This window comes from Bacillus sp. ISL-34 (genome assembly GCF_018613325.1).
GTDB lineage: Bacteria > Bacillota > Bacilli > Bacillales > DSM-1321 > Peribacillus.
The window spans coordinates 1-181,956 of the sequence record NZ_JAGGQJ010000013.1 but is presented as its reverse complement, the minus strand read 5'-3'; the positions used below and the strand labels follow the sequence as shown (position 1 = coordinate 181,956).

Genomic DNA, 181,956 nt, shown 5'->3' with positions numbered 1-181,956 from the left:
TCATTGGCAGCCTCATTTTTAGGAACCAAATGGTTCGCTGGCACCAATTGATCTAAAGTAATCATTTCAAGTTGATCTCGCTGAATAGAATCATGTTTAGAAAGCATCCTCATCACCTCAAGTTTTAATACTTCCATTTTAAAACAAAAAAGACTGTAGGCAAAAGAGGTTCTATCTAAATTTTATAACAGAGTTGATTGGAGCGAAAGGTGCGAGACTCCTGCGGGAAAAGCGCGTCTAGGGAGACCCCGCAGGCACAAGCCGAGGAGGCTCCCGGACCGCCCGCGGAAAGCGAGTGCCTGGAGTGGAAATCAACGTTCAAATTGTAAAAGCCATAAAAAGACTGTAGACAAACTCGATTTTCATCGAGTTTGTCTACAGTCTGAAAGGACGATTCAATAAATGAATCGTCCTTTTTATTTATTTCATAACAATGTAATTAATGAAATTATTCATAAAAAAATAAAGTTAACTACAAAAACTTAAAATAAATTATAAAATAATCATTAAACTATAATTAATTATTCTGAATTTTTCTTATAGAATGAATATATAACATAACAAGGGGGAAATGAAAATGAACACGATTACAAACAAGGTTATCCGTTATACTGGAACAGAATTGCATACTAAAGGATGGCAACAAGAGGCAGTGCTTAGAATGCTTATGAATAATTTGGATCCTGAAGTTGCTGAACGTCCAGAAGATTTGGTGGTATACGGAGGGATTGGGAAAGCAGCTCGTAACTGGGAATGCTTTGATGCAATCGTCAAATCACTAAAAGAGCTTGAAGAAGATGAAACTTTACTTGTCCAATCAGGGAAACCGGTAGCCATTTTTAAAACGCATTCGGATGCACCGCGTGTCCTGCTTGCAAATTCAAATATCGTCCCTGCATACGCGAACTGGGAAACATTCCATGAACTTGATAAAAAGGGATTGATGATGTATGGGCAGATGACAGCAGGCAGCTGGATATATATTGGATCTCAAGGAATCGTACAGGGTACATACGAGACCTTTGCCGAGCTTGCAAAACAACATTTCAATAACTCGTTAAAAGGCACCATTACTCTAACGGCAGGTTTAGGCGGAATGGGAGGGGCACAGCCACTGGCAGTTACGATGAACGGCGGTGTCTGTATCGGGATCGATGTAGATGAGACAAGAATTGACAGGAGGATCGAGACTCGTTATACCGATGTGAAAACGGATTCATTGGATGAAGCCATTCGTTTAGCCAATGAAGCTAAACTTGCAGGGAAAGCATTATCGATTGGTTTGATTGGGAATGCTTCAGATATTCTTCCGGAAATGATCGCAAGGAACTTCATTCCTGATGTCTTGACGGATCAGACTTCGGCCCATGATCCGCTAAATGGATATACTCCTTCAGGCCTGTCAATGGTGGAGGCTGCAGAATTACGGAATGCAAATCCAGAAGAGTATATTAAACTCTCTAAAGCCTCAATGGCCAAACATGTAAGAGCGATGCTTGAAATGATGGAAAAAGGAGCCGTGACGTTTGACTATGGCAATAATATCCGTCAGGTTGCGAAAGATGAAGGCGTAGAGAATGCTTTTGACTTCCCTGGCTTCGTTCCAGCGTATATCCGTCCACAATTTTGTGAAGGAAAAGGTCCATTCCGCTGGGTCGCTTTATCTGGTGATCCTGAAGATATTTATAAAACAGACCAAGCCATTTTACGCGAATTCGCTGATAATGAACATTTATGTAACTGGATTAGAATGGCTCAAGACAAAATCCAATTCCAAGGTCTGCCTTCCCGCATATGCTGGCTTGGTTATGGGGAGCGCGCCCGCTTTGGTAAAATCCTCAATGATATGGTTGCAAGCGGTGAATTGAAGGCCCCGATCGTGATTGGGCGTGACCATTTGGATTCTGGCTCTGTCGCTTCGCCGAATCGTGAAACGGAAGCCATGAAGGATGGTTCCGATGTAGTGGCCGACTGGCCGATCTTAAATGCAATGGTGAATGCAGTGGGCGGTGCAACCTGGGTTTCCGTACATCATGGCGGCGGCGTAGGAATGGGTTACTCCATGCATGCAGGCGTTGTAATTGTGGCAGACGGCACAAAAGAAGCAGCAGCCAGGATTGAGCGAGTGTTGACAACTGACCCTGGGATGGGTGTAGTGCGTCATGTTGATGCAGGGTATGAACTGGCAGAGGAAACAGCCCGTGAAAGAGGTATTAATATCCCGATGCTTGATAAAGGAATTGATAAATAATGACAAAACCAATTTGGATAAAACATGCCGCTCAACTTGCTACCCTTACCTCTGATAGGAAAGGTCCTCGTTCCAAAGAGGCAATGTCAGAGCTTGGGTTGATTGAAGATGGAAGTATATGGATGGAATCTGGTTTGATCCAAGCGATCGGTACGACCAAGGAATTGGAAGAACTCTATGCAGATAGAATGCATGAAGCTGAAGTCTTTGATGCAACTGGCCATTTGGTGACACCGGGGCTTGTTGATCCCCATACGCATGTTGTATATGGCGGGAGTCGTGAGCGTGAATTCGAAATGCGTCTAGAAGGCGCAACATATATGGACATCATGAACGCAGGTGGGGGCATTCATGCTACCACCCGCATGACAAGGGAAGCAAGTGAAGAAGAGTTGATGGAACAAACCATACGACGCCTTGATTCGTTTCTTGCTCATGGCGTGACTACAGTAGAAGGTAAAAGCGGTTATGGAATGAATTTGGAAACCGAATTGAAGCAGTTGCGGGTGATGAAGAAGTTACAGGAAGAGCACCCGATTGATCTAGTTCCTACTTTTATGGGAGCACATGCGGTTCCAAAGGATTATAAAGGCCGTGAGGATGAATTTGTCGATCATCTGATTAATGATATGCTTCCAATCGTCTCTGAAGAAAAGCTTGCTGAATTCAATGATGTCTTTTGTGAAAAGGGGGTTTTTACCCCTGAACAATCAGAGCGGATACTAAAGGCGGGGAAAAAGTACGGCTTGATCCCTAAAATTCATGCCGATGAAATTGAGCCATACGGGGGAGCGGAACTAGCTGCCAAAATTGGGGCCATTTCAGCTGAGCATTTATTAAAGGCTTCCGAAGAGGGAATTCAAGCCATGGCTAAGTCAGGAACCATTGCCTGCTTGCTTCCAGCCACAGCTTTGTATTTAAGAGAAGAAGCCGCCCCAGGACGCCGAATGGTTGATGAAGGTGTAGCTGTTGCCATTTCGACCGATTGCAATCCTGGATCCTCGCCGACGACTTCTATGCCTCTTGTCATGAACCTGGCATGCATCTCGATGCGGCTTACCCCTGCTGAAGCACTTACGGCGGCAACATACAATGCTGCTTGTGCAATCAACAGACAAGAAAAGATAGGCTCGCTTGAAGTTGGAAAACAAGCTGATGTCGTTTTATGGAATGTTGAAAACTATCAGGAATTGCAATATTTATTTGGGGTTAATCATGTTAAGACTGTATGGAAAAACGGTGTTCAAGTTGTGAATGAAAGAGTGAAGACTGATTCCAAAAGCCTGACTGGCATTTAAAAATCACTATTCTCAATCAATGTCTACTCATTCCATCCGCTGAAAAATTCAGCGGATGGAATGGGCTTTTAGAAGTATTTATCAAACGCAATGGAATCGTAGGATGGAGGTTTATCATCCTACCCATTGCCAGCGTTAAACACTTTACTGCTTTACAGTGAAATTAAATGAAAGTGTTTTAAGGAAATCGTGGAAATGAATCTTCCATGTGGAGGGAATTTTATGTGGATAATCACTATCCATTCAAAAAATGGCATAAAAATGTTTGAGTTTACCACAGAAAAGGAAGCTAGGGAAAAATTCGAGGTATTAGAGGGTTGTAAAATCCTTAGTGAAGTCATTTATTTCAATGATTTACAATTGGTCGAATCTTAAAACATATAGTCATAAATAAAAAGACAAAAAAGGTAGAATGAATTGAAATAAATTATAAAAAGATTATTATTTCATAATATTCTTTGCTGGATTTCCATTATAGTACTAGTCTTAACCATAAAATGAAAACTGCCAGTAAGAGCAAAACTTCATGCATGCAGGTGTACATTCTTTGTTTCATAAGATCAGTAAAATATCATTATTTAGTGTGAACTGAAATCTATTCATTTAATTTCAGGGTTTAATCCATAAATCTGATAAATCAAAAAATGGAGGGGATTCTTTGAACGAACAAAAATTCACTATAGACGATGCCCCATTTAAAAAGTTTCATTTTCGAATTGCAGGACTTACATTCGGTTCTAGCTTCTGTGATGGCTATTCCCTTGGGATCATTGCGATGGCCCTGACAGTATTCGGGCCTCAAATGAATATGAATGCGATGTGGACAGGGCTGATCGGCAGTTCTGCTTTAATCGGCCTGTTTGCGGGATCTTTAATACTTGGAAGACTTTCTGATCGCGTAGGCAGACAGAAAATCTTTCTCGTAAACTTTTTACTTATCACGGTAGCTACTATTTTACAATTTTTTGTTAGCAGTCCAGAAGAGCTTTTTATTTTACGGTTGTTAATTGGTTTTGGACTTGGAGGAGATTACGCTGTCGGTACGACTTTACTCGCCGAGTTTTCACCAAAAAAGTATCGCTCCTCGCTCCTCGCGTCTATAAACGTAGTATGGACGCTTGGATATGTAGCATCAAACTTTGTTGGTCATTACCTGGGACAGGCTGGTTCAGACTCATGGCGTTGGATGCTTGTCAGTGCTGCCATTCCGGCTATTGTGGTTTTAATCTTAAGAATAGGAACACCTGAATCACCAAGATGGCTTGTAAGCATGGGGCGCGTCGAAGAAGCTCGCCAGATTGTAAAAAAACACCTTGGACCGAACGTTGAAATGGGAGAAACGACAACTGGCACTGAAAATCAAAAGACGCTAGGATTTCGTGGACTCTTCAGTAAAAAGCTCCGTAAGCGCATGGCTTTTGGTGGAATATTCAAATTAACTCTTGTTATTCCGTATTTTGCAATCTACACTTTCCTGCCGTCCATACTAAGTACAATGGGTTTTGAACAAAACTTTTTTGCCGATACAATGTTAAATCTATTTTTGCTTGTTGGGGCAATTTTTGGTCTTTGGTTGCTTGCAAAATTTTCACGTAGAGGATTTACCATCGGGGCTTTCACGATCCTAACCGTTTCATTGTTTTCTCTCAGCTTCTTGCACAATGGTTCTCAATTCTTAATGTTGACAGCCTTCTTGATCTTTACTTTTTTCATGTCAGCAGCATCGAACCTTACATTAGTATACCCGGCTGAGCTTTTTCCAACTGAGATTCGTGGATCGGGAATAGGTATGGTTACGGCAATTAGTCGAATTGGTTCTGCGATTGGAACATTTCTGCTGCCTGTTTCTTTAAGTTCATTCGGATTAAGTGCCTCAATGGCAGGAATGGCAGCCATTCTGCTAATCGGCTTGATCGTATCGATTGCCTGGGCACCAGAAACGAAGAATCTTTCCTTACATGAAGCGAGTGACCCTTTGCTAGAAGCGGGGAACAATCCAAAGAGAACCGATATTCCCTTAACAGAAAATAAGAAATTAACATAAGGTTAATTGTCCAGCAAATAAATGAGAAGGACCAAACTTTTTCTCCTTCTTGATGAGTCATATGAGAGGAGATGTGTAAGGATGACAACTACCGATTGTTTACATCCTATCGATATTAAAGAGGTTTTACTAGGGGATGGTGCCATCTCGATCCAAGAGGTAATTGCGGTTGCAAGATATGGTGCAAAAGTTACTTTCACTGATGCATATTGTGAAAGGGTGGATAAATCACGAAGCTTAATAGAAAAGTTTTTAGATGATAATAGATTGATTTACGGTGTAACGACAGGTTTTGGCAGTAATATGACAGAGGTGATTTCTCCACAAGACGCAGAAACCCTTCAACGGAATATTGTTCGTTCACATGCTGTTTCAGTAGGGGAAACGCTTGAAAAAGAAGTCGTAAGAGCCATTCAATTGATGATCCTCGTGAATTTAGGCCAGGGTTATTCAGGGGTCCGTTTACAAGTTTTAAAGCTTATCGCTTCACTGTTAAATCACGATATACTTCCCTATGTTCCAGGTGAGGGGTCTGTGGGGTATCTTTCCCCTGAAGCACACATGGCCTTATTGGTGATCGGGGAGGGACGGGCTTGGCACAATGATGAGCTTCTCCCGGGAAAGGATGCGTTAGCACAATCTGGATTGAAGCCAGTTACGCTTGGCTGTAAAGAAGGACTGGCTCTAATAAGCGGAACTCCTTCCGTTACTGCGATGGCTGTCCTTGCTTTATACAATAGCATGCAAGCGGCGAAAACTGCCGACATTACGGGAGCTATGTCCTTAGAAGTGCTAAAAGGTACAATAAATGCATTTGATCCCCGTCCCCACGCATTGAAAAAACATGAGGAACAGGCTAAGACAGCCAGAAATGTAACAAGGATTCTGGAAGGCAGCCAAATCATTGAAACTTACAAGGAACATAGATTACAAGATGCACTTAGCTTACGATGCATTCCACAAGTCCATGGAGCCATAAAAAGAGTATTGAAGGACGCTGCTGTTTCGATTGAGAATGAAATGCACTCTGTAAGTGACAATCCTCTGATTTTTCCGGAAGAGGAAGATGGAATTGCCCTGATGGCCGGGAACTTTGATGGTTCATTTGTTGGGATTTATGCGGATACGATATCCATTGCGTTAGCAAACTTGGCAAAAATAACAGAACGCAGAATAGATAGGCTTGTAAACCATCACCTTAGTGAATTACCTAATTTCTTGGTCGTTAATCCAGGTTTGAATAGTGGCTACATGATTCCGCAATATACAGCTGCCGGGCTATTAAATGAAATCAGGGTGCTCTCGCATCCAGCCACTATAGATAATATCCCTACATGCGCAAATCAAGAAGACGTGATAAGTTTTGCCTATTTCGCTGCGAAGAAAGCCTATCGGATTTCGAAGAAACTTGAATATATTCTAGCCATTGAACTGATGACGGCAACGCAAGCAATGGATTTTCATCTGCCCCTGAAGCCGTCACCGGTTACGGAGGGGGTATATCAATTAGTTCGGAGCGAAGTCCCGATGGTTGAAGAAGATCGTTTTTTTCATCCTGACATCGAAGCGATATATAGGCAAATTCATGAAGGGGAAATAGTGAAGATCGTTGAAACCGCGATCGGGGAAATAGAGTTCTAAAACCATTTGGAAGCTGTTTTACTTTATTTAATAAGGTAAAATGGCTTCCTTTTTTTCCAATGAAGGATCATATTTAAAGGAGGAGGGATGTAAGATGCACTATGATGTAATTGTAATTGGAGCTGGATCCATGGGAATGTCTTCAGGTTATTATCTATCAAAAAATGGACAAAAAGTATTATTATTGGATTCCTTTGCTCCTCCTCATAATAAGGGCAGCCATCACGGGGAAACAAGAATTATTAGACATGCTTATGGTGAAGGAAGGGAGTATGTTTCGTTGGCTCTTAAATCCCAAAAGCTATGGGGTGAATTGGAAATAAATTCGGGGCAACAATTATTTCTTCCAACGGGGGTCCTGAATGCTGGAAGCGAAAACTCGACTTTCATCAAGCAAGTGAAATCAGGTTCAAAGGAATATGGGTTACCTATGGAAATCTTGGATTCACATGAAATTCATGATAGATGGCCTGGTATAACACTGCCGGAAGACTACATTGGGTGCTATGAATCGACTTCGGGCGTATTGAAAAGTGAAGAGTGCATAAGAGCGTATCAACAACTTGCGAAATCTCATGGTACCGACATTATTGTAAACAGTGAAGTAAGGAAGATAGTTGTTCACAGCAATGGGGTCACGGTTAAAACGGATGAACAGACATTCCACTCAGAATCTTTAGTGGTTGCAGTTGGGGCATGGGCCCCGAAAATACTGTCGATGTTGGATTTAAATCTGCCGCTGGAACCCATTAGAAAAACGTTTGCCTGGTTTCATGCAAATGAAAAATTATATAATCATAATGATTTTCCGGCTTTTTCTTTTGATACTTCAATTGGTACATACTATGGCTTTCCCTGTATAAATGGTTCTGGTTTGAAAGTAGGGAGACATGATGGGGGAACCCGTATAAATCCTGATGGCTGTATTGAAGGTTTTGGTGAATTGGATGAAGATGAGGGAGATTTGGTGAAGTTTTTGCGGAAATATATGCCTGCTGATCAAAAAATGAAATATGGGAAAACTTGCATCTACACCATGACCCCTGATGAGCATTTTATAGTGGATAAACATCCTTATTATCCACACATTGCCATAGCAGCAGGTTTCTCTGGACACGGTTTTAAATTCAGCAGTGTCATGGGGGAAATTTTGAGTGACCTGATTATCTCCGGTACGAGCAAGGAAGATATTTCATTGTTTTCTATTAATCGATTTAAAAATTCATTGTCATAATATACTCCAAATTTTCATTCTGTAATCATGGCCGTTGCTTCCTTTCAAAGGAAACAACGGTTTTTATTATTATTACTTATATCCAACTATAATGTTAGGTTATCTAACAAACCATTGTCGAAATAATTAAAATATGCTAGAATGAGAATATTCCGAAATATGAAACTATAGGTCCGAATTTCGGAACTAATGCAATTAAGTGATTGAAAGAGTACTTACATATTTACATGGATTATTTACTGAATTTTCCGTTAATAAAGGAGAGGGTAGTATGAACACGGTTGATTTGAATTGTGATTTAGGAGAAAGTTTTGGCGCTTACCGAATTGGAAATGATCAAGAAATTTTGGATTATGTAACATCTGTCAATATAGCTTGTGGATTCCACGCTGGTGATCCGACAGTCATGAGAAAAACGGTTCAGCTTGCTTTAGGGAAAGATGTCAAAATCGGGGCACACCCAGGTTTACAGGATTTAATAGGATTTGGCAGACGAAATATGAATATTTCACCACAGGAAGCTTATGATATTGTCGTCTATCAAATTGGTGCATTAAATGGCTTTCTGCAATCCGAAGGCGGAAGTATGCAGCATGTGAAACCGCATGGGGCTTTATACAATATGGCCGCAAAGGACAAAGGGTTATCCATGGCCATTGCCGAGGCGGTATATAAAGTGAATCCTGAGCTTATCTTATTTGGATTGTCGGGCAGTGAATTAATACGTGCGGGACAGGCTATCGGATTGCAAACCGGGAGTGAAGTATTTGCCGACCGTACCTACCAACATGATGGTTCATTGACTTCCCGACTGGAAAAGGACGCATTGATCGAAAACGATGATGATGCCGTTGCGCAGGTCATACGTATGGTGAAGGAAGGGAAGGTTCAGTCTCAACAAGGCTCAGATGTGGCTTTAAAAGCAGATACCATTTGTATTCACGGTGACGGGGCACATGCTTTATCCTTTGCTCGGCATGTTAAAGAATCTTTGCAATTATCTGAAATAACAGTCAAGTCTTTTTCTTGAAAAAATCAAAACCATCAGGAGGTAGATTCCATTGGAGCCAATCAAAAATAAAATAGCACAGGAAAAGAATCCGACTAAGCCAAAAACAAACCGTACTTTATTGTTAGGTGCGGCATTCCTAATGGCAACATCGGCAATAGGTCCAGGTTTTTTAATGCAAACAACCGTTTATACACAAAGTCTTGCGGCAAGTTTCGGATTCGTTATTCTTGTTTCGGTCATTCTTGATATATTTGCCCAAACAAATGTATGGCGCATTATTGCTGTATCTGAAAAACGGGGTCAAGAAATTGCAAACATGGTCCTTCCTGGGCTGGGTTATGTACTGGCAGCTCTGATCGTTATGGGCGGGCTGGCATTTAATATTGGAAATATAGCTGGAGCTGGATTAGGACTTAATGCGATGACGGGAATATCCCCAACAGCCGGGGCAGCAATAAGTGCAGTCATCGCCGTACTGATTTTTGTAGTGAAAGAAGCAGGAAAAGCCATGGATCGTTTTACGCAAATTGCCGGATTTTTCATGATTTGTTTAATGATCTACGTTGCTTGGACAACCTCTCCTCCAGTCGGGGAAGCGGTAGTGAAGACCTTTGCGCCTGATAAAATCGATATTATCGCCATTGTTACATTAGTGGGTGGATCTGTAGGCGGCTACATTACTTTTGCGGGAGGCCATCGTCTATTGGATGCTGGCGTGAAGGGCGTTGACTCATTACCACAGGTCACGAAGAGCTCGGTAATGGGGATACTTATAACGACGGTCATGCGTGTTGCCTTATTTCTAGCAGTATTGGGTGTTGTTTCGAAAGGTTTACAAATTAATCCCGATAACCCTGCAGCATCCGTTTTTCAACTCGCAGCTGGTAATGTAGGATATAAAATCTTCGGTATCGTTATGTGGGCTGCCGCAATCACATCAGTAGTTGGAGCGGCATATACTTCCGTTTCATTTATCAGAACATTCAGCGAAAAAATAAATAATAAGGCTAATTGGATAATCATTGGCTTTATTGTCTTATCGACCATTTGCTTTCTATTAATTGGTCAACCGGTTAAGGTACTGCTTGTAGTCGGGGCCATTAATGGACTCATTTTACCAATTGCCCTTGGAACATTACTAATTGCCGCATATAAGAAAAACATCGTGGGTGATTATAAGCATCCTTTATGGTTAACGATTTCCGGTGTATTCGTGGTAGTCATCATGGCGTTAATGGGTGTATATACATTAATGAAACAACTGCCCGCACTTTTTTAATGATTATTGAATGAAAATCCAATAAATACAGGTGGAGGCGGCGTGCCAGTTTGTCACTGACTGCCAGTTCTTAATAGGAGATGAATACTAATGATTGATCTTTCTCAAGCTACCCCGGCTGAATTGCGTTCAATGATTCGACACAACGAATTGATAAAACCGACTGCTGGCATGGCTAACGGTTATGCACAAGCGAACTTAGCCATCTTAAAAAAAGAGCATGCTTTTGATTTTTTATTATTCTGTCAGCGCAACCCCAAATCCTGTCCGTTGCTGGACGTTACGGAAATCGGTTCACCCATTCCCGCATTTGCAGCAAGTTCTGGGGATATACGCACGGATATACCTAAATATAGGGTATATAAATATGGAGAATTAGTGAAAGAAGTAACGGATATCTCAAACTACTGGGAAGACGATATGGTTGGATTTTTAATCGGGTGCAGCTTTACTTTCGAACACGCCCTTTTGAATAATGATATAGCGATTCGTCATATTGAAGAGGGATGCAATGTACCTATGTATAAAACCAATATTCCGTGTATTGAAGCAGGGATTTTTCATGGGAAAATGGTAGCTAGCATGAGGCCGATTCCACAAAAGGATGTGGTGAGGGCAGTTCAGGTGACATCACGGTTTCCTGCAGTACATGGGGCTCCGATCCATATTGGTGACCCTGAAGCGATCGGTGTTTCCAGCATACAGCATCCGGATTTTGGTGATCCGGTAACGATTCGTGAAGGGGAAGTCCCGGTCTTTTGGGCATGCGGTGTAACGCCGCAATCCATTGCCATGGAGACCAAACCGGAGATCATGATCACGCATGCACCTGGACATATGTTCATAACGGACATTCGTGATGAAAAATTAGGAGTTTTATAACTGACAGAAAGAGATGAGTCCTATGCCGGAAAAGCTATTGAATAAAACTACATGTACACTTTCTCCATTGGGCGATTCCGCTATCGTGATTACATTCGGGAATGGAATGGAATACAGTATACACAAAAGAATAAAATTGTTAATGGATTTACTTGAAGATGAACCTTTTGCCGGGTTTATAGAATGTGTACCGGCTTTTACCAATTTAACGGTTTTTTATGATCCCCTTGTTATTTATAAAAATCAAACACAAAGCAATAATACGAAAACCGTATCTCCTTATGAAGTGGTCCGTTCCATCTTGGAAATGAAATTACAGGATTTAAAAGAAGATAAGAAACTCTCACATCGAACAGTTTCCATTCCCGTGTGCTATGGGAAGGAATATGGACCGGATTTGGAATATGTTGCCCGTTATAATGATTTGACTACTGATGAAGTCATTCATATTCATTCAACCGGGGAGTATTTGGCCTATATGATTGGGTTCGCACCAGGTTTCCCGTTTCTTGGCGGACTGTCAGAAGAAATCGCGGCACCTAGGCGTTCCTCTCCCAGAACGACCATTCCGGCAGGGGCAGTAGGAATCGCCGGTATGCAAACAGGTGTATATCCTATATCAACACCGGGTGGATGGCAATTGATCGGACAGACGCCAACCAAACTATTTTTACCGAATGTAAATCCTCCAAGTCTATTACAAGCAGGAGACATTGTGAAGTTCCATCCGATTTCGGATCAAGAATATAAAGAAATGATTCTTAAGGAGGGGATACAGTGAGCCTGCGCGTAATCAAACCGGGATTATTGACAAGTATACAAGATCTTGGAAGGAAAGGATTTCAGCAACATGGGGTGATTGTAAGCGGGGCAATGGATGGTCATTCTTTACGAATTGCCAATATGCTGGTTGGCAATGAAGAAGGAGAAGCGGCTTTGGAAATTACATTAATGGGGCCGACCATTAAAGTCGAGAAAAATTGCCTGATTTCGATAACGGGTGGAAACTTAACACCTACAATCGATAATCAGGTTGTACCGATGTGGAGGCCCATTCTTGTAAAAAATGGATCGATGCTTCGATTTGAAGGGTGTAAATCAGGTTGCAGGGCTTACTTAACAGTGGCGGGAGGTTTCACTATTCCTGAAGTGATGGATAGCAAAAGCACTTATCTAAGGGCTGGGATTGGCGGATTTATGGGGAGGGCATTAAAGGCTAACGATGTCTTGGAGTTTAACGAACCTTCGAAAGTTCTTGGAGATCGGGCGTTCAAAGGGTCATTTTCCTTCCCAAATTGGTTTGTCAATGAGAAGGAGTTCATGCCAGGAGGAAAACCTCTCATCCGTTTCATCGATGGAAGCCAATATGGATATTTCACAGATTCAAGTAAAGATAGTTTTGTAGCGGGGGCATTTAAAGTTTCCAATCAATCCGACCGCATGGGATATAGATTATCAGGCCCCACACTGGAATTAAAGAATAATGGGGAGTTACTATCTGAAGCGGTCACAAATGGGTCCGTTCAGGTTCCTCCTGATGGAAACCCGATCATTCTCCTTGCAGATAGCCAAACAACGGGGGGATATCCTAAAATAGCTCAGGTGATTACGGCAGATTTACCAAGTATCGCCCAGGTTAAACCAGGGGAATCCATTCAGTTCTCACGGGTGAACTTAAAGGAGGCTGAAAAGCTTTTGCTTCAAAAAGAACGACAATTGAAGGAATTGCAGGTTTCGATTTCCTTAGCCCTGAACAAATGGCTGGATATATGAACTCCGGTCGCAAACGATGAGAAAGTACTCTTTAAGAGGCTTTCTTTTTTTGTTCCCGCTTTAATATATATTTACTGAAGGTATCACATCCTTTCTTCCATGTTTTATAATAGAGTGATAGTTAAGGAAAACATGTATCATGAAAGGAGACAATGTATGCAGGCACATAATAAAACTGTCGTGAAATCCATGCAAATCTTAACTCTTTTCATAAATCATCCGAAACTCACCTTTAATGAAATGATGGAACTTTCCAATTTGCCGAAAACGTCGTTACACCGTATGGTGGGATCATTGGAGGAAATGGGGTTTTTAACAAAGGATGATGATGGCCATTATTCACTTGGACTGATATTTCTGCAGTTTGGCCAACTGGTAGGGGAGCGTTTGGATATCAGGTCAATCGCCTATCCCATCATGAAAGACCTTCGGGATGATGTTGAAGAAGCAGTGAATTTAATTGTGAGGGATAAGGATGAAGCGATGTATATTGAAAAGGTGGACACCCTGCATCCTGTACGTCTTTATACCTCCATTGGAAGGCGTTCGCCATTGTACGCTGGCGATTCTCGAATCATTCTAGCGTATCTGCCGGAAGAAGAGCGTGAAAAATATTTGGAAAGCATTCAATTAAAACCAATCGCCATTGGAACGATAACGGATAAAACGAAACTCCGTCATTCTTTGGGTGAAGCGAGAATGAATGGTTACACGATAACATCATCAGAACTTGAGGATTATACAAAAGCGGTGAGTGCACCGATACTCGATGGCAAAAATCAAATAGTAGCTGGTATTAGTGTGGCTGGGATTGAAGCAAGATTTCAGGAAGATCGCTTGCCTGAATTGATTGACAAAGTAACGAAAGCCGCCAAGGCCATTTCCGTGAAACTTGGTTCTCAAACACATTAATGAAAATAGAAAAATCATGTCAATTTCGGAATATATTTTCCTGATATAAGATAACTTACATAAAATAGTCGATTCCTAAACGAAGGAAGTAAAGCCACCTCTTATGGTGGTTTTTTTGTCATGTTGGCATGCTCAGCTGAACTAAAAAGAAAAGGTGAACCATTCGGGGTTCACCTTTTTTTATATAATAAGACGGATACGAACGATTGTTGGTCAGCATTAAATACGCACAAAGTCAGATTGATTTATATTTCTCGGCACCACGATGTCAGCCATTGTAAGTAAACCTGGTTTACGGAGGGCACCAATTTGCTTAGCGGTATTGATAATCATTGCTGCGGTTGCGGTATCTCCAAAGATACCGTTTGGAACAATCAGCCTTTGGGTTTCGTTCCCCTCAATAACGATTTCATCTTCTTGTTTAATACCTGCAGACATCGTTAAATCCAAGGAAATTTCCTTTCCGTCCACGGTCTTGCCAATGGAAATTTGATGAAGCCCATTAACATCCCCTGGTTTTAAGGTAGTTAGCGGAACGGTCATATTTTCGCTTGCAATCGTTGGTTCAATGGTATTGATTACACTTGAAAGTTTCCAATTCAGCCCATAAGCGATTAACCTGACAGACTCCTCAAGTCCTACATGCCCAATTTTATTCCGTTCAACCAAGTTTTCAAACTCTTCTCTGGTCATCCCGATTCCGACCTTTTTTTGTAAGGGGAGGCGCCGTTTCGAAACATCAACTTTACGATTGACCTTAATGTGGTTAACCGTGGTCAATACTGTTGTAAATGAAATGGCCATAGTATCCATGATGTACCCGGGATTGATTCCTGTCCCAATGACACTAAGCCCCTTAGCTTTAGCATAATCATCTATTTCCTTTGAAAGTACAGGGTAGCGATGCCAAGGGAAGGAAAGCTGTTCACAGGTGGAAACCACTGAAAAGCCGTGATCTAGAAGCTCTTTGATTTGGGGCCATACTTGTTGTGCGTTGGATCCTGTTGCATGTAGGGCAATTGGGTGGTCGGCTTCAGTTTTTACTTCCTGTATATGCGAAACTACATTCTTGTTCGTTTCCTTTTCATTGATTAGTAAGCCAATATCCTTTCCTACCTTATCGGGATCAATATCGACAACACCGATAATCGATTGCGGATTCGTTTGATAAGCACTGCGTAGAATTTCAATTCCGATGGGGCCCAGCCCGAATACTGCGAATTCAGAAAAGTGCATGTTCATTCATCTCTCATCCTTTCAAATAACTTATAACAAAATGCTAACATTGAGTGCTAAATTATAAAAATAGTTAATTTTTATATAATTATAATTAATCGTTATAAAAGCAAAGACAGTAATGAATGAGGTGATATAGTGGAGAATCACACTTCAATTTTAGGGTTACTTTTCGCGGGAATTGTGAAGTTTTCATCGAAACAACACCTTTTTTAGTTTTGTATATAAAACTATTTTTTTCAGTTGGAAAAATATTAATCTGAATATTATTGACTATTATGAAAATTCAATATAACATTAAATATTGGTAACATTGTTTTTTATATAAAACAAGAGTTGCTGCTATCTTTTGAAAGGGGGAGTTGATGAAGTTTGATAGGAATTTTCTTTATCAAAATCATGAAAGCGCATTCAAAAGAGCCAGTTATAAGGGGGAAATAACATGTTACAAGGTCAAAAAAGATGGTTGTACATTGCGATTCCTATTTTTTTCTTTTGGTTTTTCGGTCAGATTGACAAAGTAGGCATCTCTGTTATCCAAACCGATCCGGGATTTTTAAGTGATCTTGGTTTAACTGGCCCGGATAAAAATGCGAAAATTGGCTTGATCTCCTTTATATTCATGATTTCATACTCCTGTTCCAACATTTTTTGGGGAGTTATTATCGACAAGTTAGGGGCACGGAAAACAGCAGTTTTAGGTTTACTCGTATGGACAGCGACAATGGTCATGGGAGGGCTGTCCACTTCATACGAAATGTTTTTAATTAGCAGGGTCATCCTCGGAATTGGGGAAGGTATGATGATCCCGATATCGGGTAAATTCATTTCGAATTGGTTTAATAAACGAGAGCTTGGCAGGGCACAGTCATTCTGGATAACTGGAAACTACCTTGGCCCGGCAGTGGGTACCGTTATGCTCATTCTAATTATTTCAACGTTTCACTGGCAGGCCGCGTTCTTTGCTCTCGCCGCTTTTAACTTGTTTATAAATATTCCAATGTTCCTGTTTTTGGCTCGCAATACGCCAGAAGAGCATCCACGCATGAGTAAAGAAGAAGTCTCCTATATTCGCCAAAAAGACGAAGCGGATGATGTGCAGTCGAAGCAATTCTTCGCAAAGGATTATCGTTATTGGATTGTCTGGTTTGGTAATTTGATGTCGTCTTTTCTTTTCTTTGGAATCAGTATTTGGCTGCCTACATATCTCGTTGAGGCCAAAGGGTTTGAAAGGGAAGCAATGACTGGTATTACTTCATTATCGTGGCTATTCGCGCTTGGATTTGTGCTGGCTGGCGGATTTCTGGCGGACAAAACGAAGCGCCCGAGTTTGCTTGCGACGATTCTTTTCATACTAACAGCTGTATTTTTGACAATCGCTGTCATTGCACCAAATCCTATTTTGGCCGGCGTTTCCATGGGGCTCGCCATGGGAACTCAGGGAGGAATGTTTCATCTGACCAATTTCTTCATCATCAAATTTTCAACACCTGAAACAGCGGGCCGCGCAGCCGGTTTAATGGGATTCACAAATATTATGGGTGGATTTTCAAGCTATATTATGGGGTGGAGCCGTGATTTGTCTGGCGGTGATTTTGGTCCCTCCATTGCCATGCTGATTGTAGCAGCCATTCTTGGGTTTGTGGCATACTTGTTCATGATTAAACAAGAAGTTGCCGACTACCACCTAAGTAATACGAAAGGAAACAAAGTAACACTATAGAGCGCTAAAAAGTCAAAATAATACGTTTTTTTTAACGGTTTCTCAGTAATAGGGGCGCTAGAATCTTACTGAGAAACCACAAACAATCTTGAATACTTATTGACGAGTACACAGTAGTATGGATAACCACAGCTTGATATAGAATATAAGTAGTGTATTCCGAACGTTTGTTTCAGTTTTTTACATTGACAATAAAGCGATTACATTTTAGAATTGTTTATATGAAAAACATTGTTTTATACATAAAACATAGTGTAGTCGTTATGAAAAAATATATGCTCGCTTACAAGACCGTACACTTGAATGGAACCGTTCTTTGTATAACCGTTCAACGTTTGAAAGATAACAGAAGGGGTGGAGACAATGGGCATGGCCTTAAAAGATAAAGTCGTATTGATTACAGGGGGAGCTTCTGGAATTGGAGAGGCTGTCACTCGCCGTTTTATACAAGAAGGAGCAAAAGTGAGCATTATCGGCCGCTCTAAAGACACGTTAGCGAAAATGAAAGAAGAATTCGGGGAAAATATCCTTACTTATCAGGGAGATGTAAGCAAATACGAAGACAATGAGCAAGTGGTCCAAGCTACTGTAGAGCAATTTGGAAAGTTGGATGTTTTCGTTGCGAATGCCGGCGTGTTCGATGGATTTGCCAAATTTGCCGATGTGACTCCTGAGGCGCTTTCCGAAGCGTATGATTTCCTGCTCAATATTAACGTAAAAGGCTCTTTTTTCGGAGCGAAAGCCGCTCTTGAAGAACTGAAAAAAACAAATGGCAATATTATTTTCACTGTGTCCGGTGCAAGTTTTTATCCAGATGGCGGCGGTGTTTGGTATACAGCGAGCAAACACGCCCAGATTGGATTGATGCGTCAGCTTGCGTTCGAACTATCTCCTTCCATCCGGGTAAATGCAGTAGCCCCAGGGGGGACTTTGACAGCACTTACGGTGATCCCGCCGCTGCGTCCATTTGTGAAAATCGTCGATAATGATACGAAAGCAAGCAACATAAAAAAACGGAATATTCTTCAACTTGCCCAGATGCCGGAAGATCACGTTGCAGCGTATGTACTGTTAGCTTCCGACGAATCACGCGCGATCACCGGTGAGGTCATTTCCAGCGACGGCGGATTGTCAGTACGAGGACTTGGCTAAGCTGGCGCAGTTTTTTCATACTGTTTTAGCTAAATTGTAAACCAGGAACGGAAGCACTTTCTTTATAGGATCAAAACGAAAGCTATTTCCAAGCGAAATATAAATATAGTGAATCATTCGCTATTTTAAGAAAGATATTTCAAGTATAGGTATTTTAAGAGTAAGAGATTTACCTAAAAGGGGGACTGATATTATGCCATACGTAACAGTAGAAGATTTAAGCATTCATTATGAAATAGAAGGTCATGGAGAACCTTTAGTATTATTACATGGCATGAGTAATAATTCACAGTCATGGAAGGAGCAAATCCAGAAATTAAAGGAGCATTATACAGTAATTGCATGGGATGCGCCGGGTTATGGGAAAAGTTCAGATCCAGCCACAGAATTTAAGTGTTTTAAAGAGTTTGCACGTATTCTGAATGGCATGCTAGATCAGCTAAAGTTGGAAAAAATCCATCTGCTTGGCCATTCCATGGGAGCGGCAATCGCGATAGAGTTCTGTAGCATGTACCCTAATAAGATTAATAAACTTATATTAGCAGATTCGACAAGAGGGGCTGCTGCTCTAACTCCAGAGGAGAACGAGACGAAATTGAAAAATCGATTATTTTCAATTGAAAATCTTTCGACTGAGGAGATCGCTGAAAAGAGGATACAAGCATTGCTATCTCCCCATGCTTCAGAAAAAGTCCATACACGAGTAAAAGAGATTATGACACAGATAAGACCGGCAGGATATCGTTCGGTAGCATATTCACTTTATCATCTAAATCAAATGAGTTTGTTATCTCATATAGATGTTCCTGTTCTAGTAATTTGTGGTGAGTTGGATACTGTAACTCCTTTAAAGGAGTCGGAAGCAATTCATGAAGAATTAATGAACTCCCGGCTAGTGATAATTCCAGAAGGCGGTCATTTATGTTATCAGGAAAATCCTGAAAAGTTTAATTCAAGCATTTTGGAATTTTTAAACGATATTGGGTAAGGAAAAAAAGAATTGGAGCGCTTTAGGCTTCTAAAACCCTTATTAATAAATGCCTAGTAAAAAACCAGGTTCTAGATTAGAGAGAGGAATGGATAGTGAAAATGGCTAATTACACCATCGTAGATAAAGAAACTTGTATTGCTTGCGGAGCTTGTGGTGCTTCAGCTCCGGATATTTATGATTACGATGAAGAAGGTATTGCGTTTGTTATATTGGATAATAATGTTGGGGCAGCGATTATACCTGAAGAACTCGAGGAAGATATGATAGATGCTTCAGAAGGATGTCCAACCGATTCTATAAAAGTGGCTCAAGTATCCTTTGATGGTAATCCTAATAAATTTGAATAATATTTCTAGGTTTAATCAATGAGTACATTAATAGCTTTCTAGATTTTCAAACTGAGGAAATTGACATCTCTAGATTGTTTTGAAAAGGGTGGATATTCACCTTATCCATCATTTGGGAACTGGAAAAAGGAAGAATTACTTGTAGTAACAATACAAGTCTACCCCTTACAACCTGACCAACCTAGAAGAACAAGGAGTGATTACATTGACAGAAGAAAAAACGGTCTATGACATAACAATTATTGGCGGCGGCCCAGTTGGTTTGTTTACGGCGTTTTATGGAGGAATGAGGCAAGCAAAGGTGAAAATCCTTGAAAGTCTGCCTCAATTGGGAGGACAGCTTTCAGCTCTTTACCCCGAAAAATTCATTTATGATATAGCTGGATTTCCAAAAGTAAGGGCACAGGAATTGATAGATAATTTAAAAGAACAAATGAAAGTATTTGAACCAACAATTTGTCTGGAAGAAGCAGTTGAACAGCTGGAAAAGCAAGCAGACGGAACATTTAAAATCACTACAAACCTCGATACTCATTTCTCTAAATCAGTAATCATTACTGCTGGAAATGGAGCTTTTCAGCCTCGCAAACTGGAATTGGAAGATTCAGCACAGTTCGAAAATGAGAATTTGCATTATTTCGTGAATGATATGAACCGCTTTCAAGGAAGAAAAGTGGCGATTCTTGGAGGCGGAGATTCTGCTGTTGATTGGGCCCTTATGTTAGAGCCGATTGCCGAAAAGGTAACATTGATACACAGAAGAGATAAATTCCGTGCCCATGAACATAGTGTGGAAAAATTAGTGAATTCCTCTGTTGAGGTCAAAACACCTTATATTCCCTCAGAACTGGTAGGCTCAGATAGAATTACGCAAATCGTTTTAGAACACTCTAAGACTCAACAAAAAGAAGTGGTTGACGTAGATGATTTAATTATTAATTATGGTTTTGTCTCTTCCCTTGGTGCGATTAAAGAATGGGGACTAAACATCAACAAAAATGCAATTGTCGTTAATTCCAAACAAGAAACGAATATACCAGGCATTTACGCAGCAGGGGATATTTGTACGTATGATGGAAAGGTTAAATTAATTGCTTCCGGATTTGGTGAAGGTCCTACAGCAGTCAATAATGCCAAAGCCTATATTGATCCTATGGCGAAAGTTCAGCCGTTGCATAGTACGTCCTTATTTGGTTGATCTATAGCTAAAACATAGCGAGACTCAGAAATAAAAAGTGATAAATTGATAGGGAGGCTCGATTGACTTGATTTTTATATAAATGAAAAGTAAATTGAGTCTTTCAGATTTTATTGCCTAACAAAGGGAACATGCTAATATGACTGAAAGAATAAAGTCGAATTCCTTCTCAGCTAGGAATTCGTCTTTTTAGATTGTTTTAAGCAATGCCCGTATAGTGATACTCCGCTTTATTCTTCGATGACAAATTCCAGGAACTCCAAAAATATATTTCACCCCGAGTCGTTTCGCAGCTTTTTCCAATCAAGAATCTCATATACCGTTAAATTCATGATCATTCTCTAACGTTTTCAAAATATGCTTGGTCAGAATGGATGCATCCATGTTTTTCCAAACTGCCGATATGGAACTGGATAATTCCGAGTTATCGATGTCCAAGGCTTTTACTTGGCTTTTTCCCAGCAAACTCACCATATCTTCCGGCATGAGGGCTACGCCTAGGTTATTGGATATTAGATTGGCGATCGTCAGTAATTCAGAGCCTTTACATAATTCTTTTGGTGAAAATCCAGCTGTCAGACAAGCCTTTTCCAAAAGGAATTGAAGGGAGTGTGCTTGAACGGCATCATAATGGATAAAAGGTTCATCTTTTGCTTCGTATAAATGTATAGCATCCTTTTGGGCTAGTGGATGATCAATGGAGACGACTAATTGTAAAGGGAACCTCATGAATTCAATCATGCTTAATCCTTCATTGACGATGATGTTACTGTGAATGGGCGTTCGGATGAACCCGATATGATAATCTTGTTGGTTTACGAGTTTTACAGCTCTTGAGGATGTTGTTTCATGCACGTAAAACTCTGTTTCCGGGTATTTCCCCACTATCTTTTTCAATAACTTCGGGATATATATACTAGCTGCAGAGGGGACGGTAGCAATCTTCAGTTTAGGCTTGGGGATGGCTTTATTTTCAACTATGTAATTCACTGTTTTCTCAATATCTTCAAAGGAAGGAGCAAGTTTTGTATAGATGTACTCTCCTTCTTCCGTCAATGTAATTTTTCTTGTCGTTCGATTCAATAGTTTAAAGCCTAATTGTTTTTCGAGGGATGAAATCTGTTGGCTAAGTCCGGGCTGGGATATATGCAGGGTTTTGGAAGCCTCGCTGAAACTAAGATGGTTAGAAACCTCTATGAAATAGCGGAGGGATAGAAAATTCAAACAATCACCCACTTCAGTTGGATTTAAAATACAAGGCTAAGAAAGGGTGGACTTTTAATTCCCTTTCTACCAAAAACTGGATATAACGATTAAAGGATAGAAGTGCTAGGATAATCATTTTATAACATAGACTTATAAGTTTATAACAATAATATATTTCTAAAATGGAAGAGTCAATATTATCCTTAAATAAAGGAAGAATGGTCAATAAAAGGTAAAATACTCCCATTTAATATCTGGATTTCCTGTTTTTTGATAGGTGTTATTACACATTTATGCTTGTTGATTTGATTTCTATAAAACTTATTAATGTATTACTAGTGCTTTTGAAGGGTGTGTCTAATTTTGTAAAAAAAGGGAAAGTGAGGTGGTCGGTAGAATAATAACAGTATCATCTTTTGCAGATGATGAAAACACATGAGGGGGGAGTTTTATGAAAAAATTTCATAAGTACTTTTTATTAGTGATGATTTTGACGGTCACCGGTATTATCACGGCTTGCAAAGACAGTAATGAAGGTGTCTCAGGCAGTGGTAACCAAAACTTGAGTCTGTTGACTGGTGGAACGGGAGGTACATACTATCCACTCGGAGGACAAATTGGAAAAATCATTTCCGATAAAACAAATGCTAATATAACACCTCAGACATCCGGTGCCTCGGCTGAAAATATGGAAACCTTAAGAGTTGGAGAAGCTGAAATCGCTTTTTCGCAAACGGATATCGCCGCATACGCACTGGAAGGAAAAGAAATGTTTGACGGGAAACCCATAGACAATATACAAGCAATCAGTTCTCTATATCCTGAAACGGTTCAAATTGTAACGACAGCAAAAAGTGGCATTAAATCAATTGAGGATTTAAAGGGTAAAAAAGTATCAGTAGGTGCACCGGGTTCAGGTGCATACATCAATGCCATGCAAATCCTGGAGATCCATGGGTTGTCTGAGAAAGATATAAAAGGACAAAATCTATCTTTCGATGAGTCGGCGGAAGGAATCCAAGCAGGAAATATTGATGCAGCCTTCATTACGGCAGGAACACCAACTGGTGCAGTTGAGGCGCTGTCCGTACAAAATGATATTATGATTCTGCCTATTGCAGAGGACAAGATTCAAGCTTTGGTTAAAAAGTATCCATACTATGCAGAAGATACCATTCCAAGCGGTACGTACAAAATCAAATCCGAGGTGAAAACAGTAGCAGTTAAAGCTATGTTAGTGGTTACAAAGGATCTTGATGAAGATTTAGTTTATGAAATGACTAAAGCTGTTTATGACAACACAGATCAAATCACTCATGCAAAAGGCAAGTTCATTACAGCAGAGACTGCACTTGAAGGGTTAGGGGATATGGAAGTTCATCCTGGCGCAGCAAAATACTTTAAAGAAAAAGGTGTTTCCAAGTAATGCAATTGGGTCGGTAGCTCGCTTTTTGTGGCCTATCGGCTTTGTTTTTTCTGAATGGGATTTCGGTTTTTGAAAGGAGGTACCTATGAAATTCAAGATATTCATGGCGTTTGGTATACCTCTGATCATCGCATTTCTATTATTTTTTCCGTATAAACATGTCATTGCATTTTCCTACCAGGACCAAGGGGAATTAGTGGCGTACTTACCATTGAAAAGCGGAAAAAATTTCCAGATTAAGTATGCCCACTCCATCCACCTTTCGGATGTACTGGAATCATATCGTTTTTCCGATAAGCAAATCATACAAACCGAACTTGCTTATCATGATTTTGCAGTCGGTATGCCTTCCAATGCAGAGGGGGAAGAAGTATTCGAAGAAAAAGACGGTACCTACTTCATAAAAAATATGAAACGCAATTTCACTTATATAGATTTACGAGTAGGACGAGTCAGGGCTAACCATAGATTGGTATATGATGAAAAAACATATACATTGGCAGACTTTATTAAACCAGGAACATGGGTCAGGATTTCATCGGAAAGCATTTCATTATGGGAGCAGTTGAAGGGAGTGAAGATTAGTGGCTGATAATGAAAAAATGAAATATTTAACCGAAGCAGAGCAACAGGAGTTATTGGAAAAGTATGATCCAGAAGCCGGGACAAGGAAATTAACTGGTATCTTGGGTCATATTGCGTTTTTTGGACTTTTAGCTTTTTCGTTATTCCAATTATATACTGCTATTTTTGGTGTTTTTACAGCACAAATCCAACGGACGATACATTTAGGGTTTGCACTCTCCTTGATTTTTTTACTTTTTCCTGCAAACCGGAAGAAGCGTCAAAAAGGGAAATTTCAAGCTGCCTGGTACGATATCATTTTAGCGATCCTTAGTATAGGCGTAGGTGCATATTGGCCCTTATTTTTCGAGGATATCGTCATGAATGTAGGACGTTTGGGCGTATTGGATTTTGCGGTTGGTTTAATGGCCATTCTGCTAGTTTTAGAGGCAACTAGGCGTGCAGTTGGACTTCCCATTATGGTCATTGCTTTATTATTCGTTTTCTATGGAATTTTTGGACAGTATATGCCAGGGTTCCTTGCGCATCGCGGTTTAACTCTAGAACGTTTGGTGCAAACGATGTTCTTCTCGACAGAGGGCATTTTAGGTACTCCGTTAGCGGTGTCATCGACATTCATCTTCCTATTTTTACTGTTTGGATCCTTTCTGGTCCGAACAGGTGTGGGTCAATACTTCAATGATCTCTCAACCGCCATTGCCGGCAGAAGGATAGGGGGACCTGCAAAGGTTGCGATTTTTTCAAGTGCCCTGCAAGGAACGATTAGCGGAAGCTCTGTAGCTAATGTTGTCACTTCAGGAGCATTTACGATACCCATGATGAAAAATCTTGGATATAAGAAGGAATTCGCTGGGGCAGTGGAGGCAGCAGCTTCGACAGGCGGTCAATTGATGCCTCCGATAATGGGGGCAGCGGCATTTTTAATGGTTGAGTTCATTGGGAATGGGATAACGTATTGGGATATAGCAAAGGCGGCTGCGATTCCGGCTATCCTTTACTTTTCAGGAATTTGGATCATGACCCATTTTGAAGCGAAACGACTTGGGCTGCGTGGGTTAACGAAAGAAGAGATGCCAAGTAAAAAGGAAGTGTTCGGCAAATTTTATTTACTTATACCGATCCTTGCCATTATTTTATTGCTCATGCTGAATATTACGGTTACACATGCAGCACTGTATTCCATTGCTATCTCGGTTCTTGTAGGTTTCATAAACAAGGATGTCCGCATGAAATTCATCGATATCATTTATGCATTGGTGGATGGAGCTAGAACGGCACTTGCTGTTGCAGCTGCAACAGCAGCAGCAGGCATTATTGTAGGAATCGTTACGAAAACTGGGCTAGGGCTGAAGCTGGCAAATGGATTAATCGATTTGGCTGGTGGATATTTGATTCCAACACTGATGCTAACGATGGTAGCGGCACTTATTTTGGGAATGGGATCACCTACAACTGCCAACTATGTGATCACCTCGACGATTGCAGCACCTGCGATCATTTTACTTGGCGTCCCTGATTTATCTGCACATCTATTTGTCTTCTATTTTGGGATTATAGCGGATATAACTCCTCCAGTTGCATTAGCGGCATTTGCAGCGGCGGGGGTAGCGGGCAGTGAACCGATAAAAACGGGGATTGAGTCATCAAAACTCGCTATCGCTGCATTTATCATTCCATATATTTTTGTTCTTTCCCCACAAATGCTGATGATCGATACAACTTGGATGGAGGTTGTCTGGGTCGTATTTACAGCAATGTCAGGCATGGTTGCAATTGGTGCGGGTGTTATAGGGTACTGGATGAGGGGGATGCACTGGGTGGAAAGAGTCCTCGCTATAATCGTTGGTTTACTATTAATCTATCCTGAAACGATATCAGACATCGTTGGGGTATCCGCTTTTATCGTATTATTGGCTTTACAATATCTTTGGAAGAGTAATAATCACGACAGCTCCAAAATCTTGGGAAATAACCAAAGCATAGAGAAAAATTAGTCTACGAATATCGATCCGGAAGTAAAGGGTAGAGCTGAATCTTTAGGGGGTGATCTTTTGAAGTGAAACATCATTGAGAACGCAACGCCCAATGGGAATGTGCAGACTGCTATTATATCGAGACAACAAGCATATTCCTACTATAGACATCTGCTCGTTTATCCACTCGCTTTATGATAAAACCCTAATCTGTTTTATTTTGAAAGGAGACTAATTCATGAAGTTTTTAAAAAGTATTATTTTAGTTACTTTCAGTTTCTTTTGTATGATCACACCAGCTTTTGCAAGTGTCCCTGGAGTAGATGAGTCAATGGGGAAGGGTTTTACAAATGGAATCGTATCAGTTTCTCATCCGTTAGCAGCTGAAGCGGGTATTGAGATACTAAAACAGGGTGGAAATGCAGTCGATGCAGCAGCTGCCATTCAATTATCGTTAAATGTAGTTGAGCCAATGATGTCTGGGATCGGCGGCGGTGGTTTTATCATGATTTATAATAAAAAGGAAAATAAAATAACGATGATCGATAGCCGCGAAATGGCACCGCAAAATGTTACGCCTGAACTTTTTTTAGATGAAAAGGGAAAACCTATTCCTTTTAGTAAACGGCACACATCCGGGAAAGCGGTAGCAGTTCCTGGGACTCTGATGGGCGTAGAAACGGCACTGGAGAAATATGGAACATTGAAATTATCTCAAGTTATGGACTCGGCCATTAAACAAGCTGAAAAAGGGGTAAAAGTCAATTGGGCAACAGCTCAATATATCGGTGAAAATGTAAAAAAACTTGAAAATAACCAGGCGGCTGCAAAAGTTTTTGTACCAAATGGAAAACCATTGGAAGAGGGAGATACCCTCGTGCAGCCGAATCTGGCAAAGACTCTTAAGTTAATAAAAAAACAAGGTTCTAACGTTTTTTATAAAGGTGAAATCGGGGAAGCCCTCGCCAAAGAAGTTCAAAAACGTGAAGGGACGATGACAACCGAGGATTTGGAAAACTATGTGGTGAAAGAAAGAGAGCCAATTAAATCGGAATATAGGGGCTTTGAAGTGGTGGGGGCAGCTTCACCAAGTTCAGGCAGCTTGACTGTCCAGCAAATCCTGGAGCTAATGGAAGGATTCGATGTACAAAAGATGGGGGCGAACTCCCCTGAGTATCTTCATTATCTGACGGAAGCCATGCATCTAGCTTTTGCCGATCGAGCTGCCTATATGGCAGATGAAGATTTTTATGATGTACCTGCAAAAGGACTATTGGATGAAGATTATATAAAAGAAAGAAGAAAACTCATTAATCCAAATAGATCAACAGCAGATGTCAAAGCAGGCGATCCATGGAAGTATGAGGGTAAAGAACCCCCTTCAATGGAGAAGGTAAAGGATGAGAAAACCCCGATCGGACAAACGACTCACTTTTCTGTAATGGATAAGTGGGGAAATATGGTTGCTTATACGACTACAATCGAGCAAGTATTCGGTTCAGGTATCATGGTACCTGATTATGGATTCATGCTTAATAATGAAATGACGGATTTTGATGCCACACCGGGTGGAGTTAACCAGGTGGAACCAAGAAAAAGACCAAGAAGCAGTATGTCCCCGACCTTTGTATTAAAAGATGGTAATCCCTTCATGGCCATTGGTTCACCAGGCGGGGCGACGATAATCGCATCGGTATCTGAAACGATTATGAATGTGCTTGATCATCAAATGCTTATTCAAGATGCGATATATGCGCCACGTATTTATTCTGCTGGTTATCCGACAGTTAGATGGGAGCCGGGAATTGAACAAAATACAAGGTTGGAGTTAATGGCAAAAGGCCATGTTTATGAAGAAAAACCCCAGCATATCGGAAATGTGCAAGCTGTCATTTTTGATTATGAAAAGGGGAAAATGTATGGAGGAGCCGATAATACGAGAGAAGGAACTGTTCAAGGAGTGTATAATGTTTCCCATAAATCGAAAAAGCCAAAAGAAATAAAAGAAGAAAAGAAAGGATCGTTTACCTTAAAAGTGAATGGAGCCGTTTATCCTTATACAGCTGAACAAATGAAACTGATAGATGAAAAACCCTATATCCAATCAGACAAATTGCTACTTGGTTTGGGTGTAATTGGATCAGGGGACTTAGAAACATTTAAACCAGATAAAAAATCTTATCTACCGGTGTTAAGAGTAGCGAAATCATTAGGATATAAAGCAAAATGGAACGAAAAAGACAAAGAGGCACTATTGGAAAAAGATCCGGTGGATATTGAAGATCCAGACGATGATGGCAGTGTCACGAATTAATTTTACCCTGACGAATATAGACTGAAATACCTTTAGCAAGATGTAAATAAGGACACCAGTAAAATGTCCCAGAGCAATGAAATTAAACATTCTCCTTGTGCAATGTGCATAAGGGGAATGTTTTTTTGTTCATCATTCAAAGAATTCTTTTGATTCTTTTTTAGGCATCAATCCTACCATCACCCTCAAAAAAGCTATGTATCTCTTCAACTAATTTACATACCGCAGGAGACAGATATCGATCTTTCAAAAAAGCCAGGTAAACAGTCCTTTCCAAAAAATTCGAATCAATCGCACGAATTGCAGTATTGGAGGTTGCAGCGGACTTTATATAGCTTTCCGGTAAAATTGTAACCCCAAGCCCTTCTTCCACCAAACTGCAAGCCGTTTCAAGCCTTTCTATTTCGTATAGGATATTCGGAATTGCATTTTCACCCTTAAATGCTCTTAAGATATCATCTCTTGTTTGAAATCCTGTTGTACTGATGATCAATTCTTTCTTTGCAATGTCTTGGAAAGTGATGGACTCTTTTTCGTTTAACTCGTCATCTTTATGGATCAAAAGCATGAATTTTTCATTATAAAGGGGAGTGGACAGAATTTCATCATTGTTGATGGACTGGTTCGTGATGGTGAAATGAACATCATACCGTTTTAACGAGTCGATAACTTTCTCTTCCCCTAATATTTCCCTGACTTTTATATGTATATTAGGATAATTGATTTTAAAATTCCTGATTATCTTCGGGAACCAAAATTTGAATGATTCTATGGAACCTATAGATACTGTTCCGCTTCCAACATCCTTCATTTCCTTAAGCTCCACTTGCATATTATCGAATCTTCTTAACAGATCAACAGATCTCGTATAAAAAATCCCCCCTGCTTCCGTAAGCTCGAGACCCCTTGTATTACGTTCCAAAAGCTGAAAATCAACTTCATTTTCTAATTTCATTAGGGCATTACTTAGGGAAGGTTGTGATATATGCAGCATTTTTGCCGCTTTTGAGAAATTCTTTTCCTGGACTATTGTAGTGAAATACCGAAGTTGACGAAGATCCATTTATTCTCCTTTCTATAGCTTTAAACTATAGATATATTGAATTTTTGTATTGGTAATTATATATTATCTCATTTATAATTTTTAAAAAAGATATTTCGGAATTTTTTAAATAAAGGAGAAATTATGTATACTAATCCGACTTTAAAATATTGGAATGGAAGAATTGATTCAGAATCTGACATGGACAGCTTCAGATACCACCAAAGAGTACGTTTGGCACCGATTTCGGAATTGGCCATCTCTTCCAATGCATCAAAGACCTTTGGGTTGATTGGCTTCAAATGTGATGAAGGCGTCAAAAGGAATAAAGGCAGGATTGGTGCTGCAGAGGGCCCTGATCATATTAGGCAGTACTTGGCGAAGTTACCCTGCCATTTACCTTCCCAAACCGAGCTGGTGGATGCCGGAGATGTAATATGTGAAAGTACTGAGATGGAGACCGCCCAATCCGAACTGGGATCAGCCGTTGCCCGGATATTGGATAGTGAAGCGATTCCTATCATACTTGGCGGAGGACATGAAACCCTTTTTGGCCATTATCTTGGGATAAGGAAATACATTGGACCAAAGGCTAAATTAGGGATCATTAATATTGACGCTCACTTTGATATGAGGCCTTATGAAAAAGAAAGTTCATCAGGAACGATGTTTAAGCAGATTTTGGACGAAGATCAAAGTTGTGGATATTTATGTGTCGGAATTCAGAAGCAGGGAAATACGAAGGCACTGTTTGAAACTGCTGATAGGAGTGAGGTCGACTATATATTGGAAGAAGATTTGTCATTGAACGAAATGGATGAAACCAAGCGGCGGATAAATGAATTCGTTAAGAAAAATGACTATATTATTCTTACATTATGTACGGATGTTATTGATTCAGCCTACGCACCTGGGGTAAGCGCACCATCGCCGTTTGGGCTGAATCCAAAATTGGTCCGTGCCATTATTAGGCATGTGGTATCGAATGATAAGATCCTCTCCTTTGATATTTCGGAAGTGAATCCTTCGTTGGACGAAAATAATAAAACCGTAACATTGGCAGCACATTTATTAAATGAGGTTTTGCTGCATTTTAAATAATAAATGGACATGGAAGAGGGGCAACTCCAATTTGGTCCTTCTAGGTTCGTGCCGACTGTTGGGGCTTTCCTCAATGCTATCTCCATAATCAACTATCAGTAATGAAACGAAAAACCTTTGACAGCGCCCAGACTGTCCGTGAATCATTCATGGACAGTCTTTTTTACGCCTCCTTTACACGGATTTATGGTCCGGGTAATACTTGATTCCCTGTTATACGATTAACCATGACTCTGCTGAAGTTCAATACTGATACTTGTGGGTTTTTGGTTTATAATAACAACCATCTAGGGGGGATTTTATGAATGAATATAAAGTAACGGTCAGGAATGGCAGTACCTTAATTTTGTCGGAAATCATTAAAGCTGAAGATGAAAGAGAAGTACTTGGCACTCTTTTGATTTCCAGCGAATTATTTAATCAACCATTTACCGACATCAGGATTTTAGAACGCTGATTTGTGCCTGCCCGTTCCATTTGTTACACTGTAATAAATTCTAATACGGTAGGCGATATTATGTGTGGACGTTTCACCCTTTTCACTGACATTGAAGAAATAAAAGAACGGTTTGATATTCAAGGATCATTTGATGACGAATACCAATTCAGCTACAATATTGCTCCTTCCCAATCCGTACTTTCCGTCATTAATGATGGGGCAAGGAATCGACTTGGATATCTTCGGTGGGGGCTCATTCCTTTCTGGGCAAAAGACGAAAAAGTTGGCTACAAAATGATCAATGCCAGAGCGGAAACCATTGGTGAGAAAGCAAGCTTCAAGAATGCGTATAAGAAGAAACGATGCTTGATAATCGCTGACTCTTTTTATGAATGGAAGAAGACACCAGAAAGAAAAATACCGATGCGAATAAAACTGAAGAATCATGCACCATTTGGAATGGCCGGTCTATGGGAATCCTGGAAATCTCCTGAAGGCATCAGCATCTATTCGTGCTCCGTTATAACAACCGTTCCTAATGAGCTAATGACCAGCATTCATGATCGTATGCCAGTCATCCTTAAACCAGAAGATGAAAAAGATTGGTTGAATCCATCCATTAATGATTCTGCATATCTGCAGCAATATTTAAAGTCATTCGATTCGGAACAGATGGAAGCTTTTGAGGTATCGACTGATGTGAACTCGACTAAAAATAATTCACCTAACCTAATACAACAAATTTGCTGAGAGGTCATTAGACCTCTTTTTAATATGAATTCCGTCACTAAATATATTTGGTGTTTTATCTAAATATCATAAGAGTTTCATAATTGAAAATAACTGATTAACTGCACATGTCTTGATCTCTTTATAATCAGTAAGGAGTGCATGTGAAATACTATAAAATTAAACCTTGCGATAATAGACAAAATGCTGTACTCTTATATTTGCTTTTCAAAACGACTTTCGATGTCACTTTCATAAACTAGATTGGTTTTTGCAAGTTTCCAGCCTGGTACTTTTCTGTTAGACATCGGAACATTTGATAATTATATAATTTTGATCTTCTTATCAAGAGAGACGGAGGGACTGGCCCGAAGATGTCTCGGCAGCAGACTTAATAGGAGTGCTGTGCCAAATCCAGCAGGCTGAAACTCGCCTGAAAGATAAGAAGGGTGTTTTTTATAAATTAAAAGACCTCTTCTTGTTGTTAAATAGAAGGGGTCTTTTTTATGCTGACAGTTTTTTTGCTTTAGCTCCTTGAGTGATAATCAAGTTCAAAGAATTGGTGTTATTTGAGAAAACTGTTAACAGAATAAGAGCTGTGACACATGTCGCGGGAAAAATAAAAAGAGGTGTTCATCATGAGTGCAAACAATAAAGGGAATCCGTGGGCATTGATTCCATTTGTCGTATTTTTAATTTTATTTATAGGGTCCGGAATCATCACTAAAGATTTTTATTCATTTCCGGTGATTGTAGCGATTTCAATTGCATCGGCAGCTGCATTGGCAATGAATCGGAAAGAGACATTCAATCAAAAGGTTGATATCTTCTGTAAAGGTGCCGGTGACGCCAATATTATGTTAATGGTTATCATTTTCCTTTTAGCCGGCGCTTTTTCCGAAGTTGCCAATGGCATGGGGGCAGTTGAATCAACAGTGAATCTTGCCTTAGCTGTTTTTCCGCAAAATCTATTAATGGTAGGGATTTTCATTATTGCTTGTTTTATTTCTCTATCCATGGGGACAAGCATGGGAACGATTGTTGCCCTAGCACCTATCGGGGTTGGAATTAGTGAGCAAACAGATATTTCGCTCGCCCTTTCAATGGCGGCCGTTATTGGTGGTGCGATGTTCGGGGATAACCTTTCCTTCATTTCAGATACGACAATCGCTGCAGTTCGAACTCAGGGAACGAAAATGAAGGATAAATTTAAAGTGAACTTTTTCATCGTTTTACCTGCGGCCATCATCACATGTGCCATCCTAGGAATTTTAACGATGGGTGAACAAGCTGACATCTCCCAACATACTTATAATTGGGTGAAGATTCTTCCATATCTTTGCGTATTGATCACTGCATTGGCAGGCGTCAATGTGTTCCTGGTCCTTTCCATCGGAATCGTATTTGCTGGAATTATCGGCATGGCTGATGGAAGTTATCAACCGCTGGGTGTCATTCAAAAAGCTGGGGAAGGAATGGCGGGAATGTATGAAATATCCTTCCTTGCCATTTTAATTGCAGGTATGGTAGCTGTAATCAAACATAATGGTGGCATCGATTATCTACTCCACCTCGTGACCCGAAATAGCAAATCAAAAAAAGGGGCGGAATTGAGCATTGCCGGGCTTGTTGGTTTGACGAACCTTTCAACGGCGAATAACACGATTTCGATTATCATTGCGGGGCCACTTGCCAAAAATATCGCTGATAAGTATGGGATTGATCCGCGTAAATCGGCGAGCTTGCTTGACGTATTTGCCTGTTGTATCCAAGGGTTGATTCCGTATGGGGCACAACTGCTTGTTGCAGCAGGAGTAGCAAAGATTTCTCCGATAAGCATCTTGCCGTATTCATATTACCCAATACTAATTGGACTTTGTGGAGTCGTTGCCATCCTGATTGGTTTTCCACGGTTTCAGCCGGGAAATGATGACACGAAGAAACGTACTTCTTAAAAAGAGAATAATAATGTAAAAACACCCTGAATCATTAGATGCAGGGTGTTTTCTGTATGGGTGAAATACTATAACATAAGCAATTCAAAAGTCATCTAACAAACTTTTTTCCATCACCAATATAACTGCTTAATTCCGGTCCATATTGATAACGCGACGCATAATGGTTGTGTGTGCGGCATTTGTCATGAATAGAGGACAACACCAACTAAACCAGATAGAATCATTACATAGGCTGGGTGCCAGCGTAATTTCATTAGGGCAAATAACGATAATCCAAAAACGAGTAATAAGCTTATCGTATGCCATGAAAAGTTCAGGGCTATCATATGATTGGAAAGTGCAAAGCTGATCGCTGCAAAGAGGATTAAACTAGTGACAATGGGTCTTAGTCCATAAAACATGGATTGAATAATTGGGTAATGATTCAATTTGCTGAAGAAGGTGGCTATAACGGTTACGAATATAATAGCAGGAAGCAAGATTCCGAGAGCAGCTGATATGGCTCCTGCTAATCCAGCAGTCGAATAGCCAACAAGAATGGCACTATTGGCGGTGACAGGTCCTGGGGACATGCTGGAAATGGCGATGATATCGGTAAATTGCTGCGTCGTCATCCATCCATGCTGTGAGACTTCCGATTCTATTACGGGAATCATGGCGTATCCGCCTCCAAACGATACAAAGCCGATAATAAAGAAGGTGCTAAATAACTCCCACAATTCGATCATTCTATCACACTCTTTCTTGAAAATTAGTTAGACCCTTTTTTGATTTACCTATATGCCAGCACCCATGAAAGGTTCGAAATCATTTTCTTCATTTCCTATATCCTTTCTGTTCATCTTGACTTCGCAACCTAATTTTCTCTTAATGGAGATGGTCACAATACCAGCTACAGCTCCTGCTAATATAACCATCACAGGGTGCAGAAAGAAAAGGACTGGAATCCCTGCTATTAAAATACAGAAAGTTGTTTTGTCTACAATTGCCGTTTTTCCTATCTTGATAGCCGCATAGGCGATGATGGCTACTATGGAAGCTCTAATCGATACGAATGCGGATTCTATCTTCGGGTTATCATGAATGAAAAAATATAAAATGCCGAGGAGCAGAACAATTAAAAAGGTGGGTAATGAAACACCGATCATGGCTGCCATTGCACCCTTCATTCCGGCAATTCGATGCCCGATAAAGGTGGCGGAGTTAATGGCGACAGCTCCCGGTACGGACTGAGATAACGCAAAAACATCTGTAACTTCTTCGCTTTTCATCCATTTTCTCTTTTCGACCACTTCTTTTTCGATTAAAGGGATCATCGCAAACCCGCCTCCGAATGTGACAGGTGCTATTTTAAAAAAGGTCCAAAATAATTGGAATAGAGTTTTCCATTGTCCTTTCATTGACATCAGTCACTTCCTTTGCATGCTTTGTTTAAATCTTATTATTAACATATCAAAGAAAAAGGAATGGGTAAATTGCAACAAAAACATCGGGTATAACAAAACGTTATACCCAGAAGATTCATCCGTTTTATAAAGAATGCCGCCATTAATTGAATTGCCTCACTTACAGGGATGTACACTCTATTTCATTTCACCATTTACCTATATGATGCTATCATTTTAATAAACTATCTAAAAACATGGAGGTCGTTTTCTTGAAATTGGAAAATCTTAAAATGTTTTGTTTAGTGGTGGATGAAGGAAGTATAAGCCAGGCAGCTAGGTTAAGTTTCCTATCTCAACCGGCTGTAACACGACAAATCCATCAACTGGAAAATTATTATAACACTTTGTTATTCGACCGTGAGGAAGGAAGGCTGAGAGTTACAGAAGCAGGAAAGCTGTTATACCCTTTTGCAAAAGCTATTGTAAATGACTTCAACCATTCAAGAGAAGTGATTCAGCAATCGACGGGCGCGTACAATGCAAACCTCATAGTAGGGGCATCCTTGACTATCGGTGAGTATTTGTTGCCGAGCTTGCTTGGGAGATTTAAAAAACAACAGCATGAAATAAAAGTGACATTAACGATAAAAAATACCCCCCGGGTTCTGGAGGATCTTTCGAACGATGTCATTGATTTGGCCTTGGTGGAAGGACTTGTGGAAAACACCGATTTTATTGTAGACAAGTTCGCCGAAGACGAATTGATATTGGTATGTCCATCCGACCACCCATGGAAAGACAGAAAAGAAATTCAGCTAGAGGAATTGGGAAATGAAAGGATGATTTGGCGTGAATCCATTTCTGGAACACGGCTTATCGTAGAAAACATGTTAAGGGAGCATGGGGTTTTAGAAAAAATAGAAAACTATATGGAGATTGGCAGTACACAAGCGATAAAAAGTGCGGTTGAAGCTGGACTTGGAATCAGCATTTTGCCAAGGTTGACAGTGGCCAGGGAATTGGAGCAAGGCTTTTTGCGGGAAGTGGGTATTTCCAGAATAGAAATGACAAGAAATTTATGGCTGGTCAGGAAAAACAAGCGATTCAATAAAATGGGGGTGTCTAAATTTGTTAATTTTCTTCAATAAGGAATGAAAATTACCTTGGTTTACTACTACAATTGGCAGCGTTTACAGTTTCTTGGTTTACGGTGTGGCCCCGGCCCCCTTACCTTGCAAAAGTCATGGCAAATTGCATATACCGCATTGCTTATTCATTAATGCTCTTCTCTATCGGGAGGGGCATTTTGTATTTATTGTTCAGCCTTCGGTTAGGCAAACAAACCAATTGTTATTTTTTATATAAATAAAATTGAAGTTACTATTAGAAATAGGAAATATACTTAATGGCAAATTAATTATAAAATAAATTCATATTATTCTAAAAATTTCTAAAAAATGAGAAAGTTTACTGCTGCATCATTCGGAATATAGACATGATTTCTACTTAGAAAGGAGTATGAAATGTCCAAAGTATCTTTTATTAAAGGAATTGTTTCCGTTCCCATTGTTTTTGTTTTACTGGCAGGGTCTTCCGTTACAAATGCTGCGTCAGATGAGCCAATGCCGGCGACAGATACAACAATTTCAGCAAATAAGGCTTTTTATGAACAGTTGAATTTTAAAGATAAGGAAGACTTCAAGAATGCACATAAAGGATTTATTGCGCCTTTGAATATGAATCCAATTAAAAATTCAAAAGGTGACGTAGTATGGGATAGTAATCGATATTCATTCATCAAAGAAGATCAGCCGGCAAGTTTTACTGTAAACCCAAGCTTGTGGCGACAGGCTCAATTGCAAAATATAACAGGCTTATTTAAAGTGGTGGATGGCGTTTATCAAGTTCGGGGCCAGGATTTATCAGTGCTTACCATTGTGGAAGGAAAAACTGGATTAATAGTTTTGGATACACTTTCTACTATTGAAACGGCCAAAGCAGCCATGGAGCTTTACTTTGAACATCGGCCCAAAAACCCAGTAAGTGCAATTGTTATTAGTCACAGTCATGCTGATCACTTTGGTGGTATGAAAGGCATTGCTCAATACGCTGAAAATCCAGCTAAGGTGCCGATTATTGTCCCAGCAGGTTTTAACGATGAAGCGCTAAGTGAAAACATTCTTTTAGGCAATATAATGTCTCGCCGTGCAGGTTATATGTTTGGAAATCTTTTACCCGCAAATGAAAGGGGATTTGTTACTTCTGGTATTGGTCCGGGATTAAGTAACGGAACTTTTAGCTATTTACCTCCAACAATGGAAGTGAAGGATGATATTCAAACGGTGGAAATAGACGGAATAACATTTGAATTTTTATTGACGCCGGATTCAGAAGCTCCATCTGAGATGCATTATTATATCAATGATTACAAAACTTTAGTGGTAGCCGAAAACACCGGACACACGTTACATAATATTTATACATTAAGGGGAGCTAAAACCAGAGATACCTTAAAATGGGTGAAAGCACTTGATGAAACGGTTGATCTGTTTGGAAATGAAGATATAGATGCTATGGTTACGGCCCATACATGGCCCATATGGGGAAGGGACAATGTTCTGGAGCAGTTGGAAAGTCAGCGTGATTTGTACAAGTATATTCATGACCAAACCATACGATTAGCCAATTTAGGTCTTACACCTGATGAAATCGCGGAAGAGATAAAACTTCCTGAAAAGTTGGATAAAGTCTGGGCGAATCGGGGGTATTACGGAACATTGAAACACAACGTAAAAGCTGTGTACAACTTTTATTTAGGATATTTCAACGGTAATCCATCCGACTTGGATCCATTACCACAAGAGGAATCGGGCGCTAAATATGTACAATATATGGGTGGGGAAAAGAAGGTTATTAAACGGGCAAAACTTGATTATAAAAAAGGGGAATATCGCTGGGTGGCTCAAGTCTTAAAGCATGTAGTCATGGCCAACCCCGAAAATAAAGAAGCAAAAAATTTACTGGCTAATGCTTATGAACAATTAGGATACACAGCTGAATCTTCTGTGTGGCGTAATTTCTATCTTACTGGCGCAGATGAGTTAAGGAATGGTGTGGCAGATTCGAAGGGAAGTGGCGGAATGATGAATCTCGATACGCTGCTCAATATGCCAATGGATGATTTCCTGAAATTCTTGTCCATTAAATTAAACGGAACAAAAGCGGAAAATAAAAATATGACATTCAATTTGACATTTGCAGATTCGAAAACCAATTACAGAATTGATCTGGATAATTCTGTATTGAATTTCAAAAAAGGGAAAATGGCGTCCAACCCTGATGCAACATTAACATTAGATAAAATAACCTTCTATCAGATTGCTCTGGGACGTGAAGATTTAACCAAAATGGAAGCAGCCGGTAAAGTTTCCATTTCCGGTGATAAAGAACAGTTTGAAGATTTCCTGACTTTGCTGGATCAATTCCAACCAAAGGTTAATATCGTAACTCCGTGATAATCAACTACTTCATATTCTAAAAACCAGGATGGATCGGTTACCCACGAGTCTACTAATTAGTCTCGTGGGTTTGAATGTATCAATTAATCCTGTAGGCATCCAATTTCGTTTTTAATTTTTGATGAAACGCTCCTAATAGTCACAGAACAAAAGTCAATAACCGTAAAAAGAAAATTCCAAGTTTTGTAATTTGAAAGGAATTGTAAGCGCTTCCTATAAGGCTAAGGTTTTGTGGAAATATAAAAAAATGGAGTGATGGGGAATGCAGCTATATGCAAGCAAGAAACGAAAAATAATGATTAGCGGCCTTTTATTTGTTGGAATGATTTTAAGCTTTTTTGATCGAGTTGCCATAAATGTCGGGATTATTCCTATTGCAGATGAGTTTCAACTCAATACGTCCCAGACAGGTTTTTTAATTAGTATATTTTTTGTTAGCTACTCACTCATGCAACCGCTTGGTGGATGGATGACCGATAAATATGGAGCCAGAGTCATGGTTACTGTTTCTTTGTTTAGTTGGTCCTTGTTCACTGTAATGTCTGGGTTTGCTTGGTCATTTATGTCTTTATTATTCATCCGTTTTCTGTTCGGGTTAGGTGAAGGGCCTTTCTATCCTGCCAGTATGTCCACTATAAGAGATAACTTCCCGGAAGAAGAACGGGGCCGGGCAAATTCGTTTTTCTTATCTGCCCAGAATATTGGCGGGATATTAGGTACTGCACTTGCCGCTTCCATGGTGGTCGCATTCGGTTGGCGGGGCATGTTTACCATTGCCGGAATTCTAGGGATAGTAGTTTCTTTCGGAATTTGGTTCATTCTGAAGCCTCAAGGAAATCAAGTGGTTAAAAAAGACAAACCGAAACAACAAAAGATTGCTTTGAAACAGATATTTAAAATCGAAAATATTTGGAAACTCATAACATTCAAGTTTATATCAAATATTATCAACTATGGTCTGATCACTTGGATGCCTATATATTTGGTTAAGGAAAAAGGGGTGGATTTAATAGACGCCGGGGGTTTATTGGCAATCCCTTATATTTTTGGTTTCTTGATGTTTAATGTAAGCGGATGGCTTCTGGATAAATATATGGCTAACCGGGAGAAGTATCTTGCCGCTGCGGGCGCTTTATTATCGGCAATTTTTCTCTTTTTAATGTCTAACGCATCGTCCATAGCACTTATCATCACTTATCTCACTCTCAACTCCATAGCACTGTCTTTCTTTGGAACCGTTCTTTATACGATCATCATAAAATATTCGCCAAAGGAACTTACTGGCTCTGCCTCCGGACTCGTAACTTTTGCCGGTCAAATTGCAGGTGCGATTTCTCCTCTAGCCATCGGTTTAATAATCAGTTCGTTTAATGATTCCTATAATGCAGCCTTCCTGTTTTTGGTGATAACTGCGTTATTGGGAACGGTTGTTGCCGTATCTATTAAAAATAATCGGGCACAACCCGCTAAAGAATACGAAAAAACAACTACAATTGTATAAAACTGGCATTCTGCTTTTGAGGAGACAGTTGAAGTGTCCTGAATCCACTTCTCTAAAATTGAAAGGGCTTTCTATTCGAGGTATGATATTAGTAATAGGCTAGAAGGAGAATGAACCATGAATATTGAACAATTGGAATATATCATTAAGGTAGCCGAGGTTAACTCGATTTCCACGGCTTCAGAAAGCCTCCATATCTCCCAATCTGGAATCAGCATGGCCATTACGAGTCTGGAGAAGGAATTAGGTATAAAAATCTTCAAGCGGTCAAGGTTGGGAACCATACCTACAGAAGACGGAAAGGAAATCATCCAGAAAGCTCTTGAAGTATTAAGCAAATTGGAAGAAATAAGAGACAGTGCCCAAATACATTCAGATACAATGGAAAAAGAGTTACGCCTATCATCAACACAAGGTTTATTTCTTACGGTTTTGCCTAAATCCTTCGCCTTATTTAAGAAGAAGTATCCCGAGGTGAAAATTGTCATTGAAGAAAAAGGGGGACAAGAGATAACCGAAGATGTACTGAATGGTAAGATAGACATCGGGCTATTGAATATTCCAAAGGTTAAACCAAAAGAAAATGAGTTGGAATTCCATCCCTTGATGGAAGCTAAAGTGATTGTGTCGGTCAGTAAGAACTCCCCTTTAGCCAACCGTAAAAGCATAACCCCACAAGAGCTAATGGACCAAAATTTGGTCGTTTACAATGGACCAAGAATGAAGTCATTCATTAAAGGTTTTTTTGATACTTACGGTGAGATGAATATTTTGTTTTTCACAAATAATACAGAGATCATCAAAAAAACCGTCGCTGAGGGATTAGCGATTGCTTTTTCTTATGATATTGGAGTTAACAGCGACCCCTATTTCCTAAGCGGGGAACTTGTGGCCATTCCTTTGGTGGAGCTAGAAAATAATACAATGGAATTCGGTTACGTTCGCTCTAAGAAGCAGTATTTTTCAAAAGCTGCCAGGGAGTTTATTAAATGTCTCGAATTCTACACTACTCTTAAATATTAGTTTCCTATGATGATAGGGAACTAATATTTTTTTGTTTACATCAATAATTTTTATATTTGTATCATATATCCTTATTTTACTTAAATATTATTTACATTTAAAATTAATTTTATAACATTTTAAATATTTAAAAAGTTCAACACTATAAAATGTGAAAGGGGAATCTTATGGTAACGACGCAGGAAGAGAAATTAGAGGTACTTCAAACAAAGTTGCAGGATTTCATTCAAAATGAATTGCTTCCATATGAACAGGAGCATGGATTGAACGCTGAAGAGGATATCCCGATGGAAGCCATAAAATGGGCAAGGAAACGATCCAGGGAATTGGGGTTTTACGGAATTAACCTCCCTGAAACTTATGGTGGACAAGATGTTAGCTTAAAAGGATTATGCATGTTCAAGGAAGAATTGGCCCGTTCCGGAGCGGTTTTATGGGGGCAGGTTATCGGCGAGATTGGCGGGCCGCTAAGAATTGGTCAGATGTTGGAAAGCTTTACACCGGAGCAAATAGAAAAATATGTGATGCCCGTTGTGACCGGAGAAGCGAGCTGCTGCTTTGCCCTTACAGAACCAAATGCCGGATCGGATGCCTTTGCTATCGAAACAACAGCCGTTAAAGACGGAAATGATTATATATTAAACGGAAAAAAACATTTTATCAGTGCTGCCCCCTATGCTGATTTCGCCATTGTCATAGCGAAAGAATCTCAGGAAGAAGAAAAAGAAAGAATCACTGCTTTCCTTGTTGATAAAAAAACACCCCAACATTCGGGGTTTGAACTAGGAGACATTCAAGTTCCCCTATCAGGGGAACGCATACATGCTGAATTGAATTTCCATCAATGTCGAGTGCCTGCCGCCAATATAATCGGAGAACCAGGAAAAGGGCTGCTGCTCGGATTGAAAAGAATAAACACAAATCGCGCTTCACATGCCGCCGGATTTATCGGAATGGCTCAACACCTTCTCGATTTATCTATTCAACATGCTAAAACGCGAGTTCAACACGGCCGGCCCATCGGTGACTTCCAGGCAATTCAGCATATGCTCGCAGAAATGGCGACGGAAATCTATGCAGCAAAGTGCATGGTCTATGATGTGGTTGAAAAAATTGACCAAGGAAAAGAGGATCGAGCCGGCACATCCATGGCTAAGCTGTTTGCTTCGGAAGTAAATTGCCGTGTAGCTGACAAGGCTGTCCAAATCTTCGGCTCCAAAGGCTTGGTAAAAGGACATCCAGTAGAAAAAATGTACAGGAGTGCACGGATGTATCGGATCCTGAGCGGAACCTCAGAAATTCAAAAAAATACAATTGCCAAAGCATTATTAAAAGGGTAAAACCTTTTTCAAGGGAGGAAAAAATACATGCTGCATAAGTTGACATTTCAGTCACTGTTGAATAAAGGAATGAAACGATTCGGCGAACTGCCGGCCATTACCTTGTTGCCAGCCGGAGAAACGATAACCTATGACGAGTTATGGAAGAAAACAGAACTTATCACTTCTTATTTACAGCGTTTAGGTGCAGGAAGGGGTGTCCGCATAGCGACCATCATTCCAAACAGTTTGGAAAGTGTGATGTTTGGTTTGGCCATCCAGCAATGTGGAGCTACCTTGGTGCCATTAAGTGAAAAACTGGGGAAACGAGAAATACAATTCATTTTAAAGGAAGCAAAACCAGAAGTGGTCATAATAGCTACACAGACACACTTTGACACCTTCTTTGAGTATTTAGAAGAAATGAAGAAGGAAGCTGTCCATGTCATTGGGCTTCCAGGCTTTAATATTAATTATCCGGAGGAGTTTGAACTGTTTCAATGGCCTGGCGAAATAAATAATTTAGAATTGCCATTAGCTGAAGCGGAAGACATTGCCCTTCTGTCATATACAGGCGGGACAACGGGTACACCCAAAGGCGTCATGCATTCCCAGAAAGGACTCGGCGCCGCCATACTTTCTGCAGCTATCGAAGACCCGCTGGACGACCGTGACCGGGTATTGCTAAGTACGCCTATTGTGCATTCAGCCGGTTCATTACTTTGGAGATCCCTTGTTTCGGGCGTCCATGTCTATGTGATGGGTTCATTCGACGCTGCAGCATTCATACAGGCGATAAAGGAACATGAAATTACGACGACATTCATGGTACCGACCATGTTATATAGGCTCCTTGATCAGACAAAGAAGATGGAATATGATATGAGCTCCATGCGCAATATCTTCTACGGCGCGTCACCAATTTCTCAAAAGCGACTTAAAGAAGCTTTTGAAGTATTCGGGCCTATCATGCGCCAGCAATACGGCATGACAGAATGTAATATTGTCATTACCAGACTATCGAAAAGCGCTCATGTATGGGCTTATCATAACAATTCCGAAATTTTGAAAAGCTGTGGGAAACCGTGCATCTTTACCGAAGTCCGACTGATTGATGAGGAAGGAAATGATGTAAAACCATTAGAACTTGGTGAAATTATCGTAAAATCACCAGCAATGATGGCAGGCTATTATCAAAGACCTGATCTTACCCAAGAATACATCCGTGATGGCTGGTTCTACACTGGTGATATTGGCAAATGGGATGAAAGCGGTTACCTTTATATTGTGGATAGGAAGAAAGATATGATCATTTCAGGTGGGATGAACGTATATTCTTCAGAAGTGGAGCGAGTGGTGAACCAGCACCCTGCTGTTGCATTAAGTGCCTGCATAGGCGTTCCCCATCCGGATTGGGGAGAAATAGTGTGTGTAGTGGTATCACTGCAAGAAGGATTAAGCTGTACTAGTGAGGAATTAATTGATTTCTGCAAACAAAGAACCTCTAAGTATATGGTTCCTAAAGTAGCCTATTTTCTTGATAAGTTTCCATTAACGCCGATTGGAAAAATAGATAAGAAAGAATTAAGAAAGATGTTTGCACAAGGTATTCTAACCATCTAGGAGAGGCAGAACAAAGGTATCATAACAGACTCAATTTCAACATTGAGACCTACAGAAAACTAGAATATATGATAGACACAAATTATTTTAAGTTGCATCATAATTCATACATGAATAGAAAATTCAGGTATATATTTCGAAAAAAATCATTTTTGCACCAGAACCCTTAATAATAAAAAAGACGATTCCAATTTTATGAAAATAAATTGGAGTCGTCTTTTTTACTACTAAATCAAATACCAAAAAAAACGAAAGTTTTCAATGGCCTCAATTTTTTCAAGTGTGTATTTTGATTTTAACTTTTAGATCCCGTTTGATGATTTAATTTTTTAACTCCTTCTTGAAGGGCTGGCAAGTAGATTTCTAATAATTTCTTTTTATCTGTTCGGATGACCTGGGTAGAAATATTTACTGCGGCTATCGTTGCCCCCTGCCAATTGATAATGGGCATTGAAATGGAGCGGAGTCCTTCCTCTAGCTCTTCATCACCTATCGCATAACCCCGTGACCTGGTCATGGCCAAGTCTTCCTCGAATTTTTCATAAGTGGTGATTGTATTTTGGGTAAAAGCTTCGATATTGGTGATTCCCCAAATTTTTTTCCTCTCGTTTTCGGGTAACCAGGCAACAAGTGCTTTTCCTAATGAGGTTGCATAATAAGGCAACCTTGAACCGACCTTCAAGTTTGCCCCGACGATCCTTTTAGCTGCATTCACTCTGGAAACATAGACAACCTCCGCACCATCCAGAATGGCCAGGTTTGTTGATTCCTTTACAGTGGCAGAGATAGATTCCAAGATTGGTTGAGCAAGATCCGGTAAATTCAATGTTTGTAAATAATGGACCGCTAGATCCAAAACCTTCGGGCTGAGTTGAAATCTATTGTCTTCTATTAACCTTAGATAACCGAGGTCGACAAGGGTTAATGCAAAGCGTCTAACTGTCGCTTTATTAATGCCTGTCCGCTCTGCAAGTTCCCGAAGCGAAAGGCTAGCAGAACTTGAATCAAAAGCTTTTAACACTTCAAATCCTTTTGCGACTGATTGGACGAAATAAGATGATTGTTCCGTTTCATTTTCCATCACGAACTTCCTCCTAAAAATAAAGAAAATTTATAGTGAATTATCAGTCTAATTGTTAGAAAAAATAAACAATTAGGTTGACTTCTTAACAAAAGATAATTATGATTATCCCAAGGTACACTATATGTACTAGGTGTACGTATAGTGTACAGTTGTAATCGGATTTACACAACTCTTATTTTAAATTTTTTTCAATGAGTATGTAAGGGGTTACATTACGTGGAAGAGGAGGCTTTAAGCTACATTGGATAAGATCATTACTGCATCAGAAGCTGTTTCGTATATAAAAGATGGAGACACCGTCGCTGTAGGAGGTTTTGGGTTGGTAGGATGCCCTCTTAACTTGGTAGAATCATTGGCTGAACATCCAGTTTCCGATTTAACAATCATTAGCAATAACCTAGGGGAACCAGGAGGAAAAGGTCTAGGTAAGGTTCTACTTCAAAATAAAATAAAAAAAGGGATAGGTTCATATTTTACGAGTAATATGGATGCCGTCCGTTACGTCAAGCAAGGCATCTTGGAAGTGGAGCTGGTTCCGCAGGGTACATTAGGCGAAAGGTTACGAGCAGCAGGTGCCGGTATAGGTGGATTTTATACTCGCACGTCAGCAGGGACACTTATAGGAGAAAATAAAGAATCACGCGTGATTAATGGAAAAGAATATGTTTTAGAGTTACCGTTATTTGCTGATGTGGCTTTAGTGAAGGCTAAAAAAGCAGATAGGTTGGGTAATTTAATCTATTCAAAAACAGCTCGGAACTTTAATCCTGATATGGCTAGTGCAGCAAAAATAACTATAGTTGAAGTGGAGGAGATTGTTGAAGTGGGCAAGATATCTCCCGAGGAGATCATAACGCCTCATTTGTTCGTGGATTTTATAGTGGAAAGGAGAAATTGACCGAAGATGTCGTCACTTACTATTAAAGAAATGATAGCCAAAAGGGTTGCTATGGAAATAAAAGAGGGAACAATCGTCAATTTAGGGATCGGCATTCCGACCCTGGTTGCTAACTATATACCCGAAAGTAAATCCGTATACCTTCATACGGAAAATGGGCTCCTTGGAGTAGGTCCTTCGCCAGAGAAAGGGGAGGAAGACCCTGAAATCATAAATGCCGGGAAATTACCGGTCACCGCACAAAAAGGTGCTGCTTATTTTTCATCCTCCGAATCATTTGCGATGATTCGCGGCGGACATGTTGATACAGTCGTTTTAGGAGCCCTTCAAGTCAGTGAAACAGGAGATTTAGCAAACTGGGCTGTACCAGGAAAGGATATTTTAGGAGTTGGTGGAGCAATGGATTTAGTCGTGGGTGCAAAGGAAGTCATCATTGCAACTCTGCATTGCACGAGAGAGGGCGATCCGAAAATTGTCAATCACTGCGATATTCCACTAACAGCCCAAGGCGTTGTATCGACATTAATATCTGAATATGCAGTTTTTCGATTTAAAGATAATGAAATGGTTTTAGAAGAGTTAGACAAGGGGTGTACGGTAGAGAAATTAAAAGAAATCACACCTGCAAATTTTATAATTTCACCAAATTTGAAAGCGTATTCAGTCGAATGAATTTAAAAATCCGGAGGTATTATAATGGATCATGAATTTGTAATTGTTAGCGCAAACCGTACAGCCATTGGTAGAGTTGGCGGACGATTAAAAGATGTACCTGCTGGAATTCTAGCTGCAACAACCATTAAAGATGCGATTGAGCGTGCTGGGCTAGCACCTGAGCAGATCAATGAAGTAATTTTTGGTGAGGTGCGGCAGTCCACTGAATCATCTAATCTAGCACGTGTTGCTGCATTAAGAGCTGGTATTCCCCAGGAGGCCTCTGCTTTCACAGTAAACCGACTATGTGCTTCAGGCATTCAGGCTGTTGTATCGGGGGTTCAGCACTTAGCATTTAATCCGGATGATATTGTCGTTGCCGGCGGAGCGGAAAATATGAGCAGAGCCCCCATTTATTTAAGAAATTCACGATATGGGGAAGGAAATCCTTACCTTGTAGATTCTAATCTCGAAAATGGCCAGCAGCCAATCGAAGTTTATGGAAAAGACTTAGGTATGGGGGTTACAGCTGAAAACGTTGCGGAAAAATATAATATTTCCCGTGAAGATCAGGATGCATTTGCTTTGGAAAGCCAGAATCGGGCAAAATTAGCAATTGAGTCTGAATCCTTCAAATCGCAAATTGTTCCGATTGAAATAAAAACTAGAAAAAACACATCGATTTTCCAAATAGACGAGCACCCAAGAGACACTACCTTAGAAAAATTAACTCAATTGAAACCAGTCTTTAAAAAGGATGGAACTGTCACAGCGGGTAATGCCTGTGGCCGTAATGATGGAGCGAGTTCCTTAGTATTAATGACTCGAGAAAAGGCTTCTAACATCGGTGTCAAACCCATTGCCAAAATCGTTAACTGGTCTACAGCTGGTGTCGATCCACGATATATGGGAATCGGTCCAGTTCCCGCAATTGAAAATCTTTTGAAAAAGACTGGTCTGAAGGTTAAGGATATTGGGCTGTTTGAATTGAATGAGGCTTTCGCTTCGCAATCACTTGCCGTGATACGTGAAGCGAAGCTGGATCCGGATAAAATCAATGTAAATGGTGGGGCTATAGCTTTAGGTCATCCATTAGGGGCAACTGGAGCGATAATCATAACAAAATTAATTCATGAAATGCAAAAACGACAAGAAAGATACGGGATAGCGACTCTATGTATTGGCGGAGGTCAGGGCATGGCTATTTTATTAGAATTAGCCTAAGACGATTCTAAATGAATGGACTACATTAAATAAATATATTGGGGACATTTACCATCTGAGGAGGTATTACATGAAGACAGAACTTAATAAGCCACAGCTCAAAATTCCACCAGCTACGATGGGGGAAAAACTAAGACAGGTTGGACCAGGTATAGTTGTCGCTGCCACAGGTGTAGGAACTGCCGATTTGATAACATCTATCGTTATTGGAACGTCTTTTGGAATGACCTTTGTATGGGCCATTATTGTCGGTGGAATTTTGAAATACTTTTTAAATGAAGGTGTAGGGCGCTGGTATTTGGCAACCGGACAAACCATGATTGATGGCTGGCATTCATTAGGGAAATGGGCAACAGGTTATTTTGGTATCTATTCAGTCATTTGGGGATTTATCTATGGAGCAGCTGCAGCATCGACTTCAGCATTGGCCATGCACGCCATGTTTCCAATCATGCCGCTTTGGGCTTGGGCTATCCTCCATTCGATTCTAGGCTTCGGTCTCGTTTGGACAGGCCGTTATCTTCTGTTTGAACGTGTAATGACAGTTTTAATAGGTGTTATGTTTGTAACGATTATCGGTACAGCGATTCTTTTCCTACCTAGCTTAGGAGATTTCGCAATCGGATTCGTTCCTAGGGTTCCAGAGGGCTCATTCATTTTAATGCTAGGCTTGATTGGTGGAGTTGGTGGAACAATCACAATGGCTTCCTATGGTTATTGGTTAAGTGAAAAAAGCTGGAGTGGAAAAGGTTGGATTTCCATGATGAGAACAGATACCAAGGTTGCCTATACATTAACAGCTATTTTTACATTGGCTGCATTGATAATCGGTGCTCAATTTCTTGCGGGTACAGGTGTCAGCATCCGTGATGATCAAGGACTTATCCAACTTGCCGAAATGCTTGGGGCGGAGTTTGGCACACCCATGCGCTGGTTATTCTTAATTGCATTTTGGTCTGCAGCTTTCTCTTCCTTACTTGGAGTTTGGAATGGGGTTCCGTATCTTTTTGCTGACTTTGTCAAAACGATACGCAAGAAAAAGGCTCCAGGAAAACAGGCTGTTTCAGAAACGGAACCTGCTTATCGTGCCTATCTAGCCTGGCTGACATTCCCTCCGATGATTTTGTTTTATTTCGGAAAACCCGTCGAGTTAATCATCATTTATGGAGCTTTAGGAGCATTATTTATGCCATTTCTGGCGATCTCCCTGATTTTATTATTAAATTCGAAAAAGGTAGATAAAGAGTTTAGGAACAAAGCGGTTCCTAATTTGGTTTTAACAGCTTGTCTCATCATGTTCGTCTATTTAGGGGTTAACGAACTTATTGAAATTTTTACGAAATAATAGGTAAAGGCTGTGGGGAATCTTCTTCCTGACAGCCTTTATTTTTCCCTTTAGCTGGTCAGTCTCACTTTCATACCAAGTTTTTTTACCCTCAAATCTCATTTTCGCTGCCCCGTTAGCTCAATAAAAAAAGCATATGTGCTTTACGCCTTCACGGAAAAGCTGATGGTCATCGATAATAGTTATACTAAAGAAGGATTTCTAGCAAACATATTCAATCCAAAAGTATCCAGCAGACAAGCACATAGCTTTTACATTAGAGTTTGGAATGGTATTTCTTTTATATGCCATTAATTAAAGAATTATATGCCTTCATGTAAAATGAAAAATTGAGAAAATCGATGGAGATGATCTGTGTTCATTCCTTTAATGAAATATGGATTTATGATTTAGTGTATTTAACGGTAGTTTAAAATGGAGTTGCATTTTTTAGGCAGAAGGAATAGACTTGAATAAAATTTAATGTTACGGGAGTCTGTGGAATCAGGCTGAGAGTATGACTAACTGTTGTAGACCGTTTGAACCTGTTGGGTAATGCCAGCGTAGGGATTGTGACTAGAGTACCACTATGCACTTTGCTTACGCAAAGTGCTTTTTTTATTTTCTATGAAAGGATGGATTCGAGATGAATCAACAGCAAGTCATAACCAATAATATTGTTCGCTATATGCAGAATGAAGTTACATCAGACGAGGCATTCAATGAACAGGCCTTACAATTATTTTCTTATCAATACCATCATAATCTTCCCTATCGAACCTTTTGTTTTCAAAAAGGAAAGACACCAAGGGTAGTCAAGACATGGAGGGATATTCCGGCCGTTCCGATTAATGCTTTTAAAGAGGTCACGCTAAGCTCCATAGATCCCTCTGAAACAGAAGCGGTTTTCATGACGAGCGGAACTACAAAAGGAATTAAGGGCAAACATTATCATCCCACTTTGGAAGTGTTTGATAAGTCCATGCTTTTAAATTTCAGAAAGAGATTTATGAAGGAAACGGAGAAAATCCGCATGGGGATTCTTTTTCCAACCGAAATAGAAATGCCTAACTCTTCATTAGCTCGCTACTTGGGTCTTGGAATGCGTGAATTCGGTACGAAGGATAGCCACTATCTATTAAAGGAAAGTGGAATCGATATGGACCGCTTGCTGGAGGACCTTGAGCATGCGGAAAAAACTGGGGAGCCTTATGCCCTTTTAGGCGCGAGTTTTAGTTTCGTACATATGATCGAAGAATTAGAACGAATGGGAAAGACCTTAAGTTTACCAAAGGGAAGTAAAATCCTTGACACGGGAGGATATAAAAATCAATCAAAGGAATTGGGTTTGGATGAATTCTATCATATGCTTTCCACTCACTTAGGTGTAGACCGGTCTGAATGCATCAATATGTATGGGATGACAGAGCTAAGCACGCAATTTTATGATGACGGTAACGAGACTGTTCCTCCTGTAAAATCGGGACCGCATTGGATAAGGACTAGAGTGATTAATCCTTTAAGTGGGGAAGAGGTCCAAAAGGGCGAGCGGGGAGTACTTGTTCATTGTGATTTAGCTAATTTTAATTCGGTCACTACCATCCTAACAGAAGATTTAGGGGTCGAGGTGGATGGTGGTTTTCTTTTATTAGGAAGAGTGCAGGGAACAGAGGCAAAGGGTTGTTCCATAGCGGTGGATGAGTTTTTAAAAGCTGCAAAGGGCTTTTCGGAATGAGCGAGATTGCAGGATATATACCGGATATAGGGGATAAAGATTTCACAAAAAGGATTTTAGTATTTAAGAGAAAGAATGAAGAAGTGGAAGTGGAGATTCCCCTTCTTACGATAGAACAGATGAATAAGGTTATAGAAAAAGTTAAAAGGGCGAGTGTTGAGACATTAAAGGCATTTACGACGGTGGAAATCATGGACATTATTGACAAAGCGATTGAGAGATTACTGGATCGTCGTTCACCGTACCGTCAAAAGGCTGAACAGCTCCTGCCGATTATTACAGGGTACGATGAGGAAATAATTCGTCTTGGTCTTACTATCTATTTGAAAAAATTCCGCAAACATGAACTCCAACGCTTTGTTGTTGAAGATTTTGGAAATCCCTTGTTGCTTGATGACTTTCAACCTCGAATCAAAGGCGGGTTCTCTAAGGCAGTCGGGCCAAATCTAATCACCCATATTTGGTCGGGGAATGTCCCTGGTCTTCCTTTGTGGAGCTTCATCTCCGCCTTGCTTACCAAGTCAGGAAACATTGGGAAGGTCTCAAGTGCGGAGCCTTTGTTTGCGGGCTTGTTTGCCCGTTTGTTAGTGGAAATTGAACCTAAATTAGCGGATTGCTTTGCTATTGTTTGGTGGAAAGGGGGCGATGAAGAGCGGGAAACATGCATATTGGAACAAAGTGACGTTGTAGTAGGGTACGGCGGCAACGCTTCGCTTCAGTCTCTTCAAAGCCGAACGCCAATAACCACCCGATTTTTGGCTTATGGGCATAAAATCAGTTTTGGGTTGATCTCTCGTTTTAGCCTGGATTCACAAAAAGCTTTTGAAACGGCACGTCAAGCGGCACTTGATGTCATCCGTTATGATCAGCAAGGCTGCTACTCTCCCCATATTTTTTATGTCCAACATGGCGGCAATGTTTCGCCAAAAGAATTTGCGAGATATCTGGCACATGAACTCGAAAACATGGAAAAAAGATATCCTCGGCGGACCCTTTCAATGGAAGAGTCTGCAGCACTGGCATCGTGGCGTCAAAGAGAAGAGATGAGTGTTTTTTATGATTCCCAAAAAGAGGTATTGGGAAATGTAGTACATGATTGGACCGTCGTATACGAAGAAAAGGGTATTTCCTTCACCCCAAGTAGTTTGAATCGAGTGATAAAAGTGATTGCCTTTGAAAAAATAGAGGACCTGATTCCTTCCATTGAGCCTCACCGTTCTTTCCTCCAAACCGTTGGTATAGCTGCAAGCCCAAGGGAACTTTTTCACTGGGCCGAGTTATTAGGGGGGCTTGGTGTAACGAGGTTAACCGCTTTGGGCAGTATGACGTCTCCCGAAGCTGGATGGCATCATGATGGCCGCTTTAATTTACTAGATTTGATCAACATGGTAGATATAGAGTCCTCTGCTGTAGAGTACAGTGAAAGATTTGCCCCTTATGTTGATTAGGAGGTAGTGGAATGGGTTTTTTGACAGTTAATGATGTGACATACAGCTATCAGGGCAGAGGGTCCGTTATCAATCGTGTAAGCTGGGAAATAGAAGAAGGGGAGTTTCATTGTTTGCTGGGGAAGAGTGGGTGCGGGAAAACGACGTTATTAAAGCTGGCAGCAGGCTTACTGCAGGTGGATACTGGAATTATTTCCTTGAATGGGAACATCGTAATCAAGCCGTCACCTGAAGCCGGATTTGTCTTTCAATCCCCAACCCTATTAGAGTGGAAAACTGTAATGGACAACGTTCTGTTGCCCGTTTCCCTTAGGGGGAAAGTGAAGGTAAAGGATATAGAGTATGCGATGAAGTTATTGGAGACTGTTGGGTTAGCAGACTATCTTCAGAGTTTCCCGGCACAATTATCAGGAGGTCAGCAGAGTCGTGTAGCCATTGCAAGGGCACTTGTTGAACAGCCGTCCATGATGTTCTTAGACGAACCATTTGCTGCATTGGACGCGATTACAAGAGAAGAATTACAGGACGACCTTTTAAAGATATGCAAACAGCAAAATACGACAGTCCTTTTTATAACACATGATATTTCAGAAGCTGTTTATCTCTCAGACAAGATAGCGGTAATGGATCAAGGAAGCATTGTCTATGATACAGCTGTCGATCTTGCAAAGCCGCGAACGGTGGAAATGAGGTACAGCTCGTATTTTAATGAACTTTGCCTCAAAATCCGCCAGGTTATGGGGGGAGCACGGTTATGAGACGATTTCCTATATACTCCGTAATCCTTTTACTACTTTTGCTGTTTTTATGGGATCTAGCAGCAAGGTCCATGTCGGAGCTTGTCCTGCCGACACCTATTGTGATTTTCCATACTCTTTTTGAAGGCATAATGGGCGGATACTTTACCCCGCATATTATCCGAACCACATCAGAGGTGTTGCTGGGACTGTTTTTTGGAGGGTTATTCGGATTTGTGGCAGGCATTATTTTGGGCGAGGTGCCTTTTTTACGGAAGCTCTTATTTCCTTACATTATTGCCAGTCAAGCCGTTCCGAAACTTGCTTTAGCCCCTCTTTTTATCCTTTGGTTTGGATTTGGAATGACCTCTAAAGTGGTGATTACGGCACTGATCTGTTTTTTTCCTTTATTGGAGAATACGGTGATGGCCATAAAGTATACGGATAAGCAGAAGCAGGAACTGTTCAAAATGCTTGGTGCATCACGCTGGCAAACCTTGATCCATTTAAAGATACCTGCCGGGATGCCTGGGATTATAGCAGGGCTTCGCGTAGCGGTCGTTTTGGCAATTGTAGGAGCGGTTGTTGGAGAGTTTATCGGCGGAAGTGACGGATTAGGAGCGGTGATCATCGCTTCACAGGGAATGATGGATACACCATTGATGTTCGCGACCTTGATATTGTTAACGGCCATGGGAATGGTTCTATATCAGGCAGTGCAACTAATGGAAAAGAAATGGGTCAAACGATTTATAAAGGAGACGGAGAAAAAATGAAATCAAAAATTATGCTAATGGGTTTATTATTATTGATAGCAATAATTACAAGCGCTTGTGGAGCGAAGGAAGAGACAACCAAGGAATCAGGCTCAGAGAAAATACAGCCGGTCAGAGTAGCGAATTGGAGTAAGCCGATAACTGAGCAAACGAATTTATTGGTGGATGAGAAAAAACACTTTTTCAAGGATAAAGGATTGGACGTTTCGGTTATTCCAGGAGAAGGTGGCGGGGATGCCATTAAAAATATTGTTTCTGGACAAGCTGACATTGCGTTTACAGATCCCGGCTCTCTTTTCTTTGCATTAGACAAAGGGGAAAAGCTGAAGGTGATTTATAATATCTATCCACAAAATGTGTTTAACATTGTATCGCTTAAAGACAAAAAAATAAATAAGCCACAGGATCTTAAAGGGAAAACAATTGGTGTATATAGTTTAACAAGCGGGACGCGTCAAAATTTATTGGTTCTTCTGCATCAGGCTGGACTTTCGGAAAACGATGTAAAAATCGTGGAGACGGGATTGTTGAATTTTGCTCCTTTGATGCAGGGAAAGGTGGATGCTACAGCTGCAACGGATACTGGATTAGCAGTCGCTAAACAAAAAGGATTGGATGAAGTAAATGTCATGGAAGTAAAAGATTATTTGAATGTGCCTAGCGATGTATTTGTTGTCACAGAAAAGACGTATGATGAAAAGAAAGACGTTCTGAAAGAATTTTTGGAGGCTTATAGTAGCAGTGCACAGTGGATGATCAAAAATCCAGAGGAAGCCGCTAAACTAGCATCTGAATATGCCATTGATGGAAAAGATGAACAACAAAACTTGAAAATTATTAATTTGAGAAATATTTCGAGTGTTTCCTCTGAGGGAACTGATAGTAAGGGGCTAGGGGAACTTGATACATCGGTTTTACAAAAAGGGGCAGATACGTACCAACAACTAGGACTAATTGAAAATAGCATCGATATGAAAGAGGCAGTACGTGACGATCTTCTTCCTAACAAAACGGAGGAGAAAAAATGAAAAAATTTCAGGGGAAAGTAGTACTGGTGACGGGAGCTAGCCGAGGAATAGGAGCTAGTATAGCCCGTGCCTTTGCTAGAGAAGGGGCACTGGTTATCATCAACTACCTGCAAAATCACGAGGCCGCTGAACAGGTTGCCGTGGATTGTACTAAACTGGGCGGTGAAGGATGGGCTATACAGGGAGATGTCACTTCTGAATCGTCCGTCAAACAGATGATCGAACAAGTTATGGAAGCGGGTAAAATTGATGTTCTCGTGAATAATGCCTTCAAGTCTTACATTTTTGATGCTGACAACCGAAAAATGTCATGGGAGCTAAAATGGGAAGATTATCAGGAGCAAATTGATGGGGCTTTACGCTCGACACATTATATGTGTCAGGCAGTCTTACCCATTATGAAAAAACAGAGCAATGGCAGCATCATCAATATGATCAGCAATTTAGTTCAAAGACCGATTGTACCTTACCATGAATACACGACAGCAAAAAGTGGACTTATGGGGTACAGCCGTAATTTAGCTGCAGAGCTCGGAGCTTTTGGGATCAGGGTCAATTGTGTGGCTCCGGGGCTTGTCTATCCAACGGATACAAGCAAGGATACAAAAGAAGAGTTGAAGGACCTCATCATATCCCAAACTCCACTCCGCAGAATTGCAGCACCAGAAGATGTAGCAGGACCCGTGTTGTTCCTGGCATCAGATTGGAGTCAGTTTATGACAGGGCAAACTTTATTTGTAGATGGCGGGCTTGTGATGTAACAACACGTCAATAAATCAATACTTGGACACAGTTTTATGTAGGGGGAGCAGAAATGCTCCTTTTTTATGAGTCTCTGCCTATTGATTTTACGTTAGGCATAGCAAAATCTTTTTTGTTTTTCAATTTTAACAGTACCCCTTTAGTACTTTTTTATAATGATGTGGATAAAAATAGGGAATATCTCCCGTTGGGAACGAACGTTAAATGATGTGAGGAAGAAAGATTATTATCTATAGGTAATAATACTGAAATATTATATTTTTCGATTGATTCTACCAATTCATGAATGAAAAAAATTGTGTGTTAGGATATAATAATATTATTGTATTGGAGATTCATTCTGGAATTTCCTTTTTTTATGGGCTTCATTTGTTTAGTTTATCTCCCTAATGAATCGGGAAATGAATTATAGTTGTATATGTTTTTATAATAATAATTAGATTTAGTAGAGGGGTTTGGTTTAATGGAGATGTTAGAAAATTTTATTAGTGAGACAAATGATGTGTTATGGTCTTCCGTATTGATCATCATGTTGATTGGATTGGGTCTTTATTTTTCCGTCCGCACGAAGTTTGTCCAATTCAGAATGGTAGGGGAAATGTTCCGGCTATTGGGCGAAGGGGCCACAGCGGATAAAAAAGGTGTAACATCCTTTCAGGCATTTTGCATAAGCACGGCTTCCCGGGTAGGAACGGGTAACCTTGCAGGTGTTGCCATCGCGATCACGATGGGCGGTCCTGGAGCCGTTTTCTGGATGTGGTTAATAGCACTGATTGGAGCTGCTTCCGCATTCATTGAAAGTACACTTGCTCAAATTTATAAGGTCAAGGATGGGGATGCATTCCGCGGCGGTCCTGCGTATTATATGGAAAAAGCATTGAATGCCCGTTGGATGGGCATCACTTTCGCAGTGTTGATTTCGCTTACATTTGGACTAGCTTTCAACTCAGTACAAGCCAATACGATTACAAGCGCATTCAACGAATCGTTTGGGATTGAAAAGTGGGTTACGGCTGTCATCCTGGCTATCGTCACGGCTGTCATCATTTTTGGCGGGATCAAAATGATTGCAAAGGTATCTGAAGTAATCGTCCCGATCATGGCAGGAGCCTATGTGATAGTGGCGTTGATTATCATCATCATGAATATTACCGAGTTACCGAGTGTCATTGCTTTGATTTTTGAAAGTGCATTCGATGGGATTAGAGAAGTGGCTGGCGGAGTATTGGGAGCAGCCATGATGCAAGGAATCAAGCGCGGCCTGTTTTCAAATGAAGCAGGTATGGGTAGTGCACCTAATGCTGGTGCGACGGCTGATGTCAGTCATCCTGTCAAACAAGGGCTCATACAGTCTCTAGGTGTTTTTGTCGATACGCTCATCATTTGCAGTTCGACTGCCTTCATCATTTTGTTTTCAGGTCTTTATACATCGAAGGAAACGGATGGAATCGTCCTTACCCAAAATGCCCTTGGAACGGCATTGGGATCATGGGCTGGTATTTTCCTTGCCATCATTGTACTGTTATTCGCCTTTAGTTCCATTGTGGGCAACTATTATTATGGAGAGTCGAACATTGGCTTCATCAATGAAAATAAGGTTTGGTTAAATATCTATCGTATCGCAGTCGTAGGGATGGTTGTATTCGGTTCGCTTGCCTCATTGGAATTTGTTTGGGGACTGGCTGACTTGTTGATGGCCCTTATGGCCATTATCAACCTGATTGCCATAGCATTACTTGGGAAGATCGCTTTTGCTGCACTGGCGGATTATCAAAAGCAAAAGAAAAGTGGAAAAAATCCAGTCTTCCATGTGAACAATATTAAAGGTTTGAAGAATGTGGAATGTTGGGGTGACCCATCCGATAATGTGGATGTGAAGAAGGAGGGCTAAGCTCTCATTAAGCTTACAAGTAAGTCCTTGAAAGGGGATTTTACTTGTAAGCTTTTTTTGCATTTTCCCTCCTTTTTTTATCATTATTGAATATTGCTTCGCTTTTTACACAAAATACCTTTGTCTTTAATACTGCTGTAAAACGATGTTTGGACAATTTGAAAACTAGGAGTGAAAAAAATGGATAGCAAGCAATCAAAAAATGAATCTTCAGAAGTCGCCGGAAGAATATATGATGTCAGTGATTATAAACGGGAAGACCCTTTATCTTCTGGACTGGCCAGAACCCACGAACAAGTTTCGGATACTTATGCGGAAGGCGAGATAAAGGCAGTCATTGATGATGTAAACGGAAGAGATATTGAGATTGCAAAAGAAAGATCTAAAGAAGAAAGGTAATAAAATTCGTTTTTTAGAGACAAGAATTATCGCCTGCTATTTTATAGATATATCGGTGTGATCCCCTAGCTTCTTGAAAGATGAAACAAGAGCTAGGGGATACTTAATTAATAAATCCTTTCTGTCTCCAACTTTTGAAGCAATTCCTCCTTCGTTCTTGGGAAAAGATCCCTTTCTGCAGGATTCCTTGATTGAAGAAGGGCTTGAAACATTTCAAAAACCCACGGTTTCTCCAGATGTGCCAGCAGCAAAACGTCTTCATCATGGAAAACGGATACAGGGTCCCCTTGGTATATGACCTTACCATCGTTCATGACAATGACTTCATCAGCCCATTGATAGGCTAAATTAACATCATGAGTTGATAGGATAATCGTTTTGTCAGGGTGGTGGATACTGTCCAGCAGAGCCATTATCTGTCTTGAGAAATAAGGATCCAATCCAGCGGTAGGCTCGTCCAAGAGCCAGACATCTGGTTCCATGGCGAGTATCCCCGCAATGGCGACACGTTTTTTTTGCCCAAGGCTCAAAAAATGGGTAGGTCTGTCTTTCAGTTCCGTTACTTCCGTTTGAGCCATTGCCCAATTTACTTTCTTCTGGACTTTAATACTATCCCATCCTAAATTCATCGGTCCAAACGATATATCCTGTTGTACATTGGCGGAAAAGAGCTGCGAGTCGGGATCTTGAAAAACGATCCCGACTTGCTTTCGTATTGATAATAATGATTTACGGTCATATTTCATTTTCTTGTCCTTAAATCTGATTGTTCCTGCTGTAGGTTGTAAAAGACCATTTAAATGGAGGAATAAAGTCGATTTGCCGGCACCATTATTGCCTAATAATGCAATCTTTTTACCATGTTGAATCGTTAGCGAAAGATCGTTTAAAGCGAACGTTCCATCTGCGAATTGATGGGTGAGACCTTCTATATGAAAAATATGCTCGTCCATTGTTGGGTTGCCTCCAATTTACAAATATCCATTAATAAAGATTAAGCTTCCTAATATTACAATCGCGATCAGCCAATTGCGTGAGGAGTAGGTGTAAGTATCCTCGATATAGGAAAGGTTCTCCTGATAGCCTCTTGCGTTCATGGCCATCGTCAATTGCCCAGAGCGCTGCAATACTCCTAAAAATAATGATGAGATCAGTAATCCGAGAGATCGCATGCCTTTCCTTAACGAACCATATCCCAGTCGTGAAGCTTGTGATTGGTGAATGGCCAAAGCTGTATCTAAAAATATAAAGATGAAGCGATAGGTCAATTCTATTAAATCGATCAATAAGGAAGGCACTTTAAGTTTTCGCAGCACGGATAGGATGACGGTAATGGGTGTAGTCAAGGTCAGGAAATATAAACAGCTGATACTGCCGAATACGACAGTGATCAAATTGGCCACTGTACCGATGCTGTCATCGCTGATGAATATTTGCCAGTTTCCGACCTTCCAGGACCACCATATATTCGATAGCAAAGTAAATTTACTTGTGAAAGAAAAAAGAATGGTAATTGTTCCCGATAGTATAAAGAAACCTGGCAATAGAAGTAATTTTAGATAATAGAAAAGCGGGATTTTTGCCGCAAAAATGATTAAAGCGCTCATCACCGTGAAAGTGATGAGCGAGACGGTCATATCCCTTACCGTTAACGAAAACAGCAAAAGGGAAAGTGCAAAAACCATCTTTTCCAACGGATGTACATCCTTTAGCCCATTGAAATAGGCATATTTATCAATGAGTAACATGCTTTGATTTTTCGGCCAATTCTTGTTTGGTTTGCTTATTCCTTTGTCTCATTACGCCAATGAAGTATCCAATGAAACCAGCTCCGATTGCAGCTTGAAGCGCAAATAATAAGCTTTCGGTTTCTGCACCTGGCGGCTCCCAAATACTGTTGAACCATGGCTTGTATTCAGGATGGATTTTAGTGATGGCTTCTTCAGCTTCGCCGTCGGCACCGCCAAATTCCGTTCCTTGTTGGGTGATTAACGGAATGGTTGCAAGAATGACGACCAGGAAAAGCAGCAGTAAACTTTTTTTCATGTTAACGGGCCTCCTTAGATAAAACTCGAAGCAATTTCAATTCGCCTAGATTGTATTTTTTCAAGAAATTCATCACGACGACTGTCAATAACCCCTCACTGATTGCCAAGGGAATTTGGGTCAGGGCAAAAATCCCTGCAAATTTACTGAAAGAGGCCATGAATCCTCCTATCTCGGATGGAAAAGCAAGAGCAAGTTGAACGGAAGTGACCACATAGGTTCCTAAATCTCCAAAAGCAGCTGCCAAGAAAACGGCAAGTGAAAAAGACCAACCCAATTTAATTGCGCCTTTGTAGACAAAGTAAGCAATGAACGGTCCGCAAACGGCCATGGAAAATGCGTTGGCCCCTAATGTCGTCAATCCTCCGTGAGCGAGTAAAACAGCTTGAAATAACAGAACGATGCTGCCAACGACACTCATGGCCAATGGTCCGAATAATATGGAGCCCAAACCAACTCCGGTAGGGTGTGAAGAACTTCCCGTAACGGAAGGTATCTTTAGGGCCGATAATATAAATACAAATGCGCCCGATAGACCAAGTATCATTTTTGTTTCTGGGTTTTCCCTTACTTTGGACCTAATGGACCGGTAACCCAAGATTAAAAATGGAAGTGTCACGGCCCACCAGAATATAGCCCATTCAATGGGTAAAAAGCCCTCCATGATATGCATGGCCATTGTCCGTTTTGGGACAAAAAGCAGTAAAATGACAAAATAAATAATTTTCCAATTGGTTCTTTTCATTCTTTCTCCTTTCAACACTTTTAATTTTTCTGATCAATCTTTAGAAGAAAAGCGGCGCCCAACATAAAAAGCACTTCTCTCAAAGAAAGAAGTGCGTAATGAACAGGAATTTTGCAGCATGAACCAACCATGGGCCATTCTGCCTGATCCGCACACCCATCCTCGTAGGCTGAAACAGTTTCACGCTTCATGGCAGGTCTCCTGGCTTTGGTTCATCATCCCATTACATCCTTCCCATCTCATTTGACAGTGGATTAAAGTTAAAGTAATAGGACTTCCCTTTACAGTGGCGGGACCGCTCCGGATTTTCACCGGCTTCCCTTTTAAGCTGAATTCCGAGAAATTCAACACCATGAAACTTATGTAATTATTGTGAAAATTCTCGTATAGTGTACCATAAAGAAATAATTCCAGCTACACTCTCTTTTTTTTTTTCTGGACGAAGTTTGTTGAGATGAAAGGATTGTAACTGGTTTTACACTATTAAACTTTTCTAAACAGTCGGAATAAACTATTGAATTTTGATAAAGTTGTTATATGATAGATAAAGTTAGTTAGAAATGTATAATAAAAACCAAATATTTCATTTTAAAAGTGCTCTTGTGTGAATAAGCAAGGGATAATAGGGAAATCGGTGAAAATCCGATGCAGCCCCCGCTACTGTAAACGCTGATGAAATTGTCGATAGCCACTGGCATGATGCCGGGAAGGGACAAAGTAAAATGAAGCGTAAGCCAGGAAACCTGCTTTTAAAATTGCATGATACTTTTCGGAGGGAAAGGTAGAAGGACTATGACGATTTTGGGAGGATTTGGCATGCTTGCCTTTGGCTCCTCATTCATATAGTTTTTTAAACCTTGACTCTTAAGTTAAGGTTTTTTATTTTGCCTTTTCCCTGAACGCAGGAGGAAGAATATGACTACTTGGAACTTAATGGGTACAAATACACATCTGTTGATTTGTAATGGGAGCAGCTGCATGAAAAAGGGCGGGGAAGAAGTAACCCAAGCGATTCGCGATGAAATTACTTCCAAAGGACTGGATTTGAAAATCCATACAACCAGGACACGATGTAACGGAAGATGTAAGGATGCCTGCGTTGTGATTGCCTATCCCCAAGGAAACTGGTATCGAGTGGAAACGCCTGATTTCGGTCGGAAGATTGTCAGCCATATCAATGATGGGGAGTTGGTTCCACAGATGATCTACCAATTCAATGATGGGGAAATGACCCCTAATCCAGATTTTCCTGCTCATACAGGTATTTCAAAGAACAAAGCGTAAAAGGAGATGTCTTAATGAGTACAAACGGTAAATTATTCGTCGTGGGCTTTGGGCCAGGGAATTTTGAACACATTACCAAACGTGCTGTCGAAGCCCTTCAAGAAAGTGACTACATCATTGGTTATAAAACGTATGTTGAGCTCATTCAGGGACTGCTTACAGATCAAACGATCATTAGTACGGGGATGACTGAAGAGGTGTCACGTGCTCAGGAAGCAGTGAAACAAGCGGAGCTGGGAAAGAAAGTTGCGGTGATTTCCAGTGGAGATGCCGGAGTTTACGGGATGGCAGGGTTGGTTTATGAAGTATTGATTGAAAAAGGCTGGAAAGAAGAAACTGGAGTGGCCATTGAAGTCATTCCTGGCATTTCTGCAATCAACTCATGTGCGTCTTTGCTTGGGGCACCAGTCATGCACGATTCGTGTACGATCAGCCTCAGTGATCATTTAACTCCTTGGGAACTGATCGCTAAAAGGGTGGAAGCAGCTGCAATGGCAGACTTTGTCATTGCACTGTATAACCCGCGCAGCGGCAGGCGGACCAGGCAAATTGTTGAAACACAGAAAATTCTCCTTCGCTACCGTTCGCCAGATACACCTGTCGGGTTGGTGAAAAGTGCTTACCGCGATAGGCAGGATATTGTCATAACCAATTTGAAGGATATGTTGAATCACGATATTGGGATGTTGACCACCGTCATTATCGGTAATTCATCCACTTTCTTATATGACGACAAAATCATCACACCAAGAGGCTATCAGAGAAAATATACTTTGAATTCGGAAAAGCAACCATTGAAGCCGCATCAGCGTCTGCAAAAAGAAGCGGAACCTTGGGCATTGGATCAAGAAGCCTTAACCGAGTCTGCTGGAGGAGTTGGATTACTTACAAAGGCACCAGAAAAGAAGCCAGCTTCCTTTGAAATGGCAATGGAGGCCCTGTCAAGAGTCAAGGGTCAAACCGTTCAGCAATCCATTAAGCCGATGGTTCATCAAAAAATGGAGTCGGTATTCGAACTTGCCGTTAGTCCAGGTGTGGCGAATAAACAATTCACTCCCAAACAAATGATGACACTTGCGGAAGTTGTCGGGGAAAAAGGAACGATGGAATACACGCCAAATCATAAAATCGTATTAAAGATTCCGACAACGGATCCGGAAGTCATTACGGGGAAATTGCAATCAGCAAACTTTCTATTATCGCCGATTGGAGATGTACTGACATTAAAAGCCTGTGATTTCTGTGATGGTGAAAAAGCGGAATCCATTCCTTATGCGGATGAAATACACCGGGTGCTTGGCGGAATGAAAATGCCCAAGGAACTGAACATTGGTTTTAATGGGTGTGGGATGGCTTGTTATAGTGCTGTGATGGATGATATCGGGATTGTCTTCCGAAAAGGGAAGTTCGACTTATTTCTTGGCGCTAAACCGGTTGGAAGAACAGCCCATCCAGGTCAGCCGGTTGCGGAAGGCATTGAACCGGAACAGCTTGTTGAACTGATCACGGACATTGTCGGAGAGTATAAGCAAAATGCCCATCCAAATGAGCGGCTTTTTAAATATTTCAAACGTTCGAAAAAGATACAGAATTTTTCTTATCAGGACATCGCTCCCAAAATAAACATAGAGCCTGCGCCTTGTGAAGACTAATCAAGAGGGGGAAAGTAAATGAAAGCAGTTTTGTTCGTAGGACACGGAAGCCGGTTGGCTTCGGGAAATGAAGAAGTCCTTCATTTTATTGAAAATATGATTCCGGCATTGGATGATCGCTTCCTGGTGGAAACGTGTTTCTTGGAATTTGCGGCACCGAATATATCCAAAGGCATTGATAATTGTGTAAAACGAGGGGCTACTGAAGTTATTGTCATACCGATCATTTTATTGCATGCGGGACATTCGAAATTACATATCCCAGCTGAAATAGAGGATGGGAAAAACAAGTATCCAGAAGTGAAATTCACATATGGTCAAACGATCGGGGTACACCATGATGTATTGACGATCCTGACAGACCGTCTTGAGGAAGCGGGATTCGATACAACCTCTGAACAGGCTGAGACAGCAATATTGCTAATTGGCCGAGGTGGCAGTGATGCTGATGCAAATAGTGATATATATAAAATTTCACGATTATTATGGGAAAAATTAAACGTTAAATGGGTCGAAACGGCCTTCATGGGTGTAACGGACCCGCACGTTGATGAAGGTATTGAGCGATGCATCCGGTTAGGGGCAAAAAAAATAGTGATGCTGCCATATTTCCTCTTCACAGGGGTTTTGATGGAAAGAATGGAAGGTATGCTGAAAGGCTATCAAGAGCTATATCATGATCGAGAATTCATTTTGGCGAAGTATTTTGGGTATCATCCAACATTACAGAACATTCTGCAAGAACGAGTAATAGAAGCTAGTGAAGGCAGATCAAGCGGGGCACTTGATTTGGAAAACTATCGTAAACATGTCGAAGAACATGGACATGCCCACCATCATCACCATCACGATCACGATCACGACCATGATCACGATCATCATCACGACCATGACCACCATCACGATCATGATGGGCAAGTGGTGGGGACGTCAAAATGATTTTGTTCTTGGCTGGTACGAGTGATGCAAGGGAATTAGCGATTGAGATGCAGCAGGTGGGATTCAAGGTTTTGGCAACTGTTGTAACCGAATCGGCGGCTAAGAGTTTGCAAGATGCAGGGATATCCACCATGATTGGCCGATTAACTGCAGAGGATATGACATCTTTAATCTCCGAAAAAGGTTTTCAGGCTGTAGTTGATGCAAGTCACCCATTTGCCGAAGAAGCATCCAAGAACGCCCTTAACGGTGCAAAGGCTGCAAATGTTCCTTATATTCGTTATGAGCGTGAAAGTCAACGGTTTCAGAATGATAAATTGATAGTTGTCCGTGATTATGAGGAAGCTGCCAAGCTTGCCGCTTCAAAACGGGGAGTCATCATGCTCACGACCGGAAGTAAAACCTTAGCGGTGTTCGCAAAAGAATTGGTAGGGCTCGAGAATACCAGAGTCATAGCGAGAATGCTGCCGCGCATGGACAATATGGAAAAATGTGCACAGCTGGGCATTGAACAAAAAAATATCGTTGCGATTCAAGGGCCTTTTTCCAAAGAATTGAATAAAGCTTTATATGAACAGTATGGCGTCACATTGATGATAACGAAAGAAAGTGGCAAGGTCGGTGCGGTTGATGAGAAATTGGAAGCCGCGTTGGAATGTGGAATAGAGACGATCATGATATCGCGACCGGATGTTGACTATCAAAATGTTCATTCTAGTTTTGATCATGTCATTGCCGAGTTGAATAATCAGTTAAATGAAAAATAGGAGGAATGCAAGATGGATTTTAAAACGGATTTTAAACCACTAACGGTAGACCCTGACAAAATATATGATTATAGCTTTTCGATCATAGCAGAAGAAATGGGCAATCATGATTTTTCTGAAGATGAATGGAAGATCGTCCGCCGGGTCATTCATGCTTCAGCGGATTTTGAATTGGGAAGAAGTGTCATCATCCATCCAAATGCCATTCAAGCTGGTGTGGAAGCCATTCGCAAAGGCAGACATGTCATTGCGGATGTGCAAATGATAGAGAGCGGAACAGGCAAAAAAAGATTTCAAAAACATGGCGGGGACGTTCATTGCTATATCTCAGATCCAGATGTGATGGTCGAGGCAAAACGTTTGAATACGACAAGGGCGATCATTTCGATGCAAAAAGCCGTAAAGGAAAATGAAGGGGGCATTTATGCCATTGGCAATGCACCTACAGCTTTACTTGAGCTCATTCGCCTTATTAAAGAAGGGATTGCAAAACCGGACTTAATCATTGGAATGCCTGTTGGGTTTGTTTCTGCAGCGGAATCGAAAGAGGAACTCGCTAAGATCACAGAAGTTCCATTCATTACGAATATTGGCCGAAAAGGTGGAAGTACTGTCACTGTTGCAGCATTGAACGCGATTTCCCTTTTAGCTGATAGTTAAAAAACATGGAAAAGAAAGTAAAAAAAGACCCCTCACAAATGCGTCATGGGTATACGACGGGGGCATGTTCGACTGCCGTGACCAAAGCGGCATTGACCGCATTGATCACGGGGGATGCACTTGAGGAGGCAACGATTTCCTTGCCAATCGGCCGGGATGCCACTTTCACTATTGAGAAATATGATATATCGGAAAATGCGGTTAGTGCTGAAACGATCAAAGATGCCGGAGATGATCCCGATGCCACCCATCTGGCACATATTATCTCTACTGTCAGCTGGTCGGATGCACCTGGGATTATCCTGGATGGAGGGACCGGAGTTGGTCGTGTGACCAAACCCGGGCTTCCCGTTCCTGTAGGAGAAGCGGCGATTAATCCTGTACCGCGCAAAATGATTTTAACCACTGTGCAGCAAACATTGGAAGAATTTAAGATCAATAGAGGAGTGAAAGTCGTCATCTCCGTGCCCGCAGGTGAAGAAATAGCGAAAAAAACATTAAATGGCCGTTTGGGGATTGTAGGAGGCATTTCCATTTTGGGAACAAGGGGCACTGTCGTCCCTTTTTCCAGTTCCGCCTATATGGCAAGTATCGTCCAGGCTATCAGTGTCGCCAAAGCGAGCGGGTGCGAGCATCTTGTCTTAACGACTGGCGGGCGCAGTGAAAAGTATGCGATGGGCCTTCTCCAGGATTTACCTGAGGAAGCCTTTATAGAAATGGGTGACTTTGTAGGCTTCTCACTTAAGCAATGTAAGAGGCAGGGAATTAAAAAGGTATCACTGGTCGGCATGATGGGTAAATTTTCCAAAGTGGCCCAAGGTGTGATGATGGTGCATTCAAAAAGTGCCCCGGTCGACTTCGGTTTTCTATCCGAAATAGCCCAAAGCGTCGGAGCTGATGATGATCTTGTTCTTGAAATCAAGAATGCAAACACTGCGTCACAAGTCGGGGACATGATGTCAGCTATTAATAATTTTGATTTTTTTAATAAACTATGTGAATCCTGCTGTCACTCTGCCATAAAGCAAGTGAAGGGCGGCATTGAAATGGAAACGGCGATTTATTCGTTGAAAGGACAATTATTGGGAAGGGCTGTTGGAATTGAGTCAATCGATTAAATTAATCGGGATAGGGGATAACGGTCAGGAAAGCTTACTGCCCCAATATGCCCAATGGATAGAAGAAAGTGAAGTGCTGGTCGGAGGTGAACGGGTCCTATCCTTCTTTCCGAACTATTCTGGCAAGAAGATTGTCATAAAGGGCGGTTTGAAAAAGGTGGTGGAACAACTGCAGGATGAAATTCGTCCAACAGTTGTTTTAGCTTCCGGTGACCCAATGTTTTATGGAATGGGAGGCTACCTTTCCAGCAAAATCAACATGGAGGTTTACCCGTATTTCAGTTCAATTCAGCTTGCTTTTGCAAAAATGGGGGAAAGCTGGCAAGATGCCTTCCTAGTAAGTATTCATGGCCGCAGTATGAAAGGGCTGGCCCAAAGGATTGATGGGAAAGCGAAAGTTGCCTTGCTTACAGACAGCGAAAATAGTCCCAATCAACTGGCTAAATATCTCCTTTCATTTGGAATGACTGAATACCGGGCATTTGTGGCTGAAAATCTTCAAGGAGAAACCGAAGACTTTGGCTGGTATGAACTTGATGAAATGATGGAGCGGGAATTCTCCCCGTTGAATGTCGTCATTTTGAAAAGAAAATCGGAAGGTCCAAGCTGGTCCTTGGGGATAGAAGATGAAGAATTTTCGCAGCGGAAGCCGGATAAAGGACTCATAACCAAAAAGGAAATTCGGGTATTAAGCCTGCATGCGTTGAAGCTCACGAAAAACAGCATCGTTTGGGATGTTGGGACGTGTACGGGCTCAATGGCAATTGAAGCGGCCAAGCTTGCATCCGAAGGTCAAATTTTCGCGATTGAAAAAAATGAGCCTGATTTAGAGAACTGTAATCAAAACCAACGTAAATTCCGTACCGATATTACGGCTATTCATGGTAAAGCCCCGCAGGGATTGGAAAATTTTCCTGATCCTGATGCGATCTTCATTGGCGGGACTGGCGGAGAAATGTCAGAGCTAATCAATACATGCTGCAAACGTCTTAAAGAAGGCGGCAGGATCGTTCTGAATGCTGCAACGATTGAAAATCTTTACCGGGCTAATGAGGCATTTGCGGAAGCTGGTTTTCACACTTCCATCATGCATGCGCAAATCTCCAGAAGTAAGCCAATATTGGGAATGAACAGATTTGTTCCGCTTAATCCGGTTTATATCATTACTGCACAACGAAAGGAAGACATGAATGAGTAATCTTGGTACATTATATGGCCTTGGCGTGGGCCCGGGCGATCCAGAGCTTATTACAGTAAAGGCATTTCGCGTGATTCAGGAATCTCCGGTCATTGCGTATCCCAAAAAAAGAAAAGGGAGTAAAAGCTACGCCCATCGCATAGTTGAAGTTTACATTCGTCCTGAAGAGAAGGATATGCTTGGCCTTGTTTTTCCGATGACGAAAGATCAAGCGATTTTGGATCGGGAATGGAACGGAACGGTTGAAAAAGTTTGGCAAAAATTAAATGAAGGAAAAGATGTTGCTTTCGTTACGGAAGGCGATCCGCTTTTATATAGTACGTTCATACATATGATGAAATTGATGCAGGAGTTGCATCCCGAAGTCGAAATCAAGACAGTCCCGGGCATTTCTTCGTTTAATGGATCAGCGTCAAGGCTGGGCATCGCTTTGGCTGATGGTGATGATCATGTTGCGATAGTTCCTGCTAGGGATGATTATGAAGCAATGAAGAAGGCGATCGAAGATCATGATGCCGTGGTGTTCATCAAGGTGGCAAAGGTCATCGATTTAATGATTACCGTTTTAAAAGATTTGGACTTGCTCGAAAAGGCCTCGGTCGTAACCAAAGTCACTTCCGATGAAGAAGTGATTTGGAAAGTAAGTGAATTGGAAGGACTTGAACTAGAGTACTTAACATTGATGGTGGTGAGAAAATGAAGATATATATTGTAGGTGCCGGCCCGGGTGACCCGGATTTGATTACTGTAAAAGGATTGAACATTCTCCAAACGGCTGATGTGATTTTATATACGGATTCATTAGTGAATGAAGAATTGATTGCTAAGTCAAAACCAGATGCCGAGGTGCTGAAAACGGCTGGAATGCATTTGGAAGAAATAGTTGGCATTATGGTTGATCGCGTTAAAGAAGGAAAGATGGTTGCCAGAATCCATACAGGAGATCCTGCCATGTACGGCGCAATCATGGAACAAATTGTCCTATTGAAGAAAGAGGGTATTGGTTATGAGGTGATCCCTGGCGTAAGTTCGGTATTCGCCTCGGCAGCGGCAATAGGAGCAGAGCTGACCATCCCTGATTTAACCCAGACACTCATATTAACGAGGGCTGAAGGACGTACGCCTGTTCCGGAGTTTGAGAAGTTACGTGATTTGGCAAGTCATCATTGTACGATTGCCCTTTTCTTGAGTGCGACCTTGACTAAAAAAATCGTTAAAGAACTCCAGGAAGCCGGTTGGAAGGATGATACACCGGTCGCAGTCATACAACGGGCAACATGGCCGGACCAAAAAATCGTCCGTACCACGTTAGTGAACTTAGATGACGATATGCGTCAAAATGGTATCCGCAAGCATGCGATGATTTTGGCTGGATGGGCGTTAGACCCTACCATCCATGATAAAGATGAATACCGTTCCAAACTATATGATGCGAGTTTTACCCACGGTTTCAGAAAAGGTGTTAAACCATGATCATTGAATTGAAAGAAGCGGAACTTGCTCCCATTAAACGGTCCCATACTTATGCGATCGTAGCGATTACAAAGCATGGTGTCGAGCTGGCACGAAAATTACATACCGTTTTTTCGAATTCCGATCTATATTACATGAGCAAGTTTGAAAAAGGGGACGAAGAGCATAAACAGATCCAGCTTTTTTCGGGCAGTGTCCGGATGCTATTGCCAGCTTTATTCAAGGAATATAAAGGAATCATATTAATTATTTCACTCGGGGCAGTAGTGAGGATGATTGCACCAATTTTGAAGGATAAGAAAACGGATCCAGGTGTCGTGGTCATTGATGATAAAGGGGAAAATGTTATCAGTGTACTTTCAGGGCATCTGGGAGGGGCAAATGAACTGACTAAGGAAGTTGCTGCAGCCCTTGATGCAAGAGCTATAATCACCACGGCTTCGGATGTACAAAAAACGATTCCTGTCGACTTATTCGGCCAGCGCTTCGGCTGGATTTGGGATTCTGCAGAAAAATTGACGCCAGTAAGTGCGTCCGTTGTAAATGAAGAGCATGTTGCCGTTGTACAGGAGTCAGGTGAACGGAACTGGTGGCCTTATGAAACGGCATTACCTGAACGAATTATCGTATACCCATCCATTGAAGAAGCACTTCAAGCAAAGCCGCAAGCAGCTCTGGTCGTGACTCACCGCATGCTTAACCAGTCGGAAAAGAGGATCCTGGAAAATGGGATCTTATATCGTCCGAAGGTCATTGCTCTCGGTATCGGGTGCAATAGGGGAACGGCGGCTGCTGAAATTGAACAGGTGATTGCAGAAACACTAGCCGATTTATCATTTTCCTTAAAAAGCGTTAAAGCGATCTGTACAATTTCCTTAAAGAAAGACGAAGTCGGTTTGATTGAAGTTGTTGAAAAATATGGCTGGCAATTCGTGCATTATGAACCGGAAGAGCTTAATCAAGCCAAAATCGAAGCGCCATCAGATACAGTATTTAAATACACGGGTGCTTATGGTGTGAGTGAACCGGCTGTGAGGATTTATACTAAAGCTGAACAATTGGAGCTGGTTAAGAAAAAATCGGGGAACGTAACCATATCAGTTGGGATCATTCCTTTTTAAGGAGGGAGAAACAAATATGAACGATAGAAGATTGGTAATTGCGGGTACCGGAAGCGGTGTCGGTAAAACGACATTGACCATCGGAATCATGGCAGCCCTCCAAAAGAAAGGCTATATTGTTCAAGGGTTCAAATGTGGTCCTGACTATATTGATCCTACTTATCATACCGCAGTTACAGGACGGATTTCACGCAATCTTGACAGTTGGATGTTTGAACATGACACAGTCCGAGAAATTCTTAACAAAGCAGGTACCGGAGCCGATATATCGATCATCGAAGGAGTCATGGGCTTTTTCGATGGCAAAAGTCCTTTAGCCAATACAGGATCGACGGCTGAAATCAGCATCATCACGGAAAGCCCTGTCCTGTTGGTAGTCAACTGTGCCAGCATGGCCCGGAGTGCAGCTGCCATCGTAAAAGGATTTCAGGACTTTTCGACCGGTCCGAACATCATTGGTGTCATTGCCAATCAAGTGGGAAGTGCAGGTCATTACAAAATTGTCAAATCAGCCATTGAGCAAGAATGCGATGTACCGGTGCTGGGTTATATGAAGCGGGAAATGGATATTGATATTCCTAGCCGTCATTTGGGTTTAATTCCTGCTATTGAACGCGGGGAACTAAATCCGTTTTTCGATAAGCTTGCACAATTAGTCATGGAAACGATCGATATCGATCAGTTGTACCGTTTGTCCAAGACTAGCTCCGTTTCCAGTGGAAACTCAAATATATTTCAAGCCCAAAACGAAAAGGACGTGTGCATTGCCGTCGCAAAAGATGCAGCCTTCAATTTTTATTATCAGGAAAACCTTGAGTTACTTGAAGCATTTGGGGCGAACATCAAGTATTTTTCTCCATTAAAAGGGGAAGAAGTTCCATTGGATGCTGATGGTTTATACCTTGGAGGCGGTTTTCCTGAGGAATTTGCAGCTGAACTTTCCGGTAATGTGGGTGCTATCAGATCCATCAGAAGCTCCATTGAAAAGGGAATGCCGACTTTAGCGGAATGTGGCGGTTTCATGTTTTTGAGCAAATCGATTGAAACAACTTCCGGAGAAACGCATCAGATGGCAGGAATGATACCGGGCAGGATTAAAATGCAGAAAAAGCTTGCAGCACTTGGGTATCGTGAAATTACAGGAACTCCAGGCAATTTTTTGATCAATGAAATGGAGCAGGCAAAAGGTCATGAATTCCACTACTCGACATTTGAAGCGGATGATGAACTCACACATGCTTATGAAGCCAAAGGCAGATTCGGTTCGAAACAAGAGGGGTGTGTATTAGGTAACCTTGTTGCTGGGTATACTCACTTTCATTTTGCTTCCAATCCAACACTTGCAAAGAACTGGATCGATGCTTGCTTAAAACAAAAAAACAGATCTGCCCAAGAAACTATCAACTAGGAAAAGTATTTTTTGAAGATTAAGAGGAGGCGCGAGCATGAAACCGGGAAAAGTTCATCTGGTCGGTGCGGGTCCCGGAGATCCGAAACTGATTACGGTATATGGACTGGAATGTATCCAAAAGGCGGATGTCATTGCATATGACAGGCTTGTCAATCCAGAACTATTAAACTATGCAAAAGAAGGTGCAGAACTGGTGTATTGCGGGAAATCACCAGGGAAACATCATCTCATTCAAAATGAAATACATGAACTTTTAGTGGAAAAAGCCTTACAGGGGAAAAACGTCACCCGTCTGAAGGGTGGAGATCCATTTGTCTTTGGTCGGGGCGGTGAGGAAGCGGAGATACTGGCTGCTAACGGGATTGAATATGATATCGTCCCGGGAATCACAGCGGGAATCGCAGCACCGGCTTATGCGGGCATCCCGGTAACCCACCGTGATCATGCCTCAAGTTATGCCATTGTGACAGGCCATGGCCGTGATTACAAGGGGCAGGATAACCTGAATTGGCAGGCATTGGCTCAAGGCATCGATACCATCGCCTTTTATATGGGAATAGGTAATATGCCGTTCATCTGTGAAAAATTGATGGAGCATGGCAGGGACGGTAAAACGCCAGTGGCTGTCATTGAATGGGGCACCACAAATGAACAAAGGACGATTACCGGTACTTTGAGTTCGATTTCTTTGAAGGCTATAAAAGAAGAAATTCAAAATCCTTCTATCTTTCTAGTAGGGGATGTCGTCCAATTAAGAGAAAAAATCCAATGGTTTGAAAGAGTGATTGAATCAGATTCCATTAAGGAAGGGAATGAGTCGGAATGTCCATCATTCAAGAATTGAAGGAACGCCGGGCAATAAGGAATTACGAAGAAAAAGAAGTGGAAGACGAAAAAATCAGGCAGCTATTGGAAGCGGCTACCTATGCCCCTAACGACCGAATGCGTGAACCTTGGAGTTTTTATGTAATCAAGGGAGAAGCGAAGCACCGTTATGAAAGATTGGCAGAAAGGTATTTACATGAACGCTTCCCAACAAAACCAAAATTGATTGACAGTTCACTGGAAGTTGTAAAGACAACACCGCTGATCATTGTCGTGACTTCTGATATTATACCTGACGATCCGGATTCATCCGAAGACAATGTATTCGCTTCTTGTTGTGCCGTCCATTCGATGTGGCTTGCCGCAAAAGAACTTGGTCTTGGATTCGTTTGGCGCACTAGAGGAGTGGGTCTTGTCAGGGATGAACGCCTGCACGAATTTATCGGTTCACCGGAAAACAAAAAAGTGATCGGCACCATTTTTGTCGGATACCCTAAAGGCGATCAACCGGTTCCTGCTACTAAAAGGACTTCATACATAGATAAAACAGTTTGGCTATGAAGGTAGGTGAGTGAGTGGCACGCAGAGGATTAATGCTTATTTATACGGGAAACGGGAAAGGGAAGACGACTGCCTCATTAGGGATGACTTTAAGGGCAATCGGCAGAGGAATGAATGTCAAATACCTTCAGTTCATAAAATCTCCAGAGCGTACATATGGGGAAGCATTGGCTTTGAGAAAATTAGGAGTTGAAATGGAACAGTTAGGTATTGGTTTTACATGGACCAAAACACCAGAAGAGCATCGCAATGCATTATCGTTAGCTTGGGAAAAGGCGAAACTGGCACTTAATGATCCGGACATTGATTTACTTGTTTTGGATGAGTTGAACAATGCGTTAGCGATCTCCAAATTCCCGATTGAAGATGTCTTGCCAATGGCTGAAGTCATCGACGCAATTCGAAATCGTCCCGCTCATATGCATATAGTCATTACCGGCAGGGATGCCAAGCCAGAGCTCATGGAAATGGCGGATTTGGTTTCATCGATTGAGGCGACCAAGCATTATTATGATGAGGGCATCGGCGCTGTCAAAGGATTAGAGTTTTAGGGGGTGAACGTATTGAAGGCACGATCCATCATGATACAAGGGACGTCATCTGATGTAGGGAAAAGTTTGATTTGTACGGCATTTTGCCGTGTATTTTCCAATAAAGGATTACATGTCGTCCCATTCAAATCACAAAACATGGCATTGAATTCTTATGTAACCTTGGATGGCGGTGAAATCGGACGGGCTCAGGGAGTACAGGCGGAAGCGGCACGGATCACGGCAACGACCGATATGAATCCGATATTACTGAAACCGAAGCAGGATATGGTCTCGGAAGTCATCGTGCACGGAAAGCACTTTCTTGATATGAATGCAAAAAGCTATCGGTCCCAATTTGTCCAGGAAGCCATGCCCATCATCCAAAAATCGGTGGAAAAACTTCAAGAAGAATATGACATCATCGTGCTCGAAGGGGCAGGAAGTCCGGCTGAAATTAACCTTAAGGACCGGGATATAGCGAATATGCGAATGGCTAAACTCACGGATGCGGCTGTCATTTTAGTGGCCGATATTGACCGTGGTGGAGTATTTGCGTCCATCATCGGGACACTTGCCTTATTGGATCAAGACGAACGCGATAGCGTAAAGGGGATCATCATCAATAAATTTCGTGGCATGCGTGAATTATTGGACGATGGCATTGAATGGGTGGAAAAGGAAACCGGGATTCCGGTTCTCGGGGTGCTGCCATATATAGACGTGAATATTGAAGCGGAAGATTCACTTGCCCTCTCTTCCTTACGTTTTAAAAAACCTAAAAAGGCTGAGTTTCCGATCGATGTAGCCGTCCTGAGATTTCCGCGGATCTCCAATTTTACAGATGTGGATCCTTTTTTTGATGAACCCGGAGTAGGTGTCCGCCTGGTAAGCAGTGTCCATGAGTTAGGTAATCCCGATCTGCTTATTTTGCCGGGTACAAAAAACACGATGGAAGATTTAGAGTGGTTGAAATGTATGGGCTTGGATCGGGCCATCAATGAATTGCGGAAACAAGGAACGATGATATTCGGCATATGCGGCGGTTTTCAAATGCTAGGTACTAAACTTTTCGATCCCGATGCGGTCGAGGGTGACGGTGAGGACGCGGAAGGGCTTTCGCTTCTCCCGGTGGAAACCATATTTCAAGCGGAAAAGAAAACGGTACAAATGGAAGGTGTCCTTTCTGCCGGGATAATGGAAGGTCAAATGAATCTTAATGGTTTCGAAATACATTTAGGCAGAACGACATTGAAGTCACAAGTAAGGCCCTTTCTTTTATTGAAGGATGGAAGAGAGGATGGAGCCATTTCCAATGACAACAAGGTAATGGGCACATATCTTCATGGGATATTCCATAATCGCTTGTTCACTAGATTACTAGTTAACCAAATTCGACGGGACAAGGGGTTGGAAGAAGTGAAGGAAAACGTTCAAAGCGACTTGGAGCGTAGGGAGGAAGCGTACAATCTCTTGGCTTCCCATTTGGAGGAAAACATTGATATGGATACCATCTATCAATGGCTTCAGCTGGAAACTGCAGAAAGTTGAAAAAGGGTCATTAGGCTTCAAAAATGTCAATATAGAGCTATTATTCCTTTTATTTAACCATATTAAGTGACAGAGGCATACAAGATATGTTATGTTGTCTTCTCTACATACTTTATACAAAATAAAAGGATGAGGTGTTCATATGAATAAAACAGAATTAGTGAGCAGTGTTGCAGCACAAGCTGAACTGACAAAAGATGACGCAAAAAAAGTAGTGGACGCATTGTTTGAAACAATCACGGCTACACTTGCTAAAGAAGAAAAAATCCAATTAGTTGGTTTTGGTACATTTGAAGTGCGTGACCGTGCTGCTCGTACAGGAAGAAACCCGCAAACTGGCGAAGAAATACAAATTGCAGCTAGTAAGGTGCCAGCTTTTAAAGCAGGTAAGGAATTAAAAGAAGCTGTAAAATAAAAGATGAACGAAGAAAAACCTGGCGATGCAATATTCGCCAGGTTTTTTTGTTCACTGTCTGATTTTCATCCTTGTACAGGGCGATTCGGAAAACGGTAAATTATTTTCATTTAACAGGGCTTATGACAGTCGTTTATAAATATTCGTACCATTTCAATCGAAGGCATTCAGGGCGTTCTCATGACCAGCAATGGAATAAGCCCACTCCATGAAGCAGTAATGGAATGTAACACAAATGAAAAATAATTATAGTACTTATTAATAAGGTTTATACTGTGACTATGTTAGGCTAAATGAATAACAAGTTTTAAAACTAAAATAAAGAGGTGAAAGATATGCTTAAGAAAATAATGAAAAAAATCAAACAACTTTCCCAAGGCAGCAGTGAGCGAAGACATGGGCATTATCGCCGAGGCAGCAGTAGCAGCCGAGGGTACAAAAGGTATCCCATGAGTGGAAGTGACCGCTACAAGAGAAAAGGGCGGGGCAGTAGCAGCTAATTCAATTTCTTTGACTTCAATGCAGCCTGCAGGTCCACTGAGATTTCTTTAATATCTGAATAAGGTTCTTGGATGCTTAATAACCTTTTCAGTAAATGCACGGTTTCTTTTTCTAACGAAAGCTCTTCTGTCCAAGGAAGAGCCTTTTTATGTTTGGAAGCGTACGTCGTATAAAGCATATATAAAAGTATTTCCCCCAAGTCGTAAAAATCCTGTCTTTTCAGCTGCAAAATGGAGTCTTTTGCGAGATCGGCCGAATTGATCATTTTAGACAAACCAAAGTCTATCAAAATGGGCTGATGGTTCTTAATTAAAATATTTGGTATACGTAAATCTTGATGGAAAATGTCATGGTCATGTAGATAAGATACTAAACCGACCAGCTCCTCAAGAAAAAATAGTGACTCTTTCTCATTGAAAGTTAATTGATTCAAGAAAATATGGTCTTCTAAATTTTCCCCTTCAATGAAATCCATCACAAAATAAAAATTTCCGTCATGTGAAAATTTCTCGTGAAATTTGGGGATGTTTTCGTGGTTTAACATTCGTAATATGGAGATTTCATTTTCAAACTGTTTCAGCTCTTTTTTGCTGCGGCGTTTACTTTTCCGGAGCTGCTTGATCACTATATTTTCATTCATTTTCAAATCATTGCAAAGATAAACAATACCGTAGCTTCCTGTTCCGATTACAGCTTTTACCTCGTAGCGGTAATTCAAAACCACTCCTTTTTTTAAAGGAATATCCACAATAAATTGGTAGAACTTTCTAAAGGAACGCAAAATTGAAACTTCCCTCACCACTTTCATATTTTCGAGTCAAGACCAAAAAGCATTATTAACTATGCTGGAAATGAATGATCATGGATAGTTTAACACTGATTTTTGCTAATGCGGTAATGAAAGTCTTTTATTCGGGGAGTTCTTTTATACGATAGTTCACAATTAAAAAAAATTCCTTAAATTTCATATTATGAAATTATATGATTTTTAAAATTATTATGTTTACTATAATGAATTCATAATAAAAGAGTAGGAGGTGATAAGATGGATGGGCGCGAGTTGAGAAATTGCTTTGGTAAATTCCCAACCGGAGTCACGATAGTGAGCTGGTTTGATGGGAAAGTTCAAAAGGGCATTACTGTGAATTCATTTACCTCGGTTTCCTTGGATCCCCCGCTTGCTTTAGTATCAATTCATAAAGAAGCAAAAGCCTGCACTAGCATGAATGATAAATCTTTTACCATTAATATTTTGTCGGATGAACAGGAATCCATAGCATGGAAAATTTCTGGAAGTAAACAGGAAACACTTAAAATTGACTGGGATATCAAGGGGATCTCGCCAAAAATAAATGGAAGTGTTGCTTGGATGGAATGCAAACCATGGAAAGAGTATGATGCTGGTGATCATGTATTGTTCATCGGTGAGATTCAGGAGATACATTCCGAAGATTTGGAAGCGCTTACTTTTTATCGAGGGAAAATGGGGTCAGCTAAACAACTTGTAAAATAAGGGGGATTCTTATGGGCATTAAAACCGGCGAAGAATATATTAATAGAATTAAATCAAGGAAGCCAGAAGTCTGGCTTGGTGGACGAGTGGTTGAGGATATTTATAATGAGCCAATTTTTAATCAGCCGATACAAGAAATTGCGAAGTTGTATGACATTCAACATGAACCGGAATATCAAGACGAAATCACCCACATTTGCAAAGAAACCGGAGAACGTGTGAACAATGCTTTCTTATTCCCGAAGACATCGGAGGATTTGCAAAAAAGAAGTAAATTATTTGAAGTGTATGCAAGGATGACATATGGACTTATGGGGAGAACGCCGGACTTTTTAAATGTCGTGGTCACTTCCATGGCACATAACTCCTGGTTTCTTGATAAATACAACAAAGACTGGTCAAAGAACATCAAGGATTATTATACCTATATTCGTGACAATGATTTATTCTTAACGCATGCGATCATTAATCCTCAAAATGATCGAAGCAAGCAATCTCATGAACAAAAAGAAACATATACCCACTTAGGGACCGTTGAGGAAAAAGAAGAAGGAATACTTGTACGCGGTGCAAAAATGTTAGCAACCCTGGCACCGATTACAGATGAGGTGATTATCTACTCTTTCCCAGGATTCACACCAGGGGATGAACGTCATGCGGTAGCATTTGCATTGCCGATCGATACGCCTGGATTGCGCATAATCTGCCGGGAACCAATGCAGGACGGAACACGCTCGATGTTTGACCATCCATTGGCCTCCCGCTATGAGGAAATGGACGCCCTGCTTGTATTTAATGATGTCCTGGTTCCTTGGAATCGCGTCTTCTTATACAACAATGTGGAGGCGGCGAACCGCTTGTATCCCATGACGGGGATCGCTGAACAGCCTGCTCACCAATCAGGCGTGCGTGGATATATTAAACTGGCATTTGCCGTTGAGGTTGCTTGTAAAGTGGCAGACTCTATCGGAGTCGATGGATTCCTGCATGTACAGCGTGATTTGGGTGAACTTGTTCAATCCGTCGAAGTCATCCGTTCACTGCTTCGGGTTGCGGAATATGAGTACACGATTAATGACTACGGTGAGGCCCGGCCAAATCCGGATGCATTGGAAACGATTCGAGGTTTCCTTCCGGAGATGTATCCCCGTGCCATAGAGGTCATACAGACCATTGGAGCTGGAGGGCTGTTGATGTCACCAACAGGGGCCGACTTTGATAATCCGGAATTGCGCAGTGATATCGATAAATATTATGGAGGACGTAGCGGAGTTTCAGCGGAAGAGCGGGTTCGGGTGTTTAAACTTGCTTGGGATTTATGCGGGGAAGCATTTGGGCAGCGCCTCCTTCAATACGAGCGTTATTACACGGGTGATCCAGTTCGGAAAAGAGCCATCTTTTATAATAAATATAAGAAAAATAGAAACTTTACAATGGTTGATGAAGTACTTAACAAACCGATGGAAGTAGCCATCGATGTGGTTAAGCAGTAACTTTAATAGTTGAATAGGGAGGGGGGGCCGTCATGATTTCGTCCGTTGAGAAGTTAATAAAGATACTTGATTTATTCACTAATGAAGAACCTTCACTTGGAAATAAGGAAATAGCTGAAAAATTGAATATGAGTCCAAGTTCATCACATCATCTAGTGAAAACGATGTGCAATGATGGAATGTTAATCCAAGGTAAAGATCGAAAATACCGGCTTGGGTGGAAGTTACTTGAGTGGAGCAGTAAAGTCATGTATCAGCAGGATATACATTATGAAGCAGGTCCAATTATCAGTAATCTTGTCCTGCAATTTAGAGGGAATTCCCATATTGGGATGTTTCACGAAGGTGAAGTCAGGTTTGTGATGAAAATGTCGTCCCCTCATGCTGAGCATTTGACCACACATATAGGAGCAAGAAAACCAGCTTATTGTACGAGCAGCGGGAAAGTATTACTTGCGTTTAACCCATCCTTTATTCAGCCTACCCTTGCAAAAGGGCTATTGAAGCATTCAACTAACACGATTACTTGCATTAACCAATTGAATGAAGAATTAAAGGCCATCCGCAAACAGGGATTTGCGATCAGTGATGATGAAAATGATTTTGGCTTATATGGAGTTGCTGCCCCCATTAAATCATACAATGGCCAAGTTATTGCAGCACTTAACCTTGTCGGGGATCGAAATTATATGATAGGGAAAGAAAAAACGAGAATTATTCAGTCTGTTATACGATCGGCACAAATGATTTCAAAACAAGTTGGTTATATGTCGTTAATGTAAATTTTTTGACTATTATGAAAACGAAAACGGGAGGTAGTTTATTTATGAAAGGATCTGCTCAATCTTCAAAATTACAGGCTAGATCATTAAACGTATTGAAAGTTATTGAAGACAATAAAAATTTATTGAAACCGCCGGTTAATAACAAAGTGCTTTGGGAAGATTCCGAATTCATTGTCATGCTTCTGGGTGGTCCGAATTATCGGCGTGATTTTCATGTAGACCCTTCAGACGAGCTATTTTATCAAATAAAAGGCTCCTGCTATGTAGAATGCATCAACCAAAACGGCGAACGCGAAGTAGTGGAGGTGAAAGAAGGGGAAATGTTCATGCTGCCCGCTGATGTACCTCATTCTCCTCATCGTGTATCAGATACTTACGGCATTGTCGTAGAGCGCAAGCGTGCTAATGATGAACTTGAAGATTTTGTTTGGTTCTGCGGGGATTGTAACCATGAGATGCACAAAGTTACGATCCAATTGACCAATATAGAGGTCCAGGTGAAAGAAGCCATTGAAGCCTTCAACAGTAGTAAAGAACTTCGCACTTGTAGTGAATGCGGTCATGTCATGTCAGAAAACGTTGAGGCATGGAAATGCGAATAGATTTTCATACACATATTCTTCCGTTGGACCTGCCGGACTTAACCGGTGAATTTGGTCAGGGACGCTGGCCAGTGCTAGAGCGGAAATGTTCTTGCGGGGCGGATATCATGGTAAGCGGAAAGCTGTTCAGGAAAGTGACTGACCAGGTATGGGACCCGGAAAAGCGCATTCAGGATATGGATGCTGAAGGAGTCGATATGCAGGTGCTCTCACCGGTTCCAGTGACGTTTTCATACTGGGCGCCAATTGACCAGGCGCTATACATGTCCCAGTTCCAGAATGATTTTATCGCTGAGACTGTGAACAGGCATCCTGACAGGTTCATCGGTCTCGGTACTGTACCGCTTCAGGATTTGAAAGTGGCAATTGGCGAAATGGAACGTTGTAAATTTGAGCTTGGTCTGGCGGGGATCGAAATCGGTACTAACGTAAACGGAGAGAATCTGGATTCACCTGTTTTATTGGAATTCTTCCAAATGGCTGAAAAATGGAATGTCCCGCTGTTTATCCATCCATGGGAGACAATGGCAAAAGACCGAACGGAACGGCATAACCTCATGTATACAGTGGCGATGCCGAGTGAAACGGCATTGGCGGCAGCAAGCATTGCATGGAGTGGCGTCATGGAAAAGTTCCCGGATCTGAAAATCTGTTTTGCACATGGCGGCGGCTCATTTCCATATATTTTACCGCGGATCGATCAGGGATGGGAAGTATGGCCTGAATTAAGAAAAACTTCAATGCCACCAAGCCATTATGCACAAAAGTTTTATTTCGATTCCCTGAACTATGACGCCCGGAATATTCAGTATCTGATTGACCGTTTTGGAAATAAGAAAGTGCTGATGGGTTCCGACTATCCATTTTTATTGAGAGAAAAGCCCCCAGGCCGGGTGATTGATGACACTCTAAATCTTTCTGATGAAGTGAAAGCGAATCTTCTTGGAAGAAATGCATTAAGGTTTTTAAATTTGGAATCGCGAGGGGATAAGCATGGAAAAACAGATTAAAGCACCAGAACAAGTGCTTGAGGAACTTGGAATCATGCTTGAGCCGCCAAGGGAAGCGGTCGGCAACTATGTCAGCCACGTCCGGGTGGGAAATTTGATTTTCACATCCGGACAAGGTGTTGATGATTTCCACGGCAAGATTGGCAAAGAGCTGTCGGAAGAGGAAGGGTATCAGGCAGCGAGACAGTCAATGATTAATCTTCTGAGGGTGCTGAAGGATGAGCTTGGAGATCTATCCAGAGTGAAGAAGGTAATCAAAATTCTCGGAATGGTAAATTCAACAGAAAATTTCACAGGACAGCCCAAAGTATTGAATGGTGCATCAGATCTGCTTGTTGCCGTATTTGGAGACAGGGGCAGACATGCCCGGTCAGCAGTGGGAATGGCCCAGCTTCCAAATAACACTGCAATTGAAATTGAAATGATTGTGGAAATACAGGATTGAGGCACTTGATTTCTAAGCCAGTGTCTCAAAAAAAGGAGAGGGATGTTTCATGCAAGCAGCAAAAGATAGTATAAATGCAGCTAAAGCAATAGATTGCCGGCACTTTATTAACGGGGAATTCCTGAATCCAAATCAATCCAAGACTTTTGACAATATCAATCCCGCAACGGAAGAAAAACTTGGATGGGTTGCAGAAGGAGGAAAAGAGGAGGTGAATCAGGCTGTTTCTGCAGCAAGGCATGCGCTTAAAGGTCCTTGGAAATCTTTTACCGATAATGAACGCTCTGCGGTCCTAAGACGAATCGGCGACCTCATTTTGGAAAAGCAAGAAGAACTGACAATGTTGGAAACCCTTGATACAGGGAAACCATATAGTCTTGCACTGGAAATGGACATCAAGCGTTCAGCTCACAATTTCCACTTTTTTGCGGACTATATCACTACAATAGGTAATGAATCCTACAATCAGAACAACATGGCACTCCATTATTCTATTAGGCGGCCCGTAGGGGTGGTAGGGATGATTAATCCGTGGAATTTACCTTTGCTATTGTTGACATGGAAATTGGCACCATGCCTGGCAGCTGGCAATACAGCGGTTATGAAACCAGCTGAACTGACACCGATGACAGCGACAAAGTTAATGGAAATATGCAAGGAAGCGGGAGTTCCCGATGGAGTTGTCAACCTTGTGCATGGATATGGTGTAAATTCAGCAGGAGCCGCTCTAAGTGAACATCCGGACGTAGATGCGATAACCTTTACAGGGGAAACAAAAACGGGAACAGCGATTATGAAAGCTGCCGCGCCCACTTTGAAAAAAATCTCTTTTGAACTGGGCGGGAAAAATCCGAATATTGTGTTTGCTGACTCGAATCTTGATGAAGTAATCGAAACGACATTGAAATCAAGCTTCATGAACCAAGGTGAAGTTTGTTTGTGTGGATCACGAATCTATGTTCAGCAAGGTTTGTATGATGAATTCCTTGAAAAGATGGTCGCGCGAACAGAAAAATTAAAAGTCGGTGATCCGTTTGATTCCGAAACGGAAGTAGGAGCTGTAATAGGAAAAGAACATTATAACAAAGTGATGAGTTACATTGATTTGGCGAAAGAAGAAGGAGCGAGAATATTAACTGGAGGAAGAAGAGCTGGACAGTTTGAGAAAGGGTATTTCATTGAACCGACAATTATTGCCGGAGTTACGCGTGAATCCCGTTGTGTACGGGAAGAAATTTTTGGTCCTGTGGTAACGGTCATGCCTTTCGAAACGGAAGAAGAGGTACTGGAGCATGCTAATGACACACATTACGGACTGGGGGCAACGATCTGGACCAATGATTTAAGGAGGGCGCATCGTGTCGCTTCTAAAATAGAAGCGGGCATTATCTGGGTGAATACTTGGTATTTACGTGATTTGCGCACACCTTTTGGGGGCATGAAACACAGTGGCATCGGACGCGAAGGTGGATCGCATAGTTTCGAATTTTACAGTGAATTGTCTAACGTCACGATTAAATTATAAAGAAGGAGGGAAGCATTCATGATCGTTAGTTTAACAGAATGGTCTGCCAGGTTTTTGAAAGCGGAAAAAACAGGAATAGGAATATCGGCCCCAACCAGTGAAATTCCGGATTTGGAAGTGGAGGATGCCTACCAAATTCAGCTTGAAACGATTCGGAGGAAAACCCAGTCCGGTCTGGAAGTATCAGGTAAGAAGATAGGCTTGACTTCTAAGGCTATGCAGGAAGTTCTGGGAGTGAATGAACCAGATTACGGACATTTACTTGATGCGATGGAAATCGAAAATAATGGCAGCATCTCGAGTTTGCGGTTAATTCAACCAAAAGTGGAGGCAGAAGTAGCTTTTATATTAAAGAAAGATTTACATGGCCCCAATATTACGGTTGATGATGTAATCGAAGCAACTGATTATGTGGTTGCTTCGATCGAAGTGGTTGATAGCCGGGTGAAGGACTGGGAGATTAAACTTCCGGACACTGTGGCGGATAATGCATCATCGGGCTTATATATTCTTGGAGATCGCAAAATTCATTTGAGTGAAATCGACCTCCCTTCCATTCAAATGAGCCTATATAAAAATGGTGAATTCATTAACCAAGGAACAGGTGAAGCAGTACTTGGAAATCCAGCAACGTGCGTAGCATGGCTAGCAAATAAACTGCATCGGTTTAAAGGTTCATTGAATGCGGGCGAAGTCATTTTATCCGGTGCATTATCCGCAGCAATCGAAGCGAAACCGGGTGACCGTTTTTCTGCTGACTTTGGAGAAAAACTTGGAAAGGTATCGGTTAATTTTGAGTGAAAGGAGCCCAGAGGCCTTGAAAAAACTAAAAGTAGGCATTATTGGATCAGGGAATATCGGCACGGACTTAATGATGAAAATTCATAGATCTGATGTTCTGGAAATGTCGGTAATGATTGGTATCGACAAGGAATCAGAGGGTTTGAAAAGGGCTAGGATGCATGGACATCATGTCATCGCAAATGGCATGTATGGATTTTTGGAAAGGCCGGAGCTTGCAGACATTTTATACGATGCCACATCTGCGAAGGCGCATGTTTTTCACTGCGAAGCCTTGAAAAAGATGAACAAGAAGCTGATAGACTTGACGCCTGCCGCAATCGGACCTTTTATCGTTCCTTCCGTGAATTTAAAAGAAAATTTGAATGAGGCCGTTGTTAACATGATTACATGCGGCGGTCAGGCGACAATCCCCATCGTTCATGCCATCAGTCAAGTGGCCCAGGTCGAATATGCCGAAATAATAGCGACAATTTCCAGCAGGAGTGCCGGTCCCGGAACCCGTGCTAATATTGATGAATTCACCCAAACGACGGCAAGGGCCCTGGAACAGGTGGGTGGAGCAAACAAGGGAAAGGCTATTATTCTGCTGAACCCGGCCGAACCGCCACTCATCATGAGGGATACGATTCATTGTCTGCTTCAATCGGATTCCTTTGATGTGAAAGCAATAACCACCTCCATAAATAAGATGGCGGAAAAAGTTTCTGAATATGTTCCAGGATACCGCCTGAAGACAGAGCCGATATATGATGGGAAACAAATAACAGTCCTTTTGGAAGTGAAAGGGTTAGGAGATTTTCTCCCCGTATATGCAGGTAATTTGGATATAATGACGGCTTCAGCTGTAAAAGTAGGGGAAGAGATTGCTAAAAGACAATTCGAACACTATGTTTGAAAAAGATAATCGGAACTGTAAAGGAGGGGTTCATTTGCGAAAAGATGTATTGGTGACTGAAGTTGCATTGCGGGATGGGAGCCATGTAGTGGCACATCAATTCACCATCGATCAAGTAAAGAACATGACTGGGAAACTTAGTGCTGCAGGTGTCCCTTATATTGAAGTGTCGCATGGAGATGGACTGGGAGGATCATCCTTACAATATGGTTTTTCAAAAGTGAATGATATTGAATTGGTGGAAGCCGCTGTTGAAGCTGCAGGCCAATCGGTTATTTCAGTACTTTTAATCCCTGGTATAGGGACAATCGACCATTTAAAAGAAGCCGCTCACGTTGGGGCGAAAATGGCGCGTATTGCAACCCACGTAACGGAAGCGGACGTCTCAAAGCAGCATCTGGAGGCAGCGAAACATCTTGGTATGGAAGCAATCGGGTTTTTAATGATGTCTCACATGGCAACACCGCAAAAATTACTTGAACAAGCGATTTTAATGGAATCCTATGGAGCGGATGCTGTTTATGTTGTGGATTCTGCAGGGTCTTTTTTGCCCCAAGATGTAAAGGCGCGGATCCGGTTATTACGAAGCAAGCTGAATATCGATATTGGTTTTCATGCACATAATAATTTATCGCTAGCAGTGGCGAATTCACTTATGGCAATTGAAGAAGGGGCGAATAGAATCGATGGCAGCATCCGCTGTCTCGGTGCAGGTGCTGGAAATACCCAGACGGAAGTGCTTGTTGCCGTTCTGGATAGGATGGGTATCCGTACCGAAATTGACTTATATAAAATGCTTGATCTTTCGGAGGAAGTTGGAAACACAATCATGCAAAAGCCCCAGGAAATAACAGACTCGAGTTTAATAATGGGTTATAGTGGCGTGTACTCCAGCTTTTTATTGCATGCAAATAAAGCGGCTAAAAAGTATGGAGTCGACGCCCGGGATATTTTGATGGAGCTTGGTCGACAAAAAGTGGTTGGTGGTCAGGAAGATACCATAATTGAAGTAGCTGAACAAATGGCGTTTCAGAAAGAAGGGACTTTAAGATGAAACTAGATCAACTAGCAAAACGGGTTGCCGAATCGCAAAAAAACGGTCGTGAAATGGATAAGCTTACATTATCCAATCCTGAAATAACAGTAAATCAAGCGTATGAAATTCAGAAGTTGAGCATAAATGAGACACTGACCGGTGATAACAGATTCATCGGATGGAAGATGGGCTTGACGAGCAAAGCCAAACAACAGCAGGTAGGGGTGGAGGAAGCGATCTATGGCAGGTTGACTTCTGCCATGGAACTAACTAAACCAGTATTAAAAGTTGGGGAACTCATTCATCCGAGAGTGGAACCTGAATTTGCTTTTTTGTTCAAGGACGAACTGAAAGGGGAAAATATAACGGCGAAAGATGTCTGGCCGGCAGTTGAATGTGTATTTCTTGCACTAGAAGTTATTGACAGCCGTTATAAAAATTTTTCTTTTACACTTACCGATGTAGTAGCGGATAACGCATCCTCAGCCAAAATCCTGCTTAGCAATCAAGCTTATTCACCTTATCACACGGACTGGGCTCAAGCAGAAGTTATGCTTTATCAAAATGGTGAAATGCAAAAGAGGGGTCGCGGTGAAGCTGTGCTCGATCATCCGATTCATTCGATTGTGGAACTTGTAAAAATGATTAGCCGGGAAGGACTTTCCATTCAGGCTGGAATGATTGTTTTGGTTGGAGGAATTACAGATGCCGTTTCCATACAGGCAAACGATGAAATAATAGCAGATTACGGCGAACTAGGGAAACTGACATTACATGTTATAGCGTGAAATATGGCAAAGAGGAGGGAATTAATTGCGTGAAGTCAATGCTTCGGAAGTGGTAGGTAATAGTAGATTTGGCCGTTTTCATTTAATGGTCTTTATGTGGTGTTTGTTCGCAATTACCTTCGATGGATTTGATATAGCCATGTACGGAGTAGGTTTGCCTTTGATGATGGAGGAATGGAACTTGACGCCAGTCGAAGCTGGAGGAATAGCAAGTTACTCATTGTTCGGTATGATGGTGGGAGCACTCATTTTTGCACCCCTGGCGGATAAAATGGGGAGAAAAAAAGTGCTTGCCACCTGTATATGTATATTCAGTGTTTTTACATTACTTTCAAGTTTTGCCCCGAATCCTTCCTTTTTCTCGGTTATGCGATTTATAGCAGCCTTGGGAATGGGCGGATTAATGCCAAACGTCATCTCCTTAATGGCGGAATACTCACCAAAAAAGAATAAGGTTCTCATTGTAACCGCTATGTACTGTGGTTATTCTATCGGAAGCATACTCGCTTCTTTAATTGGAATGTATGTGATGGAACAAATGAGTTGGAGGGTTTTGTATTGGATAGGGGCGCTTCCATTACTGGCACTGCCATTCTTCATGAAGCAATTTCCTGAATCGCTTTCCTATTATGTTATTCGAAAACAAGGAGCAAAGCTCGCTGGAATCCTGAATCGCATTGATCCTGACGGCGACTATAAAGAGTCGGACGATTATGAGTTTGCCAAAGTCCAAGAAAGGGCAAAGGGCTTTCCAGTCAAGAAACTCTTTGAAAATAAGCGTACTACTAGCACATTTGCGTTTTGGGTAGCCGCCTTTAATTGTTTACTTATGGTATACGGACTCAATACATGGCTACCCAAAATCATGCAGCAATCAGGATACGGCCTTTCATCCAGTTTATCTTTCAATCTTATATCGGGAATAGGACAAATTGGCGGATCAATAATTGGAGGGTACTTAGTTGGGAAAATAGGCCATAGAAGAGTACTTGTATCTCTTTGTGCCATAGGAACGGCCTGTTTTGTCATATTAGGGTTGACCTCGAATGCAGTAGCATTATATATTCTGATCGCTTTTGGAGGTGCCTGTACAGTTGGCACGATGAATTTGGCCAATACGTATATATCCGAGTATTATCCGCGGGAGATAAGGACCACCGGGATAGGTTGGGCCCTGGCTTTTGGTAGAATTGGAGCGATTGTTGCCCCAACATTAATTGGATTACTGCTGGCTGCAAACTATTCGCCACAAAATGCCTTCATGGCCTTCACAGTTCCGAGCATAATGGCTGCAATGGCGTTACTCGTTGTGAAAGAGAGGTATGGCAGCTATGATAAACCACAGATTGAGGAAAATATAAAACTAAAAGCAACATCGAATGTATAATATTTTTCTTTAGTAGATGTCCTATATGTCAGCGGACAGTCATGTAACTGTTCCCTGACATATAGGACATTTTTTAGAGAATAAAAGAATTCACGAGTAAAAGTGCTAATTTTACGAGTAAACCAGCTGAATTCGCGAGTAAACCGGCCAAACTCACGAGTAAACCAGCTGAATTAGCGGGTAAACCGGCTAAACTCACGAGTAAACATCAAATTTATGAGTAAAATTGCTGAATTCACGAGTATGACGACTAAACTCACGAGTAAAATACGAAATGAACACCCATTGATTAAAGTATTTGAAATCCATTAAAAGGCCGGGAAAATGGTGGTTATGCTAGAGCGAAAGGCTGGTAATACTAAATAATTAAGTTGAAAAATTTTTCTAATACGTTTGACAATTGGATATATCGTGTTAATATAAAGGCAAATGAAATTTAATATACAATTTGTACCACTAGGGGTGCTTTATAGGTAAAAGTTGATTTTTTACCGCAGAAGCTGAGATTAAAGTATGACTTTAAGACCCTTGGAACCTGATATGGTTTATACCAGCGTAGGGAAGTGGGGTCTGGAACAGTACGTTTCTGTATTATTTCTTGTACAACCACTTTCTTACGTTTAAGAAAGTGGTTTTTTGTTTGCAAAAAAAGGGGTGATAAAAGGTTTTTTTCCGTAACATTCTTTGAAAAATACAATTTGGAGGTAATGGACATGAAGTTTTCAGAGGAAATTCGTCAGGAAGTTGATCATATTTGGGAAGCTAGTTTTAATCACCCGTTTGTTGCAGGAATAGGAGATGGTACATTGCCATTGGAGTGTTTCCGTTTTTATGTCATGCAAGATGCCTATTATTTATCTCATTTTGCTAGAGTTCAAGCTTTAGGGGCAGTCAAAGCTACAGATTTACATACAACAAGCAGGCTTGCCGGCCATGCACAAGGAACATATGAAGCGGAGCTGAAGCTTCATGAGAATTTTTCTGAGAGATTAGGCATCACTAAAGAGGAAAGGGAAAATTTCAAACCTGCCCCGACTGCTTATGCTTATACGTCCCATATGTATCGTGCTGCTTATTCGGGACATTTAGGGGATGTTATTGCAGCTATCTTGCCGTGTTACTGGCTGTATTATGAAATAGGTGAAAGGCTGCAAGGGTGCACACCCGAAGAGCCGATTTATCAAGAATGGATAGCGGCTTACGGAGGAGAGTGGTTCCGCACTTTGGTGGAAGAACAAATTGCGAGGCTTGATGAGATTGCTGAAAAAGTGACAGAAGAAGATAAGGAAAGAATGAAAGAGCATTTTATCCTCAGCAGCCAATATGAATACTCATTTTGGGAAATGGCCTATCGTTTAGAGGCATGGCCTGTGCATAAGGAAACACTAGAAGTATAAAGGAGAATGAAACAATGAAAAAAGGATTGAAATTAACGGATATATTAGTCACGATCGTGATTGCGGTAGCATTTGGAGTCGTTTATATCCTTTGGGGTTCGATTTATTATTCCGTTAAACCATTAGGATTACATCTGGATCAACTTATTTATGGAATGTGGTTTATAGCTGGCCCCGTCGCCTTTTTAATTTTACGGAAACCGGGTGTGGCCCTTTTGGCGGAAATAGCTGCAGCTTCCGGGGAATTCTTTCTAGGTTCACCATGGGGCTTGACCGTACTGTTATATGGGGTGGTCCAAGGATTGTTCGCGGAACTGGTGTTCATGGCGTTCAAATATAAAAAATTCAATATGTCGGTGGCCGTTTTAGCTGCGATAGCTTCCTGCCTGGCATCAGTTATCATGGATTTTGCATACGGGGAAATTGGTGCGCTTTCTACTTGGAATCTATCGTTATTCATGATAGCGAGGTTTGTGGGTTCCATATTCTTTGCAGGTGTGACCGCCTATTATTTAGTTAAAGTCCTGGAAGCGACAGGAGTAACTAATCTTGTTCGTCCGGTTTCAAATAAAGATTATGCAGAACTGGATCAAAAGTAGAGGTTGAGGGCCATGGAACCAATCATTTCTGTTGAGAAGTTAAGAATGAAATATCCCGGTGATGGATCATTGATTTTCAAGGACCTATCCTTATCGTTTGATAAAGGAGAAAAGGTACTATTGTTGGGACCATCAGGATGTGGTAAGTCCACTCTTTTGCAAGTGTTAAGCGGATTGATTCCGAATTCCATCGAAGTCCCGATGAAAGTTGAAGAAATGAAATGCCCTTCTTCATGGGGGTATGTTTTTCAAGACCCTGATAGTCAGTTTTGCATGCCATTTGCCGATGAGGAAATTGCCTTCGTCCTTGAGAATCTTTCCGTCCCTAAAGATGAAATGAAAGGGAAGATCGAAAACCATCTCCGTAAAGTAGGATTGAACCTAGGTCATACAAGTATAGAAACATTATCAGGCGGGATGAAACAACGTCTGGCAATCGCTTCAGTATTGGCCCTTGAACCAGAAGTGATATTCTTGGATGAACCAACCGCCATGTTGGATCCGGAAGGAACAAAAGAAATCTGGGACTTGTTGAAGGAAGTCGGACGAGACAAAACGGTTATTATCGTCGAGCATAAAATTGACCATGTTTTAGAATTCATCGAACGAATCGTACTTTTTAACGCTGATGGTCAAATCATAGCTGATGGTCCAAGAGACACCATACTTTCACGATATAAAAATGAAATGAAAGAACATGGAATTTGGTTCCCAGGTGTTTGGGATGAATATATACAGAAGCATGCACCCATTCGGGAACACCAATTTATAGATGGTTCACCCCTTATGCATGTGCAAGGCTTTAGCGGTTTTCGGAATAAAGAGGAGAAAATCAAGGTTGAAGAACTGAAGGTACATTCAGGGGAATGGATTGTAGTCAGGGGTGAAAATGGCGCGGGGAAGAGTACTCTTTTGCATGCACTGATGCAGTTCATAAAAACGAATGGTAAGTATGAATTATTGGGGACCCCCATTAAAAGGGTGAAAAATCCAACGGATCATATGACGTTTGTCTTTCAAAATCCTGAGTTTCAGTTCGTTGCAAATACTGTATATGAAGAGATTGCTTATTCATTGCGAATTGATAAAAGGCCGCAACAAGAAATAGATGAAAGAGTCCGCTCATTGCTTAAAGTGTTCCGCCTGGAGGCACATCGGGATAAACATCCGTTTCAATTATCAATGGGTCAAAAGCGTCGCTTAAGCGTAGCCGCCTCAATCGTAATAGACAAAAAAATCATTCTCCTGGATGAGCCAACCTTTGGCCAAGATTCGAAAAATACCTTTGCATTGCTGGAATGGTTTGAGGAATATCGAAGGCGCGGAATAACAGTGATCATGGTAACTCATGACGATCATATTTCAAAATACTTTGCAACCAGGATCTGGACGGTTAAGGACGGAAACGTAATAAGTGATGAAAACATCGCGCAAGCCGGATTTTTGGAGACCAAAGTTAAAAGGGGTGTCATGTAGATGAATGTTTCAAATGCAGAAACATGGCTCCATAGAATTAATCCAAGCCTTAAACTTGGTGTACTTATTGTGTTATGCATCGTGGCGTTATTCATTCATGACCTGAATTATATGATGAATATCACCATTGGCGTATTACTTTTATTTTTGTTTTTTACCGGGCATTCGATAAAACGCATCTTACTTTTGTCGATTCCCTTTTGTTTCATTTTTATATCCACCTCATCTGCAATGATATTATTCGGGCAAGGTAAGACGCTTTGGTTTGAGTGGGGCCTAATATCGATTACGGAGGAAAGTTTCATGAGGGGATTACTGGTAGGCTTTCGAGCTTTGTTCTTTGCGGCCCTTGGTTTAACTTTTTCCTTAACGACGAGACCAGTGAACTTGTTTTATTCGTTAATGCAGCAAGTTAAGCTTAAACCGAAATATGCCTATAGTTTCATGGCGGCATTAAGACTGATTCCCATCATGATGGAGGAGTTCCAAACGATTCGAAACGCGATGAAGATACGCGGTTTTGAAAGGGGAAAAGGGATAAGATCGGTATATTTTAAAATGAAAGCCTATTCCATCCCGTTGTTATCCGGTAGCATCAGACGTGCTCACCGAATCGCGGTTGCGATGGAGGCAAAGCGATTTACAGACACTCGGGATCGAACATACTATTATGAATTTGGTTTTTCAAAAAAGGACCATGGTTTCATTCTGTATTTTATCATCCTGCTGTTGGCCGGCTTTTATCTATCGATTCAATTCCCGTTAGTATCTATTTGATTTTATGAGATTGTAACTTTACTAGTTAGGGGTTCTTAGTATGAATGCACATGAATTGCATATTATTTCTACTGGGAAACAGCCAATTGAAAAGTTTGTGGAAATCGCTTCAAACATTCAGGAACATGTTGATTTCTTTTATCTAAGGGAAAAGCATATGAGTGCATCTGAACTTTATCGAGCAGTGACCCTATTACATGATAAAAAGATCCCGCTTTCTAAGATCATCATTAATGACCGGGTGGATGTAGCCTGGGTACACAAAGTATTTGGTGTGCAATTGACTTTTCATAGTTTAGATGCAGAAGTCGTAAAAGGAGCTTTTCCAGGGATGAATGTTGGCTGTTCGATCCATTCCATGGATGAAGCGAAAGCAGCTTTCAGCAAAGGGGCCGATTACGCGATTTATGGACATATTTTTGAAACGGATTCAAAACGCGGCCTTCCTCCTAAGGGAGTTGAGGAGCTTCATGCAATCACAAGAAATGTCAATCTTCCGATAATTGCGATAGGCGGGATAACACCTTCCAATTGCCAAGTCGTGCTGGATGCTGGGGCACGTGGAATTGCGGTCATGTCAGGTGTGCTTGAAGCTGAAAATCCGGTTAGAGCCGTTAAAGAATATTCGAAGTCTTTGGGAAAGGAGACATAAGATGAATTCCATTTATGATGCAATCATTGTTGGGGGAGGGGTAATTGGTGGATCCATTGCTTTTCAATTAGCCAAACGAGGTAAAAAGGTCCTGTTATTGGAAAAAGATAGACTTGCCAGTAAAGCATCCAGTGCTGCAGCCGGGATGTTAGGGGCACAATCCGAGTTAGATGCTGATGACCCGCTTTTTACATTGGCAAGCCGAAGCAGGGGGATGTTTCCTGCACTGTCGGAAGAATTAAAAGACATAAGTGGAATAGACATCGAATTAGTGAACAAGGGCATGTTTAAGGTGGCGCAAACGAATGATCAGGTAGCCGAGTTGAAGAACATGATCAGAGTCCAGCAAGATGCGGGACTTGAGGCTGAGTGGCTATCGACTGCCGAAATAAGGAAAGCGGAACCGCTTCTATCGGATGAGATTAAGGGAGCCATGTTCATTCCGAAGGATGGACAAGTTTCAGCCACTAGGCTGTCGCTCGCTTTTACTGAATCTGCAGCTGCCCTTGGTGTAGATATAAAGGAATTTGTTCATGTCTCCGATTTAGTTACGGAAAACGGTTGTGTAACGGGAGTGGTCACGAACATAGGTGGATTTTCAAGTGAAAATGTCATCGTAGCAGGTGGGGCTTGGAGTGCTTTCCTCCTTGAAAAATCAGGGATGAGACTCGACAGTTATCCTGTAAAGGGAGAGTGCTTTTCCGTCCTGACCGATCGTCCATTGCTTGAAAAAACGATCTTCTCGCATGGCTGCTATCTTGTGCCCAAAGTTGGGAGAAGAATCATTGTTGGGGCTACGGTTAAAGCGAACACTTTCGATCAAAAGGTAAGTCTTGACGGGATTTCTACATTAATAGAAATGGCAGCGCAATTGCTTCCGGCGATTAAAGGAACCGAATTGGAAAAGACATGGGCAGGTATACGCCCCCAAACTGGGGATGGTTTGCCGTACTTTGGTGAACATCCAGCATGCAAAGGACTTTTCATTGCAACGGGGCACTACAGGAATGGCATCCTGCTTTCTCCAATTACAGGTGTACTAATAGCGGATATTGTAGAAAGGAAGACAAATCCCGAATGGTCCGCTTTTCGATTGGATCGTTCGATACAGACCCTTTTTTCTTAATGGAGGTGGATGAATTGGAATTGATTATTAACGGGGAAAAAATACGGATTCCTGCTGATGAATCAACAGTTACAGGGCTTTTGCAACACTTTAATTTACATCAAAAAGTAGTGATTGTTGAATTGAATGATGAAATATTGGCAAAAGAAAGTCTAAGTGAAACACTTTTGTCAAATGGAGACAAGGTCGAGATTGTACATTTTGTAGGAGGCGGATGATATGTTAAAGATTGGTTCTTATGAATTTTCTTCAAGATTATTATTAGGTACTGGAAAATATCCAAATTTCGATGTTCAAAAGCAATCAGTGGAAGTTTCGGGGACGGAAATATTAACGTTTGCGGTCCGGAGAATGAACATTTTTGAAGCAAGTCAGCCCAATTTTTTAGAAAAGCTTGATTTGAAAAAATACACACTCCTTCCCAATACAGCAGGAGCTAAAACAGCCAAAGAAGCAGTGCGCATAGCCCATCTTGCAAAGGCTTCCGGCTTATGTGACATGATTAAGGTAGAAGTCATTGGCTGTCAAAAAACTCTGCTGCCTGACCCGATTGAAACCTTGAAAGCTGCTGAAGAATTAGTGAAACTGGGATTCACCGTATTACCTTATACTTCGGATGATGTGTTGCTCGCTAAGCGCCTGGAAGAAGTGGGGTGCCATGCGATCATGCCTGGAGCTTCACCAATTGGCTCTGGTCAAGGCATTATAAACCCACTGAACTTACGATTCATCATGGAACAATCAGAGGTTCCAGTAATTGTTGATGCAGGGATTGGAACTCCCTCCGATGCGGCAATCGCCATGGAATTAGGGGCGGATGGCGTATTGCTTAACACAGCAGTTTCCGGAGCAAAAGACCCCGTCAAAATGGCGAAAGCAATGAAACTCGCCATTGAGGCAGGTCGATTGGGGTATGAAGCAGGAAGAATTGAAAAAAATGATTATGCGATAGCAAGCAGCCCAGTTGAAGGATTGAGCATTGGATGAATGAACGTTATTCACGCCAAGAACTTTTTGGCCCTATAGGGGAAGAAGGGCAAATGAAAATTCGCCAAAAACACGTGTTGGTGATTGGAGCGGGTGCTCTCGGTACGGGAAGTGCGGAAGGCCTTGTACGGGCAGGAATTGGGAAACTCACCATTGTAGACAGAGATTATGTGGAGTGGAGCAACCTTCAAAGACAACAGCTTTATTGTGAAGCTGATGCGCAAAAAAGAATACCGAAAGCAGTGGCAGCGAAGAATCGTTTGAATGAGCTAAATTCCGACGTTATTGTAAAATCGCATGTGGCTGATGTTTCGGTTGATGAACTGGCGAAACTCGTTGAAGGCGTGGATTTAATATTGGATGCCACTGATAACTTCGATACCAGGATGCTTATTAACGATACTGCGCAAAAATATAAAATACCCTGGATTTACGGGGCTTGTGTAGGGAGTTATGGAATAAGTTACACGGTGATCCCAGAGGTGACCCCATGTTTGAATTGTTTACTGGAAACGGTTCCGATGGGAGGGCTGACATGTGATACGGCGGGAATCATCAGTCCTGCCGTTCAAACGGTCGTTGCCCATCAAATGGCGGAAGCTTTAAAAATCCTTGTTGAAGATCATGCATCGCTAAGAAACAAAATCGTTTCATTTGATCTTTGGAAAAATGAACATTCATCCATAAATGTAGCGCAATTAAAAAAAGAAACTTGTTTGTCATGTGGGTCAAATCGAACGTATCCCCATCTCTCTTATTCAAATCGAACAAAGACAGCCGTTTTATGCGGAAGGGATTCTGTCCAGATTCGTCCGGCAATGAAGCTTGAAAGGGACTTAGCGGAACTCGAAAAAAATCTTCTCGCACAAGGTGGTAAGATCGTCAGGAATCCTTATTTACTTTCATTTACTATCGGAACCCATCGGTTGGTCGTTTTTAAAGATGGGCGGGCGTTGATTCATGGAACAAAAGATATTGCAGAAGCAAAAACGTTATATCATCGTTATTTTGGCTGAACTGGAATGGCACGGATACGTGCCATAAAAAGATGCCCATATAATAGGAAGGCATCGAACCTTTCCCTTGTGACTTTTATTTGCTGCACAATTATAAAACGAAAGCGGTGTCTGCCTTTTTGGGGCGGCACCGCTTTGTTATGGAACGATTATTTAAGCAGCTTACATATCATGACTGCTATTATGCTTCTGACGGGAGTGCTGTCTGTTTTTCACCTTATGAGAACCGCTTAACGGTGCAGGTTGACCTGGGTTATTTCCTTTAGGAGCATTTTTTCGAATATCCTTACCATCGTTTTTGTTCATGTTCGATCCCTCCTATCTCTTAAGATAATCAGTCCGTGAAATTTTATTCACATACATATATTTGCAAACCTCGTACATGCTATGGATGGACACTAATTAAGGAGCTGAACCCAAATGCAGGATAAACAAGATAAGCGACGGACTTTCCAGGAAGCCCAGCAAAGTTATCAACAAGTATTTGATGTATACTCATCCATTGAGAAGAACGCACCGAATTACGGAACGGAATTGAAACATGTGAAGCAGGAAGTGAACGAGGCCTATCAGCAAATACAATCTGCTTTAGTCACCGCTTCCGAACATCAGAAAGAACAATTGAGAAAATTCGAACAGGATATTCAGGCAATCGTTAATGAGGTCAATTCTGAGGACTATTGAGTGACAGGTTCCATCGTCGTGAGTTCATGCGCTTTACTTTTGCGTTTCCTGATTTTAGAATAGAATAGGCTTTTTGAAAAATGCAGTACATCTGCCATTTCAAAAAGCCTATCCTGTTTAACGCCTAGAAATGTGGGAAATCATTGATTTTTCTTTCTTTTTTTATTATTTTGCCTTTGCATTTCCGATAATGGCGGTTCATTTCCCAGTTCATCATTGTATCCAGCTCCATTACCTTGCGCTTTTGCAGCATTCATACCTGGTATAACATGATTTGCCTTTTGTTTTGTCATTTCGACACCTCCATCCATAGAATGCGATAATGTTGACTGATTATGTATGAAGTGCTAATATGTTTTGCTGGAATAATTTATCAGGCCATAAATAGGGGTATTTTCAATAAAATGCATATCAGCAAGGCTTCCTAAATGCACTTTAATATGTGGGGGAATTTTTTCTATAAGAGAAACTTATCAAAAACAATAACTTTCTTGTTATTTACTTATACTCATTTCTATATTAGTATTAAGTTGAAGGAAGAGTTAGGGTGGGAGAAGAGAGAGAAAATTCGACAAACTAACTTTTTTACTTATATTTATAGTAAACATGGTTTCAGTGAACCAGGTTTTACTTTTATGTGTGCAGAATATGTTCTGACAGTTTAATAGGGGGTAATATTCATGACGAAAAATGACGTATACCAAGCGCGTAAGTCCTTTGAAATTGAAGGGAAACGCTACAACTACTACAGCCTAGACGCTATTGAAAAAGCAGGGGATGGCAAAGTATCTCGCCTTCCATATTCCATTAAAGTGTTACTTGAAGCGGTACTTCGCCAAGTAGACGGAAGAGTAATCACAAAAGAACATGTTGCGAACCTTGCTAAATGGGGAACAAGCGAGCAACAAGATATAGATGTTCCGTTCAAGCCATCACGTGTAATCCTACAAGATTTCACTGGTGTTCCAGTTGTTGTTGATTTAGCTTCTTTACGTAATGCTTTCGCAGCACTTGGTGGAGATCCTGACAAAATCAACCCGGAAATCCCGGTTGACCTTGTAATTGACCACTCTGTACAAGTTGATAAAGCAGGTACAATGGATTCCCTTGATGCCAATATGGATCTTGAATTCGAACGTAATGCAGAGCGTTACCAGTTCCTAAGCTGGGCTCAAAAATCATTCAACAATTATCGTGCAGTTCCACCGGCAACTGGTATCGTTCACCAAGTTAACTTAGAGTACCTTGCGAACGTGGTTCATGCTGTTGAAACTCCAAACGGCGACTTTGAAGTATTCCCTGATTCTGTTTTCGGTACAGATTCACATACTACAATGATCAACGGTATTGGTGTTCTTGGTTGGGGTGTCGGCGGTATCGAAGCAGAAGCAGGCATGCTTGGACAGCCTTCTTACTTCCCAGTTCCAAAAGTGGTTGGTGTTAAATTGACTGGCCAACTTCCTAAAGGTACAACAGCTACTGACCTTGCATTGAAAGTAACACAAGTTCTTCGTGCACACGGCGTAGTTGGTAAATTTGTTGAGTTCTACGGCCCAGGAGTAGGATACCTTCCACTTGCTGACCGTGCAACAATCGCTAACATGGCTCCTGAATACGGTGCTACAGTTGGTTTCTTCCCTGTTGATGCAGAAGCGATCGATTACATGCGCTTAACTGGCCGTGATGAAAAACAAATTAAAGTGGTTGAATCATACTGCAAAGAAAATGGATTGTTCTACTCTCCTGAAAACGAAGATCCAGCATATAATGATGTTGTGGAAATCGACCTTTCAGCAATTGAACCAAACCTTTCAGGCCCTAAACGCCCGCAAGATTTGATTCCACTTTCTCAAATGAAAAAATCTTTCCATGACGCTATCAATGCACCTATGGGCAACCAAGGTTTTGGCATGGACAATTCTGAATTGGATAAAGAAGTAACTGTTAAATTTGCCGATGGTAAAGAAACGGTAATGAAAACAGGGGCGATTGCAATTGCTGCAATCACAAGCTGTACGAACACTTCTAACCCGTACGTAATGCTTGGAGCAGGTCTTATTGCTAAAAAAGCAGTTGAAAAAGGCTTGACTGTTCCGGATTATGTAAAAACATCATTGGCACCAGGTTCTAAAGTTGTTACTGGTTACCTTCGTGATGCAGGTCTTCAACCATACCTTGATCAATTAGGATTCAACGTAGTTGGTTACGGCTGTACAACATGTATCGGTAACTCAGGTCCATTAGCGGACGAAATCGAAGCAGCAGTTGCTGAAGCAGATCTTCTAGTAACTTCAGTACTTTCTGGTAACCGTAACTTTGAAGGTCGTATTCATCCACTAGTGAAAGCAAACTATCTTGCTTCTCCAACTTTGGTTGTTGCATATGCTCTTGCTGGTACTGTGGACTTCGACCTTAACAATGATTCACTTGGTAAAGACAAAGATGGTAACGATGTATATCTTGCTGATATCTGGCCATCACAAGAAGAAGTTAACGCTGCTGTTAAAGCAACAGTTACACCGGAATTATTCCGTAAAGAATACGAAACAGTATTTAACGATAACAAACGTTGGAATGAAATCCAAACAAGCAACGAAGCAATTTATGCTTTCGATTCTAAATCAACATATATTCAAAATCCTCCATTCTTCGAAGGATTATCACCAGAACCAGGTTCAGTTAACCCACTTTCTGGTTTGCGCGTAGTAGGTAAATTCGGTGACTCAGTAACAACTGACCACATTTCTCCTGCAGGTGCAATCGGTAAAGATACACCAGCTGGTATCTACCTTCGTGAAAACGGTGTGAAACCGCGTGACTTTAACTCTTACGGTTCCCGTCGTGGTAACCATGAAGCGATGATGCGCGGAACATTCGCAAACATTCGTATCCGTAACCAAGTTGCTCCAGGTACAGAAGGTGGATACACAACTTACTGGCCAACAGGCGATGTAATGGCTATCTATGATGCTTGTATGAAATACAAAGCTGATGGAACAGGTCTTGCAGTCATCGCTGGTAAAGACTATGGTATGGGAAGCTCTCGTGACTGGGCTGCGAAAGGTACTAACCTTCTTGGCATCAAAACAGTCATCGCTGAAAGCTTTGAACGTATTCACCGTTCTAACCTTGCATTAATGGGTGTTCTTCCACTTCAGTTCAAAGAAGGCGAAAACGCTGAAACGCTTGGATTGACTGGTAAAGAAGCGATTGCAGTCAAAATCGACGAAACAGTTAAACCGCGTGATATCGTAACAGTTACAGCTACTGATGAAGCTGGAAACGTAAAAGAATTTGATGTACTTGTTCGTTTCGATTCCGAAATCGAAATCGACTACTACCGTCACGGTGGTATCCTTCAAATGGTATTACGTAATAAATTAAAAGGCTAATTTCAGCTTTTAGGAAGCGGTAAACCTACTTTTCAGGTTTACCGTTTTTTTTTGTGTCAAGTTTATGAAACAAAGCGATATCATGATATGATTTAAAGGAATTGCACTTTTCCGCATACCCTTTTATTGTTAAGATGGAATAGGGAAGTTGTTCTATTTCTGGAAATGGCTAATATTTTTATTGTAATGGGACTAGGAGGACGAGTATGCTTAAAAAAATTATTGCTTCGGTGGCCTTACTGTCACTTATTACAGTAGCGATCGTACAGGCGATGGGTAATGAATCAAAAGAAAATGACGAAAAAGATGCTTTGGGCGGATTGAAAATTGGAGCCAAAGCACCGAATTTCTCCCTGAAAACTTTAGATGGGAAACAAGTTGAATTATCGGATTATAAGGGCAAAAAGGTAATGCTGAATTTTTGGGCAACCTGGTGTCCGCCCTGCAAGAAGGAAATGCCGGATATGGAGAAATATACACAACAAGCGGGTGATGATGTCGTCGTACTTGCCGTCAATATTGACCCTGAAAATGATGTACAAGCATTTGTAGAGGATAATGGAATTACTTTTACCATACCGCTGGACAGTCAAAGTGCCAAAAATCCAGTGAATGAGCGCTACAAGATTCTTAGCATACCAACAACTTACTTCATCGACAAAGAAGGCATTATCAGGAATAAGGTAATTTCAGCCATGCAATTAAAAGATATGGAACGAAATATAAATAGTATGCAGTAGGGGAAACTTATGAAGTTCCATCAGTATTGAAGAAATTAGCGACACACCTGCCGAATAACTGTGTTTAGCGAAGACCCCGGAGACGCCTGGGCAAGGATGCCTTGCAGTCAGTCGGCAGAAATGAGCGGATATTTACGGAACTGTTTTTGACGGAACCTTAATGAAGGTTCCGTTTTATTGTTTTTGTTAACAAAGTTGTCAAAATTTAATGGAAAAATCAAAAAATTTAAATAATTATAGTTAATGTTTATGAAAAAAGGGTTAAAGTATAGAGAGTGGAGAAATGCAATCTTTATCAGGTTAAAAATCTGATAATTATGACAATTAAAGGGATGGAAACCATATAGTCATAATTTTACGTTAATTTGGCAATACTGAATAGTATATTAAAATAAGTAGGTGAAAAGCATGAAAAAAAGAAAAAGGACATTTGAAGAATTAATTAAAGAAAACAAAAGGGAATTATTGATGGACGTTAAACAAATGGAAAGACTTGAGGAACGTCTTGAAAAAAAACATATGCAAAAGGCTGAATAGGTTTTGCAAAAAATATCTTAAAAAGAGCCAGTGCCATGAAGGTCCCTTCAAAGTGCTGGCTCTTTTTTCATGGCTTTTTCAAAAACTGGCATTCATGAATTTCCTCTTTTTTAACCATGATAAGAGAAGGAGGCGATAGAATGGGTAATCCAAAAAAAGATTCCAAACACTTTAGACCGAGCCATCAAGGGACACAGCCAATAGCGGCGGGTGGGAATAACGGTAAGAAAATGCAGGACAAATCCGGCAAACATGCCCAGGTCATTCAAACTAAAGGTGAGTAAACAAGTTTTGATTAAAGATTGTAATAATATTATGTAAGAAAATATTACTCGAGGTGAAAATAATGAGCTCATATAAGCACAATCCTGATAACCGTTTGGATAATGTTGAAAAAATTCAAGATGCGATTGAAAATACTGAAGAAAACATAACCGCAGCAAATGAAACGTTATCATTCTCTTCACCAGTGGAAAAAATGTCAATTAAGGCCAAAAATGAACGAAGAAGAAAGAGCATCGATGGGATGAAGGAAGAATTGCAAGATGAGCAAGAAGCACGGGAAAGCGGTTATAGAAACGATAATATGTAAACGACCAGGTAAAGGGGAGAAAGAGCGCTAATTCTTTCTCCCCTTCTTTTATGGCAGGGAAACAGTATAAGACAGTCTAAATGAAATTTTCACAATTGTTATGGTAAAATGTTTATTGCATTAGAAATGAAAGTGGGGAAACAAAATGTTCATAGCTGAAAACGAAATTGAAGTGCGGTATGCAGAGACAGATCAAATGGGTGTTGTTTACCATGCGAATTATTTTATATGGATGGAACTAGGCAGGACAAAATTGATAAATGATTTAGGATTTTTTTATGCTGATATGGAAGCGGATGGCATCCTCTCACCTGTTATGGATATTCAGGCTTCGTATAAAACCCCTGTTAGATATGGTGATAAGGTAATAGTTAAAACCTGGATTGAAAAATATGACGGCTTACGGGTCGTTTATGGGTATGAGATCGTTAATGGAAAAAATGAGGTGGCGGCTACAGGTCATTCTTCCCACGTTTGCGTTAAAAAGGAGAGCTTCCGCCCGATATCCATTAAACGCATGTATCCTGAATGGCATGAGGCCTATGAGAAAAATAAAAAGCAGGATGAATTGGTTTAATTATTATTATTGAGGTGAATAAAAAATGGCTTTTGGGATTAAACGGGTAGACGTGGCAGCCTGGAAGCAGAAAATCGATCAAGGCCAAATAGCTTTTTTAACTCATTATTGGCTGGATGACCGATTTCCCGGTTGCAAGACGGTTACAAAGGTCGGATGTAAAGATTTACGGCGTTTATCGGATTGGGGTAAGCAATACGGGCTTAAAAAAGAGTGGATTCATCACAGGAAAGATGGCTATTCTCATTTCGATCTTTTAGGGGACAAGCAAGCGGAAATACTTAGGGCGGAAGATATTAAAGAGCGTCTGCTCGATTGAACAAGAAAAAACAGCAGTTTACACCGCTGCTTTAATGTCAAGCATTCTTTTCATAGTGAAATTCCGGTTCAGTCAGTTTTTCATTAAATGTAATAAGTAAATCGTGACCATCAAAGTACCATAAATCTTTTTCTTCTACATAAAAATTAATTTCATTCATAGTTGTTACGGCTGCTGCAGTTTCAGGTTCTTCTTGCATGATTCCTAATGAAAAGCCGCTTTGGACGGTACTATGTCCGCCATATCTTACATAAAAGCGCAAATGAGAGCCTTCATTAAGCCCTAGCTCATCAATATACCACTTAGCTGCCTGATCGGAAATGGTCAGTTTCATACTAAATCTCCTTCCTAGAGGTTCGTTATTTAAGTATAAAGTAATTGTGAAATAGATGCGAATAATGTGCGTTTAAGAAAGGATATAACCATGGATATTATCTATAATATTTGTTTCATAACTCGAAAAAGATTCAACGAAGTCGAAGTGTTGATGCTATTTCGCCAAAAAAATCCGAATAGGCATAAATGGAATGGTATAGGCGGAAAAATAGAACAAGGTGAAACCATCGATGAATCGATGGAACGCGAAATTCTTGAAGAAACTGGGTTGAAGGTAAAGGGGATGGCCTTTCGAGGAATTGTGACATGGAATCAAACAGGCGGAATGTATGTTTACCGAGCTGAAGATGCAGGGGGAGGGCTCACTGCCTGTAATGAAGGGGAACTTGCCTGGAAGCCATATCAATGGGTTATGGAGGCAAATGAAGTTGTGTCCAACATAAAGTATTATCTAAAAGATATATTACTGGATGAACCACCAATGGAATTTGCCTGTACCTATGAAAATGAACAATTAATATCAGTCAAAAAGAAGTCTTTGCCTGATTTGGCAAAAGAATTGACTTTCAATTGAAAACCGCCGATGCGCGGTTTTTTGCTTATTTTGATACCTAAGCTAAATGTCAGAAGAATGTTCGGAATGGTATTTTTAAGCAAGGTTCGGAAATTAATCATTGTGATGATTTACGCAAAAACGGAGCTGTTAAAAGGGAGTACGGAAATGGTGTTGCTTTCATTATTGGCTCAAAAGGATATGTATGGGTATGAGATGATCGAACAGCAGCTTAACCAGTTAAGTGAGGGTTATTACATTATAAACAAGGCATGTATATCCAGCTTTAAATAGGCTGGAGGAGAAAGAGTATTTAAATAGTTACTGGACCGAAAAGGAAATATTATTATGCGCGAAATTGATTGCTTAGTTTCTAATCCGTTAGGTCGTTTCGACATATATGAGTATACACAAAAATAGCTGCAGATTCCTGCAGCTATTTTGTATTTTCTTTTTCTTTTGCTTCAGCCTCGGCAAGCTTTCTCAGCAAGACGGGTGTAGGCATATGCATGATTTGCTCTAAAGGCAAGTTTAGTGACTTGGATAACTTTAATGCTGTTTCCGGTGATATTTGCAATGGCTTCATGGCATTTTCTCCTATCGATAGTTAATAGCTAGTTCCAGTGTAGCCCCTGTTCTACAATTATTCAATCCTTACCTGACCAATTTATCCAGTAAACGAAATCCATACAATTCTTTTGGTGGGAAGTTAATGTAGAAGTATTTTAGGTCCTTTTACCTTGACAAAAGAATTGGATTGAGGTCAGAATAAAAATGAATATAGTTCAAATGGTTCAATTGTTTCGTAGGTAAACCGATTCACTTTCAATGAAATGGATATAGCTGAAATGCATGCAAACATCAAATGTTGTTGATTCTGTCCGTTCAAGCGGGCAAGAAAGAATTGGTGTTAACAGAAAATTCCTTCAAGGAAAATATCGGTCATCAAAGGTAATATAACGGATTCTGCAGAAATGGAAATGACGATTCAGGAATTAGTGTCAATCATCCAGGAAATCGGAAACGCTACTGAAAAGGTTTCTAGGATTGGCGGTATATGAATAACACGGGAAATGAATTGTAGAAAAAAATAGGCCCATTCATACGGGCCTATTTTCACTTGGATATGCGCATGTTCTTACAACCACTTTACTTTCGGTTCTGTTTTATCGATAATCCTCTTGATGTTTGCGCGATGCCGATAAAAAATGAAGATTGTTATTATACCGATTACAATAATGAGCGGCAAATCATCAATATGAAACACTAAACTGTAGATGAGAGCAAGTAGACAAGCAATCATGGATGAAAGCGAGACATATTTGGATATGTATAAGGATATAAAGAAAATGATGACGGCAAAGACAAAAAACCATGGTTCATAAGCAAGAATGACACCAGCAGAAGTTGCCACCGCTTTTCCGCCCCGAAAGTTTGCGAAAATAGGAAACATATGACCGATTACCGCAATAACTCCGGCTAGCAATAAATGCATTTCCACGCCTAGCATATACGGCAGGAAAGTTGCTAGGGTACCCTTAAGTATATCCATGATAGTAACGGTTAGCCCTGCCTTGACACCAAGTGTCCTGAAGGTATTTGTCCCGCCTAGATTTTTACTGCCATGCTCCCGGATGTCGATTTTGTAAAATGTTTTACCGATTATTAAACCGGAAGGAATCGAGCCGATCAGGTAGGCAGCCAGTATAGTGATAAATGTAAGCATTCTATTACCCTTTCTTTTAAGAAAAATCTTCTTTTTTTATCACGTTTAAGGGTCGATTGTTCCCTTTTTCAAAAATAAACGTGTAGAAATAGCTAAAAACAGCCTTAAAATACCTGTTAAGCTTCTCTTATTGTAACATTTTCGTGACAAAATGGTACGGCTGTCCAAAAAAAATCCACTAAAAAAATGAATTTTCCTTGATGAACTTACATCTTTTGATATACGTTAAGTTCATGAAGGGTGAAAGGTTTAGGCTTCCTTATTTTCGTAAATATAAAATGAAGGATGCCTTCTTGTATAAATTGTTACAATACGTGGTAGTCTGTATGAACATAAGAAAGTTAAAGAGTCATGCCTTTTCGAAACTTATTCTTTCTTGTATAATGGTTTTTCTTAATAATGGTAATAAACAGCTTTTGTCTGTAAAATTCCTTTGTTAGGAATACTCTTTATTCAAATATTACATTTTATTATAAAGGGGATAGAAAAGAATGATAGAAAATCCAAGCAGGGAAGAAATGGGAAAGATGTTGAAAAAATCGAAGCGCATCGCTGTCGTTGGTCTATCTAATAACCCTGAGCGTACTTCTTATATGGTATCGAAGGCCATGCAGGAAAGCGGTTATGAAATCATCCCGGTAAACCCTGCTATATCAGAAGTACTGGGTGTCAAGGCAGTTAAAGCCCTGAAAGATATTGAAGGGCACGTCGATATCGTCAATGTTTTCCGCCGTTCAGAGTTCCTTCCGGAGATAGCCAAGGAATTTGCAGAAATAGATGCAGATATCTTTTGGGCGCAGCTAGGTGTAGAAAATGAAGAAGCCTATAATTTTTTGAAAGAAAAAGGATATACTGTCATCATGAATCGATGTATAAAAGTCGAACACGCCCTTACTAAGTAAAATGAAGAGCGGAACTTCCGCTCTTTTTTTAAGGTATCGCTGTATCTCGACAGGAGAAAAACCAAAAGGCAGGGCAAAATTAAGCCATCAAAGCTTAATTTGATTAAAAAAAGTAAAAGTATATTTGCCAAATGAAAATTTACCGCTACAATTAGAAAGGTAGCTATGATACGTTTTGTTCCTCACAAATGTGCTAACGCTAATAAAAAGGACAAAAAAATAGAACACTTGTTCTTTGTTCGTAAAAGTATTATACTTTTTATATGATATTAACGTATTAATGGATTTGTTAAGCTAGTGAGTCATTTCATTGCAGTATGATTTGGCCCGGAAATTGTGTTTTAGTAAGGAAAGGGGAATTTCTGTGGCAAAGAAAGTAAAAACAATCGAGTACAATGATGATGCAATTCAGGTACTGGAAGGACTCGAAGCGGTCAGAAAACGTCCCGGTATGTATATCGGCAGTACTGATGCACGCGGACTTCATCATTTAGTGTACGAGATTGTAGATAACTCCGTAGATGAGGCTTTAGCTGGATATGGAGACCAAATTAGTGTGAAAATACATAAAGATAACAGTGTAAGTGTGTCTGATAAAGGGCGGGGAATGCCTATTGGCATGCATAAATTAGGTAAACCGACGCCTGAAGTCATTTTGACGATTCTTCATGCTGGAGGTAAATTTGGACAAGGCGGATATAAAACGAGTGGAGGCCTTCATGGAGTCGGTGCTTCGGTCGTTAACGCGTTGTCTGAATGGCTTGTCGTGACAATCAAAAGGGACGGGTTCATTTACGAACAACGTTTTTTCAATGGCGGAAAGCCAGAAACCACATTGGAGAAAATCGGTAAAACCAATCAAGCCGGTACCAAAATCCACTTCAAGCCAGATCCAAAAATATTTTCGGTGACGACTTTTAATTATGAGATCCTATGTGAGCGTCTTCGCGAATCAGCTTTTCTTTTAAAAGGCATGAAGATAGAATTGACGGATGAGCGTAACGACCATAATGAAATTTTTCACTATGAAAATGGCATTGAAGCGTTTGTTGATTATTTAAATGAAGAAAAAGAGACCCTTCATAGTGTAGTCAGCTTAGAAGGGGAACAAAATGGGATAGAAGTCGAACTCGCTTTTCAATTCAACGATGGTTATTCAGAGAATATTTTAAGCTTTGTAAATAATGTTCGTACGAAAGACGGAGGCACCCATGAGATTGGCGCAAAAACGGCCATGACACGGGCATTTAATGATTATGCCAGAAAGATGGGGCTATTGAAGGAAAAAGATAAAAACCTCGAAGGTACCGATATACGTGAAGGCTTGTCTTCAATCATTTCAGTACGTATCCCTGAAGAACTTCTTCAATTCGAAGGGCAAACCAAGAGCAAACTTGGAACAAGTGAAGCCCGTTCTGCAGTCGATTCCATCGTATCAGAGCACTTAGCCTACTTTTTTGAAGAAGATCCGACCACGAGTACCCTATTGGTTAAAAAAGCGATTAAAGCGTTCCAAGCAAGGGAAGCGGCACGCAAAGCCCGTGAAGACGCAAGAAGCGGGAAGAAACGGAAAAAATCCGATGCCATACTTTCTGGGAAATTAACACCAGCTCAATCGAAAAATCCCGAACGGAATGAATTGTACCTTGTAGAAGGGGACTCTGCTGGGGGATCCGCTAAACAAGGGCGAGATCGCCGTTTCCAAGCAGTACTGCCATTACGGGGTAAAGTTATCAATACGGAAAAGGCAAAATTGGCGGATATTTTTAAAAACGAAGAAATAAATACGATCATCCATGCAATCGGCGGAGGTGTCGGGGCGGAATTCAATACGCCGGACACTAACTATGATAAAGTGATCATCATGACTGATGCCGATACGGATGGGGCCCATATCCAAGTGCTGCTGCTGACTTTCTTTTATCGCTATATGAAGCCGTTAATAGAGTCAGGAAAGGTTTACATTGCCTTGCCCCCTTTATATAAAGTGAGCAAAGGGACCGGGAAGAAAGAAGTTATTGAATATGCTTGGAGTGACGAGGAACTTCAGGGAGCGATAGACAAGGTTGGGAAAGGCTATATGATTCAGCGCTATAAAGGGCTGGGTGAGATGAATGCCGATCAATTATGGGATACCACCATGAACCCGGAAACAAGGACATTGATACGTGTGAAGATCGATGATGGTGCCCGTGCGGAAAGACGTGTGACAACGTTGATGGGAGATAAGGTTGAACCGCGCCGTAAGTGGATTGAAGCCAATGTCGCTTTTGGTCTCGAAGAGGAATCGAATATTTTAGATAATGAAAATATGTCGATTGAAGAGGAGGTCATTAACGATGGTATTTGAAGAAACGTTTCGAGATTTGCCGCTTGAAGAGGTAATTGGTGACCGCTTCGGGCGTTATAGTAAATATATTATCCAAGATCGGGCACTTCCGGATGCAAGGGACGGTTTAAAACCGGTACAGCGCAGGATATTGTATGCGATGCATGTCGAAGGAAATACTCAGGAAAAAGGATTCAGGAAATCCGCAAAAACGGTCGGTAATGTAATTGGTAACTATCACCCACACGGAGATTCCTCCGTCTATGAGGCAATGGTTCGGATGAGCCAAGACTGGAAGCTGCGGAAGGTCATGGTCCAAATGCACGGAAACAACGGCAGTATTGATGGAGATCCGCCAGCTGCGATGCGGTATACGGAAGCGAGGCTTTCATCGATTGCCTCAGAGATGCTGCGGGATATTGAAAAAAGGACGGTCGATTTTGTACCGAACTTTGATGATACTTCAGAAGAGCCCATTGTATTGCCTGCAATGTTCCCTAACCTGCTTGTAAATGGCTCTACAGGAATTTCAGCAGGCTATGCCACTGAAATCCCGCCACATCAACTAGGTGAGGTCATTGATGCGGCCATTATGCGAATCGATAAGCCGGAAGCGACTGTCGCTGACTTGATGACGGTCATTAAAGGTCCGGATTTTCCTACTGGCGGTATCATTCAAGGCATTGAAGGCATTCGTAAGGCTTATGAAACAGGTAAAGGGAAAATAATCATTCGCGGGTTGGCGGAAGTGGAAACGATTCGGGGCGGCAAACAGCAAATCGTCATCACTGAAATCCCATATGAAGTCAATAAAGCCAACCTTGTTAAGAAAATGGATGAGTTCCGCCTAGACCGGAAAGTGGAAGGTATTGCCGAAGTAAGGGATGAAACCGACCGTACAGGACTGCGCATTGTCATCGAACTGAAAAAAGAAGCAGATGCAAATGGAGTCCTGCATTATTTATACAAAAATTCCGATCTCCAAATTGCATACAATTTCAATATGGTCGCGATTTATAAAAAACGGCCAACATTGATGAGCCTGCCAAAAATGCTCGATGCATATATCGACCACCGTAAAGAGGTAATCGTGAACCGTTCACGTTATGAGTTGCAAAAGGCACATGACAGGGCACATATCGTCGATGGTTTAGTGAAGGCTTTGTCCATATTAGATGAAGTCATCGCTGTCATCCGGGCATCTAAAGACAAACGGAATGCCAAAGATAACCTCATTGCTAAATTCGATTTTACAGAAGCGCAAGCTGAAGCCATTGTCTCCTTACAGCTATATAGGCTGACAAATACGGATATTACAGCACTTGAAGCTGAGGCAGCGGAATTGAAGAACAAAATTGAGGAATTGACAAAGATTCTTGGCAGTGAAAAAGTTCTTCTTCAAGTAATTAAAAAAGAACTTCGATTCATTAAAAAGGGCTTTGATGACGGACGGCGTTCCAAAATCGAAAAAGAAATTGAAGAAATCAAAATCAATCTTGAAGTCTTGATTGCGAGTGAGGACGTTATGGTGACCGTGACGAAAGAAGGCTATGTCAAACGGACTTCGTTACGATCTTATGCTGCTTCAGGGGGTCTTGATTTTGGCATGAAGGATTCCGATCGCCTGCTCCAGAGGCTGGAGATGAATACAACGGATGTCCTGTTGCTGTTCACATCCAAAGGGAACTACCTCTATTGTCCAGTTCATCAGCTTCCTGATATTCGCTGGAAGGAAACTGGTCAGCATATCGCGAACATCATTCCAATCGACAGGGAAGAACAAATCATAAAAGCGATTCCAATCAAAGATTTTACAATGCCGGAATTCTTAGTGTTCATCACGAAAAATGGTATGGTGAAAAAGACAGAATTAGCTTCCTATAAAGCTCAGCGTCATTCAAAACCGCTGGTTGGTGTCAATTTAAAAGGTGACGATGAACTTGTCGATGTCCATCATACCGATGGACAGGCTGACCTTTTCCTAGTCACCCATAACGGCTATGGTTTATGGTTTGATGAAGAAGAAGTAAGTGTTGTCGGTGTTCGGGCAGCAGGAGTCAAAGGGGTTAATTTAAAAGAAGATGACTATGTCATTGGCGGAAAGGTTTTGGCCAAGGATAGTAAAGAATCGATCTTTATCGTTACACAGCGCGGGGCCATAAAGAAAATGAAATTAACCGAGTTTGAAAAAACGAGCCGGGCAAAACGCGGTGTCGTGGTCTTGAGGGAATTGAAATCGAATCCTCATAGGGTCATTGGATTTGATATCATTAACAAAACGGACAGTCTATTCATTCTTTCTGAAAAGGGAACCATTGAAACGATTCATGCCGCTTCATTAAAAAACCATGATCGATATACGAATGGATCATTTGTATTTGATGAAACGGTTAGTGGAAAAGCGAAAGAATTATGGAAAATATCATTGGAAGATGACTCCGCCATAGAGCAGTGAATCATTTTTTGAAACGGGATGCTGATTTTGATCAGCATCCCGTTTTATTTTCAAATAATATCCTTAAAGAAAATAATCCCCACATGCCGCGTACTACAAGTTGTTTCCTTTTACGAAAGCATCTCTAAATTCAAAAATGACTTATTGAGTCAATTTTAAATCCTAGTATTATGAACCTAATATGATTAAGGGTGCAGCAAATAATTCAATTTTGAATTTTAGCATTAATTGAATCAACGTAACATAACGATTTATTTTTGGCACACTCCTTGCATATTGTTTAGTATGACTTCTTTATTTTTTTGAATGAAGAAAGGGGAGGGCCAATGGATAGACCTTGGAAAAAGCATATCCCGCAAGGAAATCCAATAGAGATTGAAATTCCTGAAATGTCTTTGACAGAACTATTTTATCAATCAGTCGAACAATATTCGGATAAAACAGCGGTTACGTTCATGGAGCAAAGGTATACATATTCAGAGTTGGGGAAGTTAGTGAAAAGATGTGCCCGCTTGCTTGCCGATGAAGGTATTGGAAAGGGAGATCGTGTGGCTCTTATGCTTCCTAATTGTCCACAATATCCAATTGGTTTTTTTGGAACTCTTTTGAATGGAGCCATTGTTGTCCAAATCAATCCAATGTATAAGGCGAACGAATTAATACATGTCCTGAAAGACTCTGGTGCAAGGCACATCATCGTGCTGGAAGACTTATTGCCAATAGTTGAAGCCGTTACAGCTGAAACCGATGTCGAAAAGGTGTTGAGCGTGTCGCTGGAAAAGGGCAAGTGTGAAATGACAAAAAAACTTCTATCAGTAACAGAGGCGGATTTCACTGTGGAGATTGAACCTGCCGAAGATGTCGCAGTCCTCCAATATACAGGAGGAACGACAGGGCGTTCTAAAGGGGCTATGCTAACCCATCGTAATATCGTTGCCAATACGCTGCAAAGTGCAGCCACTTCAAGAATCAATACTCAAAAGGGTAAGGAAAGGGTACTAGGCGTTTCCCCATTATTTCATGTTTACGGCATGACTTCAGGGATGAACCTGACGTTTTATAATGGCGGGGAATTAATTCTTGTATCCCGGTTTGAGGTGAAGGAGATCGTTGATATCATCAATAATCTTAAACCGACTATTTTTCCAGGCGTACCGACGATGTATATTGCTTTATTACAATATTACCAGTCCCATCCATTTGAGTTGCATACATTGAAATCTTGCGTTTCGGGTTCGTCACCATTGCCATTGAATGTATTATCAAGGTTTAACGAATTGAGTGGAACAAAGATTGCAGAGGGCTATGGACTGTCCGAGGCATCACCAGTCACGCACCGGAATCCAGTTAGCGGCCTGCAAAAACCCGGAAGTATCGGGATTCCGATACAAAATACGGATGCCGCCATAATTGACAGTATTACAGGAGAGCCAGCCCTCTTGGTTGATACACCAGGTGAATTGGTCATAAAGGGTCCGCAGGTAATGAAAGGTTATTGGGGCATGCCTGAAGAGACGCGGCAGACGATTCAAAACGGGTGGCTGCATACCGGTGATATTGCCAAGATGGATGAAGATGGCTTCTTTTACATTGTGGGACGAAAGAAAGAGATGATCATCGCAGGCGGATTCAATATTTATCCAATTGAAATTGAAGATTTACTATACAGCCATCCTAAGGTGCTGGAAGCTGCCGTCTTTGGCGTTTCCGATCAATATCGCGGTGAAACGGTACATGCAGCGGTAGTTCTAAAACCTAGTGAAAGAATAACTGAAAACGAATTGAAGGATTATTGCCGAAATCGGCTTGCTGCCTTTAAAGTACCAAAAGCAATCACATTTGAAAGTGAACTTCCGAAGACGGCGGTCGGTAAAATCTTAAAACGCAAGCTTCAGGAAAAGCATATCGCTTATTCGGATAATATATGAAAGCGTTAACAACCAATTCGCAGATAAAGGGGAATTCAAATGGACTTTCGCTTAGATGAAGACATCCTGCTATTAAAAGAAAATATACGCCAGTTTATCGAAGAGCAAATCGATCCATTTTCCATGCAGATAGAGGATGAAGATCATATCCCGGAATCGATCATAAATTTATCGAAGGAAATCGGGCTATTCGGACTTAGTATCCCGGAAAGGTATGGCGGGCTCGGAATCGGGATGGTGGGAAAATGTGCTTTATATGAGGAAATCGGCAAAACACATAATGGATATACCACCCTGATTGGGGCCCACACCGGCATAGGGACGGTAGGGATAGTTGAAATGGGCAATGAAATGCAAAAGGAAAAGTATCTACCAGATATGGCAAGCGGTAATAGAATTGGCGCTTTTGCTTTAACTGAGCCTGCAGCGGGGTCACATGCTACGAATCTCAAAATGACGGCTGTCAAAAATGGGGATAAATATGTTCTAAATGGGACTAAGCATTATATAACGAATGCAGATGTAGCAGATATTTTTACAGTTATGGCCGTAACGGACAAAGATAAAGGGGCGAAAGGAATCACCTCATTCATAGTAGAAAAGGATTTTCCGGGTTTTAGAGTCGGTAGCCTGGAAAGGAAGATGGGACTTCGAGGCTCACATTCGGCCGAATTGGTTTTTGAAGATTGCGAGGTTCCTGCCGAAAATGTACTGGGGGACGTTGGCCAAGGGTATGTAAATGCATTGAAGATCCTTGCAAATGGCCGGGCAGGCCTTGCCGCACGTAATTTGGGGTCCTGTCAATACCTGCTCGATCTATCTACTAAGTATGCTACTGAACGTGAACAATTCAATGTCCCGATCATTGATCATCAAGCCGTATCCCATATGATTGCCGAGATGGCAATGGAAATAGAAGCACTTCGCTCATTCACATACAGGGTCGCATGGATGGTCGATCAGAAAGAAAAAATCATTAAAGAAGCGGCAATGCTTAAGTTGTATGGTTCGGAAGTATATAATCGTATCGCTGATAAGGCCGTTCAGATTCATGGCGGGATGGGATACATGAAGGATTATCCAATTGAACGTTTTTATCGGGATGCCCGAATCACTAGAATATATGAAGGCACGTCCGAAATCCAAAAAAATATCATTACCGGACAATTGAAGAGAAAATACCAAAACTAGTCTAATTGGAAAGCGGAGGGGTTAAAATGGATTTACGACTATCGGATGAACAAAAAATGGTACAAAAAACAATACGCAAGTTCGTGGAAAATGAATTGATTCCCTTGGAAAATGAAGTGCTTCGCAATGAAATGGCAGGAAAACCTAGTTTGCCGGAGGGGACATTGAAAGATTTACAGGAAAAAGCAAAAAAAGCTGGATTTTGGGGCATCAATACTCCGGAAGAATTTGGCGGGGCAGACTTAGGGCAGCTTATGATGGCAATTGTCTTGATGGAAGTATCAAAAACGTTTGTACCATTCAGCTTTGGAGGTTCGGCTGATAACATACTTTATTATGCAAATGAGGAACAGAAACAGAAATATCTGATCCCTACGATTAACGGTGAGAAAAAGTCCTGTTTTGCCATGACGGAGCCGGGAGCAGGGTCCGATACGCGAAATATTAAAATGACGGCAGTAAAAGATGGGAACGAATGGGTGCTTAACGGTGAAAAAACTTTCATTACAGGAGGAAATGATGCCGATTTCGTCATGGTCATTGCTGTAACCGACAAAAAACGTCATCAAGCAACCGGAACGGAAGGGGTAACCTGTTTCATTGTAGACCGTGATATGGGCTGGAGATCAGAGTATATCAATACGATGGGAGAATGGGGGCCGGCCGGATTAGTTTTTGATAATGTCAGGGTACCCGAAGAAAACATCTTAGGGGAAGTGCATGGCGGTTATAAACTAGGCTTGGAATGGATAGGGTTTGCAAGATGGATCGTGGGCGCACGCGCTGTCGGTTCTGCAGAAAGGTTGCTGCAAATGGCTATAGAATACGCTAAAGAACGAGTCACATTCGGTAAACCGATCGCGGAGCGCCAGGCCATTCAATGGCAGATAGCTGATTCGGCTGTCGAGATCGAAGCAGCAAGATGGCTTGTATTGAATGCTGCTTTTACACTTGATAATGGAGAAGACAATCGCCATTTAGCTTCAATGGCCAAACTCTATGGAGCCAATATGGGAAATCGGGTCGTTGATCGCGTATTGCAGATACACGGTGGCATGGGCTATACGAAGGAGCTTCCCATCGAACGTTGGTACCGCGAGGCTAGGCTTTGGAGGATTTATGATGGTACGGATGAAATACAGCGTATGATCATTTCCCGCAATTTGATTAAAGGGCATGTTAAACTAGGACAATTCTTATAATAGATTAGGAGGAAACGATTATGACAGGGAGATTTTCAGGGAAAACGGCTTTAGTTACAGGCGGAAGCAGGGGGATTGGCCGGGCGATCGTCGAATTATTTGCCAGTGAAGGCGCAAACGTAGCGATTATCGATATCAACGAAGAGGTTTTGACATCAACAGGAAATGAATTAAGGGATAAGGGTTATACCATTTTTACGAAAGTGGCCAATGTGGTCAATTCCGAAGAGGTGGAAGCATCCATAACAGAAATAGCCGACACCTTCGAATCGCTTGATATTCTCGTGAATAATGCTGGGGTCATCAGAGATAATCTACTTTTTAAAATGACCGATTCAGATTGGCAGACGGTAATGGATGTGCATTTAAAAGGTACTTTCAATGCAGTACGTGCCGCCCAGAAGCATATGGTTGCAAATAAATACGGAAGGATCATCAATATATCCTCCACCTCGGCCCTCGGGAACCGCGGGCAGGCTAATTATTCAGCCGCTAAAGCCGGGCTTCAGGGGTTAACAAAAACACTGGCGATTGAACTTGGCAAATATGGGATAACGGCTAATTCGGTCGCACCAGGTTTTATCGAAACCGAAATGACGAAAGAAACAGCTAGGCGGGTGGGAGTGAGTTTTGAGCAATTCATCCAGGATAGGGCAAACAGTATTCCTGTTGCCAGAAGCGGTTTGCCAAGTGATATTGCTCATGCTGTTGCGTTCTTTGCCGATGAAGCATCCTCATTCATTAGCGGGCAGGTTTTATATGTTGCGGGCGGTCCAAAAAATTAAGGGAAAAGGCGGGATGTTATGTTCAACGAAAGTATTGGAAAACGATCCACCCCCGTTAAAAATATAGTTGAACGGGGAGCCGTTAAAAAATTCGCATTATCGATTGGTGATCCCCATCCGATTTTCATGGATGAAGAAATAGGCAGACAATCAAGGTACGGAACGAATATCGCTCCACCAACTTTCCCAAGGGTCTTTGATTATGGGACGATAGAAAGCTTAAATCTCCCGAATAAAGGGTTGATTCACGGTGAGCAGATATATCGCTATAACAGGCCGCTGAAGGTAGGAGAAGAAATCACCTGTTATACGGAAGTGAAAGACTATTATGAGAAAAAAGGGAAACAAGGGGAAATGGGATTTCTAGCCTTTAAAAATTATGGAACGGATGCAAATGGGGAAATTGTCTTCACTGCTGAACAGCTTGTCATTATAAATGAAACGATCAGAAGGATGGTGATGAGTAAGTGACGACATTAACCGAACTTCATATTGGTGACTCGTTACATTCCATCGAGCTTGCACCTGTAACGCGATTGGACCTCATTAAATATGCCGGCGCATCAGGTGATTTCAATCCCATTCATACGATTGATGAGGAAGCAAAAAATGCTGGTCTCCCCGGTATCATCGCACATGGAATGTGGACGATGGGAAACCTCGCAAAGCTTTTCAGTAATCTTTATGAAATTGGTTTTATCGAAGAATACAAGATTCGTTTCAAAGGTATGATTTTCTTAAATGATGTCATAACTCTTCAAGCGGATCTAAAAGAAAAAAATGGGGATAGATATTTTTTCAACGTAGCGGCCACTAACCAGTCAGGTAAGGAAGCGATCAGTGGAGAAGTTATTTTTAAGACTTACTGAGGGAAAGTAGTGATGAAAATTATTTCATCACTACTTTTTTTAGGAGCGAAATTCGACAATTTTAAAGGAGTTTCGAAATTTATCCAGAATTGTACTTAAAAAGAATTCTTTTTGCGGCGGTGAATAGTAATGAATCAAGTGAAACAGGATTCTCAGATTAATTTGTTCAAAGAGTGGACCTTTCCTGCACTAGTCGTGGATTCTGCAAATCGGATAAAAGATTGGGGTAACTATTTTAATCAATCGTTAAGTCAGGATGGTAATAATACACTAAACGAACAATTCGATGAGTGGCAATTTCTCGATAATAAAAGGCTTGCAGCTGCAAGGCTGCATGATAAGCGTTATTTATTTTTATTAATGAAACAAATGGATGCTGACAATATTCTATATATAGGCAGTGAAACAGAATTTTTGGATGATTTATTGAGTGATGCTCATGAATCGGATAAACTGAATCGCGCACTGGATGCCATTATCGAAAATTCCTATGATGGGATCTACATCACGGATCAAGATGGAATCACGCTTTATACCAATTCGGCAATTGAACGGATCACTGGCATACCAAAAGAGTATTATATCGGCAAGTCGGTGGACCAATTGATAAAACGCGGCATCTTGAATGCTTCGGTGACACATAAGGTAGTGAAGCTGAGACGAACGGTATCAGTCGTACAGGATAATTTTGCTGGAAAGGAAACATTGATTACAGGAAGTCCCGTTTTTAATGCAGAAGGGGAAATAGAGCAAGTCGTTACGAATATAAGGGATTTATCCGATTTAAATGAACTGATGCATGAGTTGACGAAAGTTAATGAACTGAATAATCAATATAAGCAGGAAATCGAGAAACTGCGGAAGATAACAAGCAAGGATGGAGTCGTATTTGTCAGTGATAAAATGAAAATGATTTATGAAATTGCTGAAAGAATATCGGATATCGATGCGACCGTACTCATTCTGGGAGAAACGGGTGTTGGAAAGGATGTCCTTGCCCGCAATATTTATAATCGGAGCATCCGATCTAAAAAAGGGGATTTCATCAAAATAAATTGTGGGGCAATACCTGCTGATTTATTGGAATCCGAGCTCTTTGGATATGAAGGAGGGGCATTTACCGGAGCCAATCAAAAAGGCAAACCAGGGATGTTTGAGCTGGCAGAGAGTGGGATCTTATTCCTGGATGAAGTCGGTGAGCTTCCCCTGCAGCTTCAGGTGAAGCTGCTTCGAGCCCTTCAGGAAAGGGAGATCCAAAGAATCGGAGGTACAAAGCCAAAGAAAATTGATGTTCGCATAATAGCAGCCACGAACCGAAATCTATCGGAAATGGTCAAATCGGGTGATTTTCGTGAAGACCTCTTTTATAGGCTGAATGTCATTCCGATTACAATTCCTCCTCTTAGGGAAAGAAGAGAGGATATCTTGGCATTGACTGACTTATTTTTAACAAAGGCAAACGAACAATATAAATTCTCAAAAGAAATAGATTCGCGGTTGAAGGAATATTTTTATCAACATGATTGGCCAGGAAATGTCCGTGAATTGATTAATATAGTGGAAAGGCTCGTCGTGCTTACGGATAATCAAATATTATCGATTAACGACCTTCCGGAAGAATATCAGCCGGAAAATCGGAATCAGCCGAACCTCAATGCTACCCTAACTTTAAAAGAAGCGGTGGAAAGGGCCGAAAAGGAAATTCTGACGAAAGCGGCCCAAACCTACCAAACTACATATGAAATCGCAGAAGCCCTTGATTCCAGTCAGGCAACAATTGTAAGGAAACTTAAAAAATATCGATTAAAGGTCAGTGGAAAAGAATAGGTAAGTATGAACAGCACCTCCATTGTTGGACATTATCCAACAATGGAGGTGCTGTTTTTTTGACTATTAATATACGATAGGCGAATTACATGGGGTTAAGTACTTTGAAGGAGGAAAATTAAATAAATTCAGATGAAAGGAATGTAGGTATATCCATCTCAAAAGATGGGTGACTTGCTATCTAGTAGACAGGATGGAAGGAAATGCTTCATCATTTTATAGATTGTTATTCAGTTCTTGTTCAAAATATATCTTTATTTTTTTTCTAATATTCAAATAAATAAGGAAAAATATTATCGTGTTAGCAAGATCAAGGTAGGGTTTTAAATTATCCAGAAGATTACCTGCTATTGCAAGAAAGGATTGTTGTTGTGAAGGTGGTTTTTGGATGTTTTTCATTTTATGTATTCATTTAATTTTTTAATTGATTCAGAAATGATTTTTTCAGTCAATAGTGAATGAAGGACATGCCGTATGGAACCGATACTTTTGATTTCTTACAATTCAATAATGAATTAACAGACAGGTGAATAGTCGTATTGATGGTGATTTAATGTTTGGCACGGCACTTGCATTTATATACAGGAAATTAATCTACGTAATGGTCCTTTAGAGGTGTGGAAGGAGTGAATGATCCAGACGATTACCATGGGTAAACCGTTATAAAAGAGAAGATGGAATCATTGGCTATCCCTAAAAACAGCATATGCTTGTCAACATACCACTTAATCTTTAAGTAGAGTCAAGGAAACTATGATGATATCCAATTGAATTAAGTGGTCATTAGAAATGAAAGCGCTAACAAACAACCGAGGGTTTTTTCCGTTACACCTAATCTATATCTGTAGGCGGAGAATATAGGGACATAAAACAAACAGTTCCTATTTGAATTGATCGACTAAATTACTGTTCCTCCCGGAGAGGCTGAGACCGTGGAGGAATAAGTGAAAGTGTGTTTCGTCGCAGATGTATGCTTTAGAAATATGGACAGGATTGTAGGCCAGTGAAGGACATAGCAGCAAAGTGAAATTCAATAATTATCAAGGAGGAAGTAAATGGAAATTTTGATCCAGCAGCTTTTTAATGGTTTGACGATTGGCAGCGTATATAGTCTTGTTGCCCTGGGATTGACGCTAGTATATGGAATTTTGCATATCCCGAACTTTGCACACGGTGCCCTATATATGTTGGGTGGATATATCACGTTGTCAATGATGACATTATATGGGGTCAATTACTGGATTGCCATGTTCGTATCCATTATCGTTGTTGGTTTGTTGGGAGTCCTTTTGGAACGTTTCGTGTTCCGCCTGTTAAGGGAGGCACCTCCATTGCACGATAAGATTGCAGCAATCGGCATTCTCCTTTTTCTTGAAGCTTTTGCCCAATTTGTCTGGGGTGCCGACTTCCATACAATGACTTCTCCATACGGTCAAGTCGTCAATATCCTGGGACTGACGTTCACACTTCAGCGATTATTGATAATCGTGTCAGCTATCGCAGTGATGGTTTTACTTTACCTTTTCCTAAAGAAAACTTATACCGGTTCGACGATAATAGCGATGTCCCAAAGCCGTGAAGGTGCGTCATTGGTGGGAATCAACATTAATAAAGTCGCGATGCTCACCTTCATGATATCGGGTGGATTAGCAGCCATCGCTTCATCCCTTGCATCACCGATTAACCTTGTTTTTCCCGGCATGGGCCATTTAGTCATCCTAAAAGCCTTCGTCATTATCATATTGGGCGGGATGGGGAGCATCCCGGGGGCGATCGTAGGCGGATATATCCTAGGTTTCAGTGAGAGCCTTGGCGCAACTTATATTTCAAATGATTATAAAGACATCATTGCATTCATACTTTTAGTCGTAATATTAACGGTGAAACCAACAGGTCTTTTTGCAAAGGGGGAGAGGTAGCGTGAAGATATTAACGAAAAGAAATGGGATTATCGCTCTTATCATCTTTGCTTTTTCATTCCCCTTTATCGCGCAAAACGACTATTATCTCCATATGCTGACACTTTCGTTCATCTGGGCGATAGCTGTTTATGGAATCAATTTATTAGCAGGCTATACTGGTTATCTTTCGCTTGCACATGCTGGTTTTTTTGCGATTGGAGCATATTCACTTGGCCTCCTGACCGTAAAAGCGGGAATGAACTTTTGGCTGGCACTTCTAGGGGCATGTTTAATCACATGTGCAATTGGGTTTTTAATCGGTTTGATCGCGCTGAGGACAAAGGAACACTTTTTCGCGATTTATACCCTATGTGTGGGTTACATCATATATCTGGTCATCGATAAATGGGAGGGACTTACAGAGGGGGTTAGGGGATTGATCGGTATCCCTGCTCCTGGGAATATAGGGCCGATCACATTCGATACTGCAGCATCCCAATATTATTTAGTCCTCATTTTCCTGCTTGCAGTGATTTTAATCGTGTATCGAATTATACGCTCGTTGACCGGCAGGACGTATATGGCCATCAGGAACAGCGAGGACCTTGCACAAACGATTGGTATATCCACAATGAAGAATAAGTTAACCGCATTTGTCCTATCCACATTCTTTGCAGGTTTGGCAGGTGCCTTGTATGCTTCATTCATTCGTTTCATTGGACCTGATATCGGATCAACTGCCATAATGTTCGATCTATTGATGTATTTATTGGTTGGTGGAATCGGGACACTTTCAGGTCCGTTGGTAGGAACGTTATTGTTAGTAATCCTTTCGCAGAATCTGCAATTCCTTCAAGAATATCGAATGTTGATATTCGGGCCATTGCTTACGGTGATCATTATCTTTTATCCGCGCGGAATTGCAGGGGCCTTCTTTGATCGGCAAAGAAAACGAAAAGATAATGAACTGTCCAGGGTGAGGAGCGAAATGCACATAAAAGCTGAGGAGGGATGAATTTGCTAATCGAAACTAAGAATTTGACAAAGCGGTTTGGAGGATTGGCGGCCGTCAATAATGTGGATTTTAAGATTGAAAAAGGTAGAATCAATGCAATAATCGGACCAAATGGTGCAGGAAAATCCACTTTTTTCAACTTGATCAGTGGCTTTCATCGACCAACTTCCGGGACGGTCCTTTTTAAAGGGATTGATATCACCAAACTTCCCGCCAATGAAATAGCGGGGCTCGGAATCTCAAGAACCTTTCAAACGACAAGCCTTTTTGATCAATCTACCGTGTTGGATAATGTCATTGTCGGTCATAGACTGCGAACCAAATCCAATTTGATGGATGCCATTCTAAGAACAAGACGTTTAAAAAGGGAGGAAGCGGCATGCAGGGATAAGGCAATGGAGGTGCTTGATATTGTTGGATTGACGGAATCGGCTGACAGAATGGTCTCCAGCATCTCGCAGGAGGAAAAGAAACGGACAGCCATTGCCCTTGCCCTTGCGACGGAGCCGGAAATTATCTTTCTTGATGAACCTGCTGCGGGAATCAACCCGGATGAAACGGAAGGCTTGACAGAACTGATTAAAAAATTGAATCGATCGGGACTGACCGTTTGTTTGATCGAGCACAAAATGCATATGATCATGAACTTGGCAGATCACATCATGGTCCTTAATTACGGGGAAAAAATTGCCGAGGGCACACCTAAGGAAATCCGCGGAAATGAAGCGGTCATTAAAGCCTATTTGGGAGGTAGTGCCAGTGCTTAAGTTAACAGATGTCGCCGTGAATTATGGGAGTTTCACTGCGATAAAACATGTGAATATCGAAGTTGCCAAGGGAGAGATCGTTGTTTTGTTAGGAGCTAATGGGGCAGGAAAAAGCACGACTTTTCGTTCCATAAGCGGAATCAGTAAGCTGTCCAAGGGGGAAATTCACTTTCTGGGCATGCCGATAGGGGGCCGTGCCCCGGATAAGAATGTTCGGGAGGGAATCGTCCAGTGTGCCGAAGGACGTAAACTGTTTCCACAGATGACAGTCCAGGAAAATCTGAGGATGGGTGCTTATGTGCATCGAAAGAAGAAAGCGGAAATCAAGGATTCCTTGGAATACGTCTATCACTTATTCCCTATTTTAAAAGAAAAGCATCATGATGAGGCGGGAAGCCTGAGTGGCGGCCAACAGCAAATGCTCGCAATTGGAAGAGCTTTGATGTCGAAACCGAAATTGTTGATGCTTGATGAGCCTTCAGTGGGACTCGCTCCACTTATTGTCGAACAAATGTTTCGGGTCATTGAAGAAATAAACCGCGAAGGAATCACTGTCCTGCTTGCTGAACAAAACGCAAATGCTGCTCTTGGCATTGCAGATAAAGGATATGTTTTTGAAAATGGGGAAATTGTCGTTCAAGGGACAGCAAGTGAGTTATTAGCCAATGATGAAGTAAGGAAAGCGTATATTGGGGCCTGAAAAAATTGAATGGGGGATTTTTATGAAAAAACTGAAAGTATTATTTGTCTTTCTCCTGCTAATGATCACTGTGTTGACCGGGTGCAATAAAGGGGATAGCCCTGTGTCAAGCAGTGGCAGTAAAGGCAAAAGTGAAAATGTGGTTAACATCGGTTTTAGCGGTCCTTTAAGCGGGGCAGCAGCGTTATATGGGAAACGGACATTGAATGGTGTAGAAATGGCTGTCAATGAAATTAACGATGCCGGTGGGTTTGAAGTGGATGGTAAGAAATACACATTGAATCTAGTTTCGTTGGATGATAAATATCTACCCAATGAAACTGGGTCGAATGCTAAACGATTAATTCAGGAATATGATACGCCGATCATTTTCACGCCTCATAGCGGAGGTGTGCTGGCACTTCAGGTTTTTAATGAACAAGAGGAATTCATCATTGGTGCATATACGAGTGAGCCGGCAGTGACCGAGAGCGGAAATTCATTAACCGTTCGAATTCCACCGAATTACGAGGGGTATATCGAACCTTTTACAACATATGCAATGGAACATTTCGGCAAGAAGATTGCCGCTTTGCCAACATCTTCGCAATACGGTAAAGACTGGACGGAAGCCGTGCTTCCACATTGGGAAAAGCAAGGCGGAAAAGTCGTTTATAATTCCTCGATTGATTTCGCCAAAGAAACCGATTTCTTTACGATTGTCACCAATGCCTTGAAAAAAGATCCTGATGTGCTATTTATCGGTGGTGCTTCCGAACCTACGGCAAAAGTAGCGAAGCAAGCACGGGAGCTAGGATTTAAGGGCGGTTTCATCATCATGGATCAAGCAAAGCTGGATCAAATGAAGCCGATTGCAGGGTCATATGAAACATTGGAAGGCTCGATTGGCGTTCTGCCACTGATGGACTCAGATGAAGAAGCAGTACCTGCTTTCGTTGAGAAATATCAAAAGAATTATAAGGAAGATCCAAGCTCAGAAGTAGGATTGAATTATATCGCCATGTATGCGTTTGTGGAAGCGATGAAATCTGCAGGCAGCGTTGATGATGCCAAGGCCATCCGTAAACATATGCAAGATGGACTTTCAAATATAGGGCCAGATCAAAAAATATACGATATTCCCTCGATTGATGAAAATGGAGGATTTGCATCAACCATTGTTGTCGGTGCAGTAGAAAACGGGAAAGTAGTCCCTATCCGTTAACTGGGTAAAGGGATGCAGGTATCCCGGGGCCGGTGTAGTATGCTAGTTTAGCATTTTGTTATTTACTTGTGCGTGTATCGTACCCAAGTTTGGGGACGGTACACGTTTTTTTATTGTTGAAAAAATCTCGGGGGGGCAAAATTCTCAAAAATATCTTGTATTCGAGTAATGAAAACGCTATCATTGAATATAATATGAAATATAATTTCATTATTTTCTATTAAAAAATGAAATTATATTTAAGTAATTGTTTATAGGAGGATTTAATTGTCTATGGAAGAACATCTGCGTTCATTAACGACTGAATTACGAAACGAAAAGACGATGAATATCGACAGTGTAAATACGATGGAAATCATTTCTGCAATTAATAAAGAAGATTTTAAAGTGGCAGCAGCGGTTCAGGAGGTATTGCCAGAGATTGAAACGGTGGTTGAATGGGCTTGCGAATCGTTAAAAAAAGGAGGGAGACTCATATACATCGGGGCAGGAACAAGCGGAAGACTCGGTGTTCTGGATGCCGTGGAATGTCCCCCGACTTTCAGCACACCACCTGATAGGGTGCTGGGAATAATCGCAGGAGGGGAAAAGGCGTTTGTTCGGGCTGTTGAAGGTGCAGAGGATAAAGAAGAGTTTGGGGAATGTGATCTGATTGACGTGGAACTTACAGCAAATGATACGGTTATTGGCATTGCGGCAAGCGGCCGTACCCCTTATGTGAAGGGCGCTTTACGCTATGCAAGTAAAGTCGGGGCTAAAGCGGTCGCTTTATCATGCAATAAAAACGCGAGCATCACAGAAGCGGCTGATATAGGGATTGAAGTGATTGTCGGGCCGGAAGTGTTAACAGGATCCACGAGAATGAAAGCGGCAACCGCACATAAAATGGTACTCAATATGATTTCAACGGCAACCATGATCCGGTTGGGAAAAGTCTATGAAAATCTGATGGTAGATGTTAATGTCAGTAATCAAAAACTGAAGGACCGTGCAATAAGCATCATAGAAACCGTAACGAATGCTGACTATGATCAAGCATTGAATACGCTTGAAAAGGCAAATAATCAAGTTAAGCCAGCGATTGTCATGATAAAAACGGCAACAGATTATGAAAAAGCAATGGAGTTACTGGAAAATGCTGATGGAGATGTCAGAAAAGCCATCTCGATCTATAAAGATTAAGGAGGGGACGCAATGGCTACAGGAGGATTATCCATCATACAGACGATGTTGAGCAAGCTGCCGCAATCTGAACAAAAACTAGCAGAATATATTCTAAAGAATCCTCATGAAGTTGTGAACAGCACTGTACAGGAATTAAGTACGTCTGCCCAAACAAGCGGGGCAGCTGTAATAAGGTTGTGTAAATCGCTTGGGATAAAAGGATTTCAAGATCTGAAAATAAGGATTGCTGGAGATTTGATGAAGACCGTTGAACAGGGATACCGGGATATCGAGCCTTCCGAATCACTGTATCGGATTGTGGAGAAAACAACGAGTAATTCAATTCAGACCATTCGGGACACATCTGAAATAATCGATCACGATAATCTCAAACATGCGATAACGCTGATGCTGAATGCTAAAACCGTCCACTTTTGCGGAGTGGGTGCTTCGAATATAGTTGCTGCTGACGCTCAGCAAAAATTACTTCGTATCAATAAAGGGGCAACCGCTTTTACAGATATGCATTTAGTTGCAACACTGATTGCAAATGCTGATGAAAATGACATCGTTTTTGCCATTTCATTCTCAGGGGAAACACCTGAAGTTGTCAATATATTGAAGCTGGCAAAAGAACGTGGAGTCAAGACAATCGGGCTGACTCATTATGGCCAAACAACGGTATCTTCTTTATGTGACGCCACACTGTATACATCCTTTTCGAATGAAGCACCGTTTCGAAGTGCAGCAACATCCTCACGATTGGCACAATTATATATGATTGACATTTTGTTTTTGGGGATGGCTTCAGAGCAATATGAAGAGACTGTCCAATATATTGATAACACCAGGTCTGCCATTAAATCGATGACAGATCGATATAAATGATTTGACAAAGGGGGCTTTTGAATGGCTAAGGGGGATAAGTACGCCAGTTTAGCAGAAGAGTTATTGGGGAAATTAGGCGGGGCATCAAATGTTGCCGATGCTGCACATTGTATGACCAGACTAAGGGTACTGCCGATCGATCGTTCGAAAGTAAAAATGGAAGATATAAAAAATACGGAAGGCGTTTTTGGCGTCATTGAAGAGGAAACGATACAAATCGTCCTCGGGCCAGGCTTGGTGAACAAGGTTCATACAGAATTTGAAAAGCTTCTGGAAGATTCTTCAGGCAATTTGAACTTAAAAGAAGTAGCCTCGAAGAATAAATCAGAGATTGATAGGAAAAACGCAAAGCCTTTTAAACTTTTTTTACGCAGGATTGCAAGTATTTTCATCCCTTTAATTCCCGCCTTAGTGGCATCAGGTTTGATTACCGGTATTACAAAAGCGATCGTTCAAGCAGGCTGGCTAGCAGCAGAATCACAATTAGCTATCATCTTAACAGTTATCGGATCGGGGCTGTTTGCCTACTTGGGGATTTTGGTTGGGACCAATGCAGCAAAAGAATACGGTGGATCACCTGCACTTGGTGCACTTGCAGGTATCTTGGTCATCAATCCCGCCGTCGGCGACATTTCATTGTTCGGTGAAAATTTGCTTCCTGGCCGCGGTGGGTTGATAGGAGTCCTCTTTGCCGCTATCTTCATAGCATTGGTGGAAAAACAGGTAAGGAAATTCATTCCTCAATCACTGGATATCATTTTGACGCCAACCATCGCTTTACTCATTACTGGGATTGTCACTTACATTGTATTTATGCCGGTAGGAGGGTTTTTATCGGATGCCATTACGACTGGGTTATTGAATGTTTTGGATTTCGACGGTGTTGTAGCTGGATTCGTGCTTGGTGCGGCCTTCCTCCCTCTCGTCATTACCGGTTTACATCAAGGTTTAACGCCTGTCCATCTAGAATTGATAAATTCGATTGGAGATGATCCACTGCTTCCCATTTTGGCGATGGGTGGCGCGGGCCAAGTGGGAGCGGCATTTGCCATCTATATGAAAACGAAGAAAGCAAGTTTGAAGAGAGCAATCGGAGGAGGCCTTCCTTCCGGGATGCTGGGTATTGGCGAACCTCTTATATTTGGAGTGACCCTGCCATTGGGCCGGCCTTTCTTAACGGCATGTTTAGGTGCAGGAGTAGGTGGAGCATTCCAAGCTCAATTCGGAATCGCAACGTCGTCCATCGGTGTATCCGGACTGCCGCTTACCTTTTTAGTTCATCCAAACCAAATCGCTCTGTTCCTCGCTGGGTTGTTCATTTCCTATATAGCAGGATTTATTTTTACGTACCTGTTTGGATTTAAAGATGAAATGGCGGTTGAATTCAAGTGATCGGAATCTCTTTTTATCTTCAAGACCCGCATGCAGAAACACAAATCATACATGCTGCTAACCTGGGAGTGAAGAGAGCATTTACCTCACTTCATATTCCTGAAGAAAAGGGTGACCTCGTGAAGAGGATGATCAGGCTTTTAAAGCTTTCAGAGTCCTACGGAATGGAAATCCATGCAGATGTTTCATTAAACACGCTTGATCATTTGGGAATTAGCAAATTTACGGATTTATGGCCATTAGGTATTAAAGGTATTCGCCTTGATGATGGGTTTGATAAAGAAACGCACATATCTTTATCTAAGGTGTTTTCACTCTCACTGAATGCAAGTACGTTGAATGAAGATGAACTTTTAGCCGTGCTTGGGGGCGGTGTGGAACCGGAAAATCTGATAGCTTGGCACAACTTTTATCCAAGGCCTGAAACGGGCCTTGAGGAAGAATTCTTTCATGAACAAAATCGAATGTTCAAGAAATACGGCATACCGATCTTTGCTTTCATCCCGGGTGCAGGAAGTAAACGCGGCCCAATTCATGAGGGTCTTCCAACGCTTGAAAAACACAGGTTGATGAATCCATACGCTGCCGGTATCGAGCTGTTTCAGCATGTGGATGGAGTTTACGTTGGAGATCAAGGAACGGAGAATAATCTGCTTGAGAATCTGACTGCCTATAAAAATCTAAATATTCTAACTGTTAGAGCAGAATCCCGACTCTTGCAAAGCGGTCAGTACAAATTGAGGCCAGATGTTTCTCAATATGTTTTCCGTCTGCAGAATACCCGGGTTACAGCAAATGTTGAGCCGAGTAATACAGTTGCACGCAGCCTTGGATCCATAACGATGGACAATGATGCTTACGGAAGATATCGGGGAGAGGTCCAAATTTGCAAGAGAGACCTAGGGGCAAATCACCGAGTTAATGTGATAGGGCGAGTTATAGAAGAAGATATTCCCTTGCTGTCCCTTCTAAATCCTGGTCAAACGGTAAAACTTATAATTGAGTGACCATTTGGGCTCTATGAATCAAATATACATGGATAAATGGATAGATTTCATGATGGCTTGTTAAAATAGGCGGCTGACGGGATTCCCAATGCTGCCTTGATTTCTTTATAGGATCTATATAGTTCTTTTCTATTCGTTTTTACCCCTTCATGGAAGTGGATATGGAATTGCTGCTAACAGAACTAAAAAGTATACAAGGGAGGAAGCCTAAATTGATAAAAAGGATATGTGCCCCTGCTGGAATCGCATTATTTTTGGTTTTATCCGTTCTGGGAGGGAATGCGACAGCTAAAGGATCAGAGGCTGAAAAAACGGTAGCGGATATTCAGGAAATCGTAGCAAACATGACAGTCGATGAAAAAGTCGGTCAAATGCTCATGCCGGATTTTCGTAATTGGCAAAAACAAGGAGAAGCGAAGGCGACGGGGTTTATTGAAATGAACTCAGAAGTTGAAAGCATCATCAAAAAATATCATCTGGGCGGTGTGATTCTGTTTGCTGAGAATGTAGTCGATACCGAACAAACGGTTCGGCTGACCGATGGTTTGCAGATGGCAAGCCCGGACCTTCCGCTGTTCATAACGATTGATCAGGAAGGGGGAATCGTAACTCGCCTTCAAACTGGAACGAACCTTCCTGGTAATATGGCACTTGGTGCAGCCAGAAAAGAGAGTTATGCTTATCAATCTGGAGAAATCATTGGCAAGGAACTGTCGTCACTTGGCATAAATGTCAATTTCGGGCCGTCTGTCGATGTCAATAATAATCCCGGAAATCCTGTTATTGGCGTTCGTTCCTTCAGTTCTGATCCGGAACTTGTATCAAAGCTTGGCATTCAGACCATAAAAGGATTGCAAAATCAGAACATGATAGCGACGACCAAGCATTTCCCCGGCCACGGAGATACAGCAGTCGATAGTCATTATGGTCTCCCCCTTGTTTCTCATGATAAAGAACGTTTGCGTTCCATCGAGTTGGTTCCTTTCCAAAGGGCCATCGATGCTGGAGTTGATATGATGATGACTGCACATGTTCAATTTCCTGCATTCGATGACACTAAGTATATCAGTAAGAAAGACGGTCAAGAAATTATGGTTCCTGCAACGTTGTCACATAAGGTCATCACGGGTCTATTACGTGAAGAAATGGGTTTTGACGGTGTTGTGGTTACAGATGCATTGAATATGAAAGCCATCGCGGACAACTTCGGACAGGAAGAAGCTGTGGTCCTTGCCCTGAAATCTGGCGTTGATATTGCACTGATGCCTGCACAGGTTAATTCGCTTCAAATGGAAAAGAATATAACCTCTGTATTCAATGCAGTGAAGGCAGCAGTGGAAAGTGGGGAAATTCCTCTAGGTCAAGTCAATCAATCTGTAACGAGGATACTTGAACTGAAAGTGAAGAGAGGGATGTTAAACCCTGATGATACTCCAATCGATAAAAAAATCGAAACCGCGCTTAAAGTGGTCGGGAATGAAGATCATTTGAATAAAGAAAGGAAAATCGCGGAAGATGCCATCACTCTTTTGAAAAATGAAGACAAAACATTGCCTTTCAAACCTAAGAAAAATGATAAAGTTTTAATTCTTGCTCCTTTTGATGAGCAAGTTGAATCCATGTCCAGGAGCATCAGCGAATTAGCTGATAAAAAGAAAATCAAGAAAGTCCAAATAACGGGCATGAGTTTTTCAGGAAAGTCATTTTCAAATCAAGTGGCCAGACTCATTGATGAATCGGACTTTGTCATAACTGGTTCCTATATTGTCAAAAACGATCCGGCTGTCAAGGATGGAGTGATAGATGATAGCATTAAAGATTCGTCGAAGTGGGCAACAGCCTTCCCTAGGGCGGTCATGAATCATGCTAAGAAGAAAGATAAAGAATTTGTTTTAATGAGTTTAAGAAACCCTTATGATGTTGCAAACTTTGAAGAAGCAAAAGCGGTTCTTGCTGTTTACGGGTTCAAAGGGTATTCGAATGGGCGTTATAGACAGCCAAATATCCCGGCAGGCATCTCGACCATTTTTGGAGAATCAAAACCTAAAGGGACGTTGCCGGTCGATATACCATCAGTAACTAAGCCCGCTGAAAGTCTTTATAAATTTGGATATGGATTAGATATTAAATCTGGAAGACCCATAAAAAAATAGGGAGGGAAGCATTTTGAAAAGAATGATAATCCTATTTACCATTTGTCTGTTGACTTTCGGCATCGTTTCCTCAAAAAGTGTAACCGCTGTTAAAGAGAAGAAAAAACAAAAGGTCAGTCCCGGTATTGAAGTCCTTTTAAAAGAAGAAAAGAACGTGTTAAGCGGAAAGAAAGTCGGCTTGATTACGAACCCAACTGGCATCGATTCAAAATTAACCAGCATCGTCGATCTACTTCATGATGATCCGGACATTAATTTGACAGCGTTATTTGGTCCTGAACATGGAGTGCGTGGAGATGCGCAAGCTGGTGCAAGCGTTGAATATTATATTGATGAAAAAACAGGGTTGCCCGTTTATAGCTTATATGGAAAAACGAAAAAACCGACGCCTGAAATGTTAAAGGATGTTGAGGTCCTTGTTTTTGATATCCAGGATGTCGGAACACGCTATTACACTTATATCTACACGATGGCATATGCAATGGAAGCAGCCAAAGAAAATGATATCCCTTTTATCGTGCTGGATCGGCCGAACCCACAAGGCGGGGAGTCGGTAGATGGGCCGGTACTTGAACCTGAATTCTCATCGTTTGTTGGATTGTACCCAATACCGCTAAAGCATGGGATGACTGTTGGGGAACTCGCCACTTTATTCAATAAGGAATTTAAAATTGGTGCAGATCTAAAGGTCATCAAGATGAAAGGCTGGAAGCGAGATATGGATTATGACGATACTGGTCTCCCTTTTGTCTTGCCGTCACCGAACATGCCGGCCGTTTCAACTACTTTCGTATATCCGGCTACAGGCTTGATCGAGGGAACGAATGTCTCGGAAGGCAGAGGAACGACTAAACCATTCGAGTTGATTGGTGCTCCTTATATAAACAGTGATGAGCTTGCTGGGAAATTAAATGCATTAAGGTTACCTGGCGTAAAATTCAGGGCAGCCTCCTTTACACCTACATTTTCAAAACATGCAGGTAAACTCAGCCACGGTGTGGAAATTTATATAACGGATAGAGAGGAATTCAAGGCTGTCCCTACTGGACTTCACATCATCAAGACCATTCAGGATCTATATCCTGGTGATTTCGAATTCCTTGCAGCCAAAAATTTCAATTTATTGATTGGCAATGGCTGGGTAATGTCAAGAATCGAAGAAGGTTCATCAGTAAATGAAATCATGAAAGAATATCAAGCAAAGCAGGATGCTTTTAAAAAGGTTCGCAAAAACTACTTGCTCTATAAATAAGTGAAAAAAGAAAAGTCCGGTTGGACTTTTCTTTTTTTATGAACTTTCGATGGAGGAGTATATCGCTAAGACTTTATTCCTGAATTATATATGAAATGAAGTTCTAAAATGGAAGGAACCGTTGTCTAATAGAATATGGGGTTTGCCCTAAATCAGTAATTGACAGGAGGAAAGCGGAATGAAAAAATATCTTCAAAAAATTGGACGTTCCTTGATGCTGCCAGTAGCCGTATTGCCGGCAGCCGCCATTTTAATGGGGATCGGTTATTGGATAGATCCAGCAGGATGGGGAGCGGGAAGTCCGTTAGCGGCTTTCTTAATAAAAGCAGGTTCTTCGATCATTGACAATATGGCTATCTTGTTTGCTGTTGGAGTGGCGTTGGGGATGTCGAAAGGAAAAGATGGAGCCGCCGCTTTGAGCGGGCTGGTAGCCTATCTAGTCGTAACGACATTGCTTTCCACGGACTCGGTGGCGATGCTGCAGGGAATTGATGCAAAAGAGGTAAATCCAGCTTTTGAGAAAATAGAAAATGCATTTGTCGGAATCCTCTCGGGCCTTATAGCGGCAGCAATGTATAATCGGTTCAGTAAGGTCGAGCTGCCGGATGCACTCGCTTTCTTTAGCGGTAAACGCCTTGTCCCGATCCTTACTGCGGTTGTAATGTTACTGGTTTCTCTTATATTATTCTTCGTATGGCCACTCATCTACTCCTGGTTAGTTATATTTGGGGAAGGAATAAGTGAATTAGGTGCTGCTGGAGCAGGACTCTATGGATTCTTCAATCGGCTTTTGATACCAACAGGTTTACACCATGCGTTAAACTCCGTATTCTGGTTCGATGTAATAGGCCTTAACGATATCGGTAAATTCTGGGCTGGAACAGGAATAAAAGGAACCACAGGCATGTATCAAGCCGGATTCTTTCCCGTCATGATGTTCGGTTTACCGGCAGCGGCTCTTGCCATGTACCATTCAGCAAAATCACGAAAGAAAAAACAAGTGGCCTCATTAATGCTCGCAGCCGGTTTCGCATCATTTTTCACAGGCGTCACTGAACCGTTGGAATTTGCTTTCATGTTTGTTGCACCAGCCCTATTTGTTGTGCATGCCTTATTAACAGGAATATCATTAGCTATTGCTGCGACTTTCCAATGGACAGCAGGGTTTGGTTTTAGTGCAGGATTCATTGACTTTGTATTAAGTTCAAGATTGCCACTGGCAAATGAACCTTATATGCTGCTTCTTCAAGGACTGGCTTTTGCTGTCATATACTATTTCTTATTCCGATTCTTGATAACAAGATTCAATTTAATGACTCCCGGCAGAGAAGATGATTCAGAAGATGAGCTTGATGGCGGAGGAGCGATTGCGGAGACAGACAGCAGTCAAGACGGGGATAATGAGAGTAAATTCTTTGGAATGGCTTCCGCTATTTATGAGGGGTTAGGCGGAGACGCCAACGTATCATCTGTAGATAACTGCGTAACCCGTTTAAGAGTTGAAGTGGAAAATATGGGAGCTGTCGATCAGAATAAAATCAAATCAACAGGGGTTGCTGGAATCAATATCGTGGGTCCCCAAAGCATTCAAGTCATCGTAGGGACACAGGTACAATTCATAGCTGATGAAATTGAAAAGATCCGGCGGCAATAGCTGATACACTAAAAATCTACGATCAGGATTAGATTTTCTGATCGTAGAGATTTTTATGATAAAGGACTGATATTAAACGCGCAAAAGGTTTACCTTTATAAACTCTGCTCTTAAAATAGAATAAAACGAATCAATGTTCTATAATATATAAGGGTATTGAATGAAGGATTTGCCATGAAGCTTGGAGAATTAGTAATGAAGCCCGTCCGTCAATCATTGATAGTCAGGATTTCATCGGTGATGAAGGCTGTATACATACACGTTAATCTAAAAACACTATTCATATAGTGTACTAAGTTTTGAGCAAAGGATATCTTTTGCATTTTTCAACCTTTTAGTATAGGGGAGGTTCCGGCCATGTATAAACAAAAAACCAAAGAAACTGACAGTAGTGTCATTGAGTTCATTGAGAACGTCGATAATCCGAAAAAACGTGAAGATGCATATGAGTTGTTGGATGTTTTCACCAATACGACAGGTTATGACGCAAAGATGTGGGGACCGAGCATCATAGGGTTCGGTACCTATCATTATAAATATGAATCAGGTCACGAAGGCGATGCCCCTCTGGTGGGCTTCTCGCCTCGAAAAGCAAAAATCAGTTTATATTTCTCCCCAGGGGACAAAAAAAGGGAAGAATTGTTACAGGCATTTGGAAAACACACTTCCGGAAAAGGGTGTGTGTACATCAATAAAGTGGCAGATATCGATATTAATGTATTGAAAGAATTGATTAATCAGTCTGTCAAGTTCTTGAGAGATACATACCCGGATAATGAAATATAATAAAATGTATGTTTAAGAGGAACAAGAAAGCGAGTGGGAACGAAAATGAGAAAAATTAAAGTGGGCATAGTTGGGTACGGATTGTCAGGAGCTACTTTTCACGCGCCATTACTTAGTGTTCTAGGGCAGTTTCAAATAGCGAAAGTTGTCAGCTCCAATAAGGAAAAAGTCCAAAAAGATTTGAAAGATGTGGAAGTGGTAAGCAGCTTAGAGGAAATTCTTGAAGACCCGTCCATTGATTTGGCTGTTATTACGACACCGAGCGGTTTGCATTATGAAATGGCCAAGCAAAGCTTGTTAGCCGGGAAGCATGTCATCCTCGAAAAGCCGATGGTAGTGGAAGCTTGGGAGGCTGAGGAGCTCATTAAGATTGCCGAGGAAAAGAATCTGCTATTAAGTGTCTATCATAACCGGAGATGGGATAATGACTTTTTGACCGTGAAAAAACTTATGGATGATGGAGTGCTTGGGGAAATCAATACATACCAAGTCCATTATGATCGATACCGGCCTGTGGTCAGGGATAGATGGAGGGAAAAACCAGGCCCGGGATCAGGTATGCTTTATGATTTAGGGTCACATCTCATCGATCAAGCACTGCATTTGTTCGGGTTGCCGCAATTCGTTTGGGCAGATGTATTTTCGCAAAAAGAAAATGCAGAAACGGATGATTATTTCCATGTGATATTAGGATATGAAAAGCTGAGAGTTATATTGCATTCAGGCTCAATCGTTCCGTTTAATGGACCGCGCTATCAGGTGCATGGAAGTAAAGGAACATTTATCAAGTACGGACTTGACTGCCAAGAGGCAGCCCTAAGTGAGGGAAAAAAACCGATGGATGACTCTTGGGGTGCAGATGATCCCGAATTATATGGTAAGCTGGTTACGGTTGAAGGAGAAAATGAGATACATGAAACCATTGAAACACTGCATGGATCTTATTTAACGTATTATCAGGCAATTGCCGATAGTATATTGAGCGGGAAAAAAGCTCCAGTAACCGCCCAAGAGGGATTATCGGTCATTAAAATCATTGATGCGGCATTTGAAAGCAGTAAAGGGAAAAAAGCAGTTTATATTAAATGAAATTCATTTTCCCCTTATAACAATATAAATGAGAAAAACTGAATGATAAGCGGCCTTATTCATGGAAATAAGGTCGCTTTTTATTTTGGTCAAACAAAATCATAAACTTAAGGAGCAATAGGAGCAAATACTCCAGAAATTAAAGCATTTACTCGTGAATTTGAAGCATATACTCGTGAATTCGACTGTTACGCAAGATTTTGAGCTGCTTTCGCATGAAAATGGAGCGAATATCCGAGAATTGGAAACGTTACTCGTGAATTCGTACGATTTACTCGTGAAATTGGAGCAAATACTCGTGAGATTCGTCCATTTACTCGTGAATTCGTACGATTTACTCGTGAAAATGGAGCAAATACTCGTGAGATTCGTCCATTTACTCGTGAATTCGAAGCAAATACTCGTGAATTCGACTGTTACGCAAAATTTTTGAGCAGTTTCCGGCATGAAATTGGAGCGAATACTCGAGAGAAGTATTACTCGTGAGATTCGACTCGGCAAATTTGAACGTTTTAATCGTGAATATGCGGTTTTGGAGGATTTCAATTGATATAAAAATCATAATGAAAACCCCCGAATAGCGGCTACTACTCGGGGGTTTTGTTAAGTCATGAAACTTGAAATGCCTTTTAAGCTCTAGGATAATGCCTTAGCATGAAGAGATCGCTTTTGCCAAGCCATTGTAATCATCAAAGTAATGAATAAAAGGATAAGGCCCAACATGAACGGATAGGTAATGTGGACATCATACATCATTCCGGCAAGTGTGGGTCCGAGCACATTTCCGATGCTCATATACGCATTATTCATACCCATTGCAAAGCCCTGCTCATTTCCTGCCATCTTGGAAATCAGTGTGTTAAGAACTGGACGCAAGATGGAAGTGGATAGGAAGATGATAAGCGAAATTAAAAAGAAAATCAGGTAACTTGAAGCAAAAAGTGATAGGAGGAAACCGATTGCTGCAACACTGATAAAGATATTCAGAATATTCACTTCCCCGAAACGTTGTACGATCCGGTCGACGACAAACAGTTGTACAATTACACTGACGATACCGGTGGCTGTAACCATGACGGCGATGTCCTTAGGACTTGAATTGAATTGATTATCAAGATAAAGACCAATTACAGATTCATATGCCATTAAGCCAAAGCTCATTACAAGAGTAATGATGAGTGGGATGAAATAGGGCATTTTTACGGATAAGACAATCTTCCGAATCATCGTTTCATTTTTTGCATCCATGGAATGTGGAACCTGTGCCGTTTCGCTTTCTTTTAAAACAAATATCGAAAATACCACTGCTGATAGGGATACAAGCGCAGAAATCAAAAAGGGAAACTTCAAGCCAAAGTCAGCTAAAAATCCTCCAATTCCCGGACCGACTACAATTCCGAGGGACATGGCGGCAGATACTAAACTATTGCCTTTTGCGCGTTGATCAAATGTGGTTATATCGGCTACATAAGCAAAAATTGCGGGTATAAGCAAAGCTGCCCCGATCCCGCCGATGATACGTGAAGCATACAATAACCAAATGGAATTGACTGCATAAAAAATAAACATGGATAATGTCAAACCGACCAATCCATAAATAATCATTTTTCTGCGCCCGTATTGGTCCGTCCATTTTCCGGCAATTGGCGAAAAGATAAGTTGTGCACCTGCGAAAATGGCGATCATTAGGCCAGCGGCGGTTCCGCCTTGATTAATGGAGGCCAGGTATGCTGGTAAAATGGGTATGATGATACCGAAACTTCCTATTGCTATAAACATATTGATCATGAGGATAATGATCTTTTTGCGTTGTTCTGCTGACATGGGACAGCCTCTCTCTCTTTAAAAATCAATAACCAATTTAATTCGCATGGTTAATTTTTTGATACGTTAATTATGTTATAGTTTTAGATAGATAGTGTCAATAAGAAAGGATTGTCAAACATGCATTCAAGTGAACTGTATAATTTACATCTAGAAATCAAGGAACTAAGCAGCCTCTCACAGGAATTGGTGGAACCGTCATTGGTTAAATTTGATATAACTTCTGTACAGTATCACGCATTGCAATTAATAGTCTTGAATGAATCCATAGCTGTTAAAGATGTTTCGAATCATTTGAAGATCAAACCTGCAGCAGGGACTGCACTAATTGACCGGCTTGAACGGAAGAAATTGATTGAGCGGGTACACAGTGAGGATGATCGGCGGGTCGTTTTTATCCAGTCCACCGAAAAGGGAAGGGAAACCTATCATTCCATCAAAAAGTGTGTTGCCAAAATCTTTCGTGACTTTTATAGCGTCCTAAATGAAGAGGAAACGGAACGGCTCAAACAAATCGTTGGGAAACTGACCGAACATGTCTCGTCACGCATAGAGAATAAAATATAGTCTTCCTGACGTGTACAGTTTCCATTATAATAGAAAGAAGAAGCACTATATATTTATTAAAACAGTGAATTCCACTGTTTTTAAGAGTAATTATCAGAATAATTAAAAAAATTACGAGTATAAACGTCATTCAATTATATGATGTAAGAAATCCACTACAGAAGATATGACGTTTGGAAAATGAATATGTATCAAAAGGTTAAGAAGTTTTTTACTCAATGATTCATCATGACGAAACAGCTGGTGCTGTAAGCAGAGAATCTCAATAGAAGGAGATGGTAAAATGTTTTCCCCATTAACCCCAATGGATTGGAAGCGCAGGGCCGTAAAATATTATCCTCATAAAGTGGCAGTCATCGATGAAGAGAAAGAGTTTACATACAAGGAATTCGGGCAGCGGTCAGATCAACTTTCCAAAGCACTGTATTCTTCGGGAATTGAAAAAGGCGACCATATTGCAGTAATGTTGCCAAATACGCATTATATGTTGGAATGTTTTTATGGAATTTGTCAAATGGGAGCGGTAATGGTTCCTTTGAATTATAGGCTTGCTGCAGAGGATTTGGAATATATTATCAAACATAGCGATTCAAAAATGTTGATAGTCGATGAAGAATTCACCGCTCCGATCGAAAAGATCATTACTAGACTTTCATTGGAAAAAATCATTATCGTGCCTGCTGAAGGACATGAAACCACTTTACCTGGAATAGACTATGAGAATTTCATTTTGCATGCAATTGATGAAGAGCTGCCAGAGGTTACAATCGATGAAAATCAACTTTTGACTATAAATTATACGAGTGGAACGACTTCAAAACCAAAAGGGGTAATGTTAACCCATCGCGGGAATTACATGAACGCCGCTAATTTCATTTATCACCTTGGAGTGAAGCATGACGATGTATACTTACATACCCTGCCAATGTTTCACGCAAATGGGTGGGGAGGTGTATGGTCGGTAACGGCTACTGGCGGGACTCATGTATGTTTAAGGAAAGTTGATCCCCCTCTTATCCTCAAATTATTCGCCCAGCATAATATTACATTGTTATGTGGAGCACCTACTGTCGTCAATATGCTAGTGAATGATCCTAAAGCAAAAGAAACAAATATCAAAGTGCGTCCAAGGATGGCAACAGCAGGTGCTCCTCCAGCAGCAGCGCTTATACAAAAGGCGCAAGAAATCCTTGGTTTGAATATGATTCACGTATATGGATTAACAGAAACTTCCCCTTTCATCCTATATAACGAGTGGAAGGATGAGTTTGAAGCCAAATCGGCGGACGAACAAGCAATAATAAAGGCGAGACAAGGTATTGAATTGGTTTTCAATGGGGAAACGATGGTAGTCAATCAAGATGGAAAAGCAGTCGCTTGGGATGGAAAGGAACTGGGGGAAATCATTACTCGCGGCAATGTTGTAATGGAAGGATATTATAAGGATCCGGAAAAGACGGCTGAAGCAATTAGGGGTGGATGGTTTCATACAGGGGATCTGGCGGTGACCTATCCTGATGGATATATTGAAATACAGGACAGGGCTAAGGATTTAATCATTTCCGGGGGAGAAAATATTTCTTCTACAGAGGTGGAAGGGGTATTGTATAAACATCCAGATGTTCTGGAGGCGGCGGTCATTGCCATCCCAGACGATAAATGGGGAGAAACGCCTAAGGCAATCATTGTGCTGCACCCCAATGCGGAAGTGACAGAAAATGAGATCATTACCTTTTGCCGCTCAAAAATGGCCCACTTTAAAGCACCGACAAAAGTTGAATTCGTAGAGTCTTTACCGAAAACGGCAACAGGTAAGCTGCAAAAATACCGTTTGAGGGAAATCCATTGGAAAGGATCGAAAAAGGTAAATTAAAGGCTTAGGAATGGGACATGTATCAGGGGGTTGTCATAAAAAAAGTATAACAAGACCAAGAATGCTTTTAAATCAGCATTCTTGGTTTTTTTATTTATGCAAAGCACCATTTCCTCTGTAATTTAACGAGGGCTCCTAAATGAAAGATTAGACTTAGTGTAATATATATACGTTATTTTAGTACCACAAGCATAGCCTGATACATGATAAGCGTGTTTTCCGGAATAATATGCTGCTATTAATCTATAAGGACTGCCAGCGAGTGCCTGGAGGCAACGTTCAAATTGTTCAAACCCTTAAAATCTCATCGAGTTTGTCTGCAGTCTGAATTAGAGTTAGTTTTTCTTTATAATCATTATTTCTGGATAATCAATGGTAATTTTGTAAGAAGCCGTGAAAAAATAAAAAGGCGGGAGGAAAAACAGATTGTTTTTCCTCCCGCCTTTTTTATGAATAGCACAGGAAATTTTAAAAAACCTAAATGAGATCAATATATATGGAAGAAACTAATGAGCACATAGAAAAATAAGCGAGGATCTATTAAAAATTCTGTTAATTTCAATTAAACATTATAACGTTATATTGATTAGTTCGACAAAATATGATAATCTATTTTTGTAAAGAGAAATGAAGTGAATTCTCACACAATTCAGTGTAACCGTATACAAAGTACTTGCAATCTATAGGATGTACCGAAAAGGATGAGGGAAATGACAGATACGTTAGTTCTGAAGAATGTAAAGATGTTAGAGGGAAATGCAGCGGATATCATACTGGAAAATGGGATGATTAAAGAAATCGCACTTCCCGGAACAGCAACAGGGGATAAGATAATTGATTATGATCAAAAAGTTTTTGTATCGAGCGGATGGATTGATATGCATGTACATGCTTTCCCGGAATTCGATCCTTATGGTGATGAGGTTGATGAGATTGGATATAAAACTGGTGTAACAACGGTCATTGATGCAGGAAGCACGGGGGCAGATAGGATATCTGATCTGGTTAGCAGTTGTGAAAATTCCAAAACGAATGTTTTCGCCTTTCTGAATATTTCGCGGATTGGATTGAAAAGGATTGATGAGTTATCGGATATTTCATGGCTGGACGAAGGGGAATTAAGGGAGGCAATTTCCAAGTACGGAGATTTTGTCGTTGGACTTAAAGCGAGAATAAGTAAAAGTGTGGTTGGTCCAAATGGAGTCGAGCCACTAAAAATCGCTAGGAAGTTCTCGGCTGAAACTGGTTTACCATTAATGGTCCATATCGGTTCAGGGCCGCCGGATATTAAGGAAGTCCTTGATTTACTTGAGGAAAAGGACATTATTACGCATTTCTTAAATGGTAAAGCGAATAATTTATTTGATGAAAGAGAAGAGCCGCTACCTGAGTTAAATAAGGCGATACAACGTGGTGTCCATTTGGATGTAGGTCATGGAACAGCAAGCTTTTCCTTTAAAACCGCAGAAATGGCGAAAAAGCGGGGAATCCGCTTCAATACGATCAGTACGGATATATATCGGAAAAACAGAGAGAATGGGCCAGTTTTTAATATGGCAAATGTGCTTACAAAATTTTTGTATCTCGGTTATCCATTAAAAGAAGTAATAGATGCCGTTACCATCAATGCAGCAGCTTGGTTGCATAAACCAGAGCTAGGCAGGATTTCAGCTGGGGATATTGCGAACTTGACTCTATTCTCGATCAAGAATGAGCCGACCCTTTTAGTGGATTCCGATGGTGAAAAAAGGATGGCAGAAAAAAGAGTTGTTGTAAAAGGAGTGGTTATAAATGGAGAATTCATTGAATGCTAAATACGGTTTGAAAAGAGTCATTAATGCAAGCGGAAGAATGAGCATATTGGGGGTTTCTGCCCCAACTGACACAGTGATGGACGCGATGAAAAAAGGCGGGCAAAATTATGTGGAAATTTCTGATTTAGTCGATAAGTCAGGTCAGCATATAGCAAATTTGCTTCATTCTGAAGCAGCTGTCGTCGTAAACTCAGCATCAAGTGGAATTGCACTTTCAGTAGCGGCGATCGTTACTGAAGGAAACAGAAGGAAAAGCGAACGGCTTCATCAAGATCCGATCCAAAAGAATGAAATCATCATGCTGAAAGGCCATAACGTTCAGTATGGTGCACCGGTTGAAACCATGATTTACCTGGGTGGCGGAAAATTGGTTGAAGTTGGGTATGCAAACGAAGGGAAGGCAGAACATATTGCGGATGCCATAAATGAAAATACTTCTGCCATTTTATACGTGAAATCGCATCATGCTGTTCAGAAAAATATGATATCTGTCGAAGAAGCATGGGAAGTGGCCAAAACGAATAATATCCCTCTGATTGTCGATGCAGCAGCGGAGGAGGATTTGGAAAAATATGTACAATTCTCCGACTTGGCGATTTATAGTGGATCAAAAGCAATTGAAGGACCCACATCCGGTATCGTTGCTGGCAGAAAAAAATATATCGAATGGGTAAAGGTTCAATTGCACTGTATCGGAAGGAGCATGAAGGTTGGAAAGGAAACTACCTTTGGGCTGCTTCAGGCAATGGATGAGTATTTTGTCAAGACGGATACTAGCGAAAAAGAAAAAGCTAGTTTAAAAGTTCTCACATCACTTGACTCCATTGATGGCGTAAAAGTAACGATAGTTCAGGATGAAGCCGGCCGTGCCATATATAGAGCACGTATTTCCATTGATCCTTTGATAACGGAAACAACGGCGAAAGAAGTGAACGAGCAGCTCAGAAATGGGGATATTGCCATTTATACACGTGATTATGGGATACGGCAAGGCTTTTTCGATATAGATCCGCGTCCATTGCAAGGTGATGATATAAATGTCATTGAAGCACAATTAAGAACCATACTAGGAGGAAAACAAGGATGACAAACATAAACAAACGTTTATTGAATGATCGTGTAGCCCTAAATGTACTGGCAAATAGTGTAGAAAATGCAGTGGAAGTCTTTGAAGCAGCGGAAGGACATGTATTGGTTGGTGTACTCTCAAAGGATTATCCAACTGTCGAAGCTGGTGTTACAGCAATGAAAGAATACGGGAAAGCCATTGATGAGGCCGTTTCAATAGGATTGGGCGCGGGCGATAATAGACAGGCAGCAGTTGTCGCAGAAATAGCAAAATACTATCCAGGCAGTCATATTAACCAGGTTTTTCCGGCTGTTGGTGCTACGAGGGCCAATTTAGGTGAGAAGGATAGCTGGATAAATTCACTTGTTTCTCCAACTGGGAAAGTTGGTTATGTGAATATCTCCACTGGTCCAGTAAGTGCAGGTGCAGAAACTGCCATTGTGCCTATCAAAGCTGCCATTGCGCTTGTTCGCGATATGGGAGGAAATGCATTGAAATACTTTCCGATGAAAGGCCTTAAGCATGAAGATGAATATCGTGCTGTTGCAAAAGCTTGTGGTGAAGAGGGATTTGCTTTGGAACCAACAGGTGGAATCGATTTAAATAATTTCGAGACCATATTAGAAATCGCATTAGAAGCAAAAGTGCCTAAAGTCATTCCCCATGTATATTCTTCCATCATCGATGAAGAGACTGGTAAAACGAATGGGGAGGATGTACGGAAATTATTAGCCATAACAAAAAAATTGGTTGAAAAATATGCCTAAAAGGATTGTGGCATTCGGGGAAGTAATGATGCGTTTGCAGGTACCTGGGTATGAATTGCTATCACAGGCTAACACTCTGCAATACTCCTTTTCAGGCACGGGGGTAAACGTTGCTTCTGCGATGACAAAACTAGGACATGATGGGTATCTTGTGACAAAGTTACCGGATAATCCCCTTGGGGATTCAGCGATTTCATCTTTGCAGCGATTAGGAATTGGAAGGAACTTCATCTCTAGAGGCGGCAAATACTTGGGGATGTACTTTTTGGAAAATGGTTTTGGACAGCGGGCGAGCCGTGTCACATATTCCAATCGACTGGAAAGCAGTTTTAATACAGCCTCCTTATCCGATTATGATATGGATATGATTTCGGAAAGTACGGATATCATCCATTTTTGCGGAATCACGCTTGCAATGGCGGAAAATGTACGGGAAAGTATGAAGGTGCTGGCAGGTAAAGTCAAAGAAAAAGGCGGTACAGTCTGTTTCGATTGCAATTACCGCCCCTCTTTATGGGAGGGAGGTTACGCAGACGCAAAGCCTCATTATGAAGAAATGCTTTCTTTGGCTGATATAGTCATGATGAATGAGAAAGACGCCCTATATATTTTAGGCATGAAGTCAGAAGGCTCCACTAGGGAAGAGCAGCTTATTGAGTTGATTCCTGAAGTGGCGAAGAAATTCAATATTCAATCGATAGCAGGGACACATCGTTCAATCAACAGTGATAATAGCCATACGCTGAGGGGGTATATGTACAAGGAAGGAACATTTTACTTTTCCGATATCCTATCATTTTCCGTATATGATAGAATAGGTTCAGGCGATGCTTACACCAGCGGAATCCTCCATGGCGAATTGCGGGGATATTCCCCTGAAAAGACAGTTCGGTTCGCGGCTGTTTCAGGAATGCTGGCATGTACTGTCGTTGGAGATACTCCTTTGGCAACCGAAAAGGAGATACTCTCGGCAATGGAAGGTAAAATGGAAGATATTAAGAGATAAAAGGCAGGAGATTAGGAATGAATGTGAACAGAAAAAATGGACCGATGTATTTACAAATAAAAGAAATATTAAAGGATCGTATTTTACATGGGGTTTATGCCATCGACACAAACATTCCCTCTGAGCCTCTTTTGGAGGAAGAATTCAACGTAAGTAAGGTCACTGTCCGTAATGCAATCAAAGAACTTGTGCAAGAGGGGTATGTTGAAAAGAAAAGCGGCAAAGGCACTAGAGTCATAGCTAATGGTTCGATTGTCAAACTTTCCAAAGGAAAGCGTTTCACAGAGCTGTTGGTGGAGGAAGGGCACTCTATTTTAAAAAAGGTGTTAAACATAAGTCATGTTGACCTTTCTGCAGACTCTAAGCTGCATTCTTTATTTGGTGACCATTGCATAAGTATTGAACGGATATATTTATTGGACAATGAACCTTATATTTACTTTACACATTATGTTTCACTTGATATAAACCAAGAAGAGATAAAAGAGGTCCAAATCAATTCTTTGTACCGCTTTTTGGAAGATCAAAACGTCAAACTTGAAACATTCAGAGATGAGTTTGCCGTTGCCATCGCTCCGGATCACATTTGCGAAACACTGAAAATCGAAAACAATAGTCCAGTACTAAAAAGAATTCGGATTTCCAGTGATGGGGACGGAAATGTTATGGAATACAGTGAAGGGTATTACAATACGGCTAAACAGAACTACATCGTGACATATAACGAGCCGGTACAATAATCCCATTTATTGTATTGGTTTGACTGTAAGCGATTTCAAAAGGGTGGGGAGAACATATGGATCTATATTTATTAGGAATCACGCTGATAGCAATCGTAATTGTTATTTTGGGGGTATCATGGTGGAAATGGCATGCATTCATTAGCTTGACTGTAGCCAGTTTATTTTTAGCGGTTTTTTCTGGACTGCCAATGGACAAGATTGTTGGAGCTTATGAAACGGGTGTCGGAGCGGTCCTTGGTCACCTTATTGGAATATTGGCCTTAGGGACCATTTTAGGAAAGATGATGTCCGACTCTGGAGCCGGTATGCAGGTTGCTGACTTTTTCATTAATAAATTCGGCGTGAAGAACCTGCCATGGGCCATGCTTTTATCTGGTTTCATCATCGGCATTCCGGTATTTTTCGAGGTTGGTTTAGTCATATTGCTGCCTTTGGTCATTTCCATTCGGAAATCAACCAAAGTGAACATCTTGTTAATAGGTATTCCAGTACTTGCCGGTTTATCAATCGTACATGGGCTGGTACCTCCGCATCCGGGAGCCATGACAGCCATTGGAATCTATAATGCTAACATGGGACACGTACTTCTGTACTCATTGATCATCGCATTCCCGACTGCTGTAATCGCTGGACCTCTATTCGCAAAATGGATTCATAAACGGGTCATTCCTGTCGGAGAACCGGAATTGATCCGGGTTGTAACAAAGTCAAGTGGATTACCAGGGACTGGAGTTTCGTTCTTCATCATCCTCTTGCCAGTATTGTTGATGGTTTTAACGGTAGTGGCGCCTTATCTGCCGATACCGGGTTCCATTGAAAAATTCTTATTGTTTGTCGGAAGTCCGGTGATTGCCCTATTAATCTCCTGTTTTGCAGCTTACTATTTCTTGGGCTACAGACAGGGTATGGACAAATCATTAATTAAAAAGTTGACGGAAGAATGTTTATTGCCGTTAGCTTCCATCATTCTTATTATCGGTGCTGGCGGAGGGTTCAAGCAAATTTTAATTGATAGTGGCGTAGGGACTGCAATCGCTTCCATGTCTGAAGAAATTTCTTTATCACCGATCGTTCTTGCATTCCTTGTGGCCGGATTGATTCGGATTGCCACAGGTTCTGCAACCGTCGCTTTGACCACGGCAGCAGGGATCGTTTCACCGGTCGTGGCCAATATGACGGGTGTTAATCTAGAATTGCTCGTTATTGCCACGGGAGCAGGCTCACTTATGTTCTCCCATGTTAATGACGCCGGTTTCTGGTTAGTAAAAGAATACTTGGGATTAACCGTTAAAGAAACTTTCAAAACATGGACAGTCATGGAAACATTACTTTCCTTCGTGGCATTCGGTTTGGTTTTAATTTTCGATATATTCATTTAATTAAAGAAAATTTTTGCAATGCTTGATTAAGTCGCATTTACCTCCGTGATCTGTCTTGGGGTGACAGATCACGGAGGCTTTTCTTTATTATGAACATACTTGTATTCTTACAAAGTATTTGACTGGAGGAGCTCTAAAGTTTGGAAGTGGTTAGACTATTGACAAGGGTGTAGTTTCATCCAGGAGACGTTTGTTTGGCTCCTCGAAGATATAAGTCCTGACAGAGGCTTCTATATTGCAAGATTGACAGCTTCCCGTTTACATATTCATTCTGAATGTAATCCAATAACTCATTGGCATGGTTAGGCTTTTGACGTTTTTCCTGAATATAATGGAGAATTAAAACTTCAATATTCACACACTCACCTTACTTGACAAGTATTTTTTTCCATTAACAATATAACATGGGTATTCAAAAAAAAATCATTTTTTGAATATTTTAACTATCGACATATTTATACAAATAAAGGAGTGATTCGGGGTAAGCGGTCGGAAATTTTATCGGGATATGTAAAGAAAAAGCGATACCGACTGGCATTTGCTCTTTCTAACTTCTATTGTACCGGGCTTGCTCTTTAGTAGGATCAAGAAAAAACCCTTGATTATTCAAGGGTTTGATTGTTAATTTAGGTGATAAAACATTCTGATCTTACAAGGACTTCATACTTGTATCTTTTGTACAGGTATAGGTGATAAGCGCAGTTCTGCCGCTTCTCTCTTAATGGAGAATATATAAGCTCCCAAACCTAAGAGGGCTGCAAAAATCAGCATGGCGATCGAAGTGCTGAAATCCCCGCCGGACAAGTCACGAAGCCACCCCATGATATAGCTTGAAAAGCCTCCCATTATATTCGTGAATCCCATTAGTCCAGCAGCCCGTCCTGCCGTTTCAGGTGTTGAGTATTTTACCATGAGCATATTACTTAGATGGAACACGCCGCCTTGACATCCCATTGCCAGTCCCATACATACCCCGGCCAAAATAGGATTGGGGATGAATACCGCTACAGTCAGAAAGGCAGCCGTCAATGAAAATAGAATCGAGGCCATCAAACTTGGACGTCCGGTTTTGTCCGCCAGAAAACCGCATGCCAAGACAAATCCTAAAGCAAATAGCCAGGAAAGCGAAGTAATGCTTGACATCCCTTCCTTTTCGAATCCTTTTGCTTCGATGAGATAGGTAGGAAGCCAAATGCTGATCCCGAAAAAAAGGAAGGAGCATACGAGCATGCCGAACCAGACTATCCAGAAACGATAATCCTGGGCGAAACTCTTACTCTCGGAAGGGACGCTTTCTTTCTCTTCATCATCCGATTGGCGGATGAAAGCCAATTCCTCCTTACTTATACGGGGGTGCTCTTCTGGTGTATTCCTCGTCAAAAAGATGAACATCGGGATATTAATAAACAAGTTGAAGGCTGCAAGCATAAAGAAAGCTGCTTGCCAATGGAGTAAAGATATCACGAGTACCAAAACAACGGCTCCAATTGCAGGACCTAAATAGTTTCCGGTTAGCCATGATGCCTGGGCCCTCCCCAATTCTCGTTTATTAAACCAGTTAGAAATAAATTTACCGGAAACTGGAATCATCATCCCTTCGCCAAAACCGAGAATGACCCTGCTAATTAAAAACATTTCATATGAATTTGCTAGACCTGATGTAATCATGGTAAGAGTCCATACGAATAATCCGGCGATGGCTGTTTTTCGGGCACCTAATTTATCAATGATGAAGCCCCAAAAAAGATTCGAAACTCCATAAGCAATGGTGAATACAAAAGAAAGAAGACCGATCTTCGCATTTTTGTCGTCGCCTGTCATCCCAAGTGCATGCAAGAATTCTGGATCTGTTTGAATGATGGAAATGCCAACCTTATCAATTTGTCCGAAAAACCAAAAGAAAAAAATTGGAACGGCAATATACAGCCATCTTTTTTGCCCATTTAACATAATACCATCTCCTTATAGCTTTTAGCATTGCTTAAAACACTTACCATTGGAATAAGTGAAAACGTTTTCCTTTTGATAGGTACTAGTTTTGATTAAGATCTGTATCCCGCCTTTCGTTAAAATAATGAAAGATAAATAAGCAATGGTATGTTTTGTAAGTGAAACAAAGTTTTACTTACTTAACGATAAAATAAATAGAATTGATTGTCAATTTAATATTTTGACAATTTCTTATTTTTAGAATAAACAATCTTATAAGCGCTTTCAGTTAAAGGCGAACTCTGTTTCATCCTATTGGACTAGAAGGACCTCTATCAGGCAAGGACTAAGAATGGAAGCAAATCTAATTCTTTGTGTCAAAAAAACAAATTATTATCAAATTATTAAAAATTCTGACTTGTTGATATTGAATTTAAAATCAGGAAAATCTATAATTCATTTATATTGTTTTGTATATGAAATACTTAATATGGGAAATTTTGTGCTTTGGCAGAAACATGATGTATTAAAATTCTTTATTTGTTTTTATTTGTATATTTGGTTATATAACAACAAGCTTTTCTATCGATACGTCAATTAAGCTAGGCTTCCAAATAGTTTTATATAAGTAAATATGCTTTAATTGACACATATACACTATTCTATTTATACATGAAGAGTAAAGTATTGTGAGGTAGAAATGGTTGCCAATTAGAAGAACTGCCCGATTCATTATCAGGAATCGGGATAAGGAATGGCGCTTGTTCCTGCAGTGTTCGGGAAACAAGGAGAAACCAGCTCGGTCATTAGATGGGCTCGGTTATCGCTCTCGGCTTTTACTAGCCATTTTCCGGAAGTGGTGAAAGCGTTGATTATATCAGATGTGACTCGTGGAGCAGCTGTAGTTAGCATGAAAGAAAGTAAACGGAAACTTCTTAATGGATTAAAATCCATCAAAATGTGATCAGATGAACTTGCAAAGCAGAGGGCAGTGCGCTACTGGCGCTAAATGTTCCTGTATAGTTAAGGAAGCGCAAGTTCTTACGTCCGGATACCGGTCATCAAATTTAACACAAGACCAGTGTCGGGACAGATATTGAAGATAGGATGTCCATTTTGTATGAATCAGGTCAGACCTGATAGTGAGTCAAGAATATTTTAATAATTGATTCCTTATTCCGGGTTTTCCATTATGCGTGAAGACCGGCCATTTATGTTATCAGTAAGATCTGTGGGTGTTACGGATGCTACTTACAACAGGTTTGCAATCATTAAGTATGGATCAAAAACATTCACTAAATGCCGGAAAAAGATGTACATATACTGCAAGTTCTTCTTTCTAGGTATGAAGAAAGCTTTACTGAATGGGTTATAGTCAGGAGAAAATGAGATTTATTCACTACGGGGGGAATACTCGAATGGCAAGCGAAGAAAAAGAGAAAGAGAAATATAGTGCTAATTCATTGGTTAGAGGGTTGGAAATCATTAAGCTCTTTAATGAAGTACAGCCTAGTTTGTCTCTTTCAGAAATTGCAAAACAACTGGGAGTAAGCAGAACGGTACCATATCGTTTATTATTCACATTACAAAATATTGGTTATTTGTCTCAGGATGAACATACCAAACGTTATAGTTTAACGCCAAAGGTTCTTGAATTGGGATTCAGCTATTTGAATAGCTTGAAATTCCAGGAAATTGTCCAGCCTTATATGGAGAACTTGCGTGATGAAATCGGAGCCTCCTGCCATCTGTCCATTTTGGATGGACAGGAAGTTGTTTATGTTGGAAGTGCCCCAATCAGAGGTGTATCCGCTGTCAATGTGAACATAGGATTGCGGCTTCCGGCACATGCTTTGGCAAATGGAAAATTACTTTTGGCATATCAACCGAAAGAAATGTTAATGCAAATGTTCAAGATCTCAAATCTAACTCCTTATACAGACAAAACGCTCACCGCGCCGGGTGAATTTCAAAAACAGCTGGAATCGATTCGGCAAAATGGCTATTCGATGACAAGCGGGGAATTCCACCCTGGCATACGTTCTGTTGCCGCTCCGATTTTTGACAGGACTGGGAAAGTGTTGGCAGCCTTGAATGTCGTGGCAACAGAGTCTGCTTACCAGGAGGATTTCATCGATAAAATTGCCTTGCCGAAACTGTTGGAAGTTTCTCGGCAGTTATCCGTTTATATGGGATATAGTGGGGTTAAGCCGTATCAACACGAAGATGTCTGAACCATTTAAAAGTGCCAATCCATTAATAACTGAATAACCTTTTTAGAAAGTGTGGATCTCCCAATAGGGATCCACACTTTTTTGTGTTAAGAAAAGCGGATATTAGATTAAATCGTTACAAGTTTATCCCAAAGCGCCGAGCGTTCGGATTATAAAAATAGTTTTAAATATTCTAAAAACTAATTGACAATGAAGCGTTTTCATCTTAGACTTAATTCATAGACAAAACAATGTTTTGCTTATGAAACATGTTGCGGTTTAGAAACATCCAATAAGGGAGGAATTTTAAAATGACAAAAGAAGCTTTTTCAGTGAAGGATTTTGAAAAAAAATATGTTGCCCGATTGAAAGACCGTTCGCTTGATTGGGGTGTCTTGAAGTTCCAAGAAGAAATCGATCCCGCTTATAGACGTGCACAGATGAGATATATCGGACGTGGTGCGACTGCCAATAACGATACGAATGTAATTGCAGGTATACATTTCACTTTAAGTACAATGGTTCTTCCTCCGGGATGTATCGGGCCTTTGCACCTTCACGACGATGTTGAAGAAGTGTTTTTCATTCTTGAGGGTGAAGTCACGGCATTAATTCAAGAGGATAGCTACAGCGAAGTGCATGAAATTAAATTAAGTGCGAGAGATTGCATCAGCAGTCCACCAGGGGTTTATCGGGGAATTAGGAATGACGGGGATGTGGAGGCGCGCATGCTCGTGATGCTAGGGGCAGTGAAACCTAACTTGCCGACTTATCCTGAAGGCAGTGACCTGGAAGAACTGCGTAAACAACGCGCTAAAGAAAGAGAAGCCATTATTAAAGACTGAACATTTAGCCGAAAAGGGCACCTGCATTATGAAAATTAATGAGGCGCCCTTTTCGATTAGATTGTTAAATATGGCCCATGCAAATTATCTAAAGGCCAATCTAAATTATGGGAGGTATAAAAAATGCTTGGGATTACTCATTTACGGCATATAAGCATGATAACTCCGAATTTCGACGATCAAGCAGAGTTTTATGAAAAGGTTTGGGGACTGGATAGAGTGGATGTTCCGGAAGAGGAGAATACGGTTTATTTCCGCGGGGCTGGACCGGAACATCATATTTTAAGCCTTCACAAGGGAGAAAAACGTGGTTTGCATCATATAGCTTTTGGCATGGTCGATAAAAATGCGGTGGATCGTGCAGCAGGGATATTACAATCGAAGGGCGTTCGAATTATTGAACCGCCTGGATATTTGGATGAAGCAGGTGCCGGTTATGGCCTGCGGTTTATTGATCCGGAAAACCGCGTAATAGAGCTTTCGGCTTGGGTGGAAGTACAAACGTCTATTTGGAGCAAGAAAAATGTTGACCCAGTGAAATTGAATCATGTTGTAATGAACACGAAGAACTTAGATATGATCGTTGAGTTTTATACGGATGTACTTGGTTTTAAAGTTACTGATTGGAGTGAGCACCAAATGTCATTCCTGCGATGCAACAGGAAACATCACTCCATTGCCTTCAATCAAGATGAGCATGCGTCAGTCAATCATATCGCATACGAAGTCGACTCCGTGGATGAACTGATGCGAGGAATAAGCAATGTGCGAAAAGCGGGCTTGTCAGAACTTTGGGGACCTGGACGTCATGGGCCTGGAGACAATATTTTCTGTTATTTTCAAGACCCAGGCGGTTTTGTTATGGAGTATACATGTTATCTGGAAACGATCGAAGATGAATCGGAGTGGAGAGCACGGGTATGGAAACGGGTCCCGCATTTAATGGATCAGTGGGGGATTGCAGGTCCGCCGAAACCAGAAGCCCGCAAAGCAATGGGAGGAGATCCCGATCCAGGCTGGGTTGATTCTCATATAGATGATTCAGTCATAACGGAAAAATGAGGAGGATATTGATTTCCTCCCATTATTCTTGGAGTAGTTAGCTTCTTGTATATTAAAAGAAAGCGTTTAAGGGAAATGGCTTTGAAAAGGAGTGAAGAGAGTGGATTTAGGATTGCAAGGAAAAGTGGCTGTCATTATGGGCGGCACGTCGGGCGTGGGATTAAAAACAGCAGAAATGTTTCTGGCTGAAGGAGCAAAAGTGGCTATATGCGGCAGAAGTGCAGAGCGTATGGAAAGTGCACAAACTCAATTGCTCTCATTTGGTGAAAAGGCAGATATTTTTGCATCAACATGTGATGTCACCTCAAAATCGGATGTGAATTCTTTCATTAATGGTACCGCTGAGAGGTTTGGCGGAATCGATATATTGGTGAATGCAGCCGGTCAAAGCGTGATGGGTCACTTTTTTGACATAACGGATGAGCAGTGGGAAGAACAGATTCAGTTAAAGTTCTTTGCCATCATATATGCCGTTCGTGCTACGCATCCTCATTTAGTGAAAAGGGGAGGAGGGCGGATTATTAATATTAATGCAACGCTTGCTAAAGAACCTGAACGTCATATGGTAGCGACTGCAGCAGCAAGGGCTGGTCTCCTTAATTTAAGCAAAACCTTGTCCCAGGAATTAGCCTTTGACAATATATTGGTAAATTCAGTGAGTCTTGGATTGATCCGGACCGATCAATGGGAGCGAAGAAGATTGAAAAATGCGCCTGATATGGACCCTGAAGAGTATTACGGAGACCTTGCGAAAAAAAGGAATATCCCTCTCGGCCGCGTCGGGGAAGCGGAAGAAGTGGCCAGTGTCATTGTTTTCCTTGCTTCAGACAAAGCAAGTTATGTAGCTGGTTCGACGATTGAGACGGCAGGAGCGATCGGAAAGGCACTATAAATATATTATTAAAAAGGTAGGATAACGCGATGAAAATACAAGAAGAAATAGAATTTACGACCGCCGATTCCATAGTAAAGGAGCTGGTTCAAGCAGGAGTGGAAACTGCTTTCGGGATTGTCAGTATTCACAATATGCCCATCTATGATGCAATTCTTAGAGAAGGAAGCATCAAACTCATTTGTTCACGCGGCGAGAGCGGTGCCGTCAACATGGCTGATGGATATGCCCGCGCAACTGGGAAATTGGGTGTAGTGATTACGAGTACCGGTACAGGGGCAGGAAATGCTGCTGGTTCACTGGTGGAAGCATGGGCAGCTGGCGTCCCTCTTCTTCATCTTACTGGTGAAGTGGCTTCTTCTTATCTTGGTACAGGCAAAGGATACATACATGAGTGTAAAGACCAGCTGTCCATGATGAGCGGAGCTTGTAAAAATGCAGTGAGGCTTAGAAACCCTGACCAATCTGCAGCAGTTGTAAGGAAGGCGATCCAAGAAGCGTTAACTGCACCAACGGGTCCGGTTACATTGGAAATCCCCATTGACTATCAATCGGCGATCATAGAAGATCTTTCACTTGAAGGGCTACGAGCTTTAACTTCTGAAACAAATCCATTGCCGTTTATTCCTGAACAAGCCGTGCAAAAAATAGTGGGCGCACGCCGTCCTGTAATATGGGCCGGTGGCGGAGTCATCAGTGCCAATGCTTCGCAAGAACTGCAAAAATTAGCGGAAATCCTTGGTGCAGCGGTTATAACCAGTCAGTCAGGAAAAGGCTCGATTCCAGAAAACCATGAACAATGCATCGGACATTTTGCGGCATATGAAACAACAAAAGAGTTTTTAAGAAATGCAGATTTATTGATTAGCGTAGGTGTAAGGTTTAGGGGGAATGAAACATCCAACTGGAAAGTGCCGGTGCCACAAGAACATATAGCGATCGATGCGGATTGGCAGGCCATTAACCGGAACTATAAAGCCACGTTAGGATTGGTTGGCGATGCAAAAGATATGTTAGCTGCCATCATTCAAAAGCTCGAAGAACATTCAGTTCAAGCTGAGTCTTCATATTTACAAGAAGTTCTTTCGCTTAGAAATGAAGTGCGCGCTCAACTCAGGGAAACACTTGGACCTTATGAGCAATTTGTAGATGGCATGAGGGAGATATTACCAAACGATACCATTCTAGTTCGTGATGTAACCGTACAGGCAAACGTTTGGGGCAGCCGTTTATTCGAAATCTATGAACCGAGAACATCCATTCATGCATCAGGGGGCGGAATTGGTCAAGGTCTTCCAACAGCAATCGGTGCCCAAATGGGGTGTCCAGATAAAACCGTCGTTCTAATGGCTGGAGACGGTGGGTTTATGGTGAATGTAGGGGAAATGGTCACGGCAGCCGAAGAAAACTTACCAGTTATCATCGTATTGTTCGATGACTCAGGCTATGGGGTTCTTCGCAACATTCAAACAGCCGCATATGGTCGGCAGGTAGCCGTGGATTTATTGAGTCCTGATTTTGTGAAACTGGCAGAGTCCATGCATTTTGATGCTGTCCGTATTGGTTCTGGAGATGAATTCATATCCGAACTGAAAAAGGCAAAGGAAAGACGTAAACCTTCAATGATCGTTGTTGATATGGAAGCCGTGGGGCCTATGGCCAAGCCATTTGGCGGACCGCCAGGAGCTGCGGAAGCGTTCAAGCCCAGGAAACTATAAGGAGGATTGAGAATGATTTCGACATACCCATTTGTTTCAGGAAAATACCTAGTTAATGGAGAATGGAAAGAATCGGCGGATAAAGTCGATGTAGTAAATCCGGCATATACATCGGAAGTAGTTGGCCAGGTGGCAAAATGCTCTGAAGAAATCGTGAATGAAGCGATTGAAGCGGCAGAAAATGCTTTTGAAACGTGGTCTCGCTCTGATATTGGGGAACGGGCAAACCGGATGTGCACTGCTGCAGAAGAACTTTCAAAAGTAATCGAGGAAAATGTTACAGTGTTTGTACGTGAAAATGGGAAAACACTTGTTGAAGCTAAAAAGGATTTACTGCGCTGTGTTGAAGTCATGAAGGGCTGTGCAGCAGAGTTACTTGATTGGTGGAAGCCTGAAGTGCTTCCAGGAAATCAAAAAGTCCAGATCCGAAGAAGGGCAAGAGGTGTCACGGCAATAATCACACCTTGGAATTCTCCGATGATATTAACCTTTAAAAGGGTGATTCCTGCTGTTTTGGCAGGCAATGCCGTTGTCGTAAAACCTGCAACGAATTGCCCGTTAACGATAATGACCTGTTTAAAAGTAGTTGCTGAACATTTTCCTCCAGGAGTCATCAATGTAATCTCAGGATCAGGAAAAGCTATCGGCGACAAACTATGTTCCGATTCACGCGTACGGACATTGGCGTTTGTCGGAAGTACGGAAACCGGAAAAGATATCATGAAGAAATCAGCTGGAAATCTGCAAAAAGTATATATGGAACTTGGCGGAAATGATCCTGCCATCATTTTGGAAGATGCCAAAATGGATGAAGCCGCTATCAAACGTTTGAGGATGGGGATTTTACGAGCAGCGGGTCAGGTCTGTTCTGCTGTAAAACGGGTGTACGTCCAAGAATCACGTTATGATGAGGTTGTTGAAAAGCTGACCAAAGAGTTTAGCCGGATGGTAATTGGTGATGGCATTCAGCCTGACGTGACTATGGGTCCATTGAATAATAAAGCACAATATGATTTTGTGAATGGCTTGATCGAACGTACCGCTGAGTCAGGAGGTAATATTATCACGACTGGCATTCAGCTGAATCCGGAGACTTGGGATAATGGTTATTATATGCTTCCTTCCATTATTACTGGTGTCGATCAGCAGAGTGAATTGGTTCGGGTAGAACAATTTGGACCCATCATTCCAATTTTACCTTTCAATGATATTGATGAAGCTGTAAAATTAGCGAATGATAGTGAGTTTGCGCTGCGTGCATCTGTTTGGACCGAGAATGAAGATATCGCTGTCGAAATGGCAGATCGCCTTGAAGCTGGTGCGGTTTTCCATAATAATCATACCGTTTTCAGCGACTTGGCACTGGATTTCCCTGGCTTAAAAGAAAGTGGTGTTTCGCGGGAAACAAGACATTGCGGGTTGGAATTCTTTGCGGACTCATACGGGTTTGCTGATTGAGGAAGGATGAAACTATATGAAATTAGGTTTAATCGGGTGCGGTAATATCGGGAAATTTCTACTTCAGGCCATTAATAATGACGGGCTTCTTCCAGGTGGGAAAATCGTTTCGATTTATGCCCGCCGTGAAGAAATCGCGGCACAGCTAGCTGAAGAATTCAGGACACAGCCATATAGTGATGTCGATGAACTCCTTAAATCCGATGTAGATTTAGTCATAGAGGCTGCAACGATTGAAGCAGCTGAAGAGTATGCATTGAGAGTGCTTAAAAGCGGGAAGGACCTCTTGCTGAGCAGCATTGGCGTGATGGCGAACCCTGCCTTTGAAGAACAATCAAATCAGATTTGTAAAATGAATAACGTGAATATTCTCCTTCCGTCTGGTGCGATTGGAGGTCTCGATGTACTTAAGTCGGCAAAAGCGGTGAATGGCCTTGAATCCGTTTGCATCACCACAAGAAAACCGCCAAACGCATTGCCTGCAGGTTCTACAGTGACAGAAGAAACGGTATTATTTGAAGGATCTGCTGCAGAAGCCATCAAACAGTTTCCGAGAAACATTAATGTTGCGATTGTGCTGTCTATGGCTGGTCTTGGATCTGAAAAGACGAAAGTGAAAATCATTGCCGATCCCAATGTGTTAAAAAACAATCACCTGATAGAAGCGTCAGGTTCGTTCGGGAAACTGAAACTGGAAGTGGAAAATGATCCGATGCCAAATAATCCGAAAACGAGTTATCTAGCGGCATTAAGTGTTTTGGCTACTCTGCAAAATAAGGAAAAGAGCGTTCAAATCGGGTAAAGACTTATGATTTAAAGCTTGGAAGGGAGAGAAAAAGTATGCTTAAAACTGATAAATCCTTAGAAGAAATGTCGAAACAGCAAGTTATTAACTATCTGAACGAAACGGTTAAACCAGAGGAAGGCGCTATACCTGCATACCTCCTTGGAGACCCAAAGGTTTATGATATAGAACATGAAAAAGTGTTTTTGAAAACATGGGTTTTTATCGGTCATGATTCTGAAGTACCCAACAAAGGAGACTTCATGACCCGTGAACTAGCTGGCTACTCGCTCATCATCACTCGTGATGCTGAAGGGGAAATCAGGGCGTTTTATAATATGTGCACACATCGCGGAATGAAACTATGCCGTGCAGATAAAGGGAACAAGTCATTATTTACGTGTCCCTACCATGGGTTTAATTTCAAAAACACTGGTGAGCTCGTAGGGGTGCCATTACAAAAGGACATATATGGGGGCAACCTTGATCGGGCGGAAATGGGCCTTCACAAAGTAAAGCTTGAATCCTATAAAGGTCTTTTATTTGGAACTTGGAATGAAGATGCAGAGCCGCTTGAAGAGTTTCTTGGAGACATTAAATGGTATTTGGATATACTCGTAGGTCGTGCAGAAATGGAAGTAATCGGGGTTCCGCAAAGATTCGTTGTTAATTCCAACTGGAAAGTTGGTTCCGATAACTTTGTTGGTGATTCCTATCACACGATGGTCACACACGGATCCATTGCCAAACTGGGCATGGTGCCCAATGCCACCTATTCAAAGCGTGGTTTTCAAATCCATACGGATAACGGGCATGGACTGAACTTAGGGACACCTAACCCTGACTTCGCTTTCCCGGAGGAATTGAAAGAAGAATTTAAAACTAATTTGTCTGAAGAACAATATGAAGTGTTATCAAACTTAAAGAATATGATTGGGAACGTTTTCCCCAACTTATCATTTTTAATATCCCATACAAAAATCAAAGACCAATTCATCTCCAACACTTCAATTAGAATGTGGCGGCCAATCGGTCACAATAAAATGGAAGTGATCGCTTGGATGCTCGTGGAAAAGAACGCCTCCCAAGATTGGAAAGATAGATCAAGAGATTCATTTATATTGACCTTTAGCCCATCCGGCATTTTCGAACAGGATGATACGGAAGTGTTTACGGATATTACTGAAGCAGCTCAAGGCCCAATGCCTTTCCTAAAGAATTTAACCTACAATTATACAATGGGGCTTCATCGTGAACCAGTCGATTTTATAGGACCGGGTGTTGCTTACGATGATAAATTCACTGAAGCGAGCCAAAGGAATTTTTACAAGTACTGGCTTGAATTAATGACGAAATGATAAGCGGGAGGGGGAACGGAAATGAATGTGGAGAAAATGTTGCTTAAATGTGAATTTGAACAGTGGTTGTATGATGAAGCTCAACTACTGGATGATATTGAATTTGATGATTGGTTCGATTTAATGCACTCGAGCTTGCGTTATCAAATGCCTGTACGTGTTAATAAAGAAGGGGTGGAACGCCCGGATTATTCAACGGAAATGTTTACATTTAATGATGATATTGAGCTGCTTAAACTGCGCGTGGATCGTTTGAAAACGGATTATGCTTGGGCTGAAATACCGCCATCAAGAACACGGCGTTTTGTCTCTAATGTACGCGTTAAAGACTTTGTTGAAGGTGAAAAGGCAGTCGTCAAGAGCTATCTGCTAATTTATCGAAGCCGCAGCACGGATATTCAACATGATCTGATTTCGGGGGAACGAAATGATGAATTCATTTTCGAAGAAGGTAAATGGAAACTTTCCAAACGGATATTCATTGTTGATCAATCAACGATAAATACCAGAAATCTTGCTATCTTCGTATAATATTGACTTGGGTAAATAGAGATAACAAGGAGGCTGGTTACAATGTCAATGGCGTTAAAGGATAAAGTAGTGTTGATTACCGGAGGCAATTCAGGTATCGGAGAGGCTGTCACTAGACGTTTTATACAAGAAGGGGCAAAAGTCAGCATCATCGGCCGCTCGGTAGAAACGCTAAAGAAAATGAAAGAGGAATTTGGTGAAGATATTCTCATTAACCAAGGCGATGTAAGCAAATATGAAGACAATGAACGGGCTGTACAGGCCACTGTCAAGCAATTTGGCAAGCTGGATGTTTTCGTTGCCAATGCTGGAGTCTTTGATGGATTTGCTAAATTTGCCGACGTAACTCCCGATGCACTTTCCGAAGCATATGATTTTTTGATCGATATTAACGTTAAAGGATCTTTCTTTGGTGCTAAAGCCGCTCTTAAAGAATTGCAAAAATCGAATGGCAATATTATTTTCACCGTATCCGGTGCCAGTTTTTATCCGGATGGAGGCGGGGTGTGGTATACAGCAAGCAAGCATGCCCAAATAGGGCTGATGCGGCAACTTGCCTTTGAACTCGCTCCTAACATAAGGGTGAATGCTGTAGCGCCTGGTGGCACTCTGACAGCATTATCGGTCATTCCTCCCCTACGTCCATTCGTTAAAATCGTGGATAATGAAACGAAGGCCAATAGTATAAAAAAAAGAAACCCTCTTCAGCTTGCACAGATGCCCGAAGATCATGTAGCTGCATATGTCCTGTTAGCATCGGACGCAGCGCGTGCAATTACCGGTGAAGTCATCTCCAGTGATGGAGGATTGTCAGTTCGCGGACTGGGTTGAGTTCATAACAAAATAAACTATGGGGAAGAAGGTTTATAAGTATGACTGAATCACTATTGGGCAATAGGAATATTAATCAACTCGCATTTGTTGTAAAAGATATTGAAGCTGCTAATGAAGCTTTCACAAGACTGCTGGGCATTAAGAAGGCAGAACCATTTCTAACTGGTGACAGTTCTGTTTCGAAAGTCACTTTTAGAGGTGTACCAACGGAAGCACAATCCAAACTGGCTTTTCTGAATACACCAACCGTCCAATTTGAACTAATAGAACCCGATAAAAATCCAGGAACGATGCGTGAGTTCCTGGATGAAGTAGGTGAAGGGATCCACCATATTGCTTTTGATGTAGACTCTATCCAAAAGAGGCTGCCAATCATGGCGAAAAGTGGATACCCAGCTTTGCAAACGGGTGAATTCACTTCAAGTGACGGCAGATATGTATATGTGGATACAATGGATGATCACAAAACGTTAATTGAAATGCTTGAAAGTGCAGAGCCAAGAGAAACGGCATGGGAGAGACCAGAAGATGCTAGCATTCAGCCGCTATTAGGGACTAACAAAGTGGAACAGCTTGCGTTAGTTGTAAAAGACCTTGATGCGGCTGCAGATACATATTGTAAGTTGTTGGGTGTTGAAAAACCTCCCATCATCCATTCTGGTTCAAGCGATATTACAAACGTGATTTACAAAGGGAAGCCCACAGAAGGAAAATCAAAATATATGTTCATCGATACTCCGTTAATTCAAATTGAATTGATCGAGCCGGGCGAATCACCCAGTACGTGGAAAGATCATCTTGAAACATATGGTGAGGGTGTTCACCATATCTCTTTTGTCGTTAAAGACATAGAGACTAAAATGAAGATGTTAGAAGAAATGGGCTATCCGATCATACAGACAGGTAACTTTTTTAACGGAAAAGGCCGATATGCCTATATGGATACAACATCGACCTATAAAGTGATTATTGAATTGCTAGAACGTTTTGATGAGTAAACATGTAACAATCGATCATCAAAAGGTGTTCTGGATGCAATTGTATGAGCACTTGGAACATACATAATCAGGAATAATGATCCCCAGCAATCATTAAATCGAAAACCTAGCCATTTTTCCACCTAATCAGCTGATTAACTTACTAGAAGTGAAACCGTAAAAAGCATACAAGGCAATGGGCAGGAAGGGGACTTCAACCATGGCCTTGTACGGTTGGAATAAAAATGAAAAATTTAACAACAAGCGGAAAAATTTATCGACAAATAATTCAGAATATTAATATTATTGAAAGTGGTAATTGGCTTGGGAATTTTTTAAGCTAAGGTGTATACATGTATGCAGGTGAGGGTGTTCTTTTTTCAAAGCAGCAATAGGTTATAAAAAATTTGTACGATCGGGGACGAAGAGAATTGGAGATATCGGGAAAAATAAACTTGTTAATTTGAATTGTGATACACGTTTTATGTAATCAAGGTAATAATCATAGTTTTTTTTGGATATGGATCGTATTGACCTTTATTGCTTTTTCTGCATCTTTGTCACGAATGGCATGGATTACCTGTAAATGCTCGTTGTTTCGTTCCCCATACCAAGATTTATCAACCATTCTAACATCTTCATTACGGGCGGATAAAAAGGAAATTCGGAAAGAAAGCCATAATGAATCAGTAGTTTTTTGGAGAAAGAGTATTTCTCGAGTAGGAATATAATAAGCGGTGAAATTCATTGTTTGCACGACTTGCCGCAATCCGGTCATTACTATTAATCGCTTGTTGCAGTTTATCCGTTGCCCATTCCAGTTTTTTTTAATTCCTCTTCCGTAATTCCTTCACAAGCTTTTTGTATCGAATAGTTTTCGAGCATCCTCCTGATTTCCAATTCTTGCTGTAAAAGTTCAATATCCACATTGGAATGACCATCCCAATACCAGGTTTCACCTGAAGCAAATTTTCCTGTTCCAATTTCCTCAAAGCTTCACGAACCGGTGTACGGCTACAAATGAATTGCTGGGCGATATCATCTTCGGTTAAACGGTCTCCGGGCAAAAATATCCCTTCAATGATCGCATTTTTTATAACAAAAAATATAGCTTCCCTTAAAGGCTTAGAAGAATAATGTTCTATTTGTTCTATAAAATATTGATAGTGATTGGTTACCATGTTGCTCCTTTCTAAAATCCAATTATATACATGTATATTTATTTTATCTTAAAAAACGATTGAAGTCATTCTCTGCTTCAGACTTTTGATTGTTTATACATTTCAATGGGGCGAGTCCGTTTCTGTTTCGGCGATTTTATATGAACTATGAAACAATTATAATCAAAGATGCTTACAAGGCTATCTGTCCGATTGGTAAGGTATAAAATACAGGAAAGCACCCATCCATGCTGAAAGTGGGAGAACTGCCTGATACTTTTGGGGAAAACAAGGGTGTCATAGAGTAAGCGGAAGCAAACTTACAGTAGGTTATATAATCATCGGTTTTGGGGTCACTTTGCCGCGATGAATGATGTATATGGGGATTCTTTTTACAAATGACCATGCAAGAAGTGAGATTCATGTTGCTCGATTACATAAAGATGCTATGATTGAAATCGAAGTTTATTTTAAACAAAGAGAACGTCAGATTGATATTTTCTTTTATTTAATATACATAGAGGATACAGGAGGAGTTTTAAAATGAATTTAGCACAATTTCCTAGAAAGCGATATACACCGACATATACACCAGTTGAGAGATTAGATCATTTTTCTGAAGTTCTTGGTGGACCATCCATTTACGTTAAACGAGATGATATGCTTGGTCTGACGGCTGGGGGAAATAAAACAAGAAAACTGGAATTCCTTGTTGCCGATGCATTGGAAAAAGGCGCGGATACGTTGATTACGTGTGGAGGCATTCAATCAAATCATTGCCGCTTGACACTAGCTGCTGCCGTTAAAGAGAAAATGAAGTGCATCCTTGTGTTGGAAGAGGGACTTTCAAATAATTCAGAGCCGGATTTTAACGGTAACTATTTTCTCTATCATTTATTGGGGGCTGAACAAATTATAGTTGTCCCTAATGGAGCGGACTTGATGCAAGAAATGCAGAAAGTGGCAAAAGAGGTAACAGAGAAAGGACATCGACCTTACATCATTCCGGTTGGGGGATCCAATGTCATTGGTGCAACGGGATATGTTGCATGCGCTCAGGAGATTTTGGCGCAGTCCTTTGAGCAAGGGATTGATTTGAAAGCAGTTGTTTGTGTAAGCGGCAGTGGGGGAATGCATGCTGGCTTGGTTGCCGGATTCCACGGAAATCAAAGTGGAGTATCAGTAATTGGAATAAACGTAAGCAGAGGAAAAGCGGAACAAGAAGAGAAAGTTTTTCAGCTTGTTAAAGAAACCTTAACACATATCGGCATACCAAATTCAATTCCTCGTGAGGCTGTTACGTGTTTTGATGAGTATGTCGGACCAGGTTATGCTTTGCCAACACCTGAAATGGTGGAAGCAGTCAAGCTCATGGCAAGAACAGAAGGGATATTGCTGGATCCGGTATATACGGGTAAAGCGGCAGCGGGACTCATTGATTTAATACAAAAAGGCACATTTAAGCCGGAGGAGAACATCCTATTTGTTCACTCTGGTGGCGCTTCATCGTTATACGCCAATACTTCCCTATTTAATTGAAATACTTAACATACAGGGGGGCCTTAATCCCGCTTTTTTCAATAAAGTAGGCATGGTTATTAAGCGAAAAACATATGTATCGAATTATTAATCCAACAATCTTTCATGCTGAATTTTGCTAAGTGTGAAAACGGCTTGATGGAATTTAATTGTAATTTTAAAGTTCCTGTTATCAAGTGGAGAGCGCTTAAAAGAAGAATTTTAAAGAAGAAACAGCAACCGGTTCCCCAATGTGCTAACGAATTGGTAGCGGAACAGACTATTGTCCATGGGCAAAAGAGGTTCTATCTGAATTTTATAACAGAGTTGATTGGAGCGAAAGGTGTGAGACTCCTGCGGGAAAAGCGCGTCTAGGGGAGACCCCGCAGGCGCAAGCCGAGGAGGCTCCCGGACCGCCCGCGGAAAGCGAGTGCCTGGAGTGGAAATCAACGTTCAAATTGTAAAAGCCATAAAAAGACTGTAGACAAACTCGATTTTCATCGAGTTTGTCTACAGTCTGAGAGGATTCTACAGTTGTAGAATCCTCTTTTAATAATTATATTACTTTTCGATTAAAGACGTCGTATGATCAAAAACAACTTTTCCATCAACGATTGTTAGCTGTACCTTTGTATTGGGAATTTCAGCTGCTGGAACTTCAAAGAGATTTCGTTCCAATACTATCATATCTGCAAGTTTCCCTACTTCTAATGTACCCAGTTCCTCATCTCTAAATGTACCATAAGCGGGTCCGGCTGTATAAGCTTTCAATGCTTCGGCAAGTGTGATGCGCTCATGTGGATGCCATACCGTTTTTCCGCTGCTGTCGATTCTCGTTACTGCACGATAGATTTGTAGAAGCGGATTAAGGGTATCGATTGGGAAGTCCGTTCCGAATGCCAATTTCGCACCGGCTTCTTGCAATGTTTTAATCGGGAAAACATGCTTTTCCCGTTCTGTACCAATTCGCTCGGTGTAAACACCTCTTTCGGACATCGCAAAGTGATCCGGCTGCATCGAAGCAGTCACGCCTAGCTCTTTGAACCGATGAACATCATCCGGGTGGATCACTTCAATGTGTTCAACAGAATGACGCGAATCCCGTTTACCGTTTGTCTTTTGCGCTTCCTCATAAGCATCCAAAGCAAGGCGAATCGCTCCGTCGCCAATGGCATGAAAACGAATGCTAAAGCCTTCTTTATCTGCATCAACGACCCATTTTTTGATTGTTTCAGGAGGGAACGAAGATTCACCGCATGTTTTCGGTTGATCAGCATAAGGTTCAAGTAAATAAGCGGTACGGGCGGTAATGACGCCATCTATAAATTGTTTAAGGCCTGATACACGAAGTTTATCCGATTGATACGTATCTCGTAATTGTTTCACACGTTCAAGGTTGCCATTTAATGCTGGCCATAAATGAATGCGGGCTGTTAATTCCCCATTGTCTTCAAATTCCTTGAAAACATCATAATCATTAAGCATTTCCAATGCTTCTATGGCAAATAAGTCGTGGACGGATGTTACTCCTAAACTAGCTGCATGAGCGAGGAAATTCGTGAAAAGTTCTCTCTTTTGTTCTTTAGTAAAATCATAGGCATGGAGGATAACCGCTTCCATTGCTTTTTCGTATAAAAGACCATTAGGTTCTCCAGTTTCGTCTTTTCCAATAAATCCATACGAAGGGTTTTCCGTATGACGGGTAATATTAGCGATTTCAAGTGCCTTTGAATTTACCCATGCGTAATGACCTTCGGCGTGAAACATAAGCACCGGACGATCGGGGAGAATACGATCCAATGAATACCGATTCGGTAATTGCTGCGTATCCCAATATCCTGCATCCCATGAAGCGCCAATTATCCATGGATCTTGCGGACGTGATTCGGCAAATTCACGAATCATTTCCAACGCTTCATCTTCTGAACGTGCCGAGAATAAATTGGCACTATTCATCGCAACAGCCCCATCCATCATGTGAAGATGGAAATCATGAAAACCCGGTATAATTAATTCGTCATTAAATTGGTAAATTTTCGTATTCTCGTCTGAATGAGAATAAACCTCCTCCTCAGAACCAATCGCAATGATTTTGTTGTCCTTAATCGCAATCGAGGCGGGCTCCGGATGATCCTTAAGACCTGTAAATACAGCATTACTTGAAATGATCACATCAGCTGGTTGTTGATTCATTATCAATCATTCCTTTCAATTCAAAGAGTAGCTTCCTTATTATCAAGCTTGTTCAATGGCAAGCTCAGGAGGCGGTTGTCTAAACATTTTCGTAAGATTTAGAAGGTACACAAATCCGATCGCAAACCAAGTTCCTCCGAGTATTAGCGAATAGATGTCTAACTTTATCCAAAAGAAACCTGTCAGAGAAGCACCAATTAACGGAATGATAAGGTACCGGATCGTCCCCATTAAGGAACGTTGCTTTTTTCGGAAATAATAGTGAGCGATAACCGAAAGATTAACGAAAGTAAAAGCGAATAATGCACCGAAATTTATAAGGGATACGGCAGTTGTAAGACTTAAGAAAAGAGCGCTTAAAGCAACGCCCCCTATAATTAATATGTTGAAGACAGGTGTACGATATTTAGGAGAAAGATATCCGAATATTTTGGCAGGGAGTACACGTTCACGTCCCATTGCATATAAAATGCGTGAAGCACTTGTTCCTGAAGCAATTGCAGATGAAAAGCTTGACATGATTCCTTCAGCAAGAATATAACTTATCAAAAAGTTACCCCCGATATACATGGCAATTTCCATATAGGCAGATTCCGGGGCTTTAAATGATTGGTAGTCTGTCCAGACAAGCTGTAAAAAATAAGAACCGATAAAATAATATAATCCACCAATGATTGTTACAAGATAAATAGCCCTAGGTATAGATTTTCGAGGGTTTTTCGTTTCTTCAGAAAGAGTTGTTACTGCATCAAATCCTAAAAAGGAAAAGCATAAAATAGGGATTATGGACATGAAGCCCTGCATATTTATATTTGAATCAATAAACGGAAGGATCGAAAAAAGCGTTCCTGCTCCTTGACCATTTAAAAGACCCTTTATCGAAAAAATCGTGAACAACGCAAGTGTTATGAATTGCAAGATTAGAAGCCCCGTATTAAGCTTAGCCGCTATCTTGATCCCAAGGATATTTATAACCGTAACCGTGACGATAAAGAGAATAATCCAAATGTACATAGGAATCAAGGGGAAATAGGCCTTCATTGCAATTCCTAACAATAGAGCACTAATCATAGGACTGAACATATAATCCAGTATGATGGTCCAACCTACGAGAAAACCAATGTGAGGACTTAGGGATTTTTGCGTAAACGTATAGGCAGCGCCAGCATTTGGAAATGCTTTCACCATTTGCGCATAGCTGTATGCTGTAAATAACATAACGACTAAGGCAACGATATAAGCAGTTGTAATCATCCCGTTCGTGCTCTGGACAGCTACTCCATATGTCGAAAACAAAGTAGTTGGAGCCATAAAGGCCAAACCAAAAAACACGACATTTTTTAATGGTAGTGAACGTTTAAGAGTTGGTGAGTTTGTATTATTCATATATCTGTCCCCCGTATTTAAATGGCTACATCAATATTGTAAACAGTAGGTGATTAGACGCTCTTTAATGGGCCCTTTGATTTATAGCCGTTTATTAATGCCCCAGAATATCATAAACTGCTTTTCCATCCACGATCGTTAACTGTACCTTTGTATCTGGTATTTCTTCCACGGGTACTTCAAAAAGATTTCGCTCTAAGACTACAATATCTGCAAGCTTATCTACTTCCAATGTTCCTAATTCCTGCTCTCTAAATGCACCGTAAGCGGGTCCGACTGTATAAGCTTTCAATGCTTCGGCAAGTGTGATGCGCTCATGGGGATGCCATATCGTTTTTCCGCTGCTATCGATTCTCGTTACTGCACGATAGATTTGTAGAAGCGGATTAAGGATATCAATTGGGAAGTCCGTTCCAAATGCCAAATTCGCTCCTGCTTTTTGCAATGCATTAATCGAGAAAACATGCTTTTCACGTTCAGTACCAATTCGTTCGGTGTAAACTCCCCTTTCTGACATCGCCAAGTGATCCGGCTGCATCGAAGCAGTTACACCCAGCTCATTAAAACGATGGATATCATTTGGATGAATCACTTCAATGTGTTCGACGGAATGTCGTGAATCTCGTTTACCATTTGCCTTTTGCGCTTCCTCATAGGCATCTAAAGCAAGACGAATTGCTCCATCTCCAATCGCATGAAAACGAATGCTGAAGCCCTCATTATCGGCATCAACAACCCATTTTTTGATCGTTTCAGGAGGGAAGGACGTTTCACCGCGTGTTTCTGGTTGATCGGCATAGGGATCAAGTAAATAAGCTGTCCGGGCGGTAATGACGCCATCGATAAATTGTTTCAGCCCTGACACACGGAGTTTATCCGATTGATACGTCTCTAGCAATCGTTTGGAGTGCTCAAGATCGCCATTTAAAGCAGGCCATAAATGAATACGCGTTGTTAATTTACCTTTGTCTTCAAATTCTTTGTAAACATCTAGTGATTCTATTGTTTTTAAACCATGTAAGTCATTGACAGCTGTTATCCCTAGGCTTGCAGCGTGTTCCAGGAAATTAGAGAAGATTTCATTCTTATGTGTATTTGAAAAATTAAATGCATGACGGATAACCGCATCCATTGCTTTTTCAAATAAAATACCATCGGGTTCTCCATTTTCTTCTCTTCCAATAATGCCATAAGAAGGATTTTCCGTATGACGAGTAATATTTGCAATCTCCAATGCTTTCGTATTTACCCATGCATAATGGCCTTCTGCATGAAACATGAGTGTTGGCCGATTAGGGAGAATGCGATCCAATGAATGGCGAGTCGGCAATTGTTGTGTATCCCAATAACCTGCATCCCATGTAAATCCGATTACCCATTGATTTTCCGGTTTTGACTCAGCGAATTCAGAAATCATATCTAGCGCTTCAGCTTCTGAACGAGCTGCGAACAGATTGACACTATTGAGGGCGACGGCACCTTGCATAATATGAAGATGGAAGTCATGGAATCCCGGCATTATTAATTGGTCTATGAACTGATAGATTTTCGTGTGCTCTCCTGCGTAGTGTTTCATTTCTTCGTCAGAACCAATCGCAACAATTTTGTTGTCCTTAATCGCAATAGAAGCGGGTTCAGGTTGGTCGGTAAGACCTGTAAATACAGTATTGCTTGAAATAATCATGTCAGCTAGACGTTGACTCATCATCAATCATTCCCTTCTTTTATAGCTCTATTATTAAGCATCTTCAAAGGCAAGCTCAGGAGGCGGTTGTCTAAACATTTTTGTTAAGTTTAATAGATAAATAAATCCGATAAGAAGCCAAGTTCCACCTAGTATTAATGAATGTTTATCCAGTTTTATAAAAAACAATCCTATTAGTGCTGCACCAGTAAGCGGGATAATCAAATATTGAATCGTTCCTTTAAAAGACTTCTGTTTCTTTTGAAGAAAATAGTAAGAAACAACCGAAAGATTCACAAAGAAAAAGGCAAATAACGCTCCAAAACTAATAAGAGATACGGCTGTCGTTAGATTTAAGAAAAGAGCACTTAACGTCACAACACCAATGAGTAAAATATTGAACACAGGTGTCCGGTATTTTGGGGAAAGATAGCCGAAGATTTTTTTCGGCAATACATTTTCCCTTCCCATCACATACAAAATACGAGAGGCGCTCGTTCCCGATGCAACGGCTGAAGCAGTGGTGGATGTTAGCCCAACTGCTACAAAGAAGCTCACAAAAATGTTTCCGCCGATATACATCGCGATCTCTAAATAGGCGGATTCAGGGTTATTGAAGGAATGAAAATCCGGAAAAATTAGTTGTGCAAAATAAGAGCCTGTGATAAATAAAAAACCGCCAATCATCGTTATGAAATAGATCGCTTTTGGCAACGTTCTCGTAGGATCCTTCGTCTCTTCTGACAATGTAGTTACTGCATCAAAGCCTAAAAAGCTAAAACATAGTATGGGGATTACAGATAGAATAGCAGGTACGCTAATTTCAGGATCATAAAAGGGAACGGTTGAAAATAATGTCCCTGTTCCTTTTCCTGAAAGAAGCCCTTTAATGCACAAAATAAAAAATAGGGCAAACAATAAAAATTGCAAGAAAAGCATATACGTATTAAGTTTCGCTGCTAATTTAATGCCAAGGATGTTGACCGTGGTAATAACCACAATAAATAAAATGATCCAAACAAACATCGGAATGGATGGAAAATAAGCTTTCAGTGAAATCCCTACGATTAGGGCGCTGATCATCGGGCTAAATATATAATCAATGATGATTGTCCAACCAACGATGAACCCAAGATGCGGGCTTATTGATTTTTGCGTAAACGTATATGCTGCCCCTGCGTTCGGAAACGCTTTCACTAATTGAACATAGCTATAAGCTGTAAATAACATGACAAATAAAGCAATGGCATAAGCCGTAGGCATCATCCCGTTGGTGCTGTGTACAGCAACCCCATATGTTGAGAAAAAAGTTTTTGGAGCCATGAAAGCCAATCCGAAAAAGACGACATACTTCAAAGTAAGAGTACGTTTAAGAGTTGGTAAATTCGTATTTTCCATAAATCAATCCTCCTTGTAAATGATTTGCTAACGGTCACTTCATCAATTGATAGATTATTCTGAATATTAAATTTGGAATTCCGTATATATTCAGGTAATGGTAAAGTTTGTTTTTAAGGATAACCAAAATAAAAAGTATCTAGTTGTGAACGGAAACAGCTTCCATGACTGGATGCTGTTAAAGCGTTTTCATAATTCCTCTTTAGTGCCTGTCCTTTAATCGGTAGAGGAGTTGGTAATGAAGAGTAGTTAAAATGAAAGGAACGCTAACAAAACGGCATTGTCTTTTTGGGATTTTAAACTTTTTAATAAATGGCATCACTCCTTGGAACAAAATGATATTTTCAAATAATGCCTTGCTGTTTCATTTAGGAAAGCATCACTCCATTCAGTATGTTTAAATCCATTATAAAGTCTCGTCTAACACCAGAGTAAACAGTTGCCATTCAAAAAAAAACAGCCTTCGAAATGAAAATGTTATCATTTCGAAGGCTGTTTACTAGTTTACTTTATCTTGAATCGGAATTTGTATTTCATAATAAGCTTCATCATATTGATCAGTCAGAGAAACGTCAACCTGCATAATTCGAAAGGCATCACCGGTAATAACATAGCCATGAGTATCGCAATAATGGAGTAGCTTTTTAAGCTGGGTTAGCATTTTCTCCCTTGTGAGTCCTCCATAGTAGGAACATAAAAATAGCCCTTTTTCAATTTTTTTTAGGGTTGGTTGCTCTGACTCTCCATCCTGAACAAGAATGAATAATTGAGATTGATAGGCACTTAGGTTACCGGAAAAGTCAGATGATTGACGAATTATATCAAAGTACTCTTTATTGATGAAATCTCCAAATTTATTGCTGGCCAAAGCAGGAATGATTCCACCAATCCTGTTTTCGAGTTCTACGAAACCAAGATACAGATTTTCTGTATCCCCCCAACTTACCGGCCTGGCTAGCTGGATGTATTCCCGTTCTTCAAATTGTTTTATCACGATATCCGAATTCCTGTAACTGTTTGTGAAATGTTCAATATTGTATAATCGTGTCATCAATATATTATGGATATCTTGCAATTTCTTGATTTCTTCCTGTATATTGGCCATTGATTTTTGAAGTGATTGAACCGACTTTTTGACATTCCGATTCGTAAGAAATTGCTTGATTTCCCCTAAGGAAAACCCAATTCTCCTTAATTCTTTTATCGTTCCAAGAACTTCATACTGGGAAATGGAGTAATAACGATAGCCAGTTTCGGGGTCAATATGATAGGGCTTTAGCAATCCAATTTTATCGTAATGACGCAATGTATCTACCGTTACACTTCGCAACTTCGCCATTTCTCCTATACTCAGCTTATTTTGCATGGCTTTTTCTCCTAACCAACACTGAATTTATCTATATTAATAACATGAATATCCCTTATTATAAAGTAGTGATTCTTGTTGTGTATAGCTAGTAGTAGGATGATTTATAGTGCAGTGCACTTCCAGGTTTAAGTCGAATACTGGACGGTAAGTTTGCGCTGCAATTTTATGGACGGGGGTTATCCATTACAGCACTTGAAGGATGAAAATACCAAAAATTGTTTTCTTTGGACGTAATTAAAGGGAGCAAAAATCGGTTCAACATTTTTTCTGGTAAACTGGTAACCGAAACCTCAAGGATGCACAAAAGTGATTAAAGCGTTTTTTTAACACCAATTTATATATTAAGTCAATGACGGTCAAAATGAGGAATTTGTAATGAGGGAACATATGTTTTATAATGTATTTTGAGTAAGTATTACCTATCGAAAAGGGGAGGTATTATATGTATATTACCATTTCGGATTTTATTAAAGAATGGAATAAAGAAGCCAAACTGACTCAGAATGTTTTGGATAGTTTGACTGATGATTCATTAGAACAACAAGTTTATCCCGAAGGTCGCACTTTAGGAAGAATTGCATGGCATTTCACCACGAATATTCCAGATTATCTAGCTCATTTCGGGTTAAAGATAGACCGTATAGAAAGTTCAGAAAACGTTCCATCTTCTGCGCAGGAAATTGCTATCACTTTTAAAAATGTAAGTTCTCACGCAGCCGAAATTATTGAACAACAATGGACAGACGAATCCCTGGAACAAATACAAGAAGCGTTTGGAAGACAGGAAACAAATGCTTCCATCCTTATGGGGCTAATCAAGCATATTGTTCATCATCGCGGACAAGTCACGGTTCTGATGCGTCAAGCAGGAATAAAACCTTATGGGGTTTATGGACCGCCAAAAGAAGATTGGATTCATCTAGGTGTGCAAAATCCACCGCTTTAATAACTTGTGCAAGCTTAAGTAATGTTTAAGTAATGAACTTCAACATATGGGCGCCATTGGTGAATAATTAAATCCCGGTTCTCAATTTTATCACTGAGTTAATAATATGTTAAAGCATCCTTTGAAGGGTGCTTTTTATTGTGCCAAAGAAGGTGTTTAAATGAAACTATTTGGGAGCCTTTGTTTTAACTGCCATTCTCCCTTTTTTCCAATTAAAGCTAATGATGTTAATACAAAAAGGTGAGATAGATCAACAAGCCTTGCATACAATGACCGTTTATTCCGGCATTTCCTTTTGGTTAGGCCATGTTAAACCATTAGTGCAGAACAGTTCTTTAATAATATTATTTATAATTATACTATTATTAAGCCGCCATATCCTGCCCCCCAGAGCGGCGCAACTAAATCCGTCAACGATTAGGAATTAAACAAAACGACAATAATGACGGGACCTTCACCCAATCAATTTAAACTGACTGAAAGTGTATAGTTAAAGATCAGGGCTTGTAAATATCAGTATTTTGTAGAAAAATGTCGTTATTTGCGAATATCATTTTTGTCATTTCTGAGATATTATAATACTGAATGTACTTTAATACATTGAAGTGGTAATGCGAGCTTTATGTCGGTGCTCAACTGAATGAGTGGGGGATTATAAATGAGTGTAATCATCGAGAAGAAACTAGTGGAAAACTATACTCATATGGAAGATGTAATGTTGGTTGGGAAAATCCAAAATGGTGATGAAGATGCACTGGACTTTTTAATCAAAAAATACAGATGTGTCGTTCAATCAAATGCTTTGAAGTATTTTTTAACGGGTGGAGATAAAGAAGACGTCTTTCAGGAAGGGATGATTGGTCTTTATAAGGCCATTCGAGACTACAAGAATTGCAAAAAGTCGTCTTTCAGATCATTTGCGGAACTGTGCATTACAAGGCAAATCATAACGGCTGTTAAAGCGGCTATCTGCCAAAAGCATTCTCACTTAAATAATTATGTTTCATTGTATACGCCTATCTATCAAGGGGAGTCGGAACAGGCCCTGATTGATCTAATCCCTGAACAGAGCCAAAATGACCCAGTCACGATATTAATAAAATCAGAAGAAATTTGCGATATTGAGCTAATTTTAACGGAAGTCCTCACTGAGTTGGAAAGCAGTGTTGTGGACTTGTACTTGGAAGGAAAAACTTATTTTGAAATATCGAAGGAACTGAATATTCAAAAAAAGACGATCGATAATGCACTTCAGCGGGTAAAAAGGAAGTTGGAGCGGTACTTCGAGTCCAGGAGGTTGGAAGAATAACAACTATAATTCTTTAAACTTTCATTGATTATTATTTGCAAAAATAGTACTGGAGCTAATAATCATCGCAGCTTTCTTATTTATTGGCTTTGTTAATGTAGTGTAGTGCCATCTCATGGGAAAATAAATATCCCTCTAGATAAATGCCGAAGATTCTCTGAGTATAAACATAAAAGCCCTACTGAAACAGAAGGGCTTTTTACTATGTTCATTTTTTAATTCACTCTACTCAACAGGAGATTATATCTCAATGTTTCATCATCTGAATATAATTTGTATCCAAGTCCATCGCTGTAGTTAAGAAATACTTTATCCGGAAGATGCTTTTTAGACTCACTTGATATTAATATGGGGACCCCATCAATTATGAATCTCTCATCATCCTCGTTTTTATTATCAATTTTCAATTCGTGTTCTACATAAATCGAACAGCTTCCAACATAAATGGCTTCAATACGAACACCTTCATTCTCTTTATAATCCACTTTTTTTAGTTGTTCAATCGCTGCTTCTTTAATCTGAATATTCATAAAACCACGCTCCCATAAAAAAATGATATTATTTTTTATCTATACAAGGAAAACAAAATCAATCTATGGAGAATCCTCTATTTATTCGTATACCCATTTGTTTATAAGTTAATGTGTTAGACCTTTCATGGGAAAAAATTAAAAAAGATTTACTTGAGAGGTGGGGAAAAGCGTCAATATTCCGGAAGTTTATCAATAATGAAGTTCCTGATCTTTGTGAATTAGGAAGGTATTTTCTAAGGTAGAAGAACAAACTTAAACTTTTTGTGAAAATCTGGAAAACTAATATTCTTTAAAAATTTCATATGCTGGTTCTACTATCGAGAATTTGTTAATTATTATTTGCTACCCTTAAGACATGCTATCCATATAATAATTTTCCTAATTAGGGATCAAAGAAATTTAGTGTTAACAATAGGTGTTAATTTAGGAAACGAAAGCCAGTGGATTAGTAAAGTCAATAATTACATCACGACATAAAGCGTAAGTTTTTCAGCCTCTTCCAAAGAGTGGGGTGGTCGTGATTTGTAGTATCCAAGACTGACGATGCCAAGGGACCTAATTCAGTAGATGGATGAAGTCGATTCCTTAATGTTGAACTGCACCCCAATTGTTAGACAAAACTAACAATTGGAGGTGCAGTTTTTTTATGGCAAGAACTCTCATGCCGTTTAATATACGCTTTTTGCTGTCAGGCAAAGGGTTTCCAGCATTAATGAGCCTGCATTCTTCGCAATGATCAGCCTATCGGCTTTGCTTTCATAGGCCATTTTTTGTTTAATTCAGTTATAAAAGTCTTGACATTCTTTTTATCTTCCATTATTGGGGAATAGACGTAAGAAAGTGTTCTGTTAAAGGATTCATTTTTAACCTGAATAATAGAAAGGATTTTATTTTGTACATCCCTTTCAATGACACTTCGGGAAAGAAGGGCCAGACCTGCGCCGTTTTTTATAAGCGTTTCTTTAATTCCTTGATTACTGCTTATCGTGAGTATCGATTTAATTTTCAAACCATTTGAACGTATGACATGGTTAAGGTATTCACGTGTACCAGATCCAACTTCCCTGGTTACCCATGCTTGGTCATGTAGATCAGTAATCTCCACTTCGTCTTTATTAGCGAGTTCATGATTGTTAGAAGACACAATGAATAGCTCATCTTGCATGAATGGGTGAACAGAAAGCTCTTTTTCATTAGTTTGACCTTCGATTAAACCAATATCCACTTTGTATAGCCGAACGGCTTGAACGATTTCTTCCGTGTTTCCAATTACGACTTGAAGTTCAAGTTCAGGATAGTCCTCTTGAAGGTCGATAAGTAAAGAAGGAAGGATATACTCTCCTATTGTAAAACTTGCCCCTATCTTTAATTCACCCTTGATGGTACTATCGTGTTCCTGAATGTCTTGTCTGGTCTGTTCATAGATTGTGATCATTTGCTTGGCCCGGTCGTAAAGAATTTCTCCCGTTAAGGTGACTTTTAGGAATTTAGGAGAACGGAGAAATAATTTGGTTTGGAACTCTTCTTCCAATTTTTTTATATGTAAACTTACACTTGGTTGCGACATAAGAAGCATTTCTGCTGTTTTTGTAAAATTCTTGACCTCCACAAGGGTCACGAATGTTTTTAGAGCATCATAGTACATAGAAATTTCTCCTTATTATTAATATTCTTAATAGTTATAATAAAATATATATATTTTACTAATGATGTGACTTCCAGTAAAGTTTTAATGAGAAACTTATTTTAGGAAGAGTATAGGTTGGGGAAAGTTATTGTCCTTTATAACCTTATTTTTTTATTTGTTGCGTGCTATGAACCTATATGACTGTATTTTAAATTTTTTTACAGTTAAAACCGACTTGGTCTATAGGAGTAAACGAGTTAATTAATTTATTTATGGATGGATATAGAAATGTTTAAATCCACTCGTTATACATAATAGTCAACTAAGATAAGTTAATATCCCTTTGTGAGGTGGAAATCGTGCAACTTCAGGTGAGTAACAGTCCCTTTAATCAAGAGCAGGCAGAGCTCCTTAACAGCCTACTGCCTAGCTTGACAGAAACACAAAAAATTTGGTTGAGCGGTTATATGACTGCATCTTTGTCAGTTTCGAATATGAGTTCAGCCGATGCCCCGGTATTGGAAGCTCAAAGCGGCGGGAAGACAATAACAAAAGAGGTGACCATTCTATATGGTTCACAGACGGGCAATGCTCAAGGGCTGGCAGAAAATGCGGCGAGTAAGCTTGAGGGTAATGGCTTTCAGGTTACCATTTCAGCCATGAGTGACTTTAAAGTCAACAATTTGAAAAAAATCGAAAATCTTCTGATCGCCGTTAGCACGCATGGAGAAGGCGATCCGCCGGATAATACATTGTCCTTCCATGAATACCTTCATGGCAGGAGGGCACCAAGCCTTGAAGGACTCCGCTTTTCGGTATTGGCGCTAGGGGACAGCTCATATGAGTTTTTCTGTGAAACGGGAAAACAATTTGATAAACGCTTGGAGGAACTTGGCGGAACACGGTTATTTCCGAGAATGGACTGTGACCTAGATTATGATGAGCCAGCTAGCGAATGGCTGGAAGGAGTCATTTCTAATTTAAATGAAGGGGAAGGCAGTTCTATTACTGCAGTTCCCGCACCGATAGCTTTAGTAAGTGAACAAACGTATTCGAGAACAAATCCGTTTAAAGCGGAAGTGCTGGAAAATATCAACTTGAACGGCCGTGGCTCCAATAAAGAGACACATCATCTTGAGTTATCTCTTGAGGGCTCAGGTCTTACTTTCGAACCTGGAGACAGCCTTGGTGTTTATCCGAAAAATGATACGGATTTAGTGGATATGCTTCTTACGGAACTCAATTGGGACCCTGAAGAAACCGTGAAGGTCAATAAGCAGGGCGACCTTCGACAGCTTAGGGAATCGCTCATCTCCGATTTTGAAATTACGGTTTTGACAAAATCGCTCATTGAACAAGCGGCCCAGCTTTCAGGTAACGAGGATTTAAAGGAGCTTTTAGAGCCTGGTAATGAAGAAAGATTAAAAGAATATCGTGAAGGCCGTGATTTGCTTGATTTTGTCCGTGATTTTGGTTCATGGGGTGAATCGGCGCAAGAGTTCGTATCGATACTCCGGAAAATGCCAGCCCGTCTATATTCGATTGCGAATAGCTTATCCGCATATCCGGATGAAGTGCATTTGACAATAGGAGCTGTCCGGTATGAAAGTCACGGACGAGAAAGAAACGGTGTCTGCTCCATTTTATGTGCGGACAGATTACAGCCAGGGGACACGCTGCCCGTTTACATTCAGCATAACCAAAACTTCAAGCAGCCGAAAAACCCAGACACTCCCATTATCATGGTTGGACCGGGTACGGGCATTGCTCCGTTCAGATCCTTTATCCAGGATCGCGAAGAATCGGAAGCGAAAGGGAAAACGTGGCTCTTTTTCGGCGATCAGCATTTCGTGACGGATTTCCTTTATCAGACTGAATGGCAAAAGTGGTTGAAAACAGGTGTACTTACGAAAATGGATGTTGCCTTTTCACGTGATACTGATGAAAAAGTGTATGTTCAAAACCGGATGCGCGAGCACAGCGGTGAATTATACGAATGGCTTCAAGAAGGTGCAGCCGTATACATTTGCGGTGACGAGAAAAACATGGCACATGATGTCCATAATACGCTTATTGAGATCATTGAAAAAGAAGGCAATATGAGCCATGCTGATGCGCAAGCTTATCTTGAAGAAATGCAACAGAATAAACGCTATCAACGTGATGTATACTGAAATTTGGATGAAAAGGAGATAACAACATGGTGAAAACACTATTAAAAGCACCAGAAGGCCCGCCTAGTGATGTTGAGCAAATTAAAGAAAAAAGCGATTATTTGCGAGGTACACTTGGAAAAGTGATGCAGGATCGGATCAGCGCCGGTATTCCGGATGATGACAATCGACTAATGAAACATCACGGCAGCTATTTGCAGGATGACCGGGATCTGCGCAATGAGCGTCAAAAACAAAAACTGGAGCCTGCCTATCAGTTTATGTTGCGTGTCCGCATGGCCGGCGGGGTTGCGCAGCCTTCTCAATGGCTTGTTATGGATGACCTTGCTCAGAAATACGGTAACGGAACCTTGAAATTGACAACAAGACAGACGTTTCAAATGCATGGTATTTTAAAATGGAATATGAAAAAAACCATTCAGGAAATCCATGCTTCCATGCTGGATACAATCGCTGCATGCGGAGATGTAAACCGGAACGTAATGTGCAATTCGATTCCATTTCAATCCGAAATCCATTCCGAAGTATATGAATGGTCGAAAAAATTGAGTGATTATCTATTGCCACGTACAAGGGCGTACCATGAAATCTGGCTGGATGAAGAAAAAGTGGTTGGTACTCCTGAAGTGGAGGAAGTCGAACCAATGTACGGAAAGCTTTATTTGCCAAGGAAGTTTAAAATAGGCATTGCCGTCCCTCCATCCAATGACATTGATGTTTATTCCCAGGATCTTGGCTTCATAGCAATTGTTGAAAATGGAAAACTCGTTGGTTTTAATGTGGCGATCGGCGGCGGTATGGGAATGACCCATGGTGACAAGGCGACATATCCTCAACTAGCCAAGGTAATCGGCTTTTGCCAGCCAGACAAAATACTGGATGTGGCTGAAAAAATCATTACGATTCAGCGAGATTACGGAAACCGTTCCGTACGGAAAAATGCACGATTCAAGTATACGGTAGACAGGCTTGGGCTCGAATCGGTAAAGGCTGAATTGGAAAATCGTCTAGGATGGAAGCTGGAGGAAGCGAGAGCTTATCATTTTGATAATAATGGTGACCGCTATGGATGGGTCAAAGGCATGCAAGGAAAGTGGCATTTTACACTATTTGTCGAGGGTGGCCGAATTGCCGATATCAATGATTACAAGCTGATGACCGGTTTGCGCGAAATCGCAAAGATCCATACGGGTGATTTCCGTTTGACGGCCAATCAAAATCTGATCATTGCAGATGTCTCAAGCCAGAAAAAGAAAGAGATCATCGAATTGCTTGAAACGTACGGTTTGACGGATGGTGCACATCATTCGGCGCTCCGACGCAGCTCGATTGCATGCGTGGCGCTTCCAACATGCGGGTTGGCAATGGCCGAAGCAGAGCGTTATTTGCCGGTTCTGCTTGATAAAATCGAGACCATCGTTGATGAAAACGGCCTGAGGAACGAAGAAATTACGATTCGCATGACCGGTTGTCCGAATGGATGTGCCCGGCATGCACTCGGGGAAATTGGTTTTATCGGTAAGGCACCTGGCAAATATAATATGTATCTCGGTGCTGCCTTCGATGGAAGCCGATTAAGCAAAATGTACCGTGAAAACATCGGTGAAGAAGAGATATTAAAAGAGCTTCGCGTACTTCTTTCCCGTTATGCAAAAGAACGCAAGCAAGGAGAGCATTTCGGTGACTTTGTCATAAATGCTGGCATTGTCAAAGAAGTGACGGATGGAACGAATTTTCATGATTGATTAAATAGAAAGTGAGACAGGAATAACTTCCTGTCTCAGTTTGTAGACAAAAGGGGTTCGGAATTAAAAAATTCCGAGCCCCTTTTGAAATTTCCTTTGAATTTTGGCCCAAGGTTGAGAGATTAGGGCTCTACGAGCCCTCTATGTTAGGCCATTTTTGGACCTTG

General features: G+C 41.0%; 170 protein-coding genes and 4 riboswitches. Of the genes, 140 read left to right on the top strand and 30 right to left on the bottom strand.

What is annotated here, in order from left to right; genetic code table 11:
* The first annotated feature begins 577 nt into the window (after nucleotides 1-577).
* The 12 genes from hutU to J7E52_RS12660 all read left to right on the top strand — a co-directional run bounded on the left by hutU (nucleotide 578) and on the right by J7E52_RS12660 (nucleotide 14,326).
* Entirely contained in the window at nucleotides 578-2,251 is a 1,674-nt protein-coding gene (gene hutU, locus J7E52_RS12715; RefSeq protein ID WP_214746844.1) for a urocanate hydratase, read from the top strand.
* Nucleotides 2,251-3,549, top strand: a complete 1,299-nt coding sequence (gene hutI / locus J7E52_RS12710) for an imidazolonepropionase (RefSeq protein WP_214746841.1) — start codon at nucleotides 2,251-2,253, stop codon at nucleotides 3,547-3,549. The genes hutU and hutI overlap by 1 nt, the downstream gene beginning before the upstream one ends.
* A 222-nt stretch (nucleotides 3,550-3,771) precedes the next feature.
* Nucleotides 3,772-3,924 (top strand): hypothetical protein, encoded by a 153-nt coding sequence (locus J7E52_RS12705; RefSeq protein WP_214746838.1) that lies wholly within the window; start codon nucleotides 3,772-3,774, stop codon nucleotides 3,922-3,924.
* Between the two features lie 283 nt (nucleotides 3,925-4,207).
* Nucleotides 4,208-5,593: an MFS transporter gene (locus tag J7E52_RS12700; RefSeq protein ID WP_214746835.1), complete on the top strand. Its 1,386-nt coding sequence runs from the start codon at nucleotides 4,208-4,210 to the stop codon at nucleotides 5,591-5,593.
* 81 nt (nucleotides 5,594-5,674) lie between these two features.
* Complete coding sequence (hutH, locus tag J7E52_RS12695) at nucleotides 5,675-7,234, top strand: histidine ammonia-lyase (protein ID WP_214746832.1); 1,560 nt, start codon at nucleotides 5,675-5,677, stop codon at nucleotides 7,232-7,234.
* Nucleotides 7,235-7,328: 94 nt separating this feature from the next.
* Nucleotides 7,329-8,468 (top strand): N-methyl-L-tryptophan oxidase, encoded by a 1,140-nt coding sequence (gene solA, locus J7E52_RS12690; RefSeq protein ID WP_214746830.1) that lies wholly within the window; start codon nucleotides 7,329-7,331, stop codon nucleotides 8,466-8,468.
* A gap of 271 nt (nucleotides 8,469-8,739) precedes the next feature.
* The gene (locus J7E52_RS12685; protein ID WP_214746828.1) at nucleotides 8,740-9,498 is read left to right on the top strand and encodes a LamB/YcsF family protein; all 759 of its coding nucleotides are present in this window, start codon (nucleotides 8,740-8,742) and stop codon (nucleotides 9,496-9,498) included.
* A gap of 121 nt (nucleotides 9,499-9,619) precedes the next feature.
* On the top strand, nucleotides 9,620-10,759 hold the full coding sequence (locus J7E52_RS12680) for an NRAMP family divalent metal transporter (protein WP_214746897.1): 1,140 nt from the start codon (nucleotides 9,620-9,622) through the stop codon (nucleotides 10,757-10,759).
* A 90-nt stretch (nucleotides 10,760-10,849) separates the two neighbouring features.
* On the top strand, nucleotides 10,850-11,641 hold the full coding sequence (locus J7E52_RS12675; protein ID WP_214746826.1) for a putative hydro-lyase: 792 nt from the start codon (nucleotides 10,850-10,852) through the stop codon (nucleotides 11,639-11,641).
* Between the two features lie 22 nt (nucleotides 11,642-11,663).
* The gene (pxpB, locus tag J7E52_RS12670) at nucleotides 11,664-12,422 is read left to right on the top strand and encodes a 5-oxoprolinase subunit PxpB (protein WP_214746824.1); all 759 of its coding nucleotides are present in this window, start codon (nucleotides 11,664-11,666) and stop codon (nucleotides 12,420-12,422) included.
* Nucleotides 12,419-13,414, top strand: a complete 996-nt coding sequence (locus J7E52_RS12665; protein WP_309476884.1) for a 5-oxoprolinase subunit C family protein — start codon at nucleotides 12,419-12,421, stop codon at nucleotides 13,412-13,414. The genes pxpB and J7E52_RS12665 overlap by 4 nt, the downstream gene beginning before the upstream one ends.
* A gap of 156 nt (nucleotides 13,415-13,570) precedes the next feature.
* Nucleotides 13,571-14,326 carry an IclR family transcriptional regulator gene (locus J7E52_RS12660; RefSeq protein ID WP_214746822.1) on the top strand — a complete coding sequence of 252 codons (756 nt, stop codon included), beginning with the start codon at nucleotides 13,571-13,573 and terminating at the stop codon, nucleotides 14,324-14,326.
* Between the two features lie 219 nt (nucleotides 14,327-14,545).
* Here J7E52_RS12660 and J7E52_RS12655 read toward each other — a convergent pair whose 3' ends face one another.
* Nucleotides 14,546-15,568 carry an NAD(P)H-dependent amine dehydrogenase family protein gene (locus J7E52_RS12655; protein ID WP_214746819.1) on the bottom strand — a complete coding sequence of 341 codons (1,023 nt, stop codon included), beginning with the start codon at nucleotides 15,566-15,568 and terminating at the stop codon, nucleotides 14,546-14,548.
* 436 nt (nucleotides 15,569-16,004) lie between these two features.
* Here J7E52_RS12655 and J7E52_RS12650 point away from each other — a divergent pair, with 436 nt between their 5' ends.
* From J7E52_RS12650 to J7E52_RS12630, 5 genes are all read left to right on the top strand, one after another.
* Nucleotides 16,005-17,285: an MFS transporter gene (locus J7E52_RS12650; protein WP_214746816.1), complete on the top strand. Its 1,281-nt coding sequence runs from the start codon at nucleotides 16,005-16,007 to the stop codon at nucleotides 17,283-17,285.
* Nucleotides 17,286-17,648: 363 nt separating this feature from the next.
* Nucleotides 17,649-18,437: an SDR family NAD(P)-dependent oxidoreductase gene (locus J7E52_RS12645; RefSeq protein WP_286197706.1), complete on the top strand. Its 789-nt coding sequence runs from the start codon at nucleotides 17,649-17,651 to the stop codon at nucleotides 18,435-18,437.
* 193 nt (nucleotides 18,438-18,630) lie between these two features.
* Nucleotides 18,631-19,425 carry an alpha/beta fold hydrolase gene (locus J7E52_RS12640; RefSeq protein WP_214746813.1) on the top strand — a complete coding sequence of 265 codons (795 nt, stop codon included), beginning with the start codon at nucleotides 18,631-18,633 and terminating at the stop codon, nucleotides 19,423-19,425.
* Between the two features lie 101 nt (nucleotides 19,426-19,526).
* Nucleotides 19,527-19,775 (top strand): ferredoxin, encoded by a 249-nt coding sequence (locus tag J7E52_RS12635; RefSeq protein WP_133345650.1) that lies wholly within the window; start codon nucleotides 19,527-19,529, stop codon nucleotides 19,773-19,775.
* 205 nt (nucleotides 19,776-19,980) lie between these two features.
* Nucleotides 19,981-20,973 (top strand): NAD(P)/FAD-dependent oxidoreductase, encoded by a 993-nt coding sequence (locus J7E52_RS12630; RefSeq protein ID WP_214746810.1) that lies wholly within the window; start codon nucleotides 19,981-19,983, stop codon nucleotides 20,971-20,973.
* A gap of 312 nt (nucleotides 20,974-21,285) precedes the next feature.
* On the opposite strand, the gene J7E52_RS12625 is transcribed toward J7E52_RS12630, so the two are convergent.
* Complete coding sequence (locus J7E52_RS12625; protein ID WP_214746807.1) at nucleotides 21,286-22,197, bottom strand: LysR family transcriptional regulator; 912 nt, start codon at nucleotides 22,195-22,197, stop codon at nucleotides 21,286-21,288.
* 433 nt (nucleotides 22,198-22,630) lie between these two features.
* Here J7E52_RS12625 and J7E52_RS12620 point away from each other — a divergent pair, with 433 nt between their 5' ends.
* The 4 genes from J7E52_RS12620 to ggt all read left to right on the top strand — a co-directional run bounded on the left by J7E52_RS12620 (nucleotide 22,631) and on the right by ggt (nucleotide 28,477).
* Nucleotides 22,631-23,605 carry a TAXI family TRAP transporter solute-binding subunit gene (locus J7E52_RS12620; RefSeq protein ID WP_214746804.1) on the top strand — a complete coding sequence of 325 codons (975 nt, stop codon included), beginning with the start codon at nucleotides 22,631-22,633 and terminating at the stop codon, nucleotides 23,603-23,605.
* 85 nt (nucleotides 23,606-23,690) lie between these two features.
* Nucleotides 23,691-24,197, top strand: a complete 507-nt coding sequence (locus J7E52_RS12615) for a DUF1850 domain-containing protein (protein WP_214746801.1) — start codon at nucleotides 23,691-23,693, stop codon at nucleotides 24,195-24,197.
* Between the two features lie 10 nt (nucleotides 24,198-24,207).
* Nucleotides 24,208-26,184 (top strand): TRAP transporter permease, encoded by a 1,977-nt coding sequence (locus tag J7E52_RS12610; protein ID WP_214746888.1) that lies wholly within the window; start codon nucleotides 24,208-24,210, stop codon nucleotides 26,182-26,184.
* Nucleotides 26,185-26,401: 217 nt separating this feature from the next.
* Nucleotides 26,402-28,477 carry a gamma-glutamyltransferase gene (gene ggt / locus J7E52_RS12605; protein ID WP_214746799.1) on the top strand — a complete coding sequence of 692 codons (2,076 nt, stop codon included), beginning with the start codon at nucleotides 26,402-26,404 and terminating at the stop codon, nucleotides 28,475-28,477.
* A gap of 160 nt (nucleotides 28,478-28,637) precedes the next feature.
* Here the strand turns inward: ggt and J7E52_RS12600 are convergent, their stop codons facing one another.
* The gene (locus tag J7E52_RS12600; RefSeq protein ID WP_214746796.1) at nucleotides 28,638-29,540 is read right to left on the bottom strand and encodes a LysR family transcriptional regulator; all 903 of its coding nucleotides are present in this window, start codon (nucleotides 29,538-29,540) and stop codon (nucleotides 28,638-28,640) included.
* 123 nt (nucleotides 29,541-29,663) lie between these two features.
* Between J7E52_RS12600 and hutG the strand changes: the two genes are divergently transcribed.
* The 4 genes from hutG to J7E52_RS12580 all read left to right on the top strand — a co-directional run bounded on the left by hutG (nucleotide 29,664) and on the right by J7E52_RS12580 (nucleotide 33,743).
* Nucleotides 29,664-30,620, top strand: coding sequence for a formimidoylglutamase (gene hutG, locus J7E52_RS12595; protein ID WP_214746793.1), 957 nt, complete (start codon nucleotides 29,664-29,666; stop codon nucleotides 30,618-30,620).
* A gap of 301 nt (nucleotides 30,621-30,921) precedes the next feature.
* Entirely contained in the window at nucleotides 30,922-31,077 is a 156-nt protein-coding gene (locus J7E52_RS12590) for a hypothetical protein (RefSeq protein ID WP_153246094.1), read from the top strand.
* Nucleotides 31,078-31,137: 60 nt separating this feature from the next.
* A complete protein-coding gene (locus tag J7E52_RS12585; protein ID WP_214746789.1) occupies nucleotides 31,138-31,809 on the top strand; it encodes an SOS response-associated peptidase in 672 nt (223 codons plus the stop codon).
* A 318-nt stretch (nucleotides 31,810-32,127) separates the two neighbouring features.
* Nucleotides 32,128-32,235, top strand: a riboswitch (SAM riboswitch).
* Between the two features lie 191 nt (nucleotides 32,236-32,426).
* Nucleotides 32,427-33,743: a Na+/H+ antiporter NhaC family protein gene (locus tag J7E52_RS12580; RefSeq protein ID WP_214746787.1), complete on the top strand. Its 1,317-nt coding sequence runs from the start codon at nucleotides 32,427-32,429 to the stop codon at nucleotides 33,741-33,743.
* Between the two features lie 185 nt (nucleotides 33,744-33,928).
* On the opposite strand, the gene J7E52_RS12575 is transcribed toward J7E52_RS12580, so the two are convergent.
* Together J7E52_RS12575 and J7E52_RS12570 are read right to left on the bottom strand one after the other, a co-directional pair.
* A complete protein-coding gene (locus tag J7E52_RS12575) occupies nucleotides 33,929-34,474 on the bottom strand; it encodes a chromate transporter (protein ID WP_286197704.1) in 546 nt (181 codons plus the stop codon).
* Between the two features lie 48 nt (nucleotides 34,475-34,522).
* Nucleotides 34,523-35,152 (bottom strand): chromate transporter, encoded by a 630-nt coding sequence (locus tag J7E52_RS12570; protein WP_286197703.1) that lies wholly within the window; start codon nucleotides 35,150-35,152, stop codon nucleotides 34,523-34,525.
* A 251-nt stretch (nucleotides 35,153-35,403) separates the two neighbouring features.
* On the opposite strand from J7E52_RS12570, the gene J7E52_RS12565 reads away from it, so the two are divergent.
* The 6 genes from J7E52_RS12565 to J7E52_RS12540 all read left to right on the top strand — a co-directional run bounded on the left by J7E52_RS12565 (nucleotide 35,404) and on the right by J7E52_RS12540 (nucleotide 44,118).
* Nucleotides 35,404-36,282, top strand: coding sequence for a LysR family transcriptional regulator (locus tag J7E52_RS12565; RefSeq protein ID WP_214746784.1), 879 nt, complete (start codon nucleotides 35,404-35,406; stop codon nucleotides 36,280-36,282).
* A gap of 375 nt (nucleotides 36,283-36,657) precedes the next feature.
* Complete coding sequence (locus J7E52_RS12560; RefSeq protein ID WP_214746781.1) at nucleotides 36,658-38,649, top strand: alkyl/aryl-sulfatase; 1,992 nt, start codon at nucleotides 36,658-36,660, stop codon at nucleotides 38,647-38,649.
* 265 nt (nucleotides 38,650-38,914) lie between these two features.
* A complete protein-coding gene (locus tag J7E52_RS12555) occupies nucleotides 38,915-40,153 on the top strand; it encodes an MFS transporter (protein WP_214746779.1) in 1,239 nt (412 codons plus the stop codon).
* Between the two features lie 117 nt (nucleotides 40,154-40,270).
* On the top strand, nucleotides 40,271-41,176 hold the full coding sequence (locus J7E52_RS12550) for a LysR family transcriptional regulator (protein WP_214746776.1): 906 nt from the start codon (nucleotides 40,271-40,273) through the stop codon (nucleotides 41,174-41,176).
* A gap of 167 nt (nucleotides 41,177-41,343) precedes the next feature.
* On the top strand, nucleotides 41,344-42,516 hold the full coding sequence (locus tag J7E52_RS12545) for an acyl-CoA dehydrogenase family protein (RefSeq protein WP_214746773.1): 1,173 nt from the start codon (nucleotides 41,344-41,346) through the stop codon (nucleotides 42,514-42,516).
* A gap of 27 nt (nucleotides 42,517-42,543) precedes the next feature.
* Complete coding sequence (locus tag J7E52_RS12540) at nucleotides 42,544-44,118, top strand: class I adenylate-forming enzyme family protein (RefSeq protein ID WP_214746770.1); 1,575 nt, start codon at nucleotides 42,544-42,546, stop codon at nucleotides 44,116-44,118.
* A gap of 295 nt (nucleotides 44,119-44,413) precedes the next feature.
* Here the strand turns inward: J7E52_RS12540 and J7E52_RS12535 are convergent, their stop codons facing one another.
* On the bottom strand, nucleotides 44,414-45,199 hold the full coding sequence (locus J7E52_RS12535; protein WP_214746767.1) for an IclR family transcriptional regulator domain-containing protein: 786 nt from the start codon (nucleotides 45,197-45,199) through the stop codon (nucleotides 44,414-44,416).
* A gap of 244 nt (nucleotides 45,200-45,443) precedes the next feature.
* On the opposite strand from J7E52_RS12535, the gene J7E52_RS12530 reads away from it, so the two are divergent.
* The 12 genes from J7E52_RS12530 (at nucleotide 45,444) to J7E52_RS12475 (ending at nucleotide 58,078) form a co-directional block, all read left to right on the top strand.
* On the top strand, nucleotides 45,444-46,100 hold the full coding sequence (locus J7E52_RS12530) for a CoA transferase subunit A (RefSeq protein ID WP_214746765.1): 657 nt from the start codon (nucleotides 45,444-45,446) through the stop codon (nucleotides 46,098-46,100).
* 6 nt (nucleotides 46,101-46,106) lie between these two features.
* Nucleotides 46,107-46,772: a 3-oxoacid CoA-transferase subunit B gene (locus J7E52_RS12525; RefSeq protein WP_214746762.1), complete on the top strand. Its 666-nt coding sequence runs from the start codon at nucleotides 46,107-46,109 to the stop codon at nucleotides 46,770-46,772.
* Nucleotides 46,773-46,796: 24 nt separating this feature from the next.
* Entirely contained in the window at nucleotides 46,797-47,978 is a 1,182-nt protein-coding gene (locus J7E52_RS12520; RefSeq protein ID WP_214746759.1) for a thiolase family protein, read from the top strand.
* 70 nt (nucleotides 47,979-48,048) lie between these two features.
* The gene (locus J7E52_RS12515; RefSeq protein ID WP_286197702.1) at nucleotides 48,049-49,323 is read left to right on the top strand and encodes an Nramp family divalent metal transporter; all 1,275 of its coding nucleotides are present in this window, start codon (nucleotides 48,049-48,051) and stop codon (nucleotides 49,321-49,323) included.
* A gap of 625 nt (nucleotides 49,324-49,948) precedes the next feature.
* A complete protein-coding gene (locus tag J7E52_RS12510; protein ID WP_214746755.1) occupies nucleotides 49,949-51,037 on the top strand; it encodes a LuxE/PaaK family acyltransferase in 1,089 nt (362 codons plus the stop codon).
* Nucleotides 51,034-52,485, top strand: coding sequence for an acyl-CoA reductase (locus tag J7E52_RS12505; RefSeq protein ID WP_214746752.1), 1,452 nt, complete (start codon nucleotides 51,034-51,036; stop codon nucleotides 52,483-52,485). Before J7E52_RS12510 ends, J7E52_RS12505 begins: the two co-directional genes overlap by 4 nt.
* A gap of 11 nt (nucleotides 52,486-52,496) precedes the next feature.
* Nucleotides 52,497-53,243, top strand: a complete 747-nt coding sequence (locus J7E52_RS12500) for an ABC transporter ATP-binding protein (protein WP_214746749.1) — start codon at nucleotides 52,497-52,499, stop codon at nucleotides 53,241-53,243.
* Nucleotides 53,240-53,998, top strand: a complete 759-nt coding sequence (locus J7E52_RS12495; protein ID WP_214746746.1) for an ABC transporter permease — start codon at nucleotides 53,240-53,242, stop codon at nucleotides 53,996-53,998. Before J7E52_RS12500 ends, J7E52_RS12495 begins: the two co-directional genes overlap by 4 nt.
* Complete coding sequence (locus J7E52_RS12490) at nucleotides 53,995-55,026, top strand: ABC transporter substrate-binding protein (protein ID WP_214746744.1); 1,032 nt, start codon at nucleotides 53,995-53,997, stop codon at nucleotides 55,024-55,026. Before J7E52_RS12495 ends, J7E52_RS12490 begins: the two co-directional genes overlap by 4 nt.
* Entirely contained in the window at nucleotides 55,023-55,787 is a 765-nt protein-coding gene (locus J7E52_RS12485; RefSeq protein ID WP_214746741.1) for an SDR family oxidoreductase, read from the top strand. The genes J7E52_RS12490 and J7E52_RS12485 overlap by 4 nt, the downstream gene beginning before the upstream one ends.
* Before the next feature lie 464 nt (nucleotides 55,788-56,251).
* Nucleotides 56,252-57,679: an alanine/glycine:cation symporter family protein gene (locus J7E52_RS12480; RefSeq protein WP_214746738.1), complete on the top strand. Its 1,428-nt coding sequence runs from the start codon at nucleotides 56,252-56,254 to the stop codon at nucleotides 57,677-57,679.
* A gap of 180 nt (nucleotides 57,680-57,859) precedes the next feature.
* Nucleotides 57,860-58,078 carry a YozQ family protein gene (locus J7E52_RS12475; RefSeq protein WP_137018441.1) on the top strand — a complete coding sequence of 73 codons (219 nt, stop codon included), beginning with the start codon at nucleotides 57,860-57,862 and terminating at the stop codon, nucleotides 58,076-58,078.
* 107 nt (nucleotides 58,079-58,185) lie between these two features.
* On the opposite strand, the gene J7E52_RS12470 is transcribed toward J7E52_RS12475, so the two are convergent.
* From J7E52_RS12470 to J7E52_RS12450, 5 genes are all read right to left on the bottom strand, one after another.
* The gene (locus J7E52_RS12470) at nucleotides 58,186-59,031 is read right to left on the bottom strand and encodes an energy-coupling factor ABC transporter ATP-binding protein (RefSeq protein ID WP_214746736.1); all 846 of its coding nucleotides are present in this window, start codon (nucleotides 59,029-59,031) and stop codon (nucleotides 58,186-58,188) included.
* A gap of 18 nt (nucleotides 59,032-59,049) precedes the next feature.
* Nucleotides 59,050-59,826 (bottom strand): cobalt ECF transporter T component CbiQ, encoded by a 777-nt coding sequence (gene cbiQ / locus J7E52_RS12465; RefSeq protein WP_214746733.1) that lies wholly within the window; start codon nucleotides 59,824-59,826, stop codon nucleotides 59,050-59,052.
* Complete coding sequence (locus J7E52_RS12460; RefSeq protein WP_137018444.1) at nucleotides 59,813-60,124, bottom strand: energy-coupling factor ABC transporter substrate-binding protein; 312 nt, start codon at nucleotides 60,122-60,124, stop codon at nucleotides 59,813-59,815. Before J7E52_RS12460 ends, cbiQ begins: the two co-directional genes overlap by 14 nt.
* A 1-nt stretch (nucleotide 60,125) precedes the next feature.
* Complete coding sequence (locus tag J7E52_RS12455; RefSeq protein WP_214746730.1) at nucleotides 60,126-60,869, bottom strand: energy-coupling factor ABC transporter permease; 744 nt, start codon at nucleotides 60,867-60,869, stop codon at nucleotides 60,126-60,128.
* A gap of 20 nt (nucleotides 60,870-60,889) precedes the next feature.
* A complete protein-coding gene (locus J7E52_RS12450) occupies nucleotides 60,890-61,060 on the bottom strand; it encodes a hypothetical protein (RefSeq protein WP_214746727.1) in 171 nt (56 codons plus the stop codon).
* Nucleotides 61,044-61,239: riboswitch (cobalamin riboswitch) on the bottom strand. It overlaps the preceding gene by 17 nt.
* Nucleotides 61,240-61,444: 205 nt before the next feature.
* Nucleotides 61,445-61,634, top strand: a riboswitch (cobalamin riboswitch).
* A gap of 150 nt (nucleotides 61,635-61,784) precedes the next feature.
* On the opposite strand from J7E52_RS12450, the gene J7E52_RS12445 reads away from it, so the two are divergent.
* The 16 genes from J7E52_RS12445 (at nucleotide 61,785) to J7E52_RS12370 (ending at nucleotide 76,374) form a co-directional block, all read left to right on the top strand.
* Nucleotides 61,785-62,153, top strand: coding sequence for a (2Fe-2S) ferredoxin domain-containing protein (locus tag J7E52_RS12445; protein ID WP_214746724.1), 369 nt, complete (start codon nucleotides 61,785-61,787; stop codon nucleotides 62,151-62,153).
* 14 nt (nucleotides 62,154-62,167) lie between these two features.
* Nucleotides 62,168-63,805, top strand: a complete 1,638-nt coding sequence (gene cobJ, locus J7E52_RS12440; RefSeq protein WP_214746721.1) for a precorrin-3B C(17)-methyltransferase — start codon at nucleotides 62,168-62,170, stop codon at nucleotides 63,803-63,805.
* Between the two features lie 18 nt (nucleotides 63,806-63,823).
* A complete protein-coding gene (locus J7E52_RS12435) occupies nucleotides 63,824-64,744 on the top strand; it encodes a sirohydrochlorin chelatase (protein WP_214746719.1) in 921 nt (306 codons plus the stop codon).
* Nucleotides 64,741-65,511 (top strand): precorrin-6A reductase, encoded by a 771-nt coding sequence (gene cobK, locus J7E52_RS12430; RefSeq protein WP_214746717.1) that lies wholly within the window; start codon nucleotides 64,741-64,743, stop codon nucleotides 65,509-65,511. The genes J7E52_RS12435 and cobK overlap by 4 nt, the downstream gene beginning before the upstream one ends.
* A 12-nt stretch (nucleotides 65,512-65,523) precedes the next feature.
* Entirely contained in the window at nucleotides 65,524-66,171 is a 648-nt protein-coding gene (locus J7E52_RS12425; RefSeq protein WP_034312499.1) for a precorrin-8X methylmutase, read from the top strand.
* A gap of 5 nt (nucleotides 66,172-66,176) precedes the next feature.
* Complete coding sequence (locus J7E52_RS12420; RefSeq protein ID WP_214746715.1) at nucleotides 66,177-67,289, top strand: cobalt-precorrin-5B (C(1))-methyltransferase; 1,113 nt, start codon at nucleotides 66,177-66,179, stop codon at nucleotides 67,287-67,289.
* Nucleotides 67,273-68,487 (top strand): precorrin-6y C5,15-methyltransferase (decarboxylating) subunit CbiE, encoded by a 1,215-nt coding sequence (gene cbiE, locus J7E52_RS12415; RefSeq protein WP_214746874.1) that lies wholly within the window; start codon nucleotides 67,273-67,275, stop codon nucleotides 68,485-68,487. Before J7E52_RS12420 ends, cbiE begins: the two co-directional genes overlap by 17 nt.
* Complete coding sequence (gene cobI, locus J7E52_RS12410; RefSeq protein WP_098371853.1) at nucleotides 68,480-69,187, top strand: precorrin-2 C(20)-methyltransferase; 708 nt, start codon at nucleotides 68,480-68,482, stop codon at nucleotides 69,185-69,187. Before cbiE ends, cobI begins: the two co-directional genes overlap by 8 nt.
* The gene (gene cobM, locus J7E52_RS12405) at nucleotides 69,184-69,960 is read left to right on the top strand and encodes a precorrin-4 C(11)-methyltransferase (protein ID WP_214746713.1); all 777 of its coding nucleotides are present in this window, start codon (nucleotides 69,184-69,186) and stop codon (nucleotides 69,958-69,960) included. Before cobI ends, cobM begins: the two co-directional genes overlap by 4 nt.
* Nucleotides 69,957-71,081, top strand: a complete 1,125-nt coding sequence (locus tag J7E52_RS12400) for a cobalt-precorrin 5A hydrolase (RefSeq protein WP_214746711.1) — start codon at nucleotides 69,957-69,959, stop codon at nucleotides 71,079-71,081. Before cobM ends, J7E52_RS12400 begins: the two co-directional genes overlap by 4 nt.
* Nucleotides 71,082-71,097: 16 nt before the next feature.
* Nucleotides 71,098-72,489 (top strand): cobyrinic acid a,c-diamide synthase CobB, encoded by a 1,392-nt coding sequence (locus tag J7E52_RS12395; RefSeq protein ID WP_214746709.1) that lies wholly within the window; start codon nucleotides 71,098-71,100, stop codon nucleotides 72,487-72,489.
* A 37-nt stretch (nucleotides 72,490-72,526) separates the two neighbouring features.
* Nucleotides 72,527-73,336, top strand: coding sequence for a uroporphyrinogen-III C-methyltransferase (gene cobA, locus J7E52_RS12390; RefSeq protein ID WP_214746706.1), 810 nt, complete (start codon nucleotides 72,527-72,529; stop codon nucleotides 73,334-73,336).
* Nucleotides 73,315-73,878: a nitroreductase family protein gene (locus tag J7E52_RS12385; protein ID WP_214746703.1), complete on the top strand. Its 564-nt coding sequence runs from the start codon at nucleotides 73,315-73,317 to the stop codon at nucleotides 73,876-73,878. The genes cobA and J7E52_RS12385 overlap by 22 nt, the downstream gene beginning before the upstream one ends.
* Before the next feature lie 14 nt (nucleotides 73,879-73,892).
* Nucleotides 73,893-74,429 (top strand): cob(I)yrinic acid a,c-diamide adenosyltransferase, encoded by a 537-nt coding sequence (locus tag J7E52_RS12380; RefSeq protein WP_214746700.1) that lies wholly within the window; start codon nucleotides 73,893-73,895, stop codon nucleotides 74,427-74,429.
* A 12-nt stretch (nucleotides 74,430-74,441) separates the two neighbouring features.
* A complete protein-coding gene (locus J7E52_RS12375; protein WP_214746697.1) occupies nucleotides 74,442-75,959 on the top strand; it encodes a cobyric acid synthase in 1,518 nt (505 codons plus the stop codon).
* A gap of 142 nt (nucleotides 75,960-76,101) precedes the next feature.
* Complete coding sequence (locus J7E52_RS12370; protein WP_063233522.1) at nucleotides 76,102-76,374, top strand: HU family DNA-binding protein; 273 nt, start codon at nucleotides 76,102-76,104, stop codon at nucleotides 76,372-76,374.
* A gap of 496 nt (nucleotides 76,375-76,870) precedes the next feature.
* Here the strand turns inward: J7E52_RS12370 and J7E52_RS12365 are convergent, their stop codons facing one another.
* Nucleotides 76,871-77,656 carry a serine/threonine protein kinase gene (locus tag J7E52_RS12365; protein ID WP_286197699.1) on the bottom strand — a complete coding sequence of 262 codons (786 nt, stop codon included), beginning with the start codon at nucleotides 77,654-77,656 and terminating at the stop codon, nucleotides 76,871-76,873.
* A 264-nt stretch (nucleotides 77,657-77,920) separates the two neighbouring features.
* On the opposite strand from J7E52_RS12365, the gene J7E52_RS12360 reads away from it, so the two are divergent.
* From J7E52_RS12360 to J7E52_RS12260, 21 genes are all read left to right on the top strand, one after another.
* On the top strand, nucleotides 77,921-78,388 hold the full coding sequence (locus J7E52_RS12360) for a flavin reductase family protein (RefSeq protein ID WP_214746694.1): 468 nt from the start codon (nucleotides 77,921-77,923) through the stop codon (nucleotides 78,386-78,388).
* A gap of 11 nt (nucleotides 78,389-78,399) precedes the next feature.
* Entirely contained in the window at nucleotides 78,400-79,881 is a 1,482-nt protein-coding gene (locus J7E52_RS12355; RefSeq protein WP_214746691.1) for a 4-hydroxyphenylacetate 3-hydroxylase family protein, read from the top strand.
* 32 nt (nucleotides 79,882-79,913) lie between these two features.
* Nucleotides 79,914-80,663, top strand: a complete 750-nt coding sequence (locus J7E52_RS12350) for an IclR family transcriptional regulator (protein ID WP_214746688.1) — start codon at nucleotides 79,914-79,916, stop codon at nucleotides 80,661-80,663.
* Nucleotides 80,664-80,707: 44 nt separating this feature from the next.
* The gene (locus J7E52_RS12345) at nucleotides 80,708-81,268 is read left to right on the top strand and encodes a 3-hydroxyanthranilate 3,4-dioxygenase (RefSeq protein ID WP_214746685.1); all 561 of its coding nucleotides are present in this window, start codon (nucleotides 80,708-80,710) and stop codon (nucleotides 81,266-81,268) included.
* On the top strand, nucleotides 81,253-82,278 hold the full coding sequence (locus J7E52_RS12340; RefSeq protein WP_214746682.1) for an amidohydrolase family protein: 1,026 nt from the start codon (nucleotides 81,253-81,255) through the stop codon (nucleotides 82,276-82,278). Before J7E52_RS12345 ends, J7E52_RS12340 begins: the two co-directional genes overlap by 16 nt.
* Nucleotides 82,262-82,723, top strand: a complete 462-nt coding sequence (locus tag J7E52_RS12335; RefSeq protein ID WP_214746680.1) for a RidA family protein — start codon at nucleotides 82,262-82,264, stop codon at nucleotides 82,721-82,723. The genes J7E52_RS12340 and J7E52_RS12335 overlap by 17 nt, the downstream gene beginning before the upstream one ends.
* 49 nt (nucleotides 82,724-82,772) lie before the next feature.
* Nucleotides 82,773-84,248 carry an aldehyde dehydrogenase gene (locus J7E52_RS12330; protein ID WP_214746677.1) on the top strand — a complete coding sequence of 492 codons (1,476 nt, stop codon included), beginning with the start codon at nucleotides 82,773-82,775 and terminating at the stop codon, nucleotides 84,246-84,248.
* An 18-nt stretch (nucleotides 84,249-84,266) separates the two neighbouring features.
* Entirely contained in the window at nucleotides 84,267-85,049 is a 783-nt protein-coding gene (locus tag J7E52_RS12325; protein WP_214746674.1) for a 2-keto-4-pentenoate hydratase, read from the top strand.
* Between the two features lie 16 nt (nucleotides 85,050-85,065).
* The gene (locus tag J7E52_RS12320) at nucleotides 85,066-85,947 is read left to right on the top strand and encodes an acetaldehyde dehydrogenase (acetylating) (RefSeq protein ID WP_214746672.1); all 882 of its coding nucleotides are present in this window, start codon (nucleotides 85,066-85,068) and stop codon (nucleotides 85,945-85,947) included.
* A 34-nt stretch (nucleotides 85,948-85,981) separates the two neighbouring features.
* Nucleotides 85,982-87,001: a 4-hydroxy-2-oxovalerate aldolase gene (gene dmpG, locus J7E52_RS12315; RefSeq protein ID WP_286197698.1), complete on the top strand. Its 1,020-nt coding sequence runs from the start codon at nucleotides 85,982-85,984 to the stop codon at nucleotides 86,999-87,001.
* Nucleotides 86,998-87,771 (top strand): 2-keto-4-pentenoate hydratase, encoded by a 774-nt coding sequence (locus tag J7E52_RS12310; protein WP_214746669.1) that lies wholly within the window; start codon nucleotides 86,998-87,000, stop codon nucleotides 87,769-87,771. The genes dmpG and J7E52_RS12310 overlap by 4 nt, the downstream gene beginning before the upstream one ends.
* 25 nt (nucleotides 87,772-87,796) lie before the next feature.
* On the top strand, nucleotides 87,797-89,158 hold the full coding sequence (locus tag J7E52_RS12305) for an MFS transporter (protein WP_286197695.1): 1,362 nt from the start codon (nucleotides 87,797-87,799) through the stop codon (nucleotides 89,156-89,158).
* 448 nt (nucleotides 89,159-89,606) lie between these two features.
* A riboswitch (TPP riboswitch) is annotated at nucleotides 89,607-89,737 on the top strand.
* 134 nt (nucleotides 89,738-89,871) lie between these two features.
* Nucleotides 89,872-90,555, top strand: coding sequence for a thiaminase II (tenA, locus tag J7E52_RS12300; RefSeq protein ID WP_214746665.1), 684 nt, complete (start codon nucleotides 89,872-89,874; stop codon nucleotides 90,553-90,555).
* Between the two features lie 14 nt (nucleotides 90,556-90,569).
* On the top strand, nucleotides 90,570-91,154 hold the full coding sequence (locus tag J7E52_RS12295) for an ECF transporter S component (RefSeq protein WP_214746662.1): 585 nt from the start codon (nucleotides 90,570-90,572) through the stop codon (nucleotides 91,152-91,154).
* Nucleotides 91,155-91,166: 12 nt separating this feature from the next.
* Nucleotides 91,167-92,630 (top strand): ABC transporter ATP-binding protein, encoded by a 1,464-nt coding sequence (locus tag J7E52_RS12290; RefSeq protein WP_214746659.1) that lies wholly within the window; start codon nucleotides 91,167-91,169, stop codon nucleotides 92,628-92,630.
* Nucleotides 92,631-93,407 (top strand): energy-coupling factor transporter transmembrane component T family protein, encoded by a 777-nt coding sequence (locus tag J7E52_RS12285; RefSeq protein ID WP_214746656.1) that lies wholly within the window; start codon nucleotides 92,631-92,633, stop codon nucleotides 93,405-93,407.
* Between the two features lie 40 nt (nucleotides 93,408-93,447).
* Nucleotides 93,448-94,059 (top strand): thiazole tautomerase TenI, encoded by a 612-nt coding sequence (tenI, locus tag J7E52_RS12280; protein WP_214746654.1) that lies wholly within the window; start codon nucleotides 93,448-93,450, stop codon nucleotides 94,057-94,059.
* A gap of 1 nt (nucleotide 94,060) precedes the next feature.
* Entirely contained in the window at nucleotides 94,061-95,185 is a 1,125-nt protein-coding gene (thiO, locus tag J7E52_RS12275) for a glycine oxidase ThiO (RefSeq protein ID WP_214746651.1), read from the top strand.
* Nucleotides 95,186-95,199: 14 nt separating this feature from the next.
* Nucleotides 95,200-95,403, top strand: a complete 204-nt coding sequence (gene thiS / locus J7E52_RS12270) for a sulfur carrier protein ThiS (protein WP_063233541.1) — start codon at nucleotides 95,200-95,202, stop codon at nucleotides 95,401-95,403.
* A 1-nt stretch (nucleotide 95,404) separates the two neighbouring features.
* The gene (locus tag J7E52_RS12265) at nucleotides 95,405-96,172 is read left to right on the top strand and encodes a thiazole synthase (RefSeq protein ID WP_137018478.1); all 768 of its coding nucleotides are present in this window, start codon (nucleotides 95,405-95,407) and stop codon (nucleotides 96,170-96,172) included.
* Complete coding sequence (locus J7E52_RS12260; protein WP_214746648.1) at nucleotides 96,169-97,188, top strand: thiazole biosynthesis adenylyltransferase ThiF; 1,020 nt, start codon at nucleotides 96,169-96,171, stop codon at nucleotides 97,186-97,188. The genes J7E52_RS12265 and J7E52_RS12260 overlap by 4 nt, the downstream gene beginning before the upstream one ends.
* A 162-nt stretch (nucleotides 97,189-97,350) precedes the next feature.
* Here J7E52_RS12260 and J7E52_RS12255 read toward each other — a convergent pair whose 3' ends face one another.
* Nucleotides 97,351-97,494: a small acid-soluble spore protein P gene (locus J7E52_RS12255; protein WP_083450736.1), complete on the bottom strand. Its 144-nt coding sequence runs from the start codon at nucleotides 97,492-97,494 to the stop codon at nucleotides 97,351-97,353.
* Nucleotides 97,495-97,608: 114 nt separating this feature from the next.
* Between J7E52_RS12255 and J7E52_RS12250 the strand changes: the two genes are divergently transcribed.
* The gene (locus J7E52_RS12250; protein ID WP_095393699.1) at nucleotides 97,609-97,872 is read left to right on the top strand and encodes a hypothetical protein; all 264 of its coding nucleotides are present in this window, start codon (nucleotides 97,609-97,611) and stop codon (nucleotides 97,870-97,872) included.
* 140 nt (nucleotides 97,873-98,012) lie between these two features.
* Here J7E52_RS12250 and sspO read toward each other — a convergent pair whose 3' ends face one another.
* Nucleotides 98,013-98,165, bottom strand: a complete 153-nt coding sequence (gene sspO / locus J7E52_RS12245) for a small acid-soluble spore protein O (RefSeq protein ID WP_034312428.1) — start codon at nucleotides 98,163-98,165, stop codon at nucleotides 98,013-98,015.
* A 387-nt stretch (nucleotides 98,166-98,552) separates the two neighbouring features.
* Here sspO and acnA point away from each other — a divergent pair, with 387 nt between their 5' ends.
* The 7 genes from acnA (at nucleotide 98,553) to J7E52_RS12210 (ending at nucleotide 104,029) form a co-directional block, all read left to right on the top strand.
* Nucleotides 98,553-101,264: an aconitate hydratase AcnA gene (acnA, locus tag J7E52_RS12240; protein ID WP_137023029.1), complete on the top strand. Its 2,712-nt coding sequence runs from the start codon at nucleotides 98,553-98,555 to the stop codon at nucleotides 101,262-101,264.
* A gap of 206 nt (nucleotides 101,265-101,470) precedes the next feature.
* The gene (locus J7E52_RS12235; RefSeq protein WP_214746646.1) at nucleotides 101,471-102,004 is read left to right on the top strand and encodes a TlpA disulfide reductase family protein; all 534 of its coding nucleotides are present in this window, start codon (nucleotides 101,471-101,473) and stop codon (nucleotides 102,002-102,004) included.
* 408 nt (nucleotides 102,005-102,412) lie between these two features.
* Nucleotides 102,413-102,541 (top strand): FbpB family small basic protein, encoded by a 129-nt coding sequence (locus J7E52_RS12230; protein ID WP_072272906.1) that lies wholly within the window; start codon nucleotides 102,413-102,415, stop codon nucleotides 102,539-102,541.
* 140 nt (nucleotides 102,542-102,681) lie between these two features.
* Complete coding sequence (locus J7E52_RS12225; RefSeq protein WP_048678620.1) at nucleotides 102,682-102,825, top strand: acid-soluble spore protein N; 144 nt, start codon at nucleotides 102,682-102,684, stop codon at nucleotides 102,823-102,825.
* A 62-nt stretch (nucleotides 102,826-102,887) separates the two neighbouring features.
* The gene (gene tlp, locus J7E52_RS12220; protein ID WP_214746643.1) at nucleotides 102,888-103,133 is read left to right on the top strand and encodes a small acid-soluble spore protein Tlp; all 246 of its coding nucleotides are present in this window, start codon (nucleotides 102,888-102,890) and stop codon (nucleotides 103,131-103,133) included.
* Between the two features lie 145 nt (nucleotides 103,134-103,278).
* Entirely contained in the window at nucleotides 103,279-103,710 is a 432-nt protein-coding gene (locus J7E52_RS12215; RefSeq protein WP_214746641.1) for an acyl-CoA thioesterase, read from the top strand.
* 25 nt (nucleotides 103,711-103,735) lie between these two features.
* Nucleotides 103,736-104,029 carry a hypothetical protein gene (locus J7E52_RS12210; RefSeq protein WP_214746638.1) on the top strand — a complete coding sequence of 98 codons (294 nt, stop codon included), beginning with the start codon at nucleotides 103,736-103,738 and terminating at the stop codon, nucleotides 104,027-104,029.
* A gap of 37 nt (nucleotides 104,030-104,066) precedes the next feature.
* Here the strand turns inward: J7E52_RS12210 and J7E52_RS12205 are convergent, their stop codons facing one another.
* A complete protein-coding gene (locus J7E52_RS12205) occupies nucleotides 104,067-104,363 on the bottom strand; it encodes a HesB/YadR/YfhF family protein (RefSeq protein ID WP_214746635.1) in 297 nt (98 codons plus the stop codon).
* Between the two features lie 90 nt (nucleotides 104,364-104,453).
* Between J7E52_RS12205 and J7E52_RS12200 the strand changes: the two genes are divergently transcribed.
* Entirely contained in the window at nucleotides 104,454-104,939 is a 486-nt protein-coding gene (locus J7E52_RS12200) for an NUDIX hydrolase (RefSeq protein WP_214746632.1), read from the top strand.
* A 66-nt stretch (nucleotides 104,940-105,005) separates the two neighbouring features.
* Nucleotides 105,006-105,212, top strand: a complete 207-nt coding sequence (locus J7E52_RS12195; protein WP_214746628.1) for a PadR family transcriptional regulator — start codon at nucleotides 105,006-105,008, stop codon at nucleotides 105,210-105,212.
* Nucleotides 105,213-105,354: 142 nt separating this feature from the next.
* On the opposite strand, the gene J7E52_RS12190 is transcribed toward J7E52_RS12195, so the two are convergent.
* Nucleotides 105,355-105,504 carry a YycC family protein gene (locus tag J7E52_RS12190; RefSeq protein ID WP_069981711.1) on the bottom strand — a complete coding sequence of 50 codons (150 nt, stop codon included), beginning with the start codon at nucleotides 105,502-105,504 and terminating at the stop codon, nucleotides 105,355-105,357.
* Between the two features lie 552 nt (nucleotides 105,505-106,056).
* A complete protein-coding gene (gene plsY / locus J7E52_RS12185) occupies nucleotides 106,057-106,644 on the bottom strand; it encodes a glycerol-3-phosphate 1-O-acyltransferase PlsY (RefSeq protein WP_214746625.1) in 588 nt (195 codons plus the stop codon).
* Nucleotides 106,645-107,135: 491 nt separating this feature from the next.
* On the opposite strand from plsY, the gene J7E52_RS12180 reads away from it, so the two are divergent.
* From J7E52_RS12180 to J7E52_RS12060, 25 genes are all read left to right on the top strand, one after another.
* Complete coding sequence (locus J7E52_RS12180) at nucleotides 107,136-107,546, top strand: CoA-binding protein (RefSeq protein ID WP_098371897.1); 411 nt, start codon at nucleotides 107,136-107,138, stop codon at nucleotides 107,544-107,546.
* 385 nt (nucleotides 107,547-107,931) lie between these two features.
* On the top strand, nucleotides 107,932-109,896 hold the full coding sequence (gene parE, locus J7E52_RS12175) for a DNA topoisomerase IV subunit B (RefSeq protein ID WP_396020273.1): 1,965 nt from the start codon (nucleotides 107,932-107,934) through the stop codon (nucleotides 109,894-109,896).
* Nucleotides 109,886-112,330 carry a DNA topoisomerase IV subunit A gene (gene parC, locus J7E52_RS12170; RefSeq protein WP_214746622.1) on the top strand — a complete coding sequence of 815 codons (2,445 nt, stop codon included), beginning with the start codon at nucleotides 109,886-109,888 and terminating at the stop codon, nucleotides 112,328-112,330. Before parE ends, parC begins: the two co-directional genes overlap by 11 nt.
* A gap of 326 nt (nucleotides 112,331-112,656) precedes the next feature.
* A complete protein-coding gene (locus J7E52_RS12165) occupies nucleotides 112,657-114,258 on the top strand; it encodes a long-chain-fatty-acid--CoA ligase (RefSeq protein WP_214746619.1) in 1,602 nt (533 codons plus the stop codon).
* A 39-nt stretch (nucleotides 114,259-114,297) separates the two neighbouring features.
* Nucleotides 114,298-115,449, top strand: a complete 1,152-nt coding sequence (locus tag J7E52_RS12160) for an acyl-CoA dehydrogenase family protein (RefSeq protein WP_214746616.1) — start codon at nucleotides 114,298-114,300, stop codon at nucleotides 115,447-115,449.
* Nucleotides 115,450-115,475: 26 nt separating this feature from the next.
* A complete protein-coding gene (locus tag J7E52_RS12155) occupies nucleotides 115,476-116,651 on the top strand; it encodes an acyl-CoA dehydrogenase family protein (RefSeq protein ID WP_214746613.1) in 1,176 nt (391 codons plus the stop codon).
* A gap of 20 nt (nucleotides 116,652-116,671) precedes the next feature.
* A complete protein-coding gene (locus tag J7E52_RS12150) occupies nucleotides 116,672-117,436 on the top strand; it encodes an SDR family oxidoreductase (RefSeq protein ID WP_214746609.1) in 765 nt (254 codons plus the stop codon).
* Nucleotides 117,437-117,454: 18 nt separating this feature from the next.
* Nucleotides 117,455-117,907, top strand: a complete 453-nt coding sequence (locus J7E52_RS12145) for a MaoC family dehydratase N-terminal domain-containing protein (RefSeq protein ID WP_214746607.1) — start codon at nucleotides 117,455-117,457, stop codon at nucleotides 117,905-117,907.
* Nucleotides 117,904-118,305: a MaoC/PaaZ C-terminal domain-containing protein gene (locus J7E52_RS12140; protein WP_214746604.1), complete on the top strand. Its 402-nt coding sequence runs from the start codon at nucleotides 117,904-117,906 to the stop codon at nucleotides 118,303-118,305. The genes J7E52_RS12145 and J7E52_RS12140 overlap by 4 nt, the downstream gene beginning before the upstream one ends.
* A 129-nt stretch (nucleotides 118,306-118,434) precedes the next feature.
* The gene (locus J7E52_RS12135; protein WP_286197693.1) at nucleotides 118,435-120,132 is read left to right on the top strand and encodes a sigma-54 interaction domain-containing protein; all 1,698 of its coding nucleotides are present in this window, start codon (nucleotides 118,435-118,437) and stop codon (nucleotides 120,130-120,132) included.
* Between the two features lie 1,055 nt (nucleotides 120,133-121,187).
* On the top strand, nucleotides 121,188-122,051 hold the full coding sequence (locus J7E52_RS12130) for a branched-chain amino acid ABC transporter permease (protein WP_214746601.1): 864 nt from the start codon (nucleotides 121,188-121,190) through the stop codon (nucleotides 122,049-122,051).
* Nucleotide 122,052: 1 nt separating this feature from the next.
* Nucleotides 122,053-123,048 (top strand): branched-chain amino acid ABC transporter permease, encoded by a 996-nt coding sequence (locus J7E52_RS12125; protein ID WP_396020272.1) that lies wholly within the window; start codon nucleotides 122,053-122,055, stop codon nucleotides 123,046-123,048.
* A 2-nt stretch (nucleotides 123,049-123,050) separates the two neighbouring features.
* Nucleotides 123,051-123,815 carry an ABC transporter ATP-binding protein gene (locus J7E52_RS12120; RefSeq protein ID WP_214746598.1) on the top strand — a complete coding sequence of 255 codons (765 nt, stop codon included), beginning with the start codon at nucleotides 123,051-123,053 and terminating at the stop codon, nucleotides 123,813-123,815.
* Complete coding sequence (locus J7E52_RS12115; RefSeq protein WP_214746594.1) at nucleotides 123,808-124,515, top strand: ABC transporter ATP-binding protein; 708 nt, start codon at nucleotides 123,808-123,810, stop codon at nucleotides 124,513-124,515. Before J7E52_RS12120 ends, J7E52_RS12115 begins: the two co-directional genes overlap by 8 nt.
* Nucleotides 124,516-124,537: 22 nt before the next feature.
* Entirely contained in the window at nucleotides 124,538-125,719 is a 1,182-nt protein-coding gene (locus tag J7E52_RS12110; protein WP_214746591.1) for an ABC transporter substrate-binding protein, read from the top strand.
* 273 nt (nucleotides 125,720-125,992) lie between these two features.
* Nucleotides 125,993-126,901 carry an N-acetylmuramic acid 6-phosphate etherase gene (gene murQ / locus J7E52_RS12105; RefSeq protein ID WP_214746857.1) on the top strand — a complete coding sequence of 303 codons (909 nt, stop codon included), beginning with the start codon at nucleotides 125,993-125,995 and terminating at the stop codon, nucleotides 126,899-126,901.
* Between the two features lie 12 nt (nucleotides 126,902-126,913).
* Entirely contained in the window at nucleotides 126,914-127,771 is an 858-nt protein-coding gene (locus tag J7E52_RS12100; protein WP_101221915.1) for a MurR/RpiR family transcriptional regulator, read from the top strand.
* 21 nt (nucleotides 127,772-127,792) lie between these two features.
* A complete protein-coding gene (locus J7E52_RS12095) occupies nucleotides 127,793-129,163 on the top strand; it encodes a PTS transporter subunit EIIC (RefSeq protein ID WP_214746588.1) in 1,371 nt (456 codons plus the stop codon).
* On the top strand, nucleotides 129,160-130,170 hold the full coding sequence (locus tag J7E52_RS27280) for a MupG family TIM beta-alpha barrel fold protein (RefSeq protein ID WP_214746585.1): 1,011 nt from the start codon (nucleotides 129,160-129,162) through the stop codon (nucleotides 130,168-130,170). The genes J7E52_RS12095 and J7E52_RS27280 overlap by 4 nt, the downstream gene beginning before the upstream one ends.
* Before the next feature lie 215 nt (nucleotides 130,171-130,385).
* A complete protein-coding gene (locus tag J7E52_RS12085; protein WP_483861536.1) occupies nucleotides 130,386-132,323 on the top strand; it encodes a glycoside hydrolase family 3 protein in 1,938 nt (645 codons plus the stop codon).
* 13 nt (nucleotides 132,324-132,336) lie between these two features.
* Nucleotides 132,337-133,575: an exo-beta-N-acetylmuramidase NamZ family protein gene (locus J7E52_RS12080; protein WP_396020270.1), complete on the top strand. Its 1,239-nt coding sequence runs from the start codon at nucleotides 132,337-132,339 to the stop codon at nucleotides 133,573-133,575.
* A 178-nt stretch (nucleotides 133,576-133,753) separates the two neighbouring features.
* Nucleotides 133,754-135,229, top strand: a complete 1,476-nt coding sequence (gene nagE / locus J7E52_RS12075) for an N-acetylglucosamine-specific PTS transporter subunit IIBC (RefSeq protein WP_214746579.1) — start codon at nucleotides 133,754-133,756, stop codon at nucleotides 135,227-135,229.
* 357 nt (nucleotides 135,230-135,586) lie between these two features.
* Nucleotides 135,587-136,015, top strand: a complete 429-nt coding sequence (locus tag J7E52_RS12070) for a DUF1801 domain-containing protein (protein WP_214746576.1) — start codon at nucleotides 135,587-135,589, stop codon at nucleotides 136,013-136,015.
* 45 nt (nucleotides 136,016-136,060) lie between these two features.
* Entirely contained in the window at nucleotides 136,061-137,104 is a 1,044-nt protein-coding gene (locus J7E52_RS12065) for an oxidoreductase (RefSeq protein ID WP_214746573.1), read from the top strand.
* Between the two features lie 175 nt (nucleotides 137,105-137,279).
* Nucleotides 137,280-137,537, top strand: coding sequence for a hypothetical protein (locus J7E52_RS12060; RefSeq protein ID WP_214746570.1), 258 nt, complete (start codon nucleotides 137,280-137,282; stop codon nucleotides 137,535-137,537).
* A 203-nt stretch (nucleotides 137,538-137,740) separates the two neighbouring features.
* Here J7E52_RS12060 and J7E52_RS12055 read toward each other — a convergent pair whose 3' ends face one another.
* Nucleotides 137,741-138,928, bottom strand: a complete 1,188-nt coding sequence (locus J7E52_RS12055) for an MFS transporter (protein ID WP_214746567.1) — start codon at nucleotides 138,926-138,928, stop codon at nucleotides 137,741-137,743.
* A gap of 120 nt (nucleotides 138,929-139,048) precedes the next feature.
* On the opposite strand from J7E52_RS12055, the gene J7E52_RS12050 reads away from it, so the two are divergent.
* From J7E52_RS12050 to J7E52_RS12015, 8 genes are all read left to right on the top strand, one after another.
* Nucleotides 139,049-139,495 carry a MarR family winged helix-turn-helix transcriptional regulator gene (locus tag J7E52_RS12050; protein WP_214746564.1) on the top strand — a complete coding sequence of 149 codons (447 nt, stop codon included), beginning with the start codon at nucleotides 139,049-139,051 and terminating at the stop codon, nucleotides 139,493-139,495.
* A 283-nt stretch (nucleotides 139,496-139,778) separates the two neighbouring features.
* Nucleotides 139,779-141,368, top strand: a complete 1,590-nt coding sequence (locus J7E52_RS12045) for a long-chain-fatty-acid--CoA ligase (protein ID WP_214746561.1) — start codon at nucleotides 139,779-139,781, stop codon at nucleotides 141,366-141,368.
* A 710-nt stretch (nucleotides 141,369-142,078) separates the two neighbouring features.
* Entirely contained in the window at nucleotides 142,079-143,182 is a 1,104-nt protein-coding gene (locus J7E52_RS12040; RefSeq protein WP_214746558.1) for an amidohydrolase/deacetylase family metallohydrolase, read from the top strand.
* Complete coding sequence (locus J7E52_RS12035) at nucleotides 143,160-144,269, top strand: DgaE family pyridoxal phosphate-dependent ammonia lyase (RefSeq protein ID WP_214746555.1); 1,110 nt, start codon at nucleotides 143,160-143,162, stop codon at nucleotides 144,267-144,269. Before J7E52_RS12040 ends, J7E52_RS12035 begins: the two co-directional genes overlap by 23 nt.
* Entirely contained in the window at nucleotides 144,266-145,018 is a 753-nt protein-coding gene (gene dagF, locus J7E52_RS12030) for a 2-dehydro-3-deoxy-phosphogluconate aldolase (protein WP_214746551.1), read from the top strand. Before J7E52_RS12035 ends, dagF begins: the two co-directional genes overlap by 4 nt.
* Complete coding sequence (locus J7E52_RS12025) at nucleotides 145,011-146,024, top strand: sugar kinase (RefSeq protein ID WP_214746548.1); 1,014 nt, start codon at nucleotides 145,011-145,013, stop codon at nucleotides 146,022-146,024. The genes dagF and J7E52_RS12025 overlap by 8 nt, the downstream gene beginning before the upstream one ends.
* A gap of 17 nt (nucleotides 146,025-146,041) precedes the next feature.
* On the top strand, nucleotides 146,042-146,764 hold the full coding sequence (locus J7E52_RS12020) for a GntR family transcriptional regulator (RefSeq protein ID WP_214746545.1): 723 nt from the start codon (nucleotides 146,042-146,044) through the stop codon (nucleotides 146,762-146,764).
* A gap of 56 nt (nucleotides 146,765-146,820) precedes the next feature.
* A complete protein-coding gene (locus J7E52_RS12015; protein ID WP_214746542.1) occupies nucleotides 146,821-148,146 on the top strand; it encodes a GntT/GntP/DsdX family permease in 1,326 nt (441 codons plus the stop codon).
* 175 nt (nucleotides 148,147-148,321) lie between these two features.
* Here the strand turns inward: J7E52_RS12015 and yppF are convergent, their stop codons facing one another.
* Nucleotides 148,322-148,504 carry a YppF family protein gene (gene yppF, locus J7E52_RS27275; RefSeq protein WP_214746539.1) on the bottom strand — a complete coding sequence of 61 codons (183 nt, stop codon included), beginning with the start codon at nucleotides 148,502-148,504 and terminating at the stop codon, nucleotides 148,322-148,324.
* 302 nt (nucleotides 148,505-148,806) lie between these two features.
* Nucleotides 148,807-150,096, bottom strand: coding sequence for an MFS transporter (locus J7E52_RS12005; protein ID WP_214746536.1), 1,290 nt, complete (start codon nucleotides 150,094-150,096; stop codon nucleotides 148,807-148,809).
* A 733-nt stretch (nucleotides 150,097-150,829) separates the two neighbouring features.
* Here J7E52_RS12005 and J7E52_RS12000 point away from each other — a divergent pair.
* The 12 genes from J7E52_RS12000 (at nucleotide 150,830) to J7E52_RS11945 (ending at nucleotide 162,768) form a co-directional block, all read left to right on the top strand.
* Nucleotides 150,830-151,039, top strand: a complete 210-nt coding sequence (locus J7E52_RS12000) for a hypothetical protein (RefSeq protein WP_214746533.1) — start codon at nucleotides 150,830-150,832, stop codon at nucleotides 151,037-151,039.
* Between the two features lie 454 nt (nucleotides 151,040-151,493).
* Entirely contained in the window at nucleotides 151,494-152,309 is an 816-nt protein-coding gene (locus J7E52_RS11995; RefSeq protein WP_214746531.1) for an IclR family transcriptional regulator, read from the top strand.
* 290 nt (nucleotides 152,310-152,599) lie between these two features.
* A complete protein-coding gene (locus tag J7E52_RS11990) occupies nucleotides 152,600-153,133 on the top strand; it encodes a cupin domain-containing protein (RefSeq protein ID WP_214746528.1) in 534 nt (177 codons plus the stop codon).
* A 123-nt stretch (nucleotides 153,134-153,256) separates the two neighbouring features.
* A complete protein-coding gene (locus J7E52_RS11985) occupies nucleotides 153,257-154,195 on the top strand; it encodes a VOC family protein (protein WP_214746525.1) in 939 nt (312 codons plus the stop codon).
* 100 nt (nucleotides 154,196-154,295) lie between these two features.
* On the top strand, nucleotides 154,296-155,087 hold the full coding sequence (locus tag J7E52_RS11980; protein ID WP_214746522.1) for an SDR family oxidoreductase: 792 nt from the start codon (nucleotides 154,296-154,298) through the stop codon (nucleotides 155,085-155,087).
* A gap of 29 nt (nucleotides 155,088-155,116) precedes the next feature.
* Entirely contained in the window at nucleotides 155,117-156,805 is a 1,689-nt protein-coding gene (locus tag J7E52_RS11975; protein ID WP_214746520.1) for a thiamine pyrophosphate-binding protein, read from the top strand.
* Nucleotides 156,806-156,817: 12 nt separating this feature from the next.
* Nucleotides 156,818-158,263, top strand: coding sequence for an aldehyde dehydrogenase family protein (locus J7E52_RS11970; protein WP_214746518.1), 1,446 nt, complete (start codon nucleotides 156,818-156,820; stop codon nucleotides 158,261-158,263).
* A 16-nt stretch (nucleotides 158,264-158,279) separates the two neighbouring features.
* The gene (gene nadX / locus J7E52_RS11965; RefSeq protein ID WP_214746515.1) at nucleotides 158,280-159,065 is read left to right on the top strand and encodes an aspartate dehydrogenase; all 786 of its coding nucleotides are present in this window, start codon (nucleotides 158,280-158,282) and stop codon (nucleotides 159,063-159,065) included.
* Between the two features lie 38 nt (nucleotides 159,066-159,103).
* Nucleotides 159,104-160,405 (top strand): aromatic ring-hydroxylating oxygenase subunit alpha, encoded by a 1,302-nt coding sequence (locus J7E52_RS11960; RefSeq protein WP_214746512.1) that lies wholly within the window; start codon nucleotides 159,104-159,106, stop codon nucleotides 160,403-160,405.
* A gap of 21 nt (nucleotides 160,406-160,426) precedes the next feature.
* Nucleotides 160,427-160,936: an aromatic-ring-hydroxylating dioxygenase subunit beta gene (locus tag J7E52_RS11955; protein WP_214746509.1), complete on the top strand. Its 510-nt coding sequence runs from the start codon at nucleotides 160,427-160,429 to the stop codon at nucleotides 160,934-160,936.
* A gap of 42 nt (nucleotides 160,937-160,978) precedes the next feature.
* Entirely contained in the window at nucleotides 160,979-161,767 is a 789-nt protein-coding gene (locus J7E52_RS11950; protein WP_286197690.1) for an SDR family NAD(P)-dependent oxidoreductase, read from the top strand.
* 41 nt (nucleotides 161,768-161,808) lie between these two features.
* Complete coding sequence (locus tag J7E52_RS11945; RefSeq protein WP_214746506.1) at nucleotides 161,809-162,768, top strand: VOC family protein; 960 nt, start codon at nucleotides 161,809-161,811, stop codon at nucleotides 162,766-162,768.
* A 481-nt stretch (nucleotides 162,769-163,249) separates the two neighbouring features.
* Here J7E52_RS11945 and J7E52_RS26930 read toward each other — a convergent pair whose 3' ends face one another.
* From J7E52_RS26930 to J7E52_RS11935, 3 genes are read right to left on the bottom strand one after another with little or no spacing between them, the layout of a single operon-like run.
* Complete coding sequence (locus tag J7E52_RS26930) at nucleotides 163,250-163,375, bottom strand: hypothetical protein (protein ID WP_286197689.1); 126 nt, start codon at nucleotides 163,373-163,375, stop codon at nucleotides 163,250-163,252.
* Nucleotides 163,376-163,433: 58 nt separating this feature from the next.
* Nucleotides 163,434-163,568 carry an FCD domain-containing protein gene (locus tag J7E52_RS27615; RefSeq protein ID WP_214746849.1) on the bottom strand — a complete coding sequence of 45 codons (135 nt, stop codon included), beginning with the start codon at nucleotides 163,566-163,568 and terminating at the stop codon, nucleotides 163,434-163,436.
* A 6-nt stretch (nucleotides 163,569-163,574) separates the two neighbouring features.
* Nucleotides 163,575-163,928: a GntR family transcriptional regulator gene (locus J7E52_RS11935; protein WP_214746503.1), complete on the bottom strand. Its 354-nt coding sequence runs from the start codon at nucleotides 163,926-163,928 to the stop codon at nucleotides 163,575-163,577.
* Between the two features lie 522 nt (nucleotides 163,929-164,450).
* Here J7E52_RS11935 and cuyA point away from each other — a divergent pair.
* A complete protein-coding gene (cuyA, locus tag J7E52_RS11930) occupies nucleotides 164,451-165,446 on the top strand; it encodes a D-cysteate sulfo-lyase (RefSeq protein WP_214746499.1) in 996 nt (331 codons plus the stop codon).
* Nucleotides 165,447-165,986: 540 nt separating this feature from the next.
* Here the strand turns inward: cuyA and J7E52_RS11925 are convergent.
* The 5 genes from J7E52_RS11925 to J7E52_RS11905 all read right to left on the bottom strand — a co-directional run bounded on the left by J7E52_RS11925 (nucleotide 165,987) and on the right by J7E52_RS11905 (nucleotide 173,452).
* Complete coding sequence (locus J7E52_RS11925; RefSeq protein ID WP_214746496.1) at nucleotides 165,987-167,618, bottom strand: amidohydrolase; 1,632 nt, start codon at nucleotides 167,616-167,618, stop codon at nucleotides 165,987-165,989.
* Nucleotides 167,619-167,660: 42 nt separating this feature from the next.
* Entirely contained in the window at nucleotides 167,661-169,004 is a 1,344-nt protein-coding gene (locus tag J7E52_RS11920; RefSeq protein ID WP_214746493.1) for an APC family permease, read from the bottom strand.
* A gap of 94 nt (nucleotides 169,005-169,098) precedes the next feature.
* Entirely contained in the window at nucleotides 169,099-170,709 is a 1,611-nt protein-coding gene (locus tag J7E52_RS11915; RefSeq protein ID WP_214746847.1) for an amidohydrolase, read from the bottom strand.
* 33 nt (nucleotides 170,710-170,742) lie between these two features.
* Nucleotides 170,743-172,086 carry an APC family permease gene (locus tag J7E52_RS11910; RefSeq protein ID WP_214746490.1) on the bottom strand — a complete coding sequence of 448 codons (1,344 nt, stop codon included), beginning with the start codon at nucleotides 172,084-172,086 and terminating at the stop codon, nucleotides 170,743-170,745.
* Between the two features lie 499 nt (nucleotides 172,087-172,585).
* On the bottom strand, nucleotides 172,586-173,452 hold the full coding sequence (locus J7E52_RS11905) for a MerR family transcriptional regulator (protein ID WP_214746487.1): 867 nt from the start codon (nucleotides 173,450-173,452) through the stop codon (nucleotides 172,586-172,588).
* 445 nt (nucleotides 173,453-173,897) lie between these two features.
* Between J7E52_RS11905 and J7E52_RS11900 the strand changes: the two genes are divergently transcribed.
* A complete protein-coding gene (locus tag J7E52_RS11900) occupies nucleotides 173,898-174,401 on the top strand; it encodes a DinB family protein (protein WP_214746484.1) in 504 nt (167 codons plus the stop codon).
* Nucleotides 174,402-175,059: 658 nt separating this feature from the next.
* Nucleotides 175,060-175,710, top strand: coding sequence for an RNA polymerase sporulation sigma factor SigH (sigH, locus tag J7E52_RS11895; protein WP_214746482.1), 651 nt, complete (start codon nucleotides 175,060-175,062; stop codon nucleotides 175,708-175,710).
* Nucleotides 175,711-175,925: 215 nt separating this feature from the next.
* On the opposite strand, the gene J7E52_RS11890 is transcribed toward sigH, so the two are convergent.
* Both J7E52_RS11890 and J7E52_RS11885 read right to left on the bottom strand, forming a co-directional pair.
* The gene (locus J7E52_RS11890; protein ID WP_214746480.1) at nucleotides 175,926-176,240 is read right to left on the bottom strand and encodes an iron-sulfur cluster biosynthesis family protein; all 315 of its coding nucleotides are present in this window, start codon (nucleotides 176,238-176,240) and stop codon (nucleotides 175,926-175,928) included.
* Nucleotides 176,241-176,979: 739 nt separating this feature from the next.
* Entirely contained in the window at nucleotides 176,980-177,888 is a 909-nt protein-coding gene (locus J7E52_RS11885; RefSeq protein ID WP_214746477.1) for a LysR family transcriptional regulator, read from the bottom strand.
* A 341-nt stretch (nucleotides 177,889-178,229) separates the two neighbouring features.
* Between J7E52_RS11885 and J7E52_RS11880 the strand changes: the two genes are divergently transcribed.
* Nucleotides 178,230-180,044, top strand: a complete 1,815-nt coding sequence (locus J7E52_RS11880) for an assimilatory sulfite reductase (NADPH) flavoprotein subunit (protein WP_214746473.1) — start codon at nucleotides 178,230-178,232, stop codon at nucleotides 180,042-180,044.
* A 26-nt stretch (nucleotides 180,045-180,070) separates the two neighbouring features.
* A complete protein-coding gene (cysI, locus tag J7E52_RS11875) occupies nucleotides 180,071-181,789 on the top strand; it encodes an assimilatory sulfite reductase (NADPH) hemoprotein subunit (protein ID WP_214746470.1) in 1,719 nt (572 codons plus the stop codon).
* The last annotated feature ends 167 nt before the right edge of the window (nucleotides 181,790-181,956 follow it).

Bases quoted from the DNA above. Each gene is read 5' to 3' on its own strand.
- J7E52_RS12225 (WP_048678620.1), top strand. From the start codon at position 102,682: ATGGGTAATCCAAAAAAAGATTCCAAACACTTTAGACCGAGCCATCAA.
- J7E52_RS12510 (WP_214746755.1), top strand. From the start codon at position 49,949: ATGAATCAACAGCAAGTCATAACCAATAATATTGTTCGCTATATGCAG.
- J7E52_RS12290 (WP_214746659.1), top strand. From the start codon at position 91,167: ATGGAACCAATCATTTCTGTTGAGAAGTTAAGAATGAAATATCCCGGT.
- J7E52_RS11910 (WP_214746490.1), bottom strand. From the start codon at position 172,086: ATGGAAAATACGAATTTACCAACTCTTAAACGTACTCTTACTTTGAAG.
- hutI (WP_214746841.1), top strand. From the start codon at position 2,251: ATGACAAAACCAATTTGGATAAAACATGCCGCTCAACTTGCTACCCTT.
- J7E52_RS12255 (WP_083450736.1), bottom strand. From the start codon at position 97,494: ATGAACAAAAACGATGGTAAGGATATTCGAAAAAATGCTCCTAAAGGA.
- J7E52_RS12615 (WP_214746801.1), top strand. From the start codon at position 23,691: ATGAAATTCAAGATATTCATGGCGTTTGGTATACCTCTGATCATCGCA.
- cobI (WP_098371853.1), top strand. From the start codon at position 68,480: ATGAGTAATCTTGGTACATTATATGGCCTTGGCGTGGGCCCGGGCGAT.
- J7E52_RS12035 (WP_214746555.1), top strand. From the start codon at position 143,160: ATGGAGAATTCATTGAATGCTAAATACGGTTTGAAAAGAGTCATTAAT.
- J7E52_RS12620 (WP_214746804.1), top strand. From the start codon at position 22,631: ATGAAAAAATTTCATAAGTACTTTTTATTAGTGATGATTTTGACGGTC.
- J7E52_RS11925 (WP_214746496.1), bottom strand. From the start codon at position 167,618: ATGAATCAACAACCAGCTGATGTGATCATTTCAAGTAATGCTGTATTT.
- J7E52_RS12520 (WP_214746759.1), top strand. From the start codon at position 46,797: ATGGATCATGAATTTGTAATTGTTAGCGCAAACCGTACAGCCATTGGT.
- thiO (WP_214746651.1), top strand. From the start codon at position 94,061: ATGAATTCCATTTATGATGCAATCATTGTTGGGGGAGGGGTAATTGGT.
- J7E52_RS12285 (WP_214746656.1), top strand. From the start codon at position 92,631: ATGAATGTTTCAAATGCAGAAACATGGCTCCATAGAATTAATCCAAGC.
- J7E52_RS12645 (WP_286197706.1), top strand. From the start codon at position 17,649: ATGGGCATGGCCTTAAAAGATAAAGTCGTATTGATTACAGGGGGAGCT.
- J7E52_RS11905 (WP_214746487.1), bottom strand. From the start codon at position 173,452: ATGCAAAATAAGCTGAGTATAGGAGAAATGGCGAAGTTGCGAAGTGTA.
- tenA (WP_214746665.1), top strand. From the start codon at position 89,872: ATGAAGTTTTCAGAGGAAATTCGTCAGGAAGTTGATCATATTTGGGAA.
- cbiQ (WP_214746733.1), bottom strand. From the start codon at position 59,826: ATGTTACTCATTGATAAATATGCCTATTTCAATGGGCTAAAGGATGTA.
- J7E52_RS12050 (WP_214746564.1), top strand. From the start codon at position 139,049: ATGCATTCAAGTGAACTGTATAATTTACATCTAGAAATCAAGGAACTA.
- J7E52_RS12360 (WP_214746694.1), top strand. From the start codon at position 77,921: ATGGATGGGCGCGAGTTGAGAAATTGCTTTGGTAAATTCCCAACCGGA.
- J7E52_RS12205 (WP_214746635.1), bottom strand. From the start codon at position 104,363: ATGAAACTGACCATTTCCGATCAGGCAGCTAAGTGGTATATTGATGAG.
- J7E52_RS12055 (WP_214746567.1), bottom strand. From the start codon at position 138,928: ATGTCAGCAGAACAACGCAAAAAGATCATTATCCTCATGATCAATATG.
- J7E52_RS12005 (WP_214746536.1), bottom strand. From the start codon at position 150,096: ATGTTAAATGGGCAAAAAAGATGGCTGTATATTGCCGTTCCAATTTTT.
- tenI (WP_214746654.1), top strand. From the start codon at position 93,448: ATGAATGCACATGAATTGCATATTATTTCTACTGGGAAACAGCCAATT.
- J7E52_RS12435 (WP_214746719.1), top strand. From the start codon at position 63,824: ATGAAAGCAGTTTTGTTCGTAGGACACGGAAGCCGGTTGGCTTCGGGA.
- J7E52_RS11885 (WP_214746477.1), bottom strand. From the start codon at position 177,888: ATGTACTATGATGCTCTAAAAACATTCGTGACCCTTGTGGAGGTCAAG.
- J7E52_RS12045 (WP_214746561.1), top strand. From the start codon at position 139,779: ATGTTTTCCCCATTAACCCCAATGGATTGGAAGCGCAGGGCCGTAAAA.
- nagE (WP_214746579.1), top strand. From the start codon at position 133,754: ATGAAAAAATATCTTCAAAAAATTGGACGTTCCTTGATGCTGCCAGTA.
- J7E52_RS12250 (WP_095393699.1), top strand. From the start codon at position 97,609: ATGCAGGATAAACAAGATAAGCGACGGACTTTCCAGGAAGCCCAGCAA.
- J7E52_RS12635 (WP_133345650.1), top strand. From the start codon at position 19,527: ATGGCTAATTACACCATCGTAGATAAAGAAACTTGTATTGCTTGCGGA.
- J7E52_RS12160 (WP_214746616.1), top strand. From the start codon at position 114,298: ATGGACTTTCGCTTAGATGAAGACATCCTGCTATTAAAAGAAAATATA.
- J7E52_RS11970 (WP_214746518.1), top strand. From the start codon at position 156,818: ATGATTTCGACATACCCATTTGTTTCAGGAAAATACCTAGTTAATGGA.
- J7E52_RS12155 (WP_214746613.1), top strand. From the start codon at position 115,476: ATGGATTTACGACTATCGGATGAACAAAAAATGGTACAAAAAACAATA.
- J7E52_RS12180 (WP_098371897.1), top strand. From the start codon at position 107,136: ATGATAGAAAATCCAAGCAGGGAAGAAATGGGAAAGATGTTGAAAAAA.
- J7E52_RS12535 (WP_214746767.1), bottom strand. From the start codon at position 45,199: ATGGAAAATGAAACGGAACAATCATCTTATTTCGTCCAATCAGTCGCA.
- J7E52_RS11960 (WP_214746512.1), top strand. From the start codon at position 159,104: ATGCTTAAAACTGATAAATCCTTAGAAGAAATGTCGAAACAGCAAGTT.
- J7E52_RS11920 (WP_214746493.1), bottom strand. From the start codon at position 169,004: ATGAATAATACAAACTCACCAACTCTTAAACGTTCACTACCATTAAAA.
- solA (WP_214746830.1), top strand. From the start codon at position 7,329: ATGCACTATGATGTAATTGTAATTGGAGCTGGATCCATGGGAATGTCT.
- J7E52_RS12460 (WP_137018444.1), bottom strand. From the start codon at position 60,124: ATGAAAAAAAGTTTACTGCTGCTTTTCCTGGTCGTCATTCTTGCAACC.
- J7E52_RS12095 (WP_214746588.1), top strand. From the start codon at position 127,793: ATGGCTAAGGGGGATAAGTACGCCAGTTTAGCAGAAGAGTTATTGGGG.
- J7E52_RS12480 (WP_214746738.1), top strand. From the start codon at position 56,252: ATGGAGATGTTAGAAAATTTTATTAGTGAGACAAATGATGTGTTATGG.
- J7E52_RS12500 (WP_214746749.1), top strand. From the start codon at position 52,497: ATGGGTTTTTTGACAGTTAATGATGTGACATACAGCTATCAGGGCAGA.
- J7E52_RS12425 (WP_034312499.1), top strand. From the start codon at position 65,524: ATGGATTTTAAAACGGATTTTAAACCACTAACGGTAGACCCTGACAAA.
- J7E52_RS12355 (WP_214746691.1), top strand. From the start codon at position 78,400: ATGGGCATTAAAACCGGCGAAGAATATATTAATAGAATTAAATCAAGG.
- J7E52_RS12685 (WP_214746828.1), top strand. From the start codon at position 8,740: ATGAACACGGTTGATTTGAATTGTGATTTAGGAGAAAGTTTTGGCGCT.
- J7E52_RS12575 (WP_286197704.1), bottom strand. From the start codon at position 34,474: ATGATCGAATTGTGGGAGTTATTTAGCACCTTCTTTATTATCGGCTTT.
- J7E52_RS12345 (WP_214746685.1), top strand. From the start codon at position 80,708: ATGAAAGGATCTGCTCAATCTTCAAAATTACAGGCTAGATCATTAAAC.
- J7E52_RS12560 (WP_214746781.1), top strand. From the start codon at position 36,658: ATGTCCAAAGTATCTTTTATTAAAGGAATTGTTTCCGTTCCCATTGTT.
- J7E52_RS12545 (WP_214746773.1), top strand. From the start codon at position 41,344: ATGGTAACGACGCAGGAAGAGAAATTAGAGGTACTTCAAACAAAGTTG.
- J7E52_RS12230 (WP_072272906.1), top strand. From the start codon at position 102,413: ATGAAAAAAAGAAAAAGGACATTTGAAGAATTAATTAAAGAAAACAAA.
- J7E52_RS12400 (WP_214746711.1), top strand. From the start codon at position 69,957: ATGATCATTGAATTGAAAGAAGCGGAACTTGCTCCCATTAAACGGTCC.
- J7E52_RS11900 (WP_214746484.1), top strand. From the start codon at position 173,898: ATGTATATTACCATTTCGGATTTTATTAAAGAATGGAATAAAGAAGCC.
- J7E52_RS12650 (WP_214746816.1), top strand. From the start codon at position 16,005: ATGTTACAAGGTCAAAAAAGATGGTTGTACATTGCGATTCCTATTTTT.
- J7E52_RS12065 (WP_214746573.1), top strand. From the start codon at position 136,061: ATGAGAAAAATTAAAGTGGGCATAGTTGGGTACGGATTGTCAGGAGCT.
- J7E52_RS11955 (WP_214746509.1), top strand. From the start codon at position 160,427: ATGAATGTGGAGAAAATGTTGCTTAAATGTGAATTTGAACAGTGGTTG.
- cobM (WP_214746713.1), top strand. From the start codon at position 69,184: ATGAAGATATATATTGTAGGTGCCGGCCCGGGTGACCCGGATTTGATT.
- J7E52_RS11985 (WP_214746525.1), top strand. From the start codon at position 153,257: ATGCTTGGGATTACTCATTTACGGCATATAAGCATGATAACTCCGAAT.
- J7E52_RS12590 (WP_153246094.1), top strand. From the start codon at position 30,922: ATGAATGAATATAAAGTAACGGTCAGGAATGGCAGTACCTTAATTTTG.
- J7E52_RS12470 (WP_214746736.1), bottom strand. From the start codon at position 59,031: ATGGACGAGCATATTTTTCATATAGAAGGTCTCACCCATCAATTCGCA.
- pxpB (WP_214746824.1), top strand. From the start codon at position 11,664: ATGCCGGAAAAGCTATTGAATAAAACTACATGTACACTTTCTCCATTG.
- acnA (WP_137023029.1), top strand. From the start codon at position 98,553: ATGACGAAAAATGACGTATACCAAGCGCGTAAGTCCTTTGAAATTGAA.
- J7E52_RS12195 (WP_214746628.1), top strand. From the start codon at position 105,006: ATGGTATTTTTAAGCAAGGTTCGGAAATTAATCATTGTGATGATTTAC.
- J7E52_RS26930 (WP_286197689.1), bottom strand. From the start codon at position 163,375: ATGGTTGATAAATCTTGGTATGGGGAACGAAACAACGAGCATTTACAG.
- cobA (WP_214746706.1), top strand. From the start codon at position 72,527: ATGAAACCGGGAAAAGTTCATCTGGTCGGTGCGGGTCCCGGAGATCCG.
- J7E52_RS12505 (WP_214746752.1), top strand. From the start codon at position 51,034: ATGAGCGAGATTGCAGGATATATACCGGATATAGGGGATAAAGATTTC.
- J7E52_RS12485 (WP_214746741.1), top strand. From the start codon at position 55,023: ATGAAAAAATTTCAGGGGAAAGTAGTACTGGTGACGGGAGCTAGCCGA.
- J7E52_RS12540 (WP_214746770.1), top strand. From the start codon at position 42,544: ATGCTGCATAAGTTGACATTTCAGTCACTGTTGAATAAAGGAATGAAA.
- J7E52_RS12000 (WP_214746533.1), top strand. From the start codon at position 150,830: ATGGCGCTTGTTCCTGCAGTGTTCGGGAAACAAGGAGAAACCAGCTCG.
- J7E52_RS12100 (WP_101221915.1), top strand. From the start codon at position 126,914: ATGGCTACAGGAGGATTATCCATCATACAGACGATGTTGAGCAAGCTG.
- J7E52_RS12015 (WP_214746542.1), top strand. From the start codon at position 146,821: ATGGATCTATATTTATTAGGAATCACGCTGATAGCAATCGTAATTGTT.
- J7E52_RS12445 (WP_214746724.1), top strand. From the start codon at position 61,785: ATGACTACTTGGAACTTAATGGGTACAAATACACATCTGTTGATTTGT.
- J7E52_RS12395 (WP_214746709.1), top strand. From the start codon at position 71,098: ATGAACGATAGAAGATTGGTAATTGCGGGTACCGGAAGCGGTGTCGGT.
- J7E52_RS12515 (WP_286197702.1), top strand. From the start codon at position 48,049: ATGAAGACAGAACTTAATAAGCCACAGCTCAAAATTCCACCAGCTACG.
- J7E52_RS12580 (WP_214746787.1), top strand. From the start codon at position 32,427: ATGAGTGCAAACAATAAAGGGAATCCGTGGGCATTGATTCCATTTGTC.
- J7E52_RS12600 (WP_214746796.1), bottom strand. From the start codon at position 29,540: ATGGATCTTCGTCAACTTCGGTATTTCACTACAATAGTCCAGGAAAAG.
- J7E52_RS12420 (WP_214746715.1), top strand. From the start codon at position 66,177: ATGGAAAAGAAAGTAAAAAAAGACCCCTCACAAATGCGTCATGGGTAT.
- J7E52_RS12490 (WP_214746744.1), top strand. From the start codon at position 53,995: ATGAAATCAAAAATTATGCTAATGGGTTTATTATTATTGATAGCAATA.
- J7E52_RS12135 (WP_286197693.1), top strand. From the start codon at position 118,435: ATGAATCAAGTGAAACAGGATTCTCAGATTAATTTGTTCAAAGAGTGG.
- cobJ (WP_214746721.1), top strand. From the start codon at position 62,168: ATGAGTACAAACGGTAAATTATTCGTCGTGGGCTTTGGGCCAGGGAAT.
- J7E52_RS12585 (WP_214746789.1), top strand. From the start codon at position 31,138: ATGTGTGGACGTTTCACCCTTTTCACTGACATTGAAGAAATAAAAGAA.
- J7E52_RS12260 (WP_214746648.1), top strand. From the start codon at position 96,169: ATGAATGAACGTTATTCACGCCAAGAACTTTTTGGCCCTATAGGGGAA.
- J7E52_RS12680 (WP_214746897.1), top strand. From the start codon at position 9,620: ATGGCAACATCGGCAATAGGTCCAGGTTTTTTAATGCAAACAACCGTT.
- nadX (WP_214746515.1), top strand. From the start codon at position 158,280: ATGAAATTAGGTTTAATCGGGTGCGGTAATATCGGGAAATTTCTACTT.
- J7E52_RS12325 (WP_214746674.1), top strand. From the start codon at position 84,267: ATGATCGTTAGTTTAACAGAATGGTCTGCCAGGTTTTTGAAAGCGGAA.
- cuyA (WP_214746499.1), top strand. From the start codon at position 164,451: ATGAATTTAGCACAATTTCCTAGAAAGCGATATACACCGACATATACA.
- J7E52_RS11990 (WP_214746528.1), top strand. From the start codon at position 152,600: ATGACAAAAGAAGCTTTTTCAGTGAAGGATTTTGAAAAAAAATATGTT.
- J7E52_RS12130 (WP_214746601.1), top strand. From the start codon at position 121,188: ATGGAAATTTTGATCCAGCAGCTTTTTAATGGTTTGACGATTGGCAGC.
- J7E52_RS12110 (WP_214746591.1), top strand. From the start codon at position 124,538: ATGAAAAAACTGAAAGTATTATTTGTCTTTCTCCTGCTAATGATCACT.
- parC (WP_214746622.1), top strand. From the start codon at position 109,886: ATGGTATTTGAAGAAACGTTTCGAGATTTGCCGCTTGAAGAGGTAATT.
- J7E52_RS12610 (WP_214746888.1), top strand. From the start codon at position 24,208: ATGAAATATTTAACCGAAGCAGAGCAACAGGAGTTATTGGAAAAGTAT.
- J7E52_RS12675 (WP_214746826.1), top strand. From the start codon at position 10,850: ATGATTGATCTTTCTCAAGCTACCCCGGCTGAATTGCGTTCAATGATT.
- J7E52_RS11935 (WP_214746503.1), bottom strand. From the start codon at position 163,928: ATGGTAACCAATCACTATCAATATTTTATAGAACAAATAGAACATTAT.
- J7E52_RS12335 (WP_214746680.1), top strand. From the start codon at position 82,262: ATGGAAAAACAGATTAAAGCACCAGAACAAGTGCTTGAGGAACTTGGA.
- J7E52_RS12165 (WP_214746619.1), top strand. From the start codon at position 112,657: ATGGATAGACCTTGGAAAAAGCATATCCCGCAAGGAAATCCAATAGAG.
- J7E52_RS12310 (WP_214746669.1), top strand. From the start codon at position 86,998: ATGAAACTAGATCAACTAGCAAAACGGGTTGCCGAATCGCAAAAAAAC.
- J7E52_RS11950 (WP_286197690.1), top strand. From the start codon at position 160,979: ATGTCAATGGCGTTAAAGGATAAAGTAGTGTTGATTACCGGAGGCAAT.
- cysI (WP_214746470.1), top strand. From the start codon at position 180,071: ATGGTGAAAACACTATTAAAAGCACCAGAAGGCCCGCCTAGTGATGTT.
- J7E52_RS12020 (WP_214746545.1), top strand. From the start codon at position 146,042: ATGAATGTGAACAGAAAAAATGGACCGATGTATTTACAAATAAAAGAA.
- hutU (WP_214746844.1), top strand. From the start codon at position 578: ATGAACACGATTACAAACAAGGTTATCCGTTATACTGGAACAGAATTG.
- ggt (WP_214746799.1), top strand. From the start codon at position 26,402: ATGAAGTTTTTAAAAAGTATTATTTTAGTTACTTTCAGTTTCTTTTGT.
- J7E52_RS12705 (WP_214746838.1), top strand. From the start codon at position 3,772: ATGTGGATAATCACTATCCATTCAAAAAATGGCATAAAAATGTTTGAG.
- J7E52_RS12555 (WP_214746779.1), top strand. From the start codon at position 38,915: ATGCAGCTATATGCAAGCAAGAAACGAAAAATAATGATTAGCGGCCTT.
- J7E52_RS12330 (WP_214746677.1), top strand. From the start codon at position 82,773: ATGCAAGCAGCAAAAGATAGTATAAATGCAGCTAAAGCAATAGATTGC.
- J7E52_RS12070 (WP_214746576.1), top strand. From the start codon at position 135,587: ATGTATAAACAAAAAACCAAAGAAACTGACAGTAGTGTCATTGAGTTC.
- J7E52_RS12475 (WP_137018441.1), top strand. From the start codon at position 57,860: ATGGATAGCAAGCAATCAAAAAATGAATCTTCAGAAGTCGCCGGAAGA.
- J7E52_RS12385 (WP_214746703.1), top strand. From the start codon at position 73,315: ATGTCCATCATTCAAGAATTGAAGGAACGCCGGGCAATAAGGAATTAC.
- J7E52_RS12235 (WP_214746646.1), top strand. From the start codon at position 101,471: ATGCTTAAAAAAATTATTGCTTCGGTGGCCTTACTGTCACTTATTACA.
- J7E52_RS12340 (WP_214746682.1), top strand. From the start codon at position 81,253: ATGGAAATGCGAATAGATTTTCATACACATATTCTTCCGTTGGACCTG.
- J7E52_RS12640 (WP_214746813.1), top strand. From the start codon at position 18,631: ATGCCATACGTAACAGTAGAAGATTTAAGCATTCATTATGAAATAGAA.
- J7E52_RS12370 (WP_063233522.1), top strand. From the start codon at position 76,102: ATGAATAAAACAGAATTAGTGAGCAGTGTTGCAGCACAAGCTGAACTG.
- J7E52_RS12450 (WP_214746727.1), bottom strand. From the start codon at position 61,060: ATGAAGCGTGAAACTGTTTCAGCCTACGAGGATGGGTGTGCGGATCAG.
- J7E52_RS11995 (WP_214746531.1), top strand. From the start codon at position 151,494: ATGGCAAGCGAAGAAAAAGAGAAAGAGAAATATAGTGCTAATTCATTG.
- tlp (WP_214746643.1), top strand. From the start codon at position 102,888: ATGAGCTCATATAAGCACAATCCTGATAACCGTTTGGATAATGTTGAA.
- hutH (WP_214746832.1), top strand. From the start codon at position 5,675: ATGACAACTACCGATTGTTTACATCCTATCGATATTAAAGAGGTTTTA.
- J7E52_RS12455 (WP_214746730.1), bottom strand. From the start codon at position 60,869: ATGAAAAGAACCAATTGGAAAATTATTTATTTTGTCATTTTACTGCTT.
- sigH (WP_214746482.1), top strand. From the start codon at position 175,060: ATGAGTGTAATCATCGAGAAGAAACTAGTGGAAAACTATACTCATATG.
- J7E52_RS12550 (WP_214746776.1), top strand. From the start codon at position 40,271: ATGAATATTGAACAATTGGAATATATCATTAAGGTAGCCGAGGTTAAC.
- plsY (WP_214746625.1), bottom strand. From the start codon at position 106,644: ATGCTTACATTTATCACTATACTGGCTGCCTACCTGATCGGCTCGATT.
- J7E52_RS12210 (WP_214746638.1), top strand. From the start codon at position 103,736: ATGGCTTTTGGGATTAAACGGGTAGACGTGGCAGCCTGGAAGCAGAAA.
- J7E52_RS12570 (WP_286197703.1), bottom strand. From the start codon at position 35,152: ATGTCAATGAAAGGACAATGGAAAACTCTATTCCAATTATTTTGGACC.
- J7E52_RS12525 (WP_214746762.1), top strand. From the start codon at position 46,107: ATGTCGTCACTTACTATTAAAGAAATGATAGCCAAAAGGGTTGCTATG.
- J7E52_RS12655 (WP_214746819.1), bottom strand. From the start codon at position 15,568: ATGAACATGCACTTTTCTGAATTCGCAGTATTCGGGCTGGGCCCCATC.
- J7E52_RS12150 (WP_214746609.1), top strand. From the start codon at position 116,672: ATGACAGGGAGATTTTCAGGGAAAACGGCTTTAGTTACAGGCGGAAGC.
- J7E52_RS11915 (WP_214746847.1), bottom strand. From the start codon at position 170,709: ATGAGTCAACGTCTAGCTGACATGATTATTTCAAGCAATACTGTATTT.
- J7E52_RS12215 (WP_214746641.1), top strand. From the start codon at position 103,279: ATGTTCATAGCTGAAAACGAAATTGAAGTGCGGTATGCAGAGACAGAT.
- hutG (WP_214746793.1), top strand. From the start codon at position 29,664: ATGTATACTAATCCGACTTTAAAATATTGGAATGGAAGAATTGATTCA.
- J7E52_RS12350 (WP_214746688.1), top strand. From the start codon at position 79,914: ATGATTTCGTCCGTTGAGAAGTTAATAAAGATACTTGATTTATTCACT.
- J7E52_RS12265 (WP_137018478.1), top strand. From the start codon at position 95,405: ATGTTAAAGATTGGTTCTTATGAATTTTCTTCAAGATTATTATTAGGT.
- J7E52_RS11975 (WP_214746520.1), top strand. From the start codon at position 155,117: ATGAAAATACAAGAAGAAATAGAATTTACGACCGCCGATTCCATAGTA.
- J7E52_RS12200 (WP_214746632.1), top strand. From the start codon at position 104,454: ATGGATATTATCTATAATATTTGTTTCATAACTCGAAAAAGATTCAAC.
- J7E52_RS11890 (WP_214746480.1), bottom strand. From the start codon at position 176,240: ATGAATATTCAGATTAAAGAAGCAGCGATTGAACAACTAAAAAAAGTG.
- J7E52_RS12025 (WP_214746548.1), top strand. From the start codon at position 145,011: ATGCCTAAAAGGATTGTGGCATTCGGGGAAGTAATGATGCGTTTGCAG.
- cobK (WP_214746717.1), top strand. From the start codon at position 64,741: ATGATTTTGTTCTTGGCTGGTACGAGTGATGCAAGGGAATTAGCGATT.
- J7E52_RS12145 (WP_214746607.1), top strand. From the start codon at position 117,455: ATGTTCAACGAAAGTATTGGAAAACGATCCACCCCCGTTAAAAATATA.
- dagF (WP_214746551.1), top strand. From the start codon at position 144,266: ATGACAAACATAAACAAACGTTTATTGAATGATCGTGTAGCCCTAAAT.
- J7E52_RS12295 (WP_214746662.1), top strand. From the start codon at position 90,570: ATGAAAAAAGGATTGAAATTAACGGATATATTAGTCACGATCGTGATT.
- J7E52_RS12040 (WP_214746558.1), top strand. From the start codon at position 142,079: ATGACAGATACGTTAGTTCTGAAGAATGTAAAGATGTTAGAGGGAAAT.
- J7E52_RS12495 (WP_214746746.1), top strand. From the start codon at position 53,240: ATGAGACGATTTCCTATATACTCCGTAATCCTTTTACTACTTTTGCTG.
- J7E52_RS12660 (WP_214746822.1), top strand. From the start codon at position 13,571: ATGCAGGCACATAATAAAACTGTCGTGAAATCCATGCAAATCTTAACT.
- murQ (WP_214746857.1), top strand. From the start codon at position 125,993: ATGGAAGAACATCTGCGTTCATTAACGACTGAATTACGAAACGAAAAG.
- J7E52_RS12190 (WP_069981711.1), bottom strand. From the start codon at position 105,504: ATGAAGCCATTGCAAATATCACCGGAAACAGCATTAAAGTTATCCAAG.
- sspO (WP_034312428.1), bottom strand. From the start codon at position 98,165: ATGACAAAACAAAAGGCAAATCATGTTATACCAGGTATGAATGCTGCA.
- J7E52_RS11945 (WP_214746506.1), top strand. From the start codon at position 161,809: ATGACTGAATCACTATTGGGCAATAGGAATATTAATCAACTCGCATTT.